Source organism: Streptomyces sp. So13.3, from assembly GCF_005860785.2.
Lineage (GTDB): Bacteria > Actinomycetota > Actinomycetes > Streptomycetales > Streptomycetaceae > Actinacidiphila > Actinacidiphila fildesensis.
The window spans coordinates 7,633,404-7,864,089 of sequence record NZ_CP048835.1; the positions used below are offsets into that span (position 1 = coordinate 7,633,404).

Annotated in this window: 188 protein-coding genes and 16 pseudogenes (2 of these 204 only partly in view); 102 read left to right on the top strand and 102 right to left on the bottom strand. The window is 67.8% G+C overall.

Translation table 11 applies throughout. The features are described 5' to 3' along the window. The 3 genes from C8250_RS34220 to C8250_RS34230 form a co-directional block, all read right to left on the bottom strand. A protein-coding gene (locus tag C8250_RS34220; RefSeq protein ID WP_138353658.1) for a sugar ABC transporter ATP-binding protein crosses the window boundary here: on the bottom strand, window positions 1-516 show its 5' end (the start). Its footprint begins 1,047 nt before the window's first position; only the first 516 of its 1,563 coding nucleotides appear in the window; the start codon lies at window positions 514-516; its stop codon lies beyond the left edge, outside the window. Next, window positions 501-1,676, bottom strand: a complete 1,176-nt coding sequence (locus tag C8250_RS34225; protein ID WP_187145088.1) for a substrate-binding domain-containing protein — start codon at window positions 1,674-1,676, stop codon at window positions 501-503. Before C8250_RS34225 ends, C8250_RS34220 begins: the two co-directional genes overlap by 16 nt. A gap of 318 nt (window positions 1,677-1,994) precedes the next feature. Further along, window positions 1,995-2,669: an FCD domain-containing protein gene (locus C8250_RS34230; protein WP_138353660.1), complete on the bottom strand. Its 675-nt coding sequence runs from the start codon at window positions 2,667-2,669 to the stop codon at window positions 1,995-1,997. A 194-nt stretch (window positions 2,670-2,863) separates the two neighbouring features. Here C8250_RS34230 and C8250_RS34235 point away from each other — a divergent pair, with 194 nt between their 5' ends. Beyond that, window positions 2,864-3,736, top strand: coding sequence for an NAD(P)H-binding protein (locus C8250_RS34235; RefSeq protein ID WP_203218446.1), 873 nt, complete (start codon window positions 2,864-2,866; stop codon window positions 3,734-3,736). A 19-nt stretch (window positions 3,737-3,755) separates the two neighbouring features. Here C8250_RS34235 and C8250_RS34240 read toward each other — a convergent pair whose 3' ends face one another. Beyond that, entirely contained in the window at window positions 3,756-4,007 is a 252-nt protein-coding gene (locus C8250_RS34240) for a DUF6059 family protein (RefSeq protein ID WP_138353662.1), read from the bottom strand. A 518-nt stretch (window positions 4,008-4,525) separates the two neighbouring features. Here C8250_RS34240 and C8250_RS34245 point away from each other — a divergent pair. From C8250_RS34245 to C8250_RS34255, 3 genes and pseudogenes are all read left to right on the top strand, one after another. After that, window positions 4,526-5,671: pseudogene (locus C8250_RS34245) on the top strand (methylmalonyl-CoA mutase family protein); the annotation flags it as partial. 110 nt (window positions 5,672-5,781) lie between these two features. After that, on the top strand, window positions 5,782-6,576 hold the full coding sequence (locus C8250_RS34250; protein ID WP_244809531.1) for a TetR/AcrR family transcriptional regulator: 795 nt from the start codon (window positions 5,782-5,784) through the stop codon (window positions 6,574-6,576). 201 nt (window positions 6,577-6,777) lie between these two features. Beyond that, entirely contained in the window at window positions 6,778-7,830 is a 1,053-nt protein-coding gene (locus C8250_RS34255) for a hypothetical protein (protein ID WP_187145089.1), read from the top strand. A gap of 12 nt (window positions 7,831-7,842) precedes the next feature. On the opposite strand, the gene C8250_RS34260 is transcribed toward C8250_RS34255, so the two are convergent. From C8250_RS34260 to C8250_RS34270, 3 genes are all read right to left on the bottom strand, one after another. Next, window positions 7,843-9,402: a cation acetate symporter gene (locus tag C8250_RS34260; protein WP_138353664.1), complete on the bottom strand. Its 1,560-nt coding sequence runs from the start codon at window positions 9,400-9,402 to the stop codon at window positions 7,843-7,845. A 23-nt stretch (window positions 9,403-9,425) separates the two neighbouring features. After that, window positions 9,426-9,755: a hypothetical protein gene (locus C8250_RS34265; protein WP_138353665.1), complete on the bottom strand. Its 330-nt coding sequence runs from the start codon at window positions 9,753-9,755 to the stop codon at window positions 9,426-9,428. An 836-nt stretch (window positions 9,756-10,591) separates the two neighbouring features. Continuing rightward, on the bottom strand, window positions 10,592-11,023 hold the full coding sequence (locus C8250_RS34270; RefSeq protein ID WP_138353666.1) for a MarR family transcriptional regulator: 432 nt from the start codon (window positions 11,021-11,023) through the stop codon (window positions 10,592-10,594). 62 nt (window positions 11,024-11,085) lie between these two features. Here C8250_RS34270 and C8250_RS34275 point away from each other — a divergent pair, with 62 nt between their 5' ends. Then, a complete protein-coding gene (locus tag C8250_RS34275; RefSeq protein WP_138353667.1) occupies window positions 11,086-11,415 on the top strand; it encodes an MBL fold metallo-hydrolase in 330 nt (109 codons plus the stop codon). Window positions 11,416-12,241: 826 nt separating this feature from the next. On the opposite strand, the gene C8250_RS34280 is transcribed toward C8250_RS34275, so the two are convergent. Beyond that, the gene (locus tag C8250_RS34280) at window positions 12,242-14,893 is read right to left on the bottom strand and encodes a discoidin domain-containing protein (protein WP_138353668.1); all 2,652 of its coding nucleotides are present in this window, start codon (window positions 14,891-14,893) and stop codon (window positions 12,242-12,244) included. An 804-nt stretch (window positions 14,894-15,697) separates the two neighbouring features. Here C8250_RS34280 and C8250_RS34285 point away from each other — a divergent pair. From C8250_RS34285 to C8250_RS34300, 4 genes are all read left to right on the top strand, one after another. After that, entirely contained in the window at window positions 15,698-16,840 is a 1,143-nt protein-coding gene (locus tag C8250_RS34285) for a LacI family DNA-binding transcriptional regulator (RefSeq protein WP_244809532.1), read from the top strand. A 414-nt stretch (window positions 16,841-17,254) separates the two neighbouring features. Then, window positions 17,255-20,707, top strand: coding sequence for a discoidin domain-containing protein (locus C8250_RS34290; RefSeq protein ID WP_138353669.1), 3,453 nt, complete (start codon window positions 17,255-17,257; stop codon window positions 20,705-20,707). 166 nt (window positions 20,708-20,873) lie between these two features. Next, window positions 20,874-22,226, top strand: coding sequence for a DUF1996 domain-containing protein (locus tag C8250_RS34295; protein ID WP_244809534.1), 1,353 nt, complete (start codon window positions 20,874-20,876; stop codon window positions 22,224-22,226). Between the two features lie 106 nt (window positions 22,227-22,332). Then, complete coding sequence (locus tag C8250_RS34300) at window positions 22,333-22,926, top strand: putative collagen-binding domain-containing protein (protein ID WP_138353671.1); 594 nt, start codon at window positions 22,333-22,335, stop codon at window positions 22,924-22,926. 415 nt (window positions 22,927-23,341) lie between these two features. Here the strand turns inward: C8250_RS34300 and C8250_RS34305 are convergent, their stop codons facing one another. Further along, a complete protein-coding gene (locus C8250_RS34305) occupies window positions 23,342-25,435 on the bottom strand; it encodes a beta-galactosidase (protein ID WP_187145090.1) in 2,094 nt (697 codons plus the stop codon). Between the two features lie 110 nt (window positions 25,436-25,545). Then, a pseudogene (locus C8250_RS34310) lies at window positions 25,546-26,280 on the bottom strand (family 1 glycosylhydrolase). Between the two features lie 417 nt (window positions 26,281-26,697). Between C8250_RS34310 and C8250_RS34315 the strand changes: the two are divergent. From C8250_RS34315 to C8250_RS34350, 8 genes and pseudogenes are all read left to right on the top strand, one after another. Next, entirely contained in the window at window positions 26,698-27,714 is a 1,017-nt protein-coding gene (locus tag C8250_RS34315) for a LacI family DNA-binding transcriptional regulator (protein ID WP_138353673.1), read from the top strand. A 205-nt stretch (window positions 27,715-27,919) separates the two neighbouring features. Beyond that, window positions 27,920-29,602: an ABC transporter substrate-binding protein gene (locus tag C8250_RS34320; protein ID WP_138353674.1), complete on the top strand. Its 1,683-nt coding sequence runs from the start codon at window positions 27,920-27,922 to the stop codon at window positions 29,600-29,602. Window positions 29,603-29,693: 91 nt separating this feature from the next. After that, entirely contained in the window at window positions 29,694-30,842 is a 1,149-nt protein-coding gene (locus tag C8250_RS34325) for an ABC transporter ATP-binding protein (protein ID WP_138353675.1), read from the top strand. Then, a complete protein-coding gene (locus C8250_RS34330) occupies window positions 30,839-31,819 on the top strand; it encodes an ABC transporter permease (protein ID WP_138353676.1) in 981 nt (326 codons plus the stop codon). The genes C8250_RS34325 and C8250_RS34330 overlap by 4 nt, the downstream gene beginning before the upstream one ends. Before the next feature lie 3 nt (window positions 31,820-31,822). Continuing rightward, window positions 31,823-32,881: an ABC transporter permease gene (locus C8250_RS34335; RefSeq protein ID WP_138353677.1), complete on the top strand. Its 1,059-nt coding sequence runs from the start codon at window positions 31,823-31,825 to the stop codon at window positions 32,879-32,881. 14 nt (window positions 32,882-32,895) lie between these two features. Continuing rightward, window positions 32,896-33,897, top strand: coding sequence for an ABC transporter ATP-binding protein (locus tag C8250_RS34340; RefSeq protein ID WP_138353707.1), 1,002 nt, complete (start codon window positions 32,896-32,898; stop codon window positions 33,895-33,897). A 410-nt stretch (window positions 33,898-34,307) separates the two neighbouring features. Next, window positions 34,308-34,472 (top strand): thiamine pyrophosphate-binding protein, encoded by a 165-nt coding sequence (locus C8250_RS34345; RefSeq protein WP_138353678.1) that lies wholly within the window; start codon window positions 34,308-34,310, stop codon window positions 34,470-34,472. A gap of 313 nt (window positions 34,473-34,785) precedes the next feature. Next, window positions 34,786-36,114, top strand: a pseudogene (locus tag C8250_RS34350) (glycoside hydrolase family 3 N-terminal domain-containing protein); the annotation flags it as partial. A 121-nt stretch (window positions 36,115-36,235) separates the two neighbouring features. Here C8250_RS34350 and C8250_RS34355 read toward each other — a convergent pair. Further along, entirely contained in the window at window positions 36,236-36,403 is a 168-nt protein-coding gene (locus tag C8250_RS34355; RefSeq protein WP_138353680.1) for a hydrophobic protein, read from the bottom strand. Between the two features lie 414 nt (window positions 36,404-36,817). Between C8250_RS34355 and C8250_RS34360 the strand changes: the two genes are divergently transcribed. Beyond that, window positions 36,818-38,023, top strand: coding sequence for a PP2C family protein-serine/threonine phosphatase (locus C8250_RS34360; protein ID WP_138353681.1), 1,206 nt, complete (start codon window positions 36,818-36,820; stop codon window positions 38,021-38,023). 1,149 nt (window positions 38,024-39,172) lie between these two features. On the opposite strand, the gene C8250_RS34365 is transcribed toward C8250_RS34360, so the two are convergent. The 4 genes from C8250_RS34365 to C8250_RS44540 form a co-directional block, all read right to left on the bottom strand. After that, a complete protein-coding gene (locus C8250_RS34365) occupies window positions 39,173-39,325 on the bottom strand; it encodes a hypothetical protein (RefSeq protein ID WP_187145092.1) in 153 nt (50 codons plus the stop codon). Window positions 39,326-39,579: 254 nt separating this feature from the next. Further along, a complete protein-coding gene (locus tag C8250_RS34370; RefSeq protein WP_138353682.1) occupies window positions 39,580-41,865 on the bottom strand; it encodes an RICIN domain-containing protein in 2,286 nt (761 codons plus the stop codon). A 517-nt stretch (window positions 41,866-42,382) separates the two neighbouring features. After that, the gene (locus C8250_RS43920) at window positions 42,383-42,652 is read right to left on the bottom strand and encodes a substrate-binding domain-containing protein (protein ID WP_244809536.1); all 270 of its coding nucleotides are present in this window, start codon (window positions 42,650-42,652) and stop codon (window positions 42,383-42,385) included. 53 nt (window positions 42,653-42,705) lie between these two features. Beyond that, window positions 42,706-42,840 carry a hypothetical protein gene (locus C8250_RS44540; protein WP_274599409.1) on the bottom strand — a complete coding sequence of 45 codons (135 nt, stop codon included), beginning with the start codon at window positions 42,838-42,840 and terminating at the stop codon, window positions 42,706-42,708. Between the two features lie 426 nt (window positions 42,841-43,266). Here C8250_RS44540 and C8250_RS34380 point away from each other — a divergent pair, with 426 nt between their 5' ends. The 3 genes from C8250_RS34380 to C8250_RS34390 all read left to right on the top strand — a co-directional run bounded on the left by C8250_RS34380 (window position 43,267) and on the right by C8250_RS34390 (window position 47,863). Next, the gene (locus C8250_RS34380) at window positions 43,267-45,222 is read left to right on the top strand and encodes a discoidin domain-containing protein (RefSeq protein WP_138353683.1); all 1,956 of its coding nucleotides are present in this window, start codon (window positions 43,267-43,269) and stop codon (window positions 45,220-45,222) included. Window positions 45,223-45,688: 466 nt separating this feature from the next. Next, a complete protein-coding gene (locus C8250_RS34385) occupies window positions 45,689-47,023 on the top strand; it encodes a sugar ABC transporter substrate-binding protein (protein ID WP_138353684.1) in 1,335 nt (444 codons plus the stop codon). A 120-nt stretch (window positions 47,024-47,143) separates the two neighbouring features. Next, window positions 47,144-47,863: an alpha/beta hydrolase gene (locus C8250_RS34390; protein ID WP_138353685.1), complete on the top strand. Its 720-nt coding sequence runs from the start codon at window positions 47,144-47,146 to the stop codon at window positions 47,861-47,863. 531 nt (window positions 47,864-48,394) lie between these two features. Here the strand turns inward: C8250_RS34390 and C8250_RS34395 are convergent. From C8250_RS34395 to C8250_RS34425, 7 genes are all read right to left on the bottom strand, one after another. Further along, window positions 48,395-49,501: an amidohydrolase family protein gene (locus tag C8250_RS34395; RefSeq protein WP_138353686.1), complete on the bottom strand. Its 1,107-nt coding sequence runs from the start codon at window positions 49,499-49,501 to the stop codon at window positions 48,395-48,397. Between the two features lie 43 nt (window positions 49,502-49,544). Further along, window positions 49,545-50,504: an amidohydrolase family protein gene (locus tag C8250_RS34400; protein ID WP_138353687.1), complete on the bottom strand. Its 960-nt coding sequence runs from the start codon at window positions 50,502-50,504 to the stop codon at window positions 49,545-49,547. Between the two features lie 101 nt (window positions 50,505-50,605). Beyond that, window positions 50,606-51,253 carry a CoA transferase subunit B gene (locus C8250_RS34405; protein WP_138353688.1) on the bottom strand — a complete coding sequence of 216 codons (648 nt, stop codon included), beginning with the start codon at window positions 51,251-51,253 and terminating at the stop codon, window positions 50,606-50,608. Continuing rightward, complete coding sequence (locus C8250_RS34410; protein ID WP_138353689.1) at window positions 51,253-52,008, bottom strand: CoA transferase subunit A; 756 nt, start codon at window positions 52,006-52,008, stop codon at window positions 51,253-51,255. The genes C8250_RS34405 and C8250_RS34410 overlap by 1 nt, the downstream gene beginning before the upstream one ends. A gap of 116 nt (window positions 52,009-52,124) precedes the next feature. Next, window positions 52,125-53,756, bottom strand: coding sequence for a bifunctional 3-(3-hydroxy-phenyl)propionate/3-hydroxycinnamic acid hydroxylase (locus C8250_RS34415; RefSeq protein ID WP_138353690.1), 1,632 nt, complete (start codon window positions 53,754-53,756; stop codon window positions 52,125-52,127). A 6-nt stretch (window positions 53,757-53,762) separates the two neighbouring features. Beyond that, complete coding sequence (locus tag C8250_RS34420; RefSeq protein ID WP_138353691.1) at window positions 53,763-54,689, bottom strand: VOC family protein; 927 nt, start codon at window positions 54,687-54,689, stop codon at window positions 53,763-53,765. Window positions 54,690-54,802: 113 nt separating this feature from the next. Continuing rightward, window positions 54,803-55,645 carry a fumarylacetoacetate hydrolase family protein gene (locus C8250_RS34425; protein ID WP_138353692.1) on the bottom strand — a complete coding sequence of 281 codons (843 nt, stop codon included), beginning with the start codon at window positions 55,643-55,645 and terminating at the stop codon, window positions 54,803-54,805. 217 nt (window positions 55,646-55,862) lie between these two features. Between C8250_RS34425 and C8250_RS34430 the strand changes: the two genes are divergently transcribed. Further along, window positions 55,863-56,678, top strand: coding sequence for an FCD domain-containing protein (locus C8250_RS34430; protein ID WP_244809538.1), 816 nt, complete (start codon window positions 55,863-55,865; stop codon window positions 56,676-56,678). Window positions 56,679-56,764: 86 nt separating this feature from the next. Here the strand turns inward: C8250_RS34430 and C8250_RS34435 are convergent, their stop codons facing one another. Continuing rightward, window positions 56,765-58,369: a carboxylesterase family protein gene (locus C8250_RS34435; protein WP_187145093.1), complete on the bottom strand. Its 1,605-nt coding sequence runs from the start codon at window positions 58,367-58,369 to the stop codon at window positions 56,765-56,767. A 545-nt stretch (window positions 58,370-58,914) separates the two neighbouring features. Here C8250_RS34435 and C8250_RS34440 point away from each other — a divergent pair. The 6 genes from C8250_RS34440 to C8250_RS34465 are packed head-to-tail and all read left to right on the top strand — an operon-like array spanning window position 58,915 to window position 64,848. Further along, window positions 58,915-60,096, top strand: a complete 1,182-nt coding sequence (locus C8250_RS34440; protein ID WP_138353694.1) for an ATP-binding cassette domain-containing protein — start codon at window positions 58,915-58,917, stop codon at window positions 60,094-60,096. Window positions 60,097-60,134: 38 nt separating this feature from the next. Beyond that, window positions 60,135-61,232, top strand: a complete 1,098-nt coding sequence (locus C8250_RS34445; protein ID WP_138359673.1) for an IS630 family transposase — start codon at window positions 60,135-60,137, stop codon at window positions 61,230-61,232. Window positions 61,233-61,249: 17 nt separating this feature from the next. Beyond that, window positions 61,250-61,636, top strand: coding sequence for an ATP-binding cassette domain-containing protein (locus tag C8250_RS34450; protein WP_138357508.1), 387 nt, complete (start codon window positions 61,250-61,252; stop codon window positions 61,634-61,636). 23 nt (window positions 61,637-61,659) lie between these two features. Beyond that, a complete protein-coding gene (locus C8250_RS34455) occupies window positions 61,660-62,901 on the top strand; it encodes an ABC transporter substrate-binding protein (RefSeq protein ID WP_187145094.1) in 1,242 nt (413 codons plus the stop codon). Window positions 62,902-62,953: 52 nt separating this feature from the next. Beyond that, window positions 62,954-63,817 (top strand): branched-chain amino acid ABC transporter permease, encoded by an 864-nt coding sequence (locus C8250_RS34460; protein ID WP_138357510.1) that lies wholly within the window; start codon window positions 62,954-62,956, stop codon window positions 63,815-63,817. Then, window positions 63,814-64,848: a branched-chain amino acid ABC transporter permease gene (locus tag C8250_RS34465; protein WP_138357511.1), complete on the top strand. Its 1,035-nt coding sequence runs from the start codon at window positions 63,814-63,816 to the stop codon at window positions 64,846-64,848. The genes C8250_RS34460 and C8250_RS34465 overlap by 4 nt, the downstream gene beginning before the upstream one ends. Window positions 64,849-65,590: 742 nt before the next feature. Here the strand turns inward: C8250_RS34465 and C8250_RS34475 are convergent. Next, complete coding sequence (locus C8250_RS34475) at window positions 65,591-66,625, bottom strand: LacI family DNA-binding transcriptional regulator (RefSeq protein WP_138357512.1); 1,035 nt, start codon at window positions 66,623-66,625, stop codon at window positions 65,591-65,593. 166 nt (window positions 66,626-66,791) lie between these two features. Here C8250_RS34475 and C8250_RS34480 point away from each other — a divergent pair, with 166 nt between their 5' ends. Next, window positions 66,792-67,148 (top strand): hypothetical protein, encoded by a 357-nt coding sequence (locus C8250_RS34480; RefSeq protein ID WP_138357513.1) that lies wholly within the window; start codon window positions 66,792-66,794, stop codon window positions 67,146-67,148. Between the two features lie 45 nt (window positions 67,149-67,193). Here the strand turns inward: C8250_RS34480 and C8250_RS43925 are convergent, their stop codons facing one another. From C8250_RS43925 to C8250_RS43075, 5 genes and pseudogenes are all read right to left on the bottom strand, one after another. Continuing rightward, complete coding sequence (locus C8250_RS43925) at window positions 67,194-67,499, bottom strand: transposase (RefSeq protein WP_346268803.1); 306 nt, start codon at window positions 67,497-67,499, stop codon at window positions 67,194-67,196. Further along, a pseudogene (locus C8250_RS43930) lies at window positions 67,493-67,633 on the bottom strand (IS5/IS1182 family transposase); the annotation flags it as partial. The gene C8250_RS43925 and the pseudogene C8250_RS43930, both read right to left, overlap by 7 nt. Before the next feature lie 240 nt (window positions 67,634-67,873). Then, window positions 67,874-68,002 carry a transposase gene (locus C8250_RS43935; protein ID WP_244809540.1) on the bottom strand — a complete coding sequence of 43 codons (129 nt, stop codon included), beginning with the start codon at window positions 68,000-68,002 and terminating at the stop codon, window positions 67,874-67,876. A gap of 127 nt (window positions 68,003-68,129) precedes the next feature. After that, window positions 68,130-68,834, bottom strand: a complete 705-nt coding sequence (locus C8250_RS34490; RefSeq protein ID WP_138357514.1) for a TetR/AcrR family transcriptional regulator C-terminal domain-containing protein — start codon at window positions 68,832-68,834, stop codon at window positions 68,130-68,132. Between the two features lie 72 nt (window positions 68,835-68,906). Next, window positions 68,907-69,059 (bottom strand): hypothetical protein, encoded by a 153-nt coding sequence (locus C8250_RS43075; protein ID WP_210340065.1) that lies wholly within the window; start codon window positions 69,057-69,059, stop codon window positions 68,907-68,909. Here C8250_RS43075 and C8250_RS34495 point away from each other — a divergent pair. Both C8250_RS34495 and C8250_RS34500 read left to right on the top strand, forming a co-directional pair. Next, window positions 69,037-70,569, top strand: coding sequence for an MDR family MFS transporter (locus C8250_RS34495; RefSeq protein ID WP_138357535.1), 1,533 nt, complete (start codon window positions 69,037-69,039; stop codon window positions 70,567-70,569). The genes C8250_RS43075 and C8250_RS34495 overlap by 23 nt on opposite strands. A 120-nt stretch (window positions 70,570-70,689) precedes the next feature. After that, the gene (locus tag C8250_RS34500) at window positions 70,690-71,922 is read left to right on the top strand and encodes an amidohydrolase family protein (RefSeq protein WP_138357515.1); all 1,233 of its coding nucleotides are present in this window, start codon (window positions 70,690-70,692) and stop codon (window positions 71,920-71,922) included. A gap of 200 nt (window positions 71,923-72,122) precedes the next feature. Here the strand turns inward: C8250_RS34500 and C8250_RS34505 are convergent, their stop codons facing one another. After that, a complete protein-coding gene (locus C8250_RS34505) occupies window positions 72,123-72,815 on the bottom strand; it encodes a TetR/AcrR family transcriptional regulator (RefSeq protein WP_138357516.1) in 693 nt (230 codons plus the stop codon). 115 nt (window positions 72,816-72,930) lie between these two features. On the opposite strand from C8250_RS34505, the gene C8250_RS34510 reads away from it, so the two are divergent. Beyond that, window positions 72,931-73,665, top strand: a complete 735-nt coding sequence (locus tag C8250_RS34510) for an MBL fold metallo-hydrolase (RefSeq protein WP_244809542.1) — start codon at window positions 72,931-72,933, stop codon at window positions 73,663-73,665. A gap of 76 nt (window positions 73,666-73,741) precedes the next feature. Here C8250_RS34510 and C8250_RS34515 read toward each other — a convergent pair whose 3' ends face one another. After that, window positions 73,742-74,623, bottom strand: a complete 882-nt coding sequence (locus C8250_RS34515) for a helix-turn-helix transcriptional regulator (protein WP_138357517.1) — start codon at window positions 74,621-74,623, stop codon at window positions 73,742-73,744. 100 nt (window positions 74,624-74,723) lie between these two features. On the opposite strand from C8250_RS34515, the gene C8250_RS34520 reads away from it, so the two are divergent. Together C8250_RS34520 and C8250_RS34525 are read left to right on the top strand one after the other, a co-directional pair. Further along, window positions 74,724-75,425 carry an SDR family NAD(P)-dependent oxidoreductase gene (locus tag C8250_RS34520; RefSeq protein ID WP_138357518.1) on the top strand — a complete coding sequence of 234 codons (702 nt, stop codon included), beginning with the start codon at window positions 74,724-74,726 and terminating at the stop codon, window positions 75,423-75,425. Window positions 75,426-75,605: 180 nt separating this feature from the next. Beyond that, window positions 75,606-75,758, top strand: a pseudogene (locus tag C8250_RS34525) (IS110 family transposase); the annotation flags it as partial. A 19-nt stretch (window positions 75,759-75,777) separates the two neighbouring features. On the opposite strand, the pseudogene C8250_RS43940 reads toward C8250_RS34525, so the two are convergent. Next, window positions 75,778-76,115, bottom strand: a pseudogene (locus C8250_RS43940) (transposase); the annotation flags it as partial. Between the two features lie 196 nt (window positions 76,116-76,311). Here C8250_RS43940 and C8250_RS43945 point away from each other — a divergent pair. After that, window positions 76,312-77,964, top strand: coding sequence for an AAA family ATPase (locus tag C8250_RS43945; protein WP_187145095.1), 1,653 nt, complete (start codon window positions 76,312-76,314; stop codon window positions 77,962-77,964). Window positions 77,965-79,069: 1,105 nt separating this feature from the next. Continuing rightward, window positions 79,070-80,815, top strand: coding sequence for a glycoside hydrolase family 27 protein (locus C8250_RS34540; RefSeq protein ID WP_138357520.1), 1,746 nt, complete (start codon window positions 79,070-79,072; stop codon window positions 80,813-80,815). Window positions 80,816-81,446: 631 nt separating this feature from the next. On the opposite strand, the gene C8250_RS34545 is transcribed toward C8250_RS34540, so the two are convergent. Beyond that, a complete protein-coding gene (locus C8250_RS34545) occupies window positions 81,447-81,929 on the bottom strand; it encodes a glycoside hydrolase family 88 protein (RefSeq protein WP_138357521.1) in 483 nt (160 codons plus the stop codon). Window positions 81,930-83,336: 1,407 nt separating this feature from the next. Here C8250_RS34545 and C8250_RS34550 point away from each other — a divergent pair. From C8250_RS34550 to C8250_RS44960, 12 genes are all read left to right on the top strand, one after another. After that, window positions 83,337-83,519: a hypothetical protein gene (locus C8250_RS34550; protein WP_138357522.1), complete on the top strand. Its 183-nt coding sequence runs from the start codon at window positions 83,337-83,339 to the stop codon at window positions 83,517-83,519. Between the two features lie 117 nt (window positions 83,520-83,636). Next, complete coding sequence (locus tag C8250_RS34555) at window positions 83,637-85,730, top strand: PQQ-dependent sugar dehydrogenase (protein WP_138357523.1); 2,094 nt, start codon at window positions 83,637-83,639, stop codon at window positions 85,728-85,730. A 140-nt stretch (window positions 85,731-85,870) separates the two neighbouring features. Further along, window positions 85,871-87,355 carry a glycosyl hydrolase family 28 protein gene (locus C8250_RS34560; RefSeq protein WP_244809544.1) on the top strand — a complete coding sequence of 495 codons (1,485 nt, stop codon included), beginning with the start codon at window positions 85,871-85,873 and terminating at the stop codon, window positions 87,353-87,355. 377 nt (window positions 87,356-87,732) lie between these two features. Then, entirely contained in the window at window positions 87,733-90,540 is a 2,808-nt protein-coding gene (locus C8250_RS34565) for a glycoside hydrolase family 2 TIM barrel-domain containing protein (RefSeq protein WP_244809546.1), read from the top strand. A gap of 74 nt (window positions 90,541-90,614) precedes the next feature. Further along, window positions 90,615-91,286, top strand: a complete 672-nt coding sequence (locus C8250_RS34570) for a GntR family transcriptional regulator (RefSeq protein ID WP_244809548.1) — start codon at window positions 90,615-90,617, stop codon at window positions 91,284-91,286. Between the two features lie 7 nt (window positions 91,287-91,293). Then, window positions 91,294-92,223 (top strand): dihydrodipicolinate synthase family protein, encoded by a 930-nt coding sequence (locus C8250_RS34575; protein WP_138357526.1) that lies wholly within the window; start codon window positions 91,294-91,296, stop codon window positions 92,221-92,223. Beyond that, window positions 92,223-94,004, top strand: a complete 1,782-nt coding sequence (locus tag C8250_RS34580) for an IlvD/Edd family dehydratase (protein WP_138357527.1) — start codon at window positions 92,223-92,225, stop codon at window positions 94,002-94,004. Before C8250_RS34575 ends, C8250_RS34580 begins: the two co-directional genes overlap by 1 nt. A gap of 67 nt (window positions 94,005-94,071) precedes the next feature. Next, window positions 94,072-95,325: an extracellular solute-binding protein gene (locus C8250_RS34585; RefSeq protein WP_138357528.1), complete on the top strand. Its 1,254-nt coding sequence runs from the start codon at window positions 94,072-94,074 to the stop codon at window positions 95,323-95,325. Next, on the top strand, window positions 95,322-96,491 hold the full coding sequence (locus C8250_RS34590) for an ABC transporter ATP-binding protein (protein WP_244809550.1): 1,170 nt from the start codon (window positions 95,322-95,324) through the stop codon (window positions 96,489-96,491). Before C8250_RS34585 ends, C8250_RS34590 begins: the two co-directional genes overlap by 4 nt. Beyond that, window positions 96,488-97,414: an ABC transporter permease subunit gene (locus tag C8250_RS34595; RefSeq protein ID WP_138357529.1), complete on the top strand. Its 927-nt coding sequence runs from the start codon at window positions 96,488-96,490 to the stop codon at window positions 97,412-97,414. The genes C8250_RS34590 and C8250_RS34595 overlap by 4 nt, the downstream gene beginning before the upstream one ends. Continuing rightward, window positions 97,411-98,295, top strand: a complete 885-nt coding sequence (locus tag C8250_RS34600; RefSeq protein ID WP_138357530.1) for an ABC transporter permease subunit — start codon at window positions 97,411-97,413, stop codon at window positions 98,293-98,295. Before C8250_RS34595 ends, C8250_RS34600 begins: the two co-directional genes overlap by 4 nt. 304 nt (window positions 98,296-98,599) lie before the next feature. After that, entirely contained in the window at window positions 98,600-99,040 is a 441-nt protein-coding gene (locus C8250_RS44960) for a hypothetical protein (protein WP_138357531.1), read from the top strand. 322 nt (window positions 99,041-99,362) lie between these two features. Here C8250_RS44960 and C8250_RS34610 read toward each other — a convergent pair whose 3' ends face one another. The 4 genes and pseudogenes from C8250_RS34610 to C8250_RS34625 all read right to left on the bottom strand — a co-directional run bounded on the left by C8250_RS34610 (window position 99,363) and on the right by C8250_RS34625 (window position 105,770). After that, window positions 99,363-101,747 carry a ricin-type beta-trefoil lectin domain protein gene (locus C8250_RS34610; RefSeq protein WP_138357532.1) on the bottom strand — a complete coding sequence of 795 codons (2,385 nt, stop codon included), beginning with the start codon at window positions 101,745-101,747 and terminating at the stop codon, window positions 99,363-99,365. 345 nt (window positions 101,748-102,092) lie between these two features. Further along, window positions 102,093-103,189 (bottom strand): annotated as a pseudogene (locus C8250_RS34615) (integrase core domain-containing protein). A 184-nt stretch (window positions 103,190-103,373) separates the two neighbouring features. After that, window positions 103,374-104,347: pseudogene (locus tag C8250_RS34620) on the bottom strand (IS5 family transposase). A gap of 262 nt (window positions 104,348-104,609) precedes the next feature. Then, the gene (locus C8250_RS34625) at window positions 104,610-105,770 is read right to left on the bottom strand and encodes an IS701 family transposase (protein WP_187145097.1); all 1,161 of its coding nucleotides are present in this window, start codon (window positions 105,768-105,770) and stop codon (window positions 104,610-104,612) included. 60 nt (window positions 105,771-105,830) lie between these two features. Between C8250_RS34625 and C8250_RS34630 the strand changes: the two genes are divergently transcribed. Further along, window positions 105,831-105,995: a hypothetical protein gene (locus tag C8250_RS34630; RefSeq protein ID WP_187145098.1), complete on the top strand. Its 165-nt coding sequence runs from the start codon at window positions 105,831-105,833 to the stop codon at window positions 105,993-105,995. A gap of 201 nt (window positions 105,996-106,196) precedes the next feature. After that, entirely contained in the window at window positions 106,197-106,964 is a 768-nt protein-coding gene (locus C8250_RS34635) for a transposase (protein ID WP_138357709.1), read from the top strand. Window positions 106,965-107,413: 449 nt separating this feature from the next. Here C8250_RS34635 and C8250_RS34640 read toward each other — a convergent pair whose 3' ends face one another. Both C8250_RS34640 and C8250_RS34645 read right to left on the bottom strand, forming a co-directional pair. After that, entirely contained in the window at window positions 107,414-108,055 is a 642-nt protein-coding gene (locus C8250_RS34640) for a hypothetical protein (protein ID WP_187145099.1), read from the bottom strand. 1,052 nt (window positions 108,056-109,107) lie between these two features. Next, window positions 109,108-109,590: a DUF4436 family protein gene (locus tag C8250_RS34645; protein ID WP_244809551.1), complete on the bottom strand. Its 483-nt coding sequence runs from the start codon at window positions 109,588-109,590 to the stop codon at window positions 109,108-109,110. Between the two features lie 162 nt (window positions 109,591-109,752). On the opposite strand from C8250_RS34645, the gene C8250_RS34650 reads away from it, so the two are divergent. Beyond that, window positions 109,753-111,282: an APC family permease gene (locus tag C8250_RS34650; protein WP_138357711.1), complete on the top strand. Its 1,530-nt coding sequence runs from the start codon at window positions 109,753-109,755 to the stop codon at window positions 111,280-111,282. Window positions 111,283-111,378: 96 nt separating this feature from the next. Beyond that, on the top strand, window positions 111,379-113,058 hold the full coding sequence (locus C8250_RS34655; protein ID WP_138357712.1) for an NAD(P)/FAD-dependent oxidoreductase: 1,680 nt from the start codon (window positions 111,379-111,381) through the stop codon (window positions 113,056-113,058). Window positions 113,059-113,161: 103 nt separating this feature from the next. Here the strand turns inward: C8250_RS34655 and C8250_RS34660 are convergent, their stop codons facing one another. Continuing rightward, complete coding sequence (locus C8250_RS34660) at window positions 113,162-113,584, bottom strand: DUF6223 family protein (protein WP_138357713.1); 423 nt, start codon at window positions 113,582-113,584, stop codon at window positions 113,162-113,164. Between the two features lie 195 nt (window positions 113,585-113,779). Here C8250_RS34660 and C8250_RS34665 point away from each other — a divergent pair, with 195 nt between their 5' ends. Further along, window positions 113,780-114,907, top strand: coding sequence for a sensor histidine kinase (locus C8250_RS34665; protein ID WP_138357714.1), 1,128 nt, complete (start codon window positions 113,780-113,782; stop codon window positions 114,905-114,907). Beyond that, on the top strand, window positions 114,904-115,566 hold the full coding sequence (locus C8250_RS34670) for a response regulator transcription factor (protein WP_138357715.1): 663 nt from the start codon (window positions 114,904-114,906) through the stop codon (window positions 115,564-115,566). The genes C8250_RS34665 and C8250_RS34670 overlap by 4 nt, the downstream gene beginning before the upstream one ends. A 194-nt stretch (window positions 115,567-115,760) precedes the next feature. On the opposite strand, the gene C8250_RS34675 is transcribed toward C8250_RS34670, so the two are convergent. From C8250_RS34675 to C8250_RS34690, 4 genes are all read right to left on the bottom strand, one after another. Further along, window positions 115,761-116,978: a permease gene (locus C8250_RS34675; RefSeq protein ID WP_244809899.1), complete on the bottom strand. Its 1,218-nt coding sequence runs from the start codon at window positions 116,976-116,978 to the stop codon at window positions 115,761-115,763. A 357-nt stretch (window positions 116,979-117,335) separates the two neighbouring features. Then, on the bottom strand, window positions 117,336-117,980 hold the full coding sequence (locus tag C8250_RS34680; RefSeq protein ID WP_138357716.1) for a DUF305 domain-containing protein: 645 nt from the start codon (window positions 117,978-117,980) through the stop codon (window positions 117,336-117,338). Window positions 117,981-118,067: 87 nt separating this feature from the next. Further along, entirely contained in the window at window positions 118,068-118,469 is a 402-nt protein-coding gene (locus C8250_RS34685; protein WP_138357717.1) for a DUF6153 family protein, read from the bottom strand. 46 nt (window positions 118,470-118,515) lie between these two features. After that, entirely contained in the window at window positions 118,516-119,172 is a 657-nt protein-coding gene (locus tag C8250_RS34690) for a DUF2218 domain-containing protein (RefSeq protein ID WP_187145100.1), read from the bottom strand. Between the two features lie 111 nt (window positions 119,173-119,283). Between C8250_RS34690 and C8250_RS34695 the strand changes: the two genes are divergently transcribed. Then, window positions 119,284-119,874 (top strand): TetR/AcrR family transcriptional regulator, encoded by a 591-nt coding sequence (locus C8250_RS34695; protein WP_138357719.1) that lies wholly within the window; start codon window positions 119,284-119,286, stop codon window positions 119,872-119,874. Between the two features lie 108 nt (window positions 119,875-119,982). Here the strand turns inward: C8250_RS34695 and C8250_RS34700 are convergent, their stop codons facing one another. Beyond that, a complete protein-coding gene (locus C8250_RS34700) occupies window positions 119,983-120,339 on the bottom strand; it encodes a metalloregulator ArsR/SmtB family transcription factor (protein WP_138357720.1) in 357 nt (118 codons plus the stop codon). A 265-nt stretch (window positions 120,340-120,604) separates the two neighbouring features. On the opposite strand from C8250_RS34700, the gene C8250_RS34705 reads away from it, so the two are divergent. Then, entirely contained in the window at window positions 120,605-121,582 is a 978-nt protein-coding gene (locus tag C8250_RS34705) for a cation diffusion facilitator family transporter (RefSeq protein WP_244809900.1), read from the top strand. Window positions 121,583-121,694: 112 nt separating this feature from the next. On the opposite strand, the gene C8250_RS34710 is transcribed toward C8250_RS34705, so the two are convergent. The 3 genes from C8250_RS34710 to C8250_RS34720 all read right to left on the bottom strand — a co-directional run bounded on the left by C8250_RS34710 (window position 121,695) and on the right by C8250_RS34720 (window position 125,359). After that, complete coding sequence (locus tag C8250_RS34710) at window positions 121,695-121,976, bottom strand: metal-sensitive transcriptional regulator (protein ID WP_138357721.1); 282 nt, start codon at window positions 121,974-121,976, stop codon at window positions 121,695-121,697. 106 nt (window positions 121,977-122,082) lie between these two features. Next, complete coding sequence (locus C8250_RS34715) at window positions 122,083-124,353, bottom strand: heavy metal translocating P-type ATPase (RefSeq protein ID WP_138357722.1); 2,271 nt, start codon at window positions 124,351-124,353, stop codon at window positions 122,083-122,085. 73 nt (window positions 124,354-124,426) lie between these two features. After that, window positions 124,427-125,359 (bottom strand): hypothetical protein, encoded by a 933-nt coding sequence (locus C8250_RS34720; RefSeq protein ID WP_138357723.1) that lies wholly within the window; start codon window positions 125,357-125,359, stop codon window positions 124,427-124,429. Window positions 125,360-125,667: 308 nt separating this feature from the next. Between C8250_RS34720 and C8250_RS34725 the strand changes: the two genes are divergently transcribed. Beyond that, the gene (locus C8250_RS34725) at window positions 125,668-127,113 is read left to right on the top strand and encodes an MFS transporter (protein ID WP_138357724.1); all 1,446 of its coding nucleotides are present in this window, start codon (window positions 125,668-125,670) and stop codon (window positions 127,111-127,113) included. 141 nt (window positions 127,114-127,254) lie between these two features. Here the strand turns inward: C8250_RS34725 and C8250_RS34730 are convergent, their stop codons facing one another. The 3 genes from C8250_RS34730 to C8250_RS34740 are packed head-to-tail and all read right to left on the bottom strand — an operon-like array spanning window position 127,255 to window position 130,564. Then, entirely contained in the window at window positions 127,255-127,893 is a 639-nt protein-coding gene (locus C8250_RS34730; protein WP_244809552.1) for a class I SAM-dependent methyltransferase, read from the bottom strand. Between the two features lie 27 nt (window positions 127,894-127,920). After that, window positions 127,921-130,215 (bottom strand): heavy metal translocating P-type ATPase, encoded by a 2,295-nt coding sequence (locus C8250_RS34735; RefSeq protein WP_138357725.1) that lies wholly within the window; start codon window positions 130,213-130,215, stop codon window positions 127,921-127,923. Between the two features lie 40 nt (window positions 130,216-130,255). Then, window positions 130,256-130,564, bottom strand: coding sequence for a heavy-metal-associated domain-containing protein (locus tag C8250_RS34740; RefSeq protein ID WP_331284115.1), 309 nt, complete (start codon window positions 130,562-130,564; stop codon window positions 130,256-130,258). 233 nt (window positions 130,565-130,797) lie between these two features. Between C8250_RS34740 and C8250_RS34745 the strand changes: the two genes are divergently transcribed. Further along, on the top strand, window positions 130,798-131,277 hold the full coding sequence (locus C8250_RS34745) for a M67 family metallopeptidase (RefSeq protein WP_138357726.1): 480 nt from the start codon (window positions 130,798-130,800) through the stop codon (window positions 131,275-131,277). A 154-nt stretch (window positions 131,278-131,431) separates the two neighbouring features. After that, window positions 131,432-133,030 (top strand): MDR family MFS transporter, encoded by a 1,599-nt coding sequence (locus C8250_RS34750; protein ID WP_138357727.1) that lies wholly within the window; start codon window positions 131,432-131,434, stop codon window positions 133,028-133,030. Window positions 133,031-133,102: 72 nt separating this feature from the next. On the opposite strand, the gene C8250_RS34755 is transcribed toward C8250_RS34750, so the two are convergent. From C8250_RS34755 to C8250_RS34765, 3 genes are all read right to left on the bottom strand, one after another. Next, entirely contained in the window at window positions 133,103-134,047 is a 945-nt protein-coding gene (locus tag C8250_RS34755) for an NAD(P)/FAD-dependent oxidoreductase (protein WP_138357728.1), read from the bottom strand. A gap of 69 nt (window positions 134,048-134,116) precedes the next feature. Continuing rightward, the gene (locus C8250_RS34760; RefSeq protein ID WP_138357729.1) at window positions 134,117-135,361 is read right to left on the bottom strand and encodes a cytochrome P450; all 1,245 of its coding nucleotides are present in this window, start codon (window positions 135,359-135,361) and stop codon (window positions 134,117-134,119) included. A gap of 50 nt (window positions 135,362-135,411) precedes the next feature. Continuing rightward, window positions 135,412-136,662, bottom strand: coding sequence for an NAD(P)/FAD-dependent oxidoreductase (locus tag C8250_RS34765; RefSeq protein ID WP_138357730.1), 1,251 nt, complete (start codon window positions 136,660-136,662; stop codon window positions 135,412-135,414). A 204-nt stretch (window positions 136,663-136,866) separates the two neighbouring features. On the opposite strand from C8250_RS34765, the gene C8250_RS34770 reads away from it, so the two are divergent. The 3 genes from C8250_RS34770 (at window position 136,867) to C8250_RS34780 (ending at window position 139,520) form a co-directional block, all read left to right on the top strand. Continuing rightward, window positions 136,867-137,799, top strand: coding sequence for a TIGR03619 family F420-dependent LLM class oxidoreductase (locus C8250_RS34770; RefSeq protein WP_187145101.1), 933 nt, complete (start codon window positions 136,867-136,869; stop codon window positions 137,797-137,799). A gap of 56 nt (window positions 137,800-137,855) precedes the next feature. Then, window positions 137,856-138,737, top strand: coding sequence for a hypothetical protein (locus tag C8250_RS34775; protein ID WP_138357732.1), 882 nt, complete (start codon window positions 137,856-137,858; stop codon window positions 138,735-138,737). A gap of 141 nt (window positions 138,738-138,878) precedes the next feature. Continuing rightward, window positions 138,879-139,520, top strand: coding sequence for a class I SAM-dependent methyltransferase (locus C8250_RS34780; protein WP_138357733.1), 642 nt, complete (start codon window positions 138,879-138,881; stop codon window positions 139,518-139,520). 147 nt (window positions 139,521-139,667) lie between these two features. On the opposite strand, the gene C8250_RS34785 is transcribed toward C8250_RS34780, so the two are convergent. From C8250_RS34785 to C8250_RS34805, 5 genes are read right to left on the bottom strand one after another with little or no spacing between them, the layout of a single operon-like run. Beyond that, a complete protein-coding gene (locus C8250_RS34785) occupies window positions 139,668-140,669 on the bottom strand; it encodes a beta-ketoacyl-ACP synthase 3 (RefSeq protein ID WP_138357734.1) in 1,002 nt (333 codons plus the stop codon). Next, window positions 140,666-141,421 (bottom strand): thioesterase domain-containing protein, encoded by a 756-nt coding sequence (locus C8250_RS34790; RefSeq protein ID WP_138357735.1) that lies wholly within the window; start codon window positions 141,419-141,421, stop codon window positions 140,666-140,668. Before C8250_RS34790 ends, C8250_RS34785 begins: the two co-directional genes overlap by 4 nt. Continuing rightward, entirely contained in the window at window positions 141,418-143,181 is a 1,764-nt protein-coding gene (locus C8250_RS34795; RefSeq protein ID WP_138357736.1) for an AMP-binding protein, read from the bottom strand. The genes C8250_RS34790 and C8250_RS34795 overlap by 4 nt, the downstream gene beginning before the upstream one ends. A 41-nt stretch (window positions 143,182-143,222) precedes the next feature. After that, entirely contained in the window at window positions 143,223-144,068 is an 846-nt protein-coding gene (locus tag C8250_RS34800) for an ABC transporter permease (RefSeq protein ID WP_138357737.1), read from the bottom strand. Beyond that, the gene (locus C8250_RS34805) at window positions 144,065-145,018 is read right to left on the bottom strand and encodes an ATP-binding cassette domain-containing protein (RefSeq protein ID WP_138357738.1); all 954 of its coding nucleotides are present in this window, start codon (window positions 145,016-145,018) and stop codon (window positions 144,065-144,067) included. The genes C8250_RS34800 and C8250_RS34805 overlap by 4 nt, the downstream gene beginning before the upstream one ends. Before the next feature lie 85 nt (window positions 145,019-145,103). Between C8250_RS34805 and C8250_RS34810 the strand changes: the two are divergent. Both C8250_RS34810 and C8250_RS34815 read left to right on the top strand, forming a co-directional pair. Further along, window positions 145,104-145,935: pseudogene (locus C8250_RS34810) on the top strand (IS5 family transposase). Then, window positions 145,932-146,354, top strand: coding sequence for a hypothetical protein (locus tag C8250_RS34815; RefSeq protein ID WP_138359659.1), 423 nt, complete (start codon window positions 145,932-145,934; stop codon window positions 146,352-146,354). The pseudogene C8250_RS34810 and the gene C8250_RS34815 overlap by 4 nt, the downstream one beginning before the upstream one ends. 335 nt (window positions 146,355-146,689) lie before the next feature. Here the strand turns inward: C8250_RS34815 and C8250_RS34820 are convergent, their stop codons facing one another. From C8250_RS34820 to C8250_RS34835, 4 genes are all read right to left on the bottom strand, one after another. Beyond that, complete coding sequence (locus tag C8250_RS34820; RefSeq protein WP_187145102.1) at window positions 146,690-148,765, bottom strand: MMPL family transporter; 2,076 nt, start codon at window positions 148,763-148,765, stop codon at window positions 146,690-146,692. Between the two features lie 256 nt (window positions 148,766-149,021). Then, window positions 149,022-149,729, bottom strand: a complete 708-nt coding sequence (locus C8250_RS34825) for a M56 family metallopeptidase (RefSeq protein WP_187145103.1) — start codon at window positions 149,727-149,729, stop codon at window positions 149,022-149,024. A gap of 131 nt (window positions 149,730-149,860) precedes the next feature. Next, window positions 149,861-150,241 carry a BlaI/MecI/CopY family transcriptional regulator gene (locus C8250_RS34830; protein WP_138359303.1) on the bottom strand — a complete coding sequence of 127 codons (381 nt, stop codon included), beginning with the start codon at window positions 150,239-150,241 and terminating at the stop codon, window positions 149,861-149,863. Window positions 150,242-150,346: 105 nt separating this feature from the next. Next, on the bottom strand, window positions 150,347-151,054 hold the full coding sequence (locus C8250_RS34835; protein ID WP_138359301.1) for a response regulator transcription factor: 708 nt from the start codon (window positions 151,052-151,054) through the stop codon (window positions 150,347-150,349). Between the two features lie 681 nt (window positions 151,055-151,735). Between C8250_RS34835 and C8250_RS44965 the strand changes: the two genes are divergently transcribed. Then, window positions 151,736-152,146: a hypothetical protein gene (locus tag C8250_RS44965; RefSeq protein ID WP_331284116.1), complete on the top strand. Its 411-nt coding sequence runs from the start codon at window positions 151,736-151,738 to the stop codon at window positions 152,144-152,146. 31 nt (window positions 152,147-152,177) lie between these two features. Here C8250_RS44965 and C8250_RS34845 read toward each other — a convergent pair whose 3' ends face one another. Beyond that, the gene (locus C8250_RS34845; RefSeq protein WP_187145104.1) at window positions 152,178-152,843 is read right to left on the bottom strand and encodes a 4'-phosphopantetheinyl transferase superfamily protein; all 666 of its coding nucleotides are present in this window, start codon (window positions 152,841-152,843) and stop codon (window positions 152,178-152,180) included. Between the two features lie 300 nt (window positions 152,844-153,143). On the opposite strand from C8250_RS34845, the gene C8250_RS34850 reads away from it, so the two are divergent. Continuing rightward, window positions 153,144-156,755: a non-ribosomal peptide synthetase gene (locus C8250_RS34850; RefSeq protein ID WP_187145105.1), complete on the top strand. Its 3,612-nt coding sequence runs from the start codon at window positions 153,144-153,146 to the stop codon at window positions 156,753-156,755. Window positions 156,756-156,870: 115 nt separating this feature from the next. Here the strand turns inward: C8250_RS34850 and C8250_RS34855 are convergent, their stop codons facing one another. Both C8250_RS34855 and C8250_RS34860 read right to left on the bottom strand, forming a co-directional pair. Next, entirely contained in the window at window positions 156,871-157,224 is a 354-nt protein-coding gene (locus C8250_RS34855; protein WP_244809553.1) for a hypothetical protein, read from the bottom strand. Beyond that, a pseudogene (locus C8250_RS34860) lies at window positions 157,221-158,050 on the bottom strand (IS5 family transposase). The gene C8250_RS34855 and the pseudogene C8250_RS34860 overlap by 4 nt, the downstream one beginning before the upstream one ends. Window positions 158,051-158,182: 132 nt before the next feature. On the opposite strand from C8250_RS34860, the gene C8250_RS34865 reads away from it, so the two are divergent. Both C8250_RS34865 and C8250_RS34870 read left to right on the top strand, forming a co-directional pair. Then, on the top strand, window positions 158,183-162,556 hold the full coding sequence (locus C8250_RS34865) for an amino acid adenylation domain-containing protein (RefSeq protein ID WP_244809902.1): 4,374 nt from the start codon (window positions 158,183-158,185) through the stop codon (window positions 162,554-162,556). A 146-nt stretch (window positions 162,557-162,702) separates the two neighbouring features. Then, window positions 162,703-163,566, top strand: a complete 864-nt coding sequence (locus tag C8250_RS34870) for a M56 family metallopeptidase (RefSeq protein ID WP_187145107.1) — start codon at window positions 162,703-162,705, stop codon at window positions 163,564-163,566. Between the two features lie 133 nt (window positions 163,567-163,699). Here the strand turns inward: C8250_RS34870 and C8250_RS34875 are convergent, their stop codons facing one another. From C8250_RS34875 to C8250_RS34890, 4 genes are read right to left on the bottom strand one after another with little or no spacing between them, the layout of a single operon-like run. Next, window positions 163,700-164,128, bottom strand: a complete 429-nt coding sequence (locus C8250_RS34875; RefSeq protein ID WP_138359439.1) for an SCP2 sterol-binding domain-containing protein — start codon at window positions 164,126-164,128, stop codon at window positions 163,700-163,702. A gap of 37 nt (window positions 164,129-164,165) precedes the next feature. Next, window positions 164,166-165,251, bottom strand: a complete 1,086-nt coding sequence (locus C8250_RS34880; protein ID WP_138359437.1) for a ferritin-like domain-containing protein — start codon at window positions 165,249-165,251, stop codon at window positions 164,166-164,168. Continuing rightward, entirely contained in the window at window positions 165,248-166,096 is an 849-nt protein-coding gene (locus C8250_RS34885) for an alpha/beta fold hydrolase (protein WP_269288405.1), read from the bottom strand. The genes C8250_RS34880 and C8250_RS34885 overlap by 4 nt, the downstream gene beginning before the upstream one ends. After that, on the bottom strand, window positions 166,093-166,533 hold the full coding sequence (locus C8250_RS34890; RefSeq protein WP_138359433.1) for an SCP2 sterol-binding domain-containing protein: 441 nt from the start codon (window positions 166,531-166,533) through the stop codon (window positions 166,093-166,095). Before C8250_RS34890 ends, C8250_RS34885 begins: the two co-directional genes overlap by 4 nt. 317 nt (window positions 166,534-166,850) lie before the next feature. On the opposite strand from C8250_RS34890, the gene C8250_RS34895 reads away from it, so the two are divergent. From C8250_RS34895 to fdxA, 5 genes are all read left to right on the top strand, one after another. Further along, entirely contained in the window at window positions 166,851-167,330 is a 480-nt protein-coding gene (locus C8250_RS34895; RefSeq protein ID WP_138359431.1) for a hypothetical protein, read from the top strand. 55 nt (window positions 167,331-167,385) lie between these two features. After that, window positions 167,386-167,595: a hypothetical protein gene (locus tag C8250_RS34900; protein WP_138359429.1), complete on the top strand. Its 210-nt coding sequence runs from the start codon at window positions 167,386-167,388 to the stop codon at window positions 167,593-167,595. Window positions 167,596-167,685: 90 nt separating this feature from the next. Further along, window positions 167,686-169,671, top strand: a complete 1,986-nt coding sequence (locus C8250_RS34905; protein ID WP_187145108.1) for a 2-oxoacid:acceptor oxidoreductase subunit alpha — start codon at window positions 167,686-167,688, stop codon at window positions 169,669-169,671. Further along, a complete protein-coding gene (locus tag C8250_RS34910; protein WP_187145109.1) occupies window positions 169,664-170,737 on the top strand; it encodes a 2-oxoacid:ferredoxin oxidoreductase subunit beta in 1,074 nt (357 codons plus the stop codon). The genes C8250_RS34905 and C8250_RS34910 overlap by 8 nt, the downstream gene beginning before the upstream one ends. 14 nt (window positions 170,738-170,751) lie before the next feature. Continuing rightward, window positions 170,752-171,069 (top strand): ferredoxin, encoded by a 318-nt coding sequence (gene fdxA, locus C8250_RS34915; protein WP_138359213.1) that lies wholly within the window; start codon window positions 170,752-170,754, stop codon window positions 171,067-171,069. A 94-nt stretch (window positions 171,070-171,163) separates the two neighbouring features. Here fdxA and C8250_RS34920 read toward each other — a convergent pair whose 3' ends face one another. The 12 genes from C8250_RS34920 to C8250_RS34975 all read right to left on the bottom strand — a co-directional run bounded on the left by C8250_RS34920 (window position 171,164) and on the right by C8250_RS34975 (window position 181,936). Beyond that, a complete protein-coding gene (locus C8250_RS34920; protein WP_138359211.1) occupies window positions 171,164-173,017 on the bottom strand; it encodes a copper resistance protein CopC in 1,854 nt (617 codons plus the stop codon). Continuing rightward, window positions 173,014-173,715 carry a YcnI family protein gene (locus C8250_RS34925; protein ID WP_346268780.1) on the bottom strand — a complete coding sequence of 234 codons (702 nt, stop codon included), beginning with the start codon at window positions 173,713-173,715 and terminating at the stop codon, window positions 173,014-173,016. Before C8250_RS34925 ends, C8250_RS34920 begins: the two co-directional genes overlap by 4 nt. Before the next feature lie 4 nt (window positions 173,716-173,719). After that, on the bottom strand, window positions 173,720-174,370 hold the full coding sequence (locus C8250_RS34930) for a maleylpyruvate isomerase family mycothiol-dependent enzyme (RefSeq protein WP_187145110.1): 651 nt from the start codon (window positions 174,368-174,370) through the stop codon (window positions 173,720-173,722). Window positions 174,371-174,423: 53 nt separating this feature from the next. Further along, window positions 174,424-175,455, bottom strand: a complete 1,032-nt coding sequence (locus C8250_RS34935; protein WP_138359205.1) for a carbohydrate kinase family protein — start codon at window positions 175,453-175,455, stop codon at window positions 174,424-174,426. A 125-nt stretch (window positions 175,456-175,580) separates the two neighbouring features. Continuing rightward, complete coding sequence (locus C8250_RS34940) at window positions 175,581-175,820, bottom strand: acyl carrier protein (protein ID WP_138359203.1); 240 nt, start codon at window positions 175,818-175,820, stop codon at window positions 175,581-175,583. Continuing rightward, on the bottom strand, window positions 175,762-176,280 hold the full coding sequence (gene acpS, locus C8250_RS34945; RefSeq protein ID WP_138359201.1) for a holo-ACP synthase: 519 nt from the start codon (window positions 176,278-176,280) through the stop codon (window positions 175,762-175,764). Before acpS ends, C8250_RS34940 begins: the two co-directional genes overlap by 59 nt. Then, the gene (locus C8250_RS34950; protein WP_138359199.1) at window positions 176,267-177,115 is read right to left on the bottom strand and encodes a hypothetical protein; all 849 of its coding nucleotides are present in this window, start codon (window positions 177,113-177,115) and stop codon (window positions 176,267-176,269) included. The genes acpS and C8250_RS34950 overlap by 14 nt, the downstream gene beginning before the upstream one ends. 26 nt (window positions 177,116-177,141) lie before the next feature. Then, a complete protein-coding gene (locus C8250_RS34955; protein WP_274599410.1) occupies window positions 177,142-178,035 on the bottom strand; it encodes a diiron oxygenase in 894 nt (297 codons plus the stop codon). 58 nt (window positions 178,036-178,093) lie between these two features. After that, window positions 178,094-179,149: a class I SAM-dependent methyltransferase gene (locus C8250_RS34960; protein ID WP_346268781.1), complete on the bottom strand. Its 1,056-nt coding sequence runs from the start codon at window positions 179,147-179,149 to the stop codon at window positions 178,094-178,096. A gap of 222 nt (window positions 179,150-179,371) precedes the next feature. Continuing rightward, on the bottom strand, window positions 179,372-180,196 hold the full coding sequence (locus tag C8250_RS34965; protein ID WP_138359195.1) for an SAM-dependent methyltransferase: 825 nt from the start codon (window positions 180,194-180,196) through the stop codon (window positions 179,372-179,374). Between the two features lie 33 nt (window positions 180,197-180,229). Continuing rightward, entirely contained in the window at window positions 180,230-180,685 is a 456-nt protein-coding gene (locus C8250_RS34970) for a MaoC family dehydratase (RefSeq protein WP_138359193.1), read from the bottom strand. A 30-nt stretch (window positions 180,686-180,715) separates the two neighbouring features. Further along, window positions 180,716-181,936 (bottom strand): aminotransferase class I/II-fold pyridoxal phosphate-dependent enzyme, encoded by a 1,221-nt coding sequence (locus C8250_RS34975; protein WP_138359191.1) that lies wholly within the window; start codon window positions 181,934-181,936, stop codon window positions 180,716-180,718. 148 nt (window positions 181,937-182,084) lie between these two features. Between C8250_RS34975 and C8250_RS34980 the strand changes: the two genes are divergently transcribed. Further along, window positions 182,085-182,819 (top strand): PIG-L deacetylase family protein, encoded by a 735-nt coding sequence (locus C8250_RS34980; protein WP_138359189.1) that lies wholly within the window; start codon window positions 182,085-182,087, stop codon window positions 182,817-182,819. A 534-nt stretch (window positions 182,820-183,353) separates the two neighbouring features. Here the strand turns inward: C8250_RS34980 and C8250_RS43960 are convergent. Continuing rightward, complete coding sequence (locus C8250_RS43960) at window positions 183,354-183,725, bottom strand: tyrosine-type recombinase/integrase (RefSeq protein ID WP_244809554.1); 372 nt, start codon at window positions 183,723-183,725, stop codon at window positions 183,354-183,356. A 125-nt stretch (window positions 183,726-183,850) separates the two neighbouring features. Here C8250_RS43960 and C8250_RS43965 point away from each other — a divergent pair, with 125 nt between their 5' ends. Further along, complete coding sequence (locus C8250_RS43965) at window positions 183,851-184,045, top strand: hypothetical protein (RefSeq protein WP_232486298.1); 195 nt, start codon at window positions 183,851-183,853, stop codon at window positions 184,043-184,045. Window positions 184,046-184,075: 30 nt separating this feature from the next. Continuing rightward, complete coding sequence (locus C8250_RS43970; RefSeq protein WP_244809555.1) at window positions 184,076-184,348, top strand: hypothetical protein; 273 nt, start codon at window positions 184,076-184,078, stop codon at window positions 184,346-184,348. A 223-nt stretch (window positions 184,349-184,571) separates the two neighbouring features. Here the strand turns inward: C8250_RS43970 and C8250_RS34990 are convergent, their stop codons facing one another. After that, the gene (locus C8250_RS34990; RefSeq protein WP_138359635.1) at window positions 184,572-184,838 is read right to left on the bottom strand and encodes a helix-turn-helix domain-containing protein; all 267 of its coding nucleotides are present in this window, start codon (window positions 184,836-184,838) and stop codon (window positions 184,572-184,574) included. A gap of 2,030 nt (window positions 184,839-186,868) precedes the next feature. Next, a pseudogene (locus C8250_RS34995) lies at window positions 186,869-187,066 on the bottom strand (transposase); the annotation flags it as partial. Between the two features lie 403 nt (window positions 187,067-187,469). Here C8250_RS34995 and C8250_RS35000 point away from each other — a divergent pair. The 3 genes from C8250_RS35000 (at window position 187,470) to C8250_RS35010 (ending at window position 188,791) form a co-directional block, all read left to right on the top strand. Continuing rightward, a complete protein-coding gene (locus C8250_RS35000; RefSeq protein ID WP_138352731.1) occupies window positions 187,470-187,715 on the top strand; it encodes a hypothetical protein in 246 nt (81 codons plus the stop codon). A 64-nt stretch (window positions 187,716-187,779) separates the two neighbouring features. Then, window positions 187,780-188,136, top strand: coding sequence for a hypothetical protein (locus tag C8250_RS35005; protein ID WP_138352732.1), 357 nt, complete (start codon window positions 187,780-187,782; stop codon window positions 188,134-188,136). 328 nt (window positions 188,137-188,464) lie between these two features. After that, the gene (locus C8250_RS35010; protein WP_138352733.1) at window positions 188,465-188,791 is read left to right on the top strand and encodes a DUF6087 family protein; all 327 of its coding nucleotides are present in this window, start codon (window positions 188,465-188,467) and stop codon (window positions 188,789-188,791) included. Here C8250_RS35010 and C8250_RS35015 read toward each other — a convergent pair. The 4 genes and pseudogenes from C8250_RS35015 to C8250_RS35030 form a co-directional block, all read right to left on the bottom strand. Beyond that, window positions 188,788-190,311 carry a gamma-glutamyltransferase gene (locus tag C8250_RS35015; RefSeq protein WP_244809556.1) on the bottom strand — a complete coding sequence of 508 codons (1,524 nt, stop codon included), beginning with the start codon at window positions 190,309-190,311 and terminating at the stop codon, window positions 188,788-188,790. The genes C8250_RS35010 and C8250_RS35015 overlap by 4 nt on opposite strands. 302 nt (window positions 190,312-190,613) lie before the next feature. Further along, window positions 190,614-191,926 (bottom strand): annotated as a pseudogene (locus C8250_RS35020) (replication-associated recombination protein A). 100 nt (window positions 191,927-192,026) lie between these two features. Continuing rightward, a complete protein-coding gene (locus C8250_RS35025) occupies window positions 192,027-192,395 on the bottom strand; it encodes an MmcQ/YjbR family DNA-binding protein (RefSeq protein WP_138352735.1) in 369 nt (122 codons plus the stop codon). Continuing rightward, entirely contained in the window at window positions 192,392-192,787 is a 396-nt protein-coding gene (locus C8250_RS35030) for an MmcQ/YjbR family DNA-binding protein (RefSeq protein WP_138352736.1), read from the bottom strand. Before C8250_RS35030 ends, C8250_RS35025 begins: the two co-directional genes overlap by 4 nt. An 88-nt stretch (window positions 192,788-192,875) precedes the next feature. Between C8250_RS35030 and C8250_RS35035 the strand changes: the two genes are divergently transcribed. Further along, complete coding sequence (locus tag C8250_RS35035) at window positions 192,876-193,808, top strand: AraC family transcriptional regulator (RefSeq protein WP_244809562.1); 933 nt, start codon at window positions 192,876-192,878, stop codon at window positions 193,806-193,808. A gap of 54 nt (window positions 193,809-193,862) precedes the next feature. Here C8250_RS35035 and C8250_RS35040 read toward each other — a convergent pair whose 3' ends face one another. Next, the gene (locus tag C8250_RS35040) at window positions 193,863-194,855 is read right to left on the bottom strand and encodes an aldo/keto reductase (RefSeq protein WP_138352738.1); all 993 of its coding nucleotides are present in this window, start codon (window positions 194,853-194,855) and stop codon (window positions 193,863-193,865) included. Between the two features lie 124 nt (window positions 194,856-194,979). Here C8250_RS35040 and C8250_RS35045 point away from each other — a divergent pair, with 124 nt between their 5' ends. Then, a complete protein-coding gene (locus C8250_RS35045) occupies window positions 194,980-195,603 on the top strand; it encodes a TetR family transcriptional regulator (protein WP_138352739.1) in 624 nt (207 codons plus the stop codon). A gap of 83 nt (window positions 195,604-195,686) precedes the next feature. On the opposite strand, the gene C8250_RS35050 is transcribed toward C8250_RS35045, so the two are convergent. The 8 genes and pseudogenes from C8250_RS35050 to C8250_RS35085 form a co-directional block, all read right to left on the bottom strand. After that, window positions 195,687-196,709 (bottom strand): zinc-binding dehydrogenase, encoded by a 1,023-nt coding sequence (locus tag C8250_RS35050; RefSeq protein ID WP_138352740.1) that lies wholly within the window; start codon window positions 196,707-196,709, stop codon window positions 195,687-195,689. A 73-nt stretch (window positions 196,710-196,782) separates the two neighbouring features. Next, window positions 196,783-198,219 (bottom strand): carboxylesterase family protein, encoded by a 1,437-nt coding sequence (locus C8250_RS35055; RefSeq protein ID WP_138352741.1) that lies wholly within the window; start codon window positions 198,217-198,219, stop codon window positions 196,783-196,785. 879 nt (window positions 198,220-199,098) lie between these two features. Next, on the bottom strand, window positions 199,099-199,959 hold the full coding sequence (locus C8250_RS35060) for a DUF6531 domain-containing protein (protein WP_138352742.1): 861 nt from the start codon (window positions 199,957-199,959) through the stop codon (window positions 199,099-199,101). A 1,200-nt stretch (window positions 199,960-201,159) separates the two neighbouring features. Next, a pseudogene (locus C8250_RS35065) lies at window positions 201,160-202,011 on the bottom strand (alpha/beta fold hydrolase); the annotation flags it as partial. Window positions 202,012-202,046: 35 nt separating this feature from the next. Further along, complete coding sequence (locus tag C8250_RS35070; RefSeq protein WP_138352744.1) at window positions 202,047-203,783, bottom strand: ABC transporter ATP-binding protein; 1,737 nt, start codon at window positions 203,781-203,783, stop codon at window positions 202,047-202,049. Window positions 203,784-203,865: 82 nt separating this feature from the next. Continuing rightward, window positions 203,866-204,858: an ABC transporter permease gene (locus C8250_RS35075; protein WP_138352745.1), complete on the bottom strand. Its 993-nt coding sequence runs from the start codon at window positions 204,856-204,858 to the stop codon at window positions 203,866-203,868. 13 nt (window positions 204,859-204,871) lie between these two features. Beyond that, window positions 204,872-206,626 carry an ABC transporter substrate-binding protein gene (locus C8250_RS35080; RefSeq protein WP_138352746.1) on the bottom strand — a complete coding sequence of 585 codons (1,755 nt, stop codon included), beginning with the start codon at window positions 206,624-206,626 and terminating at the stop codon, window positions 204,872-204,874. 26 nt (window positions 206,627-206,652) lie between these two features. Then, window positions 206,653-207,663: an ABC transporter permease gene (locus C8250_RS35085; protein WP_138352747.1), complete on the bottom strand. Its 1,011-nt coding sequence runs from the start codon at window positions 207,661-207,663 to the stop codon at window positions 206,653-206,655. 472 nt (window positions 207,664-208,135) lie between these two features. Here C8250_RS35085 and C8250_RS35090 point away from each other — a divergent pair, with 472 nt between their 5' ends. From C8250_RS35090 to C8250_RS35165, 18 genes and pseudogenes are all read left to right on the top strand, one after another. After that, window positions 208,136-209,524, top strand: a complete 1,389-nt coding sequence (locus C8250_RS35090; RefSeq protein WP_138352748.1) for a tetratricopeptide repeat protein — start codon at window positions 208,136-208,138, stop codon at window positions 209,522-209,524. Between the two features lie 447 nt (window positions 209,525-209,971). After that, a complete protein-coding gene (locus C8250_RS35095) occupies window positions 209,972-210,868 on the top strand; it encodes an SDR family oxidoreductase (RefSeq protein WP_138352749.1) in 897 nt (298 codons plus the stop codon). A gap of 285 nt (window positions 210,869-211,153) precedes the next feature. Then, complete coding sequence (locus tag C8250_RS35100) at window positions 211,154-211,855, top strand: HemK2/MTQ2 family protein methyltransferase (RefSeq protein WP_138352750.1); 702 nt, start codon at window positions 211,154-211,156, stop codon at window positions 211,853-211,855. A 13-nt stretch (window positions 211,856-211,868) separates the two neighbouring features. Beyond that, complete coding sequence (locus C8250_RS35105; protein WP_187145111.1) at window positions 211,869-212,144, top strand: CDGSH iron-sulfur domain-containing protein; 276 nt, start codon at window positions 211,869-211,871, stop codon at window positions 212,142-212,144. After that, on the top strand, window positions 212,141-213,223 hold the full coding sequence (locus C8250_RS35110; protein ID WP_138352752.1) for an iron-containing redox enzyme family protein: 1,083 nt from the start codon (window positions 212,141-212,143) through the stop codon (window positions 213,221-213,223). Before C8250_RS35105 ends, C8250_RS35110 begins: the two co-directional genes overlap by 4 nt. Window positions 213,224-213,272: 49 nt before the next feature. After that, entirely contained in the window at window positions 213,273-214,577 is a 1,305-nt protein-coding gene (locus tag C8250_RS35115; RefSeq protein ID WP_138352753.1) for a peptide ligase PGM1-related protein, read from the top strand. Between the two features lie 359 nt (window positions 214,578-214,936). Then, a complete protein-coding gene (locus tag C8250_RS35120) occupies window positions 214,937-215,260 on the top strand; it encodes a plasmid stabilization protein (protein WP_138352754.1) in 324 nt (107 codons plus the stop codon). A gap of 229 nt (window positions 215,261-215,489) precedes the next feature. Next, the gene (locus C8250_RS44545) at window positions 215,490-215,618 is read left to right on the top strand and encodes an LPFR motif small protein (RefSeq protein ID WP_269288419.1); all 129 of its coding nucleotides are present in this window, start codon (window positions 215,490-215,492) and stop codon (window positions 215,616-215,618) included. A gap of 152 nt (window positions 215,619-215,770) precedes the next feature. Further along, a complete protein-coding gene (locus tag C8250_RS35125; protein WP_138352755.1) occupies window positions 215,771-216,421 on the top strand; it encodes a carbonic anhydrase in 651 nt (216 codons plus the stop codon). Window positions 216,422-216,561: 140 nt separating this feature from the next. Next, the gene (locus C8250_RS35130; RefSeq protein ID WP_138352849.1) at window positions 216,562-218,136 is read left to right on the top strand and encodes an FMN-binding glutamate synthase family protein; all 1,575 of its coding nucleotides are present in this window, start codon (window positions 216,562-216,564) and stop codon (window positions 218,134-218,136) included. Between the two features lie 62 nt (window positions 218,137-218,198). Continuing rightward, a complete protein-coding gene (locus C8250_RS35135) occupies window positions 218,199-219,929 on the top strand; it encodes a thiamine pyrophosphate-dependent enzyme (protein ID WP_138352756.1) in 1,731 nt (576 codons plus the stop codon). A gap of 34 nt (window positions 219,930-219,963) precedes the next feature. Then, window positions 219,964-220,599: pseudogene (locus tag C8250_RS35140) on the top strand (SigB/SigF/SigG family RNA polymerase sigma factor); the annotation flags it as partial. A 201-nt stretch (window positions 220,600-220,800) separates the two neighbouring features. Next, entirely contained in the window at window positions 220,801-221,916 is a 1,116-nt protein-coding gene (locus C8250_RS43980) for an AI-2E family transporter (protein ID WP_232486016.1), read from the top strand. Next, window positions 221,883-222,432, top strand: a pseudogene (locus C8250_RS43985) (cation transporter dimerization domain-containing protein); the annotation flags it as partial. The gene C8250_RS43980 and the pseudogene C8250_RS43985, both read left to right, overlap by 34 nt. Before the next feature lie 121 nt (window positions 222,433-222,553). Then, window positions 222,554-223,006 carry a hypothetical protein gene (locus C8250_RS35150; protein WP_138352758.1) on the top strand — a complete coding sequence of 151 codons (453 nt, stop codon included), beginning with the start codon at window positions 222,554-222,556 and terminating at the stop codon, window positions 223,004-223,006. 105 nt (window positions 223,007-223,111) lie between these two features. Further along, window positions 223,112-224,035, top strand: a complete 924-nt coding sequence (locus C8250_RS35155) for a hypothetical protein (RefSeq protein ID WP_138352759.1) — start codon at window positions 223,112-223,114, stop codon at window positions 224,033-224,035. Between the two features lie 117 nt (window positions 224,036-224,152). Beyond that, a pseudogene (locus C8250_RS35160) lies at window positions 224,153-224,365 on the top strand (permease); the annotation flags it as partial. A 296-nt stretch (window positions 224,366-224,661) separates the two neighbouring features. Continuing rightward, entirely contained in the window at window positions 224,662-225,474 is an 813-nt protein-coding gene (locus tag C8250_RS35165; RefSeq protein ID WP_138352760.1) for a VOC family protein, read from the top strand. 154 nt (window positions 225,475-225,628) lie between these two features. Here C8250_RS35165 and C8250_RS35170 read toward each other — a convergent pair whose 3' ends face one another. The 3 genes from C8250_RS35170 to C8250_RS35180 all read right to left on the bottom strand — a co-directional run bounded on the left by C8250_RS35170 (window position 225,629) and on the right by C8250_RS35180 (window position 227,095). After that, window positions 225,629-226,141 carry a hypothetical protein gene (locus C8250_RS35170; RefSeq protein WP_138352761.1) on the bottom strand — a complete coding sequence of 171 codons (513 nt, stop codon included), beginning with the start codon at window positions 226,139-226,141 and terminating at the stop codon, window positions 225,629-225,631. A 384-nt stretch (window positions 226,142-226,525) separates the two neighbouring features. Continuing rightward, the gene (locus C8250_RS35175; RefSeq protein WP_138352762.1) at window positions 226,526-226,708 is read right to left on the bottom strand and encodes a hypothetical protein; all 183 of its coding nucleotides are present in this window, start codon (window positions 226,706-226,708) and stop codon (window positions 226,526-226,528) included. A 3-nt stretch (window positions 226,709-226,711) separates the two neighbouring features. After that, entirely contained in the window at window positions 226,712-227,095 is a 384-nt protein-coding gene (locus C8250_RS35180) for a BlaI/MecI/CopY family transcriptional regulator (RefSeq protein ID WP_138352763.1), read from the bottom strand. A gap of 200 nt (window positions 227,096-227,295) precedes the next feature. On the opposite strand from C8250_RS35180, the gene C8250_RS35185 reads away from it, so the two are divergent. Beyond that, window positions 227,296-228,126, top strand: a complete 831-nt coding sequence (locus C8250_RS35185; RefSeq protein WP_138352764.1) for a ZIP family metal transporter — start codon at window positions 227,296-227,298, stop codon at window positions 228,124-228,126. A 7-nt stretch (window positions 228,127-228,133) separates the two neighbouring features. Here C8250_RS35185 and C8250_RS35190 read toward each other — a convergent pair whose 3' ends face one another. Continuing rightward, complete coding sequence (locus tag C8250_RS35190; protein WP_198358989.1) at window positions 228,134-229,432, bottom strand: HAMP domain-containing sensor histidine kinase; 1,299 nt, start codon at window positions 229,430-229,432, stop codon at window positions 228,134-228,136. A gap of 151 nt (window positions 229,433-229,583) precedes the next feature. Here C8250_RS35190 and C8250_RS35195 point away from each other — a divergent pair, with 151 nt between their 5' ends. Next, complete coding sequence (locus C8250_RS35195; protein WP_138352765.1) at window positions 229,584-230,240, top strand: hypothetical protein; 657 nt, start codon at window positions 229,584-229,586, stop codon at window positions 230,238-230,240. Next, window positions 230,240-230,686: the 5' portion of an ABC transporter ATP-binding protein gene (locus tag C8250_RS35200; protein ID WP_138352766.1), read on the top strand. It continues 279 nt past the right edge of the window; 447 of the gene's 726 nt are visible here — the first part of the coding sequence; the start codon lies at window positions 230,240-230,242; its stop codon lies off the right edge, out of view. The genes C8250_RS35195 and C8250_RS35200 overlap by 1 nt, the downstream gene beginning before the upstream one ends.

Genomic DNA, 230,686 nt, shown 5'->3' on the forward strand with positions numbered 1-230,686 from the left:
CGGCCGGGTCCAGCCGTCCAGCGCGCGGGCGATCGCGACGATCGTGCGCTGCGCCGGTGACAGCCTGCCCACCGGGAGCGTCACGTCCAGGTCGGCGCCGAACCGGGCGATGAGCTGCCGGGCGCGGCGTCGCTCGGCGGCGCCGCGGACGGGTGCGAACGCCCGTCCGCGCGCCGAGGTGTGCAACCCGAGGTTCTCCACCGTCGTCAGGATGTCGGCCAGACCGAGGTCCTGGTGGATGAAGTGCAGACCCTCGCGTGCCACCGCTCCGGCGACCAGTTCGCCCGCGGCGTCCCGTACCTCGACGACCGTCCCGGGGTCGGCCTGGTGCACGCCGGCCAGGATCTTGACGAGGGTCGACTTGCCCGAGCCGTTGTGCCCGAGCACCGCGACGACTTCCCCGGGATGGACTTCCAGCGACACGTCGTCCAGGGCTTTGAGGCCCGGGAACGTCTTCGACATGCCCTCGATGCGGAGCAGAGGCGCCGCGGTGGCGGCCATCAGGGGGTCAGCCACAGCTTGGCGAACCGCGGGGCGTAGTCGGGGAACGCCGACCAGCCGCGGGTCGGGTCGAACGTGATGTCCTTCTGCTCCAGGAACTGCTCGGGCACTACGCCGGCCTGTTCGCTCGCCGTCGGCTGGGCACCCCCGAGGAGGCGCGCGGCCGCGTCCACGGCCGTCCACGTCGACACCGGGAAGTCGATGTTCAGTGCGGCGGTCAGCTTGCCGTCCTTGATGTCCTGCAGGTTGCCCGCGGTGGGACCGAAGCCCACGGTCGTGACGGACAGGCCGGCCGCCTTCAAGGACGCCGGCAGGCCTCCGGCCGCCGAGAGGCTGACGAACACCGCCGTGTTGGTGCTCCGGTGCCCCTGCAGATCGGTCACGATGGTGCGCGGCGCCGTGGTCCCGATGGTGGCCACGTCGACGGGAACCGCGCGGACCTTGCACGAGGGGCAGTTCGCCTTCATCTCGGCCTGGAAGGCCTTCTGCAGCGGAGCCGAGATGTCGAGGGCGGGCAGCGTGTAGAGCACCGCGTCGGCCTCGGCGCCCTTGCGCGCGATGACCCAGTCGGCCAGCAGCTTCCCGTTGCGCTGACTCAGATCCTGACCGAGGTAGTTGAAGGTGATGCCGTACGGCTTCACATCCTTGGCGACCTGCAGCGAGACCAGCTTGGCGCCGTCCTGGGACAGCTTCTTCAGACCGCCGCCGAACAGGGCCGGATCGATCGCGCCGAGGATGACGGCGTCCGGCTTCAGGGCGTTCGCGCTGGACGCGGCGGCCTGCGCCGTCTGCGCTGTCGAACCGGCGTTGACCACGGTGTACGTCCCGCCGATGCCGCCGACCGCCTGCTGCACGAACAGGCCCACGGCCGCGCAGATGGGCGTCGAGCACTGCAGGTAGACGAACTTCTTGCCGCCTGCGAGCCGCTGCGCCAGCGGCTCACTCACCGGAAACGCGGTGGGCGGCGCCGTGTAGGGCGCGAGTGCGGCCTTCACCGCGGTGACGTTCGCGGTTTGCGGCTTGTCCGAGGAGGGCGAGTCCGATGAGGAGCCGCAGGCCGCGACGGACACGAGGGCGATCGCCGAGGCACATGCCGCGACGGTCCTTCCGGACAGACGGGGGAGACCTCCGCGGGCGTCGCTGCCGCGTCTGGGAGCACTGGATTTTGCGCGCATCTTGCACACTCCGTTGTGTCTGCGAGAGAAGAACCTGATGCTGCGAACGGGTTCGCTCCGGGGACTGCCTTCGCATCCCTGCGACATGTTCCCGAGGTAAATGGACCGAACCAATAGGCCGTACCCTGCAACGCTTCGACCAGCGTGTCAAGGGCTTTGCGGCGACATGACGCTCATGTTTCGGCGCCTGGCATCAGCTGTAATGGTTAGGCCCGATAGGCACCTGTTGCAGCCACCGTTACAGCCGTCGGATGGCGGCGTACGCGCACCCCGGAAGCCCGCGGGACGCGTCGGTGTCCGGCGGGGCGGCTGCCCTGCTCAGCTGGAGTGGCGGTGCGCTTCCGCGGCGAGCATGGCGGCGGCGACATCGCCGGCGATGATGGCGGCGACCAGATCGCTGTGGACCTGCAGACGCTGCGCCATGTTGTCGTTGTCGCTGGGCTGAGGGGTCACCAGCGACACCTGGTTGACGAACTCGTAGAGGCCGACATAGGTACCCCGCAGAACGGCGTTCGGCGAGATGGCCGCGATGCGGACGTGCAGGTCCCAGTTGAGCGAGACGAACCGGGGCACGTCGTTCTGGTTCTTCTTCATCGCGGCGATCAGCGACTTGAGCTCGCGCCCGTCCTTGGCCGTGCGATGCTGCGCCGCGTGTGCGGCGACCAGCGGCTCGAGCTGCTCACGGACCTCGATCGCGCCGGCGACCGCCAGGGGCTCACCGTGGACGGTGAGGAGGGTGCGCCCGAGCCTGACCACGGGATCGGTCGCCGCGACGAACAGTCCTCCGCCCGGGCCGGGCCGCAGCACGATCCGGCGCCGTTCCTGCAGCAGCCGGATTGCCTCGTTGACCGTGGCCCGCGCGACGCCGGTCTGCTCCCGCAGATCGGCCCGGGTGCCGATGTGGTCGCCGGGACGCAAGCCGCCTTTGTCGATCGAGTCCTCGACGTAGACCACGACCTCTTCGGCGCGTGTGCGGCTTGCAGGCAGGACCATGGATGGAGCCTATCGGATAGTTCCGATGCCCGACCGGGCGCCGCCGGGGTCGCGCCGATCCGCGGACGTGGCGCAATTCGCCGCCCGGACGTCTTGACGGGCCCGCCCCCGCGTCACAAGCTGATCAGGCCTAATGGTTAGGTCTATTACGTCGGAGGACGTTCCGCTCGCAAGGAGACCGCATCGTGATACTCGTGACGGCAGCAAACGGCAACCAGGGCAAGCTCCTGAACCCACGCCTCCTGGCGGTCGGGCTCGCGCTCCGCGCCTGCGTTCGCTCCGACGCATCGGCACGGGTCCTCCGCGCCGCCGGCGTCACCGATGTCGTGGTCGGCGACCTCGCCGACCACGAGGTCCTGACACGCGCCATGCGCGGCGTGGAGAAGGTCTACTACGTCGGGCCGGCCCTGCACCCCGATGAACGGCAGATGGGCTTCGCCGCCATCGACGCGGCCCGCGCGGCCGGCGTGCGGCACTTCGTCCTCAGCTCCGCGCTGCACGCGATCGTCACCGACCTCGTGCAACACGAGATCAAGCGCGACCTCGAAGAGCACCTCATCTCCTCGGGGATGGAGTTCACCATCCTCCAGCCCGCCAATTACATGCTGCGCCACCGGCTCACGCCCGCGTTCGAGAGGGGCGTCTTCGTCCTTTCCTGGGCGCTCGAGCGCTACCAGTCGATGGTGGACGTGGACGACGTGGCCGAAGTGGCCGCCACCGTCCTCACCGACAGCGCCCCGCACGCCGGAGCGACGTACGAACTGGTGGCGCCGGGGCGCTACACGGCCTACGACCTCGCGAACGCCGTGGCGCAGGTGACGGGCCGCGACATCACCGCGGAGCGGATCGACCCGGAGGACTTTCTCAAAGCAGCCCTCGGAACCGACGACCCGACCCGGTTTCCGTACCAGACCCGGCTCCTGCGGGCGATCACCGACCACTACAGCAGTCATGACTTCATCGGGAATTCCAACGTGCTGACGTGGCTGCTCGGCCGGCGCCCGACGACGTTCGAGCAGTTCACGCAGCGCGAGTACGCCCGGTTCCTGGTGGGCGGTGCCGCGTAGGAACGGGCGACCTGCCTGGCTACCAGCTGTTCTTCGGGTACTTCCAGCCGAGATGCCCCAGGTCCCGCATCAACTGGTGCTCCTGGGCCGTCAACGGGACCTCGGGACAGAGCCGTTCCGGATGGCCCGGGGGCGGCCCGTGCAACGCGGCCGGGCACACCGCGCCGGCACTGCCGCCGTGCTCCCAGCACGCGTGGTGGTCCGGCCGGGACGCGAGGTACATGTCCCGTCCGCCGTGGACCATGAGGCCTTCGCCGATGGCAATCAGCAAGCTCCGGAGCGCACGGCGAATACGTCCTGGCCCCGTCATGTCCGGCCTCCGTCGGCCGCTGTCACGAGTATCCATTCTCGGTCTCCTCCCACCGGTATGCGTATGCACCGCACGCCTTCGATCAGATCGGGCGCGTGCGGCGACGAAGGCCGCCCGGCGGGTGAGGATCCGGTCGACGGGAATGCCGGCACCGTTCGGGCCCCGCGGGTGTGCGGGCCGAACGGTGGGCGTGTCGCAGGCTGATGGGGGATCGCCGCCGAGGGTGGTAGCCGGTGCAGTGGAACGGCGTGTGTTCAGCAGCACTTAAGCCCAGGGGAACTAAAAGTGTCAACATTATGACGCGAGGATTAGCGGAGACGGATGGCTCCACGGGCGGAGAAGCCGTACGGGGGAGTCCCGCTCGATGCCCACCTCCCTCATGCCGCGCCAAAGTGTTGACAGTTGTGGAATCGGTCCTACTATGCTGCGGAGGGCCGCAAGGCGTTCATCGACTCGCTCACCGACCCTGTGAGGGTTCCATGGCTGTCCTGCCCGACGAAGATCATCCTTTCGCTGGAGGGACCGTCACGCAGGCCTCTCACGCATCACGTACCGCGCTCCCCGGGACCCGTGTCCCCGGCGCCGTTCCGTCCGCACGCGGGGCGTGGGCCGGGGGCGGCGCCCCTGCCGGATGGGAGATGCGCCAACGGCATTCGGTGCCGGACAACTCCGCCGTCCTGGCCGACCTGGACAACGGCGTGACCTCGCTCTGGCTGGTCGTCGGCGCCGATGCCATCCCTGTGCTCGCGCTCGACGAGGTCCTGGACGGTGTCCATCTCGGTCTGACGCCGGTCATCCTTGACGCGGGCGCCGAGGCCGCCCCGGCCGCAGCCGAGCTGCTGCGCCTGTACGACGCGCAGGGGATCGCCCGGGCGACTGTCCGAGGATGCTTGGGGGCGGATCCGCTGGGCCATGAGGCACGCACGGGTGAGGTGCTCGGCTTCGGCGCGGCGGCGTACCTCGCGCGGCGCTGCGCGGACGCGTACCCCGCGCTGCGGGCACTCACCGTGGACGCGCTGCCTTGGCACGAAGCCGGCGGATCGGCCGCTCAGGAGCTGGGGTGCGCGCTGGCGACGGGAGCCGCCTACCTCCGCGAGCTGCGGCAGGCGGGGATGAACGAGCAACAGGCGTCCTCGCAGGTGGAGTTCCGCTACGCGGCCACCGCGGACCGGTACGTGACCATCGCCAAGTTGCGGGCGGCACGGCGGCTGTGGGCGCGGGTGGCGGGCGCCGCCGACCTGGCGGCGCAACGTCAACACGCGGTGTCCTCACCGCTGATGAAACGGCGCCGGGACCCCTGGGTGAACATGCTGGGCACGACGATGGCCGCGCTGTCGGCCGGAGCGGGTGGCGCGGAAGCCGTCACCGCACTGTCCTTCGAGGACGACGCTCCCGGTCCCTTCGGCGGGTACGTCCGCCGGAGCGCGCGCAACACCTCCGCCCTGCTCGTCGAGCAGTCGCGCCTCGCGCGGGTGATCGACCCCGCGGGCGGCTCCTGGTACGTGGAAAAGCTCACCGATGAACTCGCCCATGGTGCATGGGAGTTCTTCCAGAGCATCGAACATGCCGGGGGACAGGCGAAGGCCCTGCGCTCCGGAATGATCGCCGACCGGCTCGCCGGGACCGTCGGGCCGCGTGCGATCCCGGCATCCAGTCCGGTATGCAAGTAGAAGTTATAGTGGGCGATATGTCACGTATCAATGAGCCAGCGGCCGGCACCGTCCCCCCATCGATCGTGGAAGCCACTCTGCGAGCCGCGGATGCGAGCGGTTTGGCTCCGGCCGACGTGACCTTGCGGGACATCGCCCGGGAGGCCGGCATGTCCCGCAGTACACTGCTGCGCAGACTGGGAGGCAGCCGGCGTTCCCTGGACGAAGCGCTGCGGGCCGCGGGCGTTGATCCCGGGGGCCGAAAGCCGGTCAGGGACCGTGCCATCGAGGCGGCGGGTGCTCTGATCAGCGAGCAAGGCCTGGGGAAGGTCACCTTCGAGCGGGTCGCGGCTGCGGCCGGGTGCTCGGTGCCCAGCCTCTACGTGACGTTCGGAGGGCGTGACGAACTCCTCCGGGCCGTGTTCGAGCGCTACAGTCCGATCGTCGACGTCGAGGCGTTTCTGGCCGGGCCGCACGGCGGCCTGGAAGAGACCGTGCACCAGCTCTACCGCCTGCTCGGCAACGCCATGGAGCGGGAGCCGCGGGTCCTGCCGGCCCTCCTGGCCGAGGTCTTTGCCCGGCCGCACGACAAGAACGTCCAATTCGCCTTTCAGAACCTGACTCCCCGCATGCTGGCCGGCCTCGGCGAGTGGCTTGCGACGGAAGTGGCCGCCGGGCGCATCCGTGACCTGCCCCTGCTGCTGTTGACCCAGCAGATGGTCAGCCCGCTTCTCCTGCACCTCCTCCTGCGGCCCGTCACGAGTCAGGTGGCTGCCGAGTACCTGACCACGAGGGACGAGGCCATCGAGACGTTCGCCCAAGCGTTCCTGCGTGCCGTCGCTCTGCCGACGGCGGAGGACGGCGCGCGCCCGCAGGGGTAGACGCTGCTGATGATTCCGGATGCCGATCCGCAGGGAGGTACGGGCTCGCTACGGAATTGACACTTGTATCTAGATAGGGTGTACTCAAGTATCACGTGAGCCTGCGCTCTCCTGCGTCGGCTTCGCCGCGCCCACGCCCCCGTCCGTCACGAGTGCTGCCGCCCTGCCCGCAGGGCGGATCCGGCGATCGGAATGATCTTCATGGACAACTTCGCCCCCGCATCCACGGCCACGCACCGCAAGCTCGTCCTGGTCGTCCTCGGCCTGGCAGCGCTGATCACCACCATGCTGTGCGCCTTCGCGCTGCCCTCCCTGCACAGCGGCCCGCACCGCATCCCCATCGGGATCGCCGGCACCCAGCAGGCCACGCACGGCCTGCAGCAAGGCCTGGGCGGCGACACCTGGGACGTCAAGGTCTACGGCAGCGCCTCGGATCTCACGTCGGCGGTCGAGGATCAGGATCTCGTCGGCGGTCTGGCACCGCACGCGGGCGGACTCGACGTCTACACCGCCACCGCCGGAGCCCCCTCCGCGACCGGTGCCCTGACCACACTGGCCAAGACTCTCGCCGCGGAACAGGGCACATCCGTGTCCGTCCACGACGTGGTGCCCTTCACCGCGGACGATCCGCGTGGCGCGGGGCTGACCGCGGCGCTGATGCCCATGATCTTCGGTGGCATCTTTCCCGCGCTGATCCTGGGCGGCGTCTTTCCCGGGCACCGCGGCCTGCGCACCCGGCTGGCCGGAGCCGTGTTGTTCTCCCTGGTGGCGGGCGCGGCTGTCGCGGCGGTACTCCAGTTCGCCACCGGCTCCATCGGCGGTGGCTACTGGCTGAACGCCTGCGGTGTCGTGCTTGGTATGACCGCCATGTCCACCACGATCCTCGGTCTGCAGGCGCTGCTGGGCATGGCCGGGTTCGCCCTCGGCGGGGCGATGCTGATGCTTCTGGGCAACCCCCTCTCGGGCCTGGCCACCGGGCCCCACTGGCTCCCCGCCGGTTGGGCCGGCTTCGGCCAGCTCCTGCCTCCGGGTGCGGCCGGCAGTCTCCTGCGCACCAACGCCTACTTCGACGGAGCCACGGCAGGTCCCCCCGCCCTGGTCCTGACGGGCTGGATCGTCCTCGGGGTCTCCCTCGCGCTCATCGCCGACCGACGCGGCCGGCGTGCCGCCGCCACCCGCTTCGAGCCCGTCGTCGTCCGGCGGTCGCCCGCCGCCGACCCTCACCCCAAGGGCGCGGTCTCCCCGGCCCGGTGATCAGCCGGCGGGTCACGTGCTCGCACCGTTCAGGGCGCGCGTCTCCAGTTCCGCGTAGGGGACGTGGGCGGCGCCGCGCCGTGTGCTGAGGGTGCTGCCGGCCCAGCCGAGAAGGAAGCCGACCGGGACGGACACCAGGCCGGTGGTGTGCAGCGGGAACCAGGCGAAGTCGCTGTGCGGGAAGAGTGCGGCGGGGGCGCCGGAGACGGCGGGCCCGAAGAACTGCAGCAGCAGGCAGCATCCGAGCCCGCCGTAGATGGTCCACAGTAGGCCGGTTCGGGTGTAGCCCTTCCAGAACAGCTCGTACACCAGCGCCGGGAGTATCGCCGACGCGCCGACGGCGGCGACCACATGGGCGAGGAAGGCGACGGACCAGTTGTAGCAGATGGTCGCCAGCGCCAAGGTCGCGCAGCCGATGACGATGGTCGTCCAGCGCACCGCCTTGATCTCGGTCGGCGCCGCCATGTGCCCGTCCCGGCTGGTATGCGCGAGCACGTCGTGGACCAGCGAGGATGCCGCAGCCAGCAGGAGCGCGGCGACGACGGACAAGCTGGTGATGAACACCGCCGAGACCACGGCTGCCTGGAGCAGCCCGCCGGAATCGAGTTGTACGGCCAGCAGCAGCAGGGCGGAGCTGCCGCTGGGATCGGCCGCGGCCACGGCATGCGCGCCCACCAGTGCCGCAGCGCCGAGACCAAGCACCACGGCCATGACGTGGAGGACGACGACCAGGCCGAGGGCGCCGGTCGCGGAGCGCCGGGCGGCCGCACCGCTCCGGGAGGTGTTGAGGCGCATCAGCAGGTGGGGCGCGACGGCCGCGCCGAGGATCACCGTGACGAGAAGAGACAACTGTTCAAACCGTCCGGTGGAGCTGGTCCCCTGCAACAGGCCCGGCGTGTAGTAGGCGTTCGGATGTCCGCTGCCGTAGGCCGCGCCGTTCAGCAGCGCGCTCAGGTTCCAGCCCAGATGATTGAGCAGGGCGAGGACGAGTACGACCAGGGTGCACAGGAGCAGGACGGTCTTGACGACCTGGAGCAGGCTGATGCCGCGCATGCCGCCCATGGCGGCAGCGCAGATCATGATCACGCCGATCAGCACGGTGCAGACCTGTCCGGCGCCGCTGCCGTCCAACCCGACCAGCACGGAGGTGGCCCGCCCGGCCGCGGACAGTTGCACCATGGCCAGGGGGAGGCAGTAGGACAAGGTCACGACGGCCCCGGCGATGCGCGCGGCCCGGCCGGGGAAGCGGGCACGGAAGGTGTCGCCGAGAGTGAAGCGACCGATGTTGCGCAGTGGCTGGGCCAGCACCAGCAGCACACCCATGGCGGTGGCTGAGCCCACGGCCAGGGTCAGACCGTCGTACCCCGTGAGCGCCACGGATCCGGTGGCAACCAGCAGGATGAGGACCGAGACGTAATCGCCGCACATGGCCAAGGCGTTGCGCAGCGGGGTCAAAGAGCTGCGTGCGGTATAGAACTCGCTCAGTTCGTCGCCGTACGAGCTGAACATCACGCACAAGAAGAGCGTGGCGCACACGGTCATCAGGAAGGCGAAGATGGGCGTGGCTGTCAACCCTGCGCCAACTGCAAGGCTGGTCAACGGACCACTCCGTTGACGTTCTCGGGCGCGCTAAGTGGGTCGCACTGCGTGCGGAAATCGTGATCGAAGCGGGCGGCAATGACCACCAGAAGCACGGCCTGCACCAGGAACACCACCATGCTGACGGTCAGCCCGCCGCCGATGCCGGTCCCGAAACTGCCGCCCATCACGAGGGGCAGCACGATGACCACTGCGAAGCAGCAGCCGTTCCGGATCAGGAAACGCCGTCGTGACCGCGCCGCGGCCCGACGCAGCGGGCGCAGGGGCTCGGCGCTACCGACGGCCGACGGTCTCGCGCCGGGGGATGAGGGGTCGAACAAGCTCATGCGGTCTCCCAGACGGTGCGTTGCACTTGATCAATCGAGCTCAGGCGACGGCCCCTGGGCGCATGGGTCGCAAGCGGTCAGGGAGCCTCACCGCATCCGAACTGTGGCGGACAGGCGGGAAGCGAGCGAGCCAAATAGGGGTAACCATTAGGTCCGACACGTCAGCATGGGATCTGCAAGCAAGGCCGTCAAGGCGTCAGCCCGATCGAATCCCGACGCATCCCGACCGGACCTCGCACCAGCCCTACTGACCAGCCCGTTCGAAAACCGGACCCAAACGGTGGAGTCCGAGACCCGTACAGGGGAGGGGAGTTCGCCGAGCGCTGTGGCAGTTTGGGTGCCCGTGACGCCTGGAACGGCTTACTAGTCTGCAGCGCGCGTCCGCGCTCTGAAACGAGCGCGTGGACCACCTCGTCAGCGCCGCCCCCGAGCCCGTCAAGGCACCCTGAGACCGTCGCGCACCCGGGCGGAGACCAACGGAATCCGGATGCGCAGCGCACCGACACCACACCCCCGGCCCACCGGACCGGGAGAGCACCACTCGACGCCGGGAGGGGAACCACCATGAACACCGGAACCACCGAGCTGCGCCGGTCCTGACCCATACCCGCCGGCGCTCAAGAACGGGCAGAGCGCGCCCGAGAAGCTGGCAAGGGACCACCGCGAGCGGCGGCGACTGGCAGCTCGGCGACCGGTCCGTGTGCGGGACGTGCCGCGCCGATGACATCACCCAAGAGGAAGCCAGGGCCGCAACCTAATGGACCAGCTCCCCTACAGCCGGATCCGGACCTCCGACAGGCCAGCGGCTCCAGCGGCGCTTCCAGGCGGGGTGGGGTTCAGGACAGGCGTTCCAGGAGGTCGATCGCCGCGCGGAGTTGGTGCTGTTCGGCCGGGTTGAGACGGGACTCGATAGTGCTGGCGATCAGGCGTTCTCGGCGGGCGCGCTGGTCGAGTAGCGCGGTGCGGCCGGCCTCCGCGACAGTAACGAGCAGCTTGCGACCGTCGGTGGGGTGGGGCTGCTGGGTGACGAGTCCCGCCCGCGCCATCAGGGCGACGGTGCGGGCCATCGACTGGTGCCGGACACGCTGAAGTTCGGCGAGTTCGGCGACCGTGTAGGAGCGCTCGTCGCGCACCAGCAGCCCGAGGGCGGCGGCCTGGCTTTGCGGCAGTTCGTCGCCGTGGCGCAGGAAACGGACCAGGTTGCCGAGGGCGGCGCGCAGATCAGCGGCGAGTTCGAGGGTCTCGGGGTGAGGGGCGTTGCTAGGCATAGCCGGAGTCTGCCGACGATGTACCCAGCCAAACTGTACAGCCTTGCTGTATAGTCTCTGTTATGCGAATCACCAAGTTCGGACATGCCTGCGTACGCGTCGAGCACGGCGACACCACCGTCGTCGTCGATCCGGGGGCGTTCACCGCACCCTCCGCCATGGACGGAGCAGACGCCGTCCTGATCACCCACGAGCACATGGACCACTTCGAGGAGTCCCGGCTGCGCGCGACACTGGAGGCCCACCCCGCACTTCGCGTGTGGACCAACCAGGCCGTTGCCGCACAGTTGGAGGGAGTCGCGCAACGGGTCGCCGTGGTCGGCGAAGGCGACGCCTTCGAGGTCAAGGACTCACTACCCACATCCCGGCCAGTAGCGTTGCCGCGACGTTAGCCGACATAACGCTGCCGCAATCGCCTTCCCACCTGCTCGCTCCGGCAAGCACGTGCCCCCGTGCTTCTTCGCGGCTGCGCAATGCGAGGCGCGCAGGTTCAAGGAATCCCGGGGGCACACTGCGGGAACCCGCCCGCGAGTCGCCAACGTGGAGCCCCGCGCGCGGGTTGCGAATCAGCGCTGAGTCGATCGCTCGATTCCGACGACCTCCCGGGTAGTGCAGCGACCAACGGGCCTACCCGGCAACACGGCGGCAAACGCTGCTTTTCATCGCCACACTCGGCCGTCGGCTTGAGTGCGAACCGAACGGGGAATGCGCAGCCCCAGCACGGACCGGCCACAGGAAGCACTCACCGAGCCCACGCGGAATCCCAGGACGCCATCTGCTGCGTCAGCCGCCGCTTACCCTGACGCATGCGCGGAGTCGAGATGCATGTCTCTGGTGCCGTCGGAGGTCCCGGCCGGCGGACCGGAACCGGATCTCCAAAGCAAGCAGCTCGGCTCTCGACGAGCGTGGACGGCCGAGCCGGGGCGAGGTGATGAGTGATGGGCTTGATCCGTTTTGGCGGACATCCGAGACCAGGGGCTCTGCCTTGGGGGATGTCCATCATGGAGAGCATGGGGCGGCCGGGCCGTTATGCCATGCACAAGCAGGAGTTGCTGGCTGACTCGATGGTTCTGCTGGTGAGGTTTCCTCACCTGGTGAGTAATCGCCCGGCGCCCTCGGTGATGCGCCAGGTTTCGATTGCTGAGCGTGGGCTGCCGTCTCTCTTCGAGAGACGGCAGCCCACGCGGGGGAGCGGGATGTCGCAGCGGGAATCTGTGGTTACGGGAAGTTGGTGACGGTGGAGGGTGTGGTGCCGGTGCCGACGGTGGCCGCGCCTATGTCGTTGATGACGTGGTTGTATTCGCCGTTGCCACCCAGCGAGACTACGGACAGGTCGTGCATTTTCACGCCGGGGACGACGGGTACCTCGAAGCCGTGGTCCTGGCGGATGGTGGGATCGGTGGAGTAGTTGCAGTAGCTGCCCAGGCCCCATGCCTCGTGGGAGCTCACCGAGTTCTCCACCTTGTAGGCGGCGAAGCCGAGGGTGTTGCCGTTCTGGATGGCGGCCTGGTTGGGGGCGTCGTAGGCCTTCTCGTTCTGGAAGAAGATGGTCTTACCGTTGCTGCCGAACCAGTCGACGTCGTACTTCTTGAAGTGCTCGGCGAACAGGCCGTTGGCTTCGACGTCGTTGCCTTTGACGACCAGGCCGTAGGTGGCCGGGTTGGTATTCCAGCCCGCCCCGTCGCCGTGATCGGCGCGCCACAGCCAGGTGTGGTCGATCAGTGTGTTGTTGCTGTTGACTTCCATGGCGGTGCCGACAGAGGCCGGGCCTGCGCCGCCGATGCGGACGAACACGTCAGAGATGACGGTTGGGTCGGCGGAGTGGTCGGCCGTCGAGCCGGGGGTGCCGATCTGGATCATCTGCGGGGAGTTGACCGGTCCAGCGTCCAGTAGCAGGCCGGCTACGCGTACGCCGTTCACGTCCGCGACCTTGATCGGGACGACCCCGTTGTCGGGAACGATGGTTGCCTCGCCGAGGCCGAGGACCACGGTGTTCGGGCGGGTGATGTTGATGCTCTGGTCGACGTGGTAGATGCCTGGGGTGAACAGCAGGTTCAGACCCTGGGAGAGCGCTTGGTTGATGTTCGCGGCGGTGGAACCGGCCTTGACCACGTAGAACTGGTTCAGCGGCAGGGACGTACCGGGGGTGTGGCCGTTAGCCCAGGAGACGCCACGGGCCTCGGTGCGCTTGGACGGCACGAACACCTGGTAGTTGCCGCTGGGGTCGAGGTAAAGGTAGGGCTTTTCGACGGAGATCGGGGTGGTGTCCAGCGTGGTGTACGTCGGGTTCGGGAAACCCTGCGCGGGGGCGCCCTGCACGCCGGAGAACACCTGGTTCCAGACGCCGTTGCTCCAACCGCCGATGGAGCTGTCCCGGGTGTAGAACTGTTGCTGCGCGTAGTTGCCGACGGTCCCGGAGATCTTGCTGTCGGCGATGAAGCCGCCGCTGGCCCAGCCGTAGCTGGCCGAGTCCAGGTTCAGGCCACCGCGGACGTCCATCCTGCGGAACGGTGCGGCCTGGGCGACGGCCCAGCGGTCGGTGCCGCTGACCGGGTTGAGCTGCATGTTCTCGGCCGAACGCCAGAAGTTGAGCGTGGCGTTGCCGTTGGCCCAGCCGGCGTCGACGGTCACGTCGCCGTTGATGTTGACGGCGTCCGGGTCTTGGCCCAGGCCCGAGATCGAGGTGTAGAAGCCGATTTGCGCGTTGAGGTTGTTGTAAGTGCCCGGCTTCAGCAGGATTTGGTAGCGGCCGGGACCGAATTGTGCGGTCTCCTGCTGCTTGAACAGCGCGTCCAGCTTGCCCTGGAGGTCCGGTGTGGAAGGGTCGTAGACCAGGACGTTGGGGCCCAGGTCGCCGCCTCCGGTGACTGGCGGCCCGCTCGGGGTGCTGGTCGGCGTGGGTGTCGGGGTGCTGGTGGGCGTGCTGCCGGTGCCGGTGTGCACCGCCAGCTCCCACAGGGAGTAGCCGTAGCCGGTGGCGCGGGTGATTCCGTTCATTCGCACGTAGCGGCCGCTACCGTTGATGTTGAGGGTTTCGTTGCCGCCCGTGCCCGTGGTGGTGGAGTACGCGGTGGTCCAGGTCTTGCCGTCGTTGGACGTCTGGATCTGGTAGGCCTTGCCGTAGGCGCTCTCCCAATTCAGCACGACCTGGCAGAGCGGCTGAGAGGAACCCAAGTCGACCTGCAGCCACTGAGAGTCGGTGTTCGCCGAGGACCATCGGGTACCCAGGTTGCCGTCGACCGCGTTGGCGGCCGCAGTGCCGTAGTTCTCCTCGCTGGATGCGGTAACCGGCTTACCTTGCGCGGCGTCGGCTGTCCCGCAGTCCGTTGTCGGTGGGGTGGTCGTGGGCGGCATGGTGGTGGGCGGAGTGGTGGGTCCACCCAGCGAGCCGAAAACCTGGAACTCCCACAGGGAGTAGCCGTAGCCGGTGGCGCGGGTGATTCCGTTCATGCGCACGTAGCGGCCGCTACCGTTGATGTTGAGGGTTTCGTTGCCGCCCGTGCCCGTGGTGGTGGAGTACGCGGTGGTCCAAGTGTTGCCGTCGTTGGACGTCTGGATCTGGTAGGCCTTGCCGTAGGCGCTCTCCCAGTTGAGCTGCACCTTGCTGATGGTGGCGACGGTGCCGAGGTCGACCTGCAGCCACTGGGCGTCGGTGTTTGCCGAGGACCAGCGGGTGCCGAGGTCGCCGTCCACCGCGTCAGCGGCCGGGGTTCCGTAGTTCTCCTGACTGGAGGCGGTAGTCGTCTTGTCTTGCGAGAGCAGGCTGTCGGCGGCGTGCGCACTGGTCAGGGGCAGCAGGACTGCGGCACTTGCGATGGTTACCGCAGCTGCCAGTAGGGCCGGCAGGCGGAGACCGCCACCAGGTCTCATGCGCGGGGGGGTGGGCCTCACAGGGAATTGGCTCCTACGGTTGGGGTGGGGAAGAAGTGAGAGACATTGAGATCAGGGACGGGAGAGCGCTCTCCCGGGGAGTCTTGAGGGAACTGGCAAGGCATGTCAATGCCCGTGCCGCACTCTGTTGTGCGACCTCAGCCGCTCCCCAGTCCCCTTGGCCCTGGTTGGCGGGGCTGGCGGGAGAATGACGAGAAGAGGTTTCGAGGCAAGCGCGCTTGCCAGATCAGCTTCGAAGTGAGCACCCCTTCGCACGCCGTCCGCATCGATCTTCGGCGTTCTGGGCGGCAGCGGGGGCTCGGGTGCCGCCATCCCCGTGGGCACCTGGCCCGCATGGTGGGGCGCCCTGATCCAGCTCGTCGGCAGCTCCCTGGTTGCACCGGGGCCGGTAAGGCGGCCGGCCGCGCTGTTGTTCAGCGGCCCGATGGGCTACGTGTACTTCAACGTCCGCCAGGCACGCCACGAAGGCCTGCTCCGCCGCAGAACGACGGCGAATCACCTGTCATGTTCTGCTGATCTTTCGTTCTCATCGCCGGAGCCCCGCCGGGACTTGCGCTCTGGACACGCTTCTACGACGTCGGGGGAGTACTCCCACCCCATCCGCAGAGCCCGCCCGCGGCCGATACCCGGCCTGAGCAGCTCCATCGTGGTTCGGCCGTGCGAGCTGGATCTTGAACCGCTGGGTCGGCGCTTCTTCGCAGACCCCGCGGCACGGCGCGTCCGTCAAGGCAGCGAAGCGCCGCAAAACGGCGTGGCAAACCACTGCGAGGTTGCCGAAATCATGTGAACCAGATGGATGTGGCTCGGCGAATACCGCGCTGCTCACCCCGGAAGAGCGCTTTCCTCCTCTGCTATAACAAGACGGTGGAAACGCCGCGACAGACCCCGATTGTTGGGACCGGAACCGTTCCGACCTTGGAAGACGTTGCCCGGCTGGCGGGTGTGTCCAGGGCGACGGTCTCGCGGGTGGTGAACCGCACCAGGAGTGTGGATCCGGCCATCGCGGAGGCGGTACGGCTGGTGGTGGCGCAGGTGGGCTACGTGCCGAACGGTGCGGCCCGGTCGCTGATCACCCGGCGCAGGGGGTCGGTGGCGCTGGTGGTTTCGGGTGCGGGGGAGGGAATCGAGGAGGAGTTCCGCAACCAGGCATTCAACGACCCCTTCTTCAGCCGGGTGATTACCGGGCTGATGGGGTTCCTGCGGCCGCTGGGGATGCACTTGGTGCTGATGCTGGCGGAGACCGCCGAGGCCCGGGGGCAGGTTGTGTCCTTCCTGCGGCAGGGAAACGCTGATGGTGCAGTGGTGGTCTCCACCCATGCGGACGATCCGTTGCCCGCGCTGCTGGTCGCCGCTAATGTGCCCGCGGTGCTGTTCGCCCGGCCCACCCGGCCGGTACCGGTGGGGTTCGTGGATCTGGCGCACGCCGAGGGGGCGCGCCTGGCGGCAGAACGCCTGGCCGCCAACGGCTGCCGCCGGGTCGTGATGATCTCCGGGCCGCTCGACATCCGTGCAGCCCGGGAACGCCGGGACGGATTCCTGGAGGCGATGGCACGCATGGGGGAGCCATGGGTGCCCCATGCGGAGGGAAACTTCACCCAGGCCAGCGGGGAAGCGTCGATGCTGCGGCTGCTGGCGGAGCGCCCGGATCTGGACGGGGTGTTCGCCGCCAACGATCTGATGGCGCACGGCGCGCTGCACATCCTGCGCGAGCACGGGCGCCGGGTCCCGGAAGACGTCAGTGTGATCGGGTTCGACGACAGCAGGGTGGCGACGGAGTGCAGGCCGGCCCTGACGACGGTGCGCCAGCCGGTCGAGGAGATGGCCGCGGAGATGGCACGGATACTGCTGGAGCGCATTGAGGGCACGGTAATTGGGCCCCGCTCGGCGGTGTTCGACCCGGTACTGGTGGTACGGCAGTCGGGGTAGTGGGGCACGCGCTCGTTTGGCACTGGAGGGGACGTCTGCCCGGGGTCAGGCCAGGCAGACGTCCCGGCTGTCGTGTGGGGCCCCGTGCGGAGCGGGCATACGCCGCGATGCAACACCGTAGCGGCCACTCACCACCGTGTGAGAGCGCTCTCCCACTCAGTCAAGGTTCCGCATGCGCGGCTGGGGCGTCAAGGGTGTGAGCATGTCAGAACTCATCCCGACGACGTATTTGCGCCTTTTGCCCGGTGTGTCGATGTCCACTCAGTTCCGGAACCAGGCCTTCTGGGAAAACTCTTGACGTCTTCGAAACAAAGGCGCAACCATCGCGTGGGTTGGAGAGCGCTCTCCGGGTGAGCGTTCCCAAAGCACTCCCACCCCTCCACACCCCCGCACCCACCCCGTCAGGAGTCCCGCATGGGAGCCCCGCCCCGAGCGCTGTTGCGGCCGTCGGCCCCGGTACGCAACGTATTGCTGGCCGTTGTGGCCTTGTCGTTGTTCTTTTACGCGTTGGCCGCCGGGCCGGTGACCGCGCACGCCGACGACACTCTGCTCTCGCAGGGGAAGACCGTTACGGCATCCTCGGTCGAGGGCGCCGGTACGCCCGCCAGCGCCGCAGTCGATGGTGACGGAACGACCCGCTGGGCCAGCGCCTGGGCTGACCCGCAGTGGCTGCAGGTCGACCTCGGCGCCAGCTACAACGTCGCCAAGGTCGTGCTGCAGTGGGAGAACGCCGCCAAGGCATACCGGATCCAGGTCTCCGCTGACGGGACCAACTGGACGGACGCCTACACCACCACCACCGGCGCGGGCGGCACCGAGACGCTGAACGTCAGCGGCACCGGCCGCTACGTCCGGATGTACGGGACGGTCCGCTCCAACGACTACGGCTACGCGCTGTGGGAGTTCAAGGTCTACGGTGCCTCGGGGTCAACCTCCCCGCCCACCCCTGGCGTCGGGCTCCTCTCGCAGGGCAGGACGGTCAGCGCTTCCTCGGTCGAGGGCGCGGGCACCCCCGCGACTGGTGCAGTCGATGGTGACGGAACGACCCGCTGGGCCAGCGCCTGGGCTGACCCGCAGTGGCTGCAGGTCGACCTCGGAGCCTCGTCGAACATCAGCAAAATCGTGTTGAACTGGGAGAACGCCGCCAAGGCGTACAAGATTCAGGTCTCTGACGACGCCACCAACTGGGCCGACGTCTACAGCACCAGCACCGGAGTAGGAGGCACGGAGACACTCAACGTCACCGGCACCGGCCGCTACGTGCGGATGTACGGGACGGCCCGCTCCAACGGCTACGGCTACGCGCTGTGGGAGTTCCAGGTTTACGGCACCTCGGGCACGACCTCCACTCCGACGCCCACACCGACCCCGACTGAGACGCCCACGCCGACCACCCCGCCCGGTAACTGGAACACCGTGTGGAGCGACAACTTCGCCGGCGGGTCCGGCAGTGCCCCGTCGGCCGGTAACTGGATCACCGACACCGGGACCACCGCCTACGCCGGCGGTCCGGCCAAGTACGGCACCGGCGAGGTCGAGACCAACACCAACGCAGCCGCCAACGTCTCCCTGGACGGCGGCAACCACCTCAATCTGACCGCGGTCAGGGACGGCAGCGGCAACTGGACCTCCGGCCGGGTCGAGACCCAGCGCAGCGACTTCGCGGCGCCCGCCGGTGGGCAACTGCTGATCCAGGCCTCCATCAAACAGCCCAACCCGGTCAACGGACTCGGCTATTGGCCGGCCTTCAAGGCCGTCGGCTCCCAGTACCGGGGCGCACCCACCACCTGGCCGGCCATGGGCGAGGCGGACATCCTCGAAGACGTCAACGGCCGCAGCCAGCTTTCGGCGACCCTGCACTGCGGCACCGCTCCGAACGGCAACTGCCAGGAGTACAACGGCATGACCAGCGGTCTCGCCAGCTGCACCGGCTGCCAGGCCGGCTATCACACCTACTCCGAGGTGATCGACCGCACCGCCTCCGACGAACAGATCCGCTTCTACCTCGACGGCCGCCAGGTGTGGCAGGTCAACGAGTCCCAGGTCGGCATCGCCACCTGGGAAGCAGCTGTGCGCCACGGCTTCTACCTGCAGGCCAACCTGTCCATCGGCGGCTCCTACCCCAACGCCGTCTGCGGCTGCACCTCCCCGTCGGCCGCGACCAGCTCCGGTGGCACGCTGAGCATCGGCGCCGTCACCGTGGCGCAGATCACCGGCAGCAGCCCGGCCCCGCTCACCGACCCGCCCGTGCCGACCACGCCCAGCGTGGTCAAGGTCGCCGGCAGCCAGGGCAACTGGCAGCTGACCGTCAACGGCTCGCCGTGGCAGGTCAAGGGCGTCACCTGGGGGCCGTCCGCGGACACCGCGAACGCGTATATCCGTGACCTCAAATCGATGGGCGTCAATACCCTGCGCACCTGGGGAACCGACGCGAGCAGTAAGCCGCTGCTGGACAACGCCGCAGCCAACGGGCTGAAAGTGGTCAACGGCTTCTGGCTGAACCAGGGCGCCGATTACGTCAACGACGCCGCCTACAAGACCAACACGCTGAACACCATCGTCCAGTGGGTCAACACCTACAAGAGCCACCCCGGTGTGCTGATGTGGGACGTCGGCAACGAGGTCATCCTGACCACCCAGGACCACTACACCGGTGCGGCAGTCGAACAGCAGCGGATCGCCTACGCCCAGTACGTGGAGCAGGTCGTCCAGGCGATCCACGCCGCCGACCCCAACCACCCGGTGACCTCCACCGATGCTTACACCGGCGCCTGGCCCTACTACAAGCAGTACACCCCGTCCCTGGACCTGATGGCCGTGAACTCCTACGGCGCCATCGGCACGGTCAAGGCCGCCTGGGCCAACGGCGGCTACACCAAGCCCTACATCGTCACCGAAGCCGGCGACGCGGGCGAGTGGGAGGTGCCCAACGACGCCAACGGGGTTCCCACCCAGCCGACCGACCAGCAGATGCGCGACGGCTACACCACATCCTGGAACGCCATCTCCGGCCACACCGGGGTCTCGCTGGGCGGCACCATGTTCAGCTACGGCACCGAGAACGACTTCGGCGGGATCTGGTTCAACCTGGTTCCCGAGCGCTGGAAACGCCTCGCCTACTACTCGGTGGCCAAGAACTACGGCGGCGCCCCGCAGGCGAACACACCGCCGGTAATCAGCAGCATGACCCTGAGCAACACCACCACCGTCCCGGCCGGCGGCACCTTCAACGTCGCCACCAGCACCACCGACCCCAACGGCGACCTGATCCGCTACAACCTCATGTACTCCACCAAGTACGTCAACGGCACCGGCGGGCTCCAGCAGGTCAACTTCAACCAGACCGGCGACGGGCAGTTCACCGTCACCGCGCCGAAGAGCCTGGGCGTCTGGAAGGTATACGTATACGCCTACGACGGCCACGGCAACGTAGGGGTGGAAACCCGCTCGTTCCGGGTGGTCGCCCCGGCCGTGAACGGCACCAACGTAGCCAAGGGAAAGACCACCACAGCCTCGTCCTTCCAGACCACCAACGGCAACTTCACCCCCGGTCAGAGCACGGACGGTGACTGGAGCACCCGTTGGGCCAGCAACTGGGACGACGCGGAGTGGCTGCAGGTCGACCTCGGCCAGAGCACGGCAATCAAACACTTCCAGCTCGGCTGGGAAGCCGGGTACGGCAAGGCGTACCAGGTCCAGGTCTCCAATGACGGCACCAACTGGACCAACGTCTACTCGACCACCACCGGATCCGGAGGCATCGACGACTTCGACGTCGCCGCGACAGGCCGCTACGTGCGGCTGAACCTCACCCAGCGTGGCACCGCATACGGCTACTCGCTGTACGAGTTCGGCGTCTACAGCTGAGTCAGGTGAGAAGACGACCGTCCGGGGCCCGAACCGCGCAGGCAGCGAAGGCCCCGGACGGCGCACACCCCCACTCACCCCCTTTGGATTGGTAGGTCTCATGAGGCCCCGCCCCCTTCTCGCCGGACGGTGGACCCAGCGTCCCCGCCGCCTCAGGCGCACCGCCTTGTCCGTCACCCTCGCGGTGCTGTTCTCCCTGCTGTCGATGCTCGGCATCGGTGGCGCACTCAGCACTGCCAGTGCCGCCGGGACGCTGATCTCACAGTCCCGCCCGGCGACCGCCTCCTCCATCGAGAGCGCCCAGACCCCCGCCGGTGCGGTCGTCGACGGTGACTCGACCACGCGTTGGGCCAGCGCGTGGAGCGACCCGCAGTGGATCCAGATCGACCTGGGCGCCGGCGCCACGGTCAACCAGGTCGAGCTGGACTGGGAGACCGCGTACGCCAAGAGTTACCAGATCCAGACCTCCGACGACGCCGCAGCCTGGACCACGATCTACTCCACCACGACCAGCACCGGAGGCAACCAAGTCCTCAACGTGACCGGAGCCGGGCGCTACATCCGGATGCTGGGTACGGCCCGCGGTACCCAGTACGGCTACTCCCTGTACGAGTTCAAGGTCTACGGCAGCGCCGTCGCGCCCACCACGGGATACGTTCTGGCACAACCGCAGATCACCGGTGTGACCCCGTCCACCTACAACCCGCCCCACGCCTACTTCCACGAGTTCCAGGCGCAGTGCAGCTCCAACCACGTGCTGCCTGACGACCCGATCGTGTACCCCGGCCAGGCCGGTGCCTCACACCTGCACACCTTCCTCGGGAACACCACCACCAACGCCAACACCACGGACGCCTCCCTGGCAGCAGGCACCACCACCTGCAACGCGCCCGGTGACAAGTCCGGCTACTGGATGCCCACCGTCCTCAACGGCGCCCAGCAGATCCTGCCCGTCGGCACCCAGACGATCTACTACAAGACCGGCATCAACGACTACACCAGCGTCCGTCCCTTCCCCACCGGACTGCGCTTCCTGGTCGGCAGCCCCAAGGCCACCGCAACCCAGTTCGCCACCGACCCCGGCTACGTCGCCGGATGGGAGTGCGGCAACACCTACAACAGCATCGACATCCCCGTGACCTGTGACGCGGGCAGCAATCTGGAGATCCGGATGCAGGCTCCCAGCTGCTGGAACGGCCTCTACCTGGACACCCCCGACCACAAGAGCCACATGGCCTACCCGGTCAACGGCGTCTGCCCCACCGACCACCCCGTCGCCCTGCCGATGATCGAGTTCAAAATGGCGTTCCCGGTCAGCGGCGACATGTCCCAGGTCCACCTGTCCAGTGGACGGGGCTTCTCCTTCCACTACGACTTCTTCAACGCCTGGGACACCAGGACGCTCGCCGCGATGATCACCCACTGCATCGTCGGCGGACTCCAGTGCGACGACCACGGCTACGACCAGGCCTTCCCGCAGAAGGGCGCCGTCCTCAACGCCCAGTACCAACTGCCCTGATCGGAAACCTGGCACAGCATCATCACCGGGCTTCCGTCCCACCCGCGCACAGCGGGTGGGACGGAAGCCCCACCCTGTACCTAGCGACCAACGGGCTGGAGCCGGCATGCAGAAGCACCCCCACCCCGCCTACCGCCTCGTACTGCCGACCGCAGCGGTACTCCTCGCACTCAGCGCAAGTGGCTGCGCCGCCCAGGGCTCCACCGCGACTCCCGCCGCCGCACCCAGCACGGCGAACGCGAAGGTGAAAGCCGCCAGCGGCATCCCGAGCTGGAACGGTCCTTCGGACGCGGCCCACCTGATCTGCACCGTCGACGCCAAGGAGGAAATCTCCGGCGCGCTCGGCCTGACACTGACCCAGCCACTCGCACCGACCTGGACGGACCGACTCTACGCCTGCGCATACCACTACCCGAATGGCACACTGCAGCTCTCTGTCAAGGACCTCCCCGACGCCGCGGCCACGACCGCCTGGTTCCAAGCGCGGCGCGGCACGGCACGGTCCACCACGCCCCTGATCGGCATGGGTGACGCGGCGTTCCAAGAGCCCGACGGGACGGTAATCGTCCGCAAGGACACCACCGTTCTGGTCGTCGATGTCAGCGCCCTGCCGTCGCGCGTCGGTGTGCCGCCCCGGGAGCGTGCGGTAGCTGCCCGCACGGTGGCCACCACGATCCTGATCTGCTGGAAGGAAGCCTGATCCCGGCGCCGGCATCCGCCGTTCCTCAAGAACCCCTGTTGCATGAACACCGTCCGCGGCCCCGACTGGCTGCACAAAGCCTCATCGAGACCGTCAGTTCGACCGACGCCGCGCCCCCTGCGGCCAAACGCTGAGCGTCACGTCCTGCGCGTGCCCCGTCAACGACAACCAGAGACTGAGGCGCCCCGAACGTCCAGACAGCGGTCCCACTACGGTGGAGCGCCCCTGCGCGCTCAGCACCCCCGCACACAGTGTTGTGGCCAAACACCGCCGCACCGGCCCACCGCTCACCTGGAGGGTGTCCGGACGACTTGCAGCCGTAGGATCGGCTGCCCTAAAGGAACGACGAAGTCACAAGTCCACCGCCGCCCGGCCCACAGGACACCGGACGGCTCGCGCCGCACGCCGGTCTCTTTCAGTGCGTCAGCGTACGGGTCTCCCCGTTCACCCGGGCGAAGTCGCACGCGCCGGCCGCGTCGACCGTGATGCCGTCCAGTGAGACAGACGGTGCCACCGCGGAGTCCAGGAACGGGTTCAGGCCGATGACCAGGAAGTCGTCCAACTCTCCCGCCGCGATCCGGATGACCGCCGCGCCACCCCTGGCGGCGTCGATGCGCACGGTGGCGGTGCGGCCCGCGCCGAGCGGCAAATCGACGGTGACCGGGCCCTCGTTGTCGCTCTGGACCAACACGGTCAGGTGACCGGTGTCCGGGCTGACGGTGCGCCAGTAGGCGTCCGCGCTGCCGGTACTGATTACGGGGAAGCCGACGGCCTGCGGGCGCTGCGGGGTCTTCGCCGCCAGCGCGTCGATGAGCAGCGTGCAGGGGCGCAGCAATTCATCCAACAGCGGTCCCTGACCGTGTAGTTCGAGTGTTTGACCGTCCGCCAGGTGATCCGCGAGCAGTTGCTGAACCCGGCGGTGCATAAACGGACCGCCGTGCAGCACCAGATGCGGATGCGCGGCCAGGGTTTCCCGGTTCGCACTCTCCAGGTCGACGATCCGGTAATCCCTTCCAGCGGCGCGCATCGCATCGTGGAAGGCCCGCAGCGGACGACCGCAAGCAGCGCCGGCGTCGTTCGCGCTGTGATTCGTTTCGGGGGACCATGCTGCGACCGCCGCGTACGGGGCGTAGAGCGCCCAACTGGCCCCGGTGACCTGCTCGGCAGCCAGGAACTCGGCACCGTGGGCGTCGAAATAGTCGACCAGCATCCGAACGGTGGCGGCCTTCTGGGTGGGTCGGCCCTGGGCATCAATCGGCGGACAGTCCGGATACGGCGGGGTGTGCATCACGTCCAGGTCCTCGCCCCAGTCCGAGGTTGCTATGCCGGTGTAGACGTTGATGCCGGTCGCCCCCGCCGCCAGGGCAAGCAGACTCTGGTGAAAGCTGGTCGCCCCGGCCGCGTAGGCGCGGTCGTAGAGCTCGGAAAACCCCCAGTTCTCCTCCAAATTGGGTCCGGCCGCGCGCTTCGCGGCGATCACGTAACGAGCGTGCGCGGTGTGGTCGGTCGACACCACGCCCATCCAATTGGTGAACCCGTAGCCGATGCCGTTCCAGGTCTCCGGACGGACCCGGGTCAGCCAGTCATCAAAGGAGTGGTGGTGCTCGGCTGGAGGATTGAGGTTGACCAGCACCGGCACGGTGGGAGACAGAGCCTCGGTCCAACTGTAGTAGGCCTCGGAAAGCAGTTCGGAATGGTAGCGGCCCCAGTCGGCGAGGGCCAGCTGCTCGGCGGGAGTGCCGGGGTCGCCGGGGCTACGCGGCTTACGTGGCGGCTCGATCGCGGTCCAGTCCTGATGCCGGGTGCCGTGGATCTCGTTGTACGCGTCCAGCGTTGCGTAGTGCTGGGCCAGGCCGCTGTGGAAGAACGCCAGGCCGGGCGCGCTGTAGTCGTAGGACCAGAGCGGCTGCGCCCCGTCGGTGAACAGGCCCTCATTGGCGATTTGGACCAGTACCACCGGTCCGTCCGGGGCGGTGGTGGCCCGCAGTACCTCCTTGTCGACGGCGCTCATCCACTCGCCGACCCGGGCCGCGAAGTGCGCGCCGAGCGGGGCTGGCAGCGGCCAGCGCTCCATCGCACCGTCCGCACCGCGTCGCGAACCGTTCCAGCAGACCCTCTCGCCGTCGGCATCGAGGGTGGCCTCGACCCGCGGGTTGGTCAGCGGGCAGATCCAGTCCGGCAGACCTCCGTAGTTGGTCTCGGCGTGGATGAACGGGCCGGGCTTGGCGATCACGCTGAGCCCCAGTTCCGCGCAGATCCTCAGGAAGCCGAGCAGGTCGCGGTCGGGGCGGGTGGCGCCGGTGAAGTCCGGCGGCGAGTCGGCGTCCGGCTGGTGGTGCCGCCAGGGGATGTAACTGCTGATCACGCGGATGCCGGTTTCGTCGCGCAAGGTGCGCAACCGCTTTCGCCACACCGACGCGTGGTCCCGGTAGTACGGGTAGTCGGCAGTGGCGAGCAGGCCGGGAACGCCGTCGGTGTGCAATATGCCGTCACGGAGCTCGATGCGCACAGAAATTCCTCTCGGGGGTGACACATGGGAAGTACACGTAGAACGCGGTGGCCCTGCGGGGCCCCTGCGGGCGGTGCGGGGCATGGCGGCGGTAGGAGCGGAGCGGGCGGTCAGCCCTTGCGGTTGCCCGAGATGGCGTCGCTGAACCAGCGACCGCTCTGTTTGACGATGCTCACCTGGGTCCCGTAGTCGACGTGGACGATGCCGAAGCGCTTGCCATAGCCGTAGCCCCACTCGAAGTTGTCCAGCAGTGAGCAGGCGAAGTAGCCCCGGACGTCGGCTGCGTCGGCACGGGCGTCGGCGACGGCGTCCAGGTACTCGCGGAAGTACGCGGCGCGGTCTGCGTCATGGACCAGTCCGTCCTGGTCGGGTGCGGCGTCGTCGAACGCCGCACCGTTCTCGGTGACGTAGAGCGGGACGGCCGGGTACTCGCGGCCGAGCCGCACACAGGGTGGCCCAAGGCAGCGCACCGCGTCCCAGCAGTCGGTCCACCAGGCGATCGTAGAAGTCCAGGCCACGCCGGTTCGCCGGGCCCCGGCCGCCGGGCTGGATTCGGGGCCAGGACAGCGAGAAGCGGTAGGAGCGACGCCGAGCCCGGCGACTAGGTCCACGTCCTCGTGCATCCGGTGGTAATGGGCGCAGGCGATGTCGCCGTTGTGGCCGCCCAGGACGGCTCCCGGGACGCGGCTGAAGGTGTCCCAGATGTAGGCCATCCGGCCGTCCTCGAACGCCGCGCCTCCGATCTGGTAGGGCGAGGTGACGACGCCCCAGAGGAAGTCGGTGGGAAAGCGGGAGTCGATGCGCGCCGACTCGGGCACCGACACTCGGTCGAGACGGGTCGTCATGGTTCTCCAGTCGGAGGAGCGGCAGGACAGTCGGCGAGATGCTGTAGGGGCGCCGCGATGCGAAACGCCAGTGGGAGAGCGCTCTCCTGATGGGAGTCTCGCGCCATTTCTCCGTGAGCGTCAAGACCAACTGGCAGGTTCGCCGCGCCACGAGAGGTGGAGACCGGAGCATCCCCGCAAGTGCGTTGACGTCGAGTCTTGACAGCAAAACGGACCGAGGGCGGGGGTTCCGGGGGGGAGAGCGCTCTCCTGTGTTAATTGTTTGTTGCCGAAACGTGATTGACGTGACGGAGATTACCCTGCTTGACTCCGCCTCGGAACCGGTTGCGGAACCGGTTGCGGAACCCGTCTTCGAACTGAGGAGCGCTACAGGTTCCTGTAGCCCACCAGTGCAGTGCGACACCAACGGAGGCGGACGTGCCCATCACCATCGCCGACGTGGCATCCCGCGCCGGGGTGAGCAAGACCACGGTGTCCCGGGTCCTCAACGGCAAGGGCGAACTCAACGCGGCTACCGCCGAACGAGTTCGTCAGGTGATCGCCGAGCTGGGATACGTCCCCAGTGCGGGCGCCGTCGGACTGGCCCGTGGCCGCACGCAGATCGTCGGCATGCTGGTCCCCTCACTGACTTGGCCGTGGATCGGCCAGGTGCTCCAGGGCGTGATAGACGTCGTGGAGGCCGAGGGGTTCGGACTGCTGCTGTTCACCTGCGACCGGGGCGAGGAGTCGCTCCGCCGCTTCGCCCAGCAGGTGTCGGCGAAGTCCTTCGACGGACTCCTGGTGATCGAACCCGAAGGAACCCTCGAGTACATCACCGAACTGCACGACGCCGGCCTGCCGGTCGTCCTGATCGACGACCGCGGCCACCGGCCGCTCTTCCCCTCCGTCGCCACCACCGACCGCAGCGGCGGCACCCAGGCGGGCCTGCACCTGCTGGAACTCGGCAGGAATCGGCCCGTTGTGATCACTGGGCCGATGAACTTCGGTTGCGCCCGGGAACGGCTCGCCGGATTCACCGAGGCCTACGCGGAGGCAGGACTACCCCTGAACCCCGAGCAGGTCGTGGTCGGTGACTTCACCTTCGAGCTGGGACGGTCCGCCGTCAACACGATCCTGGGCGCGGGGATGAGTTTCGACGCCGTGTTCGCCCAGAACGACCTCTCCGCAACGGGCGCTCTGCACGCCCTGCGCGAGGCGGGCCTGCGCGTTCCGCAGGACGTGGCCGTCGTCGGCTTCGACGATGTCCCGCTCGCCTCGTACAGCGACCCGGCGCTCACCACCGTGCACCAACCACTGCGCGAGATGGGCGACGCAGCCGCCCGCATGCTTCTCGCACATTTCAAGGGCACGGACCTGCCCACCGCAGCCACCGTCCTGCCCACCCACCTGGTCGTCCGGGACTCCACCCGACCCCGGCGCGACCCAAGCCTGTGACCCGACCGCAGTCCGACCCCGTGTAGGGCCCCGCTCCCACAGACACCCCCCGCGGCCAGGCCAGGGATCGCCCCGCGCGCCCTGACGCGCTGCTCGACATACTCAGGCGCACATCTCGCCTCAAAAGGCACCAAAAGAAGCACCATCCGCAACCCTCGGCTCCACCCCGGTCAACCCTCAGCTGACTTCCTTGAAGTGGGGATCCATGCGTATACGCCGCACCATCACCGTGACACTTGCCAGCAGTCTGGCGCTCACCGCGCTCGCGGCCTGCAGCAGCACCAACGCGGGGAATACGGCCGGAGCTTCCGGTACTGCCGCCTCGGTTCTGAAGATCGGCATGCCGAACAACGCGCTGACCGCCAATAGCAACCCGTACCTCAACTCCTCGGCCGCCGCGGGGCTCGGCTACCGTTTCATGATCTATGAGCCGCTCGGCATGGTGAACGACGCCAAGCCGGTCGACCCGGCCAAGCCGTGGCTCGCCACCAAGTGGGTCTGGAGCCCGGACTACAAGTCCGTTGTCTTCACCGTCCGTGACGGCGTGAAGTTCTCCGACGGCACCGCCATGACCGCCGACGACGTCGCCTACTCCTTCCAACTCCTGAAAGACAACTCCGGCCTGAACTTCAACGGCCTGGACATAGCCTCGGTCGCCAGTGGCGGCAACACGGTGACCGTGGGCTTCAACGTCTCCCAGTTCGTCACCCAGGCCAAGGTCCTGAAGACCTTCGTGGTGCCCAAGGCGATCTGGTCGAAGATGGCCGACCCGACCAAGGACGTGGTGGCCAAGCCCGTCGGCACCGGCCCGTACACCCTGGACTCCATCACCACCCAGAACGCCACCTTGAGCCTGCGCTCCAGCGGGTACTGGCAGACCCCGCCCAAGGTGAAGAAACTGCTCTACACCTCCTACGTCGGCAACGACTCGATGACCACCGCACTGACCAGCGGAGCGGCCGAGTGGAGTTACGTCTTCATCCCCAACGCCAAGACGGTCTACGTGGCGAAGGACCGGGCCCACAACCACCTGTTCTTCCCGCCCAGTTTGAGCGCGGACGGCCTGTGGATCAACACCACCGTCGCGCCGTTCAACGACGCCAAGCTGCGCAAGGCGATGTCCCTGGTGATCAACCGGGATGACATCTTCAATCAGGCAGAAGCCGGCTACTTCAAGCCCCTGGTCGACAGCGTCACCGGGCTGCCCACGCCGGCTGGCGTGCCGTTCATCGACGCCAAGTACAAGGACAAGACCCAGAAGGTCGACCTGGAGGGGGCCAAGGCCCTGCTGGCCGCTGCCGGCTACAAGCTGGCGGGCGGTGTGCTGACGGCCCCCAGCGGTAAGCCGGTCACGATCGCCCTCACCGACCCGGCGGGCTGGTCCGACTACCAGACCGCGCTCACGATCATCGCAGACAACCTGTCCCAGATCGGTATCAAGGCCACCATCGACAAGGCCGACGAGAACGCTTGGGGCAAGAACATGGGCACCGGCAACTTCCAGGCCGCGATGCACTGGAGCAACGGCGGATCCACCCCGTACGACATGTACCAGAACATCATGGACGGCACCGTCCTCAAGCCGATCGGCACCGACAGCCCCGGGGGCAACTACGGCCGCTACAACAACCCGGCCGCTACCCAGGCGCTCAAGGACTACGCCAACGCCCCCGACGAGGCGGGCCGGACCAAGGCCATGCTGGTCCTCCAGGACATCATGGTCAACGACGTCCCGATGATCGCTACCTCGGCCGGCAACGTCGGCGGCGAGTACTCCACCAAGAACTGGATCGGCTGGCCGGACGACAACAACACCTACGCGGGCGCCCAGCCGACCATCCCGGGGGCCCTGGACGTGGTGCTGCACCTCACGCCCGCCACCAAGTAACGAAGCACCCGTCCACAGTTCGCCCCTTCCGGTCCCTCCCCCGCTCCGGGGTGGAGGACCGGAAGGTACCTACCATGATGGGAATCCGGGCATGACGTTGCACCAAACGTCCTCTCCTCCGGCGCCACCGGACCATGAGACCGTCCTTGAGGCCGACGGCCTCACCAAGCACTTCGCGATGCGCCGCAGTGGCCGGCAGGCCATGACGCGCGCTCCACGGGTAGTGCACGCCGTCGACGACGTCAGCCTGAAGCTCCGCAGGGGGCGGGTGACTGCGCTCGTCGGTGAGTCCGGATCGGGGAAGTCCACCGTGGCACGGCTGCTCGCACAGCTCTACCCGCGCACCGGTGGCGACATCCGACTGCACGGCCAGTCGGTGACGGTGCGCGGCGGACGGCGCTTCCGAGCGTACAACCGCAAGGTCCAGATGATCTTCCAGGATCCGTTCGCCTCACTCAACCCGGTGCACACCATCCGCTACCACCTGACCCGGGCGCTGCGGATCCACGACAACGCCGGCAGCGGACGAGGTACGAATCGCGCCGCCGAACTGCAACAGGCGTTGGAGCAGCTCCTGGAGCGGGTCCAACTGATCCCGGCCACCCGCTATCTCGACAAGTTCCCGCACGAGCTGTCCGGCGGCCAGCGCCAGCGAGTCGCTATCGCCCGCGCCCTGGCGGCCGACCCGGAGGTCCTGCTCGCCGATGAACCGGTTTCCATGCTGGACGTCTCGATCCGGCTGGGCGTGCTCAATCTTCTGCGCGACCTCAAGGACCGGCTGAGTTTGGCCATCCTTTACATCACCCACGACATCGCCTCAGCCCGCTACTTCGCGGATGACACCATGGTGATGTACGCGGGCCGGATGGTGGAAGGCGGCGACAGCGAGACCGTCACCCAGTTCCCGGCCCATCCCTACACCCAGCTGCTGATCAGCTCCGCCCCCGACCCCGATCGGGTCTTGAACGAGCACAGCCTGGGGGCGGGCACCGAGGACACCGATGGTGGCGAGCCGCCCAGCCTGATCGACCCGCCGGCCGGATGCCGCTTCAATCCGCGCTGCCCCAAGGCCATGGACATCTGTCGTAGCGAACTGCCGCCCCGATTCGAGGTCCCGCTGCGCAGCGCCGCCCCCGCAGCCGCCCCGGTTACCCCACACTGGGCGGCCTGCTGGCTGTTCGACGGGACCCGGGCCACCGCGACAGCACCGGTGGCCGCCGGCACGGAGGCGACACGGTGAAGTACTTCCTGCAGCGGCTCTTCTTCTACGTGTTCACCGCGTGGGCGGCGATCACCGTCAATTTCTTCATCCCCCGGCTGATCCCCGGCGACCCGGTGATGTCGCTGATCAACAAGAACCGCGGCCAGATCGACCCGAAGTCGATCGCCTCGCTCTACGTACTGTTCGGACTGGACAAGCACCAGAGCCTGTGGAGCCAGTACACCGGCTACTGGAGCCATCTGCTCGGCGGCGACCTGGGCATCTCCTTCTCCAACTACCCCACCCCTGTGTTGACCATCCTGCAGAACAGCCTCCCCTGGACCGTCGCCCTGGCCGGCATCGCCACCGTCGTCAGCTTCGCCGCCGGCACCTTCCTCGGGGTCCTCTCCGGCTGGTTGCGCGGCTCCCGGCTGGACATCCTGCTCCCGGTGACCACCTTCATCTCCTCCATCCCCGCTTTCTGGCTGGGCCTGCTCAGCATCGCCGTGGTGGTCGCCACCGGCAGCAGCTTCCCCGTCGCCAACGGCTACGACCCCGGCCTGATCCCCGGCACCGATACCCCGTTCCTGAGCAGCGCACTCCAGCACGCCTGGCTGCCGTTGGGCGTACTGGTGGTCACCACGATGAGCGGCTGGATCCTCAGCATGCGCAACATGATGGTGACCGTCGGTGCGGAGGACTACATCACCGTCGCCCACGCCAAGGGCCTGTCCGACCGCCGGGTGATGTTCAGCTACGCGGCACGCAACGCGCTGCTACCGAACGTCTCGGGTTTCTCCCTGGCGATCGGCCAGATCCTGGGCTCCACCGTGCTGGTGGAGATCGTCTTCAACTACCCCGGTGTCGGCTACACCCTGCTGCAGGCCGTCGGCTCCAACGACTACCCGCTGATGCAGGGCATCTTCCTGTGCATCACCCTGGCGGTGCTGCTGGCGAATCTGCTGGCCGACGTCGCCTACCTGATCCTCGACCCGCGCACCCGCAAGGAGGGCTGAGCGATGGCTTCGCCGGCAACCAGCGCCACCGCGCTCGTCCCGATCGAGCCGGAAACGACTGCCCCCGATCCGAGCCGGCAGCCCAAGCGCCGCTACCTGCGCTTCCTGGCCAGTCCCAAGGCCGCCGTCGGGGCCGGTCTGCTGTTCTTCTTCACCCTGATCGCCCTCTTCGGGACGCTGCTCGCTCCGCACGATCCGACCGCGCGCAGCAACGACTTGCTGCAGTCGCCCTCGCTGAACCACCTCTTCGGCACCACCCACCTCGGCCAGGACGTGTTCAGCCAGGTCGTGGAGGGTACCCGGAGCGTGATGTACGTCGGGGTGGTCGCCGGTGCGGTCGCCACCACGCTGGCGGTCCTGATCGGGGTGACCTCCGGCTACCTCAGCGGTGTCGTCTCCGACGCACTGTCGGCACTGACCAATGTGTTCCTGGTGATCCCGGCCCTGTTGCTGATCGTCATCATCACCTCCAGCATCCCCGACGGCGGTGAGACGCTGGTGGCCCTGGTCATCGGCTTCACCTCCTGGGCCTGGGGCGCCCGGGTACTGCGGGCCCAGACGCTGTCGCTGCGGCGGCGCGACTTCATCGAGGCTGCCCGGGCCACCGGCGAGTCCACCTGGCGCATCATCGTCTTCGAACTGATGCCCAACCTGAGCGCGGTGATCATCTCCGGATTCATCGGAACGATGATCTACGCGGTGATGAGCGAGATCATCCTGGCCTTCATCGGCGTCCCCGGACTCTCCGCCTGGAACTGGGGCACCATCCTCTACTGGGCCCAGGGCCAGCAAGCCCTCGCCCAAGGCGCCTGGTGGTGGTTCGTCCCGGCCGGCCTGGCCATTGCTGTCCTGGGTACCGCGCTGGCACTGGTGAACTTCGGGATCGATGAGTTCGTCAACCCGCGGCTTCGCAACAACGGCGAGCGCGGCGCCAAGTCGGCCGACGGCCGCCCGGTGCGAATGCGCGTCGGCTTCACCCCCGTCGTCGCTCCCCTTCCCGCGCTGCCGGATCCGTCCGACACCGACCTGCTGACCCGCACGAGTAAGGAAGCATCCCAGTGAGCAGCGTCCCCGCAGTGGGCAAGGAGCCGGTACTGGAGATCAAGGGCCTGCGGGTCGACTACGGGCTCGGCGCGCAGGCCGTGCGGGCCGTCAACGACGTTGATTTGACCCTGCATCGCGGTGAGGTCCTCGGCCTGGCCGGCGAGAGCGGCAGCGGCAAGTCCACGCTGGCCTACGGACTGACCCGACTGCTGCCACCGCCCGGGGTCATCACCGGCGGGCAGGTGATCTACCACCCGCCGGGCGGCGACCCGGTGGACGTGCTGCGGTTGGACGACGCCGGCCTGCGCAAGTTCCGCTGGGCCGAGACCTCGATCGTATTCCAGGGCGCGATGAACTCGCTCAACCCGGTGCACCGGATCTCCACCCAGCTGATGGACGTACTGGCCGCACACCAGCCCGGCATGAGCCGGGCCGCCCGGACCGGCCGCGCCAGGGAACTCCTCAAGCTGGTCGGAATCGCCCCGGACCGGTTGGACAGCTACCCGCACCAGCTGTCCGGCGGAATGCGCCAGCGGGTGATGATCGGCATGGCTCTCGCATTGGATCCCCAGGTCGTCATCATGGACGAGCCCACCACCGCACTCGATGTGGTGATGCAGCGTCAGATTCTGCGCCAGCTCGTCGAACTGCGCGAGACACTTGGCTTCTCGGTGCTGTTCATCACCCACGACCTGTCACTACTGGTCGAGTTCTCGGACCGGATCGCCATCATGTACGGCGGCCGGATCGTGGAACAGGCCCCCTCGTCCAAACTCTACCGGGACGCACTGCACCCCTACAGCCACGGCCTGCTCAACGCCTTTCCACCGTTGCGCGGCGAACGCCGCGAACTCACCGGCATCCCCGGCGCGCCGCCCGACCTGCGATCGATGCCCACCGGCTGCGCCTTCAACCCGCGCTGCCCCAAGGCCTTCGACCCGTGCCGGACCGACCTGCCGCCGCTGACAGTCCCTGCAGACCACCACCCTGGCGAGCAGCGCACCGTGGCCTGCTGGCTCCACCCCGGCGCCTGAACCCCGCACCGCGCCACTCCCGGGCCCGGCCCGGTCGACGAGAGGGACCGTCGACCGAGCCAGCGCCTCACCGACAGACAATGAAACTCGCGACCGGCGCGGCGCCGCATCCCCTGCCGGTCGAGGGCAGGTGAGGAGATCGTCGTTGAGTTCGCCTTCGGACCCGAGAGCCGGCGGGGGAATTCGGTGCTTTTCGTTCTTCCGGGCAGGACCCGACCACGGTTGGTACGTATACCGGGATGGCCTCTCATCTGGCCGAACTCGTTCTGCTCGGATTAGTCGGCCTTGCCGTTCGTGGATGTGTCAAGCGGTAACGGGGCACCACAGGCGCCTGTCGGGCTCGGAAAGTCATCGCTGCAGTTGGCAGGGGTAGGGAAGCTCGGCTGACACCATGCCGACGTGATCATTTCATCGACGCCTTGCACGAACTGGAGGTCGGACGCGTCTTCGACGTGGTCGGCGACGCGCTGAACCCGCTGGCTGACGCAATCCGCACCACCGACGGCCTGGAGTGGGTGGGCTGCCGCCACGAGCAGCGGAATCCGGCCCACGCCGGCCCCAAGCAAGGACCGTAAATCTAGCGTGAGTTCTCGACGACGGCCCAATCCTCACACCGCCGCCCCCGGTAAGCTTCCCTGCCCTCACATTCATCGGCTCGCCGGCCGGACGGACGTCGTGTACGGGCACGGTCTATCGCGGCAATCCGCTGGTGGGTAGCCGGCTTCGATCACATACTGGCCCGGCAGAGGTCTCCACCGGACACATCCTGGGCTATCTCAGCGACTGCGCCGACCGCGCCCGCCTCCCAGGACATCTGATTGTCCGCTAACCCCTCCTCCTGCACCCCGTACGAATGCTCCCCTCCCGACCGCATGAGGACCGCCACCTATGACACCACCACAACGCGGAGCCGACACCACCCCCCGCCCCTGGCACGACACCACTCTCAGCACCGAGGCACGGGTGGACAAGCTCCTCTCGGCCATGACCCTTGAGGAGAAACTCGCTCAACTGGGCAGCGTGTGGCTGGGCGCCGAGATTCACGGCAACGAGACGAACGGGACAGGGGACGAGCCGAGCGGCAACGTCGCCCCCATGCAGGACGTCTTCGCCCGGCAGGTCGACTTCGACGCGGTTACCCGCCACGGCCTCGGCCATCTCACGCGCCCCTTCGGCACCCGGCCAGTGGACCCGCTCGCCGGCTCGAGAGCACTGGAGGAGACTCAGCGCAAGCTGGTCAGCCGCAGCCGCTTCGGCATCCCCGCCCTCGCCCACGAGGAGTGCCTGACCGGCTTCACCGCCTACCGGGCGTCGGTGTTCCCCGCCCCCATCGCTATGGCCGCCGCCTTCGCCCCCGACCTGGTGGAGCGAATTGCCCACGCTATCGGCACCGGCATGCGCGCTGTCGGCATCCACCAAGGGCTGTCCCCCGTGCTCGACGTGGTCCGCGACTACCGGTGGGGCCGTGTGGAAGAGACGCTCGGGGAAGACCCGTACCTGGTGGCCATGTCCGGCACCGCCTACGTGAAGGGACTTGAACAAGCAGGCATCATCGCCACCGTCAAACACTTCGCCGGCTACTCCGCCTCCCGCGCCGCCCGCAACCACGCCCCCGTGTCCATGGGGCGACGGGAGCTGGCCGACATCATCCTGCCGCCTTTCGAGATGGCCGTCCGGGAAGGCGGAGCTCGCTCCGTGATGAACTCTTACGCGGACATCGACGGGGTCCCGGCTGGAGCAGACCCTTGGCTGCTCACCACGGTCCTGCGGGACGAGTGGGGCTTCACTGGGACCGTCGTATCGGACTACTGGTCTGTGGCGTTCCTGGCCGCCACGCACGGCATCGCCGACAGTTACGCGACAGCAGGCGCGGCGGCGCTGCGGGCCGGTGTCGATGTCGAACTGCCGGACACCCTGTGTTTTGGCCCGGAACTGGCGGCCATGGTCCGCGACGGGCGGATCCCCGAGGACCTGGTCGACCGGGCAGCCCGACGCGTACTGCGCCAGAAAACCGAACTGGGCATGCTCGACGCCGATTGGACCCCCGTCTCGGACGCAGTCAGGGCCGGTGGCATCGACCTCGACCCGCCCGCCAACCGGCAGATCGCCCGCGATCTCGCTGAACGCTCCATCGTGCTCCTCGACAACCCCGGCAGCCTCCTCCCACTGCCCGCCTTGGTAGCGTCGATCGCGGTGATCGGGCCCAACGCAGACGATAGTTGGGTCCACGTGACGCTGGTCGGCTCGGCTGAGGCGTGGGCGGGGCATGGCGATGGGCCCGGCGGATAGCGTTATCCGGCGGGCCCATCGGTGGTGCGGTGTGCGTGGTGTTGGTCGGTTACCAGCGGTACCAGCGGTGACGTCCGCCGGAGTGGGTGCCGCGCATGACGAAGCCGAGCAGCCACACGATCAGGACGATGACGGCGACCCACCAGAGGATCTTCAGGGCGAAGCCGGCACCGAACAGGATGAGCGCGAGCAGTAGAACCAAAAGCAGTGGACCCATGGTCATCAACCTCCTGGCCAGCGCATTCCCCGACCCCCACTGATCATGCACACCGGTTTATGCAGCCCCTACATGCCCGCGCTCAGGGGGGAGTGCGCGTCGGTTCAGGCCCAGGTGCAGGGGGCTGCTGTTGCGGGCTGCCAGGCGCAGTCCGCCCCTGTACATCCGCTGGGTGCCGCACAGACCCGGTCAGGCCATTCCGACGCCGCTGCGAGAAAGATCCTGAAGTTACTCAGAAAATCCCTTTTTGCAGCAGATTACGGTTATTCGAGGCGTTTGTCGGACCTGCCGTGTGCTGCCCAGATGCAGGAAACTGCTGGTGAGCGCATCGATGCTCGAGGGTTCGCGTCCCGGAGGTGAGGGCTGGCTGGGTGCGGGAAGGCGAATCGGGGTCAGCAATTGAAGGAGGCGGTTGTGGTGCGGGATCGGATGGGGCTGGCCGATGTTCTGGTAGCAGCGCAGGGCGCCGCGCCGACGGGCTCTCTCGATGTCGTGGCGCGTAATCTGCGCGACCGGTTCGCCGCGCGGTCCGTGTCGTTCCTGTTCGTCGACGTGGTGGGGCGGCGGCTGTTGCGCGTGAGTGATCAGGCGTCCTCGTCGTTGGGGGGCCGGGCTGAGCAGGTGCCGCTGGCCGGCAGCAGTATCTATGACGAGGTCCTGCGCTCCCAGAAGCTGGTGCAGACAGCGGTGCAGGGGCAGGAGGCGCAGCGGGTGCTCGCTCCGGTGACCAACCGCGGCGACACCATCGGTGTCCTGGAGCTGTTCCTCGACCACACCACACCGCAGGTGTTGGCGCAGGTGGAGGAGGCGGCGCACGCGCTGGCGTACATCATCGTCACCGACCGCCGCTTCACCGACCTCTACCACTGGGGCAACCGCACCACCACCGTCAGCTTGGCCGCGGAGATCCAACGCCAGCTCCTACCCTCGGCATCATCCTGCGAGGCGGCCCAGTTCGCGCTCGCCGGCGGTCTGGTCCCGGCCACCGACATCGCCGGCGACACCTATGACTACAGCCTCGACAACGACACCCTGCACCTGTCGATCACCGACGCGATGGGCCACGATGTCGACGCCGCGCTCATGGCCACCCTCGTCGTCAACGCCTCCCGCGGCGCGCGCCGCGCCGGCGCGGACCTGGTCGAGCAGGCCCGGCAGACCCATCAGGCGCTCCTCGACCACGGCCGCCGCACCTTCGTCACCGGGCAACTGGTACGCATCGCCCTGGACGGCAGCAGCGCCCAGCTCATCAACGCCGGCCATCCCGGACCACTTCGTCTGCGCGACGGCGTGGTCGACGAACTCACACTGCGCGTGAACCTGCCCTTCGGCGTCGCCGGACAAGGCCCCTACAAGATCCAGGAACTCGACCTGCGCCCGGGTGATCGCCTGGTGATGTTCACCGACGGCATGCAGGACCGCGAAGCGGCCACCGTCGACCTGCCGGGGCTGCTCCGCAAGAGCGCAGCCGAGCACCCGCGTGAAGTCGTGCGCACACTCGTCGCCGCGGTCGCGGAGGCCTACGGCGGATTCCCCCCGAAAGATGACGCCACGGTCCTGTGCCTGGACTGGTACGGCCCCACCAGCGCCGACCGTGCCGCGAGTGCCGACGACAAGTAGAGGGACCTGCTGCCACATCCCGGGTACCCCACCCGGGGTACCCGGTGTTATCGCGGGAGGAAAGCCGGGAGACAGGTGGTGCACTCCGTTAACCCGGGGTGAGGGCGGGACCAGATGATGACGGAACCGTGGTCCCGTCGCGCATCCCGCCCCGCCGGCGCCGCGCAGGCAGTGCCTGGAAGGCCGGCGACCCGTGCGCGGGGTGTGCCGCGCCGACGATGTCACCGGGAATGGAAGCCGAGACCTCTGGGGGCCGGGTTCCCGTACAGCCGCCGGAGCCGGAGAACGACCGCGACCAGGAGCCGGGCAAACCCCGCCGCAGCCGGCTCCGCGGGCGGAATTGACTCGGGCAAGCACCGCCGCGTATTACTATCGGCGATGGCCGGTAACGGTCGGAGACGATTGCGCATGTTGCGCAGCGTCTGCGCAGTGGCTGATGCGCTGATCCCGCAGCCGCCCCGGGGGAGGGTCGATCATCGGCGCGCGTCGCTTGCCGCGGCCGGGGTGCGAAATCGGACGACGTGGCGCAGCGCCGCATTCCTTGCGCTGGCAAAGGACCCGGAGTCTCATCTGAGGCGGGTGATGGCCGCGCCGGAGGCGGCGACCGCAAGATGGGGCATTCGTTTCTCCGGACATGAAAGTTGTCCGGGAAGCCGCCCCACTGCCCGTCCAGGCATTACGCCAGTGCGTCGATGACATCCTGGCGGTCGATCTCCAGCGACGACAAGCCGACCAGAAGCGTTTGTACCAAGCGCACTGGGCCGTGCAAGAAGGCGTAGTGCTGCGGCTGATCGCTGACGAACTCATCCGGCTCTCACACCCCTGGGTAGCCGCTGCACCCTTGCCCAGCTCTCGCCCCTTCGCCCCGCACCCGACCTGACCGCACGGCCGGCCGCGTCCCCGTCGAAGGAGGCGGCACTCAGGGAATAGTTCCGCCTTCGGGTGGTGTCCGACGACCCACGCACCGTCAACGCCACCGCGACCGCGCTCACCGAAGAGCTGCACAAATACGGCACCCACCTCGATTGCAGGTCAGCAGCCAGGTACGTGAAAGGTTTCCACCAAACATGAACACCTGACCGGCGCCAGCTCGACGGTGGGTATCAGCCAATAGTTGGTGCGCGACCAAAGCGCGCTGAGGAGTTCGGGTCAGGCGTGGGTGGTGCGCCGGCGGCCGTGGCGGGACCTCGAAGCGGCGTGCTTGTGGCTGTCGGACCGGTGGCGGGTGTTCTGCGGGGGATTGCTCCAGACCAGGATGAGTGCCAGGAGCATCGGAGCGGTCAGCAGGACCAGCAGTCCCATCGTGCACTTCACTCTCATCGATCCGTGGCCTTGCACCTGACCGAAACGAGGATCCGCAAACACCCGCCATTGCCCGAGGGGCCCGGCGAGGTACTGACGGCTGCCATCGCGGTGCCGGTGCTCCACCGGGTCGCAACATGGCCATCGGGCATGTCACGTCCCGGATAGTTCGGGTGACGGTTACATGTGACCCGACCCATTCGCTGGCACCGCTGAGGGTGGGCCGCCCGATTGGCGGGCGGCCCACCCGGTGCTCACTGCTGTGCGGTGAGGGTGAAGTTTTGGGCGGGTCCGCCGGTGCAGGTCCATTGCTGGAGGCGGGCGCCGTCGGAGGTGGAGACGTCGGTGACGTCCAGGCACTCGCTGTTGTTGCTGCGCGGGGTGAAGGTGTAGGTGCCGTTGGAGCCCGCGACGGCCTTCCACTGCTGGTTGTTGCCGGCCCCGTAGGCCCACAGCTGGATCTTCGACCCGTTGCCGGCGCCCGGTCCGCCTGAGACGTCCCAGGCAGCGGTAGCGGATTTGCGGCCGATCACCTTGTAGTAGCCGCTGTCGGTGGTCTGGAACTGCCACTGCTGGTTGGCATTCCCGGGCTGGCACGCCCACTGCTGGACGGCGGCACCGTTGCCGGTGGAGCCGTCCGCGTCATCCACGCACTTGCCGCTGTTGGTGTTCTTGACCGTGTACCACTTCGACGAATCGATCGGACCACCGTTGTTTCCGGCCGTAGTGGTGACCGTCGCCTTGTTCGACGCCGCGGACACATTTCCGGCAGCGTCAGTGGCCTTGACCGTGTAGTCGTACGACGTGGAGGAGTTCAGACCGGTGTCGGTGTAGGAGGTACCGGACACCGTGCCGACCTGGGCCGAACCGCGGAAGACCTGGTAGCCAGTCACTCCGACGTTGTCCGTCGAGGCACCCCAGGACAGTGTGGTGGAGGAGGCTGTGGTGCCGCTCGCGGTGAGGTTCGAGGGAGCCGACGGCGCAACGGTGTCACCACCGCCACCACCTCCGGGGGTCCAGGTGAAGGTGGCCAGTGCGTGTGCGGGCACGGCGTAGTTGGCGCTCTGGCCGCCGGCGGAGATGCCGAAGCTCTGGGTGCCACCGCCGATGTTGTTGACCACGAGGGCGATGGTGCCGTCGGGGTTCTTGAAGGCGACGTTGTGCAGGTCACCAGCGTTGTTGGAGCCGATGTGGACGGCGCCGGGCTGGACGAACTTGCTCAGGTGGCCGGTGAGGTAGTACTCGGCGTTGTAGGTGACGTTGGTGCCGTCGATGGCGATGGTGCCGGTGCAGGTGCCGCAACCCTCGTTGTGGGGGCTGCCGTTGGAGTCCAGGGCCAGGTTCCACAGCAGCACCGACTTCGACCAGTTCTGCATGGCCGGAATGGTGACGTTGTTCGCCTGCCAGTTCAGGGTGTCGGCGAAGTACTGGGACAGCGGCTGTCCGGCGTCGTGGCTGCCGGAGCACTCGGTGAACCAGACGTCCTTGTTCGGGAACTGGTTGTGGATCGCGGTCTGCGCGCCGGCGTCACCGTAGTAGCAGTGGAACGCGGCACCAGCGATGTACGGGGCGGCGGAGCTGTTGAGGATGTCGCTGGCGTAGTTCAGCTCGGGAGCTTCGCCCAGCTTGACCGCGGCGGCGGTGTCGTTGGGGTGTTCGGCCCAGTTGTGGTCGAACGCCATGATCTTGACGTTGCCGAGTCCGCCTGCCTGGAGCTGCGGGCCGAGGCTGTTGATGATGGCGGTCTCGGCCGCGACGGGGACGTTGGTCGCGGGGTACCCGAGGGGGATGCGGTTCTGGGGTTCGTTCTCCACGCTCATCGCGTAGACCGGCACGCCGGCGGCCTCGTAGGCCTGGACACTCTTGAACAGGTACGTGGCGTATGCCTGGTAGTACTGCGGCAGGATGTGGCCGCCCACGATGGAGTTGCTGTCCTTCATCCACGCCGGCGCCCCCCACGGGGCGACGACGACCTTGAGCTTCGGGTTGAGGCTGATCGCCTGCTTGAGCAGGGGGATGATCTGGGCCTGGTCGTGCGCGATGGAGAAGTGGGCGAGGGTGGGATCGGTCTGCCCGGCGGGCATGTCGTCGTAGGTGTAGAACGGGCCGTTGACGAAGTCGGAGGCACCCAGCGGCTGGCGCAGCATGCTCATGCCGATGCCGGAGCTGGGGCTGAAGATCGACGCCATCACCGAGTCGCGCTGGCTTGAGGGGAGCGCGGAGAGCAGCGTGGCGGACGCGTCGGTGATGGACGCGCCGAACCCGTCGACGCTCTGATAGGTCTGGGAGGGGTCGACGGTGATCGTGTTGGACTGCGAGGTTCCCGTGCCCAGGGTTGTCGTCTGACCTGGGGTGAGCAGGTTGGCGCGGTCCGGCGTGGTGATCCACGCGGAGATGGTTGGACCGCTGGCCGCCTGGGCGCTCGGCGCGAGCCCGGCCGTCAGGCCGAGGGCGGCGAGCGAGGCGGTGCCGGTGGCCAGGGCGATCAGTTTGCGGCGCCAGGAAAGGGCATGGCGGTGCCGTTGGTGCTGCGGGTGCATCGAAACTCCTGGGTGAGGGTGGGTGGGGAAACGCGCGCTGCACGGTGGAAGGCACGGCAAGACCGCCGCCTAGACGGTCCGGACAGGAAGGGCGGACCGGCGAGTGGCCATGGGGAGGAGAGGGCGGAGGAAACCGGCAGGCGCAGGCAGCGGGACGGTCCGGACATAGCCGGCTGCCCGCGAGGACGCCGCGCACGACTGCTTCCGCGACAGGGCGGTGCCCTATGGCGCGGAGCCTGCTCGCGTTGGCGGGGAGGCCGAAGCGAAGCGGCCATGCAGACGCTGACTGTCTAAGCAGCCACGCGTCGTCGTGCTGCGGAGTCACCAGGACGGTGTGCCAACAACCCTGTGTTCAAAGGTTGTTGGCAACGGTGGAGCTGATGCCGTGTTGCCTTCAGTAACCAGACTGTGGGGCAGCTCAAAGCTCGGGTCAAGGGGCCGGGAACCGAAAATTTCAGCCGGGCCCACGGCGCTTGGGCAATTGGATCTTCACTTCATCAAGCGAAGACTGTCATTGTCAGTGGTCAGCGCACCGGTCCGGTTGCGTCACGAACCAGCGGGTGGGTAGCAAGCTCACTTGCAGCGGAGCATCGGCCCGCCGTTCCAGCAGCCGCACCAGCAGAGACACCGCGAGCCGGCCCACTTCCTCCAGGAGCTGACGCACCGTCGTCAGCCTCGGCACCGTGGAACGGCTGGAGTCGGTGTCGTCGAAGCCGGTTACGGACAGGCCCTCCGGCGCCCGCAGCCCGCTCGTACGCCACGACCGCCGCCTCGTCGTTGAACGCAACGAGTGCCGTCGGCTTCGGCGGGCCGGAGCAGTGCACGCGCCGCGTCCTAACCTCAGTCCGCGTTCGGATCGATCCTGTGCAGCAGCTCCGGGCAGTGCAGGTCCTCCACGTCGGCCGGCGCCGAGACATGCCCGGCGACAATCGCCCCGAGGTAGCCAGTCGGCGCGTACTGGCATCGCGCCAGCACGACCCCGTCAGCACCTCGTGCCGGCGGGGCTGCGCCCCAGCCGCTTGGCTGCAGCGAGCACCCGCCCCCGGGATCCTGGCGCGACGTCCGGGCTACCGCTCATCACCGCGACACCATCGCAATAAAGACACCCGCCTCGGCTGCGATCGTACGCACCGGGAACAGGGACTTCACAGGCCTGCCCATTTGTTACATCAATTCGTTACACGCAGCCGGTCTAGGACATGCGTCCATAGGCCTTGACAGTGAGAACGTCGCCGGGCTTTGCTGTGGCACGCCGAGTTGTTTCTATTCTGTTTCATTCTGTTTCAGGCTTGCTTCTTCATCTCCCGCAGGTTCGGAGCCCAGGACGGTGTTCACCAGGGCTCCGGTCACATGGGCCGCTTCGCTTCTATCCACACCGTCTCGCCAGCTAGGAGAACCGCCATGAGACGCGCCCTGGGCGCGGCGGCCCTCACCGCCGCCGCACTCTGCCTGACCTCCTTGCCCGCGACCGCCGCGCCGCACGGACACGGAGCACACCCCGGTCATCCACAGCCCACAGCGCCGCAGGCACAGGTGTGGCTGACCACGGCAGACGAATCCGCGCAGCTGCAGCGGCAGGCGCCGGTGGCCTTCCACCCGGGCGGGTCGGATCTGACGACCATCACGGTGGACCCGACGCAGCACTTCCAGCAGATGGACGGCTTCGGCGGTGCACTCACCGACTCCTCCGCGGCGGTGCTCGGGGCACTCCCCTCCGCTACCCGCGATGCGGCGATGCGGCAGCTGTTCGACCCCACGTCGGGTATCGGAGTGAGCTTCCTGCGCCAGCCCGTCGGCTCCTCCGATTTCACCGCCACCCCCACGCACTACACCTACGACGACGTCCCCGCCGGGCAGACCGACTTCAGCTTGCGCCGCTTCAGCATCGCCCACGACCAGCAGCAGATCCTCCCCCTGCTGCGCCAGGCCAAGCGGCTGAACCCGCAGCTCACCGTCATGGCCACCCCGTGGAGCCCCCCGGCGTGGATGAAGGACTCCGGATCCCTCGTCGGTGGCCACCTCAAGGACGACCCGGCCGTGTACCAGGCGTACGCCCGCTACCTGGTGAAATTCGTCCAGGCGTACGCCTCGGCCGGCGTACCCGTCGACTACCTGACCGTGCAGAACGAGCCCCAGAACCGCACACCCCACGCCTACCCCGGCACCGACCTGCCCGTGGAGCAGGAGGCCAAGGTCATCGAGGCGCTCGGCCCGCTGCTGCATCACGCCAGCCCGCGCACCAAGATCCTGGCCTACGACCACAACTGGACCACTCACCCCGACGACATCGCCACCGCCGGCCAGCTCGGCGAGGACCCGCAGACCGACTACCCCTACCAGATCCTCGACGGCCCGGCGGCGAAGTGGATCGCGGGCACCGCCTACCACTGCTACTCCGGCGACCCCAGCGCGCAGAGCGCGCTGCACGACGCGCACCCCGACAAGGGCATCTGGTTCACCGAGTGCTCCGGCTCGCACGGCGCCACCGACACCCCCGCACAGATCTTCCGCGGTACCCTCACCTGGCACGCCCGCACCATCACCGTCGGTACCACCCGTAATTGGGCCAAATCCGTCGCCGACTGGAACCTCGCCCTGGACGCCAAGGGCGGCCCGCACAACGGCGGGTGCGACACCTGCACGGCGCTGCTTACCGTCAACGCCGACCACACCGTCACTACGAACGCCGAGTTCTCCACCATCGGTCACCTGTCGAAGTTCGTGAAGCCCGGCGCCGTACGCGTCGCCAGCACCAACTACGGCACCACCGGCTGGAACGGTCAGCTCACCGATGTCGCCTTCACCAACCCCGACGGCTCCACCGCCCTCGTCGTCCACAACGAAAACGACGACCCGCGCTCCTTCACCGTCGCCGTCGGTGACAAGTCCTTCGACTACACCCTGCCCGGGGGCGCACTGGCCACCTTCACGTGGCCCGCCTCCGGACAGCTGCACGTCACCCGACACCAGGTCGATCTCAGTGGAGCCACCGCAACCTCCTCGATCACTGGGCAGGATCCGGCCGAGACACTTACCGACGACGACGGCAGCACCCGCTGGAGCAGCGCCACCGCCCAGGAACCCGGCCAGTTCGTGCAGGTCGACCTCGGCCGCCGCACGTCCTTCCGCACCGTCGCGATCGATACCGGCGACAACCTCGGCGACTTCGCCCGCGGCTGGCAGCTGTCCATCAGTAGCGACGGCACCCACTGGCAGAGCGCTGCACAGGGCGCCGGTATCGGCCAGCTCACCACCGTCGACCTCCACCGCACCACCACCGCCCGCTACCTGCGTATCACCCAGACCGGTACGGCCGGCAACTGGTGGAGCCTGGCCGACGTCCGCCTTTACAGCTGAGCGGTTGCCGGCACTTTGATCGTGACGCGCGGACCGGGTCGCAGCTGTGGAGGGAGCAGCTGCGATCCGGTGCCCCTGGCCCTCCGAGACCGGAGGGCCAGGGACACCACCGAGAGCCAGCTCACCAGGCCTCAGTGCCACGCCGACGAGCACCGGACCACCAGAAAAGCTACGTCCCAGTCCGAGGAGATTGATTCGGAGGGTTCCGCTGCTCCCCATATGGAGAACCATAGCAATTTACGTCACTCACGTGGCAATGCGAGGCACGGCCTCCCGCATAAAGTTTATGACGGATCACTTATGCCATTAAGTAAATGAGAGCGCTCTCCAAAAAAATCCTACAGTGCAGGCGCCCACTGCGAGCCAAAAGCCTTGACGCACCCTTCTCTCACGCGTTAAATCATGCTCTGAATTAAGACACGGATTCTTCCTCCTGGAGTAATCCACCCGTGAGAGGCATCCCGTTATGCGCACCTCCAACAGACTCCTCGCGGCCACCGCCCTCGTGGCCGCGCTCAGCCTGACCGCCACGGCGTGCGGCGGCAGCTCCGACGGCAGCAGTAGCGGCAAGAGCGGCGCCGGCAGTGGCAAGGGGACCACCATCACGTACTGGGCCAGCAACCAGGGCACCAGTCTCGACCACGACAAGCAAGTCCTCACTCCCGAGCTGGACAAGTTCACCCAGCAGACCGGCATCAAGGTCAAGCTGGAGGTGATCGGCTGGACCGACCTGCTCAGCCGCATCCTGGCCGCGACTACCTCCGGCCAAGGCCCCGATGTTCTCAACATCGGCAACACCTGGTCCGCCTCGCTGCAGGCCACCGGGGCCCTGATGCCGTGGGACGACGCCGCCTTCGCCAAGATCGGGGGCAAGGACCGGTTTGCCCCCGCCGCGGTCGCCGCCGCAGGCGCGGCGGACAAGCCGCCGACCGCCGTGCCGCTGTACTCCTCGTCCTACGCGCTCTTCTACAACAGGAAGATGTTTGCCGACGCCGGCATCACCGCCCCGCCCAGAACCTGGGACGAGCTGATCGCCGACGGCAAGAAACTGACCTCCGGCGAACATTACGGAATCGCTGTGGAGGGCAGCAATCCCGCTGAGAACATTCACAACACCTTCGTGCTGTCCCAACAGCACGGTGGGAGCTGGTTCGACTCGTCCGGCCAGGCCACCTTCACGACCCCGGAAAACGTTGCCGCGGTCAAGCAGTACGTGGATCTCATCGCGAAGAACAAGATCGCTGCGAAGGGCAACGCGGAATACGCGCAGAACCAGACTCTCAGCGACTTCGCCACCGGCAAAGCCGCGATGATGCTGTGGCAGTCCGCCGCCACGTCCATCAAGTCGCACGGCATGACCCCCGACCAATGGGGCGCGGCGCCGATCCCGACCCTGACCGCCAACGCCACCGGCACCGCTGCCGTGAATTCGATGGTCGGTGGCATCAACCTCGCGGTGTTCGACAACAGCAAGAAAAAGGACGCGGCCGTCAAACTGGTGAACTTCCTCACCAGCACCGAAGAGCAGAAACTGCTCAACGGCAAATTCGGCCTGCTGCCCCCCGTCAAGGCCGCGCAGAGCGACCCCGCCTTCCAGACCCCCGACCTTAAAACGCTGGCCGATGTCCTGAGCACCACCGCCGCCCCCCTGCCGCAGGTGGCCAACGAAAGCCAGTACGAGAACCTGGTCGGAACCGCGATCAAGGGCTTGTTCGCCGACGCGGCAGCCGGCAAGGACATCACTGCGGACTCAGTGAAGTCCGCACTCAACAAAGCACAGCAGCAGATGCCGGCCTCATAGGGGCCGGCTAAACCAACTGCCGCCGCCCCCTCCCAACGCCAACCGGGGCGGCGGCACCCGACCAGCAAAAGGACCCTTGTCTCCAGCAGTGTGTCCGCTAGTGACGAGAGGCTTGCACGGATGGCTGGGGACGTGGAGCGGGCGATGCGCAGGTCGCACCCTGCGGATACGGGAGCGCAGGCTCCGGTCGTCCTCGTGCTGCCGGGCGGCGGGTACCACACGCACGCGCCGCATGAGGCAGAGCCGGTGGCGAAGTGGCTGAACGGGTTGGGGCTGCACGCGTGCGTGCTGCCCTACAGCACCGACCCGCACGGCAGCGGCGCGGCGCTGGAGGATGTGCTGGCGGCGATGCGGGCGATCCGGTGCGGGGCCGCCGGGCCGGGCGCCGATCCGTCGCGGGTCGCGGTACTCGGATTCTCGGCCGGCGGGCACCTGGCCGGCCGGCTCGCGACCGGTCCGGAGGCGGCGGGCGGTGAGCGACCGGATCTTGCCGTGCTCTGCTACCCCGTCGTGTCCTTCACCCACCTGCCGCATCTCGGATCCCAGCAGGCACTGCTAGGCGAAGACGCTTCCCTCGAGGCCCGGCGCGCCGCCTCCCTGGAATACACGGTGCATCCAGACGCTCCGCCCGTCTTCTGCTGGCACACCGCGGACGACGAAGCAGTCGACGTCGAGCACGCCCTGCGCTATACCGGCGCACTGCGCCGGGCGGGAGTTCCGGTGGAACTGCATGTGCTGCCGCACGGCGAGCACGGCCTGGGCCTGGCAGAGGGACAGCCGTCCGTCGCAAGGTGGAAGGAGTGGTGCGGCGACTGGTTCACCGCGCACGGCTGGCGCTGATCCGCCTGCGGCCGACCTCAACCGACCGCAGCCCCCTCCCAACGCGACGGATCCGCCGGGAAGCGCATACGCGGTCAACATCACTCGGATCCGGGGCGCTCTGGCCATGCGTCTCATCGCCAGGATGCCTGCCGGCTCCAAGGACTACCACCGCTCCAGCAGGGTCCTGCCGAAGCCCGGGAGGGCAAACGGAGCCGGACCTACAGGGCTCGGGACCGTACATGGTTGTGCGTCCAGATGCACTGGCACGCAGCCAAGATCCTCGAACCGGTCGGGACTCCCCAAAATCGGTATGGGTCAGAGAGGTCAGCCTGGATTTCGAGACGCTGACTATTGCCTTCGCAGCGGTGGACCCTTCAAACCCGGCCCAGGAATGTGGGCGGCACACGCCAGCACGATGCGGGCCCGCAAAGCCACTGCCTGCGCGGATGACATCCTGCGTTGAGAGCTTATGAAGGACGGCTTCGCCCTGGCGGTGCGTGGACGCACACCGTGCATGCCCGGAGTTTCCAGCACAGCTGAGGGGCAGGTCTACGCCGGTGTCGGGATGTGTTCGATGCCGGCGCACCAGATGCGCTGGATTTGGCGGGTGGCGCGGATGTCCGTGGTCGGGTCGCCGTCGATGAGGAGCAGGTCGGCGCGTTGGCCCGGCGCGATGGTGCCACGGTCGTGCAGGGCGAAGTAGTGGGCGGGCAGCAGGGTGCCGGCGCGTAGTGCGTCGATGGTCGACAGGCCCGCATCGACAAGGAGTTCGAGTTCGTGGTGCATGCTGCTGCCGTGCGGGACGTTGGCCGGGACGCCTGGGGCTGTGTTGGCGTCGGTGCCGGCCAGGATGGGCACACCCGCTTGGTGAAGTGCCGCCACGGAGGCGCGGGCCTGGGCGTAGTCCCGGCCGGGGGCGCCGTTCCTGGCGATGGGCTCCATCATGCTCAGGGTCGGGACGGCGATCGTGCCTGCGGACGCCAGTTGGGTCGCCTCCGCCTCGTCGATGGCACGGTCGAGCGGGACGTGGGTAATGACGTCCACCCCGGCTTGCCGCGCCATGACGATGGCCTCGAAGGAGGACGCGTGCGCGATGCTGCGCTTTCCGTGGGCACGGGCCGCGGCGGTGAGGGCTTCGAGGGTGGCCTGGTTCAGGGTGCCGGACGGTCCGGGCTTCTCCGCGATGATCTTGATGTAGTCGACGCCCTCGGCGATCCGGGCGGCGACGAACCGCTCCGCGTCCGCGGGCCCGGTCACGATCCCGTCCTTGGGGAAGGTGGGGATGTGCGCGTGGTGGCTGCCCGGTGCGACGGCGGCGCCCCCAGCGCTTCGGATGTCGGTGAGACCTCGGGCGTTGCGTAGTGACGCAACCAGGGCGGGGGGCCAGGCGCCCATGTCGAGGGCCGTGGTAACGCCGTAGTTGGCGAGTTGTTCCAGCGTCTTCGGGCCGTGCAGGTGGACGTGGGAATCGATGAGGCCGGGCAGCAGCGTTGCTCCGCCGCAGTCGACGGTGTGCGCTCCCGTCGGGTCGGTGCCGATCAGCGGCCCGTCGATCACGACGGTCAACCCGTCCACGAGCCGCTGGCCGTCGAAGACCCGGACGTTGACCAGGGCGGTCTTGGGACGGTCGGCGCTGTGCGGTGGATGCGTGGGCATGAGCTCTCCAGGGATCGGTGGGCGGGGCTGGGCAGGGGTGGTGTCAGGCGAGGCGGGGCAGCAGTCGTGCAGCGTTGCGGGTGGTCAGTGCGCGCCAGGTGTCGTCCTGGGGCTGCTCGGCGGTGTCCATTGAGGTGATCTGGGCGGCGACTCCCGTGGCGGGGGTGAAGCAGTAGTCGCTGCCGTACAGGAGCCGCTGCGTACCGAACGCTCGGACGAGTGCGGGGGTCTGGTTGGGGAAGGGGGTTCCGGCCAGGTCGAACCACAGGCGGCGGATCTGTTCCTGCGCTGTCGGGGCGTCCGGGTCTCCGTCGGCGAAGACAGTACGGAACAGTTCGATGCGGTCCGCGAGGAGTGGCAGGGTTCCGCCGCCGTGGGTGAAGAGCCATTGGATGTGCGGGTAGCGAAGCAGGACACCGGCGAGGAGCAGGTCGCTGACGGTGCGGGTGGAGTCGAAGATGAACTCCAGCATGGGGCGCGGGCGGCCCAGCGAGACGGCTTCGAAGCAGGGCGGGGAGGTGGGGTGGACGAAGACGACTGCGGCTCGGCGGTCGAGTTCGGCCCACAGCGGCTCGAAGTGCTCGTCGCCGAGGTAGCGGCCTTCGGCGTTGGATTCCAGTGCGACCCCGTCGCTGCCGAGCACGTCCAGGGCGTACGTGAGTTCGGTCAGGGAGCCCTCGACGTCGGGAAGCGTGAGCGAGGCGAAGTGGCCGAAGCGGCCGGGGTGTTGACGCACCACGTCGGCGGCGAATTCGTTGACCTGGCGGGCGAGCACCCGGGCGGCGCGATCGTCGCCGAAGTGCGTGCCGGGTGAGGAGACGGACAGCAGTGAGGTGCGGATCCCACTGTGGTCCATCAGTGCGAGGTGGCCGGCCGGGTCCCAGGTGGGCCAGGCCGGCATGCCGTCGGGTCGTTGATGGCCGGCGGCCTTGGCCGCGCTCACGTAGTGGTCGGTGACGAAGTGCGCGTGCACATCGACGAGCCCGTCACGGGTGGTGCTCACCGGGGGATTCCCCTCTGTTGCATCCAGCAGTTGTGCAGGTTTTGCACAGCGGTGGTCTACCGGCGCGGCCGGCCTGGGTGGGCGCGGCGCGCCGCAGGACCTCAGACGGTGTGTGGTTCGGGGACCCGTAGCGGGGCGGCAGTGGCGGCTTGTACCTGTTCGATGCTCGTGTGGGGGGCGGTTTCGATCAGGACGAGTCCGGTGGGGGTGATGTCGAGGACGGCGAGGTCGGTGATGATGCGGTGGACGCATGCGGTGCCGGTCAGGGGCAGATCGCAGACGGGCAGGATTTTGGGGCTGCCGTCTTTGGCGGTGTGTTCCATCAGGACGATGACGCGCCGGGCTCCGTGGACGAGGTCCATCGCGCCCCCCATGCCTTTGATCATTTTTCCGGGGATCATCCAGTTGGCCAGGTCCCCGTTAGTGGAGACCTGCATGGCGCCGAGGATGGCGGTGTCGATGTGGCCGCCGCGGATCATGCCGAAGGACAGGGCGGAGTCGAAGTACGCCGCTCCGGGCAGGACGGTGACGGTTTCCTTGCCGGCGTTGATCAGGTCGGGGTCTATGTGCTCTGCGGTCGGGTAGGGACCGGTGCCCAGGATGCCATTCTCCGACTGAAGCACCACGTGCACGTCGGCGGGTATGAAGTTGGGAACCAAGGTGGGCAACCCAATCCCGAGATTCACGTAGGTGCCGTCGTGCAGTTCGGCTGCTGCCCGGGCGGCCATTTGGTGTCGACTCCAGGCCATCAGCTGTTCACCGTCCTTTTCTCGATCTGTTTGTCGGCGGCCTGCTCGGGGGTCAGGGCCACGACGTGCTGAACGAAGACTCCGGGCAGATGGATCGCGTCCGGGTCCAGAGCGCCGGGTTCGACCAATTCCTCGACTTCCGCGATCGTGATGCGGCCGGCCATGGCGGCCAGAGGATTGAAGTTGCGGGCCGATTTTTCGAAGAAGAGGTTGCCGTGCCGGTCGCCCCGGGCTGCCCGGACCAGGGCGTAGTCGCAGGTGATGGCCTGCTCCAGGACGTAGGGGCGGTCGTTGAAGGTGCGGGTCTCCTTCGGCGGGGAGGTCACGGCGACGTCGCCGTCGCTGCGGTGGCGCCAGGGGATGCCTCCGTCGGCGAGCGGGGTGCCGACGCCGGCGGGGGTGTAGAAGGCGGGGATGCCGCAGCCGCCGGCACGCAGGCGCTCGGCGAGCGTGCCTTGCGGCACGAGTTCCACTTCCAGTTCGCCCGTCAGGTACTGGCGGGCGAACTCCTTGTTCTCCCCGACGTAGGAGCCGGTGACCCGGGCAATCCGGTGCGCGTTGAGCAGGACACCCAGACCGTGGGTGTCGGTGCCGCAGTTGTTGGAGACCACGCGCAGGTCGCTGGCGCCGTGTTCGTACAGTGCGGTGATCAGTTGGGCTGGTATGCCGCACAGGCCGAATCCGCCGACGGCAACGGAGGCGCCGTCTGGGATGTCGGCCACCGCGTGCGCGGCGGACAGTGAGGTCTTGTCCATGAGTCCTTCGGTCTTCCCGCTCGGATGTGCTCAGTGCTGGCCGCGGGGCGCACGCCACCGGTGCCCGTGCCAGGGCATGATCCGGACACCGGTGGCGCGGTCAGGGGGGTGGGCGGCTACAGGTCGGCGGGTTGCAGCGAACCCAGGGCCGGGCGCGTGGCGTGGTGGGCCGCCGCGGGGTGGTGCAGCTGGTCGCGCAGTTGACCGATCAGGTCATGGAGGCCGGCGGCGGTTGCGGCTGTGCCGAAGAGGTAGAAGTCGGGGCGGACCACTGCTGCGACGTGGCCGTGCTCGCGCAGGTGGGGCAGGTAGCCGTCGGTGCTGTCGAGATAGCCATCGGCCGGGGCATGAGCGCTGTACAAGGGCACGATGCTCGCGCCGATGCTCGTCAGGAAGTTGCGGTCGTCGGCGTCGAGTGCCGTCAGAGGGTCGTTTCCGTCGGTCAGGACGGTGAAGCCGCCTGCGGTGATGTCGTCCAGGAGGGCGGTGCCGGCGTGGTGGGTGATCTGGTACTGCGGAGTCAGGTGGCCCACGTTCGGGGCGCGGGCGCCGTCGGGGCCGCGTTGCAGAACGCCGTCGCCCAGGATCGGCGGCGGTGTGGGGGGCAGCGCGTGTTGCGGTTCGGCGCCGGCGGCGATCATGCGGGCGTCGCGTGCCGTCGCCTCCTGCGGGTCCAGGACGCAGATGACCTGACCCAGGGCCATGGACATGCCGATGGCGTGCTGGACGTGCTCGCTGCGTTCGCTGGTGTAGGTGTCGAGCAGATCCGCGTCGGCGGTGCCGGCCAGAACCAGGTCGAGTTTCCAGGCCAGGTTCATCGCGTCACGCAAACCCGAGCACATGCCCTGCCCGGCGAAGGGCGGCATCTGGTGGGCCGCGTCCCCGGCGAGCAGCAGGCGCCCCTCGCGCCATCGGTCGACCCAGCGGGCCTGAAAGGTATAGACGGTATGGCGTTCAATCGTGGTGTTGCCGGGGTCGCGTCCCCACGGCTCCAGCAGCCGCCAGGCGGCGTCGAGAGTGTTGAGGTCGTTGACGCTCTCATGGGGCAGCCGCAGGAACTCCCAGCGCCGGCGGCCCGGGCCGCCGGAGACGACGGTGGTGGGGCGGGCCGGATCACACAGTTGCCAGTTCATCGGCGACCAGGTGCTCTGCTCGTGCGGGATCGTATCGACGATCAACCAGTCGTAGAAGAACCCCAGGTCGGTGATGGTGGTAGCCATACCGGTACGTACGAAGCTGTTGGCCCCGTCGCACCCGATCACGTAGCGGGCGCGTACTTCCCCCGGACCACCTTTGCCGACGGTCCTCAGGCGGACGTGACTCTCGGCGATCTCCAGATCCACCACTTCGCAGTCACGCTGAACGCTGACGCCCGGGACCTTCTCGGCGGCCGAAGCCAGCACGGATTCCAGCTGGGGCTGGGAGAAGAAGTTGGCGGTCGGCCAGCCCGAGGGACCGGTGCCGGACCAGTCGATACGCACCAGTGCCTCACCGGCCGCATTACGCCACTCGTAGTGATCCGGGACAGGGTCGGTGACAGCTCGAACCTGCTCCCCTACGCCAGCCGCCTGGAAGATGCGGCCGATCTCGTGGTCGAAGTGCACCGCGCGCGGCAGGTCGTACGGCTCCGGCCAGCGCTCCAACGCGATGACGTCGTGCCCGGCTTTGCCCAGCAACAGGGCGAGGAGCTGGCCGACCGGCCCGAACCCAACAATCGCCACGTCGTGCACCGCGGGGGTGGTCTTCATCGGCCGCTACCTCTTCTCGCTGTGGGCGCCGGTCATCAGCGCACCAAGGTCATCAGGTGCCAGGAAGGACGGGGGCGGCGGCGGACCCCAGTTGAACAGGCCCTTCGCGCCTTCAAGGACCTCAGGTGTCCACAGGTGGTCCTCGGGAATGCAGTCCATGTCGGCGTAGTACTCGCTGAAGTTGCCCGCCGGGTCCTTCAGGTACCAAAAGAAGTTCGAGCCCGCGTGATGGCGGCCCAGGCCCCAGATATGCCGCTCCGGGTGGTTCTGAAGCATCGCTGAGGCACCCCGCCCGACATCGTCGATGTCGTCGACCTGCCAGGAGGTGTGGTGCAGGTACGCCACGGGGGCGGCCAGGATCATCAGGTTGTGGTGGTCGGTGGAGCAGCGCAGGAACGCGCCGGCGTCCTTGATCAGGTCACTGGTCTTGAAGCCCAGGCCGTCGCGGAAGAACGCGGTGGTCACAGCGAAGTCCGGGGTACCGACGACCGCGTGGCCGAGCTTGCGCGGTTGTACGCGCTCCACGCGCAGGATGCCCGGTGCGCGGGCGCCGGTACGGTCGAAACGCCCGGGCCCGTTGTAGGGGGTGGACGGTACCGGGGTTTGCACCAGACGCGGGGCGACCTTGAGAACGGCGCGCACGCCCGTGGCCTTCTCGTACGCGGTCAGGGTCGAGGAGGTGACCTCGCTGCCGATGCCCAGCCGGCCCAGGCGGCAGGAGGCGGCGTGGAGATCGTCGGGGGTGTCGACCCCGATCCGGATCTCGACCAGGCGCCGGGTGGGCGCGGTGATGATGCGCAGTTGGCGGCCGCCGTCGCGGGTGGTGAACCAGCCGTCCGTGTCGGGTTGCAGACCGAACTCGGCGTAGTACTCGGCCGCCGCCATGACATCGGGGACGCCCATGGTGACGGAGATCAAACGGTGCAGGGCCATGACGGCTCCTCTGCGGGACACGGTCCGGTGTGCGACCGGAGAGCGGGATGAGCGGGCGGGGAACAGGCGGCCGAGACGAGGGTCATTCCGTTTCCAGGATCCTTCGGAGCAGCTCAGGCGGTGAAGCGCTGGCGCAGCTCGCCGATGCCTTCGATGGTGCTGACCAGCTCGTCGCCTTCGGCGAGCCACCGCTGCGGGTCGCGTCCCAGGCCGACGCCGGCCGGGGTGCCGGTGAAGATGACGTCGCCGGGCAGCAGCGGCAGGACGGCGGACAGGCGGGCGATCAGGGCGGACACGGAGAAGATCAGGTCCCCGGTGCGACCCTTTTGGACCTGTTCCCCGTTGACCGTGCACCGCAATTCCAGATCATCCGGATTGTCGAACTCATCCGGAGTGACCAGGCACGGTCCGATCGGTGCAAATCCAGGGTAGGACTTGCCCAGGCTGAACTGAGGGGCGGGACCAGCCAGCTGAATGATCCGCTCGGAGATGTCCTGGCCCACCGCCAAGCCGGCCACGTGATCCCAGGCGTCGGCCTGAGCCACCTGATGGGCGGTGCGGCCGATGACCGCGACGAGCTCCACCTCCCAGTCGGTATGGCCACCGGGCGGCAGGCGCACGTCGGTGATCGGGCCGGTGATGCTCGTGGCGTACTTGGTGAAGACCGGCGGCAGACCGCTCGGAGCGGCGAAACCTGACTCGGCGGCATGATCGCGGTAGTTCAGGCCGATCGCCAGCACCTGGCGCGGGGCCGGCGACGGCGAGCCCAGGTCGCTCTGCTCGAAGGGGGCAGCATCGTGCAGATCCGCCGTTGCGGCCCAGTCCCGAAAGTCCTGCCACCGCTCGTACACCGCCTGCGGGGCGGAACCGAACAAGCCGCCACTGGCCCGCTCCACATCGACGGCCTTACCGTCGTGCAGCAACACCAGACGGCCGGAAAGATTGGCAATACGCACGGCGCAACTCCTTAGAAGCACGGATCCGAGCAGGGAACCGGTGGACGCGGGCGGCTGGCGAGCCGCAAGACCTGCTCCCAGGCCGCAGCGACGGTCACCGCACGACCCGCATAAAGTCCATGATGATTACGACGATGTTGCGCCTTGTTTGCCTGCACGTCAAGGCTCCTCAGCTGATATCGTTATGACGAATTAGAGAGACTGTCGAAGGGACGCTGTGGCCATCGCACGCGACGACACCCCACGCCCACTGCCCGCCCGGCGCGTGGACGGCCACGGCCAGAGCCCGGCTCGCCGCGACACCGCAGCAGGGGCGGGCGGGCAATATCCGCTGGCGCCCGCCGACGCCGACCGCCCGGCCCCACCTCGGGCCGAGAGCGCCGCCGACCGGATCGCCGCCCTGGTCACCCGCACGCCCCCAGGCGGCCGGCTCGGCACCAAAGGCGAACTGCGCACGCTGTGCCAGGTCTCGGTCGGGACGTTCAACGAAGCGCTGCGCCTGCTGCAGTCCCGCGGGCTGGTGACGGTCAGGCCCGGACCTGGTGGTGGGCTGTTCGCTGCAGAGCAGTCGCCCATGGTCCGCCTCGGAAATTCCGTCCTGGCCTTGGACGCCGATCAGACCGATGTCGCGGACGCCATGCGCATCCGCGACGCCTTGGACCCGCTGTTGATAGAGGACGCCCTATGGCACGGGTCACCCGCGGACATCGCTGACCTGCGCAAAGAGCTGGACGTGATGGAGCAGGCGGTCGAGGATGAGGACGCACGCGCCTTCGTCTACGCGAACTGGCACCTGCACGCACGCATCGCCGCAATCAGTCCCAACCCGCTGCTGCGGTCCCTGTACAGCAGCCTGCTGGACATCATCGAGTCCCACACCTTGAGCGTTCTGCCCTCCAGCGAGCAACCGTTGCAGGAGTACATTCGCGAACGCCACGCGCTGCATGCCGGACTCGTCGACGCCTTGGAGCAGCGGGACCGGGACCAAGCACTGCACCTCACTCACGCGCACAACACCACGATGACCCGGTGACGGTACCTACTCGCACGATGCTGCGGCCGTCCGCCGACTTCGACGGACGGCCGCACGAGCGGGCAGGAGTCGGGGACGGTCCGGTGCTAAACGCCGGCGGTAGCCCAGAAGGAGCAGTGATGGTCGGCGGAGAAGGTGTTGATCATTTTGGTGCTGGAGGGGGCGAGGGACAGGAAGGCGTCGCGGGTCTGGGTGTAGGGCGTCCAGGTCGGCTCTGAGGGATTCGGGCTGCCGTGGGCTACGAAGTTGCCCCAGAGCCGCGTCATCCGATCCGACAGGTCAACCTGTTCGGAGGTGAAGCGGGCATCGCCGGTGCGAGGGAACACGTAGAGCAGTTCGGCGGTGTGATAGGCGCCGAGCGGGAAATCGGGCAGTACAAAGGGCGCCGGCGCGTTCGGGTCGTTGAACTCGTAGGCGTAGAGGGGAACCGTCCCGGCAACGGCTCGGTCGACGGTCCGTGCGGGGCAGACGAATCCGATGTCCGTGGCCACAGCCGCATAGGCCGCGGTGGGTGAGCTGTAGTTGCGGCTCGGGTAGACGGCCAGCACTTCCGCGGCCCGCGCGCCGAAGAGTTGGCGCATCAGGCCCGCGTAGGAGTCGACGGTCAGTGCAGGCTGGCCGCGCCGGACCGCACCGGCCGCGAACAGCCGCCATTCGTCATGGTTGGTCCCTTGCAGGATCGGCACCTTGTTGTAGGTGCCGCCGGAAAAGGCCGCAGCCGGGGAAGCGGGCAGCACGGGCCCTCCCACGGTGGGAGACCACGCCATGGCTGCGGGCAAGAGGAGAGGCGGCGCGCCGAGGAGCTCCTTGGTGAGTACCGTCGTGACGTCGGTGGCACGCAGGCACGTCAGTTGCTCGGCCGGGTCGGTGCAGCCGACGTCAGCAGCGAACCGGGCGCCTTGCGCTTGTGCTGCGGCCTGGGTCGTGAAGCCCACACCCGCACCGCTTTCCACGATTGCGCGCTGAAACAGGCCGGCAGCCGTAGGGGAGACGACCTGCGCCAGCACACCGGCGCCGCCGGCGGACTCGCCGGCGATCGTGGTGCGGGAGGCGTCACCACCGAAGCGGTTGATGTTCGCCTGTACCCATCGAAGCGCCGCCTGCTGGTCGAGCAGACCGAAATTTCCCGACGACGCAGCGTTCTCCGCGCCCAGGGCGGGGGTGGCGAGATATCCCAGAGCTCCCAGACGGTAGTTGATCGTGACGACGATCATGTTCTGCTTCTGCGCAAGCGCACGGGGGTCGATGTCGGTGTTCGACCCGAATACATAGCCCCCGCCGGGGATGAACACCATGACCGGAAGGCCGCCGGGCGACACCGCGGCAGGCTCGTAGACGTTGAGGTTCAGGCAGTCTTCCGACCCCTCAAGGGTGTTGCCTGCCAGCTCCTCGACCTGCGCGCACTTATTGCCCGGCGTCATCGCGGCCCGTACCCCGGTCCAGGGCGCCGCCGCCGCGGGAGCCCTCCACCGCAGCTCACCCACAGGCGGGGCAGCGTAAGGGACGCCGAGGAAGGTGCGATTGGCCTCCGTGACAGCACCTTGCACCAGCCCCTTGTCGGTCAAGACGACCGCGGAGCCATTGACGCGTGCCGCTCCTGCTGCATCTGATCCGCCGAACGCCGATGGCAGGGCCACGACGGTCAAGGTTGCAAGGACACTCGCGGCCCTCAGGTGGATGTTGCATCCCATGACGTACTCCCAACGTGCTGCCGTGAAGAGCGGGAAAAGCCCGCACGTGCGCCGGGCCCTGAGACGTGAGATTCGAGGTGGCAGGGCCGTCCTGAACAGATGAGGCCCGGACCGGCAGACGGCATCGGGGGACGAGCCCCGCGCGAGGGGACCAGCAGGCCCTCGTTTCGTCGATGTTGCGGCAGCGGGACTCATGCGTCCAGGAGTTCATCATATTCGTCATGCCGTTCTCGTGCGGCATCAGTTTCCTCGGACGACGCCCGATCGGGGTGATACTGCGACCTATGTGACCAGCCCTGATGATTAGCAGAGCGATCCGCGCCGGTCGCGAGACTACGGCCACGAAAAATTTCTCCATGACGAATATGGAGAAATCATTGACGTGGGGGGATGGGAGGTCGCACCATCAACCTCCGACGGACTAGCCGCTGCGCGCCGTACTTGGCCGGCCGAGTCGTTTCGGGCATCCGTGTACCGCCCCTGGCCTGTTCTCGCTCGGCAGGGGCAAAGTCCACCCTCGCCTCTCGAAGAACGGAGCAATCCTTGTGCAGCCCCAGAACACCCAGGTGATCCAGACAGCGCCGCCTGACACAGCCACCGGTGGTCTGCGGGTCGAAGGCGTGACGAAGCGCTTCGGCGGACTCACCGCAGTGCGCTCCCTGACTCTGTCCGTCGCCGCGGGCGAAGCGATGGCGGTGATCGGTCCCAACGGCGCGGGCAAAAGCAGCCTGCTGAAGCTGATCAGCGGAGTTCACCGTCCAGACGAAGGCTCTGTGCGCTTCAACGGCGGTCGGATCGATACCCTCGCGCCCCACGATGTCGCTCGTCATGGCATCGCGCTGGCCCATCAAGTACCGCAACCCTTCAAGGCACTGACGGTGCGGGAGAACATCGCCATCGGCGCCATGGCACGCCGCAAAGGGGCACAGCCCCGCAGCGGGCGCCTAGGAGTTGAGGACATCCTGCAACTGTGCGGTCTGGCGGACAAAGCACATCTGGCCGCCAAGCACCTGCGGCTGCTGGACTTGAAGCGCCTCGAGCTCGCGCGGGCCCTGTCCACGGACCCGGCACTGATCCTGCTCGATGAGGTCGCAGCCGGCCTGAACGGCCGCGACCTCGAGGATGTCATCGAGCTCATCCGAACCATCCACAGCACCGGGCGCAGCATGATCCTGGTCGAACATGTCGAGGGAGTCGTCGCCTCCTTGGTCGACCGTGTTCTGGTCATCGACTGGGGTGAGGCCATCGCCGAGGGAACGCCGGCGCAGGTCGCCGCGGACCCGAAGGTCCGCGAGGTCTATCTGGGGGGCGGCACCACCTCAGACGTCGCCTCCTCGGCGGTCGCCCGCCGCCCCGACGACGCGCGCGTCGCAACCCTGCTCGACGTCCGGTCGGTGACCGCCGCCTACGGCGACATCGTCGCTCTGCGCGACGTCACCCTGCAGGCGGGTGCCGGCGAGATCGTGGCCGTACTCGGTGCGAACGGTGCCGGAAAATCGTCCCTCGCCTCGGTGATCAGCGGCCAGCTGCGCCCTACCAGTGGAACCGTGTGGTTCGACTCCGCCGACATCACCGCGCTCCCGGACTTCCGCCGCTCCCACAGAGGTGTCGCCCACTGTCCTGAAGGCCGCCGCGTTTTCGCGGACCTCACGATTCGGGAAAACCTGTGCCTGGCCGCGCCGCTCCGATTGAAAAACAGGGAACTAGTGTCCTGCGCCAGTAGTTGATCGTTAGATGCTGTGTGACTTCTACTGCTGGTGCATCGGTGCCTCGTCGGGGCCCGAAACTGGAGCCGTTACTGCTGTGTGCGGATGAGCGGGCGGTGTTGGAGAGGTGGACGCGTCGGGCGACATCGGCCCAGGCCCTGGCCTTGCGCGCGCGGATCGTGTTGGCGTGCGCAGGGCCGGAGGTACCGCCGATCGTTACGGTCGCCAGGGATCTGCGGGTGAGCGCGGACACGGTTCGCAAGTGGCGGCGGCGGTTTCTCGTCGACCGGCTGGATGGTCTGGTCGACGAGCCCCGGCCGGGCCGGCCACCCACGATCGATGTCGGTCAGGTGGAGGCGGTCGTGGTCGCGACGCTGGAGGAGATCCCGAAGAACGCCACTCACTGGTCGCGGAAGTCGATGGCGGACCACAGTGGTCTGTCGAAGTCCACGGTCGGCAGGATCTGGCGGAGGTTCCAACTCAAGCCGCACCTGACGGACACGTTCAAGTTGTCGACCGACCCGTTGTTCGTGGAGAAGGTCTACGACGTCGTCGGGCTGTACTTCAACCCGCCCGAGGGCGCCGTGGTTCTCTCGGTGGACGAGAAGTCCCAGATTCAGGCACTGGACCGCTCTCAGCCGGTGTTGCCGATGATGCCGGGCATGCCGGAGCGCCGTACTCACGACTACGTCCGCAACGGCTTGACCACCCTGTTTGCCGCGTTTGATGTCACTACCGGGCAGGTCATCAGTGCCCTGCACCGCAGGCACCGGGCGGCGGAGTTCAAGAAGTTCTTGATCCGCATCGACAAGGAGGTGCCCGCGCACCTGCAGGTGCACCTGATCGTGGACAACTACGGCACGCACAAGACTCCCGCGATCAGGGCCTGGCTGAGCAAACACCCGCGGTTCCAGATGCACTTCACGCCGACCGGCTCGTCGTGGATCAATCAGGTCGAGCGATGGTTCGGCTTCCTGGCCGACCAGATGATCCGTCGGGGTGCCCACAAGAACGTCCAAAACCTCGAAGCCGACATCCGCGCCTGGGTGAAGAACTGGAACGAGGATCCCAAGCCATTCATCTGGACCAAGACGGCGGAAGAGATCCTCGACTCCCTCGCACGCTTCTGCCGACGGATCTCCGGCGCAGGACACTAGCCCGGCGCCTGCAGTCAGTGCACGCGATCTTCCCCGCCCTGCAATCCATGGCAGATCACCTGGCCGGCACCCTGTCCGGCGGCCAGCAACAGATGCTTGCGATCGGCCGCTCCTTGATGTCTGATCCACGGCTGGTGGTGTGCGACGAAATCTCCCTGGGCCTGGCCCCTGTTGCCATCGACGCCCTGTACCTGGCCCTGAAAGCCATCCGGGACCGGGGCGTGACGGTCGTCCTGATCGAACAGAACGTGCACCGCTGCCTGGCCGTCGCCGATCACGTGTACGTCCTGGAACGCGGACGCGTCAGCTACAGCGGACCGCCGCAGCCGCTCAACGATCCGGCGCTGCTCGACGGGTTCTATTTCGGCAAGACCCCCTCACTCACCCTCTCCGACCCCGCATGAACCTCTTCAAAAGGAAGACAACCATGAACAGAGCCGCTGTCAACCGTGTCGGCCTGGCGGGCAAAATCACCGCACTCGCTGTGGTCCCCCTGGTGGTTTCGGGGTGCGGTGGTCCCGGATCCTCGGGGCAGTCGGGCGGCTCCAGCACGGTGGTTCTGGGCGCGAGCTTGTCCTTGACCGGTGCTCTCGGCCAGTTCGGTGTCGATCTGAAAGCGGGTTACCAGCAACTGGTCGCCGACGTGAACGCCCAAGGCGGCCTCGGCGTCGGTGGCAGCAAGCGCAAGGTCAGCCTGGTGGTCCTGGACAACCGCAGTGACCCCAACACCGCCAGCCAACAGGTCCGTGAGCTGATCTTGAAGGACAACGCCGCCGGGATCCTCGGTGCATGCACACCGCCCATCGTGATTCCTGAGGCGCTTGCGGCCGAGCAGCAACGGATCCCGTTCGTGAGTACGTGCAACCCGGTGGGCGCGTTCGCCGCCGGCAACAAGTCGGGATGGAAGTACAGCTGGGACCTGTTCTTCGACGAGAAGCAGCAGGCCCAGCTCGTGGCCAAGGGCCTGAAACTGGTGGGCAGCAGCAACAAGGTGGCGTTGTTCACCGACACCGAACCGGACGGAGTCGTGGAACGCGGCCTGTTCAAGAAGGAGCTCGTCGCCGCGGGCCTGGAGGTCGTGGGCGATTACAGCTTCCCCGTCGGCACCACAGACTTTTCCTCCTTCATCAACGACGCGAAGGCCAAGGGCGCCGGACTGGTAGCCGCGCAGATGGTGCCCCCGGACGGCATCGCGCTGTGGAAGCAGATGAAGGCACTGAGCTTCCGGCCGGCCGGCGCCTACGCCGCGAAGGCCGCCAACGGCAACAACTGGGTGAAGTCTCTGGGCCCGGTAGCCGAAGGCACCCTGCTGTCCGAGTACTGGTCACCCGCCAGCGGGGCAGCCAACAGCCAGCAGTTGATGCGTAGCCTCGGCGTGACCTTCGCCAAGAGTGACGCAGATTTGGCGATCGCGGTCATGGGCTACACCGCGGCCAACGTCATGACCGACGCCATTACCGCGGCCGGCGGCACCGACCCGGCCAAGGTCAGTTCCGCGATCGGCGCGACCCACAAGGACTACCCGCTGGGCCCGATCTCCTTCAGCTCCACCACGCACACCGCCATCACACCCTTGCTGCTGGACCAGTGGCAGAACGGCAAGCTCGTCGAGATCATCCCCTCCGTGCCCGGCGTGGCCCTGCAAAGCCCCGGTAAGGGCCTGAAGTAACGCCTGACCAGGCAGGTCACCTCTTTCGCACCATGGAACGGAGCAAGGACTGATGTACGCCAACGCGCTCGTCAACGGCATCCTGATCGGAGGTTTCTACTCCGTCCTGGCACTCGGACTCTCGCTCGTCTTCGGCGTCCTCAAGCTGATCAATTTGGCGCACGGGGCCATCATTGTCGCCGGCTCCTACCTGGCGTATGTCTGCTTCGACCAATGGGGGCTGGGTCCGTTCGCAGCGCTTCCCTTGGTCGTGGTGGCCGCCGCGGCCATCGCCTACCTCCTCCAGCGCTATCTGCTGACCGGGCTGCTGTTGCGGGGGGCTGACACCGCGCTCGTGGCCACCTTCGGGATTGCCCTGTTGCTGGAGGCGCTGTACACCGAAGCGTTCGGCTCCGATCCCAGATCGTTGAACAGCTCCCTGTCCACCGCCGGGTTCGCCCTCGGGCCCGTCCAGGTCCGCAGCGCCAACGTGGTCGCGTTCGCTATCGCCGTGGTCCTGTGCCTGGCCACGCATCTCCTGCTGACGCGGACCCGGGCCGGAGCTCTGGTCAGGGCAGCAGCAGCCGACCCGCGCACGGCAGGGCTCATGGGAATCAACATCCGCACCACGTACGCGGTGATCTTCGCGATAGGCGCCGGGATCGCCGCGATGGGCGGAGTACTGACCGGCATCACCTTCAGCTTCGCGCCGACCACCGGCACGCAATACCTCCTCACCGGTATCGCGGTCGTCGTCCTGGGCGGCGTCGGCAACGTCCTGGGGACCCTCGCCGGCGGCATCGTCCTCGGACTGCTCCAGTCTCTCGCGGCAGCACAGTTCGGCGGCGGCTACCGCGACCTGGCCGTGTACTGCGTGTTCTTCGTCGTCCTGGTCTTTCGACCCCAGGGGCTCTTCGCCCGGAGGGCAGCAGCATGACCACGAACCGCACCAACCTCACATCAGCCGACGGACGCTGGCGTGTGTGGCCGGGCGCCCTGGCACTGGCCTTGCTGGCCCTGGCCGCAACGCAACTGACCGGACAACTGAGCCGCTACCAGTTGGACATCGTCACCACCCTGCTGGAATACGTCGCCCTGGCCCAAGCCTGGAACATCCTCGCCGGCTACAGCGGCCAGGTCTCCCTCGGGGTGAGCGCCTTCGTCGGCACCGGCGCCTACGCGGCCACTCTCCTGGAAATCCACGCCGGCATCGGATTTGTCATCGGGCTCTTGGCGGCGCTGGCCGCCGGCGGCGCTCTCGCGCTTCTGCTCGCGCTGCCCCTATTGCGGCTGCGAGGCGACTACTTTTCCATCGGCACCCTGGTAGCCGCACTGGCCCTGCAAGCCTGGGCCCTGAACTGGGACTTCGCCGGCGGGTCCACCGGCCTGACCCTGCCTCTCGACGCCTTGCCCGACCCAGTACAGCTCTTCCAACTCGCCTGTCTCGTCGCAGGGCTGTCGATGACCGTCGCCTTTACCGTCGCCTACTCACGCTTCGGCCTGCGCCTCAAAGCGGTCCGTGACAACGAGGCCGCAGCCACCGGGCTCGGAGTCTCCGCGACTCGCCACCGCCTGGCGGCGCTGGTGATCAGCGGCGCCCTCAGCGGCCTGGCCGGGGGCCTGATCGCGATGCAGCAGGTCAGCTTCGAGCCCACCGGCCTCCTGGGCATGAACTGGACCATCAACGCCCTCGTCATGACGACCGTCGGCGGCATCGGCACCGTCATCGGCCCCCTCATCGGAGCCATCGCCGTGTACTACCTACTGACCAAGCAACTGGAGAGCTATCAGACCATCAGTGTCATCATGGAAGGCGCACTGCTCCTCGTCATCGTCCGCTTCGCCCCCCGCGGCCTGTGGCCCCTGCTCCTGGGCGCCGTCGCGTGGATGGCCCACCGCATGAAAAGCACCGGCCAACCGTCCCGCGCCGCCACGGAACACGACGCCCTCTCCAACAGTTCGTCCTGAGAACACTCAGGCGGCGAGAACCATGCGTCCCGCCACTCAGCTCGGTACGCTCCCTCAGATCGCCACGCCGTTTCCATACTTCCTTGGACAGCAGTATGTCGGCGGCGTGGCACCACCCCGAGTCGGACGACCAGACGATGCCACCACCCGGTATGGCTCCCCATCGAGTACGTCTGCTGACGGGGAGACACGTCCGCCCACCGTGTCGGGCCGCCGCCAACGTTCGCCAGCGGCGGCCCGGCTGTGGTAGCGGCGGTGTTCGAGGTCTCGAGATGTTGCCTGCGGCGTCGGTGGCCTAGTCGGTGTAGCTGTAGGCCGTCGACACGCTCAGCCTGGAGTCGGTGTGGGGGTGTCGGTGACCGTACATACCTGGGTGCTGGCTCGAATACCTGATAGCCCGTCACGCCGACGTCGTTCGTAGAGGCGTTCCATGACAGCAAGGCTGAGGTGATGGCGGTGAGGTTCGTCGGAGCCGTCGGCGCCGTGGTGTCCGTGCCGTTGGTGCCGGGCCGCAGGTAGGTGCCGACGGTCTTGACGGGCGGTGTGGCGCTGATCTGCTGGCGTCCGACACGCGAGTGAACACCTGGTCGGATCCGTTTTGGTTGACGATTACGGTCACCAACGTGCCGTCGGGGTTGAGGAAGGACACGTTGCTGACGCTGCCACTGTTATCGATCTGGACGCGGGTAGCGGCGCCGCCTTGGAGAACTGCGCGATGATGTAGTAGCCGGGCAGCGCCAAGTCAGCGGGGGGCCGGTCCGGTTGATTCCCGCGTCACCAGTTGGGTGGCCAGCTCCACATGGAGTGTGTCGACGGTGTGCCGTTCCAGCAGTCGCATCAGCAAGGACGCTGCCATTCTCCCCATCTCCTCCAGCGGCTGGCGGACCGTCGTCAACCGGGGCAGGGTGCTGCGGCTCAGGTCGATGTCGTCGAAACCGGTGATTGAGAGGTCTTCGGGAACGCGTAGCCCGCGCTCGTACGCCGCCCGCAGTGCCCCTACCGCCGCCTTGTCGTTGAACGCGACCAGCGCCGTCGGCCGCTCGGGAAGATCCAGCAACTCGCATGCGGCGTCGTAACCCCAGTCGGCCGTTGGTTCGATGCTGCGCAGCAGTTCGGCAGACGGCAGCACCCCCGCGTCGGCGAGCGCCGAGTTGTGACCCGCGATGCGGGACTGGCTGGCGAGCCAGTAACCGGGGCCGCCGATCACACCGATCCGCCGATGGCCCAACTCGACCAGATGCGCGCTGACGCTGCGTGCTCCTTGGAGATTCGCCGCGGAGACCGAGGCGATGTCACCGCGCAGCGGGGTGCGGGGATCGACCACCACGAACGGAAAGCTCTGTGCCCGCAGCGCTTCCAGTTCTCGTGCCGGTTCCGGAGGGACGATCAGCAGCGCGCCGGCGATGGCCGGGTCGTCCGGCAGCCCTTCAAGCACCTGAAGGTCGCGGGCCGCATCGCCCGCGCTGAGTACCAACCGCCTGCCGTGCAGGTCCAGCGTTTCGGCGATGGAGGAGACGATCACCCCGAAGTAGTCGGTCAGCACGTACGGGCACCGCACGTATACGGCACCCCCCGCACTGCCGGGCCGCGTCGCAGGCGCGGCCCCCAACCGGTCTGCTGCTGCGCGGACCCGCTGGCGGGTACCGACGGCCACGTTGTCCTGCCCGCTCATCACTCGCGACACCGTGGCAATTGACACTCCCGCCTCGGCAGCGATGCGCCGCACCGTCGCTCGGGAGCCTTCCGACCGACCTCCCGTTACATCGATTCGTTTCATCCATGCAGCGTAAGGCCACGAACTGATCTTCGGTACGCAATCTTGACATCCGCACAGGCAGGGGCTTTCTCGTGCGGCGCCGAGTTTTCAGTCAGTTTTAGGGCCTGTTTCATAGGCGGCATCCTGCCGAGGCCAGCAGCGTGGTCAGCCAAGTACAGTCGCCCCCATGGGTACACCGCTACTGCGGGCGATCGAATGGGACGGGACGTCATGGGACGACCCGTCTGACGATCAGCTGCACGATCTCCTGGCCGACATGAGTTTGACCTGGCGGTTTGTGGTGGTCGAGCGACTCGACCTCGAACCGGCAGGCCAGTACTACATGCAGGTCTATCTCAACGACGACCTCAGCTACCAGGTCGAATACCGCGACGGTGGCCCGGACAGGCACTTTCGCGCCCACGTGCCGCGCACGCACGAGGTATTCAGCGTGCAGCCCGTTGCCGAAGTGCTTCAGGGCTGGGCCCACGGCCAACCTGGCTGGCGAGAAGCACTTCCCTGGGCCCCGTTGTCCCCTACGTAATCAGTGCGGTGAACCACGTGCCACGCGAAGTCCGCGCTGCAACCGTCACAGCCACTCGATGGTCACCGCGATGGTGACGGTTGCCGCGTAACGGACGGCGAGCTTTTCGTACCGCGTGGCCACCGCGCGATGGCGCTTGAGGCGATTGATTCCGCACTCGACCGCGTGGCGCTCGCGGTAGTCGGCCTCGTCGAACTTGGGCGGACGACCGCCGCGGGCGCCCTGCTGCTTGCGGTTGCGGACCTGGTTGGACTTCTCCGGAATCGTGCAGCGGATCCCACATCTGCGCAGGTAAACGCGGTTGGCTCGGGACGGTAGGCCCTGTCGGCGCGCACCCGGTCCGGTCGGCAGCGCGGCCTGCCGACGCCCGAGCGCGGCACTCGGATGCGCTCCAGGACCGGCTGGAACTCGGGGCTGTCGTTCCGCTGGCCAGCGGTGATCAGGAAGGACAGCGGCTTCTGCCCGTGCTCGACTGCCAGGTGCACCTTCGTTGTCAGCCGACCGCGCGAGCGTGCGAGCCCGTGGTCGTCGGGCTCGACTGCGACTCCGCCGGGTCTATTTTTTTGCGGGCGCCGGCGGCGTGCTGACGTGCTCGCGCGATCGTCGAATCCACGCTCACGTCCCAGTTGATCAGGCCCTTGGCGTCGGCATGGACCTGCAGTTGAGTGAGGATCCCGCTCTAGGTGCCGTCGCGCTGCCAGCGGCGGAAGAGCCGTAGACGGTCCTCACTGGCCATAAAGCGCGGGAACGTCGCGCCATGGCGCTCCCGTCCGCGTCCGCCAGCGTATGCCGTCGATCAGCTCTCGCTTGGACCAGACCGGAGGGCGCCCCGGCGCACGAGGGAACCGGCACATGGCTCGAGGTCATCGCACTCAGCTGCTCGGCGCCAAGGCCGGCGCGCCGTTCCACGACCACTTCGTTTAAGGAATCGAGTGTTATGGGTTGGTTCAGGCGCGTACGCATGGCGTCGCGCGTCGGCCGCTACTGCGGCGGGACGGATATGTCGTGGGGCACGGGTGTGGCAAGGATGCCGCTGATGAGCATCTGAAAGGCCCAGGACATGCGGTCACGGGGAGCGCCCGCCAGGAGTTGGTTGCCGAGCGCGGCGATTTGGGGGCGTGTGGCCGGGTCGGCGGTCAGCAACGCGTGGACCAGGGCGTTCCACTCGTCCTCAGTGTTGGCATTTTGCTTGTGCGTGCTCTGTTCCACCGCGATGGACGTGGCGTGCTGCAGCAAGAGGTCCACGCCCCAGGCGGCCTGCGCTGCGGGGACGCCTCCTTCGTTCAGCAGGGACAACAGTCTTTCGATGAGGTCTAGGTAGTGCGGTCCGAAGGGGCGAGCTACCTGTGCTGACTGCGCCAGGGCCGGGTGGTCGATCAGCAGCACGGTGTAGGAGGTGAGCACCTCTTCCAGTCGTCCACGCCAGGCCCCTTCGCGTTCCGAAAGATCTACCTGGGCGAGCAGTTCGTCAAGGATCGCCGCGTGCAGTTCGGCGACGTTCTGCACGTACACGTACAGGGAGGCGGGACCGGTATCGAGTTCCCGCGCCAGGCGCCGCAGCGTGACCTTCTCCAGGCCCTCGGCCCTGACCAGGCCAAGAGCTGTGGTGACGATCCCCTCACGGGTCAGGGCCGGCTTCGCGGGTCGATCACGGCGGCTTCGTGGGGCTGGAGGTGGCGTTCTCATGAGACCCACTATAGGCATCTCCGCCGACTATGGTCGTTGCGAACTTGTACTTAACGAACATGTTCGTTAACTTCAGGATGTCAGCTCGTCCTCTTCGTCGGAGGTATCCGTGAAGTTCCACGCATCCCGTGCGCCCGCATCCCCGCCGCTGTCCGGGAAGGCGGCAGCACAGCCCAACGTCCGCTGGATCTTGCTGGGCGTCATGCTCGCCATGTTGCTGGGCATGCTTGACAACATGATCGTCGGCACCGCGATGCCGACGATTGTCGGAGAGCTCGGCGGCCTCGACCATTTGTCCTGGGTGGTGTCCGCCTACACCCTGGCCACCGCCGCCTCCACGCCGGTATGGGGGAAAGCCGGAGACCTCCTCGGCCGCAAGCACGTCTTCCTGGCCGCGATCGTCGTCTTCCTCGTGGGCTCCGGTCTCTCCGGCGCGGCTCAGAACATGGACCAATTGATCGGATTCAGAGTCCTGCAGGGCATCGGCGCCGGCGGACTGGCGGTGGGCGCCTTCGCCATCATCGGGGAGCTGGTCTCCCCCCGGGAGCGAGGCAAGTACCAGGGGATGACCGCTACGGTCATGGCCTTGGCGACCATCGGCGGACCGCTGGTCGGTGGCGTGATCACCGACAGCCTCGGCTGGCGCTGGGCTTTCTATCTCAACCTTCCGCTAGGACTCATCGCCCTGGCGTGGTGCTGGTCGATGCTGCATTTGAGCAGGAAACGTGCCGACGCGAGAATCGACTACCTCGGCGCGGCCCTGCTCACCCTGACGATCACCGCCCTGGTCCTGCTGGCCACCTGGGGCGGTACCACCTACGCCTGGTCCTCACCCCGCATCCTGTTGTGCATCGCTGCGGCTGCCGGCGGCATCCCCCTGTTCTTGTGGTCGCAGTCCATCGCCCGCGAGCCGGTCTTGCCACTGCGGATCTTCCGCGAGCGAAACATGATCCTCGCCTCCTTCCTCGCCCTGGTGGTCGGTGTAGCCATGTTCGGCGCGGTCAGCTTCTTGCCCCTGTACCAGCAAACGGTGCAGAGCGCGTCCGCCTCGAATTCCGGCCTGCTTCTTCTGCCGATGATGATCCCGATCGTGCTTGTTTCCCAGGTCGCGGGACGCGTCATGTCCAAGACCGGGAAGTACAAGGTCTTCCCGATCCTCGGTGCGGCCTGCCTGACCCTGGGCAGCGTCCTGCTGTCGACCATGGACACCTCCACCGGCCGAGCCACAGCCTGCCTCTACATGGCAGTCCTCGGTGCTGGACTGGGCTTCTTGATGCAAATGGTCATGCTCATCGCCCAGAACAGCGTCGAGTTGAAGGACATGGGCGCCGCCTCCGGGGCCTCCACCTTGTTCCGTACACTCGGCGGCTCCTTCGGTGTCGCCCTGTTCGGGGCCCTGTTCAACCGGCACATCGCCGCTGGCACATCCGGGCACGGCTCGCAGAGCGTCAGCGGCCAGCTCGACCCCGCCCGCCTGGCCTCGATGGCAGCCGGCCCCAAAAGCGCCTACCTCCACGGCGTTGCCTCCGGCATCCACAGCATCTTCTCGTGGTCCGCGATCCTGTGCGCTGCCGCACTGGTGATCACGCTCTTCATCAGAGAAGTGCCGCTGCGGGGAAAGCCCACACCCGCCCCCGAGTCCACAACCGCCGGGCCAGCCCAGTCCCGGCCCGACACTGCCCCCGGGCCCCGGGCTGCCGCCAGCGAATCCGCCGTAACCCGCATCGGACGCTGACCGCACCGCCCCTCCCACAGCACCCGCGTCCCCAGAGCGGCGCAGGCCGCGAATATCACCGCCAGCGATACGGGCAACGGACCAACCTCGCGGGCTCGAGAGAGCAGACAGGAACCGATTATGAGCACCACAGCCATCACCCATGCCAAAGTCTTCGACGGCCATGACGTCCTGCAAGAAGCCACCGTCGTCATCAAAGACGCCATGATCTGCGCCGTCGGCGGCCCAGTACCGGACGGGGCCCAGATCGTCGACGCTCGCGGCGCCACCCTGCTGCCCGGCTTGATCGACGCCCACGTCCACACAGACGAGGCATCCCTCGGCCTGGCACTGCGGTTCGGAGTGACCACAGAACTGGAGATGCAGGGCACGAACACCCGCCCCAACCGGGCGCACCGCGAGAAGCAAGATGACGTCGCCGACGTCCGCTCGGCCGGTTTCGGCATCACCCCGCCGGGCGGCCACCCCAGCGAACTGTTCCCCGAAGGCTTCAAGCCCGGCCCGCCCCCGGGCCCGCGCGGAGCCGGCCCCGCAACCCCGCCGGTGATGCCGTTCTGCACGACTCCCGCCGAAGCGGCCGCCTGCATTCCGGAACTGGTGGCCAGCGGCAGCGACTACATCAAGTTCATGATCGACGACGGCACGATCGAAGGGCACCCCGGTCTGCCGTGCCTGGACCAGGCCACCTTGAACGCAGGCGTGACTGCGGCCAAGGCCCACGGAATGCTCACCGTGGCGCACGCCCTGACCGTCGAGAGCACCCGCATGGCCGTTGAAGCTGGCATCGACGGCCTGGTGCACCTGTTCATGGACCAACCCCACACTGAGGAGATCATCCGCCTCATCCGCGACAGCGGCATCTTCGTCGTGCCCTGCGTGAGCGTGAACGCCTCCCTGATGGGGATCAGCGGAGCCGCCCTGGCAGACGACCCACGCGTCGCTTCCCGCCTGGACCAGGACTGGACCTCCACCCTGCGCAGCAGCTTCAACAGATACCCCCAGGGCAGGATTGACGACGTCCTCAACTCAGTCGCGGCGCTGCACGAAGCGGGCGTCGACATCCTGTGCGGAACTGACGTGTCGATGCCGCTGCCATTCCTCGGCGGCCTCGCCCACGGCGCCAGCGTCCACCACGAACTGCAGTACCTCGTCCGGGCCGGCCTCACCCCCATCCAAGCCCTCCGCACAGCCACCGCCAACACGGCACAGCACTTCAACCTTCGCGACCGCGGCCGGATCGCCGCCGGGCTCCGCGCGGACCTGCTCTTGGTAGACGGCGACCCCACCACGCGCATCGACGACACCCTCAACCTGCGCACCGTGTGGCGCCGCGGAACCCCCACCTCTCTCTAAGACCTCAAGGGCCGGTAATAGCGGCCACAGAGCCAGTCTTAGAGAGCCGCCGACCCATCAGCGGTCCTATGGATGTGGTCCCCGTCAAGGCCGGACGATGTACTGGTTTCGATCGAGCAGGCTCAGGCCCGCTGCCGCGATGCCCCGGTCCAGCCGCTGAACGGTGCGGAGCTGAGCCGCAGGGCGTTCCCCGTGTCCCACTAAGCCTGTGGTGCGCGAGGAACGCCCCACCGGGTCGTGCTGCCATGGCCCCAGGTGGTCCCCAGGAGGGCTGAGGCAAGCATGCCGGCCAGCCAGTTCTCGTAAGTGCCGGTGCGCCAGCCGCGACTGTCGGTGAGCTGGATGAACAGGTGCGGCCCGGTCAGAACCCAGCAGGAGTCCGCCAGACGGGCCGTGTCGGCGTCGGCGGGCAGGGCGCCGGTCTCGGTGAGGTGGGTGACGAAGGCGGTGACACCGAGCATCCGTTCCTCTTCGCTGAGGTCGAGTACCTGGCCGACGTCGGAGCCGGCCTGTGCAAGGAGGGTGAACAGGGCGGCGAGCCGTTCATGGACGCCGCGGACGAACGCGGCGTAAAGGCGCAGCTTGGTGTGCGCGTCGCGCGTCTGCCACACCGCCCGGAGCTGTGGCCGATCGGCCATAGCCAGGGGTTCGTCGTCTCCGGCCAGGGTGACGTCCCACAGCGCCTTGACCAGTCCCGGCTTGCCACCGAACGCCTTGTAGACGGTTTCGGGAGAGACACCGGCGCGTGTGGCCACCGCGCGGATGGTGGTGGCCTGGTACCCCTCACGAAAGAGGAGCTCCCGGCACGCCGCCAGCATCGCGGCGCGGTTGCGGCGGGCCGCCTGCTGCCGGCGTCCCGAGTCATACGACCGCCGCGGAGCACTTTCGGGCATCTCATCCTCCCACATCCATTACAGTCTACTGTATCGAATATGGTCGGTACCGATGCCGGAGGAACGCATGGACCGCTCCGCTCACCCTCGCCCTCACCGGCGCGTCGCTCCAGGCGTGGACCGCCTCGGGGACGCCATCGTCAACTTCTACCTGGTCGAGGACCCCGACGGCCTCGTCCTCATCGATGCCGGGCTACCGGCCCACCTCAAGCAACTGCGCGAGCACCTGGCCCACTGCGGCCGTGACGTGACCGACATCCGCGCCGTACTCCTGACGCACGGCCACCCCGACCACACCGGCTTGGCCCACCCCCTGCGGCAGGCCGGCGCCGACATCTGGATCCACGAACACGACGCCGCGATTCTGCGAGACGGCCCGCGCAGCGCCCTGCGCCACGCCAAACCGGAACGCTCCATGCTGCCCTATCTCCTACGCCGACCCGCCGCGATCACCACCCCGCTGCACCTCGCCCGCAAGGGGGCCTTCACGGCTCCCGCCGTTCCCGCTGTACGTGTCTTCGACGCCGACCGGCGGCTGGACGGCGTCCCCGGTAGACCGCAGCCCGTCCTCCTGCCCGGCCACACCCAGGGCAGCACCGCATATCTGTTCCCCGAACGCGGACTGCTCTTCACCGGCGACGCCCTCGTCACCCACGACGGCCTGACCGGACACACCGGCCCCACCCTGGTCTGCCGCGGTTTCACCCACGACAGCCACGCCGCCCTGACCTCCCTCGACCGATTGGACGAACTGACCACCGTGACCCATCTCCTGCCCGGCCACGGCCAACCCGTCACCGCCGACCTCCGCACCGCCACCCGTCGGGCCCGCCACACCGGCCAGCGCTGAACGACGGCGAAGGCGGCCGGCTGGGCGGGAGCACCCGAGGCTCGGACCGTCATCGTGCGCAACACACCCCGCCGGCTCAGTCGTCCTGAGGCAGAGCCCTGATTCCCGAAGCTTCGGGTCTGCTCAGCAAATGCTGGGTGCCGATGGTGGCGAGCAGGGCGAGTTTGCTGTCGGAGTCACTGCCGGGTTCGGCGGTGTACATCACGATGCGCAGATCCTGCCGCTGGGTGCTGAGAATGTCGCAGTCCAAGTCAAGCCGTCCCACGCCGGGGTGGGCGATCGTCTTGGCGGTCGGGCCGTGTTCGGCGACCTCGTGGCGCTGCCACAGTTCACGAAAGGACGCACTCTCCTCGTTCAGCCGTGCAATGAGATGATGCAGCTGGGGTTCATCAGGGTAGCGGCCGGTGCTACGCCGCAGGTCAGCGACCATGGAAGCGTCGAAAGCTTCGGTCTCGCCCGACCGGCGGACGTGGCAATCCGAGATGCCGGCAAAGTGCAGCCACAGGACGTTGCGCTCGCTCTCCCGCAGCTGGGAAGGATCCCCCATCAGCGCCGCCCACATCGGGTTCCACAGCAGCAGCGACCACATGGCGTCGAAGACGGCGACTGGCCGGTCGCCGTCGCGTTCCACCAGACGGCGAATACTCGAGGGCACCAACCGGCTGATACGCCCGCCGCCGGTGGCATGACCAGCCAGCCGCAACAAGTGTTCCTGTTCGGCGTCGCTGAGCTGCAGCGCACGGGCGAGCGCAGCGCACACCTGCGCGGACGGCGCGGCGGACCGGCCTTGTTCCAAGCGCACGATGTAGTCCGCCGACACCCCGGCCACAACGGCCAACTCCTCACGCCGCAACCCACTGGTGCGCCGTCCGGTGTTTTCCGGCAGACCCACCGCGCGCGGTGTCAGCCGCTCACGCCACACCCGCAGAACGGCGGCCAGCTCACCCGATGCACCCACACACCCATCGTCGCACGAGGGCGACAGCAGCCTGGTACTCCCGTTACCAGGAAGAAGCATCCCTGGCCCCCGGCCTGCAGCGCACCGCAGACTCGACCCCATGACCACCACGCTGATCACCGGGGCCAACAAGGGCCTGGGTTTCGAGACCGCACGCCAGCTCGTCGCCGCCGGCCACACTGTTTATGCCGCCGCCCGCAACCCCGACAACGCCCAGCGCGCCGCGAAGGAACTGGGCGCGGCGCCTCTGGTCCTGGACGTCACCGACGACGCCTCCGTCCAGGCCGCCGCCGCGCACCTCAGCGCCGAACACGGGGTGCTCGATGTCCTGGTCAACAACGCCGGCATCAACGGCGGAGGACAAAAACCGCTGGGAGAGTGCACCGGTGCGGACATGGCCACGGTGCTGGACACCAACGTGGTGGGCCTTGTCCGCGTCCTGCACGCCTTCCTCCCCCTCCTTCAGCGCAGCACCAACGGCGTCGTCGTCAACGTGGGCAGCGGCCTGGGATCCTTCGCCCGCGTCCACGACCCCGAACGCGCCGAATCCCGCGTGCCCAACCTCCTGGCCTACCCGACGTCCAAAGCAGCGGTGTCGATGCTGACCGTCCAGTACGCTCGCGCCTTCCCCCAACTGCGCATCAACGTCGTCGACCCCGGTCCCACCGCCACCGACCTCAACAAGTTCCAGGGCTTCCAGAGCGTCGAGCAGGGCGCCGCTCCCATCGTTCAGGCGGCACTGCTCACCCCCGCCGGACCCACCGGCACCTTCTTCGACGCGGAGGGCGTCAGTCCCTGGTAATGACCCGGCTGCCGCCCGGCTCCCGCGCCCCTGCACGCCTGGCGCCGAAGAGTGATCCGGCGTGGCGTGCCGACCCAGCCGATCGCCGGAGCCGTCCGAACGCCCGCCAACGCGGCAGACCTCGCCGCTTCGGGCGCAGATGGTCCGCCTCGCCGACTACGACCGCCCCGACTGTCCCAACCCGAGTCACGCGCCTACTACGACCGCAAACGCCGCGAGGGAAAACACCACATCGCCGCCCTCATCGCACTCGCCCGACGCCGCATCGACGTCCGCGTCGCCATGCTCCGCGACGGCACCTTCTACCAACCACCCACACCGGTTACCGCTTGACGAAAACCATAGAGGCACCTTTTCGCGCCCCGGCGGCGTGCTGGTGGGCGCGGACCACGGTGGAGTCGACCGACACGAGCCAGTCGATAGCGCCGGCCGCGTCCGCTCACGCTTGGGCGGCCTGGAGCATCTGTTCGAACGTGCCGTCCAGAGCCCACCGGCGGAAACGGGTGTGCAGCGTGGCCCACGGGCCGTATCGGTCGGGCACATCACGCCAAGCCGTTCCGGTACGGAACTTCCACACGATGCCGTTGAGCACGGTGCGGTCGTCCGCCCGCCTCCTGCCTCGCGGCGACACGGGCAGCAGCGCCGGACGAACTCCCACTCGACATCGAACAGTTCATGGCGACGTATCACCCCACCATGATCTTGATCCACTACTCAAGATCTTTTGAAACACGGCCTACGACCCAGCGGCTTGCCCTGTGTCTTGCGCAAAATGGAGGCCATTGCCGTAGCCCCGCCGACCCGGCGAGACCGCTTCGGACGCGAGGGTCAATCTGGGTTAAGTCCGGCGGCGGCGTCATGTGGGGCTCTACGATGTTCGCTCTACTTGATCTTTCCCTGGAGCACCACGCGCCTCGAACACATCAGGATCGATAACTTCCGCGGGCTGAGCCACGTGGACATGCCATTCTCCCGATTCGGCTGCCTCATCGGCGAAAATAACGCAGGGAAGTCGTCGGTGTTCCAGGCCCTCAACATGTTCCTTCGCTCAAGCTCAGCGGTCGACACCGACTTCTTGAACCCGGTGCGGCCCATCCGCATCCAGCTTACTTTCGCTGGCATCGGTGCGGCAGACCTGCAGCGCCTTGAAGTGAGCCACCGCTTGCGCATCGAACCTGTGATCGCGGACGGACGTCTGACGCTGGCGCGGACGTACGAGGGCTCCGGCAAGGGCGGGATGTGGGTGGTCCGGAAAGTGCCGAGTGAGCCGCGCTTCCGAAAGGGAGTCCTGGAGGAGGTACTCAGGCCCAAAATCACCGCCGAGGAGCTTGAGGAAAACGTTAAGTACACCTACCCGGAGATCTTCGCCAAGCTGTCCGGCAAGATCAACCGTGCCGCTGTCAGGCGGGAATGGGCCGAGCACGTCGCAGCCCTTGGGGACGAGGAGTACACCACCGGCGACGACTCACTGATGACCGGCTTGGATAAGTCTGTGGCTCCCCTGCTGCCGGAACCGATCTATATCCCGGCCGTCAAGGAACTCAACGATGATCCCAAGACCAGTTCGACAGCAACTTTCGGACGGCTGCTGTCCATCCTGTTCGAGGACATCGCGCATCAACTTCCGCAACTGGAAGCATCCTTCGATCTGCTTCGAGGCCAGCTGAACGTCGTGTCACAGGCGGACGGCAGCGAGTCGGATGACCGATTGCGGGAGGTGCGCGAGATCGAATCGCTGATTCAGCGTAACCTCCAGGAGTCCTTCCCCCGTGCGAGTGTTCGCTTGGAGATTCCCCCGCCGCGGCTGCGTAGCCTGCTGGAGGAGGCGCAGATCGTCGTCAATGACGGTATCAGCGGCACATTCAAGACCAAAGGTGACGGCCTGCGCAGGTCGGTGGCATTCGCCATCCTGCGTGCCTACGTGGACCTGAAAACCGCGAATCCGACCCGGTCAGACAGCGCGCAACAGCCTTGTCTGCTGCTGTTTGAGGAGCCAGAGGTGTTCCTGCATCCACAGGCGCAGCGCAAGCTCTTCGAGGCACTGACCGTCTTCTCCGGCTACAACGATGTGCTGGTCAGCACCCACTCGTCGGCTTTCAGCGCACCGGGAGCGACCGGCACTTTCGTGAAGATCGTCAAGGATCACACGCTGAAGCCGCCGGCGAGCCGGGCCTGCGTGATCGATTTGTCCGACATGGGTGCCTGCGATCAGTTTGAGATCATCACGCATGAGAACAACGAGACGGCGTTCTTCGCCACCTCCGTGCTCCTCGTGGAGGGCCCAAGTGACCGAACCCTCATCCCTCACATCGCGCGGACCCTCAACCCGGAGTGGGACTTCGACAAGCATGGTGCCGCGATCGCCAAGGTCGAAGGGAAAGGCAGCATCGCGCGGTACCGCGGATTCTTCGAGCGCTTCGAGATGAGAGTCGCAGTCGTCGCGGACCTGGACCCCTCTGCCCACCGACGACGCGGTACCAGCGAGGACAACGCGGTCAGGCACAACCGTCAGCCGGCTCGTAGCGCACCCGACCTGTGACCTGACGCCGCAGCACCGCATTCTCATGCCGCAGGACCAACAACTCGGCACCCGTCACCGTAGCCCGACGCAGCAACACCCCTGGCATCGCCAGCAAGGTGCGAGTAGCGCGGTACAGCAACGGAACGATCACCCGCACATCCTGCCACCAACCGCACAAACACCACCCTGACCAGCAGCGATGACTTTTCGAGCCCCACAGGGAGCGTGAGCGCCACTGGTGGAGTTTGCAGCAGTGGTCTGCGTAGAGTTCCAGCCGCCGGTGACCTGGATGGAGGTACTGGAGTAGCCGCAAGCGTTGTGCGTTCCACGTTTCCGTGCCAGGCCGCCCGACCTAGCGAGTGGCCTCGCACGGACGTTCCTGCCCCGGCGCGCTGATGATGGCGGACCGCCTATGCGGCCCGCCATCCCGTCGCGACGGGATTCCAGTCCCGCTGCGCGCCTTGCGTGTACTGCCGCTTATCAGCATGAATTGGCGGGATTGTCGCCCGCGGAAAGTAGCTTGCGGGGTCGACCACTCCGGTGTTTGCGGCGTAGTGCAGGGCGTAGAGGATTGCAGGAAGGGCTCCTACTAGGCCCGCGATTGCTGTGATCACTCCGACGGGGCGTTGGGTGGTCCGCAGCGCGCTGACGAGATAGGCCACAAGGACGAAGAAGGCCAACGTCACGATGGCGGGCGCTGTTGAAGATGAGGAGGCAGCCGAAACTTCCATGGCGAGTGGTACTCCTTGCGACGGCGTCTGGTCCGATGTTCCGTCCACGCCGGTGGGAGATCCGTGACAGGCGTCAGCGGGCGCGGACGATCGGGCTCGGCGGCGTGGTGCGCGGAACACGGAGCGCGCTGAGGTGTGCGGAGAGCGCGGGGGCAAGCGCCAGGCCGCCCAAGCCCACCCCCGCTGGAACAACATCACCGCCACAGAAACTACTTGACCAGCAACGACGACCCACCAATCAACGAACTACAGCCACTGCATCAGCCAAATCTGATCGAATCTGTCTGTTTGAGCTCGCTCTGTTAGATGTATTGACACCTGATCGAACATTGGGGCTCAATACAGAACAGTCTGAAACTCCTGCGTGAAGTGAATCGACTCGAAGGAGAGTCATGTCCAAGCGCGCGCTCGTCGCGACGATTGCCCTGGCCTCGTCGTTGCTCCTATCCACCCTGACGGGCTCGACGCCCGCGCAAGCCCAGGACAACGGTGCATCGCGGACGCCGCCGATGGGGTGGAGCAGCTGGAGCTCCCTCAGATACGACCCGACCGAGGCCAAGCTCAAGGCTCAGGCTCAGGCGATGCACGACTCGGGCCTACTGTCAGCGGGTTACAAGTACATCAACCTGGACGACTACTACATCAAGAACCCCGGCACCACCGTCGATCAGTACGGTCGCTGGGTCGTCGACACCGGCAAGTTCCCGAACGGTATGAAGAACCTGGGCGACTTCATCCACAACCTGGGTGAGAAGTTCGGCATGTACGTGACGCCGGGCATCCCCAAGGCGGCGTACGACCAGAACACCCCGATCGAGGGCACGTCGTACCACGCACGGGACATCGTCTCGAACACGTCGACCTTCGAGTCGAACTACGGCGGGTTCGGCGATGTCATGTATTTCATCGACTACAACAAGAACCCCACCGCGGCTCAGGCGTTCGTGAACTCGTGGGCGAACCTGTTCGCCTCCTACGGGGTCGACTACATCAAGATCGACGGCGTGCACACCAGCGACCAGGACGACGTCATCGCCTGGTCGAAGGCGCTGAACCAGACAGGCCGCACCATCCACTACGGCCTGTCGAACACCCTGGACATCAACAACATCAAGACCTGGCAGCAGTACTCCAACAGCTGGCGGACCGGAGGTGACATCGAGTGCTATTGCTCGACCCTTACCAACTGGAGCAATGTCGGGCCGCGTTGGGCGAACCTGGCTCAGTGGGGGCAGTACGCCGGTCCGGGTGGCTGGAACGACCCGGACTCGATTGAGGTCGGCAACGGTGACCACAATGGTCTGACCGTGAACGAGCGGCAGAGCGTGATCACTTTGTGGGCGATCACGCGTTCGGTGATGATGCTGGGGAGCGACCTGACCAACCTGGACGCCGGTGACCTCAACATGCTGAAGAACGCCGAGGTGACCAACGTCAACCAGACCGACTCCGTGGTGGCCAGCCAGATCTCGAACAACAACGATCTGCAGGTGTGGGCCACGAAGCAGAAGAACCCGGACGGCAGCTACACGGTGGCGTTGTTCAACCGTTCCGACCGGGCTGGCAACGCGACGGTGACGGCCAACTTCTCCGACCTCGGGTTCAGCGGTTCCGCCACGGTGCGCAACCTTTGGGGCAAGTCGAACGAGACTCTCACCAACTCCGTCAGCCGGAGCCTGGCCCCGCACGAGTCCGCGTTGTTCAAGGTCACCCCGTCCGGCTCCTCGACTCCGGTCGGCGGCAACCTGACCAGTGACCTCTCCGGCCGTTGTGCCGATGACCCGAACAGCACCCTGGTGAACGGCACACAGCTGAACGTGTGGGACTGCAACGGCGGCGCCAACCAGAAGATCACCTACAGCTCCTCGGCCAAGACGCTGAAGGTGCTGGGCAAGTGCTTCGACGCCCACGGCGGCGCTACCACCGCCGGTACGCACGTTGAGATCTACGACTGCAACGGCGGCACGAACCAGCAGTGGAACGTCAACTCCAACGGCACGATCACCGGCGTTCAGTCCGGGCTCTGCCTCGACGTCACCGGGGCCACCAACCCCAACGGCGCCGGCCTGGAATTGTGGAACTGCACCGGTGGCGCCAACCAGAAGTGGACCCTCGGGTCCGGCGTCAAGGTGGCCTGACAAACCCAGTCGTGACTATCGTTTCTGATTGACCCGGTGACCGCACGGACCGACTTCTGGTCCGTGCGGTCTCGTCAAGGCTGACCCCGCCGGGTTCGTGACCGGGAAGCATGAGCTGCCGGTTCCCAACTGACGCAGGGGCCGCTCTCAAGGCGCCAACCTTGGAATCCGTGGCCGCGGAGCACGACGATATCGTCGTCGCAAAACTCAACGTCGACGACAACCCGGTCACGCCTCAGTCTTATGAGGTGAGGGGCATCCCGTGTTCTTCTCCCAGGGGGTTGTGACGGCGTCGGTGGTGGGCGCCCTTCGTCCTGCCCTGGATCCGGAAGTAGTGTGGCTGCTCGATGGACGTGCCGCCGGCCCAGGCGAAGTGGAGCTCTCGACGCCGCCGGCGGCCGCCATGCGGTCCAATCCATGCACCGGCTCAGCGTGTACGCCAGGACGCTCTCCACCACGGCTCCCCGGCCTCTCGCATCTCCCGATTCGCTGCGCCACCGCCTGCGAACTCGGCGCCACGCGGGCTACCGCTGCCGGTCTGGGCCGCGGGCGCCGGCCACCGCGTCAAAATTCCCGTGCCACAACGGATGAACGACATAGTCCTTCCCCGAAGCTGAACATCCGAGGCAGTTCAGACGCCCCGCCGGCTTGCGGGCGTTGCTGGCCAAAGTCGCGACCCGGCCACCGACCTGTCCGATTCGGGGCGATCAGCGGTGCGCTGCCGGGGCAGCAGCGCCCGGCTCAGCCCTTGCGGGTTGTAGCGGTACTCCGGCCAGCGCGTGTCGCCGGGCGGCAGCAGTCCCAGCACCTTGGCGTGCGCCGCGAAGGCCCATCCGTTCCCGCGCGACCAGCAGACCTTCACACGGTTCGGCGAGTGCGCACCCGACCCGTTCGGCCGGGGATAGTTGGCGACGCGGAACCACAGCTCGTCGGTGTAGTTGTACAGTCCGCGTCCCGCCAGGTTGTGCTTGGTGTAGGAGTACATTGCCCAGAGCTTGTTCAGGTAGGCGGTGTCACGCAGGTACGACGACACCCGCACGAAGACGGGCATCGCCATGTGCAGGGCATCGACCCATGTCCAGTCGATGTTGGAGGCGTTCGCGCCGTACACCATCCTGCGCAGGGACTCGCTGATGTCGCCCCTCCATGCCGGCTATCTCCCCCAGCTCCGTGCTGCCCCCACCGCCAGGCGAGCAGGGAGTCGAGTTGGTCTTCAGCCCGATTTGATGGGCCTGTTGGAGGGGGTCGTGCTTGCCCTCATCGAGCGGGTCACCGCCGAATCTGCTGACCCCGTGTTGTTTCGCCGACGCCTCCACGCTGGAATCGGGTATCCCTCCGCTGTTTACGAGACCGGAAACTGCCTCGCGATCACCAAGTTCCAGGTTGCGCCGCCCGGTTGAGCTCCTGTGTCGCAGCTGAGCAGTTCGAGCAAGCAACTGTGGCCTCGCAGTGACCGCTCCCCGACGGTCGGTCCGCGCAGCTCCAGCTGCCTCATATATGAGACACGATCGAGCCTAGGGACTCCGGTCCGCGCCGGTCAAGGTGCCCGTCGATTCTCGTGCCTGATGGGCGTGACATGTTCATATGTTCCTTATGTCGGCCGAATCTGGAAGCGGAGGGTCGATCCGGCGAACGCCGGGGAGGTGGGTTCAAGGCATCCAGATGGATGGCTGACGGTGCGACAGGCGACCCGCGCGGCGCGACGGTTCGCTTGCGCGAGGCTCTTGACCTGCGACGGTGGCCTGGAGACTTCTGTTCGGAGTTGTTTCTTTGTCAGGAGGGTTGACCTCTGAAGAAACAAGAAAGCACACTGTGCACCATCTTCCCGGCGGAACCCGAAGCGCGTCCCCTCGCCAGCCATGTGCTGGGTCTTCTCTCCCCACGGTGAAGGACAACCTCATGCGACACGTCATGCGACTCAGGCCACCCCGGGGTCCTGGCCCGGAGCGTGCCCCCCGCTCCGGTCGCTGCCCGGACCTTCGCGGCACCACCACAGCAGACGGCAGGTCATGGTGAACGTCCGGCACAGTGTCGGCGACGCGCGACAGATGTGGAGCATTCCCGCTGCGACGTGACTGCCGTCCGGGACCCCTCGACGGGAGCGTTCCCGCACCGGTTCGCGCTTGCCTCGAGTCAACGCATTCCTGCGGGCGTAGTACACCCGGTCACCCAGTCCCGAACGATCGGGTGCCACGACAAAGGAAAGATATGATGCATCACAGGTTGGCCTCGGCGGCCGCTACGACCGCCGCCTCCGGTGCCGCGCCTTGCTCGCCGGTGTCGGCCGACGAAGCCCGAACTCCGGCAGCGCCAGGCTGCGGCGTTCGAGCCGCGGGTGCGCCGGCCGCACCGCGGGTGATACCGGCGGGTGATTCGATCGCCTCGGGCATCGGCAGCCGAGCGGGCACCGACGACCTGAACCGGAACCACCAGGTCGCAGCAGGTACCGACCGGCACTACGCGCTAATTGGCCGGTTCGAGGGGAACGCACCCGACGCGACCCTGCCGGTTCGACACCCTCATGGCGTCGGCCCATTTCACCGAGGAGTTCGACCGGCCCGCGTTCGGTGGCGAGGTCCCCGGCACCGTTTCGACCGGGCGGGCGGTGGGAATGCCCGCCTGCCCGGTCGACGTGAGCCTACTGACCCCCGCCGACCGGTTCGACCGGCCGCACCCCGACGTCAGGGGCCATCAGAACCTCTGAAGTCGCCGCCCGCATCCGGTCAGGGGATGCCGCCGACCGCGTCGACGGCCTGCCGCGCGCCGACGCATCACGTGACTTCAGCCCTCCGATTCCTCATCGATCCGCAAGGAGATTTCCGTGTCAGGTAAAGCCCTGCACAAACGGCGCTCAAGCCGATGGTCGGCGGCCGCCGTCGCCGCGCTGGCCGCGATCGCGGCTCTGGCGGCCATGCTGACGAGCAACGCGGTGACCGCTTCCGCGGCCACCGGCTCCCATGTGACCGCTGTGGCGTCCGGACGCTGCCTGGACGTGATCGGCCAGAGCACCGCGGACGGCGCGGGCATCAACATCTACGACTGCAACTCCCAGGCCAACCAGGCGTGGACCCTCACGTCGGCCGGTGAACTGCGGGTCTACGACAGCCCGAAGTGTCTGGACGTGGCCCATGCGTCCACCACCCCGGGCGCGACGCTGCAGATCTGGACGTGCAACGGCGGAGCCAACCAACAGTGGAAGGTCAACAGCAACGGGACCATCACAGGTGTGCAGTCGGGTCTGTGCCTGGATGTGGTGGGCGCGAACACCGCGAACAGCACGCTGGTGGACCTGTGGACCTGCAACGGGCAATCCAATCAGCAGTGGGGGACCGCGGCGGTCGACGGCCAGCCGCCGACCGTTCCGGGCAGCCCGCGGGTCAGTAATCTGCTGTGCGACTCGGTGACGTTCGCGTGGAACGCATCGTCCGACAACGTCGGGGTGGCGTTCTACGACGTCTACCACGACGGGCAGTTGATGAAGTCGGTCAGCGGCTCGACGCTGTCGACGTCCCTGACAGTGGTCTCCGGCGTGAAGTGGGGGCTGTACGTCAACGCCCGTGACGCCGCGGGGAACGTCTCGCAGGCCAGTTCCACGGTCTCCATCACTCCGCCGCAGTGCCAGGTCGACACCCAGTCCCCGTCCACCCCGGGCAATCTGACCGGCACGGTGTCGGGCACCACGGTGTCGCTGAGCTGGTCAGCGGCCAATGACAACGTCGGGGTGAAGTATTACGACATCTATCGCGGCAGCACCAAGGCAGGCACAGTCACCGCGAACGGGACTACCCCGCCGGCCACCGCCTTCATCGACAGCGGACTGACCGCGAACACGAGCTACTCGTACTACGTGGTGGCCCGTGACGCACAGGCCAACAGCTCCGGCCACAGCAACACCATTTCCGTCAGGACCGGTTCCGCCTGCGGAAGTTCGGTGTGCACGGTGACCCAGATCGCCACCGACACCGACATCCCCTGGGGCCTGGTCACCCTCCCGGACGGGACGATCCTGTACAACCGGCGCGACGCGCACGACATCGTTCACCTCAACCCCGCCACCGGCGCGAAGACCACGTTCGGCACCGTGCCGAACGTGGACAACACCGACGGCGAGGGGGGCCTGACCGGCCTGGCGATCTCCTCCAACTACGCCAGCGACCACTGGCTGTACATCATGCACACCTCGCCGTCCGACAACCGGATCGTGCGGATCAAGCTGGAGAACGACAAGCTCACACTCAGCAGCGAGCAGGTTCTGGTCTCCGGCATCCTGCGGAACAAGTTCCATGACGGCGGACGGCTGCGCTTCGGGCCCGACGGCAAGCTCTACGCCTCCACCGGCGACGCCCAGAACGGCGACAACGCCCAGAACAAGAACGGCCTCAACGGAAAGATCCTGCGGTTGAACCCCGATGGATCGGTGCCCTCGGACAACCCGTTCGGGAACTACGTCTGGTCCTACGGCCACCGCAACCCGCAGGGCCTGGCCTTCGACTCCCAGGGCCGCCTGTGGGAACAGGAATTCGGCAACGCCATCATGGACGAGACCAACCTGATCACCAAGGGCGGCAACTACGGCTGGCCGGCCTGCGAGGGCACCAGCGGCAGCTGCGGGACCGCCGGGTACATCGCTCCGAAGCGCACCTACCCGACGGCTGACGGCTCCTGCTCCGGCATCGCGATCGTGCGCGACGTCCTGTACGTGGCCTGCGAACGCGGCACCCGGATGTACCGCGAGGTGATCAGTGGCGACGCGCTGACCAACGTGCAGACGTACTTCAACGGCACCTACGGACGGCTGCGCACCGTCGAACCCGCACCCGACGGCGGCCTGTGGCTCACCACCAGCAACAACGGCGATAAGGACAGTACCCCCAACAACAGCAACGAGAAGATCTTCCACGTCACCCTCGGCTGATGAGAGGCGCCCGGCCCGGGGTCTTTGCCGACCCCGGGCCGGGGGCCTCCCGGCCCACGGCCGACGGCCCCAGAACCGTTGACAGACCATCGAGGAGTCGAGGAGACATGAAACGAACCGGCACTTTAGTGGGTGTCGTCGTGGCGGTGCTGATCGGCCTGTTCTGGTCGACCGCCGCGCATGCCGGCAGTCCGCTGCCACGGGCGGCTGCCACGGCCGCGGCAGTCTTCAACGTCAAGAACTACGGGGCGCTGGGTGACGGCCACGTCAACGACAGCCCCGCGATCACCAAGGCGATCAACGCGGCCAACGCGGCGGGCGGTGGGACGGTGGAGTTCCCGGCCGGGAATTACAAGTCCAAGAACACCGTCCACCTCAAGAGCAACGTGACGATCCAGCTGGACGCGGGCTCCACCATTCTGGGATCGGTCGCCGACACCTACGACGCCGCCGAGCCCAACCCCTACTCCGCCTACCAGGATTACGGACACAGCCACTTCCACGACGCCATGTTCTACGGCGACAACCTGACCAACATCGGCTTCACCGGCTCCGGTGCCATCGACGGGATGGGCTTCCTCGTCACCGCCACCAGGGATCCGGGCCCCGGCGAGGCAGACAAGATCATCTCGTTGACCCGGTGCCACAACCTCACCCTGAGCGGGATCACCATCCGGCACGGCGGCCACTTCGCCGCGCTGATCAACGGTTGCGACCGCGTCGTCTCCGATCACCTCACCATCGACACGGTGAGCGACCAGGACGGCTGGAACATCATCAGCAGCACCAATGTCACGGTCACCAACGCCAACATCTCCGCCAACGACGACGCCCTCGCCTTCAAGAGCGACTACGCGCTCGGTGCCAAGCTGCCCAACGGCCACGTCTCCGTCACCAACTCGACGCTGACCGCCCGGTGCTGCAACGCGCTGATGTTCGGCTCCGAGACCTGCGGCGACTTCACCGACTACCAGTTCCAGGGCATCAGGATCAACGGCGCCAACAAGTCCGGCCTCGGCATGGTCTCGATGGACGGCGGGAACATCTCCGACGTCCACTACCGCGACATCACGATGACCAACGTGCACTCGCCGGTCTTCCAGAAGATCGCCACCAGGAAACGCTGCGGCAACAACCCCGGCGTCGGCCACATCGGCGGCATCACGTACGACAACATCACCGTCCCCGGCGGCAGCCCCAGCGTCACCCCGACGCTGTGGGGCGAGTCCGGCAGCAACCACATCAGCAATGTGACGTTCACCAACGTCAACATCACCGTCCCCGGCGGCAGCCAGGAGATCAACACCGGGCTGCCGAGCAACAACGCGAACAACTACGACCCCACGAGCATCGGCACCCGCCCGTCCTTCGGCTGGTACCTGCACAACGCCGACAACATCCGGTTCGTCAACTCCTCGGTGAAGTTCGCCGCCAACGACAACCGCCCCGCGGTCATCGCCAACGGCGGCGGACCTGTCGCGTTCGACCACTTCACCGCGCAGCGCGGCAGCGGCAGCGCGTACGACCTCGGATTCCAGTCGGTCACCGGCTACTGCGTGACCAGCAGCACCACCACCGGCGGCGGGCTGCGCGTCAACACCACCAACTCCACCCAGAAGTGCTGAGCGCCGGTCCCCGGCGCATCTCCCCGAACGGCGACGGCGGCCTCGGGGACTGGCGGGCGCTGGCCGAGGCAGTGGGTACGAGATGGCCCGGACCACCGGCCGGACTGCGACCGCGCGCGACATGGGCCACCTGCCCATCTGCGAGAGCCTGGCATGGGTCGCCACCCGGCCGGGACTGCGCTGTCTGTACACCCACCTGAACAACACCAACCCCGTGCTGGACCCGCACTCCGCCGAGTACCGGGCTGTCCGCGCCGCAGGAGTGGAGGCGGCGGCGGACGGCCGGCTGCTGGAGCTGGGACGCGGCGACGGTCCGGGGGCGCCTCGTCCGACGACCCCGCTCGCCGTTCGACACCCCCTTCCTCTGGAGGACTCCGATGAATGTGCACCGACGCAGGTTCTTGACCCTCGGCGCGACGCTGGGGTTGTCCGCCGTCGCGGGAGCGCGGGCCGCCCTACCGGCGTCGGCGAGCATCGCCGACGGCGCCGCGACGCAGACGATGTACCTGACCGGCACGGACACCGACAGCACCGTCCCGTGGGACTTCCTGTGCACGGCCGGACGCCGCAGCGGGGCGTGGGGTACCCTGCCGACGCCGTCGCAGTGGGAGTTCTCGGGCTACGGGACGTACAACTACGGCGGGGCGCTCACGCCGGGGGAGAGCGGGAAGTACCGCCACAGCTTCACGCCGCCCGCCTCGTGGGCCGGCCGGCAGGTCTTCCTGGTCTTCGAGGGCGCGATGACCGACACCACGGTCACGCTGAACGGGAAGTCAGCCGGCTCCAAGCACCAGGGGGCCTTCTACCGGTTCCGCTACGACGTCACCGCGCTGATCCTCCCGGGCAAGAGCAACCTGCTCGAGGTCACCGTCGACAAGGACTCCTCGAACACCTCGGTCAACCAGGCCGAGCGGCAAGGCGACTACTGGAACTTCGGCGGCATCTTCAGGCCGGTGTACCTGCAGGCGTTCCCCGCCGCGCGCGTCGACCGGGTCGCGATCAAGGCGGAGTCGAACGGGGCGTTCGCCGTCGATGCCTACCTGGGCGGAAACGTGGCCAGCGGCCGGGTGGCCGTCCAGATCAAGACGCTCGACGGCACGAACGTCGGCGGCAGCTTCTCGACCGCGGTGTCGGCCGGCACCTCGCGCGTGACCGTCTCCACGAGCGTCTCGAACCCGAAGCAGTGGACGGCCGAGACCCCGAACCTCTACCAGGCGGAGGTGGTGCTGACCAACTCATCGGGCGCTCAGGTGCACGGGCTCACCGAGCGGTTCGGCTTCCGGACGGTACAGGTACGCGCCGGCGACGGCCTCTACGTCAACGGGACGAAGGTCGTCCTCAAGGGCGTGACCCGCCACACGTTCTACCCGACCCTCGGCCGCGCCTCCAGCCCGCGCCTGGCGCGCGAGGACATCGCGCTGATGAAGGCGATGAACGTCAACGCGGTGCGGATGTCGCACTACCCGCCGGACACCTACTTCCTCGACCTGTGCGACGAGTTGGGGCTCTACGTCCTGGACGAGCTCGGCGGGTGGCAGCACAGCTACGACACCGCGGCGGGCACCCCGCTGGTGCAGGCGATGGTCACCCGGGACGTCAACCACCCCTCGATCCTGTTCTGGGACAACGGCAACGAGGGCGGTTGGAACACCGCTCTCGACGGCCTCTTCGGCTCCTGGGACCCGCAGAAGCGGACGGTGCTCCACCCCTGGTCGAATTTCGGCAACATCGACACCAACCACTACCCGACGTACTCCGCGGTCCAGTCCAAACTGGCGGGCTCGACGGTCTTCATGCCCACCGAGCTCCTGCACGGCCTCTACGACGGCGGGGCCGGTGCCGGACTCGACGACTACTGGAAGCTGATGGCCACCGCCCCGCACTCGGCCGGCGGATTCATCTGGTCGCTCATCGACGAGAGCATCCGCCGCGACGACGGCGGCGGCGCGATCGACACCAACGGCAACCGGGGGCCGGACGGCATCGTCGGCCCATTCCGGGAGAAGGAGGGCAGCTTCTACACGATCAAGGACATCTGGTCACCGGTCCAGCTGAGCAGCCCCTCGTACTACGAGTCCTCCTTCCCCAGCAGCTTCGATGCCACCGTCGGACTGACGAACCGATACGCGTTCACCAACCTCTCGTCTTGCAGGTTCAGTTGGCAGCTGATCAACTACGCCACGCCGGGCGGCGCCGGTCACACGGTGAAGGCGCAGGGGTCGAGTGCCAGCCCGAACATCGCGCCCGGCGGCAGCGGGAAACTCATCCTCGGGCTCCCCGGGAACTGGGCGGACTCCGACGCGCTGCGGGTGAGCGTCGCGGACGCGTCGGGGGCGGAGATCACCGCCTGGGTCTGGACCATCAAGAAGGCCGCCGACCACATGCGCCGGATCGTCGTGGCGGTTCCGGGCGCCCCGTCGGTGACCGCGTCCCAGAGCACCGACACGGTCACGATGAACGCCGGCACCACCAGCGTGCGCATCGCCCGCGCCAGCGGCCGGCTGACCTCGATCAGCAGGAACGGAACCGCGGTGTCGCTGGCGAACGGACCCGCTCCGGCGGCCGGCTCCTCGACGCTGACCGGCCTGACCCACGCGCAGGACGGTGCCGCCCACACCGTCACCGCGACCTACTCGGGGAACCTGCAGACGGTGCGGTGGCGCCTGGACAGCAACGGGTGGCTCCGCCTGGACTACACCTACAACCTCACCGGCAGCCACGATTATCTCGGCGTGAACTTCGACTACCCGGAGTCGAAGGTCACCGGCGTCACCTGGCTGGGCCGCGGACCCTACCGCGTCTGGAAGAACCGGCTGCGCGGGGTGACCACCGACGTGTGGACCAAGGCGTACAACAACACCGCCACGGGGAAGACCGGTTTCACGTACCCGGAGTTCAAGGGCTACCACGCCAACCTGTACTGGGGTTCGCTCCACACCACGGAAGGGACGATCACCATCGTGTCCGCCCAGGAGAACGTCTTTCTGCGGCTGTTCACGCCGAGCCAGCCGTCTGACTCCGGCAACGCCGCCGCCCCCTTCCCCGGCGGGAACCTCTCCCTCCTGGACGGGATCCCGGCGATCGGCAACAAGTTCCACGCCGCGAACGCCGTCGGCCCCGCCGGCCAACCCAACACGGCCAACGGAACCTACGCACGCACCGTCTACTTCCACTTCGCCAGCTGACCGGCGCCGTCCCCTCGGCGCAGCCCACAGCTGCCGTCCGCACGTCCGTCATGAGATCCCCTTGGAGCCTGCTTGTGTCCGATGCGCTCGCCCCTTACGGCCAACTCCGCCCCGGCTCGCTGCCCTCGCGTACCGAAGCGGTGCTGGACGCGGTCAAACACGGAATCCTGGTTGGTGAGTTGAAGCCGGGGCAACCGCTGGTGGAGACCGAACTCGCCGCCCTGCTGGGGGTGTCGAAGACGCCGGTGCGCGAGGCGTTGAAGACGCTGGCGGGCACCGGTCTGGTGATCATGAGTCCCTACCGGGGGGCCTGGGTGCGCGAGGTCGACGAGGCCCTCGCCCGCAGCGTATACGACATGAGGCTGCTGCTGGAGCCGGTCGCCGCGGCGCGGACCGTGGCGACCCCCCGCCGCTCCTGGGACGCGGCGGAGGCCGCCCTCGACCGTGCGGACCGGGCCGTGGACACCGCCGAACGATCGCTGGCGAACCGGGACTTCCACCGGACGCTGTACGCGGACTGCGGAAACCCGCTGCTCGTCGGTTCGTTGGACGGGCTGCGCGACCAGACGGCTCTGGTGTCCAGTGCCGCCTGGGCCGTCCATCCGTCCTGGGAGATGGAGGCGCGGGAGCACCGGGAGATTCTTCGCGCCGCACAGAGCGGCAGGCCCGACCTGGTGGGCGACCTGCTCCGTGGCCACATAGGCGCCTTCATGGCGCGCAACTTCCCCGAGAAGTCGACGGATTAGGAGCGTCATGACCTTGGGCACCTCACACTTCGACGGCCTGCGCGCCCGGCTGGCTACGGTGATCGCGATTCCGGTGACACCCTTCTCCCCCGACGGAGCGGTGGACTGGGACAGCCACGCGGCGCTGATCGGCCGGCTGATCGACCATGGCGTGCACGTGGTCACGCCCAACGGCAACACCAGCGAGTTCTACACCCTCAGCACGGCGGAGGCACGGCGGGCGGTAGAGTCCACCGTCGCGGCGGCCGGAGGACGGGCGGACGTGATGGCCGGTGTCGGCCTGGACACCGCGGGAGCGGTCGCGTCGGCACTGCACGCCGGCGGCGTGGGGGCAAGTTCGATCATGGTGCACCAGCCCGTTCACCCCTACCGCTCGGCGGAGGGGTGGATCGACTACCACCGGGCGATCGCGGAGGCGGTGCCCGACCTCGGCGTCGTCCTCTACATCCGCGACGAGCGCGTCAGCGGCGAGCAGATCCGAAGGCTCGCCGACTACTGCGCGAACGTCGTCGGGGTGAAGTACGCCGTTCCCGACCCGGTGCGCTTCGCGTGCGTGGCACGTGACGCGGGGCTGCGGCGGTTCGCGTGGATCGTCGGGATGGCCGAGTTGCACGCCCCCGGCTACTGGGCGACCGGCGCGGTCGGCTTCACTTCCGGCCTGGTCAACGTGGTTCCCAGGCTGTCGTTCGCGCTGTTGCGGGCCCTGGAGGACGGGGACTACCCGGGCGCCATGCGGGTGTGGGAGTCGGTGCGGTCCTTCGAGGAGCTGCGGGCCGCCGACGCGTCCGCCGACAACGTCAGTGTGGTCAAGGAGGCGCTCACCCAGCTCGGCCTGAGCCGAAGGACGGTACGGCCGCCGTCGCGGACCCTGCCGACGGCCGTCCGGAATGACATCGACGCACTGATCACGCGGTGGCGGACGGAGGGCTGGCTGTGATGGCGCACCACGACGGGGGAGCCCATGCCGGGGACGGGAACAGGCGGGTGAAGCCGCTGCGCAGCGCGGCCTGGTTCGGCAGTACCCACGACGCCACCGGCGGTGGCCTGCGGGCCTTCAGTCACCGCTCACGCATGCGGCAGCTCGGCTACCTCCCGGAGGAGCACCTGGGCAAGCCGGTCATCGCGATCCTCAACACCTGGTCCGACATCAATCCCTGCCACATGCACCTGCGGGAACGGGCGGAGCAGGTCAAACGCGGGGTGTGGCAGGCCGGCGGATTCCCGCTGGAGTTTCCCGTCGCGACCCTCTCGGAGACCTTCCAGAAGCCCACGCCCATGCTGTACCGCAACCTGCTGTCGATGGAGACGGAGGAACTGCTGCGTTCGTACCCCGTGGACGGGGCCGTGCTGATGGGCGGCTGCGACAAGACCGTGCCCGCGCTGCTCATGGGAGCGGCGAGCGCCGGCCTGCCCGCCCTGCTCGTCCCGTCAGGTCCCATGCTGCGCGGCCATTACCGCGGGCAGACTTTGGGAAGTGGCACCGACCTGTGGGCGTACTGGGACGAGTACCGGGCAGGACGGATCGGCGAGTGCGAGATGTCGCAGGTGGAGTGCGGCCTCGCGCGGTCGCCGGGCCACTGCATGACTATGGGCACGGCATCCACGATGACCGCTGCCGCCGAGGCCATGGGCATGGCCCTGCCCGGCTCCTCGGCCGTTCCGGCGGTGGACTCCGCCCATCACCGGATGGCCGCGGCAGCCGGACGGCGCGTCGTCGGCTTGGTGAAGGAGGACGTCACTCCGGCGTCCGTCATGACCCGGGAGGCGTTCGAGGACGCCGCCGCGACCATACTGGCCCTCGGCGGCTCCACCAATGCGCTGATCCACCTCATCGCCATGGCCGGACGGCTCGAGGTCCCGTTGTCCTTGGAGGACTTCGACGCCATCGGCCGCCGCGTCCCGGTCCTCGCTGACGTCCGCCCGGTGGGCGCCTATCTGATGGAGGACTTCTACTACGCCGGCGGACTACCGGCACTGCTGCGGCAGCTGAACGAGATCCCGGGGGCGTTGCACCCGGACCGCTCCACTGTGGCCGGCCATTCCTTCGCGGCGTACTTCGCCGACGCCGAGATCCACGGACCCGCCATCCGCAGACATGACGAACCCCTCCACGACGAAGGCGGCGTAGCCGTCCTGCACGGCAATCTCGCGCCGGGCGGCGCGGTGATCAAACACCTGGCCGCCGCGCCCGAGTTGCTGTGCCACACCGGCCCCGCCGTCGTCTTCGACTCCTACGCCCAGCTCAGGGAGGGCATCGACGATCCCGCCTTCGACATCACCCGGGAAACTGTCCTGGTGCTGCGCGGCGCGGGACCGCTCGGCGGGCCCGGCATGCCGGAGTACGGAATGCTGCCCATCCCCGCGTACCTGCTGGAGAAGGGGGTCACCGACCTGGTGCGGATCTCCGACGCCAGGATGAGCGGCACCAGTTACGGAACCTGCGTCCTGCACATCGCCCCCGAGTCCCACGCGGGCGGCCCGCTGGCGCTGGTACGCACCGGGGACATGATCACCCTCGACGTCGGGCGCCGCCTCCTGCAACTGGACATCGACCCGGTCGAGCTGGAGGAACGGCGTCGCGCCTGGCGGCCGCCGGAGCTCCAGGCCACCCGCGGCTACGGCGCCCTCTTCAACGAGCACGTCACCCAGGCGGACGAGGGGTGCGACTTCGACTTCCTCGCCTCACCCGGCCGCAACCCGGCACCCGACCCGCGCTGAGGCGACACACCACCTGCCCACCGCACAGCCGATTTGGCCACCGCACCAACGAAAGGTTCGATGCGTCATGTCTGAACTCCCCGGAAGATCCGTCCCAACCCCCCGCGGTCTCCCGCGCCGCCGGGTGTTGTCGACCCTGGCCGTCGCCGGGGCCGCCGCACCGGTCCTCGCGGCTTGTTCCTCCCCGAGCAGCCCCAGCAGCAGCAAGGACCCCGCACCCACGTCACTGGGCACCACGCCGAGCAAGCCGGTCACCCTCAACATTCTCGACGTGGCCGGGAACCTGGCCCTGACCAAGCCGATGATCGAGGCATTCAAGTCCGCGCATCCCGACGTCGTCTCCCGCGTCACCTACAGCACCGGCACCGCACCGCAGCTCTCGTCGAAGGTGCAGGCGCAGCAGCAGGCGGGCAACGCGCAGATCCACCTGGTCCTCACCGGCACCGACGGGCTGGCCGCGGGCATCCAGAAGGGCCTGTGGTACAACGTCAAGCCATACTACGACGCGTTCTTCCCCGGGTTGATGGCCAACTACCAGCCGGCCGCGGCCTCCATGACGACACTGGCGCAGGACCAGGGCATCGAACTGGTCTGGTACCCGTCGGGGCCGCTGCTGGAATACGACCCGGGCAAGGTCACCAGCCCCCCGGAGACCCCGGACGCGCTGTTGGACTGGGCGAAGGCCAACCCGGGGAAGTTCCAGCACGCGCGCCCGGCCAACTCCGGCCCCGGCCGGACGTTCCTGATGGGTCTGCCCTACCTGCTCGGTGACTCCGACCCCACGGACCCGACGAACGGGTGGTCGAGGACGTGGGCGTATCTGACGGAGCTGAACAAGCACATCGAGTCCTACCCGTCCGGGACGACCGACACGATGAAGAACCTCGCGGCGGGCACGGTCCACATGATCGCGTCCACGACCGGCTGGTACATCAACCCGCGCGTGCTGGGCACGGTGCCGCCGCGGATGAAGGTGGCCAAGTTCCAGACCTTCACCTGGGTGTGCGACGCCCAGTACGGGGTAGTGCCCAAGGGCGTTTCGTCCGACACGCTGACCGCGGTCCTGCGGCTGCTGGCGTGGATGCTCACCCCGGAGCAGCAGGCGTTCGCCTATGACCAGGGCTACTTCTACCCCGGTCCCGCGGTCAAGGACGTGCCGCTGAGCAAGGCACCCGCGGCGTCGCAGAAGGTCATCGCCCAGTTCGGCGAGCCGCAGTTCGACAGCTGGATCCAGCAGTACCCGATCAAGAACTCCCTGCCGGCCACGACCCAGGTCACCGCGTTCGACCTGTGGGACCGCAGGATCGGATCGACGAAGTGAGTGCTGTGACCCCGACGAACCCCATCACCCCCGCCGGCGACCGACCGATGGAGGCGCGGTCCGCTGACGACCGGGCCGGCTCGCAACTGGGCGAGCTGCGCCTGCACGGCGTCACCCGCGACTACGGCACGCACACCGCGCTGCACCCGCTGGACCTGACCGTGCACGGCGGCGAGTTCGTCGCCCTGCTCGGCCCGTCCGGGTGCGGGAAGACCACCGCGCTGAACTGCCTGGCCGGCCTGCTGCCGCTGACGGGTGGTGAGATCAGTCTGGACGGACGCCGGATGGACACCCTGCCGCCGGAAAAGCGCGGCTTCGGCATGGTCTTCCAGAACTACGCGCTCTTCCCGCATCTGACCGTCCGGGCCAACATCGCCTTCGGCCTGAAGATGAGGAAGACGCCCAAGGCGGAGATCGACCGACGCGTCGAAGCCGTCCTGTCCCTGGTCAGGCTCGACGAACAGGCACGCAAGCACCCCGGCCAGCTCTCCGGCGGCCAGCAGCAGCGGGTCGCGATAGCCCGCGCCATCGTCCTGCAGCCGCCCCTGGTGCTGATGGACGAGCCCCTGTCCAACCTGGACGCGGCCCTGCGTCTTGAGATGCGCAGCGAGATCCGGCGCATCCACCAGGAGTTCGGCCTGACCACGCTGTACGTGACACACGACCAGGAGGAGGCGCTGTCGCTCGCTGACCGCCTGGTGGTGCTGCACGAGGGCAGGGTCAGCCAGATGGGCACCCCCGCCGATCTGTACGAGCACCCCGCCAACTCGCACGTCGCGGCCTTCATGGGCTACCGCAACCTGCTGCACCTGGAGGTCGCGTCCGCCGACTCCCGTGGGCTGCTGGCCCGGGGGCGCGGGCTCGAACTGCGCGGCACGCCGGTCGGCGACCGTACGCCGGCCGCCGGCGAGCAGGTCGTAGTCGCCATCCGTCCCGAGGACATCCACCTCGCCCAGGACGGCGCCGACGTCGAAGCCGTGGCCGAGATCGTCGAGTACCACGGGCGGCTCTTCCACATCGAAGCCATCACGGCTGCGGGCGACCGCGTGCACTTCAAGTCCGCCACCCACGTGCACCCGGGCGACGCCGTGGGCCTGATCGTCCCCGCCGAGCGGGCGCTGGTATTCGCACGCGATCCCGAGGACGGGCGGGAGGCCACCGGATGAGCGCCGCTGGCCGTCCCCCCGAGTCCCGGTCCGCCCCGCCCGCGCCCGGGCGCACCGCGCTGCGGCACCGGCTGGCAGAACGCGGTGTCGACCGCACCCTGCTGCTGCTCGTCCCCGGCCTGCTCGCGGTGATCGCGCTGTTCGCGTACCCGTTCCTGTACGGGCTGCAGCTCTCCTTCCAGCCCGAACACGGCGGTGTCTTCGGCTCCTACCGCGACTTCTTCACCAACTCCTTCGCCGTCGGCTCCATCGCCATCACCTTCAAACTCGCCGTACCCGCCGCACTCATCAACGTCGGGGCGGCCGTCCCCATCTCCTACCGGATGCGGCAGGACTTCCGCGGCAAGCGGCTGCTGCTCGCGCTGCTCGTCGTGCCCATCACACTGGGCACGGTCCTGACCGCCGAGGGCATACTGGAGTTCTTCGGCCCGGTCGGCTGGTTCAACCAGACCCTGCAGTGGCTCGGCCTGACCGACTCGCCCGTCCGGCTCACCCACAACTACTCGGGTGTCCTGCTCTCGCTGATCATCAGCGGCTTCCCCTTCGCCTTCCTCCTCACCCACTCCTACCTCTCCGGGATCAACCCGGCCCTGGAGCGCGCCGCCGCCACCCTCGGCGCCACCTGGTGGCAGCGCTTCCGGTACGTCACCTTCCCGCTGCTCCTCCCCGGGCTCATGACGACGTTCGTGCTGACCTTCGTGCTGGCCTTCGCGGTCTTCCCCTCCGCGATGATGGTCGGCGACCCCGACGGCAAGACCCACGTCATCTCCATCGAGGCCTACGAAACCGCCCTGGAGCGCTTCAACTACTCCGGAGGCTCCGCCATCGCCATGGTCATGACCGCCCTGATGCTCGCCGTCATCGGCCTCACCATGGCACTGCGCTCGCGGCTCTACCGCGGCTCCACAGGAGGCAAGGGATGACCGTCCCCATGATGTCCACAGCTCCCGTGAAGTCATCGCCCCGCCCTGCCCCGGTGCGCCGCCGGAGCATCACGCTGCGCCCGGGCGCCTGGGTGGTCTGGGCGGCTCTCGCCGCGTTCTTCCTCGCCGTGCTCGGCGTCATCGGCGCGGTGGTCCTCAACTCCTTCGGCCGGACCTGGTTCTCCGGCTGGGGGCCGCAGGGCTACACCACCTCCTGGTACAGCAAGGCCTGGAGCGAGTTCGATCTCGGCCAGGTCATGTGGGTCACCGTCGAGGTGTCCTTCCTGGTGGTCGCCCTGTCCCTGCTGGTCGGCGTCCCGGCCTCGTACGCCCTCGCCCGCCGCGACTTCCCCGGCAAGAAGTTCGTCAACACGCTGTTCGTGCTGCCGATCCTGGTGCCACCGATCGCCTACGGCATCCCGCTGGCCACCGTGCTGTACAAGTTCCACCTGGCCGGGTCGCTCACCGGCGTCGTTCTCGCCAACCTGGTCCCGTCCATCCCCTTCGTCATCTTCACCATGACGCCCTTCATCGAGCAGATCGACCCCCGTCTCGAAGCCGCGGCGCGGATGTGCGGCGCCTCGACCAGGTCGGTCCTCGTCCGCATTCTCGGGCCGCTGCTGCTGCCCGGGATGCTCGCTGCGGGCATCCTCGTGCTGGTCCGCACGTTCGGCATGTTCGAACTCACCTTCCTGACGTCGGGGCCCGACAGCGAAACCCTCATTGTCGCTCTCTTCTCCGCCGTCTTCTCCGCGGGTATCCGCAGCCCCCAGTCCATCGACGCCATGGCCGTCATCTACACCACGTCCATGGCGGTGCTCCTCCTGATCGCCCTGCGGTTCGTGAACCCGACCCAACTGGTCGCACGCGATGCGAGCTGACCCCCGACCCGTGCCAAGCTTCTCCGAACTTCGATATGTCTCATGAGACACAGCTCGGTGCGGCTTGGACGGTCCATCCAGCCTGCCTGGGCAGCAATGGAGTCAACACCGGGAACGCCCGCCGCGCCGCCGTTCAGTCCTGGCTCGCTCGGTGCGTCGAGCGCGGCCACGACGCCCCCGCCGCGCCCCCTGGACCAAGCATTTCACCCCGCTCGACTCCGACACCCCCGCCCACTCCCGCACCGCCATCGACCGGCTCATCGGCCGCCGCGGCATCCACGTGCGGGAGAGGACACTGTGGCGGATGCTGTACGAGACCTGCGCGCGGGCGGAGGAAACCCTCCCCCTCGACATCGAAGACTTGACCTTGCCGTTCGTTGTGGCCAGGTCAAGGCCAAAGGGGGCGATCCCCATCACGCGCCGCGGCGGCGCCGCCCGCGACCAGTACGTGCTGCAGACCGTCTATTGGGATGCTGGCACCGCCCGCCTCCTGCCCCGCCTGCTCACAGGCCGTACCCACGGCCCGGTCTTCACCACCCGCGGCGAGCCTGCCCCCGGCAAGCCCGGCCCCGGCAAGGTCTGCGACGCCCGCGGCGTCTGCCTCGTTGCGCGGTTCAACCACTACAAGCCCGCAGCAATCTTCCTTCGCGAGCAGGCCGACCTCGGCCCGGACATCGACTCCGCGACGATCGCTCGGGCCGACCGACTATTCACCCGGCTCAACTCCCGTCACCCCAAGCGCTGAGCCGAGGTTCTGACGTCGCTCTGACCGATGTTGGGGAATGCGTCCCGCGCCACACCGACGCCTCCGTCCCGACCGCAGCGGTCGGGGCGGAGGCGTCGGTCCATCGTGCTCGGGGTGCACGGCAGGCCGGTAGCGGCGTCACCGCCACTGCCGGCCTGCCGTGCGGTACCTCATATATGAGTCCTCTCCGACCTGGGGAGAGGATTTCGGTGGATGGCGGTCCGGGCGGGCGTCTGTCTGACGAAGCACCTGCCTGGACCGGGTCGACCGGTCGCGTGGGTGTGTGCCGTTGGAGGGCGAGCTCGTCACATGTCCACGGACGTCATGAGGCCGCGGGGATGTTCCACTTCTGGTTGGTGCCGCCGTTGCAGTCCCAGATGGCGAGTTTGGTGCCGTTGGCGGTGTTGCCGCCGGGGATGTCGAGGCAGCGCCCGGAGGCGGGGTTGACCAGAGTGCCGTTGCTGACGTTCCACTGCTGGTTGCCCTGCCCGTTGCAGGTCCACAGGTTCACCAGGGTGCCGTTGACGGTCGCGTTGCCGACGATGTCCAGGCACAGGCCGTTGTTCGTGACGGCGCCGTTGCCGACGGTCCATTGCTGGGCGCCGGAGCCGTTGCAGTCCCAGATGTCGACCACGGCGCCAGGAGCGGTCGAGCCGGTGTAGTCGTCCAGGCACTTGCCGGCGTTCAGGGCCGAGGTGACCGGTCCGGTGCCCGTTCCGCCTCCGGTGCCGGAGCCCGGGGTGATGGAGAGGCTGTCGAACTGGTCGGTGCGGTAGCCCTGGATGCCGAGTCCGGCTTGTCCGGACTGGAAGGAGGAGTCGTTCACCGATCCGATCTGCTTGCCGTCGACCTTGGCGGTGATCTGGCTGCCCTGGAAGGCGAAGGACAGGTTGTGCCAGGTCCCGGTGCCCAGTGCGGTGGTGGTGCCGGTGGCCAGAGTGTGGTTCGAGCCGTCCGTGTACATCTTCTCGATCCACCACTGCCCGTTGTCACGGATGCGCAGGTAGTACGCGTTCATGTGCGATTGTGGGCGCAGCTGGGTGTTGGCCCGGCCGAGCAGTTCCGTGGTGCCGGCGCCGCGCAGCAGCACGTCGGCGCTGACGGTGTAGTTCGACCAGGCGGTGTCACCAACGAGCGTGTACGCGTCGGAGTCGCTCTGCCACTCGATCGGCTTGACGGGCGCCATCTGCTGCACGCACTTGCCGGAGCGGCCGGTGCAGGGCTGGACCTCGAAGGAGCCCTGCATGTCGGACATGTACCGGGCCTGGGTGCCGGTGGCGTAGCCGTCGAAGTTGTCGTTGTGGGGGAGGGCGAGGGAGTGGACGGCGGGCGCGGTCGCGGTGCCCTTGCCCGCGGTGTTCAGGGTGCTGACGGTGTAGGCGTAGCCGGGCTGCATCGTCAGGGAGTACGAGCCGTTGTTCGGCGTGATGTCCTGCGTGTGGCCGAAGGACGTCGCGTCGCTGCTCGCGTTGAGCTTGGTGGCCCACACGTGCACCGTGCCGGTGGACAGTCCGCCCTGGACGTGTACGTTGACGGTCTGCGACGAGCCGGAGGTGGTGGTCTCCAGGACGGTGGAGTAGTCGGAGGACGTGTTCGACTTGAGGGTGATGTAGCTGCCGTTGCTCTCGGAGCCGCCGAGGTAGCCGGAGGCGGAGTCGATGAACTTCCAGCCGGGTTTGGTGAACTGGGTGACCTGCGCGGTCGCCCAGGTGCTGGCGCCGATGGTGTAGTTGCCCGACCAGGGGGAGCCGGCGGTGGCGAGGCCGACGGTGGAGTAGGGCAGGTTGGGGGTGATCGCGGCGATCAGTGGCCAGTTGTAGTAGCTGGTCAGGCGGGCGTCGGTGTAGCCGCGGGTGATCTGGCGGATCAGGGCGGGGGCGCCGGTGTTCATATCGTTGGAGCCGCCCTCGGAGTTCCACAGCGGCTTGCCGCTGTTGCGGGCGGTGTTGGTGGTCGAGCAGGTCTGGCCGATGTTGTCGTTGCCGTATCCGCAGGTGTAGTGCGTTCCGATGATGGACACGGCGTTGCTGAACGCCTGGTTCTTCGCCATATCGTCGGCGACGTCCCAGCCGTTGTCGTTGGCGACGATCTGCACGCTGCCGTAGCCGGCGCTGTTCAGGGTGGAGCGCAGCTGGATATACCAGTTGGCGTCGTGGCCGCGTTCGTTCCAGCCGCCGAGGTACTTGATGCTCAGGCCGTGCTGCTTGGCGCAGCCCAGCCAGGACACGACGTAGTTGATGGTGTCGGTGGACCAGAAGCCGCCGTTGATCCAGCCGGGTGCGGTCCAGGCCAGGCCGTAGAGGGCGATGTCGGGGTTGCGGGCCTTGGCCTGCTCGGCCAGCCAGAACTCGTAACCTGCGTTGCAGTTGATGGTGCCGCGGGAGTGCTCGATGGAGGGTTCCGAGCCGTCGGTGGAGTTGGCGTCACCGCCGATCTCGATCTTCAGCGACTGCAGGGCTGCCCCGTAACCGGGCTTGAACATGTAGTCCAGAATCTGCGACTGCTGGGCCGCGGGGTAGTCGGTCAGCAGACGGGAGTTCCCACCGCCACCGCTGATCGCACCGATCCCGTCGAACGTCCGGCCGCTCTGCGAACCGTCCACCGCGATGGACGTGGTCGCCGCCTGCGCCGGCGTGCTGGTCACCGACAACACGGCGGCGAGCAGCGCCAAGGCCCATAACGGGGCAAATCTTTTGATTATTGGCATGAAGCCATCCTTCGACATGGGGGCGGAAGGAAGCGCGGCAAGCCCGAACGGAGCGCCGCGTACCGCCAGGAGGATGGTTCACATTGTGCTGTCGTGTTTCTTTTTAGGTCAACCCTCACGACAAGGAAACAAGTTCACACACTTTCCGATTACTGCGACACCACAGGTCACAGGCGCGGAGGTCGGCGTCAAGACGGTCCTCATCCCGGCCCCGGGGTCCGGGCGATTACGGCGGCTTGCGGCATTCCGATCGCGCTTCCCTTGGAGGGGACTTCATGCACCAGGCTTCCGACGAGCGCTACGACGCGATGACCTTGCCCCTGCCGATAACCTCATCCGTGCAGGTCACGCGGCACGTTGGTACTCGTGGAGGATGCCGCCGAGTCGTTCACGTCTACGTATGTCTAGGCGGTCGATCTGTTCTGGATCGGTGACGGGAACCGGCAGCGGGTGCAGTGGGCGGGCGTTGGCGATGCCCTGATGGGGCCGGTGGGAGTTGTAGTGCTCTTCGAACTCCCGTAGCGCGTGCAGTAAGTGCCGCTGGTTCCACATCAAGGTGCGGTCCAGCAGTTCGCGCCGGCAGGTCTGCACCCACCGTTCCATGATCGAGTTCATGCGTGGCATCCGTACGCCGCTGAGCACCACGTCGACCCCCGCGTCCGCCAGGACGGTGCCGAACAGGGCGGGGAACTTCCCGTCACGGTCCCGGATCAGGAACCTGGCCCGACAGCCGGCGTCTTCGAGATCCATGACGAGGTTCTTCGCGGCTTGAATGACCCAGGTGGCTGTGGGGTGGGCGGTGGCGCCGAGAATCCGGATCCGCCGGCTGGCGTGCTCGATCACCGCGAACACGTACAGCCGCGCCCCGGACAAGGTGACCGTCTCCAGGAAGTCGCACGCCAGCAGGGCGTCGGCCTGGGAGTGCAGGAAGTCCGCCCACGTACTGGAAGCGCGTTCGGGCGCCGGGTCGATCCCGGCATCCTTCAGGATCTCCCAGACGGTGGAGGCACCCACCTTGATCCCGAGAACGAGGAGTTCACCGTGGATGCGGCGATATCCCCAGTGGGGATTCTCCCGTGCGACCCGCAGGACCAGGGCGCGGATGGAGCGCACGGTGCGTGGCCTTCCCAGGCGCTTGGGCCGGGATCGGGCCGCGTGGCGGCGTGCGACCATGTCGCGGTGCCAGCGCAGCACCGTGTCCGGACGCACCACCACCCGTATCTTGGGCAGCGCCTCCGACGGCATCCGGTGCAGCAGGGCTGCCAGGAACGCGCGATCGCCCGGGGTGAACCGCACTCTGTCTTTGCCGAGTTGGCGCTGCAACACCGTGATCTGATGGCGCAACGCGAGGATCTCCGCGTCCTTGTCCCGGTCGCCCATCGGCAGCAGGCGGAGCATGGCGAAGGCGTTCGTGACGTCAGGTAAGCCAGTCGCAACAGCACGCGATCATCATGGCGGGGCGGTGACCAACCGTGCGAGAGGCCCATTTTGTGCGCTGGTACCCGTGATCGCGCGCATCCCGTAAACCGGCTCCCACCAGGGCGGATGAGGTTACCGGCAAGGGCAAGGTTGATGCGCTTGGTGTCCGCGCCGAGCAATTGAACTAGGGCGTGTGGGGGGTTGTGATCAAGGCTGTGATTCGAGGTGTCGGATCCAGAGGAGGCCGGCACATAATTCGAGTCCGGCCTGGTAGCTTTCGGGTTTTTTGTCGTAGCGGACGGCGAGGCCGCGCCAGTCCTTGATCTTGTTGATGGTGCGTTCGACGCTGTTGCGGAGCTTGTACAGCTGCTTGTCCCAGGTGACGGGCCGCCCGCCGCGTGAGCCGCGGTTCTTGCGGTGGGCGGCCTGATCCTTCTTCTCGGGGATGACCGCTTTGATCCGACGTTTACGCAGGTGGGAACGGTTCTTGCGGGACGAGTACGCCTTGTCGCCCGCGACTGCGTCGGGCCGGGTGCGGGGTCGACCGACTGGGCCGGGGACGCGGATCTTGTTCAGGACGGGGATGAACTGCGGACTGTCCCCGGCTTGCCCCGCGGTGATCTTGAGGGAGAGGGGCAGGCACTGCGGCACGCAGGACAGGTGCGTCTTGGTGGTCAGTCCGCCGCGGGAACGCCCCAGGTCAGCGGCGGCGAGCCGGGCCTTGCGGCGACGCCTCACCCGTCGTCGTTCCTCCCGCTCCGGGTCCGGTTGTCCGTCTTGTTCCTGGCTGGTGCCCCTTTTTCTGCGGCGGCCTTCTCCAACGCGTCCAGGATCTCGGGCTCCACGATCATCCCGGCAGCATCGTGATGGGCCCGGACCGTAGTCGAGTCCACGCTGACCAGCGACAAGTCCACCAAGCCCCGCTTCGCCGCCTCGGCGATCGCACCCTGGAACACCGCGGTGAACACCCCGGCATCCCGCCACTGTCGAAACCGGCCGTAAACGGTCGACCAGTGCCCGAACCGTTCGGGCAACTCCCGCCATTTCGCCCCGTTCCTGAACCGCCACACGACGCCCTCGAAGTGCGCCCGCAGGTTCTCCGGGTACGGCCCGTACTCACCGACCGGCAGGAACGGAGAGACGAACTCCCACTCAGCATCCGAAAGTTGAGGTCGAGACACCCCACCGTTCTACCCCAAAGCCCCCGCCCCTACCGCCCGGGGACCCACGAGATCACAACCCCACACACGCCCTAGTACTGCAACGGTCTTTGCTCTGATGTGTGTGCAGTTTCTGGTGGTGTGTGGCCGCGTCGTTTGTAGTGGCTGATGCGGGCTTGGAATTGTCGTCGTCGGCGCCAGTGTGACCAGTGCAGGATGTGGTCGGTGAGGTGGGCGCGGGGCCGGGTCAGGCGGGTGGTCAGGCGCCGGATTTCGGGGAGGGTCAGGGCGATGAGCTGGGAGGATCCGTTTCTGCTTTCTCTGTGTCGAGCGCGCGGGCGCGCAGGACGGTCAGGCAGGCGTGGGCGGCCATGGCGAGGGTGATGTGGCGGTGCCAGCCGGGGTAGCGGCGGACCTGGTAGTCGTCCAGGCCGCATTCCTGCTTGGCGGTCTGGAAGCACTCCTCGACGGCCCACCGGCTGCCGGCGACGTGGATCAGCTCGTCGAGGGTGGTCTCGGCGGGGCAGTAGGCGATGTAGTAGGAGATCTCCTGCGGTCGGCTGACGCTGCGGCGGGCGATGACCCAGTGCCGGCGGTCCTCGCGGTGCCACGGGCGGACTTCCACTCTGGCCCAGTCGTAGACGCGGGGGCCGTGGGCGCCGTTGCCGCAGGAACGGCGTTTCCACTTCTGCCGGGACAGTCCGGGAAACAGGTCGTGAACCGGGTGGTCCATCGCCCATCGGGTCACGACGGTGTCGTGGCGGGTGGTGGCCATGACGTGGAAGACATCAGCCTGCTCGAGTTCGGTCCGCCAGCCTTTGGAGAAGCCGTAGGCGGCGTCCGCGGTCACCCACCGGAAGGGGATCTTCTCGGTGATCGCCCGGCGGACCATGGCCTTGGCGGTCACCACTTTCGTCTCGAAGGCGACCGTGTCCTCGATCCCCGCGGCCCGGCAGCGTTCCCGGTCATCGGTCCATGACGTGGGCAGATACAGGCGGCGGTCGATCAGCGTGCGACCGCGGGCGCCGGCATAGGCGAGGAAGACGCCCACCTGACAATTTTCTGTTCGGCCGGCGGTTCCGGAGTATTGGCGCTGGACTCCGGCCGAGCGGACGCCCTTTTTCAGGAACCCGGTGTCGTCCACGATCAGCACCGCTTCCGGGTCGCCGAGATGTTCCACGACGTAGTCGCGGACATCGTCGAGGACTTCGTCGGCGTCCCAGTCGCACCGGTTCAGCAGCCGGTGCATGCGATCGGGGGCCGCGTGGCCGGCCTCCTCCGCGAGCGTCCAGCCGTTCTTCCGCTCGAGCGGAGCGATCAGCCCCTGCATATACGCCAGTGCCGACTCCCGGGGCTCCGACCGGGCGAATCGGTGGACGAACCGCTCGTGCAACTCACCCAGACCCGCCGCCCACGACCTGACATCACCCAGTTCCCCACCCATAGTCAGATCAACGACTGTCCTGGCCACCAGTCACGCCAAACGCCGTTGCAGTACTAGGACTTGACCTTCACCCTCGGTGACCATGCGAGCCAGCCTCCGCGCCTGCGCGCGTGCCAGGTCGGCTTCGGTGCCATCCTGCGGCCTGCGGAAGCCCGCAAGCATGTCCACCAGGCCAGCGACACCCAATGGAAAACCCAACACGGTGACAAAATCAGCTGGTTCTAGCCCCCCGTGTCGAACTTGCCACACCGCATACGCCGCGCTCCCCGCGACGGCCGCCACGCACGCGGCACTGAGTAAGTGCCGCCACCCCCGCCCACGGCGCCCAATCCCTGATCTCATAGGGCCGATGATGACCGGCGAGCATTTCTCCAGTTACTTAAGACCTGTCCCGTAACTGCCGGTCATGGGTGAGATGATCTTGCGGTGTCTGCTGTGATCACGGCGTCGGAGCCGTCTTGGATAGCCCCGTTCACCGGGCTGAGTCCGCGTTCCTTCGGCAAGTTGGTGACGGCACTGCGCCGCGAAGGTGCGGATCCGGTCCGTAAGGGCCGACCGTGGGGCCTCCCGCTGGAAGACCGCGTTCTGCTGGTGGCGGCGTACTGGCGAACAAACTTGACCATGCGCCAGCTCGCTCCGCTCTTCGGTATCTCGAAGTCCGCGGCCGACCGGATCATCGACCATCTCGGCCCCTCGCTCGCGCTCCAGCCGCGTCAGCGGTTCCGCAAGGACACCGTGCTCATCGTGGACGGCACCTTGGTTCCGACCCGCGACCACACCATTGCCGCGCAGTCCAAGAACTACCGGTACTCCACCAACCACCAGGTCGTCATCGACGCCGACACCCGTCTTGTCGTAGCGGTCGGCCGGCCCCTGCCCGGCAACCGCAACGACTGCAAGGCGTGGGAGGAGTCCGGCGCGAAAGCGGCCGTCGGCAGGACCATGACGATCGCCGACGGCGGCTACCCGGGCACCGGGCTCGTGATGCCCCACCGCCGTCGCAAAGGCGAAGAACTGCCCGACTGGAAACAAGCCCACAACACGTCCCACAAACAAGTCCGCGCCCGCGTCGAGCACGTCTTCGCCCGCATGAAGACCTGGAAGATCCTCCGCGACTGCCGCCTCAAGGGCGACGGAGTCCACCACGCCATGCTCGGCATCGCCCGCCTGCACAACCTCAACCTCGCCGGATAGGCGAACAGCCAGACCGACCACCGACCACGCCCACAGCCACCCCAAGATCATTTACGGGACAAGCCTTAGATAGCCGGGACGTTCCCCGATCGTGACACACCGAGTAGTCGAGATGAGAGGGTTGGGTCGGTCGAGTTGGCCAAGTGGTGGAAGCCACCCAGCCTTTGGGTGGCGGCCGCGGTGCTCAGCAAGGCTTCGTCGAGCAAGCTGATGCTGCAGCTGAGATGCGCAGCATCAGCCGGGCGACATCGGCGGCGGAATTGGTGTGTGCGACGGCGACCGGGACTGAGCGCCGCGCCCTTGTCTTCGCCCTGGAGGTCGTCGTCCAGACGATGGCGAGGGGGTACGACGACCACCCGGACTTCAAGCCGCACTGGTGCGTGCGAACCGGCAGCAAGCGCACGATCGTCGTGCTGGTGGCGGAACGTTCGTCCTACACGGTCTCGGGGTCAGGGACAGGTCTCCTCGAACTTCACCGCCGTGAACTTCACGGGCTGCCCGGTCAAGGCCGTGCCCGGGGTCGGAGACTGCGTGCACACCTTCCAGTTCGACTGCACCAGGATCATCCGATCGCCTGCCGCGTCCGCCGAATCGATGGATGTGGACGGGTCCAGGGCGGCCGTCGCAGTGTTCAGGGCCTTCCCCTTGAAATTCGGCATCGTCTTGCCGGCCTTCGCGGGCGCCTTCTGGTCGGAGGCCGGGCACGTCTCGTTGGTTTTCACTGCCCCGAAGTCCAGTTTCGTGTCGACCGGCGCCGACGTCCCCGCGGCGGGTGCCTGGGAGCATACCTGCCAGTCCAGGTCGAGGATCTGGTGGCGGTCCCGGCCGGCGGCGTCGTGGCTGGCCAGGTTGTAGAACCCGGCGGCTTGCGCTGCGTCCTGCGCGGACTGGAGGCCCTTGCCGACGAAGTTGGGGACGGTCTTCGGCGTAGCGGCGGTCGCCTTGGGGGCGACGGTTGTGGTTGCCGCCGGTGTGCCTGGGGTGCCTGCGGTGGTGGGCGTCGCGGTGGGGCTGGTGGCGTTGGGGTCACAGCCGGCGAGGAGGGCTGCGGTGGCGAGGACGCCGAGGATGGTGGCGGTGCGAGCGTGCATGGGTCCCCTCTGGTTCATGAGGGGGTGAGTGTCCCGCAGGGGACTGCGAAGTGTCCGGCTTGTGATGTTTTTGTGATGCGGCGCAGCTAATCCGGCGACACGGCAGCGCGCCATCGACCTCACCCCGGTGACCACCGCAATGGCCCCGCCGACCCCCTGCAAACTGGACAGCAGCACCATTGGTACGACAGGACCGTCACTGTTCCTTTCAAGCAACCAGGATCGCCGTCAGGCCGCGAGTGCAACCGGGCCGCGCGCTCGCTGAAGCAGCGGGCCAGGAAGTTATCCCAGCTTTGACGCGTGCGGCGAAGGCGGCCGCGATGTCGCGGGTGCCCTTGTACTACCAAAGGGTGCCCGACGGCTTGCCGGCCTGTCGCAGATCGTTCGGGACTGCGCCGGCCATCGCGTAGGAGGCCCCGGATCCCTTGCTCCATCTCCAGCCTCCTCCCTCCGCATTCTCGACGTCTTGTGAATTCCTGACAAGTCGCTCACACTGGAAGGGAGCTTGCGGCATGGCACTTGGACCATTTCCCTGGGGACTAGTTGGGGACCACACGGCATGCGCGATTCCGAACAACTGACGCGTTATGGCACGAAGTGCAGATACCGTTTGCCCTGTTTGCCGAGAGAATGAGCTGGCAAAATTTGACTGGGGGTCAAGGGGTCGCAGGTTCAAATCCTGTCGTCCCGACGGTGTTTACGCAGGCCAGAGGCCGTCTCCGCATTGCGGGGGCGGCCTCTGGTGTCTGTATTGTCGGATTCAAATGTGAGAGCTTGTGAGAGGCGCGTCTGGCTGCCGTCTTTCCGCAGGTCAGGGCCTCTTTTCGGGGGGCTTCACTTGATCCGTTGCCCATGACCAAGTTGTGGCGCGGGCGTCGGAAATGGTTCGCTGGGCGCGGGAGGAACCAACCGAAGCCCCTCCGGCGCCCACCCGGCCGATGGGCTGTGGGGCCAGTATCGGGCCGGTCCGCTCCACCACAGCCGTGCCGCCATCGGGACCCTGCCTACTGCTGGGCGGAGAAGCCCGACGGACGCCACTGACCCTGGTCAACTCACTGAGCACTGCCCGCCGCCACCACCGGCCGGTCGGTGCGGGGCTCGGCGCGCCTACCCATGACGACCACGGTGATGAGGCAGAACGCGATGATCGGTCTTCGCCACAGGAAAGCAAGGCAGCCGAACGGCGGTGTGCCGGGGGCGGTGTTGCGGAACACCGCCAGGGCGATCAGTTGGGCAGCCATCCAGCCCCGGACGGGCCAGGCGAGGTCTTTACGGCGGGTTCCGAGGAACCATCGGCCGATAAGGAGGGACACAGCGAGTGCCCACATCGCGATCATCATGAAGGCCGCTAAGACGAGCACGCCGTTGGAGCAGGCCAAGCCGATGTCGAGGGCTGCGATGTCGCTGGTGCCGGTTCTGGCGTCGTGGACCTTGATGGTGCCGTTGTCACCGGGGCAGCGGCTAAGGCGACCGGAGCGAGTAGCAGGGCTGCCGCCATCGTCCGGCCCGGCGGCTGGGCCGTAACAGGCTGCCACAGCCGTAACCAAAGGGCTCACAGTCTGTCGGTTATGGCCTGCGTCACCCCACCTCCAAGCTGACACCTGCGCCTTACGTGTTCGACGTGGCCACGGGGATCTCTGCTCGGCATCTGGGCACTCTCCCGGCCACGTCATCATCTCCAGTTCAGGAGGTCGGCAATGGCTCAGGTTTCCACCAGCGACAGCGGACAGGCGGTCGCGGGTCCCGCTTCCCCCGAACATCCGGCCGGCACCGGTCAGGTGCAGCGGCTCAAGGCCAACTCGGTTGGCCTGGCAGGCGTGTTGTTCATGGCCCTGGCCACCGCGGCCCCGGTCACGGCGATGGCCGGCAACCTGCCGATCGTCATCGGTTCCGGCAATGGTGCGGGTGCCCCGGCCGGCTTCATTTTCGTCACCGCTGTTCTTGTCCTGTTCGCTGTCGGCTACGTGGCAATGGCCCGTCACATCACCGCTGCCGGTGCCTTCTACGGCTACATCTCGCATGGCCTCGGACGCATCGCAGGCATGGCCTCAGGGCTGGTCGCCGTTCTGGCCTATGTGGTCTTCGAGGCATCCCTGGTCGGTATCTTCGCCTCGTTCGCCGAGACCGCAGCCAAGGCCCAACTCGACATCCATCTGCCGTGGATCGTCTACGCCGCGCTGATGGTCGCCGTCACCGCCGTCCTGTCCTACTTCGACCTCGACATCGCGGCCAAGGTCCTCGCCTTCTTCCTCGTCTGCGAGGTGCTGATCCTCTCCGTCCTCGCCTTCGCCATCCTCTTCCACGGAGGAGGCCCCAACGGCCTGGTGGTCTCCTCGGTCAACCCGGCGAAAGCCTTCGCCGGACCATCCGCCGGCCTCGGGCTGTTCTTCTGCTTCTGGTCGTGGGTCGGCTTCGAGTCCACCGCGATGTACGGCGAGGAGTCCCGCAACCCCAAGCGGATCATCCCCAAGGCCACCCTGCTCGCCGTGGTCGGCCTCGGGGTGCTCTACACCTTTGTCTCCTGGATGGTGATCGCGGCCAGCGGCCCCGACGCGGCCATCAAGCAGGCAGGCTCCTTCGACGTCTTCTCCGCACCGCTCGAGCAGTACCTCGGGCACTGGGCGGTGAGCTTGTTCCAGTGGCTGGCCTGCACCAGCGCCTTCGCCTGCGGGCTTGCCTTCCACCAGTGCGCATCGCGGTACCTGTACGCGATCGGCCGCGAAGGGTTCATCCATCCCGCCCTCGGCCGTACCCATGCCAAGCACGGCTCGCCGCACATCGCATCCTTCGTCCAAACGGGCATCGCGGCGGCGATCATCGGGGCGTTCTGGGCCGCGGGCAAGGACCCGTACGTCCACCTCTACACACTGATGGCGATTCTGGGCACCCTCGCACTGCTGATCGTCCAGTCGCTGTGCTCCTTCTCCGTGATCGCCTACTTCCGCACGCATCACGCCGAGTCCCGGCACTGGTTCCGCACCCTGCTCGCCCCCGCCCTCGGCGGCCTGGGCATGCTCGCGGCGGTGTACCTGCTCATCGCGAACCTGGACACCGCGGCCGGTGAGGCCTCCAAGACACTGGTCTTCAAGCTCATCCCCTGGATCGTGGGCGTGGTCTTCGCCACCGGCCTCGGCATCGGCCTGTACATGAAGAACCGACGCCCCGAGCGGTACGAGATCATGGGCCGAATCATTCTCGAGGACACGCAGGAACGCACCGCACCCTGACCGCCGACTGCGGTCCCGCCACCTTGCAGCGGACCTCCCCCGCGATCCCCCCGCACGTGCTGACCATCTCCGCGAATGGCGAAGGGAACATCTCCCATGGCACGCACCGCTCCGATGAAGGCCCTGCAGAAGCTCGTCGAGGAACATGCCACAGCACGCCGCCTGCGTCTGCCCGTGGACGCGTTGCGCGGTCTGCGCGCAGAAGCGGCGGCCGACCCGTACTCCGTGGGCCGCCGGGAACTGCTGCGCTGGGCCGCCGCGGCCGGTGTGACGGTCGCCGCCGGCTCCGGCGTGCTCGCGACTGCCGACCGTGCCCACGCCGAGACGACGGCCGCTGCCACGAAACCGTCCTACCGCGCTGCCCGGGTCGCAGTGATCGGTGCGGGCATCTCCGGGCTTACCGCCGCCCTCACCCTTGCCGACGCCGGCGTGCCGTGCACCGTCTACGAGGCCAACCCGACCCGGGTCGGCGGCCGGATGTACTCCGAGCACAGCTATTGGGCGAACGGCCAGACCTCCGAGTACGGGGGCGAGCTGATCGACACCGGCCACAAGAAGATCCTCGAACTCTGCCGCCGGTTCGGCCTCGACACCGTCGACTTCGCCGGTTCCGGACCCAACGGAGCCGAAGACGTCCTGTGGTTCGACAATGCCTACTACCCACGCTCCCAGGCCGACGACGACTTCAAAGCCGTCTACCAGGCTCTGCACACCGACCTCACCTCAGCCGGCGACGTCACCTGGAACCGGACCACGGCCGCTGGCACCGCATTGGACAACCTGTCGCTGTACGACTGGATTGAGACCCGGGTACCGGGCGGTCATTCCTCCCCGCTCGGGCAGTTCATCGACGTCGCGTACAACGTGGAGTACGGCGCCGATACCCAGAACCAGTCCTCACTCGCCCTGGTCCTGCTCATGGGCTACCAGCCGAACCCTGGACGCTTCAACATGTGGGGGCTGTCCAACGAGCGCTACCACATCGCCGGCGGCAACGACCAGCTCCCGAAAGCCATCACAGCGGCGCTGCCGTCCGGCACCGTGCAGATGGGATGGAAGCTGCTCGCGGTGCGGGCCAACACCGACGGCACCCAAACACTCACCTTCGAAAACGACGTCACCACCAGAACCCTCACCGCGGACCAGACCATCCTCACCGTCCCGCTGCCGATCCTGCAGCAGCTGGACACCGGCCGGGCGAACTTCGATCCGCTCATGCTCAACCTGCTACGGGACGCCAGAATGGGCTACTGCACCAAGCTCAACATGCAGTTCACCACCCGCACCTGGGACGGCACCGGGCCCTGGCCAGGAGTTGCCGAAGGCAGCTGCTTCACCGACCTTCCCTTCCAGCAGATCTGGGACACCACCCAAGGCCAGCCGGGCAGCACCGGCATCCTCATCCAGTACGGCGGAGGCTCCCTGGCCCACGGTCTCAACCCACCCACACCCTTCGCCTCCGACACCACCGCCTACGTCAAGAACCTGACGACCTCCGTCCTCACCGATGTCGACAAGGTCTTTCCCGGTACCAAGGCACGCTGGAACGGAAAAGCACTGCTGTCCGCCTGGCACAAGAACCCGCATGCGCTCGGCGCTTACTCCTGCTGGCCGGTCGGCTACCTCCACCGCTACGCCGGCTACGAAGGCGCCCGGCAGGGGAACATCCACATCGGCGGTGAACACTGCTCCTACGACTTCCAGGGCTACATGAACGGCGGCGCTGTGGAAGGCGAGCGGGCGGCTGATGAGGTTCTTGGGGACCTCATCTTCTGATCCCGGCGCACTGCACCTCGGAGCGCTAGTGCTCAGCGGTGAGGACTGGTCGTACTCACCGCTGAGCACCGTGATGCGCAGGAAGCCCGAGGTATCCAGCCGGTCAGCCGGTTCGGCGGGAGCGGGCCAGCCAGCCGAGGGTGACGGCGATCAGGCCCACCAGCATGGCGACATAGGCGCCGCCCAGCCCGTTGCCGGTTCCGAGACCGCCGTCGGCGGTGGCCGCGACGAACGTGCCCACGACAACGGCGAGCGAGCCCGCCACGAGGGCCGTGACGACCCCGTTCCGCCTGACCCAGGTGCCGATGTGACCGTTACCGGTGCGACGGGCCAGGGCCAGCCCGCCGTTGACCGCCCCGAGGAGGCCCACCAGTGCGGCCGTGCTGGCTCCGATACGCCCGGCGCTCAGGGTGTAGACGCTTGCGGCGACCGGATGGACCGAGGGGTCCGCGGCGGCCGGTTCGGCGAGCGCGAGACCACCGATCAGGGCGGCTCCAAGCACGGCAAGCACAGTGCGCACGGACATGGTGTGCTCCTTTTCCTCGCTGTAACGGGATCACCCGAGCATGTCCGCCGGAGCCGCCTCGGGTCGTCCGGCGAACGCGGACTCTTCGCGCTGCCGCCGACACGGCAGGCGCTGGGGAAGTACTGCGCGCGTCGTAGTCGGCCGCTCGTCCGCGAGCGGGATCCGGCCGCGGCGGCGAGCGGCTAGGGTGCGCGCATGAGCACAGGGTGGTCCGGTGTACCGGCCGGTGTGAGGGACTGGGCGATCGCTGTCGGGGTGGCGGCGACGCTGCTGGTCACCGCCCTGTCCGAGCGGCCTTCCGGCATGGGCTTCGCTCTGCTCGGCCAGGCGCTGTTGGTGGTCGGCGGCCTGGCGCTCGTCTGGCGCCGCCGGACGCCCGTTCGCGTCCTGGTCGCCACCGGGCTGTGCGCGGTGGGGTACCAGGCAGCCGGTTTCGACGTGCCCGCCGTCGCATTCCTGTTCGCGGTGTACGCGGCCGTACGGGAGGGACACCGCACCGTCACCGTGGTGGCGAGCGTGGCCGTGCTGGCCACGCTTCCCCTCGCGGCCCTGGCCTCGGGCCTGCACGACACGGGCGAGGCGTTCGCGCAGGCGCGCGGTGCTCTGGAGATCGCCTGGTTGATCGCCGCAGGCGCCGCGGGTGAAGCATTGCGGCAGGCCGAGCGGCGGGCGGACGAAGCCGAGCGCACCCGGGAGGAGACCGCGCGGCACCGCGCCGACGAGGAGCGGCTGCACATCGCGCGGGAGCTGCACGATTCGCTCACCCACCAGATCTCTGTCATCAAGGTGCAGTCCGAAGTCGCCGTCCACCTGGCTCGCAAGCGCGGCGAACCGGTACCGGATGCCCTGCTGGCGATCCGGGAGGCCGGTCGTGAGGCAACCCGGGAGTTGCGGGCGACCCTGGAGGCGCTGCGCGACGACGACAAGACCCCGCCGCACGGGCTGGACCACGTATCAGAACTGGTGGAACGGTTCCGCATGACCGGCCTGGACGCACGTTTGACGATCGAAGGACAGCGACACCACGTGTCGGCCGCGGTGGGCCGGACCGTCTACCGGATCGTTCAGGAGTCGCTCACCAACATCGCCCGTCACGCGGACGCCGCCACGGCGACGGTCCGGATCGACTGCCGCCTGGACGCCCTCGCGATACGCATCGATGACGACGGCAAGGCCGCGCCGGACACCGCCCCGACGCCCGGCGTCGGGCTGCTCGGCATGCGCGAACGAGTCACTGCCCTCGGCGGCCGGTTGCGCGCCGAACCGCGCGTCGAGGGCGGCTTCACCGTCCAGGCCGAACTCCCGGTGGAGCAGAGCCCATGATCCGTGTCCTGCTGGTCGACGACCAGCCACTCATTCGCAGCGGATTCCGCGCGCTTCTCGACCTCGAAGACGACATCGAGGTGGTGGCCGAAGCCGCCGACGGGAAGGAAGGCCTGGCTCTGGCCAGGGAACACCTGCCCGACGTCGCTCTCATCGACATCCAGATGCCGGTCATCGACGGCATCGAAGCGACCCGGCGCATCGCCGCGGACCCGACCCTGGCCCGGGTGCACGTCGTCATCCTGACCAACTACGGATTGGATGAATACGTCTTCAACGCGCTGCGCGCCGGCGCGGCCGGATTCCTCGTCAAAGACATCGTGCCGGAAGACTTCCTGCACGCCGTACGCGTCGCCGCGCGCGGCGACGCCCTGCTCGCACCCTCGATCACCCGCAAGCTCATCAACAGGTACGTCACCCAGCCGCTCAACACCGGCGCCGAGACGGGGCTGGAAGAGCTGACCAACCGCGAACGCGAGGCCGTCGCCCTGGTCGCGCAGGGCCTGTCCAACGACCAGATCGCCGACCGCATGGTGATCAGCCCGATGACCGCGAAAACCCACATCAACCGGGCCATGACCAAGCTCCACGCCCGTGACCGCGCTCAACTCGTAGTCCTCGCCTACGAATCCGGCCTGGTATCCCCACGCAGCTCCTGACATCCACGGTCCGGGTGCAGGCCGGCCCGCCGATGATCCGGGTTACAACACGCCCTTCCACCGCCTACTGGGCGGCCCGAGGTCAGCGGGCGGTCCTGTTCCGACTCCCGTGTCCGTACGCCGAGGAATCCTCGGGACGTGGCCCCCTGCGATGGGAAGTCCGGGCCCGATCCCGGGTAGCGGCGTTGGAGAGATCAGCCATGGTCGGCGGGTCCTGGGTGGTTCCCGCTGTCCGGTGCCTGGGTGTGAGCCGCACTGTGCTCGCGTTGGTCGTGGTCGGGGTCGGGGGTGCCGCCCATCATGCGGAGCATGTCGCGTCCGCCGGTGCGCAGGAAGCGGATGACGAGGGCGGCGGCCAGGAGGAGGAAGGCGATGTTGAGGAAGGTGGTGTAGTTCCAGGTGATGCCTTCCGTGGGGAGCTTCGCGTCGGCTTGGTCGGGGATGAGGCCGAGGCCGCCGAAGGTGAATTCCACGATGTATCCGGCGATGACGGTCGCGAGGTAGAAGGTGCCGAGCAGGAACAGCGCCATGCGGGCGCCGTAGTACTTCCGGTAGATGTTGAGGATCGGCAGGATCAGCAGGTCGGCGAAGATGAACGCGACGACCCCACCGAAGCTGATACCGCCCTTCCACAGCACGACGGCGAGGGGCACGTTGCCGATGGAGCAGACGAACGAGGCGATGGCGACCAGTGGGCCGATGACCGGTCCCCAGAGCTTGGATGCCAGCGGGTGGCCGTCGAAGAAGAAGGTGCGCCAGAACGAGTCGGGCACCCAGGCGGCGATGGCCCCGGCGATGAGCAGGCCGATGACCAGGTCGCGCAGGATGGCCGCCCATTCCATGACGAAGACGTGACTCGTGGAGGTGAAGCCTTCGCGGGACAGCAGGCGGCGGGTGAAGGAGCCTTCGCGCCGCACGGACATGTCCATCGCGGCGTGGCCCTCCATGGAGCCGGCCAGTCCGCGGTCGGCCTGCTCACGTGCCTGGCGCAGGAGTTTGTCGCGCAGGAACAGGCGGAACAGCACCGCCAGCACGACGATCATGATGGGGCCGCCGACGAACTCGGCCGCGGTGAACTGCCATCCCATCAGCAGGGCCAGGATCACGCCGAGTTCGACGACGAGGTTGGTGGAGGCGATCTCGAAGGCCATCGCGGCGGTGAAGTTCGCGCCCTTGCGGAACAGCGAGCGGGCCAGGGCGACGGCGGCGTAGGAGCACGAGGAGGAGGCCGCGCCGAGGCCGGCGGCGAGGGCCAGGGTGCGGGGGCGGTCGTCGCCGAGCAGGGAGACGACGGTGGACTTGCGGACGACCGCCTGGACCACGGCGGACAGGGCGAAGCCCAGGATCAGGGCCCAGGTGATCTCCCAGGTCATGGAACCGGCGATCGACAGGGCGTGCAGTAGAGCGTGGATCATGCCTGAGCCTTCCAACTGAGTTCGATCTGCGGCCCACCGACACGTCGCAGGGTGCCCTCCCGACAGCACCCGGGATGGCATGGTCCCCATGCCATCCTGCCTGTCCGCCGCGTCCACTTCGGGCCTCGCCCCGCGTTCTCAGGCAGGGGATGCGGCTGCGGTGTTCCCTGGACGTCGCGGACGTCGGCGGTAAGTCACCCGCCGGCCGGAGCGGTGGTCAACTCGCCGTGTGCGCCCCTGCCGGGTTCAGCCAACTCGTTCAACGGTCGGATTGGACGACCTTTCGCGAGGTGACATTCCTGCCAGGGAGCAGAGGGCCGAGTGCGTGTCGGTCCTCCGCTCCCTGCGCCGGGACTAGTTCTTGTCGAGCAGCTTGTTCATCTGCGTGATCTCGGACGTCTGGGCGGTGACGACGGCGTTGGCGAGTTCCTTGGTCGGGCCGAATTGGCCCTGGGCCTTCTCGGTGTTGGCCATCTCGACCGCGCCTTGGTGATGTTGGACCATCATCTGCAGGAACATCGCGTCGAACGCCGCACCGGACCCCTTCTTGAGCCGGTCCATGTCGCCCGCGCTCATCATCCCGGGCATCCCGGCGGACATGTCCATCCCCTGCATCTCCTGGGGGAGCGGCTCACCCCACGAGGTGAGCCAGGTGGACATGGTCTTGATCTCGGGGTCTTGTGCGCCCTTGATCCTCGTTGCGAGAGTCTTTACGTCGGCTGAGGCGGCGCGCGTCGTGGCCAGGTCGGCCATTTCCACGGCCTGCCGGTGGTGCGGGATCATCTGCTTCGCGAAGGTGACGTCAGCGGCGTTGTGCGCTCCGGCCGACGGGGAAGCGGCTGCGGTGGTGGCCGGTGACGAGCTGGAATCCATGGATCCCATGTCATGGCCGCTGCTGCCGCTGCTGCCGCTGCCGCCGCAGGCGGCCAGCACCAGGGCGGTCACTGCCGTACTTGCGACAAGGGCAGAACGGCGGATCAATGAACGACGTGCTGTCATGAGGGCACTCCTGAGAACGGGGGATTGAGGGCATACCGGTGACGGACGCCGGCACCACGGGTGTGGAAGGCGCCGTCGGGCGTGTCTCTAGATCCTCAGGAGCTGCAGTTCGGCCAGGGTCGGTGGTGCGCGTCCGCCGTCGGCGGTTCCGTACAGGAGGGGAACGGCAATCTGCGGTAGGCGGGGAAGCAGTTGCTCGGCAAGGTCGGGGGCGGCCAGCGCCGCCGTGCCCGCGACCGCACCGGACGCACACGTCGCATCGGCGTGGTGCGCGCCGCCGTCACACCCGTGATCGAGTGAATGGCAGTTGTCCGAGGGAGCGGTCGCCGCCCCGTGCATCGCAGTAGTTGCCATGCGGTGCTCCGGCATCTGCGGGCCGGTCGAGCCCAATGCGTGCATACCCAGCACACCGGTGATCACTGCGAAGACGAGCAGCACGGACAGCCGCAGCCCTTGCTGCGGTCGTACGCTGCGCGCCGGACCGATCACCGAGCCATAGTAGGCACACCCGCGCGACGCCAGGGTGAGCCACGTGTCATCTACGCGCGGAATGTGCGGCACCTGCCGCCTTGGACCGACGAACTGCGACTGCGGCCAGCACCCCAACCTTGATCGCCACCACTGCGGCCACGGCGCCCGCCGCCGCGAGTGTCCACCGGGAGGATGCCACCAGCCACCCGAACAGGCCCAGGTGCACCCCCGCCGCGACCACGGCTACTGCTGCCACACCTGCCCAGCGCCGCCGTCCGCGCCGGTTCGGATGCGAACCCCTTTCGGTACGCGGGCTCGACTTCGCCGTGTCGTGGCCGGAGGGCGCCTGGTCCTTTCCCTGACGGCCGGGTTGCCAGCGGACGGTGAGCGGCTGCCGGCGGCTGTATCGACCCAGGTGCGCGGTGACAACGTCCATCGCCCGTTGCAGGGAGTCGCTGTCCTGCGCCTGTGCCTGGATCACGAGCGCGGTGGACGTGGCCCGCAGAGTGCACCGGGCCCACCCGAAATCCACCTCGCCGCGGGTCTCTGACCACTGCACCTGCATCAGGGCGGCCTCCGCCTCGGTGACCGGCCGCCCGCCGCCCGCGTGGACGCGCGGTCGGTGGCGCAGGGCGCTGCCCTTGTTGCTGAAGTGCTTGCACAGCTGCACCAGATAGCGACTCGCACGGTCTGTGGGGATCTCAGCTTCGGCGGAATGCATGGCAAGCACCTCGGAAGGTCGGGGACAAGCTGACCCCACCCACATTTATCGATACACACTGTCTCTGTCAATACGAAGTGTCATTTCCTCAACGCCTTGTACGCTGGAGGCATGCCGAAGCTGTGGACCGAGACCATGGACGCTCACCGCGCCGCGGTACGCACTGCGATTCTGGATGCCGCCGCCGGCCTGGTCTCCGAACGCGGCGTGGCGTCGGTGAACATGTCGCAGATCGCCGCCCAGGCCGGCATCGGCCGTGCCACGCTGTACAAGTACTTCCCGGACGTCGGGGCGGTCCTGCTCGCCTGGCATGAACAGCAGATCCGCGCACACCTGGATCACCTCGCCGCCGTCCGCGACCAGCACCACGAGCCGCAGGGCCGGCTCGAAGCTGTGCTGCACGCCTACGCAGCTCTGCTGCATGAACGCCACCACGGCGAGCTCGCCGCCCTCGCGAACAGCGGAGACACCTCAACCCTGCATCGGGGCGAGCATCTCGGCCACGCTCAGCAGCACCTGACAGGCCTCATCGCGGACCTCATCGCCGAGGCCGCACAGGCTGGTGACCTCCGCGACGATGTCGCCCCCCAGGAGCTGGCTCGGTACTGCCTGCACGCTCTTGGCGCCGCGGCTGACCTTCCCTCCAAAGCTGCCGTCGCCCGACTCGCCAACGTCACCCTCGCCGGGCTGCGCAATGCCTGACGTTCGGCGACAGCCCCAAAACGGGAGGGAGCGGTCGCCGTGCCGCACCCTTGGCCGTTGATCGGGTGGGGTGACGACGGGGTCGTCGCCTGACCGGCTGACTCTGAATCAGTCGTGGGGTGGGAGGTTGCCGAGCTGGTGGTCGGCGGATCTGAGCGCTTCGTCGACGAGGCGCTTGAGGTGTCCGTGGCGCAGCGCGTAGATCACCCGGCGGCCGTCCTTGCGGGTGGTGACCAGCCCGGCCAGACGCAACCGGGCCAGGTGCTGGCTCACCGACGGCCGGGCGACTCCGCATGCCTCGGTGAGGGTGGTGACATCCGCCTCGCCCTCGGCGAGGCGTTCCAGCAGGGCCAGGCGGGTGCGGTCGGCCAACAGCCCCAACACTTCTGCGGCCACCGCGTACCGCTCGCCTTCGTTGCGCTCCTGCGGGTCATGCGCACCTGATACGTGCATGCGTGCACTCATACGCACATAATGGTTGGATGGGCTGGTGGTGTCCAGTCGGCCCGTTGTGCTGACCTCCGATCGGAAGGCGTGAGCTGTCGTGAGCGAGACGAGCGCACCCCGCGAGCCCCACCGCCATGAGCACGGTCCGGACGGCCGGGGAAGTGGACATGCGACGCGGGGCGGCCACCAGCACGGGAACCGCACGGCCAGCCAACATGGCCACGGGGACACTGATGGATCAGGGCGCGCCCACGGGGATCGCGGTTCGGGCCGGTGGTCGCGGATCAAGCACCGTCTCGCGCATGTGGTCGCACCGCACACCCATGAGGCGGCGGACAAGGTCGACACGGCGATGGAGTCGTCCGCCGAAGGCATGCGGACGTTGTGGACCTCGCTGATCGTGCTCGGCGTCACCACCGTGCTCCAGGCCCTGGTGTTCGCGCTGTCCGGATCAGTGGCGCTGCTCGGCGACACGATCCACAACGGCGCCGACGCCCTGACCGCCGTGCCGCTGGGCATCGCGTTCATCCTCGGTCGCAGGGCGGCGACCCGCCGCTTCACCTACGGCTTCGGCCGCGCCGAGGACCTGGCCGGTATCGCCATCCTGCTGACCATCGCCGCCTCCTCCGCCCTGGCCGCCTGCACCGCCATCGACCGGCTCCTGAACCCACAGCAGATCACCCACCTGCCCTGGGTCGCGGCCGCCGCGGTCGTCGGCTTCATCGGCAACGAATGGGTCGCCCGCTACCGCATCCGAACCGGCCGCAAGATCGGCTCCGCCGCTCTCGTCGCTGACGGTCTGCACGCCCGCACCGACGGCTTCACCTCCCTTGCCGTCCTGCTCGGCGCAGCAGGTGCGGCGATCGGCTGGCGGCTCGCCGACCCGATCGTCGGGCTGCTCATCACCGCCGCGATCCTGATCGTCCTCAAGGACGCGGCCAAGGAAGTCCTCCGCCGCCTCATGGACGCCGTCGACCCCGCCCTGGTCGAAACCGCCGAGGCCGCGCTGCGGCAGGTGCCAGGTGTCCGAGAAGTCGGCGAGCTACGGATGCGATGGATCGGACACCAGCTACGCGCTGAGGCCACCATCGTCATCGACGGCTCTCTCAACCTGTGGTCGGCCCACCAGGTCGCAGTCGACGCCGAACATGCCCTGTTGCACGCCGTTCCCCGCCTGACGGCCGCTCTGATCCACCCCGATCCCACTCGTACCGGGGAGGAAGACCCCCACGCCGCCCTCACCCACCATCGCGTCGCATAGGCCCATCGGACCGGTTGGGCAACGTTGCCCTATGCTCGGCCACCGGCTCTTCAGAGGGTCGGTGCAGCACCTCCCGGCGGTTCGCCCGGGCGGAGGTTTGTCGTAGTTGCGTTCAGGAACGTACGAGCCGGGCAATGGCGGCGGAGGCCTCCTCGACCTTGGCGCGGGCTTCGTCCCCACCCGCGTTGATCGCCTCGGTGACACAGCACTTGAGGTGTTCATCGACCAAGGCCACCGCTACTGACTGCAGGGCACGGTTGGCGGCGGAGACCTGCGTCAGGACGTCGATGCAGTAGGTGTCTTCGTCAACCATGCGCTGGAGTCCGCGAATCTGGCCTTCGATGCGGCGGAGTCGCTTGAGGATGTCGTCCTTGCTGGTGCTGTAGCCGGCCATGACCCGCCTTCATTCGTCCGCTGTGCGTGTCTTTGGTGTACCCCTCCGGGGTAGCGTCCCACCTGGGCGTGCCTCGGCGATACCCGGCGAGGGTGACCGGGGCCCGTCAGGCAGCGGTGCGGAAGTTGCGCAGACGCAGGCTGTTCCCGACCACGAACACGGATGAGAAGGTCATGGCAGCCCCAGCGATCATCGGGTTCAGCAGGCCGGCGGCTGCCAGCGGAAGGGCCGCGACGTTGTAGCCGAAGGCCCAGAAGAGGTTGGTCTTGATCGTGCCCAGAGTTCTGCGCGCCAGTCGGATCGCATCGACGGCGGCCAGCAGATCGCCGCGTACCAACGTCAGATCGGCTGCTTCGATGGCGGCGTCGGTGCCGGTGCCCATGGCGAGTCCCAGGTCGGCCTGGGCCAGAGCAGCGGCGTCATTGACCCCGTCGCCGACCATGGCCACGATGCAGCCCTCGGCCTGCAGCTTCTTGATGACCTCGACCTTGTCCTCAGGCATGACCTCGGCGATGACGTCGGAAGCGGCGATGCCCACCTCGCCGGCGACCGATGCGGCGATGGCCTGGTTGTCGCCGGTGAGGAGGATGGGGGACAAACCCAGGAGGCGTAGCTCCGCAATGGCTTGCGCGCTGGTGGGCTTCACCGCATCGGCCACCTCGAGGACCGCGCGCGCCTCGCCGTCCCAGGCGACGAAGATGGCCGTGCGTCCGGTGCCGTCGGCGGATATCTTGGCCTGCCGGAGCGACTCCGGTACATCGGTGGCCCACTCGCGCAAGAGCCTTTCGCGCCCCACGAGGACGGCATGCCCGTCGACGACTCCCTGAACGCCCAGGCCGGGAATGTTGGAGAAGTCCTCCGGTACGGGAAGCGCGCCGAATTTGGCGATCGCTCCCGCAGCCACGGCCTGCGCGATGGGGTGTTCCGAGGCGTGTTCAAGCGCGCCGGCCAGCCGAAGGACCTCGGCCTCGTCCTGCCCTTCGGTCAGGTGGATACCCAGCAGGCTCACCGCGCCGGTGGTGACGGTGCCGGTCTTGTCGAGAACGATGGTGTCGACCCTGCGGGTGTTCTCCAGGACTTCGGGGCCCTTGATGAGGACACCCAGTTGGGCGCCCCGGCCGGTACCCACCATCAGGGCGGTGGGAGTCGCCAGCCCCAGGGCGCACGGGCAGGCGATGATCAGAACGGCGACCGCAGCGGTGAACGCGGCGGTCCATCCCGAGCCGGAACCGAGCCAGAAACCGAGAGTGGCCAGCGCCAAGGTGATGACCACCGGCACGAAGATCGCGGAGATCTTGTCGGCCAGGCGCTGAGCCGCGGCCTTGCCGTTCTGGGCCTCCTCCACCAAGCGTGCCATTCGGGACAGTTGGGTGTCCGTGCCGACTCGGGTGGTACGCACCACGAGGCGTCCACCGATGTTCACGGTTGCTCCGGTGACCGGGTCGCCGACCGTGACCTCGACAGGGATGGACTCCCCGGTGAGCATGCTCGCGTCCACGGCGGAGCTGCCCTGTTCGACCATTCCGTCAGTGGCGATCTTCTCACCAGGTCGCACGACGAAGGCATCGCCGACGACGAGGTCAGCGACCGGGATGCGGGTCTCGCGACCGTCCCGCAGCACACTGACCTCCTTCGCTCCGATCTCCAACAGAGCCTTCAAAGCAGCGCCGGCGCTCCGCTTGGACCGGGCCTCGAAGTAGCGTCCGGCCAGAATGAACGCGGTGACACCGGCTGCGGCTTCCAGGTAGAGGTTGGCGCTGCCGTCGCTTCTGGAGATGGTCAGTTCGAAAGAGTGCGTCATGCCGGGGGTGCCTGCAGTCCCGAAGAACAGTGCCCAGACGGACCAGGCGAATGCAGCCAGCGTGCCGACGGAGACGAGAGTGTCCATAGTGGCGGCGCCGTGGCGCAGATTGGTCCATGCGGCCTTGTGGAAGGGCCAGGCCGCATAGCTGACGACGGGCGCGGAGAGAGTGAGAGACAGCCACTGCCAGTTCGTGAACTGCCAGGCCGGCACCATGGCCATGGCGATCACCGGGACGGCGAGTGCGATCGCGGTGACCAGCCTTTGGCGCAACGATGTCAGAACGTCCGACGTGGTGTGAGGATCTTGGCTGACGCCTTCGGTCGGAGCCGGTACCGCGGCGGTGTACCCGGTCTGCTCCACCGTACTGATCAGGTCCGCCACGTTCACTTCCCCGGAGGCGTCGAAAGTGACCTGGGCCGTCTCCGTCGCGTAGTTGACGGTGGCCGTGACCCCGTCCATCCTGTTGAGCTTCTTCTCGATGCGGGCGGCGCACGAGGCGCACGTCATACCGCCGATGAGCAACACGACGTGGTCCGCCCGAAGAGGTGCGGCCTGCCCAGTGCTTGTACTCATCAAATACTCCTCGGGACGCCACCCGGACGGGGCCGTGGTTTCCGGCTTGATGTACGGATGTGGGAAGGGCAGATCAGTGGGAGTGGTCGCTGTGCTCCGGAGCTGACGGCGCAGCAGCGTTCGAGGCACCGGCGATGACGGTGAACTGCGCGGTGTGAACTGTTCCGCCGTGACGGAAGTCCAAGTAGAGGCGGTAGGTGCCGACGCTGGGAGCTACAGCGTGGAAGGAGATGCCGGGACCGGCCGGGGTGGTGCCATCGCCGGGAGCGCCTTCGGGGTGTACGTGAAGGTAGGCCAGGTCTCCCTGGCGCAGGGCGACGAGGTGTCCGTAGGCGCCGAGATAGGGCTGCAGATCCGTGACCGGGCGGTTGTCCTTGGCCACGGAAAGGGTGAGCATGCCGGCCTTCCCTGCGGTCAGGTCACCGGCAAGGGTGACGGTGTAGCCGTCGACGGTCGCCGTCCGGGCCGGCGCGGGGAGCGGGGAGGGCCGGTAATCACCGGCGACGAAGAGGTCCGCGCCGAGCGTCAGACCAGCGCTGCCGGACGGAACGAAGTCGGCGAAGACGCGGTACGTGCCGGCCGCATCGAAGGCCAGCGGCACACTCCACGTGCCGTCAGGGCTGAGCCGGGGATGAAGGTGCTGGAACCCGGACAGGTCACGTCGGGCGACGATGAGGTGCAGATCCTTCTCATGCGACGAGGTGTACCGGGTGACCGCCTTGCCGTCGGGGCCGGTGATACGAAAGCGGAAATCACGAGGAGCGCCCACCGCGATCGGCTCGGCCGACGGCACGAGGGTGTAGCCGCGTTCGGACACCTGCAGCCCACCTGGCGCTGTGTCCGCGGGTTGTTGATTCCCGTCGGTGCCCGCGGCGGCGCCGTGGTCGGAGTGCGAGGCCGTGGGCTGGGAACCGACGGGGCCGATTGCGTGACCAATGCCGAACGAGGCCCCGAACGTCACCGCCAGACCCGCTGCGAAGGCCCCGACCTTGTTGATGTTGTTCATCTCTGTCCTTCCGATGGCCCCGGGCCGCACCGGGGTTGGAGGATCAACATACCCCTAGGGGGTATCAAGTCAAGACGTCGCGGGTGTCCTGCCGGACTTCGGGGCAAGGGCGGTCGGGTGGTTCCCGGGGGTGCCCGGTGCTTCGGTCGCGGTTGATCGCGAGGGAATGCCGTGGAGTGCTGCCCGGCCGCCCTGGCGGGATCCTGCCGATGCTTGGGCTTCTTTTGTCGAGGGGGTGGTCTCAAATACCCCTAGGGGGTATGTTGACGCTCCCAAGCATACCCCCCTCCGGTATTGGAGAACCTTCCATGTCCACCCCAACCGCCGCTCATCCGCGCCGCTGGACGGCGCTCGCACTGATCGCCCTGGCTCAATTCATGGTGATCATGGACACCTCGATCATTGGCGTGGCCCTCCCCAAAATGCAGGGTGACCTGGGCTTCTCGCAGGAGAACCTGTCGTGGGTGTTCAATGCCTACGTCGTGGCCTTCGGCGGCCTTCTGCTGCTCGGCGGCCGACTCTCGGACCTCTTCGGCGCCAAGCGGCTCTTCACCGTCGGATGGATCGTCCTGGCCCTCGGATCCTTGGCCGCAGGCCTGGCCGGGCAGGTCTGGGTCGAGTTGTCCGGACGCGCTCTGCAGGGAATCGGCGCCGCGCTGATCGCGCCGTCCGCCCTCACCCTGCTGATGATGCTGTTCGGCTCCCGCCCTGCGGAGCTGACCAAGGCCTTCGCCCTCTATGGTGCGGCTGCCCCGGCGGGCGGCACTGCCGGAGTCTTCCTCGGCGGTGTCATCACCCAATACGCCAGCTGGCCCTGGGTGTTCTACATCAACATCCCCATCGCTCTGGCAGTTCTGGCCATCACACCGGCCGTTATGCCCGCGGCGCCCGCCCGTCGAGGTTCCGTCGACCTCACGGGCGCCGTCACGGTCACGGCCGGCCTGGCCACCGATGTCTATGCCATCGTCCGCGCCCCCGAAACCGGTTGGGGATCCGCCCAGACCTGGCTGGTACTGCTGGCCGGGGTGGCACTGATTGCCGCGTTCATCGCCATCCAGTTCAAGCGGCAGGAGCCGCTGATGCGCCTGGCCATCTGGCGTGCCCCCAATCTGGCCGGCGCCAACATCGCACAGCTGCTGATGGCCGCCGCCTGGATCCCCATGTGGTTCTTCCTGAACCTCTACCTCCAGCAGGTCCTCGGGCTGGGTGCGTTCGCCTCCGGCTCGGCGCTCCTGCCCATGACCGTCGCCATCATGATCATGATGATCGTCCTTGCCCCGCGACTGATCGCCCGCTTCGGCCCGAAGCCGTTGATCGTCGCTGGGCTCTTCACGCTGGCCGCAGGCATGGTCTGGTTGTCCTTCGCCCGCGCGGACGGCACCTTCTGGGTCGATGTCCTGCCGGCTTCCCTGCTGGCGGCGGTCGGCATGTCACTGGCGTTCATCCCCTCCCTGGGTACCGCGCTGTCCAGCGCCCGCCCCGAGGAAGGCGGGTTGGCCGCGGGCATCGTCAACACCAGCTACCAGGTCGGCTCCGCACTCGGCCTCGCCGCCATGACTGCACTGGCCGCCTCCCACGGTGCCCGGCAACTCGACAACCCCACCGCTCTGACCAACGGGTTCTCCGCCGCATTCCTCGGTGCGGCGGCCCTCGCCGCCGCAGGCGCGCTCGCCTCATTGCTCACCCTGCGCAGCGCCCCTGCGGCAAGTGCATCGCAGAGCAGCGAACAGGCCGAAACGCCCGCCACTGCCTGAGCGCTGCGGCTCCAGTCATGGGCATCTGCTCAATTCACTCGGCCTCGCTAGGTGCGGACTGTTCATTCCGCGCCGGGCGAGGCCGAGTGCGTCGCAGCGGTACCAGGCCGGCGATCGGGTTGCGCAAGGCCGGCGGGTCGGTCACGCGCGGCGCAGCGCGGCCCAAGTGCCCCAGCCGGCATCGGCCTCGACGGCTTGCCAGGTGCCGGGCAGCGCACGGGCGACGTCGTCGGCCGGCAGGTGCAGGGGCCCCTGCGATCCGAGTTGATTGATCCAGAGCAGTACCCCGTCCGGCCGCAGGACGCGGGCGGTCTCCTGAGGGAACAGCAACATGTCGACAGCCACGACAGCGCACACGCTCCCATCGGGGAGCGGAAGGCGTGAGGCATCGGCGCGGATACGTACAGGGGAACGATCGCGGGCCTGCTGCAGCATCCGTTGGGAGAGATCGACGCTGATGACGGTGGTGAAGGCGTGGCGGAGGGTCGGAGTGTAGGTGCCCGTTCCGGACCCCAGTTCCAGGCAGACTCCGCGGGGAAGGTGCCCGCAACGTTGCAGTGCATCCGTCACGGGTTCGCTACGCCCGGAGGACTGCTCGGCGTCCCACTTCTCCGCCAGATCGTCGAACAGGCTGCCGATGAAGTTCGCTGTGTCGCCGGTCCAGGGCATGGTCCCGGCGGCGAGCTCCCGCGCGAAGGTACGGAAGGCGTCGGCCTCGGCTGCCGGAGGGACGGGCTTGTCGGGCGGTGCCGGTAGGACGCGCTCCAAGTGACGGGTCATGCCAGCATTTCAGCATAGATGCGACGTTTAACCGGTCGTGCTGCGGCGGAGTTGTCCTGACACCCCCGGCGGCTGACTGCGGCGGTTCGCACGGAACCGCCGCAGACGCAGACTGTTTCCGACGACGAGCGCTGAGGAGAGCGCCATGGCAGCCGCGGCGATCAGCGGATTGAGGAAGCCCGTAGCGGCAAGCGGGAGGACGGCGAGGTTGTAGGCGAAGGCCCAGAGCAGGTTGCCCTTGATCGTGGTCAGGATGCGGCGGGACAGACCGATGGCGTCCGCGGCCGCTCGTAGGTCGCCGTGCAGCAGCGTCAGGTCGCCGACCTCAACAGCTGCGCTGCTGAAGGAGGTCATGACCAGACCGAGGTCAGCCTGCGCAAAGGCCTCGGAGTCCCCGATGCCGTCGCCGATCACGGCAACGCGATGGCCTCGTCCCTGCAGTCTCCTGATCACATCGACCTTGGCCTGCGGCGGTGCTTCTGCGATGACTTCATCGATACCCACGGCCGCTGCCACCGCTTCGGCAACACCTTGGCTGTCGCCCGTCAGCAGGATCGGAGCGAGCCCCAGGGCGCGCAGCCGGGCGATGGCCTCGGTGCTGTTAGGTTTGATCGTGTCGGCCATCACCACGATCGCGCGCGCCCGGCCACCCCACGCCACGGCCACGGCCGTGTGTCCTTCGGACTCGGCTGCGGCTTGGGCAAGCCTGAGTTTCAGGGGAAGATCCACCGCCCACGCGTGGAGCAGCTGCGGCCGGCCGATCACGATGGCCTGCCCTTCGACGATGCCCTGCACGCCCAGGCCGGGGACCTCCCCGAAGTCCTCGGGCGTCGGCAGAGTACCGATCCTCCGGGTGGCGGCTGCCGCCACTGCCCGGCCGATGGGATGGGGTGAGGCGCTTTCGACCGCCCCGGAGAGCCGGAGCAGCTGATTCTCGTCCTGGCCGATGGCGAGGTGAATCCTGATGACCGCCATCCGCCCGGTGGTGATGACGTCGGTCTTGTTCAGGACGACGGTGTCGATCGCCCGCGTGGCTTCGAGTATTTCTGGTCCATCGATGAGGATGCCCAGTTGGGCGCCACGACCTGTTCCCGCCAGCAGTGCGGTTGGAGCGGCCAGCCCCAGTGCGCAGGGGCCGGCCGCGATGAGCACGGTGATAGCAGCGGCGAGGGCGGTCTCCAGCTTGGCGCCCATGCCGAGTTGAAGGCCCAAGGTGACGATGGCCAGGACGAAGACGACCGGCACGAAGAGTGCGGAGGCTCTGTCGGAGAATCGCTGGACGGTGACTTTGCCGACTTGTGCCAATTCCATCAACCGTGCCGTCCGGGCCAGTTGCGTGTCGGCGCCGACACGCAGGGCCCGGATGACCAGGGGGCTTCCAGCGTTGACGGTTGCTCCTGCGACCGCGTCCCCCTCCGACACCTCGACGGGAGCGGATTCACCTGTCAGCAAGGAGGCATCCACCGCAGAATGACCCTCGACGACCTGCCCGTCTGTCGCGATCTTCTCGCTTGGCCTGACACGGAAGGTGTCCCCGACGACGAGATCCTCGACGCGGGCTCTCTCGGGCACGCCTCCGCGCAGCACAGTGACCTCGGTGGCGCCAAGTTCGCGGACCGTCCGTAGCGCTGTGCCGGCTCTGCGTTTGGAGCACGCTTCGAAGTACCGCGCGGACAGTACCAAGGTGATCACTGCGGCTGCGGCCTCAGGGCACGTGGCCCCGATGTCGCCGCTACGTGCGAGGGCCCGGGGAAACCCCTGAGGGAGGTCAGCGGCGCCCGCCGGGCCAGAACACAGTGTCCACAAGGACCAGGTGAACATGGCCGTGACGCCGACCGAAATGAGCGTGTCCATGGTGGCCGCACCATGACGCAGATTGGTCCACGCGGCTTTGTGGATCGGCCAGGCCGCGTAACTGACGACAGGCGTTGCCAGAATGAGCGACAGCCACTGGGACGACCCGAACTGCCAGCCAGGCGTCACTGCCAGAGCTGCCGCAAGGATCGTCAGCACCATCGAGGTGATCAGTCGCTTGCGCAAGGCGCGCAGCGGGCAGGGTGAGGCATGACCCGTGGAATCCCCGTCCGTTGACGCGCAGGTCGACGAAGCGGCGGAGTGTCCCACCGCCCCCACGGTGGCGATCAGGTCGGCGACGGAGACGTCACCATGGACGGTGATCTTCGCCCTCTCCGTCGCGTAACTGACGGCCGCGTCCACCCCGTTCATCCGGTTGAGCTTCTTCTCCACACGGGCGGCGCACGCGGCGCAGGCCAAGCCGCCAATCGTGAGTTCGACCGTGGAACTGGATACCGTCGCGTTCATGGCTGCTCCTCGGGCCGGGCGGCAGGCCGGGGATGCCGCGTCAGACCCGACCGATGAGCTCATAGCCCGCGTCGTCGACGACCTTGGCTATGAGAGTGTCGTCGGGAGCGCCGCCTGTGGTGACGGTGACATGTCCGGAGGCCACGTCGACCTCGACCGCCAGAACGTTGTTCACGGTGTGAATGGCCTTGGTGACCGAGGCTTTGCAGTGGTCGCAGGTCATCCCGGCGACGTGATAGACGGTCAGGTGGCTGTCGCCCGCGAGTGACTCGCCGTTTCCGCCGCTGGAGCAGTTGCCGTCGGGAGAGCAGCAGGACGACATGAGTTCCTCCTGGAGGTCAGCGTTCACCAATACCCAATGGGGGTATCGGTTGCGTCGCCAGGTATACCCCCTGCCCGTATCCGTTCACAAGAGGGCCGGTTGTTGTGCCCGCTGTCGGCGATCCGGCCACCCGGGGCGTCGGGCGCCGCGCGGTGTGCCTCTTCGGCGTGTCCGAACGGGGTCCAATGATGCGGCGGGTGGGCTGGCTCTTGGGCCAGGGATGCTCCCGCGGCCCGGACTCTGTTCCTATCCTGACCGGCATGCTGACCCTCGCGCAGGACGTCTACGACGCAATCGTCGCCCACTGTCGCACCGACCATCCCGATGAAGCCTGCGGAATCGTAGCCGGGCCGGCCGGCAGTGACCGCCCCGAGCGCTTCATTCCCATGGTGAACGCCGCACGCTCGCCCACGTTCTACGAATTCGACTCCGTTGATCTCCTGGGGCTGTACAGGGAGTTGGACGAGCGGGGTGAAGACCCCGTCATCATCTACCACTCGCACACTGCCACGGGTGCTTACCCCTCACGCACCGATGTCTCCTACGCGTCGGAGCCAGGAGCCCACTATGTCGTGGTCTCCACGGCCGAGTGCGGGAGCGGGGAGGGGCCGGTCGAGTTCCGGTCGTTCACCATCGTGGAGACGCGCATCACCGAGGAGGCTGTGCGGATCGTCGAGCCCCCACCGCCGTCCGAGACCCACCGTTGGCGCGAATTCATGCAGTGCAGCCGCGCGTTGTAGCCGCAGTCGTCGCCGGGTGCGGGCGAAGGGCGGCAGTTCTCGGGCTCCTGGCGATCCCGCTATCTACTATGCATGTGTAGTATTAAGGAGTTCGCTGATCCGACGGGCGCCGGACGTATGGGCGTCTCTCTCACGATTCCTCCGGGTGGTTGCCATGTCTGACAAAGCCCAAGCTCCCCCCGTAGCACCGGCATTGGAGCGCCGACGGACCAACCTGGCCATCGTCGGTCTGGCCATCGGCATGCTGCTGAGCACGCTGGACCAGACAATCGTCGCGACGGCTCTGCCGTCGGTGGCCACTGATCTGGGCAGCCTGGGATCGGTGACCTGGGTGGTCAGCGCCTATCTCCTCACCACGACGGCCTCGGCACCGCTCTACGGGAAGCTGAGTGACATCTACGGTCGGCGCCGAATGGTTCTCATTGCGTTGGGCATCTTCATCACGGCCTCCGCCCTCTGTGGACTGGCTCCCAACGTCGGGTCGCTGGTGACACTTCGTGTGATCCAGGGACTCGGCGGGGGAGGGCTGCTGACACTGGGCAGTGCGGCCATCGCCGGCCTGGTGCCGCTCCACGAGCGGGGCAAAGCCCTCAGCTACACCGGTACCGTCTTCGCCATCGGCAGCGTGGGAGGCCCCCTCCTGGGCGGGGTGTTCACCGACTACCTCAACTGGCGATGGGTGTTCTACATCAACATTCCGATCGGACTGATCGGGCTCCTGCTGATCATCCGGTACTTCACCGCCGAACACACTCCGGTCCGCGGGGCGATCGACTTCCTGGGATCTGCTCTGCTGGTCTCGGCAGTCACCTGCGTCATGCTGGTCACCGTCTGGGGCGGCAGGGACTACGCCTGGGGATCGGCCCAGATCGCCGGACTCCTGGTGATCGGCGCCGTGTTGATCGCGGTGTTCGTGTGGTGGGAGCACCGGGCCCCCAACCCCGTCCTGCCCCCGCACCTGTTTCGCGCGCCGGCCTTCCGATTCGCCGTCCCCGCCTCTCTGGTGCTGGGCATGCTGCTGCTCGGCGCGGTGGTGTTCCTGCCCCAGTTCTTCCAGGCGGTGCGCGGGATGAGCGCGGCCACCTCCGGCCTGGCCCTGACCCCGCTCATGCTCGGGGTGTGCATCACGATGACCCTGGTGGGCCGCCGTGTCACCGCTACCGGCCACTACCGGCCCTTCCCGATCATCGGCGCGTCGTTGACCCTGGTCGGCTTCGCGGCGCTGACCCAGCTTGACGGCTCCACACCGGACTGGCAGATGGCCGCGGAGATGTTCGTCCTGGGCGCCGGCATCGGATTCCAGATTCAGCTTCTGGTACTCGTCATGCAGAACTCCGCCGAACCCCAGGACCTCGGCGTGGCGTCCTCCACCGCCATGTTCTGCCGATCCATGGGAGGGGCGGTGGGAACCGCCCTGTTCAGTACGATCCTGGTGCGTCAGCTCTCCGACCGCTTGGCAACCTCTTCCGCCGGGGCCCTGGCTCCCGGCGCGTCGCCCGACCGCCTCGTCCGCCAGGCCATGACCTCCAGCTCGACCCTGTCGCCGGCGGTCCACTCCGCCTTCTCGCAGGCTTTCGCGGATTCCATCCACGTGGTCTTCGTCTGGGCCCTGCCACTGGCCGGTGTGCTACTGATCCTTACGATCCTGGCACCCTCGGTTCCGCTGTGGACGGTGGAATTCCTGCGCAAGTTCAAGGAGGACCACGAAGCCAAGCTCGCCCAGGCCCGGGAGCAGGCTCCGGCCGAGAGCTGATACAGCGCCACGTAGTGCAGGTCCGAACCCCCGCGGGTCCGGACCTGCACTACGTGGTTCGGGAGGGCCGCATCAGCGTCGCGCGATGGCGGCTTCCTTGAGGTGCTGCATCTCCGCCCCAAGGAACTCCTGATCCATGACCACCGCGCTCAAAGCGCCGGCGGACGCCGCGTGGACGATCTGCGTGGCCGCGAACGGCAACCCCTCGCGGCGGGCCAGATCCCCGGCAGCGAACACCCCCTGCACGGATGTCTGCTGAAAGTCATTGACCACCACGCTGCCGTCCTCGAAGAACGTGCAGCCCAGCATCTCGGGCAACCTGCTGCCCTGGCGGGTGAACGGCCGCAGGAACAGCGCGTCGCATTCCAGGGTGTCGCCGTCGTCGAAGACCACCGCGCGCAGGCGGCCTCCACGCTCGTCCAGCCGGTCGATCGGTTCCTCGTGCAGACCCATGCCCTGGGAGACCATCAGGCGCAGTAGTTCTTCGTCCTCGATGGGAGCTCCACCGGTACACAGAACGAGGTCCTCGCACAGCCGGAACATCTGCACGGCGAGGCGCAACGCACCGCTGTCGCCGCCCAGGACGGCGACGCGCCGCCCGCCCGCCTCGTATCCGTCGCAGTACGTGCAGTTGAACGCGCTCACCCCCCAGATTTCGGCCAGGCCCGGCACATCGGGCAATCGGTCGATCATTCCGGTGGCGAGCAGTAGCCGACGCCCTTGGGCCTCGCTGCCGTCCTGAAAACCGACGGTGAACGCGCCGGCTGTGCCCTCGGCTGCCAGGACCATGCTGTCGCGCAGCTCGACACCGTCGTATCCGGCGAGTTCCTTGCGTCCTGCGGTGCGCAGCTCATCGGGGGGCATGCCGTCGCGCGTGAGGAACCCGTGGCTGTTCGGGGCGCTCCGGTTCCGTCCGGCGCCGGCGTCGCACACCAGGGCGGTGCGACGGGAGCGCCCCAGGGTCAGCGCGGCACTGAGTCCAGCGGGACCGCCGCCGATGATGATTACGTCGTGCATAAAAGCCTCCACTCTTCCTACTACGCAACCGTAGTAGGAAGAGTGGAGGGTGGCAACCGTTCCCGCCCCTCAGCGGCCGGTCACCCGCAGGTCCAGGCGGATCAGGCGGCGTTGGATGAAGACCGGCAGCCACTCCTGCCGGTCGCTGACCGGCTCGAATTGCAGCTGACGGCGCGCCAGTTCCTCCAGGACCATGCGTCCTTGGGCCTTCACCAGGGCAGCCCCGACGCAGTAGTGCAGGCCGTGCCCCAGTGCCAGGTGCCGGATTCCCGGCCGGGTGATGTCGAAGTGATCGGGGTCCTGATAGACGTGCGGGTCCCGGTTGGCCGCTGCCACCAAGGTCAGTACGCGACTGTGTTCCGGGATGAGCCGTCCCGCGATCTCGATGGGTGCGGCGGCCCACCGACCGCCGCCGGCGGTGGCCAGCTGCAATGGGCTCTCGAAGCGCAGCACCTCGTTGGCGGCCTGCCCCGCCAGTTCTGGCGTGGAACGCAGCAGGTCGAACTGATCGGGATGCGCGAGCAGGGTGTTGAGGGCATTGGCGATGAGGCCGACCAGGGTGTCGTGCCCCGAGACGAAGATCAGGGCAGCCATTGCGTGGAGTTCGGCCTGGGTGATCACGCCCTCGGCCTCGGCGGCCAGAAGGGGCATGAGGAGCCCCTGGCCGCCGGAGACCCGGAGTCGTTCCGACAGAGCGCCGAAGTAGTGGTCGAATCCCAGATATGCCTCGGTGGCTCCCTCCACCGCTCCGGGCCTTGAAGGGATGTCGGCCGCCGGAACCATCGCCTGGGACCATGGCTTGAGCATCTCCAGATCCGCTGCCGGAACCCCCATGGTCTCGCCGATGATGCGCAGCGCGACGGGGTAGGCGAGATCGTCGACCACATCGAACTGGCGGCCCGGCTCCAGGTCGTCCAGCACCGCACAGGCCACCTCCCGGCCACGAGCCATAGCAGCGTCCAGTGCCACAGGGGTGAACGCGTGACGTACCAGCGCCCGTAGCCGGGTGTGGTCCGGCGGGTCGGCGAACAACATGGTGCGTTGCATCGGCAACAGAGCGGCCGGCACCACCGAAGCCAGGAGCGCGGCCACCGCCGGCGGCGGTTCGACCGTCAGACGGGGATCGGCCAGCACCGCGGTGGCATCAGCGTGCCGGGCCACGACATGGGCCTCCATGTAGTCCCAGTACACCGGGCCTCCCATGGACAGGATTCGCCGGTAGTGCGGATACGGGTCCTGGCGGAACTGATCGGAGTAGGGATGGAAATCCTCCAGGACCGGTGTTTCGGCGGTCCGTGGCATCGTCTCGAGCACGGGGTCTCCCTTCCAAGGAGGCGGGGTGATGAGGCCGAGCTGCTCATCGCTCAGCCAGTCGCGGCAGCCTGGCGTGTCAGAGTGCGCTCCCGGTCGCCGACGTCCTTGGAGCGTTCCACCAACCCGCCCATGTGCTCGTCGGAGAAGAACTCGATGACCGAGGTGGTGCCGGCGACCAGGCCCAGGAAGGCGTTCGCCTCGGCCTGGTCGTACGACAGGACGGTGAAGGCCTGACGCATCCGGTCGCTGAACTGCAGAGTCGCGGCCAGGCAGGTGAACTCGTAGAGCGCGGCGGTGGCCTGGTTACGGGTCTCCTCGTAGTTGGCCATCTCCTGATCCCACTCCCCGGTGCCGGTCAGTACCCGGTGCAGCGCGGTTGACAGCACGTCGGCGTCCCGGAAGGCGTCGGCGATTCCCTGTCCGGTGACCGGATCCTTGTGGAACCCGGCGTCCCCGGCCAGCGCCCAACCGGTGCCGTACGGGCGGCGGTAGAAGTTCGGCAGGTCCTTGGTACCGGTGAACTTCTCCATCTGCTGTCCGTGCTCGCGCATCTCCTTGCCCAGTTCAGGGCAGGTGTCCTCGATGATCTGGTGGTAGGTGCCCTCCACGTCGGCGCGGTAGCGGCCGAACTCCGCGTTCGGCAGTGCGCAGACGATCAGGCAGGCGTCGCCGTGCGTGGGCATGACCGCGACCTGCTGTTCATTGCCCAGGTAGACCTCGTAACCGCGCTTGAGCCCGGTCCAGTACGTGTAGTAGGCCACCGTGATCGACGGGCGCTCCTTGTAGACCTCGGCGTTCATCGTCCGGGCGACCAGGGACCGGTGCCCGTCCGCTCCGACGACGGCACGCGCCCGAAGCTCCTCTTCCTGTCCTCCGTGACTGCGGCCGCGAACACCCACCACGGTGCCGTCCTCGATGATCAGTTCGCGGACGGTGAAGCCCTCGCGGATCTCCGCCCCGGCCTCGCGGGCGGCGTCCACCAGCATGGCGTCCAGCACGATGCGCCGCGGGGCATAAGCCTCCGCGACACCGTCGTAGGCCGGCGCGCTGCCGCGGATCGGCAGGTCGCCGTACCACCAGACCGCCTCGGTGATGGGCGGGCAGCCGGTCGCGGCCAGTCGGTCGAGCAGACCCCATGACCGCAGCCGGGCCAGTCCGCTCTGGTGCATGAAGTGGGTGGACATGGTGTCTGAAGGGAACTCGGCCCGGTCCAGCACCAGTACCCGGTGCCCCTTCCGGGCGAGCAGCATGGCGGTGGGGGAGCCGGCACAGCGGGCTCCGACCACGATGACGTCGTACATGCAGCCTCCGGAGAACTCGCGGGTGGTAATCGTCCCCGTAAGCGAACCGGCACACCGGCCCGGGTGAAAGACCCGACCAGAGGCCCCGAACGGTCACCTTGGGGCGGGCCGGATCGGAGGCTGCGTTGGTGCTGCTCCGCTGAGGCTGGCTCACGTGACGGCGCCTCACCCATGGTGGCAGCTCTGTCTCTTACGGAGGAGTCCATGGATATCGGGATCTCACTGCCCACAGTGGGTCCGGCGGGCCGGCGCAAGTACGTGCTCCAGGTAGCGGAGGCAGCTGACCGACTCGGCTTCCACTCACTGTGGATCAGCAGTCACGTCGCCCTGCCCGCCGAGCGCCATTCCACCTGTCTCTACCCGCGAGCCACCACATCCGACGCTTACAACTGGGGTGTCGCCTGGCTCGACCCGATCGCCGTCATGGGAGTGGTCGCAGGCGCGACCGAGCGCATCCGCATCGGCACCCACGTCCTTGCCCTGCCCTATCGGAATCCCGTCATCCTCGCCGGGGAACTCGCGGCGCTGGACCAACTGTCGGAGGGGCGGATCGACCTGGGTGCGGGTATCGGGTGGATGGACGAGGAGTTCGCCGCAGTCGGCATCCCGCGCCGCGAGCGCGGAGCTCGTACCGACGAGGCCATTGCCGTGATGAGGACCCTGTGGTCCGCTGCCGACCCGGTGTCCTTCCACGGCCGCTTCAGCACCGTTGACGACATGTGGCTGACCAGCCGGCCGTATCGTCCCGGCGGGCCGCCCATCCACGTCGGTGGTAACTCCGACCCGGCCCTGCGGCGTGTCGGCCGGCTGGGGGACGGCTGGCTCGGCCATGAGGTCTACCCGGAGGAGATTCCCCCGGCTCGTGACCTGATCCACCGCCATGCGGAAGAGGCCGGACGGGACCCGGGCACCATCATGCTCTCCGCCCGGCGAGGGCTGATTCCGCCATTCCCCGTCATGAACTTCATGTCGGACCGGAACAACCTCAGCGGCACTCCCGCCGACCTCGCGGAGACCTTCGACGCCTATCGCGAGAACGGCATTTCGATGATGGTCCTCGACCTCAATCTGAGGCCCCAGGAGATCGTCGACACCCTGGAATGGCTGTCCAAGGACGTCCTTCCGCTGCTGTCCTGACCGCCGCCCGCCCGCTGGGAGCGCAGCGGGCGGCACCCACCACGGAAGGAATTCCGATGCTCCGTCCTGCCAGGCTCCGGCGCAGCCGCCGTGTCCGCCTCCTCAACATCCTGCCCGTCGTCCTGGTCCTGCTCGCCGCCGGCGCATTCATCTATGCCTCCAAGGCCCCGCAGACGCTGTTCTCCCCCAAACTCACCGCGATCAGCATCGACCAGGCCGTGGAGCAATACCGGCAGCATCCGACGGCGCTGCGGGAGGACCTCCACCTGCCGACCAAGATGCCCGTCGCTCCCAATGCCGCGCTGGCCGGCTTCACAGCACCCGCTCCGGGGGTGTACACCTACGCCACCCAGGGGCAGGACTGGGTCGAGTACAACGGGCAGAAGTACGTCCGTCCATTTCCCGCGGTCAGTCCGGCCACGGTGCTGCGCTCCAGCGGGTGTGGCTGGGAGCTCTACTTCCAGACGGGCAAGGAGTACACCGACGGACACCGCCAGTGCAGTGCGCCCGGTGAATTCCTGTGCATGGCGCATATCTCCGAGATCACCTTCGGATCGGTGCACCGAGCGATGACGCACGTGTGCAATCCCGGCATGGTCCAGGTAGGTGGCAAGGCCGTCGGCCCTGGTGGGCGCCAGTCCACCATCTGCTATGCGTCGGGCATGGACTCTTCCCGCATCGACATTCTGTTCAAGAACACAGAGACCGTCATGGTGGGCGGCAAGCCGGTCCAGGCCTACCACGTCGAGCTGGACAGCTCCGTCCAGGGCGAGTTGAACGGCACCGCGGTGGCCGACGTCTGGTTTGAGACACATACCGGCACCTATCTGAAAATGATCCGTAAGCAAGACACCAGCTCAAAGCTCCCTGACGGATCGAAGGTCAACTACAGGGTGCGCGTGACCTACGAACTCCAGTCGCTGACGCCTCGTATCTGACATCCTTGACGCCCAGGACCCGCGGACCGTCCCACGGACTGCGGGTCCTGAGGTATCGCTCCAAGCGGTATCGGGAAGTGAACGGGCAGTAGCCGTCGGCTTCCCGGCCGGGGGCAGGATGCGAACGCGGAGGTGGACGCCATGCCGGTGCCCGTCGACGGCGAAACAAGAACCAGCGGTCGGTTCACCGGGTTGTTCGAACGGTGCGGCTATGCCGTGGAACGCAGATGCGCCGGCCATGCCCGATCGGACTTGGTGAGCCCGCTGTTCGGGCGCGTTCTGGAATTGAGTGCGGGAAGCGGGGAGAATCTGGCCCACTACCAATGGGCCACTCACGTAGTCGCCGCGGAACCCTCCCGGGCACTGCGCGCGCGTCTGCAGAGTAATGTCTCCCGGTCGCGAGTCCCCGTTACAGTTGTGGACGCCACCGCTGATGATCTGCCTTTCCCTGATGCCAGTTTCGACGCCGTGGTGGCGATACTGACCTTGTGCAGCGTGAAGGACCAGGCCCGAGCGCTCTCCGAGATCCGCCGCGTCCTCACCCTGGACGGCACGCTGGTCTTTCTGGAACATGTGCGCTCCCGGAATCCCTGGGTGGCCGGTGCCCAGAGCGCAGTTACTCCTCTGGTGCGCCATATGGCAGCCGGCTGCCGCCTCAACCGCGATACCGTCACGGCCATTGGTGCGGCCGGCTTCGCCATCAGCATCCTCGACACGGTTCGCCCCAACACCTGGACGCCGTTGATGAGCACCTTCGTGCGAGGGCGCGCCTATGTGCCCTGATCGGTGATCCTGGGAAGTCGGTGACGAGTGGCTGGCCTCGCAGAGGGCCCGCGCCGGGCTTTTCGTAACAGGAACAGGCTGTTCAGCACGAGGTGGAGGGCAGGTCCCGCAGCGGACCTGCCCTCCACCACGCGCTGAACCACCAGCTCAGGGCAGCCGCACCACCTGGGCTGCGTGTGCCAGCCCGGCCCCGAATCCCAGAAGCAGAGCCAGGCCTCCCGCAGGAGCCTTTCCACTGGCCAGCAACTCCTCCATGGCCATGGGTATGGAGGCCGCCGATGTGTCACCCATTTCGACCAGATCCCGGGCGATGGCCACTCGGCGCGGGAGGTTCAGAGCCCGGGCGATGCCGTCCACGATCCTTTGGTTGGCCTGGTGGGGGATGAAGGCATCCAATTCCGAGGCCTTCACCTCGGCCAGGTCAAGAGCGGTCTGGGCGATCTGCGGGAGTTCCGACATCGCCCAGCGAAACACCTGGGTTCCGTCCATCCGCAGGTAGGGCCAGCTGTTGGTGGCCTGTGACCGCAGACTCACCCACGCTTCGCCGCGGCTGGCCAGACCGCGCTCGGACTCCTCGGGGCGCCAGCTGACTGGGCCTATGCCCAGCTGGCGGGACGGCCCCACGACCATGGCGCCGGCGCCGTCGCCGAACAGTGCCGCAGTGCTGCGGTCGCGTGGGTCGACGATGTCCAGCATCCGCTCGGTGCCGACCACCAGGACGCACCGTGCCTGCTCGGTGACGACGGCATTGCGGGCCAGCGCCAACGCCGAGGTGAAGCCCGCGCAGACGGCGGAGATGTCGGAGATGGTCGCTCGTCTGGTCGGCAGCCGCTGGGCCAGTTCGCTGGACACCGGTGGATGGCCACCGGGCCGGCTCATCGTGGTGACGATGATGTGATCCACTTCGCCCGGTCGGAAACCTGCGGAGGCCAGCGCCTTGGCCGACGCGGCATGCGCCATGGCTGCGAGTGATTCGCTGGGAGCCGCCCTCCGACGACTGCGGATCCCTGAGCGCAGAACGACCGCCCGGCCTGCGGCATCCAGCACCTGGCACAGTTCGTCGTTGTCCAGCACTCGGGCCGGACGGTAGGCGCCCACGCCCAGAATGGCGGCGTTCGGTGCCGTGACGGCCCGCGGAGCCCGCGTCACCGCCGGTCCCAAGGCGGTGTCTCGGCGTGCGCCAGGACATCCTGAACGAGACCGATGGGGTCGTCGTGCAGGAAGAAGTGGTCACCCGGCCGGGTGGCGAGGGAGAAGCCGCCCAGCGTGTGCAGTTGCCAGGCCTGCATGGCAGCAGGCCCTGCCTGGGGGTCATCCGCGCCGGCGTAGGCCAGTACGCGGCAGCTGAGCGGTGGTCCTGAGGTGAACCGGTAGGTCTCACAGGCGGCGAAGTCCGCACGCAGTCGCGGCTCGGTCGCCAGCCGGAGTTCCGGGCTGCGGAGCACCTCCGGGGGCGTGCCGCCGAGCGCCCCGACCTCCTGCCAGAAGGATCCGGACGCCAAGGTGTGCACCGGCGGTCGCTGCCGTGCCAGATGAGGAGCGGCGTGGGCGGCGACCACGAGCACTTGCGGGCCGCGCACGCCGCGTCGGTGGAGCTCGCGCACTGTCTCGAAGGCGACCAGGCTCCCCATGCTGTGCCCGAGGAAGATGGCACCAGGGCCGGGCCGCAGCCGGTCGGCGATCGCGGATGCCACCGCGGTGATGCTGCGGGCGCCGCCGGGAGCCGGGTCGGGATAACCGACCGCGTGCACCCGCACCTGCCCGGCCAGCGCGGTGTTCCATGGGAGGAACGTGGGGACACCGCCGCCCGCATGCGGGAAGCAGTACAGATCCGGTACGGGATGTACGGATGCGTCCTGTGCCTGGGCGGGCGGTAGCAGGCGGACCGTGGCGGCGGTCATCGCCCGGAGCCCGTCGTCTGCGCCCCGGTAGAGGCATTGCGTGCGGCCCGCCCCAGCACCGGCAGGGAGTTCGCCTGGTAGAGCTCCCGACACCGTCCGCGCTGTCGCTTGCCCGAGGTGGTCTTGGGCACGGTGGAGGCCGGACAGATCAGCACCTCGTGCGGAGGCACCGGCAGTTGACGGCGCAGATGATCCATCAGACGCCGCGCGAGGGCGTCGGCCTGGCCGGCCGGCACGCGGCCCTCGGCCACCAGGATCATCCTGTCGGTGGCGTGGTCGTAGAAGGCAGCGGTATTGCCCATCCGGATACCGTCCACGGATTCGGCCTCCGCTTCGAAGTCCTCGGGGTAGATGTTGCGGCCATTGAGAATGATCATGTCCTTGCGGCGGCCGCAGACCACGAGGCCCTGTTCGCCCATGTAGCCCAGGTCACCGGTACGCAGCCATCCGTCGACCAGGATCTCCTCGGTTCCCCGGGGGTCGTTCCAGTACCCGGAGGTGACGCACTGGCCTGAGATGTAGATCTCTCCGACGTGCCCGTCGGGGAGATCGGATCCGTCCTCGGCCCGTATGGCCAGCCGGGTGCCGGGTATCGGATGACCGCAGGCCACCAGCCGGCGGTTCCCGGGTGCGTCGGCCGGGACCGGGACTGCGCGGCCCTGGACCTCCAGCGCGTCGCGGTCCACCCAGGCCACGGCCAGAGGGGTATCGGTGGGCAGCATGGTCACGCAGAGCGTTGCTTCGGCCAGCCCGAACACGGGGCATGGCACTGTCGGCCGCATCCCGTAGCGTTCGGCAGCGGTGGTGAAGGCAGTGAGGCTCTCGACGTCGATAGGCTCGGCGCCGTTGACCGCCCATTTCAGGCAGGACAGATCGAGCTTGCGCTGGGTGTTCCGCAAGAGGCGCCCCGCGAGCGCGTAGGCGAAGTTCGGGGCGCCGATGAGCGAGACCCGGTAGCGCGAGATCGCACTGAGCCAGGACAGGGGGCTCGCGACGAAGTCCTCCGGCGATTGCACCACCACGTCGTTGCCCCGTGCCACGCAGCCGAGCAGTCCGATGATGCCCATGTCGTGGTTGAGCGGCAGCCAGGTCATGCCGACCTCATCGGGCCCCACACCGTAGCCGTGCCAGACCGCTGCCATGTTGGACAGCACGTTGTGGTGGCTGAGCATCACGGCGCGCGAGGACTTGGTCGTCCCCGAGGTGAACTGGAGCAGTGCGGTGGCCTGGGGATCCTGAGGCAGCGGCGGCGCGGATCCGGGTCCACCCGCGGCCAGATCACTCATGGCCGCGACGCGGCGCTCCGGCCGCGCCAGATCCCGGAAGAGCTCCGCATAGGCGTCGGCGACGCCCAGGACCCGGGCGTCCACCGCCTCGACGCGCCGGCCGATGTCCGCAAGGAAGCCGTCCAGCTCGCCTCGCCTGCGTGGCAGAGGTAGCAGTACCGGAATCGCCCCGGCGTACCAGACACCGAACAGCGTCCGCAGCAGCGGTTCATCGGTCCCTGACAGCAGACAGACCCGGTCGCCAGGTCGCACCCCGTCTGCCACCAGTCCGGCGGCGACGCGCTGAGCGCTGTCATGCAATTCGCGATATGTCAGGCGGCACTCGGTGAGATCGCCGTCGACCAGGAAGATGCCCTTGTCAGTGAGCGCGGCGCGGGTCAGAGTCGCGGGTACGGTAACGGACCCGAAGAACACAGCGGGCTCGATGGCGGAGGAAGTCGTCGCAGAAGAGATCGGCTCGACCTGGGTGACCATAGAAACTCCTCGAAACTCCACGGACGGCGGTGGCGGGCTCCTCAGCGCTCGACGGCGCGCCGGAACAGCGGGATGACGAAGCCTTGGGTGAGCGCGATACCGACGACGAGTACGGCGGCGGCGGGCAGCAGGGCATGCGCTGTGACCGGTCCGGTCATCAGCGCTCGCGCGCCTTCGGTGACGTAGGTGAACGGGTTGTAGTGCGCCAGGGAGGCCAGCCAGCCCGGTTGCAGGGACGTGGGCATGGCCGCCGTGCTGGTGAACATCAGCAGGATGAACAGCGGGGACATCGCCAATGGGGCCTGAGGGTTCCAGGTGGTCAGCGCAACGATGTAGAAGAGTCCGCCGTACGCCACCGACCAGGCGCTGCACATCACCAGCAGCCCCACCACGGACGCCGGGCCGGATTCCAGACGGGCTCCCAGGGCCAGACCCACCAGGAGCACGACGACTGCGGCGGGCAGTACTCGCAGGGCGTCGAAGATGATCCGGGACAGCAGAATCGCGGACGGGCGCACGTTCAGAAGCCGCAGCCGCTGGAGGAATCCGGTCTGGACGTCCAGCACGAGAGCGGTGGCGGAGTATCCGGAGCCCATCATGCCGGCCAGCAGCATCATGCCCGGGGCCATGTAGGCGGTGTAGGGCTGGATGGGAAAGCTCTCCAGGGACGAGACCCGGGCGTACGACGAGGCGACGAGGGTCTCGGCGAAGAGCGGGAACAGCACGGGAAAGATGAAGGCGATCACCGGGCTGCGCAAAGCCTCGCGGATATTGCGGCGCAGCAGCATCCATACCTCGCCCGCGAGGTGATTCTGGGACACGCTCTGGGAGGTGCCGTGGGGTGTGCGCCACGCCGCGGTGTCCGGAGCTACATCGGTGTCGGTCACGTCCGGTTTCCCTTACCCCTGGTGGTGGCCAGGCTCCTGCCGAGAGCGGCGAGCCCGGCGGCGGTCTGTGCTTCGCCGTCGGTGGCGGGCGCGGAACCGGTGAGGCGGACGAAGACGTCCTCCAAGGTCGGTTCCTCGATGCTGTAGGCGGTCTCGGGTACTCCGAGGCAGGCGAGCCGGTCGATGGTCTTGAGCAGGAGACCGGGAGCTGCCGCGTCCAGGGTCACTCCGTCAGGTCCTGCGGTCGCAGACGGCCCGAACTCCGCGAGGACACGCAGGTGTTCGTCGCCGTCGGTGGGGCGCACCTGGACCCGTTTTCCTCCGTAGCGGGCTTTGAGCCGGCGAGGAGTGTCCAGGACCGCGACCCGGCCGCGGTCCATGACCGCGATCCGATCGGCCAGGACATCGGCCTCCTCCAGGTACTGCGTGGTGAGCAGTACGGTGCCGCCGTTGACGGCGAAGGCGCGGACCCAGCCCCACAGGGCACGCCGGCTCTGCGGGTCCAGGCCGGTGGTCGGCTCATCCAGGAACAGCACGTCCGGGTCGCGCATCAGGGCCAGAGCGAGGTCCAGCCGACGACGTGTACCGCCGGAACAGACGGCCACGACCTTGTCCATGGCACTGCCGAGTCCGAACAGGTCGATGAGTTCCTCAGCGCGCGCGGTGGCGCCCGAGGTGCTCAGTCCGGCCAGCCGGCCAATGAAGGCCAGGTGCTCGCGGCCGGTCATCAGCTCGTCGAGTGCGACCTGTTGCAGGGACGCGCCGATCCGTGCGCGAACCGAGGTGCGCTCGCGCACCACATCGTGTCCGCACACCTGGGCGGATCCGCTGGTGGGCGTCTCCAAGGTGGTGAGCAGGTTGATCAGAGTGGTCTTACCGGCGCCGTTCCGTCCCAGACAGCCGAACGTCTCGCCGCGCGGAATATCGAACGTGAGAGTGCGGTACGTGATCTTCTGTCCTGCTTATGATCACTCGATGGGGTGACGGTGAAGCATTATTGCCGGTCAGGCGTTCGGGATTCGCTTGGGTGACGGGATGAGCGATCGCAAGTCGTACTCGAGTGATGTCTCCGACGAGCAGTGGGCCCTGGTCGAGCCCGTGGTCACGGCGTGGAAGGCCGCGCATCCGTCGGTCAGTGGCCACCAGGGCAGATACGCGATGCGGGAGATCGTCAACGCGATCCTGTACCAGAACCGCAGCGGCTGCCAGTGGGACCTGCTGCCCCACGACCTGCCGCCCGCCGGTGCGGTGAAGTACTACTTCTACAAGTGGCGCGACGATGGCACCGATCAGACCATTCATGATCTGCTGCGATGGCAACTGCGGGAGAAGAAGCGGCGATTAGCCGACCCGAGCCTCATCGTCATGGACACGCAGAGCATCCGCGTGGCCGTCGGCGTCCCGGCCGCCACGACCGGCAAGGACGCGGCGAAACGGGTGCCGGGGCGGAAGAGATGCCTGGCCGTGGACGTATTGGGACTCGTCGTCGAGGCTGTCGCCCTGTAAAGCGTCCGCACACGACAACGCCGCCGGAATCGCGCTGCTGGACGGCGTGGCCGCCCAGATGGGCACCGTGAGGAAGGCCTTGGTCGACCAGGGGTTCAAGAAGGCCGTCGTCGACCACGGCGAGCAGTACGGCATCGACGTCGAGATCGTTGAACGCAACCCGGCCGACAAGAGCTTCATTCCGCAGGCCAAGCGGTGGGTCGTGGAGCAGACGAACGGGATCCTGATGTTCTACCGGCGCCTGGTCCGCGACTACGAGCACCGGCTCGCCACCTCGCGCTCTCGCGTCTTCTGGGCGATGACCTCTGTCATGGCCCGTAAGCTCACCGGCGCCACCCTGCCCTCCTGGAGGACCGCGTGAGCGACAACCCGCAGATCAGAAACGTCCTTGCCTACGTCGAGGCCCGCGAGAACGAACTCGACAAGCAGGCCGGGCAGCTCCGCGCGTCCATCGAGGACCTCACCGCCCGCCTCGGCGAACTCGACGCGGAGACCGAGAACCTGCGCATCACCCGCAAGACGCTCCTGAACATCCCGGCACCGGAGCCCGCCGACGATCCGCCACGGCCCGAGGCGCCGGACCACCCCGCTTACCAGCAGATTCTCGCTGTCTTCACCGACACCGGCCATCCGATGCGTGCTCGAGACCTGTGCGAGGCACTCGACCTGCCGATCCTCCCGAAGAACACCGAAGGCATCCGGTCCAAACTGAAACGCCTGGTCACACGGGGCATTCTCACCGAACCCGAACCCGGCCTGTTCGCTCAGCCCCGCACCTGAGTACCAGTCCGCCCCGCCGACCAGGACTCCTCACCCAACCCCAAGCATCAACCGGACATCAGGTCACGTACCGCACTCTGAGATCGTCCAGGGCCTGTGTGCCGTCCGGATAGACCTTTCCCAACGACTGGAGCGCGATGGCCGCGTTCCCCATGGTCGTCTCCTCCCTGGCCGGCCGGTAGGACCGGCTCCTGGCGAAGCGAGCATCGCGCGTGGGCGGCTACGGCGCACAGTCCACTCCGGGCGGCCTTTGTAAGCACGAAGGCCGATCGGACGTAGTGCCCGATCGGCCATGCCGCACGGCCGGAAAGGGCCGACGTGGGGAGAAGTGAGGTTCAGTCGGTGACAGGCAGCGGAGAGGGATCTCCGGTCGCCGTCGAGGAGGCGCGTCCTGCGCTGCGGCGCGGCCACCAGACAGCATCCCCGAGGTCGAGAACGAGAGCCGGCACCAGCAGCGAGCGGACAACGATGGCGTCCAGGAGTACGCCGAAGGCAACGGCGAAGCCGACTTCGGCCAGGGGGACGAACGGGAGGACTGCGAGGGCCGCGAAGGTACCGGCGAGAACCACGCCGGCCGAGGTGATCACTCCACCGGTGCCCTCCAGCGCCCGCAGCATGCCGATTCTGGTGCCGTGCTGCGCGCTCTCCTCCCGCACTCGGTGCATCAAGAAGATGTTGTAGTCGACGCCGAGGGCCACGAGAAAGATGAACACATACAACGGGATGGACGGGTTGATGCCGGCGTAGCCCATGACGTGGTCGAAGAACGCCGTACTCGTGCCGAATGCCGCGGCGAAGCTGAGTACGACGGTCAACACCAGCAGCAGCGGTCCTAGGACGGCGCGCAGCAGCAGCATGAGGATCAGCAGGATGACACCGAGGACGAGCGGGGCGATGACCGCGTCATCACGCGCTGCCGCTGCGCGGGTGTCCACCTGGGTCGCTGTCGGTCCGCCCACCCACGCCTGGCTGCCGATTTCGGCCGCCAGCCGCGAACGCAAGGTGCGGACCGTGGCCAATGCCCGCCCGCTGTACGGGTCGTCGCCCAGGACGGTGATGATCTCCGTTCGCTGACCGATGTGCCGCGTGGCGGTCACTTCGTTCACCCCCGGGGTGCGTTCCACGACGGCGATGGTCCTCGCGGCCAGTTCGGAAGGCACCACGACCGACGTCGGCGCTGAGGCGCCTGCGGGGAAGCTGCCGGCGATCAGTTTCTGGCCGGTCACCGCATCGACCGAGGACGGAAACTCGTTGAGCGGATTCAGTTGGGTGGACGCGCCGAGCAGTGCTGCCGCCATCACCAGGAGCACCGCGGCGGTTCCTGCCCAGACCGTCCGGGGCCGCTTGGCCACTGTTGCCCCGATTCGCGCCCACAGTGCGGTGCGGTTCGCCGCGACGGCTCCTACCCGAGGGACCAGGGGCCAGAAGAGCCAGCGGCCGAACAGAGCCAACAGCGCGGGCAGCAAGGTCATTGTCACCAGGTAGACCACGGTGACGCCCATGGCCGCCACGGGACCCAGACCGCGGTCGGAGTTGAGTTCGGCGGCCAGCAGACAGAGCATGCCGGCCACGACCGTGCCGGCCGAGGCCGTGATGGCACCCACGCTGCGACGCAGTGCTTCAGCCAGCGCCTCATGGCGGTCGGCGTGCACCCGCAACTCCTCGCGGTAGCGGGAGATCAGGAGCAGGGCGTAGTCCGTTCCGGCGCCGAAGGCCAGCACCGTCAGAATGCCCGCGGAGAGGTCCGACACGGTGCCGCCGTTGCTTCCGTAGCCGTAGACGGCCGCCTGAGCGACGCGCAGTCCAAGACCCACGGTGAACAGCGGCAGCAACCAGAGCACCGGGCTGCGATACGTCAGCAGCAGCAACACAGCGACGACCAGAGCGGTCGCGTACAGCAACGTGGTGCCCACGCCGGAGAAGATCTCCGCATGGTCCAGCTGAAGCCCTGCTGCTCCTGTCACGCGCACCTGGAGGCCGTCGCGGTCGGCGGCGTTTTCGCGCAGTGCCTTGACGGTGTCCTTCAGTTGGTCGTCGCCCGCTTTCCGGTCGACGGCGATGGTGTACACGGCTGTCGTGCCGTCCGGGGCGACGTGCACGGGACCGGGTTGCTGCGCGCCGGGCAGTCGCAGCGCGACGATCCGCCGGCGCTCCTGGTCGAGCCGCTGCCGATCGGTGGCGGTGAGTCCGCTGTCGCGGTGGTAGACGAGGACCGCGTCCAAGGCGTCCCCGCCGGGGGCGGTCCTCAGGACCGCACTTACCTGCGTCGATTGGGAACTGCGTGGCAGGAAGGACATCTCGTCGGTCTTCTCGACCGACGTCAGACGGTTGGCGAAGGATCCCAGGGCGACGGCGAGCAGGAGCCAGCACACCAGCACCGGCCACTTGCCTCGTCGTAAGGCTGTCCCCAACCGAGTCCGACCGTCAGAAGCCGGCAGGTCATGGGCGTGGGCTGACGCGTTGCGCGGCCTGGTCTGTAAAGGAGACATGGCATCTCGCATCCGGGATGTCGGGAACGAACGGACCGGAGAACGGCCCGGGAGGGCGACGCTCCATCCAAACTACTACGCTACCGTAGTAGTAAATAGTGTTCCGGACAAACGAGGGCCCCGGCGATGCCGGGGCTCCTCCTGGATCGGTCTGGGCTCGTGCGCGAGCGGGAAGGCGTCAGGGGCAGCCCAGGACGTAGATCGCGCTGACGGCGACCATGGCGACCGCCGCCATCCCGAGGGAACTGCGGAGCATCAGGCTCCAGGTCAGCGGAGGGGAGGGGACGGTCTGCCCCTCCAGGTGCGCGATGCGGGCCCCCAGGAGTGCGGGGTTTGCCATGGCAGCCGTCACGGGGTCCGGTCCGGCCTCTCGTGAAACCGCCAGCAACGCCCCGGCGACGGCTCGGCAGCCGCATGCGTCGAGGGCATGGCGGTCGGCCCGCAGCTCCTGGCGCATCACCTGAACCGACTGCCAGTAGCGGACCAGCGGAACATACCAAAAGGTCGCCGAGGCAACGGCCAACAGGCTGCGGCGTAGCGGGTCCAGGCGCCGCAGGTGTGCTTCCTCGTGTCGCAGTACGGCTTCGAGTTGTTCAGGAGCGAGTTCCTCGATCAACAGCCGGGAGACGGCGATACGGGGCCGGCCGGCGCCGTATGTGAACGCCGTCGTCCGTGGGTCGTCGATCTCGACCACCCGGTCGAGCATTCCGAGGGGGCCCGCAGCCTCGATCAGCGGCGGGGAAGCGGGCAGGGTGGATCGCTCGATGGTTCGGTGCAGGGCGCGAGTGTCGCGCCCCCATCGGATGAGGAGCAGATGCGAGACCGACCATCCGATGGCCGCGAGCGCCAGGGCGGCCAGTACGGCACCACGCCTCCAGCCGTTCAACGCCCCGGCCCCTCGGGTTGTGACGAAGGAGAAAGCCACGAACATGAAGAATGCGGTCCCGGCCAACCGCACGGCCAGGCCTGCCGCGGGTAGCCACACGCCCCATTGGGCACGGTGGGTGGAGCCGCCGATCACTTGCGGTCGCCTTCTTGCATCAGGCGCTCCAGCCGGGCCATGAGGTCTGGGGCGTTGCGGGCCTCGTCGACGAAGTGCGCGACGGCGGCCGCCCCGAATCCGCGGATCACCTCGCGGACCGCCAATGCCGCCTCGTCGGCGACCGCGGCGGTATAGGCATAGCCCCGGCCTTCCTTGGTGCGCGCGGCAGCGCCCTTGTCGGCCAGTCGGGAGAGCACAGTCATCACAGTGGTGTAGGCAAGCGGGGTTCCGCGGGTGCCGTTGAGGGCGTCGAGGACGTCCCGGACGGAGACCGGGGCCGGTGCACTCCACAGCACGTTCATGATCTCGACCTCGAGAGGGCCGAGAACGAGACCAGTGGGAGCAGGTTCGGACATCACATCCTCAATCTACTACGCAAGCGTGGTAGACGATAGCTCTGCTCGGGGTCCCCCCGGGCCGGCCCCTTGGGGAAGGCCGGCCCGGGGAGACCCCGGGGTGGGTCACGGAACCTGGGGCACCAGACCGTCCCGCAGAGCCATCGCGACCGCCAAGGTCCTGTTGGAGCAGTTCAGCTTTGCAAGAACGTTCGCAACGTGCCGCTTTGCCCCGTGCTCCGAAATGTTCAGCCGTCGTGCGATCTGCTTGTTGCTGTAGCCATCCACCAGGAGCGCAAGCGCCTCCTGCTCGCGCGGAGTGAGGAAGAGCCCGCGCGGCGCCTTGTCCCTGCGACGCACCATGGACAGCAGCTCGCGGGCCAGGGCCGTCGGCATTGGCATCTCGCCCCGTAGAAGCCGGCTGAGGGCATCCTGCAAGACCTCGGGAGTGAGACCCGTCTCGAGCAGGAACCCATCCGCGTACTGTGCGGCGGCCTGGATCATCGCTTCGTCGCCGGCATTGCTGAGCAGCAACAACAGCTTTCCGCCCGCGGCGTGAACCTGTGTGCTGAGCTGTGCCAAATCACCGTTGAGAGCCGAGGATGCCACCACTACGTCCTGCGGAGACTGCTGCAACAGGTTCAGCGCCTCGCGGTGAGTCCCGCAACCGGTCGTCTGATGCACGGTGGGGAGAGCGTCGAGCATGGAGCACAGACCCCAACGCACAACATCGTTGTCAAGCGCGACGAGCAGCTTGAGGTGACTACATCGAGCCATGTCGTCCAGCTCGCGAACGGGTTCTGTCTGGGTCTGTTGGATCGCCTCGGTGGTCATGCGGTGCCCCCATGCGAAATGCGGTCGGGCGTGCCCGGCCGTTCGGGTACAGGTGGTTGTGCGGGTTGCGGCACAGGATCCTGGAGGGAGTGCTCAGGGGGAACGACCGATAGGGCCTGCTGAACCCCCGTGTGCAGCAAGTGGGTTGACCGGGTGTGGTGCCCGGTCGGCGCTCGAACAAGTGAGCTACATGGTGCTTCTGGTTCTATATATACTACGACCCTGTAGTGGTAATCCAGGGGTCCTTGACCGCTAGAGGCCAAACCCCCCTCCGGTATCCGTCATACCGGACCAAAGTCAGCGGCCGCAGGCCAAACGGAGGGCAGATCGATGGATGACGAGGCGTTCTACCGTCCGCTGGGAGACGACTCCTTCCGTCCGACCGTCTGCGCTCAAGGCCCTACCCATCAGTACGGGGGAGCCGTCGCTGCTTTGCTCATCAAGGCGGCAGAGGACTCTGTTGCCGCTCCTGGGTTCCAACTGACCCGAGCCACATGCGACTTCCTGGGACCGGTTCCGATCGCGGATGTCACGATCGCGGCGCACACGGCCCGCCAAGGCGCCAGCCTCCAACTCGTCGTCGCTGAACTCTCTGTCGCAGGCAAGACGTGTGCCACTTTGAGGGGTTGGTGGATGCGATCCACTCGGCTCGACCTCCCCCGGCAGGATGAGGAGCGGCCGGTGCCCGTCATACCGCCCGCGCAGCCGCATCCCCGACCACCGTTCGGCTACCTCCGGGCCTCCGAGCGCCGATTCGTGCGAGGAGACTTCCTCGAGCCGGGGCCGGTGTTCGTCTGGTCCCGTACCCCGCTGCCGCTGGTCGCCGGGATACCTGCCACTCGCCTGCAACACCTGTTCATCAACACCGACATCGCCTGCGGTGTCAGCTCCGTGCTCGACTGGAACGAATTCGTCTTCGCCAACGTCGATCTGACGCTCCACCTTCACCGGCAACCCACCGGTGAATGGACCGGACTGGACGCCACGACGCACATCAGTGACCACGGCACCGGCACCACCCACACCCAACTGTGGGACGAAAAGGGCCTCATCGGGAGTGCCGCTCAGGCCCTGTACGTCGCCCGCCGCTGAGCGTGCAGTCGGCGGACGAAGGCCTCGTCCCTCAGATCTGTTCCATGATCTCCGAACCGTCACGTTCCCACAGAGTGATGTCGCCAGGGCTCGAGACGGCTACCGCCCCTACATAGCCGGCGCCAAGCGGACTGGACAGCATGCGCAACCGCATCTGTGCCTTGGCTACACCCTCCGGCCATGCCAGGACTCTTGGGGGCTCGCCAGGACCGGAGACAATCAAGGTCTCGGGCGGCACCACCAGGCCGCAGCCCAGGGCCTTCAGGACCGCTTCCTTGCGCGTCCAATGGGCGAGTAGGGCCTCGGCCTGTTCGGCCGCCGGTACCCGATCCAGTTGCCGGTGCTCCATCGCCGACAGCGTCGCGGCGGCGATCCGGTTCAGGTTCTTCAGCGGTCGGACGCGCTCGATGTCCACGCCGGTCGAGGCATCACCGACGGCGACGACGACGCGGCCGGCGGTATGGGACAGCGAGACCTCCAGATCCGGGCCATGACGCGCCTGCACTCGCGGTTTGCCGTGCGGTTCACCGCATTGCGTGCAACTTCGCACGATCAGAACGTGATCCGCCGGTTCTCGTAGGTACCCCGATGCCAGGACCCGCAGCAGGCAGTGCGCCGTGCTGAAGCGATCTCGGTCGGCAGGCTTCGACAGCCGCTCCATCCGAATGCGCTCCTGGTCGTCCAGTAGCTGGAGCATCGCTGGCACCGATGAACGAACCGGAGCCCACCACACATGACAGGACCCGGCGTCCGGCCGAGTCAAACCCGCCATCTCATTGCTTCCTCTCCCGGAGGTCCGCGAGCCTCAATCCAACACGAAGAGGGGCAGGGCAGGCCATAGCGCTCCGCCGCCCCGAGTGAGTAGTAGCCGACCGGGCAGGGCGCCCGCACATGTGAGGCATCGCCCATCGCCCCGCCAGGCGGGGCTTAATCCTGGGGCGGAACTCGACCACGCTGGTCCGTTGTGAACTCGCCCGTCAGCCGTGGAGGAATCGCCGTGGACGTCAGCCCTGCCATTACGGAAATCACGACCGCCGCGGGATCCGGGCCGGAAGCGGCTGGAGGCACGCTCTCGGACTCGCAGCAGCTTCAGTTGCGCGCACTGTGCGCCCAGGTAAGTCCCGACTGGGACGAGTCCAGTACGGACGGCGACACGCCGCTGTACTTCGAATCAATCGCGGCTGCAGAACTCAAAGCCCTCATTGAGGCCCAGTTCCACGCCAGCCTTCCCCTCGTCGAGCTCATCGAAGAGCCGACGCTGAACAGCCTGATCGACCTGATAAGCGCCGCACTGGAATCCGGCACGACCCCCGACGACCTTCCGGTGTTGGTGGGGGATGTGGGGGGTCGGTTTGAGGCGTTTGGTTTGACTGATGTGCAGCATGCGTATTGGTTGGGTCGTTCTGGGTTGTTTGAGTTGGGGCAGGTGTCGACTCATTTGTATGTGCAGTTTGAGTCGGCTGATTTTGATGTGGTGCGGGCGCGGGTGGCGTTGGAGCGGTTGGTGGAGCGGCACGAGATGTTGCGTGCGGTGGTGCGGGGTGATGGGCGGCAGCAGGTGTTGGAGGTGGTGCCGCCGGTGGTGGTGGGGTTGGAGGATTTGTCGGGGGTTGAGGGTGTTGTGGCTGCGGGGCGGGTGGCTGCGGTGCGGGATGAGTTGTCGCATGAGGTGCGGCCGGCTGATGTGTGGCCGTTGTTCGAGGTGCGGGTGCAGCGGTTGCCTGGTGGGGTTTCGCGGGTGCATTTCAGTTTGGATCTGCTGGTGGCTGATGCGGGGTCGGTGCAGATTGTGTTGGAGGAGTGGGCGTTGTTGTATGCGGATCCGGGGGTGGAGTTGGCGCCTTTGGGTTGTTCGTTCCGTGATTATGTGCGGGCGTTGGAGGGGGTGGAGTCTTCGGAGGGGTTTGAGCGTGCGCGGGGGTATTGGTTGGGTCGGATTGAGGATTTGCCTGCGGCGCCGGAGTTGCCGTTGGTGGTTGCGCCTTCTGGGGTGGAGCCGAGGTTTGTGCGGCGGCAGTTTGTGTTGGACGGGGTTCGGTGGGGGGTGTTGAAGGAGCGGGCGGCGTCGTTTGGTTTGACGGCGTCTGCGGTGTTGGCGGCGGCGTATGCGGAGGTTTTGGGGGTGTGGTCGAAGTCGCCGCGGTTCACGTTGAATTTTACGGTGGCTGATCGGTGGCCTTTGCATGCGGATGTGAATCGTCTGGTGGGTGATTTCACGTCGGTGTTGTTGGTGGAGGCGGATGTTTCGGGTTCTGTGGGGTTTGTGGATCGGGCGCGGGCGTTGCAGCGTCAGGTGTGGGAGGGGTTGGAGCACCGGGCGTATGGCGGGGTTCGGGTGTTGCGGGATCTGGCGCGTGAGCATGGTGCGGAACGGGCCTCCATGCCCGTCGTCTTCACCAGCGCCATCGGACATCCCATGGGTGACGCGCACGGAGACTTCCCTCCGTTCGGGCGGCTCGTCGACGCCATCTCCCAGACCCCTCAGGTTCTGCTCGACATGCAGATCATTGAGAAGCAAACCGGCCTGAACGTCAGCTGGGACGCGGTGGATGCCGCCTTCCCCGAAGGTGTGCTCGACCAGGCTTTCGCCACCCTGAAGGCCCTCCTTCTGCGCCTCTCGGAGCAGGACAGTGAGGCCTGGACCCAGGTGCAGAGCCCCCTCCTGCCGTCGGGGCAGTTGGTGGTGCGTGAGGCGGCTAATGGTGCGGTGGGTGTGGTGTCGGGTGGGTTGTTGCATGAGGGGGTTTTTGCGGCTGCGGGTCGGTGGGCGGGTCGGGATGCGGTGGTGTGGCCGGGTGGTCGGATGTCGTTCGGTGAGTTGGTGTCGCGGGCGTGGCGGATCGGTCGGCGGTTGCGTGAGGCCGGGGTCCGGCCGGGTGAGCCGGTGGTGGTCGCGGCGCGTAAGGGCTGGGAGCAGATTGCCGGGGTGCTCGGTGTCCTGGCGTCGGGTGGCGCGTATGTACCGGTGGATCCTGACCAGCCCGAGCGGCGTCTGCACGGCCTGATCCACCGCACCGGAACCCGCACCATCCTCACCCAGCAGGATCTGTTCTCCAGTACGAGCTGGCCTGACGGCATGAGCGTGTGGTCCATCGATGACGATGCGGCGTGGGACGGCATCCCGGACGAGCCGTTGGAGTGGGTGCAGGATCCGTCGGATCTGGCGTATGTGATCTTCACGTCGGGTTCGACGGGGGAGCCGAAGGGCGTGATGATCGATCACCGCGGCGCCCTGAACACCATCATCGACATCAACGACCGATTCCGGGTGACGGAGAACGACCGGGTGTTGGGTCTGTCGTCGCTGAGCTTTGACCTGTCGGTCTGGGACGTCTTCGGAGTCCTGGCCGCCGGCGGCGCCGTAGTTCTGCCCGATCCGGACGGACTCCGCGACCCGTCCCACTGGGCAGATCTGATCCGTGTCGAGGGCGTCACCATCTGGAATTCCGTCCCTGCGCTGCTGGAACTCTTCAGCGAATACGTCGCCTCTCATGGTGCGGAGGGGGTGGGTTTGCGGTTGGCGTTGTTGTCGGGGGACTGGATTGCGGTGTCGTTGCCGGATCGGGTGCGGGACCTGGTGCCCGGTTTGGAGGTGGTGAGCCTGGGTGGTGCTACGGAGGCGTCGATCTGGTCGATCGCGTATCCGATCGGTGTGGTAGATCCGTCGTGGCGGAGCATCCCGTACGGGCGTCCGCTGGTGAACCAGAGTTTCCGGGTGGTGGACGGGAATCTGCGGCATCGCCCGGACTTCGTGGCCGGCGAGCTGCAGATCGGCGGGGTCGGGGTCGCGATGGGGTACTGGGGCGATCCGGAACGGACCGCTGCCTCGTTCGTGACCGATCCGGTGACGGGGGAGCGGTGGTACCGGACTGGGGATCTGGGCCGGTACCTGCCGGACGGAACGATTGAGTTCCTGGGCCGGGAGGACTTCCAGGTCAAGATCGGCGGCTACCGCATCGAGCTGGGTGAGATCGAGGCCGCGCTGCTGGCCGACCCGCAGGTCGAAGCCGCTGTGGCGCATGCCTGGGGGGCACCTGGCGGGCCGCGCCGACTGGCTGCGTATGTCGTGCCCGTCGAAGGGGCGATCCTGGAGGTCGACAAGGTCCGGGCCCAGGCCGCGGAGGTCCTGCCGGCGTATATGGTGCCGGCCGCTTTGGTGGTGCTGGACGCGCTGCCCTTGACGGGCAACGGCAAGATCGACCGCAAGGCGCTGCCCGATCCGGGTGAAGCCGCCCGCCAGCCGTATGTGGCACCGGCCACTCCGATCGAGCAGACCCTGACCGGCATCTGGTCGGAGCTGCTGGCCACCGAACGCATCGGCGTCCACGACAACCTCTTCGAACTCGGCGCCGACTCCCTCCTCGCCCTCCGTGCGGTCGCCGCGGCCGACACCGCCGGCCTCCACCTCGAACTCCGCGACGTCTTCGCCCACCCCACCATCGCCACCCAAGCCACCCACACCACCCAAGGACGCAGCACTCTTCCGGTGTTGGTGGGGGATGTGGGGGGTCGGTTTGAGGCGTTTGGTTTGACTGATGTGCAGCATGCGTATTGGTTGGGTCGTTCTGGGTTGTTTGAGAGTGCGGTACGTGACCTGATGTCCGGTTGATGCTTGGGGTTGGGTGAGGAGTCCTGGTCGGCGGGGCGGACTGGTACTCAGGTGCGGGGCTGAGCGAACAGGCCGGGTTCGGGTTCGGTGAGAATGCCCCGTGTGACCAGGCGTTTCAGTTTGGACCGGATGCCTTCGGTGTTCTTCGGGAGGATCGGCAGGTCGAGTGCCTCGCACAGGTCTCGAGCACGCATCGGATGGCCGGTGTCGGTGAAGACAGCGAGAATCTGCTGGTAAGCGGGTGGTCCGGCGCCTCGGGCCGTGGCGGATCGTCGGCGGGCTCCGGTGCCGGGATGTTCAGGAGCGTCTTGCGGGTGATGCGCAGGTTCTCGGTCTCCGCGTCGAGTTCGCCGAGGCGGGCGGTGAGGTCCTCGATGGACGCGCGGAGCTGCCCGGCCTGCTTGTCGAGTTCGTTCTCGCGGGCCTCGACGTAGGCAAGGACGTTTCTGATCTGCGGGTTGTCGCTCACGCGGTCCTCCAGGAGGGCAGGGTGGCGCCGGTGGCCGGCGGGCCATGACAGAGGTCATCGCCCAGAAGACGCGAGAGCGCGAGGTGGCGAGCCGGTGCTCGTAGTCGCGGACCAGGCGCCGGTAGAACATCAGGATCCCGTTCGTCTGCTCCACGACCCACCGCTTGGCCTGCGGAATGAAGCTCTTGTCGGCCGGGTTGCGTTCAACGATCTCGACGTCGATGCCGTACTGCTCGCCGTGGTCGACGACGGCCTTCTTGAACCCCTGGTCGACCAAGGCCTTCCTCACGGTGCCCATCTGGGCGGCCACGCCGTCCAGCAGCGCGATTCCGGCGGCGTTGTCGTGTGCGGACGTAAGCAGGGCGACAGCCTCGACGACGAGTCCCAATACGTCCACGGCCAGGCATCTCTTCCGCCCCGGCACCCGTTTCGCCGCGTCCTTGCCGGTCGTGGCGGCCGGGACGCCGACGGCCACGCGGATGCTCTGCGTGTCCATGACGATGAGGCTCGGGTCGGCTAATCGCCGCTTCTTCTCCCGCAGTTGCCATCGCAGCAGATCATGAATGGTCTGATCGGTGCCATCGTCGCGCCACTTGTAGAAGTAGTACTTCACCGCACCGGCGGGCGGCAGGTCGTGGGGCAGCAGGTCCCACTGGCAGCCGCTGCGGTTCTGGTACAGGATCGCGTTGACGATCTCCCGCATCGCGTATCTGCCCTGGTGGCCACTGACCGACGGATGCGCGGCCTTCCACGCCGTGACCACGGGCTCGACCAGGGCCCACTGCTCGTCGGAGACATCACTCGAGTACGACTTGCGATCGCTCATCCCGTCACCCAAGCGAATCCCGAACGCCTGACCGGCAATAATGCTTCACCGTCACCCCATCGAGTGATCATAAGCAGGACAGAAGATCACGTACCGCACTCTGAGTTGGGGCAGGTGTCGACTCATTTGTATGTGCAGTTTGAGTCGGCTGATTTTGATGTGGTGCGGGCGCGGGTGGCGTTGGAGCGGTTGGTGGAGCGGCACGAGATGTTTGCGGTGGCGGTGGTGCGGGGTGATGGGCGGCAGCAGGTGTTGGAGGTGGTGCCGCCGGTGGTGGTGGGGTTGGAGGATTTGTCGGGGGTTGAGGGTGTTGTGGCTGCGGGGCGGGTGGCTGCGGTGCGGGATGAGTTGTCGCATGAGGTGCGGCCGGCTGATGTGTGGCCGTTGTTCGAGGTGCGGGTGCAGCGGTTGCCTGGTGGGGTTTCGCGGGTGCATTTCAGTTTGGATCTGCTGGTGGCTGATGCGGGGTCGGTGCAGATTGTGTTGGAGGAGTGGGCGTTGTTGTATGCGGATCCGGGGGTGGAGTTGGCGCCTTTGGGTTGTTCGTTCCGTGATTATGTGCGGGCGTTGGAGGGGGTGGAGTCTTCGGAGGGGTTTGAGCGTGCGCGGGGGTATTGGTTGGGTCGGATTGAGGATTTGCCTGCGGCGCCGGAGTTGCCGTTGGTGGTTGCGCCTTCTGGGGTGGAGCCGAGGTTTGTGCGGCGGCAGTTTGTGTTGGACGGGGTTCGGTGGGGGGTGTTGAAGGAGCGGGCGGCGTCGTTTGGTTTGACGGCGTCTGCGGTGTTGGCGGCGGCGTATGCGGAGGTTTTGGGGGTGTGGTCGAAGTCGCCGCGGTTCACGTTGAATTTTACGGTGGCTGATCGGTGGCCTTTGCATGCGGATGTGAATCGTCTGGTGGGTGATTTCACGTCGGTGTTGTTGGTGGAGGCGGATGTTTCGGGTTCTGTGGGGTTTGTGGATCGGGCGCGGGCGTTGCAGCGTCAGGTGTGGGAGGGGTTGGAGCACCGGGCGTATGGCGGGGTTCGGGTGTTGCGGGATCTGGCGCGTGAGCATGGTGCGGAACGGGCCTCCATGCCCGTCGTCTTCACCAGCGCCATCGGACAGCAGATCCCCGCAACCATCCCCGGTCTGGGCAGGCAGGTCGAAGCCATCTCCCAGACCCCCCAGGTCACCCTCGACCACCAGGTCTATGAACGCACTGACGGCCTGGTCACTGCGTGGGACTGCCTGGAGGCCCTCTTCGACCCCGCTCTTCTCGACGACATGTTCGCCGCGTACCAGAACCTCATCACCTCCCTCACCGAAGACTTGTCGGCGTGGCAGGACCCTCACACCGTCGGCGCGCCGTCGGGGCAGTTGGTGGTGCGTGAGGCGGCTAATGGTGCGGTGGGTGTGGTGTCGGGTGGGTTGTTGCATGAGGGGGTTTTTGCGGCTGCGGGTCGGTGGGCGGGTCGGGATGCGGTGGTGTGGCCGGGTGGTCGGATGTCGTTCGGTGAGTTGGTGTCGCGGGCGTGGCGGATCGGTCGGCGGTTGCGTGAGGCCGGGGTCCGGCCGGGTGAGCCGGTGGTGGTCGCGGCGCGTAAGGGCTGGGAGCAGATTGCCGGGGTGCTCGGTGTCCTGGCGTCGGGTGGCGCGTATGTACCGGTGGATCCTGACCAGCCCGAGCGGCGTCTGCACGGCCTGATCCACCGCACCGGAACCCGCACCATCCTCACCCAAAGCTCGCTCAAGGATATGGTCGGCTGGCCGGCGGCCGTAGACGTTATCCCGGTGGACGACGACTCCGAGTGGGCCCAGACCTCCGACGAGCCGTTGGAGTGGGTGCAGGATCCGTCGGATCTGGCGTATGTGATCTTCACGTCGGGTTCGACGGGGGAGCCGAAGGGCGTGATGATCGATCACCGCGGCGCCCTCAACACCATCATCGACATCAATGACCGATTCCGGGTGACGGAGAACGACCGGGTGTTGGGTCTGTCGTCGCTGAGCTTCGACCTGTCGGTCTGGGACGTCTTCGGAGTCCTGGCCGCCGGTGGCGCCCTGGTCCTGCCCGACCCTGACGGTTCCCGTGATCCAGCCCAGTGGGCGGAGTTGCTCCGCCGGGAGCAGGTGACCGTATGGAACACCGTCCCCGCACTTTTGGAACTCCTGGCGGAGCACCTGACAACCCATGGTGCGGAGGGGGTGGGTTTGCGGTTGGCGTTGTTGTCCGGCGATTGGATTGCGGTGTCGTTGCCGGATCGGGTGCGGGACCTGGTGCCCGGTTTGGAGGTGGTGAGCCTGGGTGGTGCTACGGAGGCGTCGATCTGGTCGATCGCGTATCCGATCGGTGTGGTGGATCCGTCGTGGCGGAGCATCCCGTACGGGCGTCCGCTGGTGAACCAGAGTTTCCGGGTGGTGGACGGGAATCTGCGGCATCGCCCGGACTTCGTGGCCGGCGAGCTGCAGATCGGCGGGGTCGGGGTCGCGATGGGGTACTGGGGCGATCCGGAACGGACCGCTGCCTCGTTCGTGACCGATCCGGTGACGGGGGAGCGGTGGTACCGGACTGGGGATCTGGGCCGGTACCTGCCGGACGGAACGATTGAGTTCCTGGGCCGGGAGGACTTCCAGGTCAAGATCGGCGGCTACCGCATCGAGCTGGGTGAGATCGAGGCCGCGCTGCTGGCCGACCCGCAGGTCGAAGCCGCCGTCGCACAGGCCTGGGGAGCACCTGGCGGCCCGCGCCGACTGGCTGCCTATGTCGTGCCCGTCGAAGGGGCGATCCTGGAGGTCGACAAGGTCCGGGCCCAGGCCGCGGAGGTCCTGCCGGCGTATATGGTGCCGGCCGCTTTGGTGGTGCTGGACGCGCTGCCCTTGACGGGCAACGGCAAGATCGACCGCAAGGCGCTGCCCGATCCGGGTGAAGCCGCCCGCCAGCCGTATGTGGCACCGGCCACTCCGATCGAGCAGACCCTGACCGGCATCTGGTCGGAGCTGCTGGCCACCGAACGCATCGGCGTCCACGACAACCTCTTCGAACTCGGCGCCGACTCCCTCCTCGCCCTCCGTGCGGTCGCCGCGGCCGACACCGCCGGCCTCCACCTCGAACTCCGCGACGTCTTCGCCCACCCCACCATCGCCACCCAAGCCACCCACACCACCCAAGGACGTATCGGAGCGGAACAGGGAACGCTGTCCGGACCGACACTCATGACGCCCAATCAGATCTGGTTCCTCGAACAGGATCTGCCCGAGCGCCACCACTGGAACGACGCGTCCTTCCTCCTCTCGCTGCAGAAGCCTCTCGATCTGGAGCCACTGCGGCGAGCCACCGAACAGATTCTTGAGCACCACGACGGCCTGCGGCTGCGGTTCCGGCAGGAAGAGGGCACCTGGCAGGCAACCTTGGCCGAAGCAGGCACCGGGGAACTCCCCCTCACCGTCTACGCCTTTCCAAATCTGACAGGACGTCAGCAAAAGGACGCCGTCACAGAGGTCGCTGAGTTTCTGCAGCGCAGCATGAACCTCTCTGACGGCCCCATCATCCGGTTGGCCTACTTCGACCTGGGCGAACGCCCACACTGCCTGTTGGTGCTCGGCCACTGGCTCGCGGTCGACCACTACTCGGCGCGGATCCTGCTGGAGGACCTGCTCGCGTCCTACTTCCAGTACTCCCAGGGCGCAGCCAAAGCCGCCCTTCCGGCAAAGACCACCTCGTTCCCGCAGTGGACCCAGGCGCTGCACGAGTGCGCGAAGGGCCCCGTCACGCAGGGCGAGCGTGACTACTGGCAGAGCCGTACCAGGGGACACCAACTGCATTTCGACAAGGCAGAGGGCCCCAACCGACTGGAAAGTCTGCGAACAACGACCCTACGACTGGACCACGACCTGACCGATGCGGTGCTCTCCGGCATTCCCACCGCCACCGGCGCCGACATCCTGGACACGCTGTGCACGGCGCTCGTCCAGGCGCTGCCACTGGCGGACGCCGGCCCCGAGGAGCCCCGGCGGACCCTGATCGATCTGGAGCGGCACGGCCGTGATCTCTACTTCGAGGGGCTGTCCGTCTCCCGCACCGTCGGCCGCTTCTCCACTATTACCCCCACCCTCGTCGAGATCGATCCCCTGACCTCGCCGGCCGGCCAGCTGGCAGCAGTCCACAGCCAACTGGAGGCCGTTCCGCAGCGGGGTGCCGGCTATGGACTGCTCCGCCACGCGGCAGCCGATCCCGCTCTTCGGAACGCCCCCACAGCCCAGGTCGGCCTCAACTACGTCGGACAGGTCGATGAAGTGTTTCTTCGGTCGGATCTGCTGAGCGTGCCGCGGATGTCCTTCGGAGAGCAGCACAGCAGCGTCGGGACGCGTTTTCGCGACGTGGACGTCCTCGGCTACGTCGTCGGACGCCGCCTCACCTTCTCCATCGGCTACAGCTCGCACTATTTCGACGACGACACCATGACGCGGTTCGCCGCGGCGTTCGAGCAGAAGCTGCGACAGCTCGCCGAAGACGCACGTCGCGACTGATCCACCCGCCCTTTCGGGCCCCACTGGTGAGGCGTCCTTGATGGACACCTCACCAGTGGGGAGGATGAGCACAAAGGGACTACCGCAGCCGGCCTCGGAACGCTCTGTCCTTCTGCGGCCGGCTCTCTGCCACGGGGGCCAGAGCATTGATTCGTGCACGGGGTCGCGCCATCCGCACCACGCTCTTCCTTGCCGCGCTGTCGGCGCAGTACATCGTCCTGATCGTGATCGCAGAGTTCATTGTGCGGCTGGAACTGTCAGAGGAAGAGGTCAGACCGTGCCAACCGCTACTGGCTCTTGGGCTGCTGGTCGTCATCAAGGTGGGTATCGCCACCGGCAGCTGCTTGCGCCAGATATCGCTGAGCAGGACTCTGCGGTCAATGGTGCGGAGCTCTTCGGCCGACGCTTCGCACACGCAGGCGCTCATCGACCGTTCAGGACTGCGGAACCGGGTGACCGTCATCGACGAACCGTCCCTCGTGGCCTGCACGAGCGGACTGTTCCGCACACGGGTCATCATCAGTACTGGTCTGGTGGACCGTCTTACGACTGGTCAGCTCGAAGCGGTGCTGCGGCACGAGGAGAGTCACGCCAATGCGGCGGACCCGCTGCTGTATCTGCTGATCGACGTCACCCGACGCATGTTCTTCTATCTTCCCGCGGTCTGCGGCGCCCTGGAGCGGCTGCTCACCCGTCGGGAACTTGCCGCTGACGCGCACGCGGTGGAGGTCTGTGGGGTGGGGCCGCTGGCCGGCGCACTCCTGATCGCACTCAAGGAACAGCCCCCGGCTGGCCAGACCGGGATTCCGGCCTTGTGGCCTGCCCTCGCCGGTCCGGGTGGGCTGCTCGAAAGCCGGCTGGAGCAGTTGGAGACCGGTCGTGCGCCGCTGCCTGGCCGCCTGCCGCGTCGCAGCCTGTTGTGGACGCTGCCCGGAGTTATCGGGCTGAGCCTGATCAGCTTGTGGATTCTACAGATGTGCGCAGTCTGCTTCGGATGCGCAGACTGCTGAACACGTTCGTAAGAGCGTGCCCGGTACCGGCCCAGGACATGGACCTGCCGCCGCATGGAACGGACGGGGGGCACGTCCCATACGGCGGCAGGAGAAGAAGGGGGCGCCCGCAAAGCGGGCACCCCGGGAGAACTCAGGGCCGCTCGAACCAGGCCTCGAACTTGGTGGCGTAGAAGGTGTCACCGGAGATCTTGACCTTGCCGGTCAGGAACGCCTGCATGCTGTTGAGCTTGCCCGTCACCAGGCGCACGAAATCGGGCAGCTTCACCCTCATCGTCACCCGCGGGGAATCCACCGTCCCACGGCCGGTCTGGCACTGGCCGTTGTCGACCGTGATGAAGTAGTTGTACTCGTCGTCGCCGGAGCGAATGCAGTACTGGAAGTCCGCCTGCTGTCCCTTCGCCTTGTCGGGACGGAAGACCTCGCGCATGTTGGCGAACACCTCATCGAGCAGGCCCTGCGGGCCGCCCTCGTGCTCTTCGGCGTAGCGCGCGAGACCCTCGCCCTTGCGCTCTCCGGCCACGGCCTTGAGCCGCTCGAATGCTGATACGTCCAATGCCATCGTTTGTACTCCTGATTCCTGGCTCGCGGATCGCTGTCTACTCGGTGTCGCCGGCGCCGAGGCTGATGGCCTCCTGGACCTGAGCCAGCCGCTGCGCGTCGATCTCCTCCGCGGCCTGCTCGTCGTAGTCCATGACCGCCTCGATGTCGATGTCCTGGAAGCCCAGGACATCCATCTCGGTGAAGGCCTTGATCACCTTGGGGCCCATCAGCCCGATGTCGCGCAGGGTCGGCACGATCCGGGTGAACAGCAGGGACCGGAAGAGCTTGAACGCCTCGCTGTTGTTGATGTGGGCGACAGCTTCCGTGGGAGCCAGATCCAGTGTCTCCCAGATCTCCTCGCCCAGGAACCGGTCCCGGAGAAGGAAGCAGGCCTCCACACAGAATTCCTCGCGGTCGGCGAGTTCCGCGGAGGACAGTTCCTTGTAGAAGTCCTTGAGCGCGAGCCGGCCGAAGGCGACATGCCGTGCTTCGTCCTGCATCACGTAGGCGTTCAGCGCACGGGCGAGCGGCTCGCGGGTCTGGTCCCGGGTGACTCCGAAGCCTGCCAGCGCGAGCCCTTCGAGCAGCACCTGCATGCCCAGGTAGGTCAGGTCCCACCGGCTGTCGGAGATCGTGTCGTTGAGCATGATCTTGAGGCTGTCGTTGATCGGATAGGCGAAGCCGACCTTCTCCTGCAGGTAGCGGGAGAAGACCTCGACATGCCGTGCCTCGTCCATGACCTGAGTGGCCGCGTAGAACTTGGAGTCCAGGTCCGGGACCGTCTGCACGATCTTGGAGGCGCAGATGAGGGCGCCCTGCTCACCGTGGAGGAATTGGGAGAACTGCCAGGACGTCACATGTTGCTTGACCTCCTGACGCTCCTTGGTGCCCAGCCTGTCCCACAGGTCGGAGCCGTAGATCGGCACGTACTCGTCCGGAACCAGGTCCGGGCTGTCGAGGTCGACGGCGATGGACCAGTCGATACGCTCCGAGGAGTTCCACTGTTTGGCCTTGCCCTTCTCGTACAGGGCCAGCAGCCTGTCGTTGCCTTCGTCGTAGTCCCAGGAGAAGACGGTGGTGTTCCCGCTGGGAACCTTCCACTTCGTCTGTTCAATGGGCAGAGTGTAGATCCGGGTACTCACAGTGCTCCTTTTCCGGTCAGCGCGCCTGCGCCCGTTGACCGCTGTCCAGTGCCGAGGCGTTGAAGGAAGGCGTCAATCGACGCGGCAATCAGTTCGGGCTGCTCGCACGGGGGCGTGTGGCCGCAGTCCGGTACCTCCAGGAACTCGGCATCCGGCAGCAGCGGGACCCATGCACGGGCGACCTTGATGCGGATCGGAATGTCCGCCTCGCCGTGCACCACCAGGCTCGGGGCCTTGATGTCCCCCAGTTGGTCGGAGATGTCCCCGCGCCGGAATACCGAGGCGCAGGCCTCGTCGATGTCCTGCCCGCGCAAGTGAGTGAAGTGCTCCACCCACTGCTGCCCCTGCGGGCCGGCCAGGAAGGAGGGATGGAAGTTGAGCCGGCCGATGACTTCGGCCAGATCGACCGAGATCCCCCAGGAAGAGGCGGCCTCGACCATCGCCGTGTACGGCCGCGCTGTGCGCTCGGGCTCCACATAGGGCTGGGTGGACACCAGGACGAGGCGGGAAACGGCGTCCGGATGGCGCAGTGCTATGCGCAGCGCCTTCATACCGCCCATCGAGTGCCCTGCCCAGACCACCGGAAACTCGACGCCCAGGTCCCCCAGGGCTTCCACGAGGGCGTCCGCCTCGTCCTCCAGGGAGTAGGCGCCGGGCCGTGCCGGGCTGCCGCCGTGGCCGGGCGCGTCCACCGTGATCAAGCGGTAGCGGTCACGCAGAGCCGCGACCACGCCGTCCCAGGCCCGGTGGTCGGTCATGAGGCCATGAAGCAGCACGATGGTGGGACCTTCGCCCTGACAGTGGACGCGTAGGTTCCACGAACCCGCGGTCAGGGTTGCCGTCACGGCCGGGCCGCCGGCGCAACCTCGTCCGCGAATGCCGTCGTTCCTGTCGCAGCAATGCTCACCAGGGCATTGGCGGCCCTGACATAGCGCAACAGCGTCGGCAGATGCCCGGTGACCGCAAGCTCCCCGTCGAGCATCGCCTCCATCGGGTCGAGCTCGCCCTGGATGATCTGCTTCCACAGGGAGTACGGGCCCTGGAGTACGAATTGGGACTCGCGGCCCTCCTGCGGTGTGACGTCGTACTTCCACCACAGGCATTTGCCGCCTCCAACGCCGGCTCGGGCCCAGATATCGGCCTGGTGCCCCAGCTCCGGTTCGGCTTCGAAGACATAGGCGATGTCGGCCTCGAAAGTACGTGCTGCCTCCGCGAACTCCGGAGACGTGTTGATACGGGCGACGTATTCATCGAGCCAGTCGCCACTCGGGAAGACTGCCATCCTCACTCCTTGTCGTGCGGAACCCGCAGGAGGGCCTGGCTGGGCCGGCCGCGTGCACGGGACTCAGCCAAGCGGTTCGGTCTGACTCGCAGAACACCCGTCGGACCTGCCGTGTGGTCCCCGAATCGGACAGGGCCGCAGGGGTACCCCGACCGGGCCACCCATCTGTCCTCGACCGCGCACTCGGCCTGCCCGATCAGGCGCTCCGGCTTGCCGCGCAGAGGCGGCTGGGAATCGGGCTCCAGAGCTTCCAAGGTGTCAGGGAACAACCGCAGTCCGGCATCGCTCGCCGGGCCTAACCGTGAGGAAGGGTGACGATGGAGCATCCCCGGGCTGTCCGATGGTCGATAGCAGCCGGCCTGTTCGTCGAGTTCGTAGGGTTCCTGTACGACACCTTGTGGCATGACCAGCACCTGTCTGAGGTGGCCATCCCGCCCAGCAAGCTGATGACCGTGCACAGCGGTATCTACCTCGGTGAGCTACTCGTCCTGGGCATAGCACTGGCCACCCTTGCGCTGCGTACCCGCCGGGCCCACCCACAAGCCATTCTGTGGGCGGTGGTGGCGGGAGGCGTCGTCCAGATCGCCGGCAGCGGCCTTGACATGTGGAGCCACGCCCACGCCTACGAGAAGCCGCTCTACCACGACACGATCTACACCGGCGCAGCCGTCACGATCATCGGCTACCTGCTGCTGGAAATGGTGGCCTCGCGCGCGGCCCGGCGAGAGCAGCTCCCCGTCCCGGAACGGCTTGCCGACCACCGCTCGGACGAGGCGAAGCAGACCGCGGAGCGCTGAAGGTGCTCCACCGCACGGTGACCTGCCCGGAACGGAACCCGCAGAGGGGATCCATGTGGCACAGAACCAGGATGACCTCACACCCGATATCGGCGCCGGCTGGGTGCTGCTCCCGCAGAGCCTGATCGACATGTTGCGCGAGGAGCGGTTCGAGCAGGGATGGGCCTGGCTGGACGGCGGTCCGAAAGGCATGAACGCAGCGCAGCACGAGGACGACGTCCCTGACACGACCCCCGCCGCCGAGGTACTGCCGAGCACTTCATGACCGCGTTCCGGCGCACCGGGACAGACCCCGCCCCACGGCCTTCCGCGAGCGCCTTCCGTCCTGACCGGCCACTAGGAAAAGACACCTGCCATGACGACAGCCACCACGCCCCCACCCCGCAGCGGCCGTGCGGCTTCTGAGGTAGCGGTTCCCGACGTCACCAGCCAGGTCAGCAGCCCAGCCGTAGGACAGCCGCTGCTCGGTGAACAGCGCAAACCGGCCAAGGAGGTCCAGCGGCTGGACCGGGTGATCATCCGGTTCGCCGGGGACTCGGGTGACGGAATGCAGCTCACGGGTGACCGGTTCACCTCGGAAACGGCGTCGTTCGGGAACGACCTTTCCACGCTGCCGAACTTCCCCGCCGAGATCCGGGCACCCGCGGGAACCCTGCCGGGCGTGTCCAGTTTCCAGCTCCACTTCGCCGATCACGACATCCTCACGCCCGGCGACGCGCCCAACGTGCTCGTCGCGATGAACCCGGCCGCGCTGAAGGCGAACATCGCCGATCTGCCGCGCGGCGCGGAGATCATCGTCAACACGGACGAGTTCACCAAGCGGGCGATGGCGAAGGTCGGTTACGCGGCCAGCCCGCTGGAGGACGGCTCGCTGGAGGCGTACGCGATCCACCCGGTGCCGCTGACGAGCCTGACCGTGGAGGCCCTGAAGGACTCGGGGCTGGCGCGCAAGGACGCGGAGCGCGCGAAGAACATGTTCGCGCTGGGCCTGCTGTCGTGGATGTACCACCGGCCGACCGAGGGAACCGAGAAGTTCCTGCGGAAGAAGTTCGCGACGAAGCCCGACATCGCCGAGGCGAACGTCGCGGCGTTCCGGGCCGGCTGGAACTTCGGGGAGACCACCGAGGACTTCGCGGTCTCCTACGAGATCGCCCCGGCCTCCGCCGCCTTCCCGGCCGGCACCTACCGCAACATCTCGGGGAACCTGGCGCTGTCGTACGGCCTGGTCGCCGCGAGCAAGCAGGCCGACCTGCCGCTGTACCTGGGCTCGTACCCGATCACCCCGGCCTCCGACATCCTGCACGAGCTGTCGAAGCACAAGAACTTCGGTGTGCGGACGTTCCAGGCCGAGGACGAGATCGCGGCCATCGGCGCCGCGCTGGGCGCCGCGTTCGGCGGGGCGCTGGCCGTCACCACCACCTCGGGGCCCGGTGTGGCGCTGAAGTCGGAGACCATCGGGCTGGCGGTGTCGCTGGAACTGCCGCTGCTGGTGGTGGCGATCCAGCGCGGCGGCCCGTCCACCGGGCTGCCGACCAAGACCGAGCAGGCCGACCTGCTGCAGGCGATGTACGGGCGCAACGGCGAGGCGCCGGTGCCGATCGTGGCCCCGGCCACCGCGGCCGACTGCTTCGACGCCGCCATCGAGGCGGCCCGGATCGCGCTCACCTACCGCACCCCGGTGTTCCTGCTCTCCGACGGCTACCTGGCCAACGGCAGCGAGCCGTGGCGGATCCCCGACATCGACGAACTGCCGGACCTGCGGGTGCAGTTCGCCACCGGCCCGAACCACACGCTGGACAACGGCGACGAGGCGTTCTGGCCGTACAAGCGCGACCCGCAGACGCTGGCCCGCCCCTGGGCGGTGCCCGGCACCCCCGGTCTCGAACACCGGATCGGCGGTATCGAGAAGCAGGACGGCACGGGCAACATCTCCTACGACCCGGCCAACCACGACTTCATGGTCCGCACCCGCCAGGCGAAGATCGACGGCATCGCCGTACCCGATGTGACCGTCGATGATCCGAGTGATGAATCCCCGGTTCTGTTGATCGGCTGGGGCTCGACGTACGGCCCCATCGCCGCTGCCATCCGCCGACTCCGTGCCCAGGGACATCAGGTCGCGCAGGTCCATCTGCGCCACCTCAACCCCCTTCCCGCAAACCTGGGCGACATCCTCGGCGGATATCGCCATGTCCTGGTCCCGGAGATGAACCTCGGCCAGCTCGCCCACCTGCTGCGGGCGAAGTACCTGGTGGACGCTCAGTCTTACACCCAGGTGACCGGCCTGCCGTTCAAGTCCGAGCAGTTGGCTGACCACGTCAAGGAGACCTTCGATGTCTGAGATCCGCTCCCTGTCGTTGGTCCCCAAGTCCGACACCAAGCAGTCGATGAAGGACTTCAAGACGGACCAGGAGGTGCGCTGGTGCCCCGGCTGCGGTGATTACGCGGTCCTGGCCGCCGTCCAGTCCTTCATGCCCGAGCTGGGACTCGCCCGCGAGAACGTCGTCTTCGTCTCCGGCATCGGCTGCTCGTCGCGCTTCCCGTACTACATGAACACCTACGGGATGCACTCCATCCACGGCCGCGCCCCGGCCATCGCCACCGGACTCGCCTCCTCCCGGCGGGACTTGAGCGTCTGGGTGGTCACCGGCGACGGGGACGCGCTGTCCATCGGGGGCAACCACCTCATCCACGCGCTGCGCCGTAACGTCAACCTCAAGATCCTGCTGTTCAACAACCGGATCTACGGCCTGACGAAGGGTCAGTACTCGCCCACCTCCGAGGTCGGCAAGATCACCAAGTCGACCCCGATGGGCTCGCTGGACGCGCCGTTCAACCCGGTCTCGCTCGCCATCGGCGCCGAGGCCAGCTTCGTGGCGCGCACCATCGACTCCGACCGCAAGCACCTGCAGTCGGTGCTGCGCGAGGCCGCCGCCCACCCGGGCACCGCGCTGGTGGAGATCTACCAGAACTGCAACATCTTCAACGACGGCGCCTTCGACGCGCTCAAGGACCAGCAGACGGCGCAGGACGCCCTGATCCGGCTGGAGCACGGGCAGCCGATCCGGTTCGGCGCGCCGGCCGAGGACGGTCTGGGCTCCAAGGGCGTCGTCAGGGACCTGGCCACCGGCGAACTCAAGGTGATCGACGTGACCGTGGAAGGGACGGCAGGGGTGCTCGTCCACGACTCCCACGCCGCGTCGCCCACCACCGCCTTCGCCCTGTCCCGCCTCGCCGACCCGGACACGCTGCACCACACCCCCATCGGGGTGCTACGCAGCGTCGAACGGCCGGTCTACGACGCCGACATGTCCGACCAGCTGGAACGCGCCGTCGAGGAGAAGGGCAAGGGCGACCTCGCCGCGCTGCTCGCCGGCCAGGACACCTGGACCGTAAACCCTCGTTAGGAGCTGGAACTCGAATGACGTACGTGATCGCGCAACCGTGTGTCGACGTGAAGGACCGGGCCTGCATCGATGAATGCCCCGTCGACTGTATTTACGAGGGCCCCCGCAAGCTCTATATCCATCCCGACGAATGCGTCGACTGTGGCGCGTGCGAACCGGTCTGCCCCGTCGAGGCGATTTTCTTCGAGACGGATGTGCCGTCCGAGTGGGCGCCCTACCTGACCGCGGACCGGGAAGTGTTCGCCGGCGATCAGCCCTCCGGAGCGAGCGACCATCCGCTGACGGCCGACCACAGTGTGGTGGATGCGGAGCCGGTCAGCGAAGTTCAGTGATTCCGGGGAGCTGCTGCGCCGTGGGGTGGTCCGGGCCTGGAGGCTCGGACCACCCCACGGTTCGTGTCGGCCCGGGATGCCGACCGGTCGGGAGTCAGCCGATCCGGAGAGAGGTCGTGCGGGTCGCCTCGTCGATGTCGGAGCTGCGGACCGTCACGGCCATCTGCCAGTCACCTGGAAAGGGCAGCTGGACCGCGGGGGTTGTCCACCGTCCAGCGCCGACGGACGACAGGACCACGCGCAGCGGGCCGACATCCCTGCTCGGCAGAGTGAAGGCCATCCTCACCTCGGCCACCCGTGCGGCGCGTCCATCGGCGTTGATGACCTCCGCTGTCAACTGAGAGGCGCCCGTATCGGGAGCAGAGCGCAACGACACCACGACTCGTCCTGAGGCATCGGGACCCGCGCCACCTGTGTCGTAGGGGACGGCGGTTCTGATGTCGGCGGGCCGCACAGAGCCGGGTGCGGCGACGGCCTGGCTGCGACCGGGCGCGGAGTTGGTGAGGAGCGTGGTGACGGCCAGGACGATGACCGCTACGGCGGTCTCGGCTGCGACGGAGCGCCGGAGTCGTCGCGGATCGTCAGGGTTGATGACGGGAGCAGTGTCCGCACGCTCCAGGACACGAACCGTGCCCGGAACGACCTGTCTGGACGGTGCGGAGCTACGTGCCGACGCGCTGGCGCGTTGCCTGACGAGATGGCGCCGGGACAGCGCCCCCAGGGCGACCAGCAGTACGACAGCGCCGACCTTGAGCAGTAGCAGCCGGCCGTATCCGCTGCCGGTCATGGCCCCCCATGAGCCCAAGCCGCGCCACGACTGATAGATCCCGGTGACGACGAGTACCGCGACGCAGGACTCGGCGAGCACGGAGAACCGGTCGACCGATGCTGCGGTCGGCCCTTTCGGGCCGGGGCTGGGCTTGAGCGTGACGAGCAGCGCGACCAGGCCACCGATCCACAGGCCCATCGAGAGCAGATGCAGGCTGTCGGACAGCAGGGCCAGCGGAACCTGAATGCCCTCAGCCGCATGACCGGCGGACGCCCAGTTCACCGCGATGGCGCCCGCCAGCACCACTCCCGCTGCCGTCAGCCCGCGGCGGATGTCCCGCTGCTTGCTCGCTGCCTCTTCCCGTCGTTCGTGGAGCGGGCTCAACTCACGTCCCAGCTGACTGCACAGCAGCCACAGGAAGGGGCCGACTGCCGCGAGGAGGACCATCCGCTGGGCCAGGGCGCCGCCGATGGGCGTATGAAGGGTGCCGGAGAGCAACGACGTGTCGAACATCTGGGAGAACGTTCCGGCGCTTTGGTAGGGCCCGCTCAGCGCCAGTGCACTCGCCGTCGCCGTGGTGAGCGTGATCCAGCCGGCCAGCAGCAGGCGGCGCACGCCGCGGTGGTTCGCACCCGCAGGCCAGCAGACGAGAACGAAGCCGGCTGTTCCCACGGTCAAGGCGTATCCCACATACCCGAGTGCGCGCGCCGTTCCGTAGAGCATGCTGATGGCGGGCGCCGCGCGTACGGCGGGCACGGACGCGGTGGCTGAGGTGTGCCCGAAGGCGAAGACGAATGCCCCGGAGATGATGTGTGAGTCTGCGGAGACGGCCCGCCAGGCGACGGTGTAGCTGCCGGGTTGGAGGTCCTCGCGCAGCGCGACGCGCCCGGCGTTCTGCTCACCGACCAGGTTCTGCGGGGTACCCGCGTCAACGCGTCGGCCATCGGGAGCGATAACGCGGATCGAGTCGTCGAACAGTCTGACGGACTCCCCGAAGACCAAGGTCACCTGCCGCGGAGCAACCTTTGCCACGGAGCCTGGCACGGGATCGGACGTCAGCAGCGCCGCGTGAGCCGAGGCGACTCCTGTCGCGGTGAAGAGCCAGCACGCAGCCGTCACCAGGAGCAGCAGGGCCTTGCCGACCATCTCGTTCCGATGCGGGCGCCGCGCCTGGGTCATCGTGTGCCCCGCCGCCGGACCACGCTCAGGGCCGCCGCACCGGTTGCGGCCGCGAGGCCCAGCACGGCCAGGACCCGTGCCAGCACGTCCGGAGATGACGACGCGGGCGTCACTGCCGCAGCACTGGGGCTCTTGGCCGGTGCAGCGGTCAGGCGCAGCACCGGGGCCGGATTCTCCGGCTCGGCTCCGGTTGTCGACGGTTGGTCGATCCAGCGAGCCACAGTGCCGTTGCCGTAGGTCTGCAGGACCTTGAAAACCAGGGCATCGCCGGCGGTGGGCAAGGGGCCCATGGCCAGTTCGAACTCCTCGAACTGGTCGATGCCGATGGCTCCTCCGGTCCACACCACCTTGGACACCGTCTCGGTGACCTGACCGTCGTCCGTGGACAGTGGGGTTTTGAGACTGCTCTTCTCCACCTGGGAGGACCACCCCGGCAGCGGTCGCGTACGGACCGAGGCAATCGGATGGTCAGTGGGGAGCACTACTTCCACTCGTGTCGTGGTCGTGTTCTTCTGCTCACTCGGTACGTGGAAGACAACTGAGACGTAGCTGCCCTGAACCGCGTGGTCCGGCTGCACCGTCACATGCGCGGCCGCGGCCGGAGCAGACAGAAGGAAGGCAGCGGCGGCAACAGTCGTAACGATCAGGGGACTGCGGTGCACGCCGGTACCGAAGAGTGAACCGGGCACTCGATGCACCGTCCTACCGGTAGATGACCAGGTCCTGAGCGGTAGCTCCGCTGAGAACGAAGGGGCGTTCGGCGATCGGCCGACCGGTGTACAGGCGAATGAGTGTCTCCGCGTCGGTCACCAGGTCCGCCACATACTGCTGGTCGGGCAGCCAGGTCCCGAGTTCCAGATCCCGGTCCGGCAGATGGGCGATCAGCAGCGGGGTGTTGCGTTGCGCACTGCACCTCGCCAACAGTTCCAGGGCATCGTCGGTGCCGGCCGCCGCATAGGCGGGTGTGAGATCCCAAGCCGCGCGGATGTCGCCTGCATGGACCCATTCCCCCAGCCCGATCACATCCAGCTGCCCGGCGGAGTTGCTGATGACTGGTCCCGCGGTCCCATAGCCGTGGTCCAGCTCGTCGATGATCCGGCTGATGGGCCAGTCCTGCCGATCGGTGACGTCGCGCTGGTTGCACTCGGGGGAGAAGTCGTGCACCTGGTCGAGGGTGATGCGGGTGAGGGCGGCCGAGCAGTGCGCCAAAAGGTCCCGTACGTTCCAGCCGGGGCATGCGGTCGGATGTGCGAACCACCGCACCGGGGCCGCGCGGAGGACAGGAATCAGGTCGCGCTGCTCGGTCAGCAGAAGGCGTTCGGCACAGGACGAGCCCGCCACGGCGATGGGCATCGTGCGGCCCCCCTGTGCATCGGAGGGACTGGCTGTAGGCAGGACTTCCATGGTCAACTCCTAGAAACAGGGCTGGGCTCCGGTGCATGCGATTCCGCCGCGCTGTTCGTCCCTGCCAGCATCGCTCGCAGCTCACTGGTGGCGGCAGGACCGTATGCCTGGGTGAGCCGTGCGGTGAGCTCCGGGAGGGTGGCCCGGTAGCTCTGCGGTCCGACGGCTTCCAGAGCGCAGGCCGCCATGGTGCAGCCCAGCAGCGCGGCCGCGCCCGCGTCCAGGCCGTGCGCTGTCGCAGCCAGGAAGCCGGCGCGGAATGCGTCACCTGCTCCGGTTGGATCCGTGACGTGCGGAACGGGAACGGCGGGTACGTGCAAGGTGGTGTGACCGCTGCGGTCGATGCGGACGCCACCCTCGCTCAGCGTGGTGATCCAGGTGCCGACCCGTTCCAGGACCGTACTTTCCGGCCAGCCTGTGCGCTCAAGGAGCAACGCCCGCTCGTAGGCGTTGGTGAACAAGTACCTGGCGCCGTTGACCAGGCCCTTGACTCGGTCGGTGTCGAGTGTTGCCAACTGCTGGGAAGGGTCGGCCGCGAACGGGGTGCCAGTGGCGCGGCAGGCGCGGGTGTGCCGCAGCATCGCTTCGGGGTCGTCGGGAGCGATCAGTACGAGATCCACCGGGCCCGCTGCCTCAAGGACCGAAGCGAGGTCGATGTCTCTCGCATGACGCATCGCTCCGGGATAGAAGGATGCGATCTGGTTCTGCGCGGCGTCGGTGGTGCACAGGAAACGAGCGGTGTAGGCATCCGGAATGGTTCGGATGTGCTGAGTGTCGACGCCATTGCCGTTCAACCACACGGCGTAGTCGGAGAAGTCGCCGCCCACCGCCGCGACAAGCAGCGGATTCAGCCCCAGTCGTCCCAGGCCGAGCGCGATGTTGGCCGCAGCGCCGCCCCGGCGTATGTGGAGGCTGTCCACCAGGAAGGACAGCGACACGTGAGCCAATTGATCGGCGATGAGCTGGTCACTGAACCGCCCGGGGAACGTCATCAGATGGTCAGTGGCGATGGAGCCGGTGACAGCCAGGCGCACAGCGTGTCCCTTCTGGTGGTTCACGGACGGATTCCGGCAGAGACATCGGCAGGAGGCGCTCGTTCCGAAAGTGGTCAGCGGCCCCGCCAGGCCACTGACACCGGCGGGGCCGCAGGCACAGGGGTTCAGCCGACGGGCAGGAGGTACCGCTCGTGGATGACATCCAGACATCGCACGTCCTCGATGTCGATGGCGTCCATGTCGATACTGCGACCGCTGAGCTGCTCCAGCAGAAACAGGAACTCCACGAAAGTGAGGGAGTCGATCAGCCGGTTCTCGATGAGGTCGAGGTCACCAGGTATGTCCTCACGCTCGGGATGGCGCTTGAGGATCCAGTCCTTGATCTGCTGCAGCGGTGCGTCCATGGGAGTTCTCCTTCGCTGAGGGGGCGGTGCGTGGGGGAGGGAATGATCCGGGGGACGCCGCCGCGATGGCGACCGCATAGGCTCCGTCGTGGCTGATGCTGATCCGTATGCCGGATACACCGGCTTGTTCTGCCAGCCTTCGCGCGGTGGACCGCAGGCTCAGGACGGGCTTGCCGCCGGGAGCCTTCCGTACTTCCATGGCGAGCCAGGGCAGTACGACACCGCTCGTGTTCAAGGTCTTGAAGGCGGCCTCCTTGGCGGCCAAACGGCCGGCCACGGAGAGGATGTCCAGACTCCCGTCGCGATGGCAGTCGCCCAGTTCGGCCGGTGTGAGCATGCGCGCCAGCACCTCGTCACCGTGCTCGGCCAGCATGCGGTCCACGCGGCTGGTCAGCATGATGTCGACCCCGATATCGCCGGGCGGGCACTCGGCGCCGGGACCGTTCTCATCCCTGGGCAAGTGCCTGCTCCACGGCGGCAGTGGCTTCCGCCCAGCCGCCGAAGCGCCGGGTCAGGGCCGAGAGCCACCGCTCGAGGCCGAAGGCCACACAACTGGTGAAGACCGATTCGCCGTTCAGGGTGATCGCCAGTCGTTCGCCGAAGAAGTTGCGATGCACGTTGACCGAAGCGATGGCCAGATCCTCGTACAGGAACTCGTACTTCACCGGTGCCAGCTGCTGGAGCCGGGCCCGGGAGCCGCCGCAGTCGTAGAAGGGATCCGTCGCCGCCTCCTTGCGCAGGGGCAGCTCCAGGCGGGCCGCGAAGTTCTCCACCTGGGCGGTGAAGTGCCGTAGATGTTCCTCGGTGAACTCCCGGTCGCCGACTGCCACGATCTCCCGCATGTGGAAGCCCAGGAGACGTCGCAGGTCTTCGTACTGCTCCTCACGGCGGAAACATCGGCCCAATACCGTGACGCGTTGCGGAGCGTCGAGCTCCTGGCCGGCGAGGTGCAGATACACGCCGTAGCAAGCGGCCGACGGAAGGGCCAAGCGGGCCGTTTCCAGTGTCTGGGGGGCGAAACCGCCGTCGACCGGATCATGGCCGGCGTCCGGACCGTTCAGACGCAACGGGGCGGTGACCACGGCCTGGTGCGGGAAGTTCCGGTAGTAGTCAAGCTCCGCCAGCTGCTCGACCGGTATGAGCGGCGGCATGATCATGGGTTGGGCTCCGGCCTGGACACCCCAGGACTCGAAGGCCCGGTCGAGCAGGTACAGCAGTGCGGTCGCCTGCGGGCCGAGGACGGCGACGCCGGTGGGGGGCGCGGCCGTGGTCGACCGGGTGGACAGGGGAGTCATCGTGTTCCTTCCGCCGGGCGCGCCATTCAGGCCGCGTACAGCTCGGAGTCGGAGAAGATGCCGGTTTTGACGAAGAACGACACGGGCTTGCGGACTGCTTTGCGTTCCGCGGTGCGCCGGTACGGATCGGCCAGGATGCGGCTGCGCACCTGCAGAGGATCCGAGAAGCCCGCGTCCCGGTAGACCTGGGGGTTGTAGAACGACTGCAGGCTGAAGACGATGTACCGCTTGAGGTAGGCCTCCAGCTCCCTCAGCTGCTCCTCGCCGGCCTGCTCGCGGACCCGCTGGTACAGGAGCGAGACGAGTTCCCGCCCAAAGGCGATATGCCGTGATTCGTCGTGATGATGGATCCGGTTGACCTGCCGGATGGTCTCGTGCAGATCGGCGTCATCGGCCATCCGGGCGTTGTAGTGGTCGACGATCTCCTCGAAGAGCAGAATGCGGGCGAAGACGAGGAAGTTCTCAGTTTCGGCACTGCCCGCATCCTGAGTCTTGATGGAAGGGGTGGAATAGATCTTTCCAGCGCCGTAACGCCGACAGAACTCGGCGAAGAACCACATGTGCTCGTTCTCCTCACCGATGAAGTGGTGGAAGAACTCGGAGGGAACTTCGAACCCCGGCGTATGGATGCGCCTGATGACCTCGATCAGAAGCTCACGGATTCCGTGCACGTTGAGGCTGTAGAAATTGATGCTCTCCCATCGCGACAGCCGCTTCATTCCCTCCACGCCGATCTCGTCCTCGACCGGTGTGCCATGGGCGGTGATCAGTTCAGGAGTCATCCAGTAGGCGTTCTCCGGGAGCTGGTCCGCCCATTCGAACATGCGATACGGGTTGTAGTAGTCCTCGACGGACATGCGGCCGAGCCGGTCGAGGATTTCGACGAAGCGGTCCGGCACAGCGTGGTCGGTGATGGTCACGGATCCTCCGGAGAGCGAGGGGGCGGGCGGGAAGCGGCACGGTACGTCGGCGCGACGGCTAGGGGCGCGCCTCGTAGACAGCGCTGACCGGTGTCGCGTCTGCCTTCCGCCATCGCGTGAATCCGGCACTGCGGGCTATCTCGCGCAAGGTGTCCTCGCCCGAGTGGTTGCCCAGGGCGCGAGGGCCCTTCTGGGCGGCCGCGGCCGGCAGACACATCACTGCCGACAGAGCCATGAACAGCCGACCCGCCGGGTGCGTGTTGCGCAACGGGTCAGGGTCGGCGTTCGGCTCAACGATCATCCACGTGCCGTCGGTGGACAGCTGGGAGCGGATGTGGCGTGCCACAGCGTCGGGATCGCCGATGTCGTGCACGCAGTTGAACGTGGTCACCAGGTCGTACGGGCCGCCCTCGAACGCGTCCGCCCCGGCAGTCGAGAAGTCCACTCGCTCTTCGGGCAGGCCGCGTTGTGCCGCCAAGTCCCGGGCCTGCTCGATGGCCAGCGCGTAGTAGTCAAAACCCCGCACCTGTGCGGCCGGGAAAGCCTCAGCCATGAGGAACGTGGAGTACCCCACCCCGCACCCCACGTCCGCGATCCGTCCACCATCCTTGAGCCGGTCCTCTGCCGCCTCCAGCGCGGGTATCCACCGCTGAACAAGATGGGCGCGATAGCCAGGTAGGAAGTACCGGGCCAGGGCGTCGTCCAGCGTCCCGTCGTGCTCGTCCCATCCCACTCCACCGCCGTCCCGGTACGCGTACACCAGCGAGTCCTCGCTGGTGTAGAGCGCGGCCAGGGCGGAGAAGAACGGCGCCGCGTGGAGGTCGCTGTCGCGGTCGGCGAGGGCCGGCACGTGCTCGGCCGGCAGCCAGTACCGCGCGCCTGCCGCGTCGGTGCGCAGATACCCGCCACTGACCTGGGCGTGCAGCCATTCGCGTGCGTACATCGGCTGGATGCCGGTCCGGGAGGCCAGCTCCTCGGCTGTGACCGGCTTCGAATCGGCCATCGCGCGATACAGGCCGAGACGGTCTCCGAGGGAGACCGTCAGGCCGCGCACGGCGGCGGCCGCATCACTTACGAGGCGTTGCTGAAATTCCTGGGCGGGATGGGTGTTCACAGTCCTCGTCTCGATTCCGATGGGGAATGGAAGCCTGCGATGACGCCTGGCCGGCGGCTCTTCGGAGACGCCCGGCGGCCGAAAAGTACGGTACCTCGGTAGGGTATTGGCTCGGCCAGGTGCAGTTGAGGTAGCAGTTCCACCCGTCCGCCCGGCTACCCCGGAAGGGGTGGCCACTCGGTCACCACCCGCCGCATGCCCTTGGCCCCGCGCGCGATGTCCTCAGCTCACCGAAGGCTCCGCGGTGAAGAAGAAGGAGCGGGGGACGTCGCGGACCTTCCGGGCGATCAGCGGGTACGGCCAACGGCCGTAGGAGGCACCGGCTTCGCCCGGTTGAAGGGTCCGGGTGGTGTGCCAACCGCAGGAACGCAGGAAGTCCTCCGGCTCGTCATGGCCGAACTGCCAGGCGGCGCCGTCCTCCCGCAGAGCGCTCAGGAAGCCGCGCGCCATCGGATTGGTGAGCGATGCGCGGCTGGCCATGTCCCCTGCCAGGATGCTGCCGGGTGCCGAAAGCCGCAGCAAGGTGGCGAGCACGCTGCGCACGGCCTGCTCCGGAAGGAAGAACAGCAGACCTTCCATGACCCATACGGTCGGCTCCGCGGGCTGGAAGCCCGCGTCCGTCAGTGATCCGGCCCAGTCACCGGCGAGATCGACCGCTACGGCACGCCGCCGGCGACCCGCCGGCAGCGGGGCATCGGCGAGCTGAGCGCTCTTGGCCTCCAGCAGGGCGGGGCGGTCGAGTTCGTAGATCACCGTGTGCTCCGGCCAAGTCAACCGCCACGCACGGGTGTCCATTCCCGCAGCGACGAACACCACCTGCCGTGCCCCACTGCGCGCCACCGCTGCCAACGCCTGGTCGTCCAGGTACTTCGTCCGCAACGCCAGGAAGGGCACCGTTCCGGCGCCGGTATAGCGCTTGAGCAGAGCGAAACCGGTGTCACCGGCCAGCGTTCGCGCGAACGGGTCGTCGAACAGCCGGTCATCACGTTCGCTCTCCAGCGCACGAGCTGCGGCGGTCCATTGGGCTGTACAGGAAACGGCTTCCACGATCTGTGATCCTTTCGATGGTGACGCGGTTCCTCAGGCCCCCGCCGATGCTGGGCGTCGCAGGAAGAGACTGTGCAGCGTCATGCTGAATACCTGCCGCCCTGCGTCATCGAGCAGTTCGCAGCGAGGCTGCACCAGCCCGCGGTCCTTGCGACCCAGAACCGGACCCGTGCGCAGCACGGTCAGCCGTGCGCTGAGGGTGTCTCCGGGGCACACCGGCCGGTGATAGCGGATCTCGTCCACTCCAGGGGATCCCGCGCAGGCGCTGTCGCGCAGGAGACCGTCGACGTAGGCCCGCATGAACAGCGACGCGGTCAGCCACCCACTCGCAATCAGACCCCCGAAAGCCGAACCCTCTGCGGCGGCCGGGTCGGTGTGGAAGGGCTGAGGGTCATACCGTTTGCCGAACTCGATGATCTCTTCGGCGGTGACGGTCACTGACCCGAGGTCGTGGACATCTCCGGCGGCAAAGTCTTCGAAATAGCGCAAGATGAGCCTCCCAGGGACGGTTCGGGCGGGTCACAGACCGGACAGGGCATGTGCGAAGTCGCCCCACAGATCGTCGAAGTGCTCCAGCCCGACCGAGACCCGTACGGTGCCTTCGCCGATACCGGCCGCCGCCAACTCCTTGGCGTCCAATTCACGATGGGAAATGCTGGCTGGATGCAGCACCAGGGTCTCCACCCCTCCCAACGAGGGCGCCAGTCGGGCCAGGTGCAGGCCTGCGAGGAAGGTCCGGCCGGCTGGGCGACCGCCGGCCAGATCGAAGGCGAGCACCCCTCCGAAGCCGTCCAGTACCCGCTTGGCGAGAACGTGGTCCGGATGGTCGTCGCGGCCGGGCCAGTGCACCGCGGTCACCGTCGGATGCTCTGCGAGGCGGTCGGCCAATGACGAGGCGTTGGCGCAGTGACGTTCCATCCGCAGGCTCAATGTCTGCAAGCCGCGGATGGTCAGCCAGGCAGCGAACGGGTCGGCGGTGGCACCCAGTTCGACGGCATGCTTCCAGCACGCTTCGTAGAGCCCCCGGGAGGCGAAGACGGCAACGCCACCCGTGACATCCGAGTGGCCGCCCAGGTATTTGGTGCTGGAGTGGACCACGACGTCTGCGCCGAATTCCAGCGGCCGACACAGCAGTGGAGAGGCGAAGGAGTTGTCCACCACACTGAGAAGGCCGGCCTGTCGGCCGACCGCCAGTACTCCGGGCAGGTCGGGAATCCGGGTGGTGGGGTTGGCGATGGTCTCCAGATACAGCAGCCGCGTCGTCGGTCGGAGCAGATCCCTTACCTCGTCCGCGCTCTGCCCCGAAACATAACTCACTTCGATACCGAACCGCTCACTCAGATCGGTGAACAGGGAGTACGTTCCGCCGTACAGACAGCGTTGCGCGATCACATGGTCGCCGGTCTGCAGAGCCGACAGCAGCACGGCGCTGATCGCGCCCATACCCGAAGCCGTGGCCAGCGCAGCCTCCCCGCCCTCGAGTTCAGCCACTGTCTCTTCCAGCGCTCGCACGGTGGGATTCCCGCGCCGGCTGTAGACGAATGCACCGTCCGGACCGTTCATCGCCTCTGCCAGATCGTCGGGATGATCGAATGCGAATGCGGAACTCTGATAGAGCGGCACGCTCAGCGGCTGACAACGTCTCAGCGGGGGAGCCGAGACGTGGATGGCACGCGTCTGAGGATGCTGTAAACCAGTTCCGAGCCCGGAAGCCTGCTTGGATGCGTCGATGCCCACCATGGGTTCCATGCTGTAGAAAGTCGCGGGTTTCCGATAGGGAGACAAACGGTCACCTCGCCGCCTGATGGAACGTCAGGCCATTCGAGGTGCAGCGCAGTGACCGATCGGTCACACCATCCTCTGTAGCCGAACGGCAGGGAGAACGGCCATGGATCATCCGCAGGTACTCCACGACCATCAGATCGAACGCGCCCTCGTCATCACCGCACACCCCGATGACGTCGACTTCCTCGCCTCCGGAACGGTTGCGAAGTGGACTGCGAGCGGTATCGAAGTCACCTACTGCGTCCTCACGGACGGCGACGCCGGTGGATTCGACCCCGCCATCCAACGCGCCGATATTCCGGCGCTCCGTCGTGAGGAGCAACGCCGGGCCGCCGACATCGCCGGGGTCAAGGAAGTTCACTTCTTGGGTTACACCGATGGCGCCCTCGAAGTCACTACGAGTCTGCGACTCGACCTCAGCCGCGTGATCCGCCAGGTACGCCCGCAACGGATCGTGATGCACAGCCCCGAGATCAACTGGCCCCACCTACCGGATTTCCACCCCGATCACCGCATGGCAGGCGAAGCGACACTGCGCGCGGTCTACCCGGACGCCCGTAACCCCTTCGCCCACCCCGACCTCATTGAGGAAGAAGGCCTCGAAGCATGGGCCGTCGATGAGATCTGGATGATCGGTGCACCACATCCCAACCATTGGGTCGACATCACCGGGCATCTGGGCACCAAGATGGAGGCGCTGTACGCCCACACCTCTCAGACGGCACACATCGACGATCTGGAAAACACCATCCGGGGGCGTCTGGCCCTGCAGGCCACGGCGGCCGGCTGGCCCGATGGGCGCCTTGCCGAGGCATTTCACGTCGTGACCACCCTTTAGCGCGACGATCGCCAGAAGGGATCTCGGCCGAACCCGGTGAGTACCGCGAGGGTCGCGTGACGGGGACTGGAGGGCGCGCTGGAGGCCGGGACGACCGTGGTCATACCCTCCTCGGGCACCTGGACCGATGCCACACCCCGGGCTTGACTCGCCCTTGCCTCTCACAGGCATCTCACGGATGAGGCATCACGGAGTGGGACGCGTCGTCATGGCGGTACCCGTGGCACAGGACCTGACCTGGGCGATCCGGACTGCACCGGACCACCAGACACGGTCCGTCAGGCTTGGACGAACGCTGGGGGTCAAGGGGTCGCAGGTTCAAATCCTGTCGTCCCGACGGTGCTGAAAGGCCCGCTGGTTGGGAGAAATCCCAGGTCAGCGGGCCTTTTGCGTTGCTCTGACTAGGCGTCAAAGTGACAGCCCGTCAGATGCTTGGGGACCAGCTGGGGACGGTGCTGAGGAAGAAACCCCTGATCAGGCCCTGTTTGCTTGGGGACCATGATCGCGAATGGTTGCTCCTGCATTGTCCGGTTTCTACAAGACCCGCAGGGTCGCGGCGAGCGGGTCCGAGGGCCCGGGGGCTCCGGCCAGATGGGCGCTGAGCGATCGTCCGGCGGCGACGATGGCTCGAAGGTCCGGGTGCAGGTAGCGCTGGGTGGTGAGCAGCGAGCCGTGGCCGGCGATGAGCCGCAGGACATGCAACGGCACCCCCGCGTCGGCCATCCACGTCAGCCCCGTGTGACGCAGGCTGTGGCGGCGCAGCTTTTCGTGGCCCAGGGAGCTGACGACCGCGTCCCAGTGAGTGGCGTCGCGCAGGACGGCGGTGGTGATGCGTCCGCCGCGCGGGCCGGTGAACAGCCGGGCGTCGGGGTCGGGGCCGGCGGCCAGCAAGCGTTGTGCGATCAAGGGCCGCACTTCCTCGATGAGCGGGACGCGGCGGGCCGCTTTTGCCCTTGGTGCCCTTGTCGGCGAGGCCGCCGGGGGAGGGGGTGGTCTGGCGGCGCACGGTCCAGATCCAGTTGACCGGGTCGATGTCCTTGACCCGCACGCCGGATGCCTCGCCGATGCGGGCGGCGGTGCAGGCCATGAAGATCACCACGCTGCCCCATCCGGCGAAGTTCCCGTGGGAACGTGCCACCAGCGCCGCGGCCAGGGCGGTGAGCGCCGCCCAGTCGGGCAGGGCCAAGGTGCGGGGGTCGTCGAGTTCGTCCTCGGCCTGCTTGTAGGCCGACTGCCAGCCCACGATGCGCGCGGGGTTGCGCGCGATGATGCCGTCCCGCACGGCCTGCTCCATCACCCGCACCAGGACTGCCAGGCTGTTCTTGACCGTGGAGCGCCCGCACTCGTCCGCGATCCACCCGTACACGCTGCGGTCCACCGCACCGTTGCTGATCATCGCGACCGGGATGTGGCCCAGGCTGGGCACCACTCGTAGCCGCCACCCCGCCAGATACGGGTCGGTGGTCTTGGCCTCCAAGCCGCGCAGGGCGAGCGGCATGTTGGCGTTCCCGAAGTCGGCCAGCGACTGATTGGACCGGGTCGGGTCGATCCCGCGCAGGGCTGCGGCCAACAGCGCGTCGATCCACTCCTGGGCTTCCTCGGCACTGGCCCGGGCTTCCGACAGGGACCGTCGTTTGCCGGTATGGGGATCGGTCCAGCGCACGCGCGCCCGGTAGGGAACCGGCCGGTTCGCACGGTGCTCGATATCGGCCGACAGCGCTACGGCGATGGGCAATTGCTCTATGTAGGGCATCAGGCCGCCTGCGCGGGGTCGATGCGGCGACCAGCCAGCCACCGTTCGACATCGGCGGCGCCGTACATCACCACCCGCTCCGACAGACGGACGAAAGGCGGTCCCTGCGGGGGCCGGGCAGTCCTCCATCGACGGACCGAGGAGGCGTCCACCCGCAGCAGGCGGGCTATTTCCTCGGTCGTGTACCACCCATCGGCCAATAGGCCGGGCGAGGGCTCATCATGCGTGGGGCGGCGAATTTCGGTGGTCGGTGTGTTTGGACGCATGGACTTCCCGGCGGTTGGAGGGTCAGGGCTGGGTGCGACAACCGGTCGAGGATTTCGAGAGGCTGCAGGGCGGAAATTGCTCAGGGCGCTGGGCTGTGCTCGGGCAAGACACAACACTAAACAGAAGGCGCAGGAAGTCCAGCCGGATTGTTGCTAGTTCTCTTGCGGAGAACGCTGGTACCCGTCAGCGCATCCTAAACGGCGTAAAGAGACCCCTTATGTAGGTAGGTCTACCTTGATGGCTTGATGAATCCTGGCGGTATTTTCGGAGTCCTGGATTGTCCCCGGAGCAGGCTCCGAAGGAGCCCTGGGCGTGGTGAGCGCTGCAGGCGGCGCTGCGTTATGTAGGGATGGCCGTACTGGCGGGGTCCCGCGACGTGGGCAGGCCGTGCCGCTGGGCCATCAATGATCCGTAGTATCGCCGGTTTGGCTAACCGGCGATCCCGCGCTATGTTGCTGATCCTCGAAGGGTTTGCGCGCACAACTATGCGGCCGTGCTTCAGCAGTTCCGGGGAAGGCCGAAGTCCAAAGGTCGCTTCGTGGACCGCAGGGGGTGCGGAAGGAAGCATCGGCCATGATGGCCACGGCCGCTCTACTGCCCGAAGCCGCATGGGCCGCCGATGAGAACGGACTGGGCCAGCATCAGGTCACTCTCTCGCGCGGACCACGTGCCTCCAGCCCACGTACCCTCGACTGTGCCGATGTCGAGATCGCCGGGCTGCGGAAGCAGCGTCCGAGCCGTCCCCCTGTGCTAAAAGGCAGACCTGGAGCTTCCCCGGCAGAATGTCCACCCACTCCGATGCTGGTCGGCACAAAAGGGAGCGTGACGGAGGTCCAGTCACGTCTTGCCGAGGTCGAGGCGGATATCCAGAACCGCATCGAGGCCCACATGGAGACCATCCGGGGACCCGCTTCCTGGGAAGCGGGAGCACACCGGACCGCTATTTGGCGGGCAGATCGGCTCATTGAGGATCCACGAGATCGGCGCCCCTGTGGGTTGTTGAGGCACGTTCAGCCAGTGCGGAGATGCGATCTTCCTCTGTCTCGGTGAGGCCAGATTCTCCGCCGGTGTGAAGCTGATCGGGTGGCGTTCGTCGTGAAGTTGTCCAGCTGACGGCTTTGACCTGGAGTGATGTCGCTGAACGGGGCTCTTGCCTGGGCGGATCCGTCTTTCTGGATCTTTCAGACTCGTGCCCGGTTGTGCAGTTGATACTCCCCACGCGCTCCCCAGAGGCGCTCGCACTCCCCAAATTCTCCCCAAGAGGTACTGCCGTAGGAGCATCGCCTGTCCCGTCTGGCGGTGCAGGTGTGGGTCGTGCCGGTTCGCTTTGCGTAAGCGCTCAGAGGAGGTGTCCGCATTCGCCCAGTCAGATGTCGCGGAAGTGACCACGCGAGTCCGTGACCTGCCGGAATGGCAGGCTGCTGGGCGCCGACCAGCGAATATGGTCTTTCGGTTGTTTCACGGTAATGCCCGTTGATGCGGCCGGAAGTCCCAGAAAAGTCCCAGTGGGGTCCCAGGGTCGGTGGCCATTCTTGGGGCTCTGCGCAGTGGTCGAGGCTGCATCTGGGCTGGGGTTCGTGCATCGGTGCTCGGCCTGGAACGAACGGCATCGTACGTGTCTGCAGCAGCTCGACGCTGGGGCAGACAGCTTGCTGGCTGCGCGGGCATGGCAGTTACCGGTTGGTTCATGGCGTCGGCGAGGTCATCCTCGAACTACCCCCGCTCGCGCGGGAAGACCCGCTGCAGACCCTCCATCTCGATCTCGTCGATCGGACCAACCCCGTGCACACGGGAAGACCAGGTGAGCAGGGCCGCGTGAGCCTGTTAAATACGGACCACCCCCTGCTCGCGTGGGAAGACCGTTCGCCCGGCGGGCTCGTCCTGACAGACGTCCGGACCACCCCCGCTCGCGCGGGGAGACCTTGATTCCTAATGCGTTCTGTGAAGCCGCGAGGGCTGTCGGCGGCGTGAGCTCGTAGCACCACCCGTCGCGCAACAGAGCCCAGATGACGTTGACGCGGCGACGGGCGAGGGTGGCTCCGCCGTCGGCCAGGTCGATGCCCCAGGTGTTCTCATCGCCCAGGGCTACGACGTCGGCGAGGAGTTCGAGGAGTTCAGTTTCGTCGTTCGCGACGCGTCGGGAAAGCAGCCGACGGCCGCTCTCGTCGATCGCGACGCAGTGGTGGTGAGTCTTGCCTGCGTCGATGCCGGCCCAGATCGCGGCCATGTGGTGCCTCCGTGCGGTGAGTGCTGGTGCCTCCCGACGGACGACCTCGCTGTCGATTCCCTACGGAGCGATCGTTCGCAATTCCTAATTGGCAGCCGAGTCGTCGTGGGACGTCGGGCGGCCAATCAATGCCAGCCACGAGCGGCAGAAGGTTGAAAGCCACACCCGACGTCCCTGGGTGGATAAACCATACGAAGGGCTCACCCGATCCCGCAGGACAACGTAGGGAAGGTTGAGCGTGTGCCATCGAACCTTGACCGACGCCCGCTTGTGTCATCGAGGATTGGTCGCGCTGGTCAGGGGCTGGCCTTGAAGAGGCCAGCCAGCTGCGCGCTTCGGGATCGGCTGTGCGGGTCAAGCGCCCACGAACATCTGCACGCTGCTGGCCTGGCACGATGCCTGCATGGAAACTGGTTTCCCGTGGGGGTCCACACCGACTGTCGATCTTCGCCTCTGGCGCGCCGACGCCATCGTGCTGTTCGACTGGCTGATGAGCACCGACCTGAACGCTGTGCCGATCACGCACCCAGCTCAGAAGCAGGCCCTTTCGGACCTCTTGGCCCGCCTGGAGGAGGTGGACGTCACCGAGTCTACCGAGGAAGAGATTGCCGCAGCCCAGGACGAGGTGGCCAAGAGCATGGGCTGGTAGGTGGGCGGAGGAGATACGCGCGAAACCGCCGCTTCCTCTCCCCGGAGCCTCCTACAGTGGACTCATGAACATTCGCTGGGGTGGCTCGGTCTGGGAACTGATGCTGGTGAAGCGCGCGGTCGGGACAGCCCTATCGAACTCGGCGAGCGGCGGGTACAGCACGCTCCTGCGCGACGGCGCCCGGAACTTGGTCGGCCACGCGGACTTGCTCAACGGGAGACGAGCCGTCGCCGGGCTTGTCGCGGTCTCCGCGGTAGCGGGCGGTGCGCTCACCGTCGCCACCATGAAGGTGACGCCGCACCTCAAGACGAAGTTCCGCCCCGCGGTCCAGGACACGGCAGAGGAGGCGGCAGAAGCCACCTCTGACACCCCTGTTGAGGAGCCGGAAGCTCTCCAGGGGCCGCGGCTACGCGCTGTCTGACCATCGGGTGTATCTCCTCCAACGGCCTGGTAGGAGCGCCGGTAGCGATCAACCTTCGGTGACACAAGCTCAAGGTTCGATGACACGGGACACCAACCATGGGCACGGACGAGCTGGCCTACGCCCGGCAACCGATCGGACCCCCTCACCGCAGGTTGGTGAGGAGTCAGGCGTTCTGAGCCCCGAAGTAGAGTAAATCCGTGAACGCGTGGCGAGTTCCGGGTCCCGGACGGAAGGCCCGAACAGCGGTGCTGTGGATGGCATGTGTCGTGGGTCGAGCGCGGGCCCAAGGTGGCGGCGTGGGGTGCGGGTACGCCACGATGCTGCGATGCAGAACGAGGAGCCGTTGGAAGAGTGGGCGCGGCGGCGCGAGGAGCGCCGGAACGCATCAAAGGGAAAACAGCGGGCGGTCCCGCTCGCAGAAGGCCCGTCACGCGGGGCCCACGTCGATCCGGGCGCGCCGCGGGTGATCCAGGAGTGGACCGGTACGGAGTGGGTCGCGGTCGGCGTCGCCGACAACCTGGCCGCTGCGAAGGTGCTCCTGTACGCGGCGCAGCCGGTCGAAGAGGACCCCGTGGAATGGGACCGCCCGCCGGGGCTAGGCAAGGGCCGGGGCCGGCACCGGAAGCCGACTGCAGCGGAGGAGCGGGACTAGGCGGGTAGCGGGGGAAGGTTGTAGCGGCTGACGGCCAGGTACGTCTCCGGCGTCGCCGCTTCGAGGAGAGCAGGGTCGCCCTCCAGATCGAGCTCCGGCTCCTGGGCGCGGTGCAGCAGGTCGCTCCAGTCGCTCGTCGCGCCCCGTTCGTAGGCGTCGCGGAGCAGAGGGCGCAGCCGGGGGCGGGCTTCCTCTTGCTGTTCGCGGAAGATCCGCCGTTGGGTTAGTCGCTGCTCTTCCTCAGCATCGTCGCTGAGCTCTTGGTGGTCGGCCGGCTGGTCCTCGGCACGCAGCCCTGGGGTGCGCCGGGCGATGGCGAGGTCTTCCTCATGGAGGCGCTCGCAGGCTGCGAACAGTGTCCGGGACATGCCGAGGTGGACCTCGGTTCCGGGGATGCGGCAGGTGAGGAAGTCATCGAGCCCCATGGAGCGGATGCCTGCGCGCAGGATGTGCTGCTCGACGTGGGGCGCTGGTTCGCGGGCATCGGCCCGCATGGCGAGGGTGAGGCCGTCGTCTTCCAGGGGCGTGGTCAGCCCAGACCGTCGGTAGCGGGAGGCACGGTCGGCGGGCACTGGCACCGTGCGCAGATACGAGGCGGGAGCGGAGCGCAGCGCCAGGTAGGCGAGCATCTGGGCGCGGGCCGCGCCGATGAGCGCGTCGTCGCTGTCACCGAGATGGTCCTCCAGATTGCCTGGGCCCGTCACTGCGTCGTTGATGTCAGTCTCGGCAGGACTGAGGGGCGGCTGCCCGGGGTGCAGGTCGTGATCGATAGTGAGGAAGAGATCGTCTCCGGGCCGCACCGACGCTCCGATCAGGACGGTGCGGTGCGCGTACGAGCTGAGGACCTTGCTGCCGGCCGCAAGTTGCGCCCATCCCCTTCGGAGCGTAGGGAGGCCGACGTTGCCGCCCTTAGCTTCGATCAGCCAGTAGATGTTCTCTGCCTCGTGGCGCCCCCACAGGTCGGGCAGTTTCCTCTTCGGGTCTTTGAATGTGCCGTGCAGCGCGAGGATGGGGCCGCCGAGTTTGAGGTGCTCGGTCTGGCCGAGGCCCAACAGCGAGCGGCAGGCCCACTCGGTCATGGTCATGCCCAGGCGGTAGGCGGCAGCGTTCTTCGCGCTGCGCTCGGTAGCGTGCGCGTAGACCGGGTTGAAGGTGAGGCGCTGGCCCACGGCGCCGGGTACGGGGTGTCGGGGCGTGACCGGGTGCGCGCCGAGATACGCGTAGAGCGGCGAGACCCGGGCGACGAGTTCCCCGAGCGCGTACTGCGGTTGGTTCTGCAGATGCGGGGTGACGTCCCGGCCGACCTCGGTGGCGGCCTTGATGATCTCCCGCCACGTGGTGGTCGGGGCATACCATCCGTCGACTGCCGGGAATCCGTCCGACCCGGTCCACGGCTTGTGTTTCGCCGTCCGCCACTGCCTCTTGGGCTTCTTCGCAGGTTCGTTGCGGAAGAGGACTGGTACGTCGAAGCTGTCGGCATAGGTGAGCGGCGGCGCGTCCGGCACGTCTGCGGTCATCATGGGGATCACTCTGGCACGCACCCGGATCGTTGACAGCGCCAGGTGGCGGGCCCCAACCGCTCTGCGGGGGGAGCGATTCAGCTGGGATCCGGTGCGCATGCTCACACACGCCGAAGCCGGGGAGGGTAGTTGTCCTTCGACAGCGAAGTTAGTCGTGCGCAGCGCGCTGACCTGCGTCGACTGGATTGGATGTCAACACGGCGGGCGATAGCGTGGAACATCATGTCGGAGGGGGACGCTGGATGCGGATTGTGCGCGACATCTGCCGTGTGCACACTCTGTGCGCTGCCCACGCGTCCGCGTCAGGCGCTGCGTCGGCGAGCGCGGAGGGCGGCCCAGTGGCGCAGGCGTTCGGTGATCTGGGCTTCGTAGCCGTTGAGGGTGGGCTGGTAGTAGGTCTCGTGGTCCATGCCGTCGGGGAAGTAGTCGGCGCCGGAGAAGCCGTCGGTGGTGTCGGGGTCGTACTGGTAGTCCTTGCCGTAGCCGAGGTCCTTCATCAGCCGGGTCGGGGCGTTGAGGATGTGGGCGGGCGGCATGAGTAGCCGGTGCGGCGGGCGGATCGGTGGGCCGAGTCGAGGCCGCGGTAGACGGCGATGGACTTGGGGGCCGTGGCGAGGTAGACGACCGCTTGGGCGATCGCCAACTCGCCCTCGGGGGAGCCAAGTCGCTCGTACACGTCCCAAGCGGTGAGGGCCTGCTGGACGGCGTGCGGGTCGGCCATGCCGATGTCTTCGTTCGCGAAGCGGACCAGGCGGCGGGCTACGAACAGGGGGTCCTCGCCGCCGTCGAGCATGCGGGCGAGCCAGTACAGGGCCGCGTCCGGGTCGGAGCCGCGCATCGACTTGTGGAGCGCGGAGATCAGGTTGTAGTGGCCCTCCTGCGCCTTGTCGTACAGCGGGGCGCGCTGCTGGATGTGGCGGACGAGTCCGGCGGTGTCCAGGGGGGTGCCGGGGTCCGGGAGGGCCTGGAGCTGTTCGGCCATGTTGAGGAGGTAGCGGCCGTCGCCGTCGGCCATGGCGATCAGGGCGCGGCGGGCGTCGTCGTCCAGGGGCAGCCGGTGGCCGATGAGGTCCTCGGCACGGTCGAGGAGTGTGGACAGGGCGGCTTCGTAGAGGCGTTTGAGGACGAGGACCTGGGTGCGGGAGAGGAGAGCGCCGTTGAGTTCGAAGCTCGGGTTCTCGGTGGTGGCGCCGATCAGGGTGATCGTGCCGTCCTCGACGTAGGGCAGGAAGCTGTCCTGCTGGGCGCGGTTGAAGCGGTGGATCTCGTCGACGAACAGCAGGGTGCCCCGGCCGATGGTGCGCCGGCTGCGGGCGGCGGCGAAGACCTTGCGCAGGTCGGCCATGCCGGAGAAGGTGGCCGACACCGGTTCGAATGCCATGTTGCTGCCATCCGCGAGGAGGCGGGCGATGGTCGTTTTCCCGACGCCGGGAGGGCCCCACAGGATGGCGGAACCGAGGCGCTGCGACGCGACCATGCGACCCAGCGGGGCGTCCGGGGCCAGGAGGTGGTCCTGCCCGACGACGTCTTCCAGTTGTGTGGGACGCAGGCGGTCGGCGAGTGGCCGGGCGGGCTCCTCGTCGAAGAGCGGCAGGGTCGCTTCGGTCGGTTCCATCGGTCTCTCGGGTCGCAGGCGGAAGTGTGCGGGCGTGGCGAGCTTTGCACGGGGCACTGACAGGCGTGGGCTCAGCGGCTCGTGGGCGCGCTTGCGGTGCTCATCGGGTACGGGGGCGGTCGCGCCTGGGCAGCCGCTCGACGGCCAGGTCGTAGGAGTCCTCGACCGCGTTGGTGACCAGCCGCTTGGTGATGCCGGGGCCCGGCCCCAGCGAGATCCAGTGGTGTTTGTCGAGGTAGCGGCCCGGTGTGATCGAGACGTAACCACGTACGTGCGCGCGGGCGTGTTCGGGTTCGCACTTGACCGTGATGATCTGCTCGTCCGGGTCGTCGGTGACGATCAGGAACACCTTGCCCGCGACCTTGTACACGTCCAGGTGCTGGGTGAACGGGTGGCCGTGGTCCGTCTCGGGCAGCGCGAGGGCCGCCTCGCGGGCGGTGTCCTGGAGGCGGTCGCCGGCCGCGCTCACCGGGCCGCCCGCATGCTGGTGCCGTAGGTGTGCGGGTCGACGGGCTGCTCGGCCTTGGGCAGGTGGGCGACGACGAGTCGGTAGGAGTCGGTGACGAGCTCTTTGACGAGTTCCTTGTCGACGCCGTCCCCGCCCTCCAGGGTGATCCAGTGCTTCTTGTTCATGTGGTAGCCGGGGGTGATGTGGCTGTACTGCTCCCGCAGGGCGTGGGCCTCGCCGGGGTCCGCCTTGAGGATCACGACGGGGCGCCCCGGGACCTCGGTCATCAGCATGAACACCTTGCCGCGCACCTTGAAGACCTCCCAGTCGTCGCCGAAGGGATGTTCCAGCTGGGCTCCGGGAAGCTCCTCGGCGCAGTCGGCGGGGGTCTTGTGCAGAGTCGTTCCGTTCATGGGGCGTTGCCTTCCTCACGAGGTGGTCCCGGCGGCACACCCCATTCTTCCTTTGAAGCTGACAAATAGGGCAGTAGGCTGCGGACACGTGATGGTCGACAAGCGACACCCCAGCCCGAGCGGACCGGCCGGACCGGCCACCGTCCCGTTGTACGGTTTCCAGCCCCCGGTCGGCACCCCGTACGGCCTTGAGGTGAGCACCGTCGAGGAATTCTTCGCCCAGCACGACGACTGGCCGTGGAACCCGCCCCGTCCGGGCCGCGCCACCTTCCACTACCTCATCGCCGTCACCGAGGGAGAGTTGCGGCACGACGTCGACCACCTCACGCGGGCCGTCGCCCCCGGCCAGTGGCTGTGGGTGCGCCCGGGGCACGTGCAGTGCTGGCATCCGCCCGGCGCCGCCCGCGGCCCATTCATCCTGTTCGAACCGGACGTGCTGCGGCCCGACATCGCCCGCCTGCTGGCCCCGCTCACCGCACACGAGGCTCCTCCCGTGCTGAGCCCGCACCCCGACGACGCCGCCTGGCTCCAGCAGACGGCACTCCAGCTTCTGGACGAACACCGCGCACTGGGGCGCCGACCCCTCGACGTCCACCACGCCCTGCGGCGCAGCCTGCTCGAATCGCTGCTGCTGCGCCTCGCAGGCGCCCCCGGGATCACCCCCGCCGACACGAGTGCCGGCAGAAGCCGCGGTGACGCCTACGGACGGTTCACGGACGCCCTGGAGCTGCACTTCCGCGAACTGCACCGGGCCGCGGACTACGCCGAGTTGCTCGGCTGCTCGGTCCGCACCCTCAGCCGCGCCGCCCGGGAATCCACCGGCAAGGGAGTGCGTGAGCTCATCGACGCCCGGCGCCTCCTCGAAGCCCGGCGCCTGCTGGGAAACGCCCGATGGGATGCCCGGTCCGTGGCCGCTCACCTCGGCTTCACCGACCCCGCCAACTTCGGCCGCTTCTTCCGCGACCGCACCGGCCTCACCCCGGCCGCCTTCGCGGCCCGCGAAGCGAGGACCGACGCGTGACAGAAACGCGGCGCTGGCCCCTTGCCCGTCAGGAGACGCCGGCTCCCGGCGCGGTCAGTCCGTGGTGAAACTGGACAGCAGCGCAGCGGGGTAGCGGCTCCCTGCCGAGCCGTGGGGAAGGATCTCAGCGATGCGGGCCAGATCAGCGGCGGAGAGCTGGACGTCGGCGGCGCCGGCGTTCTCCTCAAGGCGCTTGGTGCTGCGGGTGCCGGGAATGGGCGCGACGTCCTCGCCCTGGGCGAGCAGCCAGGCCAGCGCGAGTTGGGCGGTGGTGATGCCCTTGGTGGCGGCCAGATTCTTGAGCTGTTCGATGGCGTGCAGGTTGTAGGTGTAGTTCTCGCCCTGCCAGCGCTCGTCCCAGCTGCGCATGTCGTCCGCGGGGTATTCGCTGGCGGGCTTGACCTGGCCGGTGAGGAAGCCGCGGCCGAGCGGGGAGTAGGGCACCAGGCCGATGCCGAGTTCCCGCAGAACGGGAAGGATCTTCTCCTCGACCTCCCGCTCGAAGAGCGAGTACTCGTACTGGAGCGCGGAGACCGGGGTGACGGCGTGGGCGCGGCGGATGTACTGGGGGCCGACGTTGCTCAGGCCGAAGTACTTCACCTTGCCCTCGGAGATCAGTTCGCCGACCACCCCGGCGACCTCCTCGACCGGAACGGCGGGGTCGGAGATGTGCTGGTAGAAGAGGTCGATGTGGTCGCTCTGCAGGTAGCGCAGGCTGTTCTCGGCGACCTTGCGGATGTTTTCCGGGCGGCTGTCGAAGCCGGGGCTGTGCAGCGGGGCGGTCATGTCGAAGCCGAACTTGGTGGCGAGGACCACCTCGTCGCGGAAGTCCTTGACCGCCTTGCCCAGGAGGATCTCGTTGCTGCCGGTGCCGGCGCCGTACAGCTCGGCGGTGTCGAAGAAGTCGATCCCGAGTTCGTGGGCGCGGCGGATGGTCGCGATGCCCTCGTCGTCGTTCGAGGCGCCGTAGCCCATGGACATGCCCATGCTCCCCAGGCCGAGCGCCGAGACGCGCAGGCCCTGAGAGCCCAGATTGCGGTGCTGCATGAGTTCACTCCCTCAGTGTTTCGTCGGCTTCACCCACGGAGGCCAAACCGAACTGTTCTGTTTGACTCTACGTGCCAATCACCCGGATGCCAAACCGAACGGTTCGGTGCCTTATCCTCGGGTTATGTCCCCGTCCAGCGACTCAGGCCAGACCGCAGCGCCCGCCGCCGGCAGCGGCGACACCACGCGCGAGCGCATCCTTACCGCTGCCATGGAGGAGTTCGCCCGCCACGGCATCGCCGGCGCCCGCGTGGACCGCATCGCCAAGCTCGCCAGGACCAGCAAAGAACGCGTCTACGCCTACTTCCGCGGCAAAGAAGCGCTCTATGCCGCCGTCGCCGCACGGGAGTACGTCGTCATCGCCGAGGCCACCCAGCTGGACCCGTACGACCTCCCTGGCTACGCGGGCAGACTGTTCGACTACTTCGTCGCCCGTCCGGACCACCACCGCCTGATCACCTGGGGCCGCCTCGAACTGCCGGGCACCGCAGCCGCTGCCGACGATCCCACCCAGGCTGCGATCGCCCGCAAAGTCGGCCAGCTCCGCCAGGCGCAACAGGCCGGACAGCTCGACCCCGCCTGGGACCCGGCCGACGTCCTCGCCCTGGTCAACCAGATCGCCACGACCTGGGCGGCACAACCCGAACTCGGCAAGGCCGCCGCCGCACACGCCGTGGACCCCACCACCACCGCCCGCCGCGCAGCAGTGGTGACCGCCGTCGAGCAGCTTTTCCCCCGAGCGCGCTGAGGTCCCCGGGCTGGCGGCCGCCCTGCGCGAACGATCCGTGACGGCGCCGACCGCTCTTGCCGCTCAAGTCGAGGGATCCGGGCTCAGTCGTCCAGGACGACGACGTGCTTGCCCGGCGTGGTACCGGACTCGAGGTCGGCCTGGGCGTCACGGACCTGTTCCAGGCCGTGGTAGACCTTCGCGACCGGGACCTTGAGGCGCCCTTCGGCGATGGCCTGGAGCTGGTGGGCGAAGACGTCGGCCGGCAGGTCGGCGGCCTCGCCCGCGTAGCTGGTCAGCCGCACCCCGCTGGGGATCATGAACGGGGTGAAGTCGGGGATCGTCCACTGCCCCGCCAGGGCTCCGGTGAAGCAGACCGTGCCCTGGCGGCGGACGGTGCGGAGGGTGTCGGCGAGGACCGAGCAGCCCACCAGTTCCAGTGCGGCGTCCACGCCGTCCGGCAGCAGCGCGCGCACCTGGTCGGCGAGGGTGCCGTCGTCGACAAGGGGATGGTCAACGCCCACGGCCGTGAGTTCCCCGGCCCGGCCGGGGCTGCGGGTGGTGGACAGCACGGTGGCTCCGAGGTCCTTCGCGATCGTGGCCGCGCTCAGCCCGACCGTGGAGGTGCCGCCGCGGATCAACAGCGTCTGCCCGGCCCGTAGGCCCAGGCCGGTGGTCAGCGATCCGTAGGCGGTCTGGAACATCTCCGGCAGCGCACCGACGACCTCCCACGGCAGACTGGTCTCGAACGGGATGACCTGCGCCGCCGGGACGGTCACGTACTGGGCGTACGCGCCGTCGAACGAGCGGCCCATGTTGCCCATCATGGTCGCCACCTGCTGTCCCGGCCGCAGTCCGCTGGCCCCGTCGGCCTCCTCGACCACACCGACGCCCTCGATGCCGGGAACGCGTGGGTAGGTGACCTCCGCATCCGACTCGCCCTTGCGGGTGGTGACCTCGGACTCGTTCACGCCGAACGCCTTCACCCTGATCCGCACCCAGCCGGGCTTACGGACGGGCACCGGCACATCCTTGATCTCCAGTGCGTCCAGGCCGCCCGGCCGGGTGACGACAACGGCCCGCATCGTCGCCGGTACGGAATCGCCGGCTGCTGTCCCTTGGCTCATACCCAGCTCCTTTACCGTGTTCATCCCCTGGTAGCTCTGTGCTGTTCCGCATGCCCGTATTCCCCGATGGCCGTCAGGGACGGTCGATGCCCTCCCACAGGTCGAGGGCCGCCGGATAGTGGGCGCTCGCCTCGAAGGGAGGGTTGCCGACCCTTTCCGAGGTCGGACGGTCCGTGACGGCGGGCCACAGCCGGGACTGCTCGCCGGTGACGAAGTCGAGCAGGATGTCGCGGATACGCGTGTCACGCTCGGCCTGCTCGGCACTGCGGCCCGGCTGTTCCTGGCCGACCAGGGCGTACATCTCGGTGCCGTGCACGGCGGGCGCGCCCTCGGCGGGTCCGATCACCAGGAGATGGGCGTTGCCGCCCGCGGCGGCGTGGGCCAGGGCACCGCGGGCGGCGGGAAGCGCGAAGAGGTAGTCCGCCATGAGCGCGGCGCGAACCTCGGCCGGGGTACGGCCGCCCTGGTCGTAGGCATGGACGATCTTCCTGGCGCGGGAGCGGGAAATGCGCCACCCCGCGACCTCGTCGGTGACGCGGTCGAGCGTGTGCGGGTCGAACCGGTCGAGGTCGTTCGCCACCCACCAGCCCATGTCGTCGCTGGCCATGCTCAGAAGCACGTCGACACCGCGGTGCGCGCCCGAGGCCAGGACGTCCATGGGGTGGGCGCGCACCACCGCGCCGGGCTGTCCGATGTCCAGGACGACGCCGGTGGCCTGGTTGTCCACCCCGCCGCGGACTCCGAGATCCGTCGGGGCGACCTTCTTCAGGGCGGCCACCAGGGAGGACGTGTCGAGGTCGATCAGCTTGTCGGGGTTGTCTGCGACACCGAGTTCCGTGACGAACCGGTGCGCGAGCTCCTCGGCCCACCAGGCCGGGATGGAGCGGGCTGGCCCGCCGGAGAACCCGGCCAGGCGCCGGTACAGGCCGTTGGCGGAGGAGGCACTGAGCAGCCCGAAGGTGGTATAGGCGCCGCCGCTGTGGCCGTAGACGGTGACCTGGTCGGGATCGCCGCCGAAGTGGGCGATGTTCCGCTGGATCCAGGTGAGCGCGGCGATGGCGTCCTGCAGGAAGAGGTTGCTGGCCTCGGCGAGCCGCCCGCCGTACTGCGAGAGTGAGAGCGCGCCCAGGGCGCCGAGCCGGTAGTTGATCGACACGCCCACCACGCGCCCCGTCGCGGCGAGGCCGGCGGCGTTCGAGGTGATCTGCGTGTTCGCGCCGTACTCGAATCCGCCGCCGTGGATGTACACGGCCACCGGCAGCGCCTCCCTGGCCGGCTCCTCGGGAGCCCACACGTTCAGGTTCAGGCAGTCCTCGCCCATCCCGCTGTCCGCTTCGAGCCAGTCACCGCTGTCGGGCTGGACGGAGACGACGCCCTTGCGGTCATAGGGGAGGTCCGGATCGAAATCCGCGACCACGGGGCGGCGGTACCGCTCGGCGGTGGCATACGGGATCCCCCACCAGGACCGTACCCCTGGTGCAGTCGGAGCCTTGGGTGTGGTGGCGGCCATGACATGTCCTTCCGGCGCGGTTCGGGTGATGTGGGAGGGTGCGTCGGCGGCTGGTTGCTCGCCGTAGCGCCCTCCCATCCTTCCCCGGGATCCGACAAATCGCCCCGCGGAGAGCGGTCACGCGATGGTCGCCAGGTGACACTTTGGTGCTCCTCTTCTTCGTCATCCACGGCTCCTGCGTCCCTGCCGCCCCGGACGGCACTCCGCTGCCCCTCCGCCGGCGGCGGCTGCTGGCCCTGGACGAGCGGCTGGACCAGGCGGCGGCGCGGCCGGTGATCGTTCCAGAGACAATCGTCTGCGATCACGGCAAGGTGTTCATCTCACGGCGTGGCCGGCGTCTTCGCCAACGCTGGTTAGTGCGCACGATCTCGCAGGCGGTTTCTCTGTCTTCGGCTACCACGTCACCGGCTCCACCGGCACGCTCTTCCTCTACGGCATCATCGTCGGTGCCGCCGCCCTCCTCGGCCTGGCCCTGCTCCTCGCGGGGGCACGCCGCAGCGCAGGCCGCCGGGGCCCGGCGCAGTCACTGCGCGAGCAGGCGGTAGTCGACCGGGAACGCGGAGACCTCATCGACCAACGCGACACCGCCTGCGCTCAGGCAGACGCACGGGTGCCGAACGACCCTGCCCGACCTGCCGCACGCCACCGGAACAGGCATTGGTTCGGCCATCGGACCGCCCACCGGTGACGCCCGGCTGTGTCGGGTTTCGCAGAGTTCTCTCCTGGTGCGCTGGTCGGGCCGATGAGGGGGCCGCTCACTCGCTCGCGGTCCGTCGAGTGCAGCGCAGCATGCGCGAGTGTCCGGGTTCCGCGCGACTGCTGCTGCGAGCAGGTCACCAACGGTGCCCACGCGAGTCGGCACGCGCCGGCCAGTTCGCATTAACACGACCTTGAGCTGCTGCCGCTCGTTTTCGGAGAACGTCGGCACCCTCCACTTGGCGCCCAGCCTCCGCCGACCGCACCGACCGCAGGGGGTCCGCGTTGTTGCCGCGCCGAGGGACACCAAGTGTTCTTGACCAGGTCGGCCTTGAAGCCGCCCGGCGCTGTGAACCCGGTCGCGTTCTTCACGAACAGCCCGGTCACCCCCGCACGGCCCCGGTAGGTCACCGCCCCCTCCTGGTGCACGGTCAAGGCGACGTCGTACGGGGTCAGCAGCCACCCGTACCCCGCCGCAGCGCTCGTGGAACTGAACCCCGAGCCCACGGAGGAGCTGTTGTAGGCGGCGCCGAGACCGACGTCACCGTTGATGCCGGGCAGCGTCAGGTCGGACGTGTTGACCAGCAGGTTCCCCGAGCCGACATCCACCTGTGCGGAAACGTGATCCCCGGCGGAGAACGACAACCGGGTCGCGTTGCCCCGCGCCCCGGCGCCCAGCATCGGTGACACGTGCGTGTCCGCCAGCGGCGTCAGGGCCGAGCACACACTGCCCTGACATGCCTGGACTTGCCAGTCGAACTCGGTGTTCAACGGCATCGACGTCGGGATCGTGTACCGGGCCACTGACCCTGAAGCGACCGTGACGGTGCCGCCGTTGACCAGGTCCCAGGCGCCGTTCGCCGCGTAGGTGCCGGCGAAGAACCTCGCCGTGACCTGCCCCCCGGCGGGGCTGGACACCGTCGCGGTCAGCACCGGCTTCACACTGTCCACCAACGCCTCGGCCTGCGTGGGCACATCCGGTGGCATCGAAGCGACTGCCGGCACCGCTGCCACCCCGGCGGCCATCAGCGTCGCCGCCGTCACGCCCCCACCACAGCCAGCCGGCCCGAACTCGCACCGGGCCAGCGCCCACCCCCGTGTCTTTTGCGCACGACAACGATGCTCGTCCTGCTCGGCGCACCTCAACGGCACGCGACTGAAGGATCTTGCAGGCAGTTCATCCTCAAGTGGTCACTTCCGCACCAACGACCGTAGAGAGTAGCCATCATCACCGTCTGTCATATCCAGGAGATTTCCGTTCGTGTCCTGTGAATCCTTGGTTGTTAAAGCGGTTCTGGAATCAAATGCATCTACATCCTGCTACCTTGCCAAGCAGTTGCCAACTCCGCCCCAAGGGGTGACAAAAGGCATGGCCTGTGAACCCATATCAGGGGCAGAACCCTTGGGCCTGGAGCTCCGCCAACATCGCTTCTACCGAACCCGCTTGGGGATGAGCGCCGTGGACCGCCGCTCATCCCGCCTCCCCGACGCAGGCGAGGCCCCACTGGCGGACGTCCAACCAGCCGCCCGGCGTGCGAATCGGTGCGGATGCCGACCGCTCGCCGAAAGGGTCCTTCGTCAGCAGGCGAGGAGGGCTCCCCGACGGGAGTTCTGTGCGGACTGCATGTGCCGTGGGGTAGGGGAGTGTGCAGGAGGGCTGCGCACGGCTATGGATCTCTCTCGGCATTCTTGGGCTGCCCACTGCCTTGCAGGCCGCCGTGATGGTCGTGCCCGGATCTGGCCGCCTGCTCGTCGACACGTTTATCGCGCTCCCGCTTGGCGTCCAGTGCACCTCCCTCTGCCGAACCGTGATCGACCGCTGCCCAACCCGCAGGACTCTTCTACCTGCCCTGCCCCCGGTCGCTACTGATTCCCAATTTGATAGAGGGTCACCCGATCGAGTGGCCGCTGGGAACCAGTCCTTCGGACGGCCGATAGGATGCAGTTCCGTGCTGCATTCCAGAGAGATGTCAACGTGACCGGTTCGGCGTTCGTGGTGATCGATTGCGCCAATGGATACGCGGCGCCCGGGGTTGATGCTGGCCGGCTGCCTGACCTTGGTTTTTGGGACACTGCGGCGGTGCACTGCTGGCTGCAGGCTCATGATGGGGTGCCAAGCGCGATGGTCCGCGTCGTTGCCGCCGCCGATGCTGATCTGATCCCAGCGAGCGGCGAGCGGCTGGAAGTTCCGGTCACGGACGAGGAGATTGCTGAGGTTGCACGAGCCTCGTCCGTCCCTCCGTCGGCGTCGGACAGTTCGGGGCCCCGGGTTCCGGACAGGAAGGCGCCTTCGAGGAGGTAGTGCAGGCGGGCCGCGCCGTCGATGGTTCCCAGCAGGATGCCCAGACTCTGGAATGCCTCGGCGGTCAGCAGCAGGCCGCCGGGCAGCACGACCTCGTGCTCCCTGAGGTGCCGGGCGATGCTACGGGCCCGTTCCTCGTCCTCGGGATAGCGGGCGTAGTAAGCGACGTTCTTGCGTTCCATGCGGGGGTAGGCCGCGCGATAGACGGTTTCGGCATCCGAGTCCAGCCCGGGCAGGCCGCCGACGATGAACGCCTCACGCAGTCCTTCGGGCGCCAGGCAGAGATAGGTGACCGCACAGAATCCGCCGAAGCTCTGCCCGAGCACGCTCCACGGCCTTCCGCCGGTCAGTTGGCGGCGGATCATCTCGGCGTCGCGGACGATGGAGTCGGCCCGGAAGAAGGGCAGATGCTCCGCCTGGTGACGGGCAGTGCCGCGCAGCGGGAGGGTCTGCCGGTTCAGGGGAGCGGAGCGTCCGGTACCGCGCTGGTCCATCAGGAGCACGCGGTAGTCGCGGGCGGCGCGGGCGAGCCAGCCGCCGGCCGTCTGGGTGTCCAGCGGCCGCGGGGCGGCGCAGCCGGGGCCGCCTTCGAGGTAGAGCAGCCAAGGCCGCCCATCCGAGTCGGCCCCCGGGGCGGTGACTTCGCGGGCGAAGACCTCGATGTGCTCGCCGTCGGGACGGTGGTGATCCAGTGGCACCGTGAAGACGTGCTCGGTCAGCCGAAGCCCGGCCTGCCGGTAGGCGGGCGGCTGCTCGGTCGTGGGTTTCTCGGCGGGCGGTCGGTGCGCGGTCATCGAAGCCTCATGGATATCGGGGGCAGGCGGCTGGGTCAGGCGGTGGTGCGGAAGCGGGGGACCGCGGCGAGAAGGCTGCGCGTGTACGGGTGCTGGGGAGTCTCGAAGATCTCCTCGCGGGTGCCGGTCTCGACGATCCGGCCGGCTCGCATGACGGCGATGCGGTCGCAGAAGTGCCGCACGACGGCCAGGTCGTGGGAGACGAACAGGTAGGAGATGCCGAGTTCGTCACGGAGATCGGACAGCAGGTTGAGCACCTGGGCCTGCACCGAGACGTCCAGGGCGGACACCGGTTCGTCGGCGATCAGGAGTTCCGGCCCCAGGGCCAGCGCGCGGGCGATGCCGATGCGCTGGCGCTGCCCGCCGGAGAATTCGTGCGGATAGCGATCCAGGTGCAGGCGTTCGAGTCCGACCTGTTCCAGCAGTTCGGCGGCCCGCTCGCGGCGTGCGTCGGCATCCAGGCCGGTGTGGACGCGCAGCGGTGCTGTGATGATCTGCGCGACGCTGCGCCGGGGGTTGAGGGAGGCGTAGGGGTCCTGGAAAATGATCTGGACGCGCTGGGCAAGCTCCGTGCGGACCGGTCCTGAGGCCGCCGTCACATCGGTGCCGCGGAACGCGACCGTGCCGGCGGTGGGCCGTATCAGGCCCATGACGACCTGCGCGGTGGTGCTCTTTCCACAGCCCGACTCGCCGACCAGGCCGAAGCTTTCGCCGGCGCCGATGGTGAAGCTCACGTCGTGCACGGCGTACGACCGGGGTGTCCTGTGCCACCGCAGCAGCGAACGAGGGGCGTAGTCGACGGTCAGTTCCTGGACGGACAGGATGTCGGCCCCGGTTGCGGCGGGCGCGGCAGCCCGGTTGCTGAGTGACACCGGTGTGGGGGCCGGCGGGGCAGGTGGCGTGGTCGCGGCGGACACCGTCGCCAGCCGAATGCCGGGCGGGGTGTCCATGGTGGGCACGGCGGCCACCAGCGCGCGGGTGTAGGGGTGCTGGGGGGCGGCCAGGAGCGCGTCGGTGGGACCTTCCTCGACCTTCTCGCCCCGGTACATCACCAGTGTGCGGTCCGTGGTCTCCGCGACCACGCCGAAGTCGTGGGTGATGAGGACCAGGGACAGGGACAGGTCGCGTCGCAGGTCGTTGAGGAGCGCCAGCACCTGTGCCTGGAGGGTGACGTCCAAGGCGGTGGTGGGCTCATCGGCGATGACGATCTCGGGCTCGTTCATCAGGGCCATGGCGATGCAGACGCGTTGACGCATGCCGCCGGAGAACTGGTGCGGGTACTGGCGGGATCTGCGGTCGGGCTCGGGGATGCCGACCCGGTCGAGCATGTCCACGGCTCGGGTCCTGGTCCGGGTCCGGCCGGCCCGCGGGTGGTGGAGCCGGTACATCTCCTCCAGTTGGGCACCGACGCGGTGGAAGGGACTGAGGGCGGCCAGCGCGTCCTGGAAGATCATGGCGATGCGGTTTCCGCGCACGTGGCGCATCACCGTCTCGGGCGCGTCGACCAGTTCCTCCCCGGCCAGTAGCGCACTGCCCGAAATGTGGGTGGTCGCCCGGGGCTGCAGTCCCATGAGGGCGAGCAGCGCCGCGGTCTTGCCCGAACCCGACTCTCCGACGATGCCCAGGGCCTCGCCGCGCTGAAGGTCGAAGGACAGATCCCGCACTGCGTGCACTCGGTTGCCGCGCGCCGCGAAGGTGACGTCCAGGCCGCGGACACGCAGTGCGGGTGGCGCCGCGACGGCCGGCGGAGCCTGAAGCGATGGCAGAGACATGGCGAACTCCCTGGTGGGCGCACGGAAGGAAGCGGAACGGCGGCGGGCATGGGCTGGGGCGGTGGGACGGCCCGGCTGGGAATCACGACAGGCGGATACGCGGGTCGAGCAGCGCGATCAGGCAGTCGGTGAGGGCGACGAAGACCACCACGAACAGCGCGGCGAGCAGTACCGTGCCGACGACGGTCGGCAGGTCGTTCTGGGTGATGGCGGTCAGGGCGAGCTTGCCGACTCCGTTGAGGCCGAAGACCGTCTCGGCGATCACCGACCCGCCCAGCAGCCAGCCGATCTCCAGGCCGATGAGCTGGACCAGCGGTGCCGCGCTGCCACGCGCGGTGTACTTCAGATGGGCCTGCCACCAGCCCATCCCCTTGCTGCGGGCGGTGCGGATGTACTCCTCGCCCATCGTGTCGAGCATCTGGGTGCGGGCGAGGCGGGCGTAGACCGCGGCACTGACCCAGCCAAGCATCAGCCAGGGAACCAGCATCCCGCGGAACCAGCCGGCGGGATCGTGCCAGGGCGAGGTGTAGCCGGGCTGCGGCAGCAGATGCGCCTGGTAGACCAGGTAGTACTGGACGGCGTAGCCGATGAAGATGAGCTGGACGCTGGCGCCGACCAAGGTGAAGGTGTTCAGAGCCCGGTCCAGCCAACTGCGCGGGAAGAGCGCCGAAAGGAACCCGGTGCCGCCACCGATGACGGCGAGCACGAGGACCGCGCCGAGCGTGAGGGACAGCGTGACCGGGAACGCCTGGCCGATCGCGGTCACCACGGGCTCGTGCAGGAAGTAGGAGTACCCCAGGCACGGTGCCGGGCAGGCCACCGGGGTGCCGTTGATGTCCTGCAGGGTGCGGCCGGCGACCAGCCCGCTGAGGTAGTGCCAGTACTGCGCCGGCACCGCCTGGTCCAGGCCCATTCCGTGCCGGATCGAGGCCACGGCGGCGGCGTCGCACTTGGCGCCGCAGGCGCTGCGTGCGGCGTCCTGCGGGCCGGCGTAGAACAGCGCGAACGTCACGGCACTGATGGCCACGAGGACCGCGAGGACTTGGGCGGTGCGCCGCACTGCGAAGGCGAGCATCTGTCGACTCCGTTCAGGCCACGTGGGCGCCGTTGAGGGGATTGCCGTTCGCCGCCCGGGGCAGCCGCAGGTTCACCCCGTGGATCTGGTAGCCCTGCGAGTACAGGTAGGGGATGACCGGGACGCCGGCCATGATCTTCTTCTCCAGGGCGATGTACGCGGCGGCCTTGGCGGAGGAATCGCTCAGGGCCGCGATGCGGTCGAACTCCGCGGTGTCGGCGGAGCTGTCGAACCGGGAGGAGTCGTACCAGGGGCCCTGCCGGGCGTCGAAGACGTTGGGCAGTACCGTCGACGGGGAGGGCCAGTCCGCTCCCCAGCCGGTCAGGAACATGTCGTACGGTGCGCCCTTGGCACCGATGGTGTCGTAGTACGTCGTCGCGTCGAGCGGTTTGGCCACGACATGGATACCGATCTTGGCGTAGGCCGAGGCCAGCACCTGCACCTGCTGCTGTCCGGCCCCGTCCCCGCTGCGGTAGGCATACACCAAGGTGCTGAGTTTCTGCGCCGAGCGGGCCAGGTACTTCTGGGCGGTGGCCACGTCACCGCGCGCCGGAGCGTGGAAGGTGTCGTAGTCGCGGTAGCCCAGCAGATCAGGGGTGGTGACGGTGGTGCCGTACTGACCTGCGAACGCACCGCCCTGCAGCTGCCTGAGCTGCTCCTTGGGGAAGGCGTACAGCAGGGCCGTGCGCAGATTCACGTCGGTGATGCGGGCTGTGTTGATGGCGAACCAGTAGCCGAAGATCCCCTGCGGCTGGTAGGCGATCGACCCACGGTCCGCGCGGTTGTTGACCGTGTCGTTCAGAGAGGGTGCGATGGCGTTGCTGAGGCTCATGGTGGTGGGGCCGTTGCCGGCGGTGGACAGCATCTGCTGGTCGATGTTGACCAGTTCCTTGCCGAAACCGAACTCGTAGGCGTCGGCGTACTGGTAGCGGATCGGGTCGGTGTCGGCCTTCCAGTGCGGGTTGGGGACGAGCTTCATCGACACGTTCTGGGTGTGCGCGGCGATCTGGTAGGGCCCGCAGGAGTACGGACTGAGGTCGTAGGCGCTGCCGGTGTCCTTGTCCTTGCGGACCGGGCTGGCGGTTCCCAGCGCGGCGGCGAACGGCACGTCGGACTGCGGCTTGGGGAAGTGGAACACGATGGTGGATGCGTCCGGGGTGACGATGGCGGGCATGTCCCCCGTGGCGGGCCCGGCGTACTTCTTCTGGGCGTCGGTGATCGTGCTGGTGCCGGTCAGCCACTCCTGCCAGTACACCGGGCCGTTCTCGAAACCCTTCTGGAAGGAGCGCTCGATGCCGTACCTGACCTGCTGGGCGGTGACGGCTCGGCCGTCCTGCCAGGTCGCACCGGACTTGAGGTGGAACGTCCAGGTCCTGCCCTCGTCCGATGCCTCACCGGTGTTCGTGGCCAGGTCACCGACCAGGACCCGCTGCCCGTTGATCACGGTATAGCCGGTGAGCTGCCGGTCCACCATGTTCAGTACGTCATAGCCCTGGGAGACGTACACCTTCTGTGGGTCGAGGTGGTCGTAGTCGGCGGTGTCCAACACGGTGACGGTCCCGCCCCGTCCCGCACCGGAGATGACCGGCGCCGGGCCATGGCTCTCGGCCTCGGTACCCATCCGCACCGCACTCTGGCCGGCTTTGATGGCGGGCGCTTTGCCGTGCTGGGTACCGGTGTTGCCGCCGGCGGAGCTGCAGGCCGAGAGCACGGCGAGGGAGGTGGAAGCGGCGATCGCTGCGCACAGGGCGCGGGACATGGTTCTCATCGCGGGAGTTCCTTGGAGGGTTCGGTTCACGCGGACTTGGGGTCGAGTGCGTCACGGACGCTGTCGCCGAGCAGGTTGAAGGCCAGAACGAAGATCAACATTGCTCCGCCGGGGAAGAGCATGTAGGTGGGGTCGGAGTAGAAGACCTGCCCGGCGTGGCCGATCATTCGGCCCCAGTCCGGGACGGGCTCGTTGATGCCCTGTCCCAGGAAGGACAGGGCCGCCTCGAAAGCGACGTAGGCGGGGACCGCGACGGTGATGTGCACGATCACCGGGCCCCACAGGTTGGGCAGCAGTTCGGTGAGCACGATCCGACGCCGGCTCATCCCCAGCGCCCGCGCGGCCTTGACGAACTCCCGTTCACGCAGGGACCGCACCACCGACCGCAGCACCATCGCCTGGGTGATCCACCCGAACAGCGACAGCACCAGGATCACTGAGGTGAACTGCATCCAGGCCGGCTCGTTCTGGTCCGGTGCGACCAGCCGGGAATTGATCACCGGGGTGAGGGCGATCAGCAGCAGCAGTGAGGGGAAGGCGAGCATCACGTTCGCGACGAACTCGAAGCCCTTCTCCACCACCCCGCCCAGATAGCCCACCGCGATACCGACCACCGCGCCGATGAGGCTGGTGATCAGCACGCAGGACACCGCGATCAGCAGTGAAGTGCGGATGCCGTACAGCAGTTGGGTGAACACGTCCCGCCCGAGCCCGGGTTCCAGGCCGAACCAGAAGCGAGCGCCGATCCCGCCGTTGGCGCCCGCGGGGTACCCGCTGTCGGTGAGCAGGCCGGCATCGTCCTGCCCGTAGTGCTCGGCGGGACTCTTGCCGTAGACCCACGCGATCACCGGGGCCAGCGCCCCGATCACGACCACGCCGAGGACCACACCCAGGCACACCATCCCGACGCGGTCCCTGCGGAACCGGGCCCAGGCCAGCCGGGCCGGGGACTGCCCCGGCCGCTCGTCGGCGTTGTCGGTCCCGTCAGGCGGAGCCGTCGCCGCCCGGGGTATTACGGCTTGCTGCGGATCGGACATGACGCCTCAATCACCAGGGTCAACACGGAAACTGCATGTAAGTGAGCGGATAATCTCACTTACATGTGGAGTTAAGTTAGGGCTCGTGGTCGGGGTCCGCAAGGCCTACCGACGGGTTGCTCGGCCTCGGTTGGGTCACGACGGTCCGGCCGGGCGCCGGAGCGATCCCGTGCCCGATGCGGCCACGGGGGAGGACTCGGGCGCGGCCGGGCCGGACCGGGAGGAGACGGAGTGTGCCCTCGGCCCGCTGGTCCAGTGGGTCCCGCTACCATGCAAATAGCCGTATTAATGGAGATATGTTCCCGGTCGCTGGGGACGCTCCGCGCACGCCAAGGGCTCCGGGGCAGTCACATCGCGTTCATGCGACCGAGAGCCGGTCGGCTCGTGGACGGCTCAAGCAGGTGCCCGTGCCGGGGGGCGTGATAGGACTTGTGCCGAGGGCGTCCGCCCGCGCGAAGCCAGGAAGGTGCGCATGCCCATCGGTGGTACGGACGACGGCGCGCCCGGCGACGCCAAGGGGATCGGGGAACGCGTTCAGTCCCTGCGGACCGGCCTGCGGCTCACTCAGCGCCAGTTGGCCGAACCCAAATACACTCCGGCGTACGTTTCCACCGTCGAAGCCGGAAAAGTCAGGGCGTCCGAGACAGCGCTGCGTTACTTCGCCGGCAAACTCGGGACCACTTATGAGCAGTTGGCGACCGGGGTCCCGGCCGAACTGCGGGCCGAACTGCGGGAGGGCCTCGCGCAGGCGAGCGGTCTGATGGACAGCGGCTCCAGCACGGATGCCGAATCGCTGCTGATCGGCCTCATCGAGCAGGCGCAAGCGCACCAACTCCACGACCTTGAATCACAGCTGCGGGTCTCACTCGGGCATTGCATGTTGCGGCGCGGCGCGCTGGCAGAGGGGCGCTCACAGTTCGAGCGGGCCGAAAGCCTGATGGCGGACGAGCCGCTTCCCTCGCGGGTCCGCGCGGTGCGCGGCCTGGCCACCGCCCACCAGTTGGAAGGCGACGTGCGCTACGCCTGCTACCTGCTGGAGAAGACCATCAACGAACTGAACGCCGAGGGCCTGCCGGACCCCGAGGCGTTGCTTCTGCTGTACGTCACCGTCATCACCCCGTACATGGACCTCGGGGCCTACGAGCGCGCCGCCAAGGCCGCCGGCCTTGCCCTCGACCTCGCTCCCCAGGTGAAAGACCCTGTCGCGATTGCCGGCCTCCACCGGTCCGTCGCCCGAACCCTGGCCGCCCAGGGACGCTACGAGGACGCGGAGAACTACCTGGTGAAAGCCCAGGAGCTCTACCAGCGGCGCGAAATCCGCTCGGAACTGGCGCTGTGCCACTGGATGCACGGCTATCTGCACACCCAGCACGGCCGCCTGGCCGAAGCGGAAGACGAACTGCGCACGGCGCGCGAGATGCTACGGGAGACCGGAGGAACGTTCTACGCCGTGCAGGTCGAGGTCGAACTCGCCGATGTCCGCCGCCGCCGCGGCCACGACACCGACGCCGAGCAACTCCTGCTCGACCTCCTCAAGGGGCTCGGACCAGGCCGGGGTGCCGTGCACGCGGCTGCCGCCCACCGGCTGCTCGGGCTGATCCACGAAGAACGAGGCGACACCGGGGGGGCCGAGCAGCAATACCTGGCCGCCATCCCCCTGCAGGAAGAAGCCGACGTCATCGGCGACCTGGCCGACACCTGCCGCCTCCTCGGAGATCTGCTCAACCGGCAGGGCCGCACCCAGGAAGCCATTGCCGTCTACCGCCGCGGCCTGACCCGTCTCGCCCGCCCGGGCACCGTGACCCTCGGTCCGGTTCCCGCCTTCCCGCCTCTGCGGACCCTCGGTGCCGACTCGATGTAAGCGGAGGCTCGTCCAGCGCATCGCCGACGCCTTCGCACTCACATCAACGACCTGCGCCACTCGGCGTCACCACCGAATGTGAGACAGAGCCGTTAAATTGACACACCCGTACGCCCTGCTGTGAGGGCCGCAGATGCGGGAGGGCAGGCGCTGCCACGCGCCTTGCTCGGCGGAGTGCCGGCGGTCGCGCGGCGCACTCCGCACGGAGCGCTGTGCGACGCGTCCGGCCAGGCCCGCCGACGGACTCCTGGCGCGCTGGTGCGCGGCGACCGGGGTGGTGAGGGGCTGCGCGAGCTCTCCTCTGTGCGTGCCCAATCTGATGAAATGAGCTTATTGAGGGCGTTAGGGGCAGGCGCTTCCGGGCACGCGAAGGGTGAAGCGAGTCGTATCGCCCCGGCATGCACCACTCATCAGCATGCACCCTTCGTCATACCCCAGGAGCTGTCCGTGTCTCCAGATCAGTTCTCTCCACGTCACCCCGCAGAGCAGTACCCGCAGCCGGAATTCGAGGAGCAGGATCAAACCCATCCGGGGCTGAGCGGAGCCATGGATCCGGAGCCTGACTACGGCGAGGACACCTATCGCGGCTCCGGCCGGTTGCAGGACAGAAAGGCTCTGATCACCGGAGGGGATTCCGGGATCGGTCGTGCCGTTGCGCTCGCCTTCGCTCGTGAGGGCGCGGACGTGGCAATCTCCTACTTGCCGAGCGAGGAGGAGGACGCACAGGAGACCGTCCGGCTGATCGAGCACGCGGGACGGCGGGCGCTTGCCGTGCCGGGCGACGTGCGGCAGGAGGACTACTGCGGCGCTGTAGTGCGCCGCGCGGTGGACCAGCTCGGTGGCCTGGACGTCCTGGTCAACAACGCGGCCTACCAGATGTCTCAGCCCGATGGCCTGTCAGCCATCGATACCGAGCAGTTCGACCGCGTCATGAAGACCAATCTCTACGCGATGTTCTGGCTGAGCAAAGCTGCCCTTCCCCATCTGGCTCCGGGGTCGTCCATTATCAACACCGCCTCCGTCCAGGCCTACCAGCCCAGCCCGCACTTGCTGGACTACGCCATGACCAAGGGTGCCATCGTCACCTTCACACAGGGTCTGGCTCAGCAACTCGCAACCGAGGGGATCCGGGTCAACGCGGTCGCCCCCGGTCCGGTGTGGACTCCTCTCATCCCCGCCACGATGTCCCCCCAGAAGGTCGCCGAGTTCGGCAAGCAATTGCCCCTTCAGCGGCCGGCGCAGCCGGCTGAGATGGCTCCCGCCTATGTCTTCCTCGCCTCTCAGGAAGCCGGCTACATCACCGGGGAGATTCTGAACGCCACCGGCGGCACCCCACTGCCCTGACGGGCAGCAGGTCGTTCTCGCCCGGTTGTGCCGGGTCCCGTGAGCGGTGTCGTGAGGCCCGTGACGGGGGTGATGTGTGGGAAGGGGAAGCCGGGGCACGCGGGATTTGTGTGGGTTGGCCCGCTGAAAGGTCGAACGGTGCTGAATTCAGGAAGAGAAGGCCGTGACGCCGGCTGGCGGTCTTCGGCTGTGGAATGGCGGAGCGGTACGGCCCCGGAAAGGTCGCGGCGCGGCTCGGACGGGCGGAGCCTGGCACAGGAGCCGTCCGGCGGTGGCGGTGGTGTGATGACCCGAGAGGCTGCGGTGAGCGTCACCAGCGAGTTGTCTCCGTGGGCGGGCAGGATCCTGCGATTGCCTGGCGTGTACAGCCCACAGGCCGACAGTTCGCTTTTGGCAGCTGCCATGGGGCGGGAGGGTGTCGGTGCGGGGATGGACGTCCTGGACGTGTGCACCGGCAGTGGGGCGTTGGCTCTGCATGCTGCTCGGCTGGGCGCCAGGGTGACGGCGGTGGACATCAGCCGTCGGGCCGTGGCATCGGCGCGGTTGAACGCATCGCTTGCCCGTCTGCCGGTCCGCGTCCTGCGCGGGGATCTGCTGTCGGTAGTGCCGGGCCGTTCGTTCGACGTGCTGGTCTCCAACCCGCCGTACGTACCCTCGGCCAGTGCGCAACTGCCGCGACGTGGTGCCCGCCGCGCATGGGACGCAGGTGTCGACGGGCGGGCCTTGGTGGACCGGATCTGTGAAGCCGCTCCTACCGCGCTGCGTCCGGGCGGCGTGTTGCTCATGGTCCATTCGGGGTTCAGCGGCCCGGAGGAAACGGTGAGCCGACTTGTCCGGGCAGGGCTGAGCGCTTCGGTCAGTGAGCGGGTGGCGATCCCCTTCGGACCGGTGATGCGCGGGCGACTGTCATGGCTCCGGGAGCGTGGTGTGGTGCCGGCCGGCACCGACAGGGAAGAACTGGTGATCATCCGTGCACACAAGGACTGAACAACCGCGCCGCGTGACCGTGGTGGACGGCGGCCCGATCCTCGTGGAGGGTCCCGTCGAAGTGATGACGGACGACGGGAAGCTGGTGGTCTCCGATCGGGTCGTCGTCGCGCTCTGCACCTGTCGGCGCAGCCGCATCCACCCCTGGTGTGACACCAGCCATCGCCGTCGGGAGCACATTCCCGCCGCGGCCGACACCGTCCGAGCCCCGGCGTGCGGAGCCGGAGCGACTTCCGGACGTGGAGTCGAAGGGACGGACGGAAGGCAGGACAAGGAGGGAGCACCGTGACCACTCGTCAGACGGAACACCTTGGCCGTATCACTTCGGAACCGAGCCTGCCTCCAGCACGCGGACCTCTCTCCGGCAGCGTTCTTGCCGCCCTGAGCGGCCGGCGTACGCCGTTGCCCTCCGAGGGCGAGATCCGTCAAGCCGATCCCTACGGCGATGATCTCCAGCTTCTTCTGTACGTCCTGTACGAACTGCATTACCGCGGTTTCGAGGCGGTCGACGAGGGCCTGGAATGGGACCCCGCTCTGCTGCGCGTGCGTGCAGCCGCCGAGGGCATCTTTCTGAGCGCCCTTCGCGCGCACACCTCAGGCGGCAGCGACGTGCGACAGACGGTGGACGCGCTGCTGGTGGAGCCGGTGGAGGACAACGGCCACAGCGTGAGCCACCACCTGCAACGCGAGGGGGAGCGCTGGCAGATTCGGGAGTATGCGGCTCTGCGCTCGCTCTACCACCTCAAGGAGGCGGACCCCCACCTGTGGGTGGTGCCGAGGCTGCGGGGGCGAGCGAAGGCGGCCATGGTGGCCATCGAGTTCGACGAGTTCGGTGCCGGCAGGGCGGAGAACATCCACGCGCAGCTGTTCGCCGACCTGATGGCCGACCTAGATCTCGACACCGCCTACGGGCGCTACCTCGAGGAGGGGCCCGCTCAAGCGCTGGCCACGGTCAACCTGATGTCCCTGTTCGGACTCCACCGATCCCTGCGAGGTGCGCTGGTCGGTCATTTCGCCGCAGTGGAAGTGACCTCGTCCCCGGGATCCCGCAGGATGGCGAAGGCGATGAGACGCGTCGGAGCAGGTGCCGCCGCGCAACGGTTCTACGACGAGCATGTGGAAGCCGACGCGGTCCATGAACAACTGGTCCGCCGCGATGTGATCGGCGGACTTCTCGAGGACGAGCCGTACCTCGCACCGGACATCGTTCTGGGTATCGAGGCCACCGGGCACCTGGAGTACCTCCTCGCCGACCATCTTCTGTCCGCCTGGCGGGACGGAAGTACCGCCCTGCGCACACCGCTCGGCGGAGCAACGCGGCCTGTGCCGGACGGAGCCCCGCCACCGGAAGTCGCGCCTCAGCACTGAGCCCGACCGGAAAGTGCGCCCGCCGGCAGGGCACCCATGATTCACCGTAGTGAACGAGGAGTTGGCCATGCTGCCACCCCGCCCACGCGACAGACCGTTGGTCATTCTGGCGAACTTCGCCTCCGACACAGCCATAGACCTTGAACAGAGCGCGATACTCCGGCAGTGGTCGCTCCAGGCTCCCCGTGAAATCTGGCTTGCGCGCCCAGGGGATGTGCTGCTCACCCCGGTCCCGCTGTCGCCGGCATTCATCCGCTACGCCTGCTCCGTGCTGGACATGCCGATCGACGCGATCAGCATCCTCACCGTTCCGGATGTCGCGGGGGCGGCGATGGCCGACACCGTGCGGTCCACCCGCGCGCTCACATCGCTGCGCGACCTCGTTGCACAGCGGCCCGGATACCGCCTCTTGCCCACTGCTCTGGACAGCGCGACGGTGGCACTCGCGGCGGAGCTCGACATCCCGATCTCGCCCTACGATCTCAGCACTCGGGCGGCGGGCCCGGACGCTGTTGCTGTCACCGCGCTCCTCAACACCAAAGCGGGTTTCCGGACCGCAGCACAGGATCTGGGGATGCGGCTGCCCGACGGACAGCTCTGCGATGGCTCGCGGCTCCCGGCCGTGGCCCGCGAACTCATCGGCGCCTACCAGGACATCGTCGTGAAACCGGACCGCTCCGCAGGTGGCCACGGTCTGCGGTTCATCAGTGGCAGAGATCTGCCCCTGGCCGCGGAACCCGCCGCCGGCCAATGGGTGGTCGAGGAATACCTCGCCCACTGCAGATCGGTCAGCGCCCAGTTCCATACCGGGGAACAAGAGCCCCGCATGCTGTTCAGTGGAGAGATGAGCACCCGCGACGGTGCCTTCACCGGCTACCGCTCACCACTGGCCGACGTGCCCGAATACACCGTGAAGAAGCTGGAGCGGTGGGGCCTCGATCTGGGCGACTACCTCGCCGCGCGAGGCTACCGAGGCCCCTACAGCATTGATGCCTTGGTCACCCGGCAGGGTGGGCTGTACGCCACCGAGGCGAACGTGCGGCGCACGGCGACCACGACCCCGCACGCCATGATCACCCGGCTGCTTCCGTCCTCCCCGACGCCCGCTTGGCTGATGGGGACTCGTCGCGCCGACCGCGTGTACACGTTCCCCGAGGCTGTAGATCTCCTGGCGGCAGCGGGCCTGGCCTACGATCCCGGCACCGGTGCAGGTGTGCTGCTGTACGCGGACGACCCCGCTGACGGTATGAGCTGGCGCTATGCGATCACTGCGCCAGACCCCGACTGTGTCCGCCAACTCGACCGTCAGTTCGCCCTGCTCTTCGCCCCATCCCGTGAGGACGGGGATCAGTGAGCCGATCCGGCTCAGGTCCCGAGCATGACGGAATGGGTCCTGGCCGGCCAGCGGTTTGGGCTCTGCGGCGGATCGCACTCCGGTGGACGTCCAGGTGGCACCTCCAGCCTCCGCTCCAGGAACCTCAACCGCAGGCTCGTCAGCTGCCATCGCTGTATCCCACGTCGGACCGGCTGACGACTGCCAGAAGGTCGACGTCGAGGTTCCCCTGGGACTGGTACCGGCACGGTCCCCATGTCGCTGCGCCACCCCGAATGGCGTCACCCAGGATGCCGGGCTCATCGACGGACGCGACGATCGGCGGGGACCGCCGGACAGAACCGAGCGGCTCCAACCACTCGCGATATCAGGAGGCAGACATGCCGCAAGGTTCCACCGCCAAGGGGAAACGGCAGAACGAGCGCATCAAGGCCGGCTCGACCAAGCGGGGCGTGAGCGCACCACGCACCAAGAAGGTCACCACCCGCGCGGTGAGCAAGGATCGCGCTCCGGTGAGTGCGGCGCGCACCATCGCTCGCACCTCGCACAAGAACACCCCCGCGGCGCGGCGCAGCGGCCTGAGCTCCCACACCGGGCCGGCCAGCCGCACTTACGACCAGCTGTACGCAGAAGCCCGGCGTCGCCGCATCGAGGGTCGTTCCTCCATGCGCAAGGCCGAACTCATAAAGGCCCTCGGCCGCTGATCGCAGCGTCGTCAGAGCACCGTCGCTCCTGACGGTCATCGCGGGCTGCTCTGAGGAGGTGAGCGGGTCCGGGCTTCGCCGCCCGAGCCCGCCCACCTCACCTCTCTATCAGCTCGTGATGATCCATAGGGGGATTCCGGGCGCCCGCCCCGCCGCTGGCCCGGGATTCGGCGGCGTTCACATCTCAGCGACGTCTCGGCGTGTGGTGCATGACTGGAGGCACGTTCTCATGTTGAAGGCCATCGCAGATGCCCTGCGAAGCATCGGTTCAGCCATCGCCACTGTGGTCTCGCTGCCCTTCCGCCTGATCGCCAGGCTTTTCGGCGGCGCCTCGGACAGCGCACACGGCCGCCATTGACGTCGCCTTCCGCAGATTCAGCCCCTGCGATCCGAGAGCGGCTGGGGTGGCCTGGTGACCCCAGGACCATCCGTCTCCCGGTCACCGCACCGGAGCTTCCTTTGGCGGACCCTTGTGAGGTGGTGGGCTGGGGCTGGTCGTAGCCTGCTGCTATGACTGAGGCCCCGATCCTGACTCCCTCCGAAGCCTTCGAGCTGCTGCTGGCCGGCAACCAGCGTTTTGTTGCCGGCGAGCAGCAACACCCCAACCAGGACGCCGCGCGCCGCGCTGAGACCGCGGCCGGCCAGCGTCCGTTCGCCGTGCTGTTCGGCTGCTCCGACTCCCGTCTGGCCGCAGAGATCATCTTCGATCGGGGCCTGGGTGACCTCTTCGTGGTCCGTACTGCCGGCCATGTGGCGGGGCCGGAGGTGTTGGGGAGCATCGAGTACGGGGTGAGTGTGCTGGACTGCCCGCTGGTCGTGGTGCTGGGCCACGACTCGTGCGGTGCGGTCGCGGCCACCCGTGCCGCCCTCGTCGACGGCCTGGGGACCACGGGGTATGTGCGTGACGTCATAGAGCGCGTCACGCCGAGCGTCCTGGCCGCCCGCGCCGCCGGGCTCACCGGGGACGACGACTTCATCGCCGAGCACGTACGGCAGACCGTGGATCTCCTCCTGGACCGCTCGCGGGTGCTCGCAGACGGTGTCGCCACCGGACGGACCGCCGTGGTGGGGCTGTCCTACCGGTTGGCCGACGGCAGTGCTCGACGCCTCGCAGCCCGCGGCCTGCCGACGGAAGCGATTGCCACGGGGCCAGGCGCCTGAACGAGCACCATCACCGGCACGTCGTGTGCGTCCGGCGGCCCCACAGCCGCCGGACGGCCCGGTCCCCGACGCCGACCCGGAAGCGGCCACACAGGACCGCTTGATCTGCGCGATCGGGGTAGGCGCGTGGTGTGCTGAGGATGCTGTGGGTCGCGTTGCTGGGTTGTCTTGCTGTCGCCGGTGCCGCTTTGGCGCTGGTGGCCTCGCCGTGGTGGTGGTTTGCCGGGGGACCGCTGACGGCTTTGCTGGTGCTTGCGGTGTGGGATCTGGTGCAGCGAAGGCATTCGGTGCTGCGGAACTATCCGGTGCTGGGTCATCTGCGGTTCGCCCTGGAGGGCATCCGCCCTGAGATGCAGCAGTACTTCGTGGAACGCAACGTCGACGGCAGGCCGTTCGACCGGGACACCCGCAGCATCGTCTACGAGCGTGCCAAGGGAACCGACGCCGAGGAGCCCTTCGGCACGGAGCAGGACCTGTACGCGACGGGAAGCGAGTTCCTGGTCCCATCGATGGCCCCGCACCCGGTGCGTACGGATGTGCCGCGGGTGCGGGTCGGCGGCCCGGGCTGCAAGCAGCCCTACGACATGGCGTTGCTGAACGTTTCCGCGATGAGTTTCGGCTCCCTGTCCTCGAACGCGATCCTCGCGTTGAACACCGGTGCCGCGTTGGGCGGTTTCGCCCACGACACCGGTGAGGGTGGCCTGTCGGAGTACCACCTGCGGCCGGGCGGGGACCTGGTCTGGGAGATCGGTACCGGGTATTTCGGCTGCCGTACCGATCAGGGCGGCTTCGACCCCGCGATGTTCGCCGACAAGGCCGCGCACGAGCAGGTCCGGTGCGTGTCTCTCAAGCTGAGTCAGGGGGCCAAGCCCGGAATCGGCGGGGTGCTGCCCGGCACCAAGGTCAACGCGGAGATAGCCCAGGTCCGAGGCGTCCCGCAAGGCAGGACCATCATCTCCCCGCCTTACCACCAGGTCTTCTCCACCCCGCGCGAACTGGTTGCCTTCGTGGCCCGGATGCGGGAGCTGTCCGGCGGCAAGCCGACCGGGTTCAAACTGTGCCTCGGCTCCCGAAGCCAGTTCCTGGCGGTGTGCAAGGCGATGCTGGACGAGGGCGTCACACCCGACTTCATCATCGTCGATGGTGCCGAGGGCGGGACCGGGGCCGCGCCCCTGGAGTTCGCCGACAATCTGGGCATGCCCCTGACGGACGGCCTGACCACGGTCCACCAGGCCCTGGTCGGTACGGGCCTGCGGGACCGGATCAAGATCGGGGCCAGTGGCAAGGTCGCCACCGGCAGTGACCTGGTCAAGCGTCTCCTTCAGGGGGCCGACTACACCAACGCCGCCCGGGCGATGATGTTCGCGGTGGGCTGCATCCAGGCCCAGCGGTGCCACACCAACACCTGCCCGACCGGGGTGACCACCCAGGACCCGCGCCGGGCACGCGCCCTGGACGTCGGCGACAAGTCCCGGCGGGTCCAGCGCTTCCAGGAAGCGACCGTCAAGAGCGCCCTGCAGATCATGGCGTCGATGGGCGTGGACGAACCCTCAGGCCTGGCCCCGCACATGCTGCGCCGCCGCATCGACTCCGTCATCGTCCGCTCGTACGCCGAGCTGTACCCGCCCCTGGCGCCGGGCGAGCTGATCCACCAGGCGCCGGAATTCTGGGCGGCGGACTGGAAGGCCGCGGACCCCGACCGCTTCACCGTCTGACCCGGCTGGCCCTGCCGGCCCGTTTCCCTGCTCGACCGCCTGACGAACCGGAGGATTATTCCGTGGCACGCACTGTGGCCCGTGTGATCATCGACGCCCTGCAGGAACTGGAGGTCGGTCACGTCTTCGGCGTGGTCGGCGACGCGTTGAACCCGCTGACCGACGCCATCCGCACCACCGATGGTCTGGAGTGGGTGGGGTGCCGCCATGAGGAGGCCGCCGCGTTCGCCGCGAGCGCGCAGTCCCAGCTTTCCGGGACTCTGGGTGTGTGCATGGGCACCGTCGGGCCGGGCGCGATCCACCTGCTCAACGGCCTTTACGACGCCGCGAAGAGCCGCACTCCCGTGCTGGCCATCGCCGGACAGGTACCGCTGGCCGAAATGGGCAGCGACTACTTCCAGGAGGTCGACAACGACCTGCTGTTCCGCGACGTCGCCGTCTACCGCGCCACCGTCACCTCACCCGACCAGATGCCCCGTCTCCTGGAGGCGGCTGTGCGCGCCGCGGTCGGCCACGGCGGGGTTGCGGTCCTGACAGTGCCCGGCGACCTGGGCGACCAGGAGCTGACGCAGGACCGTCCCGCCCGCTTCCCCCGCACCCGCCAGCTCACCCGCCCCGATGAGCCCGGCATCCTGCAGGCGGCCGAGATCATCAACGCCGCGTCCAAGGTGACCCTGCTGGTGGGACGCGGTGCCCGCGACGCCCGCGAGGAAGTCCTGGCACTGGCCGAGCACATTGGCGCGCCCATGGTGCTCACCCTCAAGGCCAAGGAGGGCTTCGAGGGCGACAACCCCTACCAGGTCGGCCAGACCGGCTTGATCGGCAATCCCGCCGCGGCCGGCGCACTCGACGAGTGCGACACCCTGCTCATGCTCGGCACCGACTTCCCCTACCGCGACTGGTACCCCACCGGCTGCCGCGTCGTCCAGATCGACACCCAGGAACAGAACCTCGGGCGGCGTGTACCCATCGACGCAGGACTGGCCGGCGACACCGGCGCCACCCTGCGCGCCCTGCTACCTCACCTGGACGCCAAGCCCGACCGCGCGCACCTCGATACCGCGCGCAAGCACTTCGCCACCTGGCACGATGGCCAGCAGCGCCTGGCCGAACCCGCGCACGACACCAAGCGCTGGACCGGACGGCTGCGCAGCGCACTGGACAACCCCGACCACGACATCCGGCCCGAAGCTCTGGCCGCCGCGGTCGACGCGTGCGCCGACGACGACGCGATCTTCACCTCCGACACCGGTATGGCCACCGTGTGGCTGTCCCGCTTCGTGACGATGCATGGTGACCGCCGTCTGATCGGGTCCTACAACCTCGGCTCCATGGCCAATGCCATGCCCCAGGCGCTGGGCGCACAGCTGTGGGCACCGGGCCGCCAGGTCGTCGCGTTCTGCGGCGACGGCGGACTGAGCATGCTGCTCGGCGACTTGATGACCATCAAGACGTATCAGTTGCCGGTGAAGCTGGTCGTCTTCGACAACCGCCGTCTGGGCATGGTCAAACTCGAACAGGAACAGGCCGGACTGGCCGAGTTCGGCACCGAGCTCGACAACCCCGATTTCGCCGCGGTCGCCACCGCCCTCGGCCTGACCGGCATCCGCGTCACCGACCCCGGCACCCTCACCGACAGCGTCCGCCGCGCCTTCGCCACCCCGGGGCCGGTCCTCCTCGACGTACTGACCAACCCGCAAGAAGTCGCCGTCCCCGGCAAGCCCACCGTCCAGCAGGGCTGGGGCTTCGCCATCGCCAAGGTCAAGGAACTCCTCCAGAGCCACGAGGGCTGACCACCAGGAGCACGGTAACGGGGTCCCTGCAGCCCGCTTTCGCAACCGGCCTGAGCCGTCCGAGGACATCCTGCAGGTCGGCACGATCGGGTTGATCAAGGCGATCGACCAGTTCGACCTGTCGCGTGAGGTGGAGTTCACCACCTTCGCGATCCCTTACATCACCGGGGAGATCAAGCGTTTCTTCCGGGACACCAGCTGGGCCGTGCACGTGCCGCGCCGCCTGCAGGAACTGCGCCTGGAGCTGGCCAAGGCGACCGAGGAACTCGCGACCCGCCTGGACCGTGCCCCGACCACTGCGGAGCTCGCCGAGCTCCTGGGCCTGACAACCGAGGAAGTCATCGAGGGGTTGGTCGCCAGCAACGGCTACACCGCGGGATCCCTGGAGATGACGACCGCCGAGGACGACGACCACAACGGTCGTCCGGTCGACCGGCTCGGGGACCTCGACCCCGCCCTGCAAGGCGTAGAGAACCTGCACGTTCTCAAGCCGCTCATGGCGCAGCTGGGTGAGCGCGACCTGCGCATCCTGCAGATGCGTTTCGGCGACGAGATGACCCAGGCGCAGATCGGCGTCGAGCTCGGCATCTCTCAGATGCACGTCAGCAGACTCCTGACCAAGGTCCTGGACCGCTTGCGGCAAGGAATGCTCGCAGAGGCCACCACCTGATTCCGCTCCCGTAGCCGCGAGATCACGCAGGCCCGCCCCGCATCGCGCGAGGCGGGCCTTTCGCTGCACGTCTGGAAGGGTGCCGAGGGGGAAGTCGACCGGTTGGCCGTGATGTCTTCGCGGTGGGTGTGTGGCAGGCCGCCGGGATCGCTCTGCAGTGATGACGATGCCCCGCGGGTCGCAGAAAGCAGAGGGCAGATCATGTCGTCGATATCCGGGCCCGCGCAGGACCCGGTCGAGATACCACCAGCACAAGGCCTGTCGGGGCCGGCGGCGCTGAATGTGCGGGGCATGCGGCGCAGGTCCTGGTTCGTCGCCGGATTCACCTTCACCCTGGGGGCCTTCCTGGCGTGGCAGGTCGCGCAGGCGGTGCTCCGGGCCAGTCAGGTGCTGCTGCTGGTAGTGCTGGCGTTCTTGCTGGCGGTCAGCCTGGAACCCTTGGTCGGGTGGCTGGTGGCGCGGGGGCACCGGCGCGGGCGCGCGGTGCTGATCGTGTGCGCCGTGTTGCTCCTGATCGTGGCGGGCCTGCTCGCCGTGGTCGTCCCCCCGGTGGTCACCGAAGTGGAAGCGCTCATCCACGCGGTGCCGGGCTGGCTGCAGCAATTGCACGACCACCAGTCGACCCTGGGCCGCTTGGAGGACCGCTACCACCTCACGGACAAGGCCAAGACCCAGATCGGCTCCGGCGGCGGATCCAGCATCTTCGGCGGCCTGTTGGGCGCCGGCCTGTATGTCGTCAGCGCCCTCACCGCGACTGCCGTGGTCGTGACCCTGACGGTGTACTTCATGGCCGGCATGCCTGCCATCAAGCGCTTCTTCTACCAGTTGGTCCCTGGCAGCCGCCGCGCCCGCACCCAGGAGATCACCGAGGAGATCCTGGTGCGCATCGGCAGGTTCATGCTCGGCAACGTGGCCACGTCCGCGATTGCCGGAGTGGCCACGTTCGCGTGGTGCGCTCCGATGAGCGTCCCGTACGCGGCGGCACTGGGAGTGTTCACCGCGGTGATGGACATGATCCCGATGGTCGGCTCAACGATCGCGGGTGTGGTCGTGAGCCTGGTGGCGCTGTCGGTGTCCTGGCCGGTCGCGGTCGCCACCGCGGGTTTCTACATCGCCTTCCGCCTGCTGGAGGACTACCTGATCATGCCCCGGGCGATGCGCTACGCGGTCGACGTCCACCCCCTCGTCACCGTGGTCGCGGTCCTCGCGGGAGGAGCCCTGCTCGGGATCGTCGGAGCACTGGTCGCCGTCCCGGTCGCCGTGGCCATCAACCTGGTCCTGGACGAAGTCGTCTTCCCCGAACTCGACGCCGCCTGAGCGCAGCAGCCCCACCCTGCACGAGGTTGCCTCAACCGGTCACCCCCGCGGGGCCACAGACAGGCGGAGTACTTCGGTGATCCTGCCGTCCTGCTCGGCGCCGCCGGCGCCGCCGGCGCCGAGAGGGGCCGGCGGCCGGCCGACCCGATCGTCGGTCTCCTGATCACCGCCGCGATCCTCATGGTCCTCAAGGACGCCGCCCGGGAGGTCTTCCGCCGCCTGATGGACGCTGTCGCCCCCGCCCTGATCGAGACCGCCGCAAGCGCCCTGCGGGCCGTGGACGGCGTGCGCGACGTCGGGCAGCTGCGGATGCGGTGGATCGGCCACGCCCTGCGCGGCGAGGCCGACATCGTCGTCGACCCGCACCTGACCGTGGTGCAGGCACACACCCTGGCGGTCGCCGCCGAGCATGCCCTGATCCACGCCGTTCCCCGGCTGACCGCCGCCACCGTGCGCACTGACCACACCCCGGGCAGTGGCGACCCGCACGCTGTCCTGGCCCACCACGCGCGATAGCGCTCGACGGTCCCGGCTCTGGCGGCCGGAGTGTGATACCCCGACACTGAGTACCCGCCCGGGGTATGGTCAGAACGTGGCGCCCCTCGGTAGCGCCCATGGTCTGAGAAGGGAACCGGCAGTGGCAGGCATCGGACGGGCGCGCAGGCGGGGCATCGCCCGGCTGCTGACGCTGTGTGCGGTGCTGCTCGGCCTGTTCCTCATGCACGGCGCACCGGCCACCGCGGCCGAAGGCTGCCACGGAGCGATGACCGCCACCTCCCCGACACCGCACCGCCATGCCACCGCCGCGATGACGTCCACGGTTCCGGCAACTATGACGACGGTGACGACGCCTCCAGCGATGGCACATCCCGACGTACCGCAGGCGTCGAGCGGCGCGATGTGCGTCTCGACTCCCGCTCGGGACCGGAACCCGCTGCCGATGGGCGGGGCCCTGATGGCTGTCGTCGCGGTGCTGGTGGCCGGCTTCCTCTCGAACCGTCCGGTGTCCCTGGGCGGGTCGCGGCGGCGCGGACCCCCGCCACCGGGCGGGCGAAGTCTGCTCCTGACGGTGTGTATCGCGCGGACCTGACAGGACCGTGCCGGAATCCGGATCTTCGACCGGGCCCGGCGAGGTGGCCTGCTCACTCCCGCGCGCCCGCCCGGCGTGGTGCGCCCACTCGGAAAGACCACCGCAATGACTGCTTCCTCCCGTACCACCGCGCGCCGACGTGCCCTCGCGGCCGCCGGCACCGCAGCCGCCCTCGCGCTGACCCTGGCCGCCTGCGGGTCCTCCAACGACTCCTCGATGCCCGGCATGGACCACGGCGCCAAGCCCTCCGCGTCATCCTCAACGCAGGCCACACCCCCGATGAGCACCATGCCCGGCATGGGCACCAAGGCCGACGGCGACGGCCTGTCCGACACGAAGGACGGCTACCGCCTCACCAGCCAGGACACCACCCTCCCGGCAGGTCAGCAGGCCGCGTACCGGTTCACTGTCACCGGTCCGGACGGCAGGCCCGTCACCGACTTCGCCGTCGAGCAGACCAAACGGATGCACTTCTACGCCATCCGCTCGGACCTGACCGGCTTCCAGCACCTCCACCCGACGATGGCCGCTGACGGCACCTGGACGGCCGACCTGGCCACCCTCGCGCCCGGCACCTGGCACCTGTTCACCTCCTTCACCCCCAGCACCGGAACAGGCAAGGGCACAGCGTTCGTCCTCAGCCGCACCGCCACCGTCCCCGGGGCGGCGACGAAGACCTCGCTGCCGGCGGCAACCACCTCCGCCGAAGTCGACGGCTACACCATCACCGTCAAGGGCTCCCCGATGGCCGGCATGGAACACCCGCTGACCGTCAACATCACCCGGGGTGGCAAGCCCGTCACCGACCTCCAGCCCTACCTGGACACCTACGCACACCTCACCGCCTTCCACGAGGGCGACACCGCCTTCGCCCACCTCCACCCGACGACCAAGGTCAACGGCGACCACGGGGGACCGGAACTGTCCTTCCACGCCGAACTGCCCACGCCCGGCAACTGGCGGCTGTTCCTGCAGTTCCAGACCGGCGGAAAACTCCACACCGCCGCCCTGACCCTGAACGTCGGCTGAACCCTTGCGGGGCGCCGCCACACGGCGGCGCCCCGCGCTCACCCACCCGCTGCGCGACCGCGGAGGCGGAGCGTGTCGGTGGGCCCCAGGCCGTACTCCTGTCGGAAGGCTTCAGGAATGGTCCACGCCGTACTGCACGCACGGTCGATCGCCGGTTCGATGACCTGGGAGATCACCTGGGCTCTGATCCTGGGCTTCGCTCTGTCCGCCGTGGTCCAGGCGGTCGTCCGCAAATCCACCGTCGTCTCACTCCTCGGCGACGACCGCCCCCGCACCCTGGCCATCGCCGCCGGCCTCGGCGCCGCCTCCTCCTCGGGCTCCTACGCCGCCGCAGCAGGGGGGCCAGGGTGCCGAACTCGTGTGCGGGGGCGGCGATGCTCAGTACGGCGCCGGTCATGCCGGTGAGGGTGCGCAGCAGGCTGTGGACGCCTTTGAGCGAGGGGTGACGTCGTGGGCGGCGATCGAGTGTGCGTCCGTTGTCGGAGCCGAGGCGCCGGGCGATCTTCCATGGCTCCGAGAACACCCACTTCAGCAGCAGCGGCGCTCCCCGCGCGATTGTCAGACCCTGCGTCTAGCGTGGGAACGGAGTCGGGTCACGTCGTCCACGACACAGGAGTCGATCGATCATGGCTGAGTTCCCCGAAGGCGCACCCTGCTGGGTGGACGCGATGTTCTCCGATCTGGAGGGCGCGAAGAGCTTCTACGCCGACGTACTGGGCTGGACCTTCGCCGAGTCCAGCAGCGAGTACGGCAACTACACGCAGGCCTACTCCGACGGCAAGGCTGTCGCGGCCGTCGTGCCGCCGATGCCGGGGCAGGAGGGCCAGTCGCAGTGGTGTCTCTACCTGTCCTCGCCCGACGCGGCGGCTACCGCGGAGAAGATCAAGGCAGCGGGTGGTGAGCTGTTGATGGAGCCGATGCAGGTGGGCTCCTTCGGCACGATGGCTATCGCGAAGGAGCCGAGCGGCGCGGTGTTCGGTGTCTGGCAGCCGGGTGATCACAAGGGCTTCGAGAAGCTCGGCGAGCCGGGCTCGTACTGCTGGGCCGAGTTCTTCTCGCGCGACGTGGCCAAGGCGGACGCGTTCCTTCCGCGGGTCTTCCCGTACGGGACCCAGCAGATGGACCTCGGCGATTCCCCGGAGGCGGCGGGGATGGACTTCAAGGTCTTCAGCCTTGGCGGTCCGGAGAACCCGGTGCTGGGCCGGATGAACATGGGTAGTGATTTCCCGCCGGAGATCCCCTCCTATGTCCAGGTCTATTTTGGCGTCCCGGACTGCGATGAGGCGGTCGCGAAGACGACCAAGCGCGGCGGCAAGCTCCTCTTCGGGCCGATGGACAGCCCCTTCGGCCGCTTCGCGGCGGTGTCGGACCCGCAGGGCGCGGCGTTCGCCGTGATTGACATGTCGAAGACGGTCGGCGAGATGCCGAAGTTCGCCTGACGGGAGCCCGACCGTCCGAGGGGCGGGGTCGCCGCAGGGCCGGTTGCTCGTCGACCGCGACGGCACTCTAAGCGCCAGCGGATCAACGGCCTACTGGTCGGGGTGGCCCGCTCCGCAAGGGCTGAATACGGTGCGTCGCTGAGGAGCGCAGTGCTCAGCGTTCTTCGCGCTGGACGAGTCGGTAACGGTTGCCTGGAGTGGTGCCCTTTTTGGCGGTTGCATGCTGCTGTCGATGCGTGGTGGAGGCGTTGACGAGGGCGTTGACCAGCGGGTTGCGTGAGCGCAGCCGTCTGAGTACGGCGGTGGAGTAGCCCACGAGTGCTGTGGCGGCCGCCAGGGTGGAGCCGGAGGCGACTTGGCTGAGAACCAGGCGTAGTTCGGGCGCCGAGAATCCTGGTTCGTCGCCATGGCGGCCGTGCGCCTGCGCCATTGCCTGGACGCTGGCCATGGCGGCGTGGAAGGACGGATCCTGTTCGCGCCAGTCACTGAGCAGGGCCTCGGAGATGCCTGCCGCTGCGGCACACGCCGCCGGGGGCAGACCGAGTGCTGCCGCTCGGATGGCATCGGCCCGGCGGAGGGCATTTTCCTCGGAGAGCACCGCCGTCCCGTGGAGGACCGAGACGAGCGTGTGGTCGATCGTCTCGGGGGGCGTGACGAGGCCGGCCACGACGGAGCGGGCCCACCCGTCATGGTTGCTTGACTCACCCTGTGGGTATGCGGCCAATTTCCTCGGTCCCCCTGTGGTTCTGTCCGTGCGATAGGTGTCCGTCCGGTTCAGGCCGCCACGACGGTTGTACGATCGTCGGTTCGAGCGGTGAGGGAGGCGGAGGATCAGCGCACGAGCAGGATAGCGGTGGTGGCGCGGTCGGTGAGTACCAAGCCTGCGGCCCACAGTCTCGAAGTGCAGGGGGTGGCGAGGATTCATGCTGGGGGAAGGCCGACGACCCAGGGCGCAGCACAGGACGCCGACGGCGCAGGCGGCGGCCACCGGCCGGTCCACCGGGGCGTCTGCGGCCAGTACCCGCGCCGACCACCGTCCCTCCGCGGCCACCTAAGGAACCTGGCCGACCAGGGTGAAGCCCAGCATGGCCAGCGCCGTCACCCAGGCGCCGGCGGCGCTGACCGCGGCCGAGGCCAGCGACCACGCAGCGGAACGGGGCGGCAGTCTGCGTCCCGTCCAGGGCGCCGCCAGCGCCAGGATCGCGCCGAACAGCAGCGGCAGGCCGATCCACACGGTCTATGCCTCCGGGTGTCCGCGCAGTAGTTGCTCCAGCAACTTCTCGTCCTCGGCCGGTAGTTCGGAGACGAACCGGGCCAGGACCGCCGCCCGGTCGCCGCCATGCTCCAGCAGATCGCGCATCCCCGCGGCGGCGTGCCCGGCCTCGTCGCGTACGGGTGCGTACAGATAGCCGCGGCCGGCCTTCTCGTGGGTGACCAGTCCCTTGTCGTGCGGCCGGGACAGGATGGTCAGCACGGTCGTGTACGCGGGGTCGCCGGTTACCTGCTCGCGCACGACTCCCGCGGCCACCGGCTCCCCGACCGCCCACAGGGTAGCCAGGACCTCGCCCTCGAGCTCGCCCGGCGCACGCCGCCCCGCCGCCGCGTTTCTCCGGTCGCCCACGGTGTCCGCTCCTTCGCCTGACAGCGGACGAGCACTTGGGAGTCTCACATTTTGCGCGAGCGAACCCGGTTCGACGGGGGGTGGGGCACGTTCGACTACACCCTTGTAGACGGATGGCTGATCAACCTCTATGGTTAGCCGAGCCTTGCCTAAGCATGAGGGCAGGTTCCTTCGCGTCCGCCCGTTGCCATGGAGTAGGTATGTCCAGTTCCCAGATTGCCTTGCTCGGCGCGGTTGCGGGGTTCACGATCTACCTCGGGCTTCCGCTGGGCAGGTTGCGCAACGCCGCGCCGCGCTTGAGGGCTGGACTGAATGCCGTTGCGATCGGTGTCCTGGTGTTCCTCGTCTGGGACATCCTGACCCATGCATGGGAGCCCACGGACGCGGCGCTGAGCGACAAGCACTGGGGTACCGCGCTCGTCGGCGGAACAGTGCTGGCGGCCGGGCTGGCGATCGGACTCGCCGGATTGGTGCACTACGACCGCTGGGCGGCGGCACGGCGAGCCAGGTCCGGGCTCCCGCACGGACCCGGCGCCGCGGATACCGCCGAACTCGCCCCCGCCAAGCGGTCGCAGGCCGGTGAGCTCGCTTTGATGATCGCTACCGGTATCGGTCTGCACAACTTCGCCGAGGGGCTGGCGATCGGCAACTCCGCGGCGCAGGGCGAGATTTCCCTGGCGGTGCTGCTGGTCATCGGCTTTGGCCTGCACAACGCCACCGAAGGGTTCGGCATCGTCGCTCCCCTGGCGGCTGAGGGTGAACGCCCGACGTGGTCGACGTTGCTCTGGCTGGGTCTGATCGGCGGTGGGCCGACGTTCCTGGGCACCCTTCTTGGCCAGCACCTGGTCAATGACACGTTGTCGATCGCGTTCCTCGGCCTGGCCGCCGGATCCATCCTCTATGTCGTCATCGAACTTCTCGCGGTGGCCCGCCGTGCGGCGGCGTCGAAGGAACTGACGACGTGGTGCATTCTGCTCGGCCTGCTCCTCGGATTCGCGACCGACGCCGTGGTCACCGCCGCCGGGGTATGACCCTTCGCTAAGCATCCGGGCCCGGTAGCAGGAGGGTGAATGCCGTGGGGTCGGTGGCACTGACGGTGAGCCGTCCGCCCGCCGCCTCGGCCAGCTCCCGCGCGACCGCCAGGCCGATACCGCTGCCGAACCCGGTGGTGGTGCCCCGTTCGAAGGCGGCCCGCGGGGCGATGCGCAGAGTCCCTTCGTCCGTGACATCCACGGCGATCGCCCCGGTCGCTTCGCGCACGGTGATCAGCACGGTGCCCCGGCCGTGTCGCAGTGCGTTGTCGAGCAGGACGTCGAGGACCTGGTCGGTGGTGCGGCCGGGGAGACGAAGGGGGCCGGCCCCGGAGTGGACCGCGACATCCAGGCGCCGCCCCGCGTCGGCGAACGCGCCGTGCCAGCGGCGTTCAGCCCGCGCGCTGAGTTCGGCGGCGGTTTCATCGGGCGTGGGGACCAGCTCGCCGGAAGGCGCGCCGGCCAGGCGAAGGACTTCGTCAACGGTTCGCTGAAGATGCTGCGATCGTTCCAGGGCGTCCTCGAGTGCCTGCCGCAGGTCCGTGTCGGGGGACCGGGTCGCGTCCAGGGCGGTTTCGAGTCCGAGCTGCAGTCCTGCCAGTGGGTTGCGCAACTGGTGAGAGGCGTTGGCGCTGAAGTGCCGTTCGCGCTGCAAGAGCGTGGTCAGCCGCGCGACCATGGTGTCCTGGGCCGTGGCCAGCTGATCGATCTCCACAATGCCGCAGCGCCCCGCGCGCGCGGTGAGATCACCGTCGGCGACGGCCCGCGCCGTGGTGGACAAGGACTCCAGCGGTCGGCTGAGTGCCCGTGCCTGGCGCCGGGCGACAGCGATCGCGGCGCACAGGGCGAGAAGCACCACGCCCAGGAGCGCCAGCCAGGTCAGCAGGATGCGGTGCCATACCTCCGAGGTCGGGGTCGTGGCGCGGACGACGCCGATGACCTGTTCCGAGGTCGAGACAGGCACGGCGACGACCAGGTCACCTCCGGAACTCCCGCGCACCACCACTCCACGGGCCGCGCGCCGCGTCACGTCATCGGCCTGCGCGGAACCCGAGCCCGAGCGCAGCCGCATCGTGAGGTCGTACACGCCCAGCTTGCCCTCCGTTTCCGGTGCGGGCAGTTCCACCTCGTCACCGGCCGCGAACTGCGGTCCGACGCGGACGGCGGCGGCCAGCGCTGTCCTCTCCAGTTCCCCGCGCTCGTCGTCGAAGAAGGACCGCTGGATCACTACCGCCAGGGGGACGGCGAGCAGGACGAGGGCCACCAGGACCGCGGCGACGGCCACCCGGACCACATGTGCTCTCATATGCCCATCATGGGCGCCGGTGGCTGCTGCGGCCCGGTTGTGCGGGGGCGGGGGCGAGGTTTTGCCGTCGTCTAACCCTCATTGCGCCGGGGTTTTGCCGCCTGGTCCCTAGCGTCGTGGTCATCGCAGTCATCCCCCTGTGGAGGCCATCATGACCTTGCGAGGCTCCCTCACCGTCACGGCTGCCCTGTTGGCTGCGGTGGCGATCGCCGGATGCGGCGGCTCCGGCGGCGCCAAGGGCACGACCAGCGTACCCACGACCGCCGGCCCTTCCACCGCCTCCAGCCCCGCCGCCCCAGGCGCTTCCTCCGGCAGCCAGACACCGGCTCCGGTGGAGTCCAATCCGCCCGGTGACATCCCCGACAACCAGGCGTACGTCGCCTACGCCCCGGCTGGAGGCGGCTTCCAGGTCAAGGTGCCCGAGGGCTGGGCCCGCACCCGGACCGGCACAGTGACGGTCTTCACCGACAAACTCAACCGCATCGAGGTGTCGCAGAGCGCCGCCCCGACCGCCCCCACAGTGCAGGCGGCCGAGTCGGCGGTCGTGCCCCAGCTGGCCCGGGAGGTCCCCGCGTTCGCCCGGGGATCGGCCTCGCTGGTCTCCCGGCAGGCCGGTCAGGCCGTGCTGCTCACCTATCAGGGCAACTCCGCTCCCGACCCGGTGACCGGCAAGGTCAGCCGGGACGCCTTCGAGCGGTACGCCTTCCACCAGGGCAGCCGCGAGATCGTCATCACGCTGTCCGGTCCCGTCAATGCCGACAACGTGGACCCGTGGCGTCTGGTCACCGATTCCTTGCGGTGGCAGTGATGAGCGGAACCGCGCCCGCCCCGGCCAAGGACGAGGACAAGGGAAAGGGCAAGGACGAGCCCCACGTCCTCGACGCACGGGACCTCTACCGGTTCTTCCGCTCCGGGGAGGAGGAGACCCTCGCCTTGCGCGGGGTCAGCCTGCACGTCGGCCGAGGGGAGACGGTCGCCGTCGTGGGCCCCTCCGGATCGGGAAAATCCACCCTCCTGGCATGCCTGGCAGGGCTGGACGAGCCCGCCGGCGGGGTGGTGCATGTCGGCGGTGAGCGCATCAGCCACCGTCCGGAAGCCGAGCGGGCCCGGGCGCGGCTCCGCCGCATCGGCGTGCTGCTGCAGTCCGGCAACCTCATCGCGCACCTCAGTGTCCGCGACAACATTCGCCTCGTCCATATGGCAGCGGGACGCAGCCGAGGTCCGGCGCCGGACGCCGACCGCCTCCTCGAGCAG

Excerpts from the sequence above, each read along its gene's own strand:
- C8250_RS34225 (WP_187145088.1), bottom strand. The coding sequence starts at position 1,676 with ATGCGCGCAAAATCCAGTGCTCCCAGACGCGGCAGCGACGCCCGCGGA.
- C8250_RS34230 (WP_138353660.1), bottom strand. The coding sequence starts at position 2,669 with ATGGTCCTGCCTGCAAGCCGCACACGCGCCGAAGAGGTCGTGGTCTAC.
- C8250_RS34255 (WP_187145089.1), top strand. The coding sequence starts at position 6,778 with ATGGACAACTTCGCCCCCGCATCCACGGCCACGCACCGCAAGCTCGTC.
- C8250_RS34265 (WP_138353665.1), bottom strand. The coding sequence starts at position 9,755 with ATGAGCTTGTTCGACCCCTCATCCCCCGGCGCGAGACCGTCGGCCGTC.
- C8250_RS34270 (WP_138353666.1), bottom strand. The coding sequence starts at position 11,023 with ATGCCTAGCAACGCCCCTCACCCCGAGACCCTCGAACTCGCCGCTGAT.
- C8250_RS34275 (WP_138353667.1), top strand. The coding sequence starts at position 11,086 with ATGCGAATCACCAAGTTCGGACATGCCTGCGTACGCGTCGAGCACGGC.
- C8250_RS34280 (WP_138353668.1), bottom strand. The coding sequence starts at position 14,893 with ATGAGACCTGGTGGCGGTCTCCGCCTGCCGGCCCTACTGGCAGCTGCG.
- C8250_RS34290 (WP_138353669.1), top strand. The coding sequence starts at position 17,255 with ATGGGAGCCCCGCCCCGAGCGCTGTTGCGGCCGTCGGCCCCGGTACGC.
- C8250_RS34300 (WP_138353671.1), top strand. The coding sequence starts at position 22,333 with ATGCAGAAGCACCCCCACCCCGCCTACCGCCTCGTACTGCCGACCGCA.
- C8250_RS34320 (WP_138353674.1), top strand. The coding sequence starts at position 27,920 with ATGCGTATACGCCGCACCATCACCGTGACACTTGCCAGCAGTCTGGCG.
- C8250_RS34325 (WP_138353675.1), top strand. The coding sequence starts at position 29,694 with ATGACGTTGCACCAAACGTCCTCTCCTCCGGCGCCACCGGACCATGAG.
- C8250_RS34335 (WP_138353677.1), top strand. The coding sequence starts at position 31,823 with ATGGCTTCGCCGGCAACCAGCGCCACCGCGCTCGTCCCGATCGAGCCG.
- C8250_RS34355 (WP_138353680.1), bottom strand. The coding sequence starts at position 36,403 with ATGGGTCCACTGCTTTTGGTTCTACTGCTCGCGCTCATCCTGTTCGGT.
- C8250_RS34365 (WP_187145092.1), bottom strand. The coding sequence starts at position 39,325 with ATGGGACTGCTGGTCCTGCTGACCGCTCCGATGCTCCTGGCACTCATC.
- C8250_RS34370 (WP_138353682.1), bottom strand. The coding sequence starts at position 41,865 with ATGCACCCGCAGCACCAACGGCACCGCCATGCCCTTTCCTGGCGCCGC.
- C8250_RS34380 (WP_138353683.1), top strand. The coding sequence starts at position 43,267 with ATGAGACGCGCCCTGGGCGCGGCGGCCCTCACCGCCGCCGCACTCTGC.
- C8250_RS34385 (WP_138353684.1), top strand. The coding sequence starts at position 45,689 with ATGCGCACCTCCAACAGACTCCTCGCGGCCACCGCCCTCGTGGCCGCG.
- C8250_RS34390 (WP_138353685.1), top strand. The coding sequence starts at position 47,144 with ATGGCTGGGGACGTGGAGCGGGCGATGCGCAGGTCGCACCCTGCGGAT.
- C8250_RS34395 (WP_138353686.1), bottom strand. The coding sequence starts at position 49,501 with ATGCCCACGCATCCACCGCACAGCGCCGACCGTCCCAAGACCGCCCTG.
- C8250_RS34405 (WP_138353688.1), bottom strand. The coding sequence starts at position 51,253 with ATGGCCTGGAGTCGACACCAAATGGCCGCCCGGGCAGCAGCCGAACTG.
- C8250_RS34410 (WP_138353689.1), bottom strand. The coding sequence starts at position 52,008 with ATGGACAAGACCTCACTGTCCGCCGCGCACGCGGTGGCCGACATCCCA.
- C8250_RS34415 (WP_138353690.1), bottom strand. The coding sequence starts at position 53,756 with ATGAAGACCACCCCCGCGGTGCACGACGTGGCGATTGTTGGGTTCGGG.
- C8250_RS34420 (WP_138353691.1), bottom strand. The coding sequence starts at position 54,689 with ATGGCCCTGCACCGTTTGATCTCCGTCACCATGGGCGTCCCCGATGTC.
- C8250_RS34435 (WP_187145093.1), bottom strand. The coding sequence starts at position 58,369 with ATGGGATGCAACATCCACCTGAGGGCCGCGAGTGTCCTTGCAACCTTG.
- C8250_RS34455 (WP_187145094.1), top strand. The coding sequence starts at position 61,660 with ATGAACAGAGCCGCTGTCAACCGTGTCGGCCTGGCGGGCAAAATCACC.
- C8250_RS34460 (WP_138357510.1), top strand. The coding sequence starts at position 62,954 with ATGTACGCCAACGCGCTCGTCAACGGCATCCTGATCGGAGGTTTCTAC.
- C8250_RS34465 (WP_138357511.1), top strand. The coding sequence starts at position 63,814 with ATGACCACGAACCGCACCAACCTCACATCAGCCGACGGACGCTGGCGT.
- C8250_RS34475 (WP_138357512.1), bottom strand. The coding sequence starts at position 66,625 with ATGAAACGAATCGATGTAACGGGAGGTCGGTCGGAAGGCTCCCGAGCG.
- C8250_RS34480 (WP_138357513.1), top strand. The coding sequence starts at position 66,792 with ATGGGTACACCGCTACTGCGGGCGATCGAATGGGACGGGACGTCATGG.
- C8250_RS43935 (WP_244809540.1), bottom strand. The coding sequence starts at position 68,002 with ATGTGCCGGTTCCCTCGTGCGCCGGGGCGCCCTCCGGTCTGGTCCAAG.
- C8250_RS34490 (WP_138357514.1), bottom strand. The coding sequence starts at position 68,834 with ATGAGAACGCCACCTCCAGCCCCACGAAGCCGCCGTGATCGACCCGCG.
- C8250_RS34495 (WP_138357535.1), top strand. The coding sequence starts at position 69,037 with ATGCTCGCCATGTTGCTGGGCATGCTTGACAACATGATCGTCGGCACC.
- C8250_RS43075 (WP_210340065.1), bottom strand. The coding sequence starts at position 69,059 with ATGCCCAGCAACATGGCGAGCATGACGCCCAGCAAGATCCAGCGGACG.
- C8250_RS34500 (WP_138357515.1), top strand. The coding sequence starts at position 70,690 with ATGAGCACCACAGCCATCACCCATGCCAAAGTCTTCGACGGCCATGAC.
- C8250_RS34505 (WP_138357516.1), bottom strand. The coding sequence starts at position 72,815 with ATGCCCGAAAGTGCTCCGCGGCGGTCGTATGACTCGGGACGCCGGCAG.
- C8250_RS34520 (WP_138357518.1), top strand. The coding sequence starts at position 74,724 with ATGACCACCACGCTGATCACCGGGGCCAACAAGGGCCTGGGTTTCGAG.
- C8250_RS34540 (WP_138357520.1), top strand. The coding sequence starts at position 79,070 with ATGTCCAAGCGCGCGCTCGTCGCGACGATTGCCCTGGCCTCGTCGTTG.
- C8250_RS34545 (WP_138357521.1), bottom strand. The coding sequence starts at position 81,929 with ATGGTGTACGGCGCGAACGCCTCCAACATCGACTGGACATGGGTCGAT.
- C8250_RS34550 (WP_138357522.1), top strand. The coding sequence starts at position 83,337 with ATGGCGTCGGCCCATTTCACCGAGGAGTTCGACCGGCCCGCGTTCGGT.
- C8250_RS34565 (WP_244809546.1), top strand. The coding sequence starts at position 87,733 with ATGAATGTGCACCGACGCAGGTTCTTGACCCTCGGCGCGACGCTGGGG.
- C8250_RS34575 (WP_138357526.1), top strand. The coding sequence starts at position 91,294 with ATGACCTTGGGCACCTCACACTTCGACGGCCTGCGCGCCCGGCTGGCT.
- C8250_RS34580 (WP_138357527.1), top strand. The coding sequence starts at position 92,223 with ATGGCGCACCACGACGGGGGAGCCCATGCCGGGGACGGGAACAGGCGG.
- C8250_RS34585 (WP_138357528.1), top strand. The coding sequence starts at position 94,072 with ATGTCTGAACTCCCCGGAAGATCCGTCCCAACCCCCCGCGGTCTCCCG.
- C8250_RS34595 (WP_138357529.1), top strand. The coding sequence starts at position 96,488 with ATGAGCGCCGCTGGCCGTCCCCCCGAGTCCCGGTCCGCCCCGCCCGCG.
- C8250_RS34600 (WP_138357530.1), top strand. The coding sequence starts at position 97,411 with ATGACCGTCCCCATGATGTCCACAGCTCCCGTGAAGTCATCGCCCCGC.
- C8250_RS44960 (WP_138357531.1), top strand. The coding sequence starts at position 98,600 with ATGCTGTACGAGACCTGCGCGCGGGCGGAGGAAACCCTCCCCCTCGAC.
- C8250_RS34610 (WP_138357532.1), bottom strand. The coding sequence starts at position 101,747 with ATGCCAATAATCAAAAGATTTGCCCCGTTATGGGCCTTGGCGCTGCTC.
- C8250_RS34625 (WP_187145097.1), bottom strand. The coding sequence starts at position 105,770 with ATGGGTGGGGAACTGGGTGATGTCAGGTCGTGGGCGGCGGGTCTGGGT.
- C8250_RS34640 (WP_187145099.1), bottom strand. The coding sequence starts at position 108,055 with ATGCACGCTCGCACCGCCACCATCCTCGGCGTCCTCGCCACCGCAGCC.
- C8250_RS34650 (WP_138357711.1), top strand. The coding sequence starts at position 109,753 with ATGGCTCAGGTTTCCACCAGCGACAGCGGACAGGCGGTCGCGGGTCCC.
- C8250_RS34655 (WP_138357712.1), top strand. The coding sequence starts at position 111,379 with ATGGCACGCACCGCTCCGATGAAGGCCCTGCAGAAGCTCGTCGAGGAA.
- C8250_RS34660 (WP_138357713.1), bottom strand. The coding sequence starts at position 113,584 with ATGTCCGTGCGCACTGTGCTTGCCGTGCTTGGAGCCGCCCTGATCGGT.
- C8250_RS34665 (WP_138357714.1), top strand. The coding sequence starts at position 113,780 with ATGAGCACAGGGTGGTCCGGTGTACCGGCCGGTGTGAGGGACTGGGCG.
- C8250_RS34670 (WP_138357715.1), top strand. The coding sequence starts at position 114,904 with ATGATCCGTGTCCTGCTGGTCGACGACCAGCCACTCATTCGCAGCGGA.
- C8250_RS34680 (WP_138357716.1), bottom strand. The coding sequence starts at position 117,980 with ATGACAGCACGTCGTTCATTGATCCGCCGTTCTGCCCTTGTCGCAAGT.
- C8250_RS34690 (WP_187145100.1), bottom strand. The coding sequence starts at position 119,172 with ATGCATTCCGCCGAAGCTGAGATCCCCACAGACCGTGCGAGTCGCTAT.
- C8250_RS34695 (WP_138357719.1), top strand. The coding sequence starts at position 119,284 with ATGCCGAAGCTGTGGACCGAGACCATGGACGCTCACCGCGCCGCGGTA.
- C8250_RS34700 (WP_138357720.1), bottom strand. The coding sequence starts at position 120,339 with ATGAGTGCACGCATGCACGTATCAGGTGCGCATGACCCGCAGGAGCGC.
- C8250_RS34710 (WP_138357721.1), bottom strand. The coding sequence starts at position 121,976 with ATGGCCGGCTACAGCACCAGCAAGGACGACATCCTCAAGCGACTCCGC.
- C8250_RS34715 (WP_138357722.1), bottom strand. The coding sequence starts at position 124,353 with ATGAGTACAAGCACTGGGCAGGCCGCACCTCTTCGGGCGGACCACGTC.
- C8250_RS34720 (WP_138357723.1), bottom strand. The coding sequence starts at position 125,359 with ATGAACAACATCAACAAGGTCGGGGCCTTCGCAGCGGGTCTGGCGGTG.
- C8250_RS34725 (WP_138357724.1), top strand. The coding sequence starts at position 125,668 with ATGTCCACCCCAACCGCCGCTCATCCGCGCCGCTGGACGGCGCTCGCA.
- C8250_RS34730 (WP_244809552.1), bottom strand. The coding sequence starts at position 127,893 with ATGACCCGTCACTTGGAGCGCGTCCTACCGGCACCGCCCGACAAGCCC.
- C8250_RS34735 (WP_138357725.1), bottom strand. The coding sequence starts at position 130,215 with ATGAACGCGACGGTATCCAGTTCCACGGTCGAACTCACGATTGGCGGC.
- C8250_RS34745 (WP_138357726.1), top strand. The coding sequence starts at position 130,798 with ATGCTGACCCTCGCGCAGGACGTCTACGACGCAATCGTCGCCCACTGT.
- C8250_RS34750 (WP_138357727.1), top strand. The coding sequence starts at position 131,432 with ATGTCTGACAAAGCCCAAGCTCCCCCCGTAGCACCGGCATTGGAGCGC.
- C8250_RS34755 (WP_138357728.1), bottom strand. The coding sequence starts at position 134,047 with ATGCACGACGTAATCATCATCGGCGGCGGTCCCGCTGGACTCAGTGCC.
- C8250_RS34765 (WP_138357730.1), bottom strand. The coding sequence starts at position 136,662 with ATGTACGACGTCATCGTGGTCGGAGCCCGCTGTGCCGGCTCCCCCACC.
- C8250_RS34770 (WP_187145101.1), top strand. The coding sequence starts at position 136,867 with ATGGATATCGGGATCTCACTGCCCACAGTGGGTCCGGCGGGCCGGCGC.
- C8250_RS34775 (WP_138357732.1), top strand. The coding sequence starts at position 137,856 with ATGCTCCGTCCTGCCAGGCTCCGGCGCAGCCGCCGTGTCCGCCTCCTC.
- C8250_RS34780 (WP_138357733.1), top strand. The coding sequence starts at position 138,879 with ATGCCGGTGCCCGTCGACGGCGAAACAAGAACCAGCGGTCGGTTCACC.
- C8250_RS34790 (WP_138357735.1), bottom strand. The coding sequence starts at position 141,421 with ATGACCGCCGCCACGGTCCGCCTGCTACCGCCCGCCCAGGCACAGGAC.
- C8250_RS34795 (WP_138357736.1), bottom strand. The coding sequence starts at position 143,181 with ATGGTCACCCAGGTCGAGCCGATCTCTTCTGCGACGACTTCCTCCGCC.
- C8250_RS34830 (WP_138359303.1), bottom strand. The coding sequence starts at position 150,241 with ATGTCCGAACCTGCTCCCACTGGTCTCGTTCTCGGCCCTCTCGAGGTC.
- C8250_RS34835 (WP_138359301.1), bottom strand. The coding sequence starts at position 151,054 with ATGACCACCGAGGCGATCCAACAGACCCAGACAGAACCCGTTCGCGAG.
- C8250_RS34845 (WP_187145104.1), bottom strand. The coding sequence starts at position 152,843 with ATGCTCCAGCTACTGGACGACCAGGAGCGCATTCGGATGGAGCGGCTG.
- C8250_RS34875 (WP_138359439.1), bottom strand. The coding sequence starts at position 164,128 with ATGGCATTGGACGTATCAGCATTCGAGCGGCTCAAGGCCGTGGCCGGA.
- C8250_RS34890 (WP_138359433.1), bottom strand. The coding sequence starts at position 166,533 with ATGGCAGTCTTCCCGAGTGGCGACTGGCTCGATGAATACGTCGCCCGT.
- C8250_RS34895 (WP_138359431.1), top strand. The coding sequence starts at position 166,851 with ATGGAGCATCCCCGGGCTGTCCGATGGTCGATAGCAGCCGGCCTGTTC.
- C8250_RS34905 (WP_187145108.1), top strand. The coding sequence starts at position 167,686 with ATGACGACAGCCACCACGCCCCCACCCCGCAGCGGCCGTGCGGCTTCT.
- C8250_RS34910 (WP_187145109.1), top strand. The coding sequence starts at position 169,664 with ATGTCTGAGATCCGCTCCCTGTCGTTGGTCCCCAAGTCCGACACCAAG.
- fdxA (WP_138359213.1), top strand. The coding sequence starts at position 170,752 with ATGACGTACGTGATCGCGCAACCGTGTGTCGACGTGAAGGACCGGGCC.
- C8250_RS34920 (WP_138359211.1), bottom strand. The coding sequence starts at position 173,017 with ATGACCCAGGCGCGGCGCCCGCATCGGAACGAGATGGTCGGCAAGGCC.
- C8250_RS34930 (WP_187145110.1), bottom strand. The coding sequence starts at position 174,370 with ATGCCCATCGCCGTGGCGGGCTCGTCCTGTGCCGAACGCCTTCTGCTG.
- C8250_RS34940 (WP_138359203.1), bottom strand. The coding sequence starts at position 175,820 with ATGGACGCACCGCTGCAGCAGATCAAGGACTGGATCCTCAAGCGCCAT.
- C8250_RS34950 (WP_138359199.1), bottom strand. The coding sequence starts at position 177,115 with ATGACTCCCCTGTCCACCCGGTCGACCACGGCCGCGCCCCCCACCGGC.
- C8250_RS34975 (WP_138359191.1), bottom strand. The coding sequence starts at position 181,936 with ATGGTGGGCATCGACGCATCCAAGCAGGCTTCCGGGCTCGGAACTGGT.
- C8250_RS34980 (WP_138359189.1), top strand. The coding sequence starts at position 182,085 with ATGGATCATCCGCAGGTACTCCACGACCATCAGATCGAACGCGCCCTC.
- C8250_RS43965 (WP_232486298.1), top strand. The coding sequence starts at position 183,851 with ATGTCCTTGACCCGCACGCCGGATGCCTCGCCGATGCGGGCGGCGGTG.
- C8250_RS34990 (WP_138359635.1), bottom strand. The coding sequence starts at position 184,838 with ATGCGTCCAAACACACCGACCACCGAAATTCGCCGCCCCACGCATGAT.
- C8250_RS35000 (WP_138352731.1), top strand. The coding sequence starts at position 187,470 with ATGGAAACTGGTTTCCCGTGGGGGTCCACACCGACTGTCGATCTTCGC.
- C8250_RS35005 (WP_138352732.1), top strand. The coding sequence starts at position 187,780 with ATGAACATTCGCTGGGGTGGCTCGGTCTGGGAACTGATGCTGGTGAAG.
- C8250_RS35010 (WP_138352733.1), top strand. The coding sequence starts at position 188,465 with ATGCAGAACGAGGAGCCGTTGGAAGAGTGGGCGCGGCGGCGCGAGGAG.
- C8250_RS35015 (WP_244809556.1), bottom strand. The coding sequence starts at position 190,311 with ATGATGACCGCAGACGTGCCGGACGCGCCGCCGCTCACCTATGCCGAC.
- C8250_RS35030 (WP_138352736.1), bottom strand. The coding sequence starts at position 192,787 with ATGAACGGAACGACTCTGCACAAGACCCCCGCCGACTGCGCCGAGGAG.
- C8250_RS35040 (WP_138352738.1), bottom strand. The coding sequence starts at position 194,855 with ATGCAGCACCGCAATCTGGGCTCTCAGGGCCTGCGCGTCTCGGCGCTC.
- C8250_RS35045 (WP_138352739.1), top strand. The coding sequence starts at position 194,980 with ATGTCCCCGTCCAGCGACTCAGGCCAGACCGCAGCGCCCGCCGCCGGC.
- C8250_RS35050 (WP_138352740.1), bottom strand. The coding sequence starts at position 196,709 with ATGAGCCAAGGGACAGCAGCCGGCGATTCCGTACCGGCGACGATGCGG.
- C8250_RS35055 (WP_138352741.1), bottom strand. The coding sequence starts at position 198,219 with ATGGCCGCCACCACACCCAAGGCTCCGACTGCACCAGGGGTACGGTCC.
- C8250_RS35070 (WP_138352744.1), bottom strand. The coding sequence starts at position 203,783 with ATGTCTCTGCCATCGCTTCAGGCTCCGCCGGCCGTCGCGGCGCCACCC.
- C8250_RS35075 (WP_138352745.1), bottom strand. The coding sequence starts at position 204,858 with ATGCTCGCCTTCGCAGTGCGGCGCACCGCCCAAGTCCTCGCGGTCCTC.
- C8250_RS35080 (WP_138352746.1), bottom strand. The coding sequence starts at position 206,626 with ATGAGAACCATGTCCCGCGCCCTGTGCGCAGCGATCGCCGCTTCCACC.
- C8250_RS35085 (WP_138352747.1), bottom strand. The coding sequence starts at position 207,663 with ATGTCCGATCCGCAGCAAGCCGTAATACCCCGGGCGGCGACGGCTCCG.
- C8250_RS35090 (WP_138352748.1), top strand. The coding sequence starts at position 208,136 with ATGCCCATCGGTGGTACGGACGACGGCGCGCCCGGCGACGCCAAGGGG.
- C8250_RS35100 (WP_138352750.1), top strand. The coding sequence starts at position 211,154 with ATGACCCGAGAGGCTGCGGTGAGCGTCACCAGCGAGTTGTCTCCGTGG.
- C8250_RS35120 (WP_138352754.1), top strand. The coding sequence starts at position 214,937 with ATGCCGCAAGGTTCCACCGCCAAGGGGAAACGGCAGAACGAGCGCATC.
- C8250_RS44545 (WP_269288419.1), top strand. The coding sequence starts at position 215,490 with ATGTTGAAGGCCATCGCAGATGCCCTGCGAAGCATCGGTTCAGCCATC.
- C8250_RS35125 (WP_138352755.1), top strand. The coding sequence starts at position 215,771 with ATGACTGAGGCCCCGATCCTGACTCCCTCCGAAGCCTTCGAGCTGCTG.
- C8250_RS35130 (WP_138352849.1), top strand. The coding sequence starts at position 216,562 with ATGCTGTGGGTCGCGTTGCTGGGTTGTCTTGCTGTCGCCGGTGCCGCT.
- C8250_RS43980 (WP_232486016.1), top strand. The coding sequence starts at position 220,801 with ATGTCGTCGATATCCGGGCCCGCGCAGGACCCGGTCGAGATACCACCA.
- C8250_RS35155 (WP_138352759.1), top strand. The coding sequence starts at position 223,112 with ATGACTGCTTCCTCCCGTACCACCGCGCGCCGACGTGCCCTCGCGGCC.
- C8250_RS35165 (WP_138352760.1), top strand. The coding sequence starts at position 224,662 with ATGGCTGAGTTCCCCGAAGGCGCACCCTGCTGGGTGGACGCGATGTTC.
- C8250_RS35185 (WP_138352764.1), top strand. The coding sequence starts at position 227,296 with ATGTCCAGTTCCCAGATTGCCTTGCTCGGCGCGGTTGCGGGGTTCACG.
- C8250_RS35190 (WP_198358989.1), bottom strand. The coding sequence starts at position 229,432 with ATGAGAGCACATGTGGTCCGGGTGGCCGTCGCCGCGGTCCTGGTGGCC.
- C8250_RS35195 (WP_138352765.1), top strand. The coding sequence starts at position 229,584 with ATGACCTTGCGAGGCTCCCTCACCGTCACGGCTGCCCTGTTGGCTGCG.